We start from the raw sequence: 224,051 nt of genomic DNA, 5'->3' as shown, positions 1-224,051 counted from the left end.
TGGCCGCCGACAGCTGGCATCCCGGTGTCATCGGCATCGTCGCCAGCCGCCTGCGCGAACGCTATCGCAAGCCCGCCCTGGTGATTGGGATCGACCGGGCGGCGAATATCGGCAAGGGCTCCGGCCGCTCCCAGACCGGGGTCAATCTCGGCCGGGCGGTCCAGGCGGCCTTCGACGAGGGCCTGCTGCTGGCCGGCGGCGGCCATGCGATGGCCGCGGGCCTGTCGGTGCGCCCCGACACCATTCCCGACCTGCGCGCCTTCCTGAACGAGCGCCTGGCCGCGGAGACGGAAGCGGCCACCGCTGAGGACGGCCTGGACATCGACGCCCTGGTGACCACGGGCGGGGCCGACCGCGGCCTCTGGCAGGCCTTCCAGGCGCTGGCGCCCTTCGGGCCGGGCAATCCCGAGCCGATGTTCGCCGCGGCCGACGTGCGCATCGAGCGGCCCATGGCCCTGCGCGGCGGCCATGTGCGGGTCACCTTGACCGACGGCTCAGGCGGCCGGCTCAAGGCCGTGGCCTGGCGCGCCGAGGACACCGAGATCGGCAAGCGGCTGATGAGCGAGGGCGGGGCGGTGCATGTCGCGGGCCGTCTGAAGCCGGACGATTGGCAGGGCCGCGAGAGCGTCGAACTTGAGATCGAGGACGTCGCCGATCCTCGGCGCATGGTTGGCTGATCGGGCGACTTGCATAGGCCCTGAATCGCCGATATAGACGCCGCTCTCGCGCACGCGGTCCCTTCGTCTATCGGTTAGGACGCCAGGTTTTCAACCTGGAGAGAGGGGTTCGACTCCCCTAGGGACTGCCACGCGACGCCCCTTCGCCGCCGCCAAAGCGCGCGAAATACGCCTGATGCGTGCGCCAGGCGAAAAACTCCCATTGACGGCTCAATAGTTACCAGAACAGTGTTATAGTTGGCCTTAGTCCGAAGGGATCGGGGGAGACCGGGCCAGAGGGGCAAATGTCTGGTTACGAATTCGAGGGAGTAGATTCGCACGAAGAATCCGTGCGGATCAGCGGGCGCGTGAAGTGGTTCGACGCCGGCAAGGGTTACGGGTTCATCGTCCCTGACGATCCTAGTCAGACGGGACTTAAGGACGTCTTGCTTCACGTGACCAGTTTGCGGAATTCCGGGCGTGAAAGCGCCTTGGAAGGCGCCGTCATTGTCTGCGATGTGATCCGCCGTCCGAAAGGCTGGCAGGTGGCCGAGGTGGTCGAGGTCGACGAGAGTTCGGCGCCCGCGCCGACCGACCGGCGCCGCCATGACGAACACGGCGGTTTCCGGCGCGACGCCTATGACCGTGGCGGCGGCTACGACCGCGGCGGCGGGAGCCAGGGCGCCTACCAGGCCCGCACCCCGCGCCGTCCGCCCATCAGCGCCGCCCGCGGGCCGCTGGAACGGGCCAAGGTGAAATGGTTCAACCGCGCCAAGGGCTACGGCTTCGTGGTCCGTGACGGTGAGAGCGGCGACATCTTCGTGCACATCGAGACCCTGCGGCGCTCGGGCATCGAGGACCTGCAGCCGGGCGACGACGTCATGGTCCGCTTCGCCGAGGGTCCGAAAGGGCTTGTCGTGGCCGAGATCGAGTCTGTAGGTCTGGCCTAGACCTCAGTTCGGAGCCCCTCAGTGTCCCGCATGACCTACGGCCTGCGCGCCGCGCTGGCGGGCGCGCTCGCTCTTTGCGCCTACGCCTGCGCCGCCGAGCCCGCGCCCGCGGCCAAGCAGGTCGCCCGGGCCCCCGTGGCCGCCGCACCCGCGAAGCCCCTTGTCGACGCCGCGGTCCCCGCGGGCTTTGAAGCGCTGGAGGTGGTGACGCCACAGGGCCGCACCCGGTTCCTCGTGGAGATCGCCGACGACGAGCCTGAGCGCAATCGCGGCCTGATGTACCGCAAGGTCGTGGCCCCGGACCGCGGCATGCTGTTCGACTTCCACACGCCGCGCGAGGTGGCGTTCTGGATGAAGAACACCCTGATCCCTCTGGACATCATCTACATCCAGGCCGACGGGACGGTGCTCTCCATCGCCAGCAACACCACCCCGCTGTCGGAGGCGCCGATTCCTTCGGGCGGCCCGATCCTGGGGGTCCTGGAGTTGGCCGGAGGCCGCGCCGCCGAGATCGGCCTGTTGCCCGGCGACAAGGTCGTCCACCGGATCTTCCAAGGTGGCTGAGGTCATCCCCGACCCGCCCGAGGGCTTCATCCGCTCGTCAAACCGCGGCCCGTTCTCCAATCACAACGGCCCCTATTTCCACCGCGAGGTGATGGGGGAGATGACCGAGCAGGCCTTCTTCGCCCTGCCGAGGCACGCCAACGGCCTGGGCCTGGTGCATGGCGGCATGCTGACGGCCTTCATCGACGGCCTGCTGGGCGCGGCGACCTTCCGCGCCACCCGCCAGACCGGGGTGACCATCCAGCTCAACGTCAACTTCCTGCACATGGCCCGGGTCGGCGAATGGGTCATGGGCGAGGCCAGATGCACCCGCGCGACCAAGGACGTCGCCTTCGTGGAGGGCCGCGCCTATGTGGGCGGCCACGACGTGATCCGGGCCAGCGGCGTCTTCAAGTTGATGCATCGCCGCGACTGAGCCCGCCCCGCGCGGCTTTGTTCAATTGCGGGAAAGGCCAAAGCCTTATATCGCACCCCTTGCCGGCGCTCTTCGGGGTGTAGCGCAGCCTGGTAGCGCATCTGCTTTGGGAGCAGAGGGTCGGAGGTTCGAATCCTCTCGCCCCGACCACGCCGGCAAAGATTTGGAGACAGAGACCCGCATGCTCGCGCGCATCTATCGGCCGGCCAAGAACGCCATGCAGTCCGGCAAGGGCAACACCAAGGACTGGCTGCTGGAATTCGAGCCGGCCTCGGCCAGACGCGCCGATCCGCTGATGGGCTGGACGGTGACCGGGGACATGGACGGCCAGGTGCGCCTGTCCTTCGACACCAAGGACGAGGCCGTGGCCTATGCGGCGGCGCACGGCATCGCCTTCCAGGTCACCGATCCCAAGCCGGCCAAGAAGATCATCAAGGCCTACGCCGACAACTTCGCCTTCGGCCGCAAACAGCCCTGGACCCACTGACCGGGCGCCCATAGCTCAACCGGATAGAGCATCCGCCTTCTAAGCGGACGGTTGCAGGTTCGAGTCCTGCTGGGCGCGCCACTCTCGCGGCGGGTGGCGCCAGGCTCAGGCGACGAAATCCACGTAGAACGGATGGCCCATATGGGCGACCGAGCCGGGCGCTCCCCAGGATCCGCCGCCCGACTTGGTGCGGAAGCTGGCGCCGCCCGAGCAACTGTTCCAGGACGTGGTCGGGCAGGCGAAGCTGAACGCCTGCTGGCCCCGCGACGGCGACTGATAGGTCACGGAGCCGGACGTGCCGACCGGGCCCGGGAAGTCCTGCAGCCAGAGGGTCACGCTGGCGCCCGCCGCGATGGTCGCGGGCGGCGGCACGACCCAGTAGCCATTGGCCGCGTTCGGCGCGCCCACCAGGGTCATGGCGTCCGCGCCGCTGTTCTGGATGATCGCATAGGAGGAATAGTCGGCGCCGACCTCGACAATCGGGGTGACCGCGGCGTTGACCGGCACGATCTGCGTGCCGCCGGCCGCCGAGGCCATGACCTGGGCGCTGAAGCTGTTGGTGTCGATGACCACGAAATTGACCGCCTGGGGCGGCATGTCGGGGGTCGAGGGGCACTCGAAGCCGCTGTTGGCGTACTTGATCAGGGTGGTGTCGATGCCGGAGATCGGCGTGTGGGTGTGGCCCATGACGATGATCTGGGAACCGGATTCGAACGCCTGCCGCTGGGCGAACCAGCCCATGTAATAGGCGAGCGCGTCGGCCAGGGCCGACTTGCCGGCGATCAGATAGCCGATCGCCCCGCCGCCGCACTGGGCCACCCAGTTGGTGAACAGGTTGTCGTAGGCCGGGCGCACGTCGACATCGAGCGCCACGACCTGGCCGCTCGGCAGGACGAAAGTCTGGTTCGCGGGCGTGGCCGTCTGCGCGGCCACCGAGTCCAGCAGGGCCGCGCTGATGGCGAAGCTGCCGCTCAGGATCGCCGCCTTGATCACGGCCGAGACGTCGATGCCGTTGGGGCTGCCTTGGCCCGGCAGGCTGGCCACTGTGTGGCCGGGGGGCAGGTCTCGCGCCCACTTACTGGCGATCATCCGGGTGACGAAGTGGCCGACCGGCAGGGGCGTCCAGGGGCTCAAGGGGTCGGGCGCATTGAACATGGTGTAGGCGTTGCCGTGGCCGAGCGCGATCCGCTGGTCCCCCGCGCCCAGGGGGTAATAGATGCTGTCGGCGAAGCGCATGGCGTGGCCGCCGGCGCTGACCACGGTGGCGACCTCGGCGGCGGTCACCCCCATATCGTGGTTGCCCGGGACATAGGTCACCGCCCCGCCCAGGGCGTCGAGCACCTGGCCGAAGAAGCCCGCGGGCCCGAAGATCGCCGGCTGGGCGGCGATGATCTGGGCGAAGCTGGGCGGCTGGACATTGGCCGGATGGGTCCAGAAGTCGACCACGTCGCCCAGCAGCACCAGCTCGCTGATGTTGGCCGCATTGGCCACGATCCAGTCGCAGATGCCCTTGAGGTACGGGTTGTGGATCGACGATTGGTACCAGACGGTGGGCGCGTCGTCGGCGATATGGATGTCGCTCAGGACGACGATCTGGTGCTTGGCCATTTCGCGAGCTTCCTTCTCAGAGCGGCGCCGGCCCCTGCGCCCAGACATAGGCCGCATAGAGCGGGTGGCCGCTTCCCGGCACGGAGCCCTGTGAGCCCCAGCCGCCGGTCGTGCCCGACTTGGCGTAGATGGCGAACCCGGGCTGGTCGCATTGGACGTAGTTGCTGGAGAAGCCGGTCGGGCAGCCGAAGGTGAAGGTCACCGTGGCGGTGTTCCCCTGGGCGTTGACGTAGGAATAGGTCGCCCAGCCCTCGCTGCCCAAGGGTCCCAGATTGTCCTTCAGGTAGAAGCGCCCGATCGTGCCGGCCGGGATCACCGCCGGCGGGGTCACCATGAAGGTCCCGCAGTCGATGCCCAGGTGGGTGTTGATGCCCAAGGACACGAAGGTCAGGTCGCTGGCCGCCACCCCGCCATAGGGCAGGTTGACCACCTCCACGGCGGTCGAGAAGTTCATGGTGAAGATCTGGGCGAAGGCCGCGTAGACCGACTCCACCCACGAGACGATGTCGTAGCCGGCGGTCGTGATCCAGGTGGTCACCGCCTGGGCCGCGGCGCCCAGCTCGGTGGCGATCAGGGTGGCGACCGCCGTGGCGGTCTGGCCCGCATTGCGCAGCGCCGTGGCCAGCAGGGCGCCGATGAAGTTCGGCGCCTTGGCCATGACGGCGGACTCGATCTGCGCCGCCACCGCGGCGGGGACCTGGTTGGGATCGTTGTTGGGCAGGTTGAAGGCGTCATAGGTGGCGACGATCGCCTGCTGCATCGCCTGGGCGGGCGCCAGGCCCGGACTGCCCGTCCAGGGCTGCGGCGCGAACGGCGCGGCGAAGGTGAAGCTCACCGTCACGCCGTCGTCCTTGTAGGTGTAGCCCATGGCGCTGAGCGCGGCGATGAAGCCCGCATGCATGTCGGCCGCCGGCAGGCTGATGGCGATGTCCATGGTCAGCTGGTCTGGGGTGGAATAGACCCCCCACTTGAAGCCGGTGAGCCACCAGTGCAGCTCCGGCCCGCGGGTGAACAGCGGCGTCCCATTGCGGTTGAGCGTGAACGACATCTGCAGCATGTCGGCCGTATCGGCCGATTGATAGAAGTAGCCGTGCGCCGGGTCGTAGGGTCGGGTCCCAACCACTGCGTCGAGCAGCGGGTAGTAGATCGGCGGATTTTGCGCCGGGCGGTTGTAGACCCCGATCTCGCAGCCGGTTTCCAGGCCGTACTGGCCCTTCCACAGCTCGACCATCCACATCTTCCCCTGACCGGTGAAGAAGATCGGCTCGCAATCGATGACGGTGTCCATCAACAGCGCCGCGGCGTCGTACGCGTAGGCGTAGCCCAGGTTCCGCTGCAGCGCGTCCATGCGCGAATAGATGATGTCCTGGCTTGGGTCGTAGAGGAACCCGGCCACATAGACGAGCTTCGCCAGCGGGCTGGTCGGTGTCCAAGTCGTCATGGCCAAACCCCCGTTCGGAGAACTCCGTTACGCAGGATAGGCAACACACCTAAAACAGGTATTCAAGGAATGTTCGCGTCAATGGATACACGAGCGCGTGAACGACGTGTGTGGCATGAATGCTCTACCAATGCGCGATCGTCCCCAGTCGCCTGGGTCCGGCCGGCTAGCGGCTGCCCGGCATCAGAAACTCGCCGCGCTTGAGTTCCGCGCGCTGGCCGGGGAAGGTCCCGTGCGATTCAAGTTCCAGGGGATTCCCGTGACCAACCGTAGAACGACCGCCGCCGCCCTGGCGGGCCTGATGCTCTTCGCCGCCGGCCCGGCCATGGCCGCGGGCCTGACCGCCCAGGAGAAAAAGCTGGTCGCCGCTTCGGCTGCCGAGGAGGCGCGCTCCCTGGCCCTACTGGAGAAGCTGGTCAACATCAACAGCGGCACCCTGAACCTTGCGGGCGTCACCAAGGTCGGCGCGATCCTGCAGGATGAGCTGAAGGGCGTCGGCTTCGACGTGAAGTGGATTCCGATGGAAAAGGCCGGCCGCGCCGGGCACATCGTCGCCACCCACAAGGGGTCGGGCAGGGGCAAGCGGATGCTGCTGATCGGCCACTTCGACACGGTGTTCGAGCCCGACAGCCCGTTCCAGACCTATGTCCGCCGCGGCGACATCGCCGAGGGACCCGGCGTCAACGACATGAAGGGCGGCCTGGTGATCATGATCGGCGCCTTGCGCGCCATGCAGGCGGCCGGGACGCTGAAGGACGCCGACATCGTCATCGTGCTCACCGGCGACGAAGAGCGGGCGGGCTTGCCGATCTCGGTCTCGCGCGCCGACCTGGTCGCGGCGGCCAAGACGAGCGACATGGCCCTGGAATTCGAGAGCCTGGCTCGCGAGGACGGCAAGGACATGGCCTCGATCGCGCGGCGCTCCTCCACTGACTGGACGATCAAGGTCAGCGCCAAGTCCGGCCACTCGTCGGGCGTCTTCGGCGACGGGGCGGGATACGGCGCGGCCTATGAAATGGCCCGGATCCTCGATGGATTCCGGCGCGAGGCCCGCGAGGTCAACGCGACCTTCAATGTCGGCTTCATGGCCGCCGGCGCGACCGCCGAAATCAACGCCACCGAGACCGGCGCGGCGGCCACCGGCAAGAACAACATCATCGCCGGTCAGGCCGTGGCCCAAGGGGACCTGCGCACGCTCTCCAATGCCCAGACCGACAGCATCCACGCCAAGATGAAGGCCATCGTCGATCAGTCCCTGGTTGGGGCCAAGGCCGAGATCGAATTCGGCGAGGGCGGCTACCCGGCCATGGCGCCCACCGAAGGATCCCGCAAGCTTCTGGGTAAGCTCAACGAGGTGAACCGCGACCTGGGTCTGGAGCCGATGGCCGAGCTCGACCCGCTGAAGCGTGGGGCCGGCGACATCGGCTTCGTGGGCGACCTGCTGCCGGGCTTGATCGGCTTCGGTTCGGCGGGCGAAGGGTCGCACGCGGCCGGCGAGACCATGGACCTGAAGAGCCTGGACCGGCAGACCAAGCGCGCGGCCCTGTTCATGAGCCGGATGGCGAAGCCTTAGAGCGCTTCACCCCCCTCCGTCACTCTCCGCTTCGCTCCGAGCGCCACCTCCCCCACATCGCGCTGCGCGCTGGGGGAGGATCTGGGAGCTCAAGGATGCTCCCCCTCTGGGGGAGCTGGCGGCCGAATGGTCGACTGAGGGGGACTTTGACTTCGTTCTGCTACAGCGCGGCCCCATAGGCGTCCAGTCCCTGGCGCAGGTCGGCCATCAGGTCGTCGGGGTGCTCCAGGCCGATATGCAGGCGTATGAGCGGCCCGGCGAACTTCGGCGCCGACTTGCGCTTGCCGAGCTGGGGATCGCAGGAGATGGCGAGGCTTTCGAACCCGCCCCAGGAGAAGCCCAGGCCGAACAGTTCCAGGGCGTCGAGGAATGCGTTCACCGCCCGTTCGGGCGCGGGCTGCAGGACGAAGGCGAACAGACCGCAGGCGCCCTTGTAGTCGCGCTTCCAGAGCTCGTGGTCGCGGGCGCCGGGCAGGGCGGGGTGGATGACCTCGACCACCTCCGGCTGCCGCGCCAGCCAGGCGGCGATCCGCAGGGCCGCGCCGCCCTGCTGCTCCAGGCGGACGGGCAAGGTCCGAAGGCCCCGGAGCATCTGGTAGGCGTCCTCCGGCGAGACCGCCCAGCCCATGTTGTGGACGCCGTCCTCGAGCTGGCCGGCGAGTTTCTTGTCGGCCACGGCGGCCGAGCCCATGAAGACGTCGGAGTGCCCGCCGACATATTTGGTGAGCGCCTGGACGCTGATGTCGACACCGTGGGCGAGGGGCTTGTAGAGGAAACCTGCGCCCCAGGTGTTGTCGGCCAGGGTCAGGACGCCGCGGGGCTTGGCCAAGCGCGCGATGGCGGCCACATCCTGCATCTCGAAGGTGAGCGAGCCTGGCGACTCCAGGGCGATGAGCCGGGTGGCGTCGGTCGCCATGGCCAGCAGATCCTCAGGCGATGTGCGCGGATCGAAATAGCGGACCCCGACCCCATACTTCGCCAGGACCTGATCGCAGAACCGGCGGCTGGGCTTGTAGATGTTGTCGGTGACCAGGATCTCGTCGCCGGCCTTCAGCACCGCCAGCATGGCGCCGGTGAAGGCCGCCAGGCCCGAGGGATAGAGTTCGACCGCCGCGGCGCCCTCCATCTCCGCCAGGGCTGACTTCAGGCTTTCATGGGCCGCGAGCCCCGCGCGACCATAGGTAACGTAGGCGTCGTCGTCATAGAGGGCCCGCGCGTTGGGCAGCAGGACGGTGGAGCCCTTCTGAATGGGCGGTCCCACGGTCTTGGCCAGCTTTGCGGGCGTGGCACCGGCGCGGATCAGTCGGGTTTCTTCAGCCATGCGGGTTGACGCGCCGGAACGAACAGGAGCCAAAATCAGCCCTGCACTTAGAGCCTCCGCGGGCTTGGCAATCAAGGAGCGCGGCATGTGGAAGCGCCTCGCGGCGGCGGTCGGGTCGATGTTTGTCCTCGTGGGATGCGGCGAGGGGGGCGAGCCCGCCCCCACGCCAGTCGCGCCGGCGGCCAAGGCGCCTGGGCCGGCCTACAAGACCAAACCCAGCCCGACCCTGGCGGCGATCAAGGCGCGAGGCCACCTCAACTGCGGCGTCCATCCCGGGCTCGCCGGGTTCGCGTTCCGGGACGACCGGGGGACCTGGCGCGGGTTCGACGTCGACATCTGCCGGGCGGTGGCCGCCGCGACCCTCGGCGACGCCAAGGCGGTGCGCTATTCGGCCATCAGCGCCCAGGATCGGTTCTCGGCGCTGCAGGCCGGCCAGATCGACATCCTGTCGCGCAACACTTCCTGGACCTTCGCCCGCGATGTCGGCCTGGGCTTGGATTTCCCGGTCATCACCTATTATGACGGCCAGGGCTTCATGGTCCCTAAGGCGCTCTTACTCTCCAGCGCCGACGAGTTGAACGGCGCGCGGATCTGCGTCCAGGCGGGCACAGCCAGCGAGGCCAATCTCGCCGACTATTTCCGGGCGCGGGGGCTGAAATACACGCCCGTCGTGGTGGCGTCCGAGGCCGACGCCCGCAACGCCTACCAGGCCGAGAAATGCGACGCCTTCACCGCCGACGTGGCGGCGCTGGCCTCCGCGAGATCGGTGATGAACAGCCCAGGCGCCCATGTGATCCTGCCGACGGTGATCTCCAAGGAACCGCTAGGCCCCGTGGTGCGGCAGGACGATCCGGTCTGGACCGACATCGTTCGCTGGACGGTCTACGCCCTGGTGCTGGCCGAGGAGTATGGGCTCGATTCCAAGACGGCGCCCGAGGCGCTGAAGACATCGACCGACGTGAGGGTCCGCCGGCTGCTGGGGGCGCAGGACGCCTTCGGCCCGATGCTGGGGCTCTCCGAGGACTGGGCCTACCGGGCCATCGTCCAGGTTGGCGCCTATGACGAGGTATTCGCACGCAATGTCGGTCCGGACTCGGCCCTGCGCCTGGAGCGTGGCCACAACGCCTTGTGGAACGCCGCCCCGCCCGGTCTGCTCTATGCGCCGCCTGTTCGCTAAGCGGGGCGGCTAGGGACCGGTGACGATCGGCGCGCCTGCCAGGGCGCCCCATTCGGACCACGAGCCGTCATAGACCGCCGTGCGATCCTGTCCGAGCCGCGCCAGGGCCAGCGCCAGGACCGAGGCGGTGACGCCAGAGCCGCAGGTGGTGACGATCGGCTTGGTCAGATCGACGCCGGCGGCCTCGAAGATGGCGGTCAGCTCCTGCGCCGGGCGCAGGGTCCCGTCGGCGGCGATGACCCGGTCGAAGGGCACATTGGCCGCGCCGGGCATGTGGCCCGACTTCAGCCCGGGGCGAGGTTCGGGGGCGTCGCCGAGGAAACGCGCCGCGCCCCGCGCGTCGACCAGCCGGGCCTCGCCTGACGCGAGCAGGCCGTGGACCTCATCGGCGCTGCGGACCAGATCGGCGTCGAAGGCCGGCGTGACCTGGGCGGCGCGCGGATGGACCTCGCCGGATTCCACCGGCCGCGCCTCGGAAAGCCACTTCTTCAGGCCGCCGTCCAGGACGAAAACCCGGGTGAAGCCCATGGCTCTCAAGGTCCACCAGACGCGGGCGGCGGCGCGGATGCCGAGGCTGTCATAGATGACGGTGTCGACCTCGCGCGACAGGCCGAGCGCGCTGACGGCCTGGGCGAAGGCTTCCGGCGTCGGCAACATGTGCGGCAGGTCGGTCGTGAGGTCGGCGATGGCGTCGATGTCGAAGAACACCGCGCCTGGAATGTGGACCCGCAGGTATTCCTCATGGCCCGAGCGGGCCTCGGCCGGCATGAACCAGCTGCCGTCGACGACGCGCAGGTCGGGGGAGCCCAGCCGCTGGGACAGCCATTCCGTGGAGACGACGGGATCCATCACAGCCATCCCGGGATCGGCAGGCCGCGTTCCGCCAGGAACGTGGGATTGAAGATCTTGCTCTGGTAGCGCGAACCCTGGTCGCAGAGCACGGTCACGATGGTGTGGCCGGGGCCCAGGTCCTTGGCCATCCGGATGGCGCCGGCGACATTGATGCCGGTGGAGCCGCCCATCACCAGGCCCTCGTGCTCGACCAGGTCGTAGATGACGTTCAGCATCTCGTGATCGTCGATGCGATAGGGGCGGTCGATGGTCAGTCCCTCCAGGTTGGCGGTGATCCGGCCCTGGCCGATACCTTCGCTGATCGAGGTTCCTTCAGACTTCAACACGCCGTCCGCATACCAGCTATAGAGGGACGCGCCGTACGGATCGGCCAGTCCGATCGCGACATCGGGCTTGCGCGCGCGCAGGGCTTCGGCGACGCCGGCCAAGGTGCCCCCCGAACCGACGGCGCAGATGAAGGCGTCCACCTCGCCGTTGGTCTGCGCCCAGATCTCCGGGCCCGTGGTCTCCACATGGGCCAGGCGGTTGGCGACATTGTCGAACTGGTTGGCCCAGATCGCGCCGTTCGGCTCCTTGGCGTCGAGCGCCTCGGCCAAGCGTCCCGAATAGCGGACATAGTTATCAGGATTGGAATAGGGGACGGCGTCCACCTCGACCAGCTCGGCGCCCAGCAAGCGGATGGCGTCCTTCTTCTCCTGGCTCTGGGTGCGGGGGATGACGATGGTGGTCCTGTAGCCCAGCGCCGCGCCGACCATGGCCAATCCGATCCCGGTATTGCCCGCCGTGCCCTCGACGATGCGGCCGCCGGGACGCAGCTGGCCCCGGCGCTCGGCGTCGCGCACGATATAGAGCGCCGCGCGGTCCTTGACCGATGCGCCAGGGTTCATGAACTCGGCCTTGCCGAGGATTTCGCAGCCCGTGGCCTCGCTCGCGCGGCGCAGACGGATCAGGGGCGTGTTTCCGATGGCGTCCACGACGCTGGGGGCGACAGTCATGGACCGCTACTTAGGCGCCAAACGCGCGTCCGAACAGGGGTCGCTCAAGCTTTGGCGAGGCCAAGCTGCACGACATTGGTGCGGCCGGTGCGGAATCCGGCCTCGCAATAGCTGAGATAGAACCGCCAAAGCCGGCGGAACCGCTCGTCGAAGCCCAGCTGGGAGATGTCGATCCAGGCGCGGTCGAAGCGCTCGCACCAGGCGGCCAGGGTGTCGGCGTAGTCCTGGCCGAAGCGGGTGACGCCCGTCCAGGCCAGACCCGCGCGATCGGTCTGCAGCCTCAGCTGCTCTTCCGACGGCAGCATGCCGCCCGGAAAGATGTATTTCTGGATGAAGTCGGCGCGGCGCCGATAGCTCTCGAAGATCTCGTCGCGGATGGTGATGATCTGCAGGCCGGCGCGACCGCCCGGCGCCAGGACGTCGCGGATTTTGCCGAAATAGGTCGGCCAGTAGCGTTCGCCGACCGCCTCGAACATCTCGATGGAGGCCACCCGGTCGAAGGTTCCTTCCACGTCGCGATAGTCGACCATGCGGATCTCGGTCCTGTCGTTCAGGCCCTGTTCGAACATCCGCCGCCGGGCGAACTCGTACTGCTCGGTGGAGATGGTAATCCCGGTGACCTTGGCGCCGATCTCCTTGGCCGCGAACTCGGCGAACCCGCCCCAGCCGCAGCCGATCTCCAGGACGTGGTGCCCGGCCCGCAGGTCCATCGCCAGGGCCAGTTCCCGGTATTTGTGGGTCTGGGCCTGCTCGAGGGACTGGCCCGTGTGCTCATAGCGGGCCGAGGAATAGGTCATGGTGGGGTCCAGCCACCGGGAATAGAAGGCGTTGCCCAGGTCGTAGTGGGCGTGGATGTTCTTCCGCGACCCCTTGCGGGTGTTGGAATTGAGCGTGTGGCCGAGGAAGTTGGCGAACCGGAGGACCGGATTGCCGATGAAGACCCGCGTCAGGCGGTCGAAGTTGAGGCTCACGGCCGACAGCACGGCCGCCAGGTCCGGGGTCTCCCATTCGCCGGCCATATAGCCCTCGGCGAAGCCGATGTCGCCCGCCGCCAGCACCCGGCGCATGAAGCGGAAGTCCTGCACGACGATGCGCGCATCGACCCCAGGTTCGGAGCCTTTCAGCCGCAGCTCGCGGCCGGAAGGCATCACGAAGGTCAGGTCGCCGATCTGCCAGCCGCGGGCCATCAGGCGTGCGGCGAAGCGGAATGCGGCGGGCGCGCCAGCGAGTTCCGGCAGGCGGCCGAAGGCGCGCGGAGAGGCGGCGATCGCCGCCAAATTCGGTTGATGCGCCAAGCTCATGGTCGCAACCCTCGATTTCGGGACCAGCTTAACACCGCTTTTTTCCGGCAGGCGAGTCTCGGCCGGCCGCGCGGCGCTACGCTGTGTCCACGCTGTAGGATTCATGTGGGGTCGTTTTCGCGCTTGTGAAGCGGCGGGGGTCGCGCCACTTAACGGGCTACGCCAGCAGCCGGACCCGACGCCCGTGACCCAACCCAACGCCGTTATCGAGATCGCCACGCCCACCGGCGCAGCCGTGCGGATCGGCAATCGCGAGCGGCTGACGATCATCGCCGGGCCCTGCCAGCTCGAAAGCCGCCAGCACGCGCTGGAGACTGCGTCCCAGCTCAAGGAGATCGCCGCTCGGCTGGGGATCGGGCTGATCTACAAGACCTCCTTCGACAAGGCCAACCGCACGTCGGTCGCGACCGAGCGGGGCCTTGGTTTGGGCCAGGCCCTGCCGATCTTCGCGGAGATCCGCGACGTGACGGGACTCCCGGTCCTCACCGACGTGCATGAGATCGACCATTGCGCGCCGGCTGGCGAGGTCGTCGACGTCCTGCAGATTCCGGCCTTCCTCTCGCGTCAGACCGATCTGCTGCTCGCCGCCGGACGGACGGGCAAGGTCGTGAACGTCAAGAAGGGGCAGTTTCTAGCGCCCTGGGACATGAAGAACGTGATCGAGAAGGTGCTGAGCACTGGAAATCCCAATGTCATGGCCTGCGAACGCGGCGCGAGCTTCGGCTACAACACCCTGGTCAGCGATATGCGCGCCTTGCCGATCCTGGCCGAGATCGGCTGCCCGGTGGTCTTCGACGCCACCCATTCGGTGCAACAGCCGGGCGGGCAGGGAACGACCTCCGGCGGCCAGCGGGAGTTCGTGCCGGTCCTGGCCCGCGCGGCGGTGGCGGTCGGCGTGGCGGCGGTGTTCATGGAGACCCACGAGGATCCCGACAACGCGCCTTCCGATGGGCCGAACATGGTGCGGCTCGACCAGTTCGAAGCCCTGGTGGGCGAGCTGCTAGAGTACGACGCGCTCACCAAGCGCCGCGCACAGGCGGCCTGAGGCGGCATGGACCTTTCGGCCCTCCAGCAGATTCTCGCCGCCCTGCGGGGCGCGCGCATCGCCTGCGTCGGCGACCTGATGGTCGACCGCTTCGTCTATGGCGAGGTGACCCGGGTCTCGCCCGAGGCGCCGATCCCGGTCCTGGCGCGGCGGCGCGAGCTGGTCATGCTGGGCGCCGCCGGCAACGTGGCCCGCAACGCCGCGGCCCTGGGCGGCGATGTGCGGCTGATCGGGCTGATCGGCGGCGACGCCGAGGGCCACGAGGCGCTGCGCCTGATCGAGGCCGAGCCGGGGGTCGAGGGCTTCGTCGTCACCGACGCCGCGCGGCCCACCACATTGAAGACCCGCTTCGTGTCCGGCGGCCAACAATTGCTGCGGGTCGACATGGAGGCCAGCGGTCCTGCCGTAGGAGACGTCGAACAGCGGCTGCTGCGCACGATCCGCGATGTGGCCAAGGATGTCGGCGTGGTGCTGATCTCCGACTATGGCAAGGGCGTGGTCACCGACGCGGTCATCACCGCCGCCAAGGCGTCCGGCGCGGTGATGGTCGTGGATTCCAAGGCCCGCAGCTTCGCCCGCTATGGCGAGGTCGACATCGTCAAACCGAACGCCGCCGAACTCGCCCACGCCACCGACATGCCGACCTCGACCAATGACGAGATCGCCGCGGCCCTGACCCATGCCCTCTCGCTCTGCCAGGCCAAGGCGATCCTGGTGACCCGCTCGGCCAAGGGTATCTCCCTGGCGGTGCGCGGCGAGGCCGTGCGCCACTTCCCGGGCGTCCCACGCGAGGTGTTCGACGCCTCTGGCGCCGGGGACACCACCCTGGCCGCGCTGGGCCTGGCCATCGCCGCCAAGGTGCCGATCGAGGACGCCATCCAGTTCGCCATGCTGGCCTCCGGCGTGGCGGTGGGGAAGGCGGGGACGGCGGTCGTCACCCCTGAGGAGCTGATCGAGGCCTCGCTCACCGCCCACATGGCTCCGGCCGAGGCCAAGATCGTCACGCCCCAGCGCATGGTCGACGAGATCGCCCGCTGGCGCGCCAAGGGGCTGAAGGTGGGCTTCACCAACGGTTGCTTCGACATCCTGCATCGCGGCCACGTGGCCTATCTGGGCCAGGCCCGGGCCTGGTGCGACAGGCTGATCGTCGGGGTCAATTCCGACCGCTCGGTCAAGGCGTTGAAGGGCGAAGGCCGGCCAGTGAACGAGCTGGAAAGCCGCGCCATGGTGCTGGCGGGCCTGGGCGGGGTCGACCTGGTGGCCCCCTTCGACGAGGACACGCCGATCGCCCTGATCGAGGCCGCGCGGCCCGATGTGCTGATCAAGGGCGCGGACTACTCGGAGGACGAGGTGGTGGGCGGCGCCTTCGTGAAGTCGTATGGCGGCGAGGTACGGCTGGCCGAGATCGTCGAGGGCTACTCGACCACCGAGGCCATCAGTCGGATGAAGGAGAAGGCATGACCCGCAAGATCATCTTCGTCACCGGCGGCGCGGGCTTCATCGGCTCCAACATCGTGGCCAAGCTGGCCGAGGATCCCAGCCTGGACGTGGTGGTCTGCGACTGGCTGCACGAGGCCGAGCTCGGCAAATGGCGCAACATCGCCAAGCATCCCATCGGCGACTTCGTGGCGCCGGAAGACATGTTCGAGTGGCTGGAGAAGCGCTGGCGCGACGTCGAGTTGGTGATCCACATGGGCGCGGTCTCGTCCACGACCGAGCCGGACGCCGACAAGATCGTCCACTCCAACTTCACCCTCAGCCGCGACCTGTTCCGCTGGTGCGCCGACCGCCAGAGGCGGTTCATCTACGCCTCGTCCGCGGCGACCTATGGCGACGCGTCCGAGTTCGACGACAAGGACGATTTCGAGTCCCTGAGCGCCCTGCGTCCGCTCAACACCTATGGCTGGTCCAAGGCCCTGTTCGACATCTTCGCCGCGCGCCAGGCCACCCGCGACTACGCCCCGCCGCAATGGGTCGGCCTGAAGTTCTTCAATGTCTACGGACCGAACGAGGAACATAAGCACTCGATGAAATCGGTGGCCTCGCAGATCTGGCCGAAGGTCCGCGACGGCCATGCGGTGCAGCTCTTCAAGTCCTATCGCGAGGGCGTGCCCGATGGGGGCCAGACGCGTGACTTCGTCTATGTCCGCGACGTCGCCGACGTGGTGGCCTGGCTGGGGAACAGCGAGCAGGTGAACGGGATCTACAATCTGGGTTCGGGCCACGCCCGGACCTTCGAGGACATGGCCAAGGCGGTGTTCGCCGCCGCCGGCCGCACGCCGCAGATCGAATATACGCCGATGCCGCCGGCGATCCGCGACAAGTACCAGTACTTCACCCAAGCCAAGATGGAGCGCCTGCGGGCCGCCGGCTACAACCAGCCGATGACGGCCCTGGAGGACGGGGTCGGCGAGTACGTGACCCGCTATCTCTCCCAGCCCGACCCTTACCGGTAGGCGGGAGGCGGGATAAGGCGCATGGCGGCTCGTCCCAGGGGCTTCAAGCGGCTGGTCTTCGCCGGCGTCGTGCTGTTCGTCGCGGTGATCGCCGCGGCCGCCTTCATCTGGCGCGACGACATCCTGCGCACGCGCCTCGATCCCAAGGAGCCCTTCCAGACCTACGACCCGCCGCCGGCGCCGGACTATCGGCGGCGCGCCGCCTGGGCCCTGATGCCCGGCGAGCCCTGGTCGCCTGACGCCTCCGACCCACCCGCTGATGTATTTTTCGTCGGCCCCACCACCTTCGACGGCGGAGACCACTGGAATGCGCCCATCGACGACGGCCAGGCCGATCGGCTGTTCCGCCAGGTGATGGCGCCCAACTATGCCGGCCCCTTCGTCCGCGTCGGGCGGATCTTCGCGCCACGCTATCGCCAGGCCAGCCTCTATACGCTGATGACCCTGCGCGACGACGCCAAGGAGGCGCGCCGCTTCGCCTATGGCGACGTGGCCGCGGCCTTCCGCCAATACCTGGCCACCTATAACCACGGCCGCCCCTTCGTGGTGGTCGGGGTGGAGCAGGGGGGCACGCTCGCTTCGCGCCTGCTGGCCGAAGAGGTCGCCGCCCGGCCTGAGGTCATGGCCAGGCTCGCCGGCGCCTATCTGATCGACACCGTGGTTCCCGCCGACGCCCCGCCGATCCCGCCGTGCCTGGCGCCGCGTCAGCCAGGCTGCCTGGCGGCCTGGGCCCAGGCCTTCGAGAACGAGCCGGAGCGGGCTCAGATGATCCTCGATCGGTCGCTGATCTGGTCCGAAGGCCAGCTCGAGAACCTGCACGGCCGCACCCCGCTCTGCTTCAATCCTCTGCTGGGCGCGGTCAGCACCTCCGAAGCGACGTCCAAGCTGAACCAGGGCGCGGCCAACGCCACGGGCCTGGAATGGGGCGCGCGGCCGGCCTTCCTCAGCCGCCAGGTCTCGGCCCGCTGCCAGGCGGGCGTGCTGCGGGTCTCGCGGCCGAAATCGACCTCGCTGAAGCCCTCCGGCTCCTGGACCGACCAGCGCAAGGCGCCAGCCTACAACCTGTTCTACGCCGACCTGGAGACCGACGCCCTGGGGCGGGTCCAGGCCCTGCTGGCCCATCACGCCCTTCCCAAGCCCAGGATCGATTGACCGGGCTCCCCCAGGGGGCTCATCGTCGCCTGGCGCGCCGCAAGAGCGCGATGGGAGATGCGCCATGGCCAACCGACAGATCGTTCTCGAGCAACTCCCCCAGGGCAAGCTGATGCCCGAGCATTTCCGCCTGGTCGAGGGCGAGCGGCCGACCCCCGGCGACGGCGAGGTCCTGCTGCGCACCCGCTACATCTCCCTGGACGCCGCCAATCGCGCCTGGATGCAGGGCGCCACCTACCGCGCGGCCCTGGCGGCCGGCGACGTCATGGCCGGCGGCGCCGTGGCCGAGGTGGTGGAGAGCAGGTCCCCGAACCTCGCCCCAGGCGACATGGTGTTCGCCGACACCGGCTGGCAGGAATACGCGGCCCTGCCGGGAGGACGGCTCCAGAAGCTGCCGGACTTCAAGCCGGTCACCCATCTGATCAGCGTCTATGGGGTGGCGGGGCTGACCGCCTATTTCGGCCTGCTGGAATGCGGCAAGCCCCAGCCTGGCGAGACCGTGGTGGTCTCGGCGGCCGCCGGTTCGGTGGGCTCCCTGGTCGGCCAGATCGCCAAGATCAAGGGCTGCAAGGTGGTTGGGATCGCGGGCGGCTCGGAGAAATGCGCCTGGCTGACCGAGGAGCTCGGCTTCGACGCCGCGGTTGACTACAAGGCCGGCGACGTCCGCCGCGCCGTCCGGGCGGCCTGTCCCGACGGGATCGACGTCTATTTCGACAATGTGGGTGGCGACATCTTCGAGGCCTGCCTGTTCAACATGAAGAACTTTGGCCGCATCGCCTGCTGCGGCGCCGTCTCGCAGTATGACGGAACCGCGCCGCCGCACGGGCCGCGCGGCGTGCCCGGCCTGATCGTCACCAAGCGCCTCACCCTGCGCGGCTTCATTGTCTCGGACTTCGACGACAAGCGCGACCAGGCCCTGGCCGAGCTGAAGTCCTGGGTCGAGAGCGGGAAGCTGAAGGTGCTGGAGGACGTGATCGAGGGCCTGGAGAACGCGCCTGTCGCCCTGGTCGGCCTGCTGGCCGGCGAGAACCGCGGCAAGCGGATGGTGAAGGTCAGCTGAGCCTCTTTTCCCTCCCCTTTATGGGGAGGGACGGTGGCGAATCCGCCAGGGTGGGGAAGTCCGGCAAACTCATCGAAGCTCCAGAAAGCCCCACCCTCGACCGCTGCGCGGTCTGCCCTCCCCATAAAGGGGAGGGAAAAGGCTATCCCGCGTCCTTCAAGGGCGATCCGGCCCGCCAGTCGAACAGCTCCTGCAGGATGCGCAGCGCCTTGCCGCGCTCGCTGGTGAGGTCCGGGTCCCGCGCCACGATCATCCGCGCGTCGTCGCCGGCCGCGGCGATCAGGTCGCGATGGGCGAAGGGATCGGCGAACACATAGGCCGGGAAGCCCGACTGGCGCAGGCCCAGGGCGTCGCCGCCGCCCCGCAGCTCCAGGTCCGTCTCGGCGATGAGGAATCCGTCGTCGGTCTTGCGCAGGATATCGAGCCGCCTCTGGGCGGTCTCCGACAGCGGCGGGTCATAGAGCAGGACGCAGGCGCTCTCCCGCCGCCCCCGTCCGACCCGGCCGCGCAGCTGGTGGAGCTGGGCCAGGCCGAAGCGCTCGGCCTGTTCGATGACCATGATGGTGGCGTTGGGCACGTTGACCCCGACCTCGACCACCGTGGTCGCCACCAGCAGGCTGATCGTGCCGTCGGCGAAGTCACTCATGACGGCGTCCTTCTCCGGCCCGGTCATCTTGCCGTGCACCAGGCCGACGCCGGGGCCGATCTTCTGGCGCAGCTCCTTGGCGCGCTGCTCGGCAGCCTTGAGGTCGATCAGCTCAGACTCCGACACCATCGGGCAGATCCAGAAGGCCTGGGCGCCGCCGGCGATGGCGTCGCGCAGGCGGGCTTCCACCTCCTCGACCCGGCCCATGGGCACGGCCCGGGTGGCCACGGGGGTCCGGCCCGGCGGCTTCTCGTCGATGCGCGAGACATCGAGGTCGCCATAGACCGTCAGCTCCAGGGTGCGCGGGATCGGGGTGGCCGACATGGCCAGCAGATGGACGGCGTCGCCCTTGGCCTGCAGGCGCTGGCGCTCGGCGACGCCGAAGCGGTGCTGCTCGTCGACCACGGCCAGCTGCAGCCGCTGGAATGTGACCTCGTCCTGGAACAAGGCATGGGTGCCGACCGCCACCTGGACCGCGCCGCTGGCGAGCGCCCGCAGCTTGTCGGCTCGCGCCAGCCCCTTGTCGCGGCCGGTCAGCAGGACTGCGGTGATCCCGTGATCCGAGAGCGGACCGGAAAGGGTCTCGAAGTGCTGGCGGGCGAGGATCTCGGTGGGCGCCATCAGGGCGCTCTGGCCGCCACTTGCGGCGACATCGGCCATGGCGAGCATGGCCACCACGGTCTTGCCGGAACCGACATCGCCCTGGATCAGCCGGCTCATCCGCTCGCCGGCGGCCAGGTCGGCGCGGATCTCGGCCAGCGAGCGTTCCTGGGCTCCGGTCAGGGCGAAGGGCAGGTCGGCGCGGACCTTTTGCGCGAGGCCCGAGGCCGTGATCGGGGAGGCCGGCTCGGATCGGCGCTCGGCCTTGCGCTGGGCCATGGCCAACTGGTGGGCCAGCAATTCGTCATAGGCCAGCCGCCGGGCGTGCGGGGTCAGAGGCGCCAGGTCGGCCTCGCTGGTCGGCGCATGGGCGAGGGCCAGCGCCTCGCGCCAGGACGGAAACTTCTCGCGGGCCAGCCAGGCGGGGTCCTGCCATTCCGGCAGGTTGGGCGCCCGCTCCAGGGCTTCCAGGGCGAACTTGCGCACGGTGCGGGGCGGCAGGCCCGCTGTGGCGGGATAGACCGCCTCGAACAGCGGAATCTCGCCGGCCTTCTCGGGGGGCAGGATGTAGTCCGGATGGGCGATCTGCAGGTTGAGGCCGAAGCGCTCGACCTTTCCGCTGACCACCCGTTTCGAACCCAGGGGATGCTTGACCTGGAGCTGACCACCGAAGCTGCCGAAGAACACAAGGGTGAGCACGCCGGTCCCGTCATAGGTCTCGATCCGCCACGGTTGCTGCGGCGCTCGGGGCGGCTTGTAGGCGTCGATCTGCACCTCGAAGATCTGCACCGCGCCCTCAACCGCCGTATTGGCGGTGGCGTGGGTGCGGCGGATCACCGAATGGGGCCGCAGATAAAGCACGTCGCGGACCACGGGTCCGGCCAGCTTCTCCAGCAACGGGGCCACGCGCGCGCCCACGCCCTTCAGCGAGGTCACGGGGGCGTAGAGCGGGAACAGAATCTCGGGCCGCATGGCGCCAGCATAGCGCGACCATGGACAGGCCTGTGCGCCCATGATGACCTCCATACAGAAAATGGGGGGAATCAGATGCGCTCGATCGTGCTCGCCACGCTTGCGGCCGTTTGTCTGTCCGGCTGCGGCGGACCTTCTACGAAAACCGATGAAACGGCCGCGGGGCCTGTCGCGCCCCCTGCCGTGCCGGCCGATCCGTCGTTCACCGGCTTCAAGCACGACCAGAAGCAGGATCTGTTCGGCTACTACTATCCGACCGCCGAGGTGAAGGTCGGGAACTACAGGCTCGACCACCTGCATATCGGCGGCCCCGTGGGATTCGGCGACTGGGTGGCCGGGCGGCGAACGAAGACCTACGGCCCGGTGATGCTGGAATTCCAGGACGTCACCAGCCCCGCGCGGACCAACGCGCTCGGCAACACCAGCTATTCGGTCAAGCTGCGCGTGCTGCCGACAGCCTACGCCCTGAACGACGAGGCGGTGCGGTTCGTCGGGACCGATTCCAAGCTGGGCGAAGTCCGCCTCGACGCCAAGATCGACCAGGCCGCCCTGAAGACGGCCCAGGCGCGCGGCAAAGACGCGCCGCCGGTGATCACGGGGGCGCTGCAGGTGGGCGACACGCCGTTCAAGACGGTGACCTTCACCTGGAAGGGCGGCGACTGAAGGAACGCCCTGGCGCCTGCGCGCGGGGAGGCCTATATCCGCCGCTCTCCATGACGAGCGAAGAAACCCGGCTGAAAAAGCTGAAGTACCGGGCCTGGCACCGTGGCTTCAGGGAAGCGGACCTCATTCTGGGGCCGTTCGCGGAGAACCATGTCTCAAGTCTGAGCCCCACCGAGCTCGACCTCTTCGAGGCGCTGCTGGATCAACCGGACCACGATATCTACCAGTGGATCGTGGGGCAGGCGCCGACGCCGCCTGAGTTCGACCATCAGGTCATGAACCGGATCAAGCTGTTCCGGTATGAAGCTCATGAGGCCAGGGGCGACGACCATGGCGGCTGACGGCTCGCGCGCGCCGACCGCGGCCGACCATCGGCGCATCGCCCAGGACCCCGGACGCCTCGACCTGGTCGGCGCGCCCGAGGGCTTCGACGCCCTGGTCATGGCCGACATCGTCAAGGCGCGCGGCGGACTTACGGTCTTCGTGGCCCGCGACGGTTCGCGGCTCTCGGCCTTTGTCGACGCCTTCAACTTCTTCGCGCCGCAGGTCGAGGTGATGCAGTTCCCGTCGTGGGATTGCCTGCCCTATGACCGGATCGGGCCCTCGCCGGGGGTGGCGGCGCAGCGAATGACCACGCTCGGCCGGCTGGCCCATGGGGTGGATGGCAAGAATCCGACCCTACTAGTCACCACGGTTCCGGCGCTGTTGCAGCGCGTACCGCCCAAGGAAGCCGTGGAGGGCGCGGCCTTTTCGGCCCGCACCGGCCATGTGGTGGAGATCGCCGCCCTGGAGCGCTATTTCGCGGTTAACGGCTACCAGCGCGCCTCCACTGTCTCCGAACGCGGCGAGTTCGCCATCCGCGGCGGGGTGATCGACGTCTACCCGCCCGGCGCCGAGGAGCCGGTGCGGCTGGATCTGTTCGGCGACACGCTGGAATCCATCCGCGCCTTCGATCCCGAGACCCAGCGCTCGACCAAGCAGCTCAAGGAGGTCTCCCTCCTGCCGGTCAGCGAAGTCTTGTTGGACAAGGAGGGCATCACCCGATTCCGGCGGGGTTATGTGGAGGCGTTCGGCGCCCCCGGCGGCGATCCCCTGTACGAGACGGTCAGCGGCGGCGGCCGTCGCGCCGGCATGGAGCACTGGCTACCGCTGTTCTATCCGAGCATGGCGACCTTGCTGGACTACCTGCCGGCCGACGCCCTGATCGCGACCGACCATCTGGCCAATGAGAGTCGCGACGAGCGGCTGGCGATGATCGCCGACGCCTACGACGCCCGCGCCCAGGCCGACCGCAAGGTGCACTACCATCCGCTGGAGCCGGACCAGCTCTACATGTCCCGCGAGGAGTGGCGCGAACGGTTGGCCCGCCGCGCCACCCGCCGCTTCTCGGCCTTCCAGGAGGCCGAGGGCGACACCGTCGTCGACATGGGCGCGCGCCAGGGCCGCAGCTTCATCGCCGAACGCCAGCGCGACAGCGTCAACCTGTTCGAGGCCACGGCCGACCATGCCCGGGCGCTGGCGTCCCAGGGCAAGCGGGTGCTGTTCGCCTCCTGGTCCGACGGCTCGTCCGATCGCCTGGGCGCCATGCTGTCCGACCATGGGCTCAAGCACATCTCTCTGGCGCCCTATTGGGACGCCGCCAGGGCCGCCGATCCCAAGCTCCCGCAGCGGGTGGTCCTGCCGTTGGAGACAGGTTTCGAGACCGAGACCCTGGCGGTTATCTCCGAGACCGACATCCTGGGCGATCGCCTGGCGCGTCCGCGCCGCCGCCGCCGGGCGGCCAACTTCCTGGCCGAGGCCAGCGCCCTGACCCAGGGCGACCTGGTCGTCCATATCGACCACGGCATCGGACGGTATGAGGGTCTGAAGACCCTCGACGTCCAGGGCGCGCCGCACGACTGCCTTGAGCTGCACTACGGGGGCGAGGCCAAGCTCTATCTGCCGGTCGAGAACATCGACCTCCTGACCCGCTACGGTTCGGACGGGGAGGGCGTGCAGCTCGACCGGCTGGGCGGGGCGGCCTGGCAGGCGCGCAAGGCGCGGGCCAAGGAACGCCTGCGCGACATGGCCATGGGCCTGATCGGTATCGCCGCCGAGCGCGCCACCAAGACGACGGACCCGGTCGTGCCGCCGCACGGTGTGTTCGACGAGTTCTGCGCCCGCTTCCCCTACGAAGAGACCGAGGACCAGCTCAACGCCATCGGCGACGTCCTGGAGGACCTGGGCGCGGGCAAACCGATGGACCGGCTGATCTGCGGCGACGTGGGCTTCGGCAAGACCGAGGTGGCCCTGCGCGCCGCCTTCGTGGTGGCCATGAGCGGCCAGCAGGTGGCCGTGGTGGCGCCGACCACGCTGCTCGCCCGCCAGCACTTCAAGACCTTCTCGGACCGGTTCCAGGGCTGGCCGATCAAGGTCCGCCGGCTCTCGCGCCTGGTGCCCGCCAAGGAGGCCGCCGAGACCCGCGAGGCGCTCAAGAACGGCGAGGTCGAGATCATCATCGGCACCCATGCGGTGCTCTCCAAGCAGGTCGGGTTCAAGAACCTCGGCCTGGTTATCGTCGACGAGGAGCAGCACTTCGGGGTGAAGCACAAGGAGAAGCTCAAGGAGCTTCGCACCGACGTGCACATGCTGACCCTGACGGCGACACCGATCCCCCGCACCCTGCAGATGTCGCTGTCGGGTATCCGCGAGATGTCGATCATCGCCACGCCGCCGGTCGACCGACTGGCCGTGCGGACCTACATCACCCCCTTCGACCCCGTGGTCATCCGCGAGGCCCTGCTGCGTGAGAAGTATCGCGGCGGCCAAGCCTATTACGTGGCCCCGCGGATCAGCGACCTGCCGGAGCTGGAGCGGTTCCTGCGTGAGCAGACCCCGGAGGTCCGCTTCGTGGTCGGTCACGGCCAGATGGCCCCGACCCAACTGGAAGACGTGATGAGCGCCTTCTACGAGGGCCAGTACGACGTGCTGCTCTCGACCACGATCGTGGAGAGCGGGCTGGATATCCCCACCGCCAACACCATGATCATCCACCGCGCCGACATGTTCGGCCTGGCCCAGATGTACCAGCTGCGCGGCCGGGTCGGCCGGGCCAAGGCGCGGGCCTACGCCTATCTGACAACGCCTTCGGAAAAGCCGATCACCCTCTCGGCGGAGCGACGGCTGAAGGTGTTGCAGTCCCTGGACAGCCTCGGCGCGGGCTTCCAGCTCGCCAGCCACGACCTGGACCAGCGCGGCGGCGGCAATCTGCTGGGCGAGGAGCAGTCGGGCCACATCCGCGAGATCGGGGTCGAGCTCTATCAGCAGATGCTGGAAGACGCGGTCAACGAGCTGAAGGCCCTGGCCGGCAAGGGCGACGGCGCCACCGATCGTGGCTGGTCGCCGCAGATCAACACCGGGGCGGCCGTCTTGATCCCCGAGGAATATGTGCCGGACCTCAATGTCCGCCTGTCGCTCTACCGCCGTTTGTCGGATGCCGAGAAGTCCGGCGACCGCGAAGCGCTGGCCGCCGAGATGATCGACCGCTTCGGACCCCTGCCTCCCGAGGCCGGCCAACTGCTCAAGGTCGTGGCCATCAAGGGCCTGTGCCGCGAGGCCAATGTCGCCAAGATCGACGTCGGGCCGAAGGGCGCGGTCGTCACCTTCCGCGGCGACGCGTTCAAGAACCCCATGGGCCTGGTGGGCTTCATCCAGAAGAACCAGGTGGCCTGGCGCATCCGCCCCGACCACAAGGTGGTGGTGAAGGGCGAATGGGAGACCCCCGAGCAGCGCCTGGGCGCCGCCGAGCGCGTGCTGAGCGAACTGGCCAGGCTGGCGGCCTGAGCCGCCTTGCCGTCCCGGTCGGGTCCTCTAGGTTGAGCGGGCGTGAGGGGACTTCGAAATGAGGACACTTGGCTTTCTGGCGGCGGTGGCCGCGTTCCTGGCCGTCGGACCGGTCCAGGCGCAGGATGCGGAGACGCGCAGGGACCTGCGCTGCATCGCCTCGATCGCGGCGGTCGCGGGCAGCGCCAAGGACGCTGCCGCTGCGAACTCCGCAATTATGGGCTTCCTCTACTATCTCGGCCGGGCGGAGGGTCGGGAACGCGACCTCAATCTCGAAAACGCCCTCCGCCGGGAGGTCGTTCTGATGAAGCCCTCCGACATTCGGGCCGAGGCGCTGCGCTGCGGCGAGCAACTCAAGTCGAAGGGGGTTCAGCTCCAGGCCATCGGCCGCAGCATGCAGGCCGTGGAAACGCCGCCCGAGAGCTAGGGGGGCGGACCAAGAGTCCCGCCCAGCAGCCGGCGCGCCCGGATCCACATCTCCAGGCGCTGGGTGCAGACCAGGCCGGCGGCGAACAGCAGGAAGACGTCGGCGATCTCGACCGGCGTGACGCGCAGTTCGCCGGCGTGTCCCAGGGCGTAGTCGCGGAACGAGAAGCGCAGCAGGAAGATCCCGGCGATCAGGGCCATGCCGAGGGGCGAAGCCTTGCTGGTGAGCGCGTGGGTCTCGGGATCGATCTTGATTTCCGTGGTCCGTCCGCGCCACCAGCCCATCCCCGCGCCCATACCCAGGACGAAGGTCTCGGCGACCAGCACCGGCAGCCGCGGCGGTGGCTGAACCGCGAACGTCAGCACGACGGCCAGCAGGATCAGGGCCGGGGTGATCCACATGCGCTCGATGCGTAGAACACGGGTGCGTACGCCGCGCAGGAGGATGACCACGATGGCGATGAGTGGAACCAGATAGGCCCAGGCGCCCTGGGCGCCCTCGGGGCTCATCACACCGCCTGCTGATGCGCGCGGGCGGCGGCCTCTTCCAGAGCCTTGCCGGCGCCCTCGGCGCCGCCGACCTCGGCCACGCCGATGTCGAACTCGATGACGAAGGGCGGCTTGCCGTCGCCCGCTTCGAAGGCCGTACAGCCGATCACCGCGGCGATCCGCTCGCCGGCCGCCCGGGCCGAGGCCTGGGGCGTGGCGGGCAAGGCCAGCGCGAAGACCTCCGGGCTCAGCCGCGCGGCGGTGTCCTCCACCCGCACTAGCCGGCCGATCATCGAGCCGATCTGGGGGATGGCGCGGTCCAGCCAGCCGCCGGCGCGCGCGGCGCTGATGTCCTGCTTCTCGGCCACCTTCAGCACGCAGACGGACAGCGGCCGATTGCGCAGGCGCGCCGCCTGGGCGAGGCGGCCCAGGTGGTGGGCGAAGAGATCGCGGGTGAAGAGCCCGGTCGCCGCATCCATCAGGCCCGAGGAACGCGCCTTTTCCAGCGCCTTGCGGACCGCGGTCTGCCGACGATAGCTGCGGGCCAGCTCGATCACCCGCTTGGCGGTCTCGGTCTCCGGCGTCTCTGGCGAGGCCACGTCGGAGACGCCCCGATGATAGGCCTCCGACATGGTCACATAGCTCTCCTGGCGCATATAGAGCAGGGCGGGCGTGTGATAGAGGCGGGTGTTACGGCGCATGCCGGCGGCGATGGAGAGCGCCTCCTGGCTGTTGTCGCCGGCCCACAGCACCACGGCGTCGAAGGACCGTTCGTGCAGGTAGTCGAAGGCCGTGTAAGCGGTGAAGGCCCCCACCACCTCGGCGCCCGACCGGGCCAGCGCATTGGAGAGCGCCAGGAATTGCGGGGCCGGCTCGCCGATGGCCAGCACCTGGAAGGGGTTGGCGTCGGGCTCGGGCAGGTCCAGCCAGCCGCCGCGATCGGCGAAGCTGGCGCGGCGCAGTTCGAACTCCTCCTCGGCCACGGCCGTGCGGACCAGGGTTTCCAGGCGCAGAACGGCCTGGGCCGGATGGATCGGCGGGGCCAGGGTCAGGTCGAAATCGTAGCTCTCCAGCTCGGGCTCGGGATCGCCGATGGCGACGACCGGAAGACGGCGCGGGGCGCAGGCGGCCTTCAGGCGCCGGGCCATGGTCAAGGCTTCATGGCCGCCGCTGGCCAGGTCGATGATGGCGGCTTCGATATTCAGGTCGCCAAGCGCCGCGAGCGCCGCATAGGGGCCGCGCGCCGTGACCGTGCGCCAGCCCAGCCGGTCGAGGCCCTCGGCGAGCGGACCCGCCAGGGCGTCATCGCGCGCGACAATCAGGACCCGCGCCTGGACGCTTGCCGCCATTCCTAGAACCCTTGACGCAACCCCCTCCGATGTTCACGCCCGGGTTGGACGGGAATCGAAGCGCCTGCCGACTATACAGACGGCGCGCGCAGACGACAGCGCGGCCGCGTCGCAGAGTGAAGGAGACGGTGATGGAACAGGTGTTGGCAGGGCGGATCGCGGTAATCACAGGTGCGTCGGGCGGGCTCGGGGCGCATTTCGCGAGGGTGCTGGCGAAGAACGGCGCAGCCGTGGCCCTGGCGGCGCGGCGGCTGGACATGGTCGAGGCCCTGGCCGGCGAGATCGCAGGCGATGGCGGCCGCGCCATGGCGCTGCGGCTGGACGTCGCCGACGCCCAGTCCATCGGTCCCGCCTTCGACGAGATCGAGACGGCGCTGGGACCCATCTCCATCCTGGTCAATAACGCCGGGGTCGGCGGGGAGGGGCTGGCGCTCGACCTCTCGGTGGAGGAATGGGACCGGACCTTTGACGTCAATGTGCGCGGCGTGTTCTTCGCCGCCCAGCAGGCCGCCAAGCGCATGCTGGCCTCGGGCGTGGCCGAGGCCGGGACCGCCAGGATCGTCAACATCGCCTCCATCGCCAGCCACACGGTGCTGCCGGGGCTCTCGGCCTACAACGCCTCCAAGGCCGCCGTGGCCATGCTGACCCGCGGCCTGGCGCGGGAATGGTCGCGGCGCGGGATCGCGGTCAACGCCATCGCGCCCGGCTATATCGAGACCGATATCAACGCCGACTGGTGGGCCACCGAAGGCGGCCAGAAGCAGCTCAAGGGCTTCCCGCGCCGCCGGCTGATGGAGGCGACCGATCTCGACGCCTCGCTGCTGATGCTCTGCGGACCGGCGGCTCGGGCCATCGCCGGGACCCTGATCACCATCGACGACGGCCAGTCCCTGCCCGGCGGCGGCTGACGGTTGGCTGACGGGGCGTCAGCGAGGCAGGATGACCGGAATCTAGGGAGAGTTTCCATGCGCCAGGGACCGCTGAGCGGCCTGAAGGTCGTCGAATTCGCCGGGATCGGACCGGGGCCGTTCTGCGGCATGCTGTTGTCGGACCTGGGCGCGGACGTGGTGCGGATCGACCGCAAGGGTCCCGGCCGTTCCTCGCCGGCCGACATCACCGCCCGCGGACGGCGCTCGGTGGCGCTCGACCTCAAGAACCCCGCCGCCATCGAGACCTGCCTGAAGCTGATGGAAGGCGCCGACGCGGTGTTCGAGGGCTTCCGGCCGGGCGTCATGGAGCGGCTGGGCCTGGGCCCGGAGGTGGCCATGGCGCGCAATCCCAAGCTGGTCTACGGCCGGATGACCGGCTGGGGCCAGTTCGGGCCCTACGCCAACGCCGCCGGGCACGACATGAACTACATCGCCATCACCGGCGCCCTGCACGCGATCGGGACCAAGGAAAAGCCAATCCCCCCCTTGAACCTGGTGGGCGACTTCGGGGGCGGGGCGCTCTATCTGGCCTTCGGCCTGCTGGCCGGGGTGATCCACGCGCGGGCGAGCGGCCAGGGCCAGGTGATCGACTGCGCCATGAGCGACGGCGCGGCCTCGCTGATGGCCATGTTCTACGGCTTCAAGGCCAGTGGGATGTGGAAGGAGGAGCGGCGCGCCAACCTGCTCGACGGCGGCGCCCATTTCTACGACACCTACCAGTGCTCGGACGGCAAATGGATTTCGATCGGCTCGATCGAACCGCAGTTCTACGCCCTGCTGCTGGAGAAGACCGGGATCAACGATCCGGAGTTCGCCAAGCAGATGGATCGCGGGAGCTGGGACGGCCTGCGCGAGAAGCTCGCCCACGTCATCGCCCAGAAGACCCAGGACGAATGGTCCGAGATCATGGGCGCCAGCGACGTCTGCTTCGCCCCAGTGCTTGATCTCGATGAGGCGCCCAGGCATCCGCACAACGTGGCGCGCCAGACCTTCGTCCAGGTCGAGGGCGTCACCCAGCCCGCGCCCGCGCCTCGCTTCTCGGCCACGCCCGGCGCCATCCAGGGGCCGCCGCCCGGCATCGGGGCCCACGACCGCGAAGCCCTGAGCGACTGGGGCTTCTCGGGCGCCGATATCGAGGCCCTCAAGGCCGCTGGCGCTTTGGCCTGAGCAAACTCGTCATTCCCCGGATCGTCGTTCCGACGACCGGAGGATGACGATTGTTATTTCGCCGGCGCCGCCATCGGCGTCAGGCCGGCCGCGGCGGCCTTCTGGGCGGCGTGCTCCTCGGCGCCCAGCGGGATGAGGCCGCGCTGCTGCAGGTAGCCGCCCTTGCCGGTGGCGGCGTCGGAGACGAAGGCGTTCACATATTCGCGCAGGCCGGGGATGACGCCGATATTGGCCTTCTTCACGTAGATGTAGAGCGACCGCGATATGGGATAGGTCCCGTTCGAGATGGTCTCGAAGGTGGGGGCGACGCCGTCGATCGTGGCGGCCTTCACCGTGTCCATGTTGTTCTCGAGGAACGAATAGCCGAAGGCCCCGAGGGCGTTGGGGGTCTTGGTCAGGGTCTGGACGATGGCGTTGTCGTTCTCGCCAGCGTCGACCCAGGCGCCATCGCCGCGGATCGTGTGGGCCTTGGCCTTGAAGGCCTCTTCATCGGACGAGCGCAGGGCTTCCAGCGCAGGGATCTTGCGCGCGCCAGTCTCCAGGGCCAGCTCGGCGAAGGCGTCGCGGGTGCCCGAGGTCGGCGGCGGGCCATAGACCAGGATGGCCTGGGCGGGGAGGGCGGCGTCGACCTCCTTCCAGGTCTTGGCGGCGTTCTTGGCGAATCCGGCGCCGGCCGGCGTCTCGGCGGCCAGGCCGCGGTAGATCTGGTCGATCTTGAAATTGTAGGTCGGGCCGGTTTTCGCGTTGGCGATGACGATGCCGTCGAAACCGATCTTGATCTCGACGATATCGGTGACGCCATTGGCGACGCACTGGTCGAATTCGGATTTCTTGATGGCGCGCGAGGCGTTGGCGACGTCCGGGAAGTTCGCGCCCGAGCCGCCGCAGAACAGCTTGAAGCCGCCGCCGGTCCCCAGGGACTCGACCTTGGCCGCCTTGCCGCCGCTGGATCTGGCCACGTTCTCGGCGACCCTGGTTGCGAAGGGGAAGACGGTGGAAGAGCCCGCCGCCCAAACCTGGTCGCGGCCGCTGGCGCTGGGGCCGGCCTTGGCGGCGTCGCCCTCGGTTTTCTGGCCGCAGGCGGAGAGGGCCAGGGCGGCGGCGACATAGGCGAACTGTTTCATCTAAGGGCTCCGGCTCGTTGGGGACGGCTAAGGGCAAACGCCGTTATAGCCGCTTGCGTGAATGTTGGATGACGGTCCGCGCGGTGAACAGGGGGCTCGATCATCGTTCAGGTGGGGTTCAGCCGTCTGGCGCGATTCTAGGGTCAGGTTGAACGCCGCTATCTCCCGTCCCTCGACGCGGCGCCAGGCCTGATGGAACGACACGCCCATCGGCGGCGCGCCGGCTCCCGCAAGGGACCGGCGCGCCGCTACAATATGCGCGACGCCAAGAGCGCTTGCGCCGAAGCGCGAGCTTCAGCACTTTCCGCGCCATGTTGATCGCCCGGGTAACCCAACGGCTGCGCGAAATGGACTGGGACCCGACGCACTGGCTGCGCCTGGCCCTGTTGATCTCCGGCAAGGCCCTGACCAGGCTCTGGGGCCGGGATGTCATGCTCTATGTGGGCGGCGTCTCATTCTTCGTCATGCTGGCGGTGTTTCCAGCCCTGGCCATCACCATCGGGATCTATGGCCTGCTCGCCGATCCCGCCGCGGCGGCGCACCAGGCCGAGCAGTTGGCGACCATGATGCCGGCCGGCGCGCAGAGCCTGTTCACCAGCGAACTGACCCGGTTGGCCCACGCGCCCTTCCAGGTGGTCTCGACCCAGAGCGGAGTGGCGCTTGTGATCGGCGGCTACGCCGCGCACCGGGGGTTCAAGGCCCTGCTGGCCGGACTGTCCTTCATCCATGACGAAGACGCGCCGCGCGGTTTCGTGGGCTTCAACGTCATGGCCCTGATCGTGCTGGTCGCGGCCTTCGCCATGCTGGCCTTCTTCTCGGCCGTCTTCTTCTATTTCCGCTTCGTGGCCGCCGCCTTCGACTTGAAGCCGCTGGCCGGCGTCACCTGGCTCTACAGCGAGTGGACCTGGGCCAGCGTGGGCGTGACCGTGGCCATGACCCTGATCTACCGCTTCGCCATGTCCAGCGTCCCGGTCGCGTGGCGCGCCTCGATCATGGGCGGAATCGCCGCGGCGTTTCTCTGCCTGGGGGCCTCGTGGGCCAGCGCCATCTATGTGGAACAGATCGCCTCGCTGGGCGCCACCTACGGCTCGGTGGCCGCCGTGGTGGTGTTCCTGATCTGGCTGTCCTGGAACGTCAACGCGGTCTTCCTTGGCGGCGCCTTGGCCACCGAGATCGAGATCCTGCTGCTGGAACGCCGCCCGGCCAGACCCCTGCTGACCGATCAGCGGAAGGTCTAGCTCGGCTTCCCCACAAGGAAACCCAGCACGCCGGCCGCTTCGGTGACGTCCAGCACCGCAAACCCCGCGCCCGCCGCGAAGTGGGGGACGTCGATGCGGGCCAGGGGGTCGTCGGCCAGCAGGCGCACGCGGGCGCCTGGCGGGGCGTCCTCCAGGGCGCGGCGCAGGCGCAGGGTCGGGACCGGGCAGCGGTGGCCGCGGGCGTCGACGAGGATCTCCGGCGGGGGCTCGGGCGAAGGCATGGCCGGGCCATAGCCGGTCCGCCGCCGGAACCCAAGCTTGGCGTTCATGCGTTGATCCCCCCAAGATGCGCCCTGGGAGGACGCCGTGGCCGAGACTTTCACGACCAATGTGCCCTCCAGGCTCGATCGCCTGCCGTTCAGCCGGTTTCACTGGCTGGTGGTCGCCGCCCTCGGCGTCACGTGGATCCTGGATGGGCTGGAGGTCACACTGGTCGGCTCGCTGTCGCCCGCGATCCAGGCTGGGCTCGGCTTGACCGGCGCCCAGATCGGCCTCTCCGCCAGCGCCTACATCCTGGGCGCGGTCCTGGGGGCGCTGATGTTCGGGCGGCTGACCGACACCTATGGGCGGCGCAAGCTCTTCACCATTACCGTGGCGGTCTACCTTGTCGCCACGATCGCCACCGGGTTCGCCTGGGATTTCTGGTCCTTCCTGCTGTTCCGGTTCCTGACCGGCGCGGGGATCGGCGGGGAGTATGGGGCGGTCAATTCGGCGATCCAGGAACTGATCCCGGCCCGGCGGCGCGGCTATACGGACTTGGCCATCAACGGCAGCTTCTGGGTCGGGGCGGCGCTGGGCGCCACGGGCTCTCTGGTGGTGCTGAATCCGGAGATCGTCGACCAGGCCTGGGGCTGGCGGCTCGCCTTCGTCATCGGCGGACTGCTCGCCCTGATCGTCATCTTCATCCGCCGGTATATCCCCGAAAGCCCACGCTGGCTGATGACCCACGGCAGGCCGGAGGAGGCCCTGGCCATCGTCGAGGCCATAGAGGTCCGGGTGGCGCGCGACACCGGCCAGACGCTTCAGCATATCGACGAGTTGAAGGTCTTGAGGCTGCGCCACACGCGAACTTCCTGGCTGGACATCGCGCGGTCGCTGATGGTCCGCCATCCCCGGCGCACCGTGCTGGGCGTGGTGCTGATGGCGACCCAGGCCTTCTGCTACAACGCAATCTTCTTCACCTACGCCCTGATCCTCACCAAGTTCTACGACGTCGCGCCAGCCGCCATCGGCTGGTTCATGCTGCCCTTCGCGCTCGGCAATTTCATGGGCCCGCTGCTGCTGGGGCATCTGTTCGACACGGCGGGGCGGAAGGTGATGATCAGCCTGACCTACGGCCTGGCGGGCGCGTTGCTCTGCGTCACGGGCTGGATGTTCGCTCAAGGCGTGCTCTCGGCCGTGACCCAGACGGTGGCCTGGACGGTGATCTTCTTCTTCGCCTCGGCCGGGGCCAGCGCGGCCTATCTGACCGTGGGCGAGAGCTTTCCCTTGGAGACCCGGGCGGTGACCATCTCGTTGTTCTACGCCTTCGGCACCCTGCTGGGCGGGGTCGGCGGACCAGCCCTGTTCGGCGCCTTGATCGACACCGGCGAGCGCGGCCAGATCTTTCTGGGCTATTTGCTGGGCGGCGGGCTCATGCTGCTGGCGGCCGAGGTTGAACTGTGGCTGGGGGTGGCGGCCGAACGCATGCCCCTGGAGGAGGTGGCCGCTCCGCTCTCCCTGGTCGACGACGCGCCCTAGCTGGGCCAGGCCGCCTCATGGACGCCCAGCGGCGTCGTGGGCCGCCGCCAGCGCGCAGGCGTGGCCGACAGCGTCACCGGCGCCCGCAGGTGGCGAACCCGGCCAAAGCCCGAGTCGCTGTCGATCCGCCAGCCGTCGATCTCCTCGGGCGTGGGGGGCTGGATGGCGTCGAGATGGCCTGGTTCGGCCAGGCCAAGGCCGCGCAGCCACATGCCGGTCTGAGCCAGCGAGACCCGCACCAAATAGCTGCCGCCGAAGCGAGCGCGGCGGTCCAAGGCGACCATGGTCCCGAAGGCCGCCAGGAACCCGGTCGTATAGTCGGTCACCGCGCCGGGCTGGAGCTGGGGCCCCTTTTCGCCGCCGAAGGTGTAGCCGCCATGCACATGGGCCAAGCCGGTCACTGTCTGGGCGAGCTGCTCCCAACCCGGCCGGTTGGCCCAGGGGCCTTCGTGGCCGTAGGCGTTGATCGAGGTGTAGACGATCCCCGGCCGCAGGCGCGCCAGGTCCAGCGGTCCCAGTCCCATGCGTTGCAGCGAGCCCAGGCGGTAGCCCTGGCTGAACACGTCGCAGCCCGCGATCAGCTCGTTCAGCCGTGTCCGGTCGGCCTCATTTGTCAGGTCCAGCCAGGTCGAGAGCTTGCCGTGGCCGACATCGCTGACGAAGAACTCGGTGGCCGGCAGTTTGGGCGAGGCCACATAGAGCACGTCCGCGCCGTACTGGGCCAAGGTCCTGCCACAGGTCGGACCGGCCAGGACCCGGGTCAGGTCCAGCACGCGCACCCCGGAAAGCGCCGCCTCGCCGCCGAGCGGCAGGGGCATGGGTGGGCCCTCGGCGATCTTCACCACCTCCACCAGGGGCCGCGCGGCGAGGATGCGGCCCTGCTCGGAGGCGTCCCATTCCTGCGGCGAGCGCACCATGGCGCCGCATATCCCGGCCGCGGCGATGGCGTTCTCCAAGTCGAGCGCCTTCCAGGTCAGGGTCGTGGCGGCGACGGCGGCGGCGTCGGCCGGCGATCCCATCAGCTGATGCAGCTTGGCGGCGCTGGCCGGGAAGCTGGGATGCAGGAATATCCAGCGCCCGTCCTTGGTGGGGAAGAACCCCATGGCCGGGGTGCCGCGCCCTCCGCCGCCGGCGTCGTCCGGGCGCGAGGGCGGCGCGCGCGAGGGATCCTCGAAGGTCTGCAACGCGAAGCTGACAAGGGCCGCGCCGGCTTCGCGGGTGGACACGCTCACATCCTGGTCCTGGCCCGAGCGCTGTTTCCAGATGTCGGCGGCGAGCGTCCCGCCCGCCGCCAGGGCCGCGGCCGCGGCGGCCTCGGCGTGGAATCGGGTCTTCATCCCCGCGGGTCCCTCGTCGAAGGTCACGAAGTCGGGGCGTTCGCGCGCCGCCAGGCGCATCAATTGTTCGAAGGCCTGCTCGGCGACCGTCATTCCAATTCCCCCGCAAGCCTCGAAATCTGCGGCATTATGGAACCAGGGAATGGGAGGACAACATGGGCGATCCTGGAAACACCGGCGAGGCTGCGTCGCGCCGGACGATGTTGGGCCTGGGCTTGGGGCTGGCCGTGGCCGGCGCCGCCTCCGCGGCGGACCTGAAGAACGCCCCCGACGCATTGGTCCGCAAAGCCTCGCCGGGCCGGTTCGCTGGAAAGGTCGTGCTGATCACCGGCGCCACCTCGGGAATCGGTAAGTCCACGGCGCACGCTTTCGCCATGGAGGGCGCCAAGGTGATGTTCTGCGGCCGGCGCGAGACCCTTGGCGCCGAGGTCCAGTCGGCGCTGCGCGCCGCCGGCGGCGAGGCGACCTATTGGAAGGCCGACGTGCGGGTCGACGAGGAGGTCGCGGCCCTGGTCGCCGCCTGCCTCAAGACCTATGGGGGACTGGACGTGGCGTTCAACAACGCCGGGATCGGACAGGGCGGGGTCGTGCTGGGCTCGATGGATTGGAAGGCCCACAACAACCTGATGGAGACCAACCTCAACGGCGTGTTGCGGGGCATGGACCGCCAGGTCCCGGCGCTGCGGGCGCGCGGCGGCGGAGCGATCGTCAATACAGCCTCGGTGCTGGGCTATGCGGGCAATCCGCAGCTCCTGTCCTACAGCCTGTCCAAGGCCGGCGTGCTCAGCGCGACGCGCAGCGCGGCGTTGCAGCTCGCCCGGGACAATATCCGGGTCAATGCGGTCTCGCCGGGCCCCATCGACACGCCGATGATGGGCGGCGGCGCGGCCGACGCCTCGGGCAAGCGCACGCCCTCGGGCCGCGCCGGCCAACCGGAAGAGATCGCCCGGGCGGTGATGTACTTGGCCTCCGACGAGGCCAGCTATGTCACGGGCGAGGACTTGCGGGTCGACGGGGGGCTGCGGGCCTCCTAGGCGCAGCGCGTCCGAACGCCGCAAGCATTTGGAAAAACGCGTAAACCTCGCCGAAACGAGTCCCGCGCTACTGCTTGCCGGTCGATTGGGGTCGAGGCGACATGCAATCACTTTCCCGCAGGTTCCAGGTCAGCCTTGGGGTGCTGTCGCTGATCCTAACAGCCCTCGGGACCGTGGGAGCCTTCCTGGTATTCCAGCGCGAGCTGTCGAACCGCCAGATCACCTATCTCGCCGACTATGTCGAAGAGCGCAGCACCAACGTGGACAAGCGGTTTTCCAACCTGGAGAACCTGCACAAGGCCGCCGCCACCGAACTGGAACGTCGGGTGAAGCGCCTGCCGGCGACCGAGATCGACCGGCTGGCCGAGACCTACTACCCCATGCACGCCGACGGCACTCGCCGCAGTCGTTCGGAATATTTCGACGGCCACACCAGTCCGACCGGCGAGGTGACCTACGGCATGGGGGCCTTCATCTCGCGCGGGGCCGACATTCCTACCCTGGAGAAGGCCGCCCTGGTCTCGGCCTTCGAGATCGTCTCCGACTTCGGCCAGGCCGCGCACAGCGAGTACGACAATTTCTACTTCTTCACCCCGTCCACCCGGCTGGTCATGTTCGGACCCGACCGGCAGGACAAGCTGATGTTCTATCGCCAGGAGGCGCCCGCCGATCTGGACATCAGCCAGGAGGAGATGTCCAAGATCGTCCTGCCGCAGAACAATCCGGAGCACGCCACGCGCTGCACCAACCTGCAGCGCCTGATCCAGAACACCCAAGGCGAACGGTTGGCCACGGGCTGCCTGACCCCGGCCTATGTGGACGGCAAGTTCGTCGGCGCCTTCGGCTCGTCCATCGAACTGACCGGTTTCTTCCTCAACGCCATCCGCAACACCCTGCCGGGCGCCTCCAACCTGGTGGTGACCGGCAAGGGTGAACTAATCGCCTATCCGGGCTTCGAGACCCCGGGACGCGCCTCGGAGGACACCATCGCCGCCTATGAGCGCAAGCTGGGCATCAAGACCCTGGTTCGCGCCATCCAGGCCGACGGCAAGCCGAATGGGGTGATCACCAGCCCGGGCGGCGGCGAGATCGTCGCTTACGGGAAGCTGACCGGCCCGGATTGGTATCTGCTGCTGAGCTATCCCAAGTCCGCGGTCACCTGGTCGGCGGCCAAGTCGGCGTCGTGGGTGCTGGTGCTGGGCCTGGTGGCCTCGGTGGCCCAGATGCTGCTGGTCATGGCGCTGGCCCGCCGGACCATCGTCCAGCCCCTGCGTCGGCTTGCGGCCTCCTGCGAGCCCGAGGCCTTCGGCGAACGCGAACGCCCGGACGTCTCCCTGGTGGAGGCCCGCACCGACGAGATCGGCGTGCTGGCCAAGGCGCTGCGCCGCGAGCGCGAGAAGGTCGAGATCGTGCTGTCCTCCCTGGAGGATCGCGTCCACGAACGCACCGCCCAGCTCGAACGGGCCAATGCGGAGAAGTCGCGCTTCCTGGCCAATATGAGCCATGAGCTGCGCACGCCGCTGAACGGCGTGATCGCCATCTCCGAGACCCTGGCGGCCGAGCAGAAGACGGCCAAGAGCCGCGAGTTGGCCGAACTGATCGTCTCCTCGGGTCGGTTGCTGGAGCAGGTGCTGACCGACATCCTCGACTTTTCGAAGATCGAGGCCGGCGAAATCAAGCTCGCCAACGAAGCCTTCGCCATGAGCAGCACCGTCGGCCGCATCGCCGAATTGCACCGGGCCTCGGCCGAGGCCAAGGGGCTGGACCTGTCCTGGCGCGTCGATCCCGCCGCCGAAGGCCGGTTCATGGGGGACCAGGTCCGCCTGACCCAGGTGCTATCCAACCTGCTGTCCAACGCGGTCAAGTTCACCGAGGTCGGTACTGTCCGCCTTGAGGTCCGCCCCCATGGCGCGGCGATCGCCTTCACGGTGGCCGACAGCGGCATTGGCTTTGATGACGAGGTGAAGGCGCGTCTGTTCCGCCGCTTCGAACAGGCGGACGCCTCGATCCGCCGCCGGTTCGGCGGCACGGGCCTGGGCCTGGCGATCAGCCGTTCGCTGGTGGAGCTGATGGGCGGCCGGATCGACGTGGAGTCGCAACCCGGCGCCGGATCGGCGTTCAGCTTCGTCCTGCCTCTGGAACGCGCCGCGGCGGAGGCGCCAATCGCCGACGAGCGGCATGCCGAGGCCTTCGACCTGGCGGGCTGCCGAGTCCTGTTGGCGGAAGACCATCCGACCAACCAGAAGGTCGTACAGCTCATCCTGCAGTCGGTGGGCGTCGAGCCGGTGATCGTCGAGAACGGCGCCCTGGCGCTCAATCTCCTGAAGGCCGAACGCTTCGACGTGGTGCTGATGGACATGCAGATGCCGGAACTGGACGGCCTGTCGGCCACAGGCCTGCTGCGCGAGTTCGAGAGCGGCCAGGGCCTGCCGCGCACGCCGGTGATCATGCTGACCGCCAACGCCCTGGACGAGCACATCCGCGCCAGCCACGACGCCGGCGCCGACCAGCATCTCTCCAAGCCGATCCGCGCCGCGGCCCTGATCCAGGCCATCGTCGATGCGATCGCCGTGCGCGACGACGAGCCGCTCCCCAGGGCCGACGTCGCCTGACGGGCTGACTTCGCCGGCTCGTCCGGCTAGAAGCCGCTCATCGGTTCGCGGGGTGCGTCATGACGGTCATCGCTACGATTGAAGCGTTGGAGGCGATCTACGGCGCCCCCAACGAGAGCTCGACGGTCAAGGAAGCCGACTGGATCACGCCCCAGTACCGAGACTTGATCGAGGCCTCGCCTTTCGTCGCGCTGGCCACCGCCGGCCCCGAGGGGCTGGACTGCTCGCCGCGCGGCGATGACGGCCAGGTGGTGCGGATCGAGGACGAGCGGACCGTCCTGATGCCCGACCGGCGCGGCAACAACCGCTGCGACTCGCTGCGCAACATCGTGCGCGATCCCCGGGTCGCCCTGCTGTTCCTGATCCCCGGTTCGGGGAACACCCTGCGGATCAACGGCCGGGCCGAGATTTCGGTCGCGCCGGATCTGCTGGCCTCCTTCGCGGTCAAGGGCCAGGCGCCGCGCTCCGTGGTCGTGATCACCGTGGAGACCGTCTTTTTCCAGTGCGCGCGGGCCATCGTCCGCTCCAAGCTGTGGAATGCGGAACGGCACGTCGATCCGGCCAACCTGCCGACCGCGGGTCAGATACTGGAAGAGCGGAGCGAAGCACGGGTCGACGGCGCGGCCTACGACGCCGAATGGCCGGAGCGCGCCGCCAAGACCCTGTGGTGAGCGCTAGACCCATTCCGGGTCAGATGGAGTCATCTGACCGGATGAAAAGGGTCTATCTTCAAAAGTTTAGAGCCTGCCGGTCGCCTGAACCGGCATCCACTTCAGGCTGTCACGCTCTAGGCGCCGAACACCGTCTCGGCGGCCTGCGCGCTGAGCACCCGATACTCCCCGGCGGCCAGGTCATCGGGCAGGGCCAGGCCTCCGATCCGGTCGCGGTGCAGGGCCGTGACGTGGTTGCCGACCGCGGCGAACATCCGCCGAACCTGATGATAGCGGCCCTCCTCGATGATCAGCCGGGCCTCCCGCTCGCCGAGCGGTTCGAGAACGGCCGGGAGCAGGGGCTTGTCCTCGCCTTCCAGCATCAGGGTCCCGCTGGCGAACACCTCGCCCTCCAGGCCGCTCAAGGGCCGGTCGAGCGTGGCGACATAGCTCTTGGGCACATGGCGCTTGGGCGAGATCACCCGGTGCAGGAAGCCGCCGTCGTCGGTGATCAGCAGCAGGCCCGAGGTCTCCTTGTCCAGCCGCCCGACGCTGGAGAGCGCGGGGTCGCGCACCCGCCAGCGCGGCGGCAGCAGATCGTAGATCCGGCGCCCCGCCTCCTTGTGCGAGCAAACCACCCCCAGCGGCTTGTGCAGCATGAGGATCATCGGCGGCGGCGGATCGACCGCCGCACCAAGTATGGTCATGCGCCGGGGCAGGTCGGGCCCGATGGCGATCCGTGCGTTGGCGTCGGACAGGGCCACCCCGTCCAGGATCACCTCGCCGTCGGCGACAAGGCCGTGCATCTCCTTGCGGCTGCCATAGCCCAGATTGGCCAGCAGGCGGTCCAGCCGCATGGTTGGGGTCTTGGTCATCTGCGCGCTTCGTACACCTTGTAGCCGCCGGAGTCGGCCACGGGACGCACCGTCTTGAAGGCCTCGGCCAGCACCGCCTCGTAGGGCAGGTGGCGATTGGCGGTGATCCACAGGGTCCCGCCATTGCGCAGGGCGGCCGCCGCGGCGCGGATGAAGGCCTGGCCCAGGGCGCGATCCTCGGCGCCGCCATCGTGGAAGGGCGGGTTCATCACGACGAAATCGAGGCCGGTGAGGGCCGCGGCCGCCTGGCGCACATCGGCCCACTGAAGGCTCGCCCGGGGATCCTCGATATTGCGCCGCGCCGCCTCGACGGCCCGGCGGTCCAGGTCGATCATCACCAGTTCGGTGACCTTGGGCGAGGTGAGCACAGCCTGGGCGAGCCAGCCGATCCCGCAGCCGAAATCGGCGCCCCGGCCGCTCAGGGCCGGGAGGTGGCGCAACAGCAGGGCGCTGCCGGGATCGAGCCGGTCCCAACTGAACACCCCGGCCTGCGACCACAGGCCCTGCGGGAGCTGACGCGGCGCGCCTTCGGCCAGGGCCGCCTCGATCCCGACCAGGGTTTCCGGCCGCTCGACGGCGCAGATCCTGTGGTGTCGCCGGGAGGTCTCCGCCACCTCGCAGCCCATGGCGGTCAGGAGCTTTTTCAGCCTCAGACCGCCCTTGTCCTTCGGCGCGGCGGCGGTGAGCAGGCCGCCGGGCTTCAGGACGCGCAGGGCCTGGGCCAGCGCGTGGTTCGCCTCGATCGCCCCTGGCGGAACCAGGACCGCGACCTCGTCCAGCGCGCCGTCCAGGAACAGGGCGAGATCCTGCGATCCGGGAATCAAGGGCGAGACCTGGATCGCTCCGGCGGGGGGCTCGATGACATCGCGCGGCGGCGATCCGTAGACGGCGGTGGGCAAGTGGTGGGCGTCCGGCTGAAAGGAATCGGGACCTATGTGTAGGCGATCAGACGGCCGAACGCCGCCACCGTGAGCCAGAGCAGCAAGGATGTCAGGGCGAGCGCGCGGGCGATCCAGGGCGCCGTGGCGTCCCAGTCCCCCAGCTTCCCGCGCCAGGCCACGCGATAGGCGCCGGCGTTGACCAGGGCGAGCGTGATCAGCGTCAGCTTGCGCCGGAAGGTGTCGGAAACGGCGAGCGCGCCGGCGTCGGCGGCGAACATAACGAAGCCGCTCGGAACCATCAGCAGCAGTCCCGCGACGCCGATGGGCGTCAGGATCCGCCACAGGGGCGCGACCGGAATGGCGCGGAACACGCCGAACAGGCGCAGGTCCAGCAAGCCGATCCCGCCCACCAGCGTCACAAGGCCCAGGAGGTGGATCAGGTTCGCCGCCGGATAGGCGTATGAGGAGCCGCGCGCCCAGGCGCCGAAGGCTGAGCCCTGCAGCGTCTCGGCGAGCGCGACGGCGGCGTCCACGCCTAGCGGAGCTCGACGGTCTTGCCGTCCACCGTAACCCGCTCGATGCGCATCTCGGTCACACCGTCCTTGCGGGGATAGCCTTCCAGGGTCACCGGCTTGCCCGAGGTGATCATGGCCTGGGTCAGCCCGCGAGCCTCCATCCGCGCGACAGGCGCCAGGACGACGTCCCAGGACTTGCCCTGATAGCGGACCTTGGCTCCGCCGTGTGGGTTGCCCCAGGTCACGTTGGACAGGAGCGCGGTGACCTTGATGAGCTTTTCCGCGTCGTACGAACTCCAGCCGTGATGGGCGAGGGCGGTGGCCGGGAAGGTGAGGGCCGCAACAGCCGCCGCGATGGCTATGGGTTTCAACATGAGGCGTCTCTCGTCTGTTCCCCCACGCCTAGATCGCCACGGCTGGGCGGCGACCTCAAGGGGCGACCTCGCCTAGGGCGCGTAGCTGGAGCGGGCCTTGACGCCCCAATGGCCGTTCTCGCACGTGACCACATAGATGGAATCGAAGCCGCCGATGACGCTGCCGTCGGCGCGGTAGCGGGTGAATCGGGTGTCGATGTGCACCTTGTCGGCGCCGGCGTGGATCACCTCGCGGCGTTCCCAGGCCGAATGGTCCCACTCGGCCAGCGGCCCGCGTTCGAACATCTGGGGCTGGTGGTAACCGGACTCGATGATGGTGAGGGTGTTCGAGGCCAGGCGAACGCTGGGTAGGTTGAAGGTCGCCTCGAAGGCCTTGACGTCGCGGGCGTTGAAGGCGGCCATGAAGTCGTCCAGGCACGCCATGGCCGCGGCGGTCTCGGCGGCGTAGTCGGCCATGGGCGCCTCGCTCAGTTGGTCAGGGCCTGGATGATGGTCCCAAGCACGAACTGGGACAACCGCCAGAAGCTGTAGACGGCGCCGATCAGGATCGCCCAGGCCGCGGCGGCCAGGATCACGGTCTCCAACAGGCTGGAACCGACCTTGCGGACCGCCACGGGTGAGGGCGCCTCGGCGATGAACTTGTCGAACCCGGCCTTGTCGTCGGCTGCGATGATCGTCTGGTTGCTGTCGTTGGCGATGAAGGAGGGCGCGCCGTCCACGACCCGGCCATCGCCCCACAGAGTCACCTCGGCAGCCTTGCGGGGATGCTTGAACGTCACGGCGCCCTTGGTTCGCTCATGACCCAGGTCTGTTCGATAACCCGCGCGGACCAGGGCGTGCAGCCGCGCGATGACGACCTCACCTCTGACGTCCGTTTCTCGATCCAAGACCGCCCCCTCCCACGCGAGCGAACTCGACAGGATTCGCACCACCATGACGCCGCCGAAGCTGCGCCTTGAACGCCCGAGGGGACAGTCGCCGCCGCAGGCGGGAAATACAAGCCTGACGGGCGATTGGTCGCGGGTCGCGCGACGAAAAGCCCTTCGGGTTAAGCAGAATTAGCCTGTTCGCGCCGATCCGTCGCCTGCGGCCAATGCATTCTAGACCGCGGCGTCCACCGCCAGTGTCTCGCGCAGCTGCCGCTTGAGGAATTTCCCACTGGCGTTGCGTGGAATGGGGTCCTCCAGAAACCAGATATAGCGTGGGATCTTGTGCTTGGCGGCGATGGCCGCACAGTGGGCCCGTAGGTCCTGGGCGCTGACGCTCTCCCCCTGGCGCAGCACCACGGCGGCGCCGACTTCCTCGCCCAGGCGCGCGTCGGGGACGCCGAAAACGCAGGTCTCGGCCACGGCGGGGTGGCGGAAGATCGTCGCTTCGACCTCGGCGCAATAGACGTTCTCGCCACCGCGCAGGACCATGTCCTTCTTGCGGTCGACGATGAAGATGAACTCGTCGTCGTCGATGCGCGCCACGTCGCCGGTGCGCAGCCAGCCCTGGTGGATCGACTCGGCGGTGGCCTCGGGGCGGTTGATATAGCCCTTGATCACCGGCGTGCCCTTGACCCACAGCTCGCCGACCTGGCCGGCCGGCAGGGTCTTGCCCTCGTCGTCGACTACCTTGACCTCGAAGGTCGGCATGGCGCGGCCGCAGCTCTCGGGCTTGTCGACGAAGAAGTCGGCGGCCACGGCGGTGATGATTCCGCAGGTCTCGGTCATGCCGTAGCCGGTGTTCGGCCGGGCGGTCTTCACCTGGGCGTCGATCTTGCCGACCAGGTCGGGCGGAAGCTGCGCGCCGCCGCCACCCAGGGTGGTCAGGCTCGACGTGTCGGTCGTGGCGAAGTCAGGGTGGCTGATCAGTTCGCGCGCCATGGTCGGCACGCCGCTCATGGCGGTGACGCCCTCGCGCTCGATCAGCTTCAGGGCCTCCCCGGCGTCCCAGCGATACATCAGCACCATCTTTCCGCCGCCGGCGCTGATCGCATAGGCGGCGCAGTTGTTGGCGGTGACGTGAAACAGCGGGGTGGTGATCAGGCCCACGGGAACGGGGAGCGGCGCGGCAGGGTCGGGCATGACGCCGGTGGCCCGCGCCGTCGCCAGGCCCTGGACCTGGCCGGAGAACATCATGTTCATCAGGTTGGCGACGCAGCCCCGATGGGTGAGCTGCGCGCCTTTCGGGAAGCCCGTGGTGCCGGAGGTGTAGAAGATGCAGGCGTCGGCGTCGGGATCGACGCTCACGGCCGGCATCTCGCCGCCCTTGGCCACGACCTCGGCCCAGGGGATCACCCCGGCCGGGACGGGATCGGTGCGCACGGCCACCAGCAGCACGCCGTCGGCGATCTCGGGGCGCTCCAGGATGCGGGGCAGGCGCTCGCTGTCGGCGAAGATCACCTTAGGCGCGGAATCCTTGACGGCGTAGGCGAGCTCCTCGGTGACCCACCAGGCGTTCATGCCGACCGCGGCCACGCCCAGGCAGGCGCAGGCCCAGTAGATCAGCATCCATTCGGGATAGTTGCGCATGGCGATGGCCACCCGGTCGCCGGGCCGCACGCCTTGTTCGGTCAGCCAGGCGGCGACGGCGTTCACCTTGGCGTGGGCCTGGCCGTAGGTCAGGCGTTCGTCCTGGTAGACGAGGTAGTCGCGATCGGCGAACTGCAGGGTCGAAAGCCAGATCTCGCGCACGGAAGGCGGGGCGTGCCGGAAGGCGCGCAGCGTCTCGCCGCGCACCTCGACCTCGACGATCTCGAACGGCTGGCCGGGGGCGGTGAGCTCGGCCCAGGCCTGCTTCAATTCCCTGTAGTGCATCGATCCCTCTCTCTCGTTCCCGCGGTCGCGTCGAGGCGCCCGTGGGTCGTTCCGCAGCCAGGCGCCGTCGGCTGGCCGTAAGGTAATGGAACCTCTTCGCCCGCGCCACGGGGACCCTACGGAAGCCTTGAATCGCCTGGTTCCTCTTCTGCTTGCCCCTTCCGCACGGGGGGCCTGACGGCTGGGCCTCGAGCGGTGGATGATGGCCTGAGCCTCAACGGTTTTCGCCCACTGGATGACCCGCTGTTAAGGAAGATTAATTTTTTCTTCACTTCGCCGAGCGGCCGTGCTTCGCTCAGGCCATGGTTGTGCGCGGACGGAAACTTCCGGTCGGCAGGATCGGCCTGGCCCTGCTCGTCTTGAACGAGCTTCGCGGTCTGGCGGTCGTGGCCGGCGTCCTATGGGCCTGGAGCCCTTGGGGTTAGGGCGCCGGCCGTTCGCTTGACTCACACATATCCCGCTGGTTATGAGTTCAATCAATATCCAGCGAGTTATGTGTTTTCATGCCCAATGCGCACGACGTTCTTTTCAGGACGCTCGCCGATCCGACCCGGCGGGCTCTCTTCGAACGCCTGTGCCGCGAAGGCGAGCAGACGGTCGGGGCGCTGACGGCTCGGGCCGGGGTCTCGCAACCGGCCGTCTCAAAGCATCTCGGGGTCCTGAGGCAGGCCGGGCTGGTGCGCGACCGCCACGCGGGCCGCCAGACGCATTACAGCGCGCAGCTCGCCGCCCTGGCTCCTCTGGTCGACTGGACAAGCCAGATGACCGGGTTCTGGGAAACCCGCTTCGACGACCTCGAAGACCTGCTCGGAAGGATGGACCAGTGAGCAACACCGCGACCGAAATGCGCTCCGCCGTGGTCGAACGGGAGATTCCCCATCCGCCGGAAAAGCTCTGGCGCGCGCTCACCCAACCACACCTGATCGAGGAGTGGCTGATGAAGAATGACTTCGAGCCTGTCGTGGGCCATCGCTTCAATCTTCGTGGTGGCTGGGGCGGCGTGTTGGACTGCGAGGTCCTGGCCGTCGAGCCGCACAGGACCCTGTCCTACACCTGGAACTTCAAGCACGACGATGCGGCCTTCGACCTGACGAGCGTGGTGACCTTCACGCTCACTCCGACGAGCACGGGCACGCACCTGCGCATGGAGCAGGTGGGCTTCCGGCCGGATCAGAAGCAGGCCTTCGGCGGCGCCCAGGCCGGTTGGCGGCAGTTCCTCGAAAACCTGGACCAGCTCCTGGCGCGGATGGATTGAGGCCGCCGCCCATCAGATCAACCCATCGGCTCGTCTTCAGAGGAGATTTCCTTGAACTGGAACATTCTGATTCGGCAGACCCACCGCTGGCTGTCGATCGTCTTCACGGCGGTCGTCGTCGCCATCTTCGTCAGCTTGGGAATGGGCAAGGAGCCGGCCCAATGGGTGTACTTCCTGCCGCTGTTTCCGCTCGCCTTGATGACCCTCACCGGTCTGTACATGTTCGCCCTGCCTTACGCCGCCAAGTGGCGCGACGCGCAGCGCGCCGACGGATAGGGGCGAGCACGATGGCCGAGCCAACCCTCCTGTCAGGCGGCAACCCTCAGGTCGCGAAGGGCTATGGCGACGCTTCGGTCCAGGCCTATATCGCGGCCATGCCCGGCTGGAAGAGCGAGGTCGGGCGCCGCCTCGACGCGCTCATCGAGCGCACGGTTCCCGGCGTGCTGAAGGCGGTCAAATGGAACTCGCCGTTTTACGGCGTCGAGGGCGACGGCTGGTTCCTCAGCCTCCATTGCTTCACGAAGTACATCAAGGTGGCCTTCTTCCGCGGCGCGTCCTTGCATCCTATCCCGCCGGTCGAATCCAAGAGCCAGGACACGCGCTACGTCCATGTCCACGAGCATGACCAACTCGACGAGGCCCAGATCGCCGACTGGGTGAAGCAGGCCAGCCAACTGCCAGGCGAACGAATGTGAGCGAAGAGGACGAGCGATATGAAGGATGAAGCGGGAGAAGCCTCGCCGTCGCAGCTGATCGACGCGAAGATCAGGGGGCTGGACGACTGGCGCGGCGAGACGCTCGCCCGGGTGCGAAGCCTCATCCGGCAGGCCGACCCCGAGGTGGTCGAGGAGTGGAAGTGGAGAGGGGTTCCGGTGTGGTCGCACGCGGGGATGATCTGCACCGGCGAGACCTACAAGACTGCCATCAAGCTGACCTTCGCCAAGGGCGCGGCGTTGGAGGACCCCTCGGGCCTGTTCAACTCCAGCCTCGAGGGCAACACGCGGCGCGCCATCAATATCCATGAGGGCGGGAAGATCGACGAAGAGGCTTTGAAGGCGCTCATCCGCGCGGCTGTGGCCCTGAACACCTCGAAGCGAGCTAGGTTGAAGCCATGACCCGCAAACTCACCGACAAGCCAATCTCGATCGGGGCCGATCATCGCGGTTTCGCTCTCAAGGAGCGGCTGAAGGCCTGGCTGCAAGCCAACGGCTACAGCGTGAAAGACTGCGGGACCGACAGTGGCGCCGAGCGGGTCGACGCCATGGACTACGCGCTTCGGCTGGTTGCTGAAATCAAGGAGAACCGGTCAGACTTCGCCATCGGGATATGCGGCAGCGGGCAGATGATGGCCATGACGGCCAACCGGTTTCCGTTCATGCGAGCGACCCTGCTTCATACCTCGGCCGAAAGCGTCCCCGCCCGCGAGCACGGTGACGCCAATATGCTGGTCCTGGGCGCGGACACTGTCGACGACGCCACCGCTGAGCATATTCTCAAGGCATTCCTGCACACCGACGCCCTGGGCGGCCGGTATGCCGAGCGTCGAGAGCGACTGGCCAAGCTGGATGCTTCGGACCGTTAGCCACTCACCTGACGTCTACGCGCCGCTCGGTCGCCGACGCGCGGGAAGCGGCTAGCGCCCTGTTGTTGGCGGATGGGGTGGGATTCGAACCCACGGTGGGCTTTCACCCACGGCGGTTTTCAAGACCGCTGCCTTAAACCACTCGGCCACCCATCCGGCGCGAACCTGCGCCTATAGCAGCGCGGGGCGGGGCGCTCCAAGCGTCCAACAGGATTAACGGATTAACCCTGTTCCTTAACCCTGGCTCAAACCCTTCAGCCCATCCTGGGCCCGAGCATGGCGCTGGGGAGCGTTCGAGACAGGGAAGGGCGGTCTATGACCCGCATCCACATACAAGCGCGCAGCCTGGCCATGGTGTTGATGGGGAGCGCGGCGCTGGCCGCCTGCGCCACGCCACAGCCGCGCTATTCGGCGCGGGCGCCGCACGGCGGACCGGTCGCGGCCGGACCCTCGACGGGCGCCCAACCGAACGGGGCCGGCGGCCGCTACAAGGTCGGCGCGCCCTATCAGGTGGCCGGCATCTGGTACGTGCCCAAGGAAGAGCCGACTTACGACCAGCAGGGGATCGCCTCCTGGTACGGCGACGAGTTCCACATGAAGCCCACCGCCAATGGCGAGGTCTTCGACATGAACGCCGTCTCGGCGGCGCACACCACCCTGCCGTTGCCGTCCATGGTGGAGGTGACCAACCTCGACAACGGCAAGAAGATGACGGTGCGGGTCAACGACCGCGGCCCCTTCATCGGCGGCCGGGTGATCGACCTGTCGCGGGAGGCCGCGCGCCAGCTGGGCTTCGACCGCCAGGGCACCGCCAATGTCCGCGTGCGCTATGTGGGTCCGGCCGAACTCGGCCCGCCCGACGCCGGCCTGCGCTATGCCGCCTACACCCCAACGCCGGCGCCCAATTCGAGCCTGCCGGCCGCGCCGATCCCCTATTCCGGCCTGGCGACGCCGACCGCCGTGGCCTCGACGCCGCTGCCGCCCATCGCCTCGACCCAGCCCGCCAAGCCCGTCGCCTCGACCTCCGGCGTCTATCGCGTCCAGGCCGGCGCCTTCTCCGATCCCGGCAACGCCCGGCGGGTCGCCGACCAGCTCGCCGGCGCGGGCCCGGCCACCATCGAGCCGGTGCAGCGCGCCGACGGGGTGACCCTCTATCGGGTCATGCTGGCGGGCGGGGCCGACGAGGGAGAGGCCTGGGGCGTGCGCGACCGGGTGGCGTCCTACGGCTTCGCCGAGGCCCGCGTCGTTCGGCCCTTCTAGGGCGCTGGACAAAGTCGGCGAACCGGCCAATTTGGCCGCGTGGCACGCGGTCGGTTCATCACCTTCGAAGGCGGCGAGGGCGCCGGGAAATCGACCCAGGTCAAGCGCCTGGTCGAGCGCCTGCGCGCGGCCGGCCACGACGTGGTCGCCACCCGCGAGCCCGGCGGCTCCACGGGCGCCGAGGCGATCCGCGACCTGGTCCTGAAGGGCTCGGCCGACCGCTGGAGCCCGGCTACCGAGACCCTGCTGATGTACGCCGCGCGGCGCGACCACATCGAGCGCGCCATCGCGCCGGCCCTGGAGCGCGGCGCCTGGGTGGTCTGCGACCGCTTCTTCGATTCCACCCGAGCCTATCAGGGCGGGGCGGGCGGGGTGGCGCCCGGCCTGATCGCGGCCCTGGAGAACCACGTGGTCGCCGATGTCCGGCCGGACCTGACCCTGATCTTCGACCTGCCGGTGGAGGTGGGCCTGGCCCGGGCCGAGACCCACGCCGCCGCCGCAGGTCACGCCGAGACCCGCTTCGAGTCCAAAGGCGTGGCCTTCCACGAGCGCCTGCGGGCCGCCTTCCAGGCCATAGCCGCAGCCGAGCCGAACCGCTGCGCCCTGATCGATGCGGCCGACACCATGGAGGGGGTCGAAACCCAAGTCTGGACGGCGGTCTCCGATCGGCTGGCCGTCCATGGCTGAGGACCATCCCCGCGAGACCTTCACCCTACAGGGGCACGAGATCGCCGAGGCATCCTTCGAGGACGCCCGCGAGCGAGGCCGGTTGCACCACGCCTGGCTGCTGACCGGTCCGGAGGGGGTGGGCAAGGCGACCTTCGCCTATCGCGCCGCGCGCCGGCTGCTGGGCGCCCCGCCAGAGCCGAGCTACGGGATCCTGGGCGCCTCGCCCGACCATCCGGTGAGCCGCCAGATCATCGCCCACTCGCATCCCGACATCCTGGTGCTGGAGCGGATCGGCGAGGACGGCAAGCCGCGCAAGGTCATCCCCGTCGATGAGGCGCGCAAGCTCTCGGAGTTCTTCTCCAAGTCGCCGGCCACCTCGCCGCACCGGGTGGCGATCATCGACGCCGCCGACGATCTCAACGTCAACGCCGCCAACGCGGTGCTGAAGACCCTGGAGGAGCCGCCGTCGCGCGGCATCCTGTTGCTGGTCTCCCATTCGCCCGGGCGGCTGCTGCCCACCATCCGCTCGCGATGCCGCCGACTGGCCTTCCACGCCCTGCCGGAGGCGGAGGTGGCCTCCTTCGTCCAAGCCCGCACCGACGCCAACGCCGAGGACGCTATCCGCGTGTCGCGGATGGCGGGCGGCGCGCCGGGCCGCGCGGTGGCCCTCTACGCGGCGGGCGCGGTGGCCATCGACGACGCGGCGCGCGAGATCCTGCTCAACCTGCCCAAGGTCGACGAGGGTCTGGCCCTGGCTCTGGCCGACCGGTTCCGCGGCGGGGAAGGGCCCCAGCAGTTCGCCTTGCTGATCGAGCGCCTGGCCGAGCGGGTGCACGGCCAACTGCGGCGCCAGGCGGCCGAGGGCTTCGGCGGCCTTGATCGCTGGGCCTCGGCGTGGGAGACGCTGCAGCGCCTTCCGCGCGAGGTGGAGGCGGTCAATCTCGACCGCGCGGACGCCTTCTTCTCCGCCCTATCCGAGCTGCGCGACGCCGCCCGCGCCTGAGACCCCATGCTGATCGACAGCCACGTCAACCTCCACGCGCCGCAATACGACGAAGATCGCGAGGCGGTGATCGCCCGCGCCCGGGCGGCCGGGATCGGGCTGATGGTCAATATCTGCGACAAGATTCCCAACTATCCCAAGGTCCGGGCGTTGGCCGACCAACCCGACATCTGGTGCACGGTCGGGGCCCATCCGCACGAGGCCAAGGATCACACCGACCTGACCACGGCCCAGCTCGTGGCCTTCGCCGCCGATCCGCGCGTGGTGGGGATCGGCGAGACGGGACTGGACTTCCACTACGACCTCAGCCCGCGCGAGATCCAGGCGGACGTGTTCCGCCAGCACATCGCCGCGGCGCGCGAGACCGGCCTGCCGCTGGTGGTCCACACCCGCGAGGCCGACCAGGTCATGGGCGATATGTTGGAGGAGGCCCATGCCCGGGCGCCCTTCAAGCTGCTGATGCACTGCTACACCTCCGGCGCGGAACTGGCGGCCCGCATGGCGGCGATCGGAGCGTGGTTCTCGGTCTCCGGCATCGCCACCTTCAAGGCCGCCCAGGACGTCCGCGAGATCGTCGCCGACATGCCCGCCGACCGGATCATCGTGGAGACCGACTGCCCCTATCTCGCGCCGGTCCCGCACCGGGGACGGCGCAACGAGCCGGCCTATCTGGCGCCCATCGTCCATAAGCTGGCCGAGATCCGCGGCTGGACGCCCGAGGACGCCGAGCGGCGGACCGAAGACGCCTTCTTCGCCCTGTTCGACCGGATCCCGCGGCCATGAGCGGAGAGCTGGAGTTCACCATCATGGGCTGCGGCTCCTCGGGGGGCGTGCCGCGCGCCGACGGGGACTGGGGCGCCTGCGATCCGGCCAATCCGAAGAACCGCCGCCGCCGCTGCTCGCTGATGGTCCGGCGAAGGGGCGAGCGGGCCGAGGACGAGACCACCCTGGTGGTCGACACCTCACCCGACCTCGTCTGGCAGACATCCGAGGCCGGCGCCAAGCGCCTGGACGGTGTGCTGCTGACCCACGACCATGCCGACCAGACCCATGGCATCGACGATGTCCGCGCCTTCGCCATCCGCCAGCGGGCGCGGATCGCCTGCCATGTGGACGCGCCCACGGCGGCGAGCATGCGCCGCCGCTTCGGCTACATCTTCGAGGGGGAGGCCGGCTATCCGGCCATCGCCGATCTGTACGAGATCCCCCGCCACGGCGAGCCTTGGGCGGTGCTGGGGCCGTCGGGCGCCATTCCGGTCGTGACCTTCGACCAGGACCACGGCGCGGTGAGATCCATCGGCTACCGCTTTGGCGACGTGGCCTATTCCAGCGACGTGGTCGATCTGGACGCGGCGGCGTTCGACGCCCTGGCGGGCCTCGATGTCTGGATTGTCGACGCCCTGCGCTGGCGGCCGCACCCGACCCACGCCCATGTGGAACGGACCCTGGAGTGGATCGAGCGGCTGCAGCCACGTCGCGCGATCCTGACCAACATGCATATCGACCTCGACTACGACGCCCTGGTCGCCCAGCTGCCGCCGGGCGTCGAACCGGCCTTCGACGGCTTGAGGTTTGAACATGAATTGGGTGGGCATTTCCGATGAAAATGCCGCCGCTTAGACTGGGATTCTTAGCGTCGCGAAACGGCTCCAGCCTGCGTGCGATCGTCGAGGCCATCGAGGCCGGAACCCTCGCCGCCGAGGCCCGCCTGGTGATCAGCAACAACCGCGCGGCCCAGGCCCTGGCCTTCGCCGACGCGCACGGCGTGCCGACCGAGGTCATCGCCACCCAGTCCGATCCGGATGCGGCGGACGCGCGGCTTTGCGCGGCGCTGCAGGCCGCGGGGGTCGAGCTGGTGGTGCTGTCGGGCTATCTGCGCCGGCTCGGACCGCGGACGCTGGACGCCTATCGCAACAGGGTCCTGAACATCCACCCCGGCCCCCTGCCGCGCTTCGGCGGGGAGGGGATGTATGGCCGCCGGGTGCATGAGGCGGTGATCGCCGCCGGCGCGGCCGAAAGCGGCGTCACCATCCACCTGGTCGACGAGATCTACGACAACGGCCCGCTGATCGCCGCCCGCGCCGTTCCCCTGGCGCCGGGCGAGACCGCCGACAGCCTGGAGGCCAAGATCACCGAGTTGGAGCCGCGGTTCTTCGTGGAGACCCTCGGTCGACTGGCGAGCGGCGACCTTACCCTTCCGGACTAGCCGGCGGGGGCCAGTTCGGCGCGCGGTGGCACGGGTAGAGCGTGGCCCGCGGCCTTGGCGCGCCGCTCACCCTTGACGATCTCCTTCTTCAGGTCGGCCACATAGGCGTTGAAATCGACCTGAATGGTGTGGCGCTTGGACGGATAGTACTGGCCCAGGTGGCGTTGCTCGTCCTGGGCCGTGACCTTGCGCATCTCGTCGGGGGAGGGCGGACGATAGCGCCCGGCCAGATAAGCCGCCGCCAGCTTGGCCTGCTGTTCGGCGAAGTTCACCAGGGTGGGCAGGGGCTGGGCGAGCGCCATGTAGAACAGGTTCGGGACCTCCGGCTTCATCATTCGCTTGAACAGCGGCAGCCGATGATCGGCGTCGGGAACCAGATCGGGCTCCTCGAAGAACGGAAAGCGCATATCGTAGCCGGTGGCGAACACGATGACGTCCACGTCCTCCACGCTGCCGTCGGCGAACAGCACCTGCTTGCCCTCCAGGCGCTGGATGGCGGGCTTGAACTTGATGTCGCCGCACCCGGCCCGGGTCAGGAACTCGCCGCTGACCGAGGGGTGGGCTTCCAACGGCTCATGATCGGGCTTCGGCAAGCCGTAGTCTTCCATTCGACCCAGGGACTTCTTGATCACCCCGCGGGCCATGGCCAGGCCCAGCTTGCGCGGGATCCAGGCCGGCGCGCTCGCCTTATCAGCCGGCTTGCCGTTCATGTACTTGGGCAGGACCCAGACGCCCCGGCGGGCCGAGACCCACAGGTTTTTGGCGATCGGGCGCTGGGCGAGCTCGGAGGCGATGTCCATGGCCGAGTTGCCCATTCCGACCACGACGATGTTCTTGCCGCGCATGTCGACGGGATCGAACGGGTCGAAATAGGCATGGCTATGGAAGGCCGGCCCGTCGAACTCGCCCTCGTATTCCGGGATGCGCGGGCTCCAGTGGTGGCCGTTGCAGACGAAGAGGGCGTCGTAGGTCCTGACCTCGCCTGTGGAAAGCGTCACGGACCAGAGGCCCTCGGCGGTGCGTTTGGCCTTCTCCACCGCGGTGTTGAAGGTGATCGTCCCGCGCAGGCCGAAGTGGTCCACATAGTCCTTGAAGTACTGGTGGAGCTGGGCGTGATGCGGGAAGTCCGGCCAGTCCGCCGGCACGGGATAGTCCTCGAAGGCCAGCCGCCACTTCGAGGTGTCGATGTGCAGGCTCTCGTAGCAGGCCGACATCCCGTTGGGGTTCTTGTAGTACCAGTTGCCGCCGACCTCGTCGGAGATCTCGAAGCAGTCGAAGGGAATGCCGAAATCCCTCAGCCGTTTGGCGGTCGTGAAGCCGGAGCATCCCGCGCCGATGATGCAGGCCTTCGGCAGTCGGGTGTCGGCCACGGCGGGGGCTCCTGGATTATCGCTGTTCAGGAAGCCTAGCAGGGCGGGGAGGGGCGTAAAGCGTGTCCCCGCGTCAGGTCGCGGCCGGCGTGGCGACAGCGGGTTTGCCCATTCGCGCCGCGGCGAGGTAGCAGAGGATCGCCAGGGCCGAGAGGCAGGTGAACGAGAACAGAGTCCAACTATAGGGCTGGGGCACGCCGCGAGCGATCAGGGCGTCGACCATGATCCCGCTGCCGGTGATGCCGACGCCGAGGCCCACCACGTTCAGGCTCATGATGTAGAAGGCCACGACCGTGGAGCGCACCTCGGCCGGGCAAAGCTCCTGCACCGCCGAGAAGGTCGGGCCGTAGAAGGCGCCGAGCTGGAAGTAGGCGACCACCATGCAGACCCAGAACAGCGAATTGCCGGGGTCGATCAGGCGGTAGGTGAGGTTGACCGGCAGCAGGGCCAGCAGCACCCAGACCATGAACATCTGTCGGCTCTGGCCCGTCGCCGCGCTCCAGCGGTCGCTGGCCACGCCCCCGAACAGGTTGCCCGCGACCCCTGCGACGCAGGCGATCAGCCCACTGATCACGGCGATCTCGGCGCGCTCGAACCCGCGCTCGCGCACCAGCCAGAGCTGATCGAAGGCGGCGGCCCCGAGCAGGAAATGGACGACCACGCCCCCGGCTATGGTCAGTTGCAGGGCCGGCGAGGCCGCCAGCGCCGTGCCGAACACCCGCAGGAGCATGGAGAGTTTGGGCTGCTCACCCTGGGCCGCGAGCCGCGGCACGCGGGTCTCCTTGACCTGGAAGATAACCAGCGAGAAGGCCACGCCGATCGCGCCCAACAGGTAGAAGCAGTTGCGCCAGCCGATGGCCGGTCCCAGGAATCCCGCGACCAGCAGGCTGACACCCACGCCGATGGGCACGCCCATGTAGTAGAATCCTGCCGCAAACCCCCGTTTTTCCAAAGGATATCGGTCAGCCAATAGCGACATTGCCGTGGGTGTCAGCGCCGACTCGCCGACGCCGATGAACATCCGTGGGATCGCTAGGGTGACGAAGTTGCGCGCCAGGCCCGAGGCGGCGGTCAGCGCGCTCCAGGCGAACATGGCCAGCGCGATCAGGCGCGGACGGTTGGTCATGTCGGCGAGCGCGCCCATGAAGAACCCGGCGACCGCGTAGAAGGCGATGAACACCAGCCCGGTCAGCAGGCCGAACTCGGTGTTGGTGAGCTCGAGGTCCGGGACGATGAAGTTGGCGAAGCTCGACAGGAGCTGGCGGTCGACGAAGTTCAGCACGTTCATCAGGGTCAGCAGCACCAGCAGGCCGTGGCCCGCGCCGCGCCGTTCGTCGGCCGCCATGTGTCGATCTCCCTGCGGCGCGGATCGTCTGGTCGCGATCCTGCGCCGCTTGACTGTCGACCACAGGGGCGATTGCATCAATGGGTCTTGGAAGGCGCGCCGCTCCAGGATCGCGAACTCAAGCTCACAATTTCCGATAATCTTCCTTAGGCGCAATTCGTATTCGGCCGCTCCGCTACGAATCTGCCGCCTTCTCCATGTCGACCGTGTTCAACGGGATCGTCTCGTGAGGATAAACGCGGACCTCCGTCCAGCCACGCGACGCATAGAATTTCCGGGCCCTGGTGTTCGGTTCGAGACAGCGAAGACGCGCGATGGAAAATCCGCGAGCGAAGATCTCCTGTTCCAGCTCGGCCAGCAGTCGGGTCCCGGCCCCCAGGCCTTGCGCCGACGGATGAACCCAAAGATCGTTCAGCACGTCGTCGCGGGTCAGTCCGACGCCGACGACCCTATCGTCGATGCACGCGACCCGCGCGCTGGTCCAATCCTCGTCCCAGACCGAGAGCGGCTCCGAACTCCAGAGGCCGCCATAGGTCGCATCCAAAGACGCCTGAACGCAGTCTTTCAGCTGCGTCTGATCCGCGATAACTGCCTTTCGAGTCTGCATTGCGCTGAGTTCCGAAGCGACCACGAGGTGCGACAACCAGCATGGCCGTTGAGATCAAGATCCTCCAGTCCGGCGACGACGCGGTGCTTGCCAATGTCGCCGACGATGTCTTCGACAATCCCGTGATTCCGGCCCTCACCCGCGAATTCCTGGCCGATCCGCGCCACCACATCGCCGTGGCCGTGGACGACGGCCTAGTCGTGGGCTTCGCCTCAGGCGTTCACTACGTCCATCCCGACAAGCCCGCCGAGCTTTGGATCAACGAGGTGGGCGTCGCCCCCAGCCATCACGGCCAGGGGCTCGGCAAGGCGGTGATGCGCGCCCTGCTTCAGGTCGGTCGCGACCATGGCTGCCGCGAGGCCTGGGTCCTGACCAATGTCGGCAACGCGGCCGCCCGGGCGCTCTACGTCTCAGTCGGCGGGACCGAGGGCGCCGACGACAGCGAGGACGCGGCGATCGGCTATTCGTTCGAGCTCTAGACCGCCCTCCCCCGCGCCGGCCTACCAGCGTTTGGCCAGGGTCACTCCATAGGTGCGGGGGGCGTTGTAGTTGCGGTTGCCGTAGCCCAGGGCGGCCAGATTGATGCCCTGGGTCAGGTGCTGGTCATCCGTGAGGTTCTTGCCCCAGACGGTGATCTCCAGGTCGTGGGCCGTGGAGATCAGCGCCACGCGGCCGTCGAAGGTCCAGTAGTTCTCCTGGTGCAGCAGCGGATCGTTGAGCGCGTCCTTGAACACCTCGTCCGAATAGTGCGCTCCGCCCTGCAGGCTGAGGCTCCAGGCCTCCGAGAGGTCGATGTCGTATTGGGCCGAGCCGTTGAAGGTCAGCGCCGGCGCATTGGGCAGTTCGTTGCCGGAGGGCACGACGCCGCCGGTGACCGCGAAAGACCCCAGCTTGGTGTGCAGCAGGCCCAGGCCCGCCTGCAGGGTCAGGCCCTCCAGGCTGGGCGGGCGCAGGGTGAGGTCGAGGTCGGCGCCGTAGAGGTCGGCCTGATCGATATTGCCCAGCCGCTGGATCGGCAGCGCACCCGAAGTGTCGCGGATGAACGACTGCACGTCGTGATAGCCGTAGAAGAACACGCTGGCCGAGGCCTGCAGGCCAATGTCGGGAACCCGACGCTTCCAGCCGGCCTCCAGGGCCACCAGCCGCTCAGGCTTGTAGGGGATGAGCTGGGCGGTGGCCGTGGTCATGCCCGAGAAGAACCCGCCCGACTTCACGCCCTGCGAGGCGCTGACATAGAACAGGGTCAGCGGGTCGGCCTTCAGGTTGAGGCCCAGCTTCCAGGACCAGTTGGTGTCGTCGATCTTCTGGTCGATGAAGGACAGCGGGATTGGTCCCGCGCCGCAGGGCGCCAGGGTGAGCGCGCTGCCCGGGCACAGCTCCACCAGGTCGACCGCGCCGCCGCGGTTGGACTTCTCCTCCCAGGTGTAGCGCAGGCCGGTGACCACGCTCAGGCGCTCGCTGACCTTCCATTCGCCGTGGGCGAAGACCGCCGCGGAGTCGGTCGACTGGTCGGCGACGCTCATGGTGCGGGTGTTGAACAGATCCTCGAAGAAGCCCGGCGTGGTGACCTTCACCCGGTCGGTCGAGAGGAACCCGCCCACCAGCCATTCCAGCCGTTCGCTGGAGCCGGCCAGGCGCAGCTCCTGGGACAGCTGGTTGATCTTGTCGGTCTGGATGAAATCGGTCTGCCGCAGCGGGCTGGCGTCAGTGTCGATATAGAAGCTGCGCGCGAAATTGGCGTAACCGGTCACCGAGGTCAGGGTGGCGAAGCCCAGATCCCAGTCGACCTTCAGGGTCGTGGCGACCTGGTCGAAATTGTAGAAATGCCGGCCCGACCAGTCGCCGCGGAACGGGTCGCCGTCGAGGTCCACATAGCCGAAGAAGTTGCTGCAGCGCGGGCTGCCGGGGCACGGCGCGCCAGCCGCCAGCGGCGACGGGAACTGGCCGAAATACTCCCCCTGCCCCATCTCGGACCGCGACCGCTGACCCTCGATCTTCAGGTTGATGTCCAGGGCCTCGTTGGGCGTCCAGCGGGCGAGCGCGCGGCCGATCCAGAGATCTCGGCGGCCGATGTCGCGATTGATCACCCGGTTGAAATAGTAGCCCTCGCCCTGCTGGATGGTCTTGGCCGCGAACCGCAGGGCCAGGGTGTCGCTCACGGGCACATTGACCATGCCCTCCAGGTCGTAGCTGTCATAGTTCCCGACGCCGGCGGCGGCCCGGGCTGAGAACCCGTCCGTCGAGGGCTTCGCCGTGACGATATTGATGGCGCCGGCGGTCGAGTTGCGGCCGTAGAGTGTGCCCTGCGGGCCCTTCAGCACCTCCACCCGCTCCAGGTCGAAGAGGTCGAAGCTCATCTGGGCCAGGGAGGCCAGATAGACCTCGTCCACATAGACCCCGGCGCTGGGATTATTGGTCGACGAGAAGTCGTCCAGGCCCACCCCGCGGATGGTGATGATCGGCATGGCGCCGGCCACCTGTTCCTTGATGTCCAGGCTGGAGACGACCGAGGTCAGGTCCCTCACCTGCTCGATGCGACGCTCCGCCAGCTCCGTGGCGCCGACCACTTCCAGGGTCCCGCCGACATCCAGCACATCCTGGGCCCGCTTCTGGGCGGTGACGGTGATCTCCTCCATCACCGTGGCTTCCTGGGCGCGGGCCTGGAAGCCCGTCAGCAGCACGGCGGCCCCCAAAATGGTGGAGCCCAGCAGCGCCGCGCGATTGCCGTGTTGGCGGATCATGATCGTTCCCTCCCCCGTGCTTTCCCCGCTTGTCCCGAACCGCGCCGTGCGGTCATCGCCGGAGAAATTTGACATCGAAGTATGTGGGGATAACGTCACGAGCAGAATTGCTTGTCAACGAATTCCACATCTGCGTATGTTTTCTAAACCCCACGTCCAGACGCGCGGGGAGCCGAGGCCATGTCGCAGATTCCAAAGACCTTTTCTGAACGGAGCGACACGGCGGGAGAACCCGCCGGGCGAACGCGCAAGCGTGGCCTGAAGCGCGAAGCGCTGCTGGCCCAGGCCACGCAGTTGTTCAATCTGCGCGGCATCGCAGCGACCTCGCTGAGAGACATCGCCGCCGAGGCCGGCCTGACCCGGGCGGCGCTCTACTACTATGTCGACGACCGGGCCGAGCTGGTCTTCCAGTGCTACATGCGCGCCTGCGACCAGACCGCCGAGGACCTCGCCATCGCCTCGGAGACCGCCGGAGACGGGCTGGGCCAGGTCCTGGCCTTCGTCGAGCGCGCGGCCGCCCCTGACCGGCCGCCGGCCGCGGTGCTCAGTGAGATCGGCTACCTGGCCTCGCCGCATCGCGAGCTGGTGGAAGCCGCCAACCGCCGCAACGCCGCCCACCTGGAAGCCATGATCGAGCTGGGAATCCGCGACGGCGGGATCCGGCTGTGCGACGCCAAGATCGCCGCCCAATCGATCATCGGCATGCTGTCCTGGGCGCAGCTCTCCCCCTACTGGGTGCTGGGCGCCAAGGGCCGAAGCTTCCGGGCGCGCACCGGCGCGGCGCTGCTGGATCTGCTGAAGAACGGCATCGGCCGGGGCGCGCGCAATATCCAACCCTGTCCGATCGACGCCCAGAGCTTTCTGCCCGGCCGCTTCAACGCGTTCGATCGCCGCGAGGCCGCTGAGATGAAAACCGCCCAGTTGGTGATGACCGCCTCGCAGCTCTTCAACCGCAACGGCATCGAGGCGACCTCGCTGGACGATGTCAGCGCCGCGCTGGGGGCCACCAAGGGCGTGGTCTACCACTACATGCAGGACAAGACCGATCTCGTGGTCCGCTGCTACGAGCGCGCCTTCGACCTGTTCGAGGCCTTCGTCCAGGCGGCGAAGACCCAGGGCGCCACGGGCTTCGAGCGTTCCATGATCGGCGTGCACGTCAACACCCAGGCCCAGGTCGGCGAGCTGTCGCCGCTGATGCCGCAGCCGGGCCTCGACGCCCTGCCCGCGATGCATCGGCAGGCCTTTGTCCGGCGGGCCAACCGGCTCCGCACCCAGTTCTCCGCCTTTACGCGCCAGGGGATCGCGGACGGCTCCTGCCGGCCCTGCGACGTGCCAATCGTGGCCCAGCTGGGCGCGGGCGCCTTCGGCTGGCTACCCAAGTGGATCACCCCCGACGACGCGCGCGACCCGCGCCGGTTCGGCGACGAGATCGTCGCCCTCTTCACCCTAGGCCTGAAAGCGAGCTGAACATGACGCTGGCGACCCACGACGAGATCCGGATCCACGGTACGGTCGCCCCCGGCTTCGAGGCGGTCCGCGACCGGTTCGCCGCCAACTTCACGCGTGACGACGACAGTCGGGAGGTCGGAGCCGCGGTGGCGGTCTATCGCCATGGCGCGCTGGTGGTCGATCTATGGGCTGGAGTCCGCGACGAAGCCCGCCGCGAGCCCTGGACCGCCGACACCCTGGTCAATGTCTGGTCGACCACCAAGGGCGTGACGGCCATCGCGCTCGCCCGCCTGGTGGACCAGGGCAAGGTCGACTACGCCGCCCCGGTCGCCGCCTACTGGCCGGAATTCGCCCAGGCCGGGAAGGCCGACATCACGGTCGCCCAACTGGTCTCGCACCAAGCGGGCCTGCCGGGTTTCGTCGACCCGACCCCGCTCTCCGACTTCTATCACTGGGAGATCGTGGCGAGTCGGCTGGCCGCCCAGGCGCCGATGTGGGAGCCAGGGACCAAGAATTCTTATCACGCCATGACCTACGGCTTCCTGGCCGGTGAGATCATCCGCCGGGTGAGCGGGCGCAGCGTGGGCCGCTTCGTAGCCGAGGAGATCGCCGGGCCCCTGGGCGCCGACGTCCATATCGGCCTGGCCGAACGCGACGAACCGCGCGTGGCGGCGATGATCCCGCCCAAGGCGGGCGAGGGCTTCGACCCCGCGACCATGCCGCCCGAGGCCCTTGCCGCGGTGGCCAATCCTGCCATGGAGCCGGCCATCCCCCATGACCGCGCCTGGCGCGCCGCCGAGGTCCCGGCCGGCAACGGCCACGCCACCGCGCTCGGCCTGGCCAGGATCTTCGGCGCGCTGGCCAATGGCGGCGAACTGGACGGCGTGCGGCTGATGTCGCCCGCGACCATCGCCAAGCTGACGACCGTCCAGACCCGCCGGGAAGACGTCATGCTCGGCTTCAAGCCGTTCTGGGCTCATGGCGTCGCGCTCAACGACTCTGGAGTGTTCGGGCCCCGCCCCGGCACCTTTGGTCACTCCGGCTGGGGCGGTTCGTTCGCCTGTGCCGATCCCGGCACGGGCGTGGCCATCGGCTATGTCATGAACCAGATGGGCGGCGGCCTGGTGGGCGATCCCCGCGCCGTCGGCCTGTGCCATGCGGTCTTCGCCAGCCTCTAGGCTGGCCTCCTGACCGAAGGCCCCCATATGGGGCGGATGACAACGCTCTCCGTCCTCGATCTATCGCCCATCGTCGAGGGCGGCGACGCCGCCCAGTCGTTCCGCAACACCCGCGACCTGGCCCAGCACGCCGAGCGCTGGGGCTACAAGCGCTATTGGCTGGCCGAGCATCACAACATGACCGGGGTGGCCAGCGCCGCCACCGCGGTGATCATCGGCCATGTGGCGGAGGCGACCACCACCATCCGGGTCGGGGCCGGCGGCGTGATGCTGCCCAACCACGCACCGCTGGTGATCGCCGAGCAGTTCGGCACCCTGGCCTCGCTCTATCCTCACCGGATCGATCTGGGCCTGGGCCGCGCGCCGGGTTCGGACCAGGCCACCGCCCGCGCCCTGCGGCGCAACCTCGCCACCGATGTCGACCAGTTCCCCCGCGACGTCATTGAGCTGATGGACTATTTCCGCCCCGCCCAGCCGGGCCAGCTCATCCGCGCCGTGCCAGGCGCGGGACTGGATATGGCGTTCTGGATCCTGGGCTCCAGCACCTATGGCGCCCAGCTCGCCGCGGCCCTGGGCCTGCCGTTCGCCTTCGCCTCGCATTTCGCCCCGGCCTATCTGGACCAGGCCCTGGCGCTCTATCGCAGCCAGTTCCGGCCGTCCGAGCACCTGGACCGACCCTATGTCATGGCCGGGGTAGGCCTGGTGGCGGCCGAGACCGACGCCGAGGCCCAGCGGCTCTTCACCTCGGTGAAGCAGGCCTTCATTAATCTGGGCCAGGGACGGCCCGGCCCCCTGCCCCCGCCGGTCGACGACCCGGAGGGCCGCCTGGACGAGCTTGGTGGGCCGATGCTGCGCCAGGCGCTGAGCTGCGCTGTGGTGGGTTCGCGCGAGACGGTGGCGCGGGGCCTGGCGGCCTTCGTCGAACGCACCGGGGCCGATGAACTGATGGTCACCGCCCAGGTGTTCGACCATGCCGCGCGGCTGGCTTCGTTCGAGATCGCCGCCCAGGCGCGCGACGACCTCGCGCGCCTGGAGACGGCGAAAGCCTAGTCGGTCGTATCGTCGACCGGCGCGTCAGGACCGTTCCTCTTGATCGAGTCGATGGCGTTCTTGGCGCTGGCCTTGGACGAATAGCCCTCCGTCGAGAACATGACTTCGCTGTTGTACTTGAACCGGACCCGGTACTCGTCGGCCTTGTCCTTGTAGATCTCGAACTTGTGGGCCACGCGAGGCCTCCCTCTTCTGGGTTGAGTTGATCGCCCCAGGCGAGACTTGGCCGTCCGCCGCGAGCCGTCAAGCCATGATCCGGCGACACGCGCCGCCACACTAAGGCCACGCTTTGAGCATGCCTTTCGCTTCGGCCGTCGTGGGCCTATCTCTTATCGAACGCAGCGCTCGCCTTCGCACCGGAGCATCCCCATGCGCACCCTTCTCTTCGCGACATTCACCCTCCTCGGCCTGGTCGGTTCCGCCCTGGCCGAACCCCTTTCGACGGTTTCCAGCGTCCAGGTCACCGTCGGTCCCGACCTCGCCAAGAAGGCGGCGGAGGACTACGGCGTCCGCGATATCGAGCGGCTGGTCGCCGAGCTCCAGGCCGACGTCCAACGCGAACTGCGGCGCACCGGCGTCCTGGCCGGCGGTCGCGTCGAACTCACACTGACCGACGCCCGCCCCAACCGCCCGACCTTCAAGCAGCTCGGCGACCGCCCCGGCCTCTCCTATCAGAGCTTCGGCACCGGCGGACTGGCGATCGAGGGCAAGGCCATCTCCATCGACGGCGACATCACGCCCATCCGCTACAGCTGGTACGAAGCCGATATCCGCGACTCGCGTATCGGGGGCACGTGGGCCGACGCCGAGCACGGTATCGACCGTTTCGCCTTCCGGCTGGGCCGCGGCAAGGTCTATGCGCGCCGTTAGGACTTGCCTGGCCCGACGACGCGCGCTCTGATCCGCGTGCGCCGGGAGTAAGGCGCGCCGAGGGAATTTGTGATGACCGCGCCCATCGAACGCCGCTCCAACTGGACTCTGGCGGCGCTGGCGGCGCCCTGCCTGCCGCTGGCCGGCCTTGGCCTGCCGCTGGTGGTCTACCTGCCGGAATTCTACGCCAGCGAGTTGGGCCTGAGCCTAGCCTCGGTAGGCGCGGCCTTCGGCGCCGTGCGGCTGCTGGACGTGGCCTTCGACCCCTATATCGGCGGGGTGATGGACCGCACCCGCTCGCGGTTCGGCCGCTTCAAGCTGTGGTTCGCGCTCAGCGCGCCGATCCTGATGCTGGCCACCTACATGCTGTTCATGGCCAAGCCGGGCGTGACCGGCGCCTACCTATGGTTCTGGCTGCTGGTGGTCTATGCCGGGGTCTCGATGGCGGGCCTGTCGCAGCTGGCCTGGGGCGCGGTGCTGTCGCCCGAGTACAATCAGCGATCCCGTATCTATGCCTGGTGGCAAGCCGGCAATGTGGTGGGGATGATCCTGGTGCTCACCCTGCCGGCCGTCCTGCCCTTCATCGGGGTCTCGGCTCACGCCGCGGGGGTGGCCTCCATGGGCTGGTTCATCATCGCCCTGATGCCGTTGACGGTCGGCTGGGCGCTCTGGAAGGTTCCCGAACCCGCCGTCACCACACCGCCGAAACGGGCGGGATTCCGGGAATATTTCGACCTCTTCAAGCGGCCTTCCGTGGTCCGCCTGCTGATCACCGACTTCCTGGTCGGGACCGGGCCGGCCATCACCGGCGCCCTGTTCTTCTTCTTCTTCGAGCGGGTGAAGGGCTTCGACAAGGGTGCGGCCAGCCTGCTGCTGCTGATCTATTTCATCGGTGGCCTGGTCGGCGCCCCGCTCTGGAACTGGATGGCCCACAAGATCGGCAAGCACCGGGCGCTCGCCGTCTCCGGCCTGGTCTATGCGGCCATGACCATGTGCGCCCTGATGATCCCCATGGGCAATTTCGTGATCGCCGCGGTGCTGATGTTCCTGATCGGCGTGCCCTATGCGGCCGGCGCCTTCCTGCTGCGGGCCATGATGGCCGATGTCAGCGACCAGGAGCGCCTGCAGGGCGGCGTCGACCGCACGGCCCTGCTCTACGCCATTCTCGCCGGCACGGTGAAGATCGGCTCGGCGCTCGCCGTGTTCGTGACCTTCCCAGCGCTCCAGGCCCTGGGCTTCGATCCCACGGCCAAGGGCGTCGACTCCGGCCTCGACGGGGTCGCCATCGTCTTCTCCGCCGTGCCCGCGGCCATGGCGCTCGCGGCCAGTTGGCTGATCATGGGCTTCCCATTGACCTCCGCGCGCCACGCCGAGATCCGCGAAGAACTCAGCCGGCGTGACCTCGCCGAAGCCGCGCCCGAGATGGGCGCGGACCCCCGGTTCACCGAAGAGATCCATGCCGCCGTCAAACCCGCCGAGTGAGCCCGCCCCCATCGACCGCCTGCGCGCGATCATGGCCGCCTTGCGGACGCCGGAGACCGGTTGTCCCTGGGACCTGGAGCAGACCTTCGCCACCATCGCCCCCTACACGGTGGAGGAAGCCTATGAGGTGGCCGACGCCATCGAGCGCGGCGACCTCTCCGACCTGAAGGAGGAGCTGGGCGACCTGCTGTTCCAGGTCGTGTTCCACAGCCAGATGGCCCAGGATCAGGGCGTCTTCGACTTCGACGACGTCGCCGCCGCCATCTCCGACAAGATGATCCGTCGCCACCCGCACGTGTTCGGCGACGAAGGTTATCGGACCAGCGCCGAGCAGACTGAGGCCTGGGAGGTGATCAAGGCCCAGGAACGGGCGACCAAGGGCGCCGTGGTCAGCCTGCTGGACAATGTCCCGGTCGGCCTGCCAGCGCTGACCCGCGCGACCAAGCTCTCCAAGCGTGCCGCCACGGTCGGCTTTGTCTGGCCCACCGTGCAGAAGGTGGTCGAGAAGCTGCACGAGGAGGTGGCCGAGCTCGAACACGAGATCGCCGCCGGCGACCTGGAAAAGGCCCGCCAGGAGCTGGGCGACGTCCTGTTCGTGGTCGCCAACATCGCCCGCACCCTCGACATCGAGCCCGAGGACGCCCTGCGCTCGACCAACGCCAAGTTCGCCCGGCGTTTCCGGTTCATCGAGGCGGCCCTCGCCGAACGCGGCAAGACCCCCGACCAATCCGACCTGGAGGAGATGGACGCCCTCTGGGACGCCGCCAAGGCCGCGGAGAAGGCGGCCGGCTAGGCCCGATCAGTGGCGCAGGTCGACCTTCGGGAACAGCTGTTCGAACTGGCCGAGCGCCTGGGGCGTCAGTTTCACCGAAAGCTGGACACCGCCCTTGTCGTCGTCGTGCCGGCCCATCACCCGGCCATTGCGGTAGAGCCAGGCGATCGCCGCCCCGCCCTCGCCCGCCGCGGTGGACACCTCCACCGGCTCAGCGTCGTCCACCAGGGCCGCGATGGTCGCCAGCAGGGCCTCGCAGCCCTCGCCGGTGACCGCGGAGACCAGCACCGCGGGCGGCTTCTGGCGACGTGCGTCGCCGGCCAGTTCGTCGCGCAGCTCCGCATCCACGAGGTCGGCCTTGTTCCAGACCTCGAGGATGTTGCGGTCCTCGACCTTTACGCCCAGGCGCTCCAGCACCGTGCGAACGTCCTGGGCCTGGGCGGCGCTCTCGGCGCTGGCGATGTCGCGGACGTGCAGGATCACGTCGGCCTCCTTCACCTCCTCGAGGGTGGCGCGGAAGGACTCGACCAGCTCGTGCGGTAGGTCGGAGATGAAGCCCACCGTGTCGGACATGATCGCCGGGCGGCCGTCGGGCAGGTCCAGCATCCGCAAGGTGGGGTCCAGGGTGGCGAACAGCATGTCCTGGGCCACCACGTCGGCCTTGGTCAGTTGGTTGAACAGGGTCGACTTGCCGGCATTGGTGTAGCCCACCAGGGCCACGGACGGGAACGGGTGTCTCTGGCGCGCCCCGCGCTGCAGGTTGCGGGTGCGGCGCACTTCCACCAGCTCGCGCTTCAGCTTGCCGATCTTCTCGGCCAGCAGCCGGCGGTCGGTCTCGATCTGGGTTTCGCCCGGGCCGCCCATCACCCCGAATCCGCCACGCTGGCGCTCCAGGTGAGTCCAGGTGCGGACCAGGCGGGACTTCTCGTAGGAGAGCCTGGCCAGCTCGACCTGCAGCCGCCCTTCCCGGGTCCGCGCTCGGCGGGCGAAGATCTCCAGGATCAGGCCGGTGCGGTCGACGACCTTCACCTGCCAGGCCTTTTCCAGGTTGCGCTGCTGGACCGGGGTCAGCGCGTCGTCGACGACCACCACATCGACCTCGAGCTCCTCGCAGAGCTTCTCGATCTCCAGCACCTTGCCCGACCCAAACAGGGTGGCGGGCGTGCGTTTGCGCAACGGCACGATGATCGCGTCGCGGGTCTCCAGGTCGAGGGCCAGGGAGAGGCCGATGGCCTCTTCCAGGCGCGCCTCGGCGCTGCGGGACGAGTCACGCCCGTCCCGCTCGGGATGGATGACGAGGGCGCCTTGCGGCGGGGCCTCGCGATCAACTGATTTTGACGTCAATCGGCTTCGTCTTCCGCCGGTTCGTACAGCTGCACGGGTTGGGCCGGCATGATGGTGGAGATGGCGTGCTTATAGACCAGCTGGGACTGGCCGTCCCGACGCAGCAGCACACAGAAATTGTCGAACCAGCTCACCACGCCCTGCAGCTTGACGCCGTTCACGAGGAAGATGGTCAGAGGCGTCTTGGACTTACGGACGCTGTTCAGGAACGTGTCCTGGAGGTTTTGTTTCTTTTCGTTGTTCGACATGGCTTGCCGCCCTTTTTTCTGGATCGAAGAGCAAGACGCTCTCCACACACAAGTTGAACGCTAGACCGACCCGCATGACGGGCGCAATCGCGCGTGCGTCTTTAGATCGCCGTCGCCCTCGCTCGCTCGATATAGAGGCGGCGGAGCTTCATCGCTATGGGTCCGACGGCGCCATTTCCCACCGGGTGGCCGTCGACCTTGATCACGGGCAGCACCAGGGAGCCAGCGCCGGTGATGAAGGCCTCCTTCGCCGCCTTGGCCTCGGCGGGGGTGAACGGCCGTTCGTCGACCTCCATCCCCTCCTCCCGCAGCACGTCCAGCAGGGTGAACCGGGTCACCCCGCGCAGGATGTTTGCGTTGGTGTCGCGGGTGCGCAGCCGGCCTTCGCCGTCCACGATCCAGGCGTTGGACGAGGCCCCCTCGGTGACGAAGCCCAGCTCGTCGACGAACCAGGCCTCCACCGCGCCGCGCTCCTTGGCCGCCTGCTTGGCCATCGCATTGGGCAATAGGCCGACGGTCTTGATGTCGCACCGGCCCCAGCGGTTCTCCGGCGTGGTGATCACCGCCACGCCCTTGGCGGCCTTGGCCTCGGTGGCGGCGCGATCGGTGGCCGAGACCGTGATCACCACGCTGGGCGGCACGTCGCCGTCCGGGAAGGCGTGGTTGCGCGGCGCCACGCCGCGGCCGACCTGAAGATAGAGCAGGCCTTCGCGCACGCGATTGCGGCGCACCGCCTCGCGCAGGACGATGGTAAGCGCCGCGCGGCTCATCGGCATGGCGATCTTCAACTCGCCCAGGCTGCGCTCCAGCCGGGCGAAATGGCCTTCCGGATCGGCCAGCTTGCCGTCGAACAGGGCCCAGACCTCGTAGACGGCGTCGGCGAGCTGGTAGCCCCGATCCTCGATGTGGACGCAGGCGTCGCCGTGGCGCACGAAGGCGCCGTTCACATAGGCGTAGCGCCCCATTACGCGTCTTCCTCTTCGACAGGCCGCGCGCCCGACAGGCCAAGCGACTTCAATTTGCGGTGCAGGGCCGAGCGCTCCATGCCGATGAAGGCCGCGGTCCGCGAGATATTGCCCGAGAACCGCAGCATCTGGGCGTTCAGGTACTCGCGCTCGAACACCTCGCGGGCCTCGCGCAGCGGCAGGGCGATGATCCGCTCGGCGCCGAGCGTGCTGGGCTGGTCGCTGGGGGTGGCGTCGCCGGGCAGCATGTCCGCGCTGATCGCCTCCGACGGATCGCCCGAGGCCAGGATCAGCATGCGTTCGACGTTGTTGCGCAGCTGGCGCAGGTTCCCCGGCCAGGCCTTGACCTGCAAGGTGGCCAGAGCGTCGTCGGCCAGCCGGCGGCGAGCCATGCCGCTGGCTTCGCAGATCCTCTGGATGAAGTAGTCGACCAGTTCGGGGATATCCTCGCGGCGTTCGGACAGGCCAGGCACCGTCACCGGCACCACGTTCAGGCGATGGAACAGATCCTCGCGGAACCGGCCGCCGGCGATTTCCTCGCGCAGGTCGCGAGAGGTCGAGGAGACGACGCGGACGTCGACCTGCACGTCGCTGTCGCCGCCCACCCGGCGGAAGCGCTGCTCGACCAGGACCCGCAGGATGCGGCTCTGGGTCTCGCGCGGCATGTCGGCGACCTCATCCAGATAGAGGGTGCCGCCGTGGGCGTTCTCGAACACCCCGATCTTGGCCGGGCGGCCGCTGGCGCCCTCCTCGCCGAACAACTCCACGTCCATCCGCTCAGGGGTCATGCCCGCGGCGCTGATCACCACGAACTCGCCCTTGGCGCGGGGGCTGGCGTTGTGGATCAGCCGCGCCACGGTCTCCTTGCCCGCCCCGGGCGGACCGGCGATCAGGACCCGGCTATTGGCCGAGGCCAACTTGGCGATCAGGCCGCGAAGCTGCTGGGCGGCCACCGAGCGGCCGATCAGCCCCTCGGGCTGGATCGCCTGGGTGCGCAGCCGGCGGTTCTCGCGCTTCAGCGTGCTGGTCTCGAGCGCCCGCTCGACGCAGAGCAATAGCCGGTCGGACTTGAAGGGCTTCTCCAGGAACTCGTAGGCCCCGCGCTTGATGGCGCTGACCGCGGTCTCGATATTGCCGTGTCCCGAGATCATGATCACCGGCAGGTCGCGGTCCAGCGCCTTGACCATGTCGAGCAGCTCCAGCCCATCCATGCCCCCACCTTGCATCCAGATGTCGAGGATCAGCAGGGCCGGCTTGCGCGACTTGATCGCCGCCAGCGCGCTCTCGGAGTCGGTCGCCGTGCGCACGCCGTAGCCTTCGTCCGACAGGATGCCGGCCACCAGCTCGCGGATGTCCGCCTCGTCGTCGACAACCAGAACATCAGCCGCCATCAGGTTACTCCTAAGCCTTGCGCCGAGGTGGGGTTTGCGGGGGCCTTCACCCGCGCCGTGGTCGGGAATTTCAGCACCGCGCGCGCGCCTTGGCCGCTCAGCGCGTCGGTCAGTATCAGTTCGCCGCCGTGGTCTTCCAGGATGCGCTTGACGATGGCCAGGCCCAGCCCCGTGCCCTTTTCGCGGGTGGTGACATAGGGCTCGGTCAGACGATCGCGATCCTTGTCGGGCAGGCCGACGCCATTGTCCTCGACGACGATCTCAACCCCCTGCTCCCCGGATATGAGCTGGGCGGTGACGTGGCCGCGGAGGCCGTGGTCGGTTGCGATCCGCGCGTTCACCGCCTCGACGGCGTTCTTCAGCAGGTTGGTGAGCGCCTGGGACAGCATCCGCCCGTCGGCCAGCAGCGTGACCTCCGGCGCCGGCTCGATCATCTCCACATCGATATCGGGGCTGGCGACTCGCTGGGCGAAGACCGCGGCGCGCAGCAGCTCCACGGCGTCCTGCTCGGCGAACTTGGGGGCGGGCATGCGGGCGAAGGACGAGAACTCGTCGACCATCCGGCCGATGCCGTCCACCTGGCGCACGATGGTGTCGGTGCAGCGGTCGAAGACCTCCAGGTCCTCGGGCGCCACCCCGCCCCGGAACTTGCGGCGCAGGCGCTCGGCCGACAGCTGGATCGGGGTCAGGGGGTTCTTGATCTCGTGGGCGATGCGGCGGGCCACGTCGCGCCAGGCGGCGTTGCGCTGTGCCGAGACCAGCCGGGTGATGTCGTCGAAAGTCAGCACCAGCCCGCCTTCCGAGCGGCTGGCGCGGACCCGCAGGCGCCGCGTCTCGCGGTCGCGGGCCACGTCGACTTCTTCCTCCGCCTCGCCGGCGATGAGAGCGTTTTCCGCGATCAGCGCGAACTCGGGCGCCACCTCACTCAGCCGCCGGCCCCGGACCCCGCCGTCGCCCAGGTCGAGCAGCACCTTGGCCTGCCGGTTGGCCGCGGAGATGCGCCCCTCGGTGTCCAGGCCGATGACCCCGGCCGAGACCTCGGCCAGCACGGTCTCGATGAACATCCGCCGCTGTTCGGCCTCGTCGCCGGCGGCCTTTAAGGCCGCCTGCTGAGCCTGCAGATCGTGGGTCATGCTGTTGAAGGCCCGCGACAAGACCGCGATCTCCTCAGGATCGTTGTCGGCGTCGACGCGGGCGTTGAGGTCGCCGCCGGCCACCCGGCCCGCGGCCTGCACCAGCCGTCCGACCGGAGCGGAAATAGCGTTGGCCGCGCCCAGTCCCAGCCAGACCGCGCCCACCAGCACCAGCATGGCCGTCTCCATGTAGGAGAGCGCGAACACCGTCTGGATGCGCGACCGACTCTCGGCGGCCTCGCGATAGGCGGCCAGCGACCGATCGGCCTCCTGCAGGTGGTTGACGATGCCCTTCTGCACCGGCCGGGTCACATAGAGATAGCCGTCCGGATAGGCCGACAGCTTGTAGAGCGCCCGCGTCAGGTCCGTGGTGACGAAGATGTCCCCCTCGTCGGCGGCCTTGAAACTCGATTCCGGCGGGGTCACGAACTTCGGCGCGTCCACGGCCTCGGCGCGGGCCAGGATGCGCCCCTGCCGATCGATCAGATAGGCCGCCGGAAAGGCGTGGTATGAGGCCTGATAGGCCAGGAAGTGGCTGAAGGTGACGGGGCTGGCCTGCAGGGCCGGCGCGGCGCGGTTCAGGTCCACCGCCATCAGCGAGACATGGTCGCCGACATAGCGCTTCTGGTCCTCCACATAGGAGCGGGCGACCGTGGCGGAGTTCTCCATCACCGTTTGGACCCGCTCGGAAAACCAGTTCTCCACCCCGCGATTGACCAGCACCCCGTAGAACAGCGCCACCACCACGGCCGGGGCCACGGCGGCCAGGGCGAACAGGGTCACGAACCGCAGGTGCAGGCGCGCGCCGGCGTCTTCCGACCGGGCCCGCAGCAGGGCCGCCAGGCGGACGCCGACCTGGGCCGCCAGGGCCAGGATCAGCACCAGGTTGAAGCCAAGGATCGCCAGGATGTTCTTGGAGGCCGGCGCCAGCGGCCCGGTCTCGGGCGGCGAGGCGGCCAGCAGGATGGCGACCGCGGTCAGCAGCGCGGCCAGGGCGTAGCCGCCGCCAAGCACATAGCGCGATTGCAGCGTCCGCCAGAGCCGTGCGGACGGGGTCGCCTCAGCACCGCCGTCTTGGACCAGAAACGCCATCACTGGCCGATCCTAGTGGGGAGTGTACCCGTGGCGCAACAGTCATGTTGCGCCCGGGCTTCACTGTAACGGGCGGCTCACGCGGAGACCCTGGCTTCCGGAAAGATGCGCAGGAAGTTCTCGGCATAGAAGCCGTCGCGCACCGCCTCGCCGCGCTCCCCCAGGAAGCCCTCGAAGCGCTTGATCGGATCGCGGCCGCCCTCCACGTGCGGATAGTCGCTGGAGAACAGGTAGAGTTCCGGGCTCGATTGGTCGATCAGGGCGCCCACGTCCTCGAAGACGAAGGGTGTGAAGGCCATCTGCTGGGTGAGCTGTTCCGACGGCTTGCGGCTGAACGGGGTCTGGTTCTTGTCGGCCCGGATCCAGTTCTTGGCCACCCAGTCCAGCCGGGTCAGCAACGATGGAACCCAGCCGGCTCCCAGCTCCACGCTGGCGCCGCGCAGGGCCGGGAAGCGCTCGAACACCCCATCGATCATCATCACCGACAGGAAGGTCTCCGGCCCCTGGTGCAGGATGGCGATGTCCTTGCTGCGTAGGTTCTCCCCGCCGCCCATCCAGTCGGCGGTCGGCCCCTTGCCGTTGTTCATCCAGGCACGGGCCTGCTGCAGCGGCGCGCCGCCCACATGCAGCAGGAACGGCGTGCCGCTCTCGGCCAGCCGCGCCCAGAACGGGTCGAAATCCACATGGCCCGGCGAGCGCTCGCCGCAGGGACGGTGCGGGATCCACACCGCCTTCAGCCCCGCGGCGATGGCGGCGTCCAGCTCGGCCATGGCCAGGGCCGGCTCGTCCAGAGGAACGATGGCCACGCCCAGCAGGCGGGCGTCGTCGGCGCAGAAATCGGCCATGTGGCGGTTGTGGGCCCGCGTCGCGCCATAACGCAGTTCGGGCGTGACCTTCGAGCTGGCCGAGAACGGCATGGCCACGCTGTGGGTGGCGAAGACCAGCTGCTTCTTGAAGCCCAGCAGGTCGAGCGCGCGGCTGCGGTCGCCGCGGTCGAAGGCGCCCAGCGCCTGGATCTCCTTGGAGCTTTCGATCAGCCGGTCGCCCAGCGCGATCTGGGCCTCCACGTGCTCGGCGCTATGACGCCCGCCCTGCCCCACGATCACCGCCACCTCCTCGTCGGTGACCAGGGAGGCGCTGTAGCTGACCTCGGGGATCTCGTCGCGCAGCCCGGGATCGGCATACTTCTTCAGGAAATCCGGTAGCTCCATGATGTGGCTGTCGGCGTCGTAGACCGCGCGGTGGTCCGGGGCATAGGCCATGATTTCCCTCCATCGGGCCTCTAAGGGCCGGTTGGAGACGACTATCGGACCTCGCTGGCGCTCTGTCACGGCGTGACGGGATGACAAACGACGGTGGTTGGACTATTTGGTCTCTCGATGATCCTCGCGGCCAACCAATATTCGTTTTGGTATTTTGGCTATTCCGACGCCCTGGGCGGAGGAAGGGGATCGCGTGACCTGACCAGACGGTCATAGCCACCAACCCTTTCAAGCCGCCAGGTTCTGGCGGCTTTTTTCATAAGCGCCGCCGGACCCGACCAACCCCCCGGAGCGCTCCATGCCCCATACGACCGACGACCTTCGTATCCTCGACATCAAGCCGCTGGCGCCGCCGGTAGCGGTGATGGCCGAACTGCCCGCCAGCCCGCGGGCCGAGCAGACCGTCACCCGGTCCCGCCGCGTCCAGCACGAGATCCTGGAGGGTCGCGACGACCGGCTGATCGTGGTGATCGGTCCCTGCTCCATCCACGATCCCGTCGCGGCCATGGACTACGCCCATCGCCTGGCGGCGCAGCGCGCACGCCTGGCCGGTGATCTCGAGATCGTCATGCGGGTCTATTTCGAGAAGCCCCGTACCACCGTTGGCTGGAAGGGCCTGATCAACGATCCGCGCCTGGACGGCAGCTTCCGCATCGATGAGGGCCTTCGCCTTGGCCGCCGGCTGCTATGCGAGATCAATGAACTGGGCCTGCCGGCCGGGGTCGAGTTCCTGGACGTGATCACCCCGCAATACATCGCCGACCTGGTGGCCTGGGGCGCCATCGGGGCGCGGACGACCGAGAGCCAGATCCACCGCGAGATGGCTTCGGGCCTCTCCTGCCCGGTCGGGTTCAAGAATGGCACCGGCGGCGACCTGCGCATCGCGGTCGATGCGGTCAAGGCCGCCAGCCAGCCGCACCATTTCCTGGCGGTCGACAAGCACGGCCGCTCGGCCATCGCCTCGACCCGAGGCAACGAGGACAGCCACGTGATCCTGCGCGGCGGCAAGGTCCCGAACTATGACGCCGGCGGCGTCGCCGCGGCCGCCGCCGAGATGATCGCCTCAGGCCTCTCCCCGCGCCTGATCGTCGACGCCAGCCACGCCAACAGCCGCAAGGACCCTGCCAACCAGCCGGCGGTCATCCGCGACGTGGCGGGCCAGGTCGCCGGCGGCGATACGCGGATCGTGGGCGTGATGGTCGAGAGTCACCTGGTCGCCGGTCGCCAGGACCTGGTGGAGGGCCGCCCGCTGACCTACGGCCAGAGCATCACCGACGGCTGCATCGACTGGGTGACCTCGGTCGACGTGCTGGACGACCTAGCCGCCGCCGTTCGGGCGCGCCGGGCGCGCGGTCAGGACGCCAAGAGCCCGCCGCTGGACGAGATGGCGTAGAAGCCGGAGAGGTTGCGGGATCAGCGGCTGTCCTTCTCCCCTTGCGGGAGAAGGTGGCCCCCGCAGGGGGTCGGATGAGGGGGCTCTCAGAACTCGCCGGCTATTGCTCCCGGCGAAGCCGAATTGAACCACGAAGGACACCAAGGGCACGAAGGGGGGCCGAACTCCCCAGGCCGAGCCGCCGCGCCTTGGCGTCCTTTGTGCCCTTTGTGGTTCATCTTCTTCCAACATTCGCGGCTTCGCCGCCGCTAGTCGGACAGGGCTTTCGACCCCTCATCCGACCTTGCTCCGCAAGGCCACCTTCTCCCGCAAGGGGAGAAGGACGACGAAGCCCCTACCGCCGTCCGCGGCTCATCTCCACCCCAAGGTCCTGGATCTTCTTGCGCAGGGTGTTGCGGTTGAGGCCCAGGATCTCGGCGGCGCGCACCTGGTTGCCTCTCGTGGCCGTCAGGGTGAGCTGGATCAGCGGCCGCTCGATCTCCTCCAGCACCCGGTCATAGAGGCCGGTGGGCGGGATGCCGTCGGGCTGTTCGGCGAAATAGCCGCCCAGGTGGCGCTCCACCAGGGTCGCCAGGGTCACGGGGCCCTCGTGACCAGCGATCACCGGCTGCTGGTCGGCCAGTTCGCGCTCCACGATCCGGGCGCTGATCAGCTCCTCGCCATAGAGGGCGCAGATCCGGCGGATCAGATTCTCCAGCTCGCGGACATTGCCCGGCCAGGCGTGCAGTTTCAGGCGCTCCAGGGCCGTGGCGTCGATGGTCTTGGAGGGCAGGCCCTCGCGGTTGGCCCGGAGCAGGAAGGCCCGCGCCAGGTCCGGGATGTCGTCGGTGCGGTCGCGCAGCGGCGGCAGGCGCAGCGGCGCCACGTTCAGGCGGAAGAACAGGTCCTCGCGGAACAGGCCCTGCTGGATCAGCCCGCGAAGGTCCCGGTTGGTGGCCGCGATGATCCGCACATTGGGCCGCCGGCCGGTCCGGGGGTTGAGGGTCTGCTCCGAACCGTCGATCACCCGCAGCAGCCGGGTCTGGGCGTCCAGCGGCATGTCGCCGATCTCGTCCAGGAACAACGTGCCGCCGTCGGCCTCCACCAGCTTGCCGTAGTCGCCGTCGTCGCGGCCGAACAGCTCGGCCTCGACCCGCTCGCGCGGCACGGCGGCCAGGTTGATGACCACGAACTTGCCGTCCTTGCGCCGCCCCATGTCGTGCAGGGCGCGGGCCACCAGCTCCTTGCCGGTGCCGCTCTCGCCCAGGATCAGCACGGTGAGATCCGCGCCCACCAGCCGCGCGATGGTGCGGTAGACGTCCTGCATGGGCCCCGAGCGTCCGATCAGCGGCAGGCGCTCGTCGCGCAGGGCGCGGGCCTGGGCCTTGGAGGCGTCGGCGTCGGCGGGACGCGCCAGGGCCCGGCGCGCGGCCGAGGTCATGTCGTCGAGGTCGAAGGGCTTGGAGATGTATTCGAAGGCGCCCACCTCGGCGGCGTTCACCGCCGTCAGCAGGGTGTTCTGGGCGCTCATCACGATGACCGGCAGCTTCGGCCGCTCCTTGCGGATGCGCGGCAGGACGTCGAACACGTTCTCGTCGGGCATGACCACGTCGGTGACCACCAGGTCCCCTTCCCCGTCGGAGACCCATTTCAGCAGGGTCGTGGCGTTGCCCGTGGCGCGGACCTGGTAGCCCAGTCGGCTGAAGGCCTGGCTGAGGACCAGTCGGATGGAGGCGTCGTCGTCGGCGATCAGGATTTTCTTATTGGCGTTGGCCGCGACGTTCATGCGGTGACGTCCTCTTGGGAAGCGATGGGCAACAGCACGCGGAAGGTCGTGCGACCTGGCTCGGACTCGAAATCGATCAGGCCGCCGTGGCCGGCCACCAGCTTGGCGACCAGGGCGAGGCCCAGGCCCGCCCCATGGGTCTTGGTGGTGACGAAGGGTTGGAACAGGCTCTCGCGCAGATGGCTTGGGACGCCTGGACCATTGTCCTGCACCCGGATCTCCAGCGGAGCCCCGCGCAGGGTCTGGCCCTTGGAGGCCCGCACCCGCACGCCGTGGCGGTATGCGGTGTGGACCGTGATCGCTCCGCGCCCGTCGCCCCGCGAATGGGCGGCCTCGGCGGCGTTCTTCACCAGGTTCAGGAAGATCTGGATCAGCTGGTCCTCGTCGCCGAAGGCCGGCGGCAGGGAGGGGTCGTAGTCATCGGTGAGCGACAGGCCGTCGGCGACCCCGTTGGCCGCCAGCGCCTTCACCCGGTCCAGGACCTGGTGGATGTTGACCGGCTGGCAGTCCGGCAGGGCGTCGTCCGAGAAGGCCTCCATCCGGTCGACCAGCCGGCGCACCCGGTCGGTTTCGTCGACGATGAGCTGGGCCAGCGGCGCGTCCTCGGCCTTGGCCCCGGACTTCAGCAGCTGGGCCGCGCCTCGGATGCCCATCAACGGGTTCTTGATTTCATGGGCCAGCATGCGTCCCAGCCCCACGATCGTGCGCAGGCCCGCGGCTTCCGCGCCCGTACGCTCTCCGCCCAGCGATCCGCCCTTCACATGCAGGGTCAACAGCACCGAGCCGTCGCCCAGCGGGGCCGCGGCGCCGTCGGCCTCAAAGGACGGATGACCGAACAGGCTGATCTCCACCCCGCGTTCCCGGACCGGCGCGCCCTCTTCGATGGCGCGGTTCAGCAGGGAGACCAGGGCCGATCCGGTCGGGAGGGCCGCGCCGAAGCGGCCTCGCGCCAGCAGGCTGAGCCCTTGGCCGAACAGCCGCTCGGCGGCCTCGTTCACCGCCACCAGGGCGCCGTCCCGGTTCACGACCAGGGCCGGTTCGGGAGACAGGTCGAAGGCCTGGGCCTTCATCGCCTCCAGGTTCGCGCCGCCGGAAGCGGATCTAAATTGACCGTTCATGCCGCCAATCTCGTCTGGGGATCGCGCCACAGCGCGATCAGGCCACGTTCGACCTCTCCCGGATCCTCCATGCGGCAAAGCGTGGAGCGAGCGCTTCGCCGGGCCTCGGCCTCGTTGGGCCAGGGCGCGTTGTCGACATAGGCCGCCAGGTGCTTGCGGAATATCCGCAGGCCCAGACGGTCGCCGTAGAACTTCAGACTGTCGTTGAAATGGTCCAGAGCGATGGCCAGGCGTTGCTCCGCCTCCGGAACCAGGAAAGGTCGTCCATCCAGGGCCGCCTCGATCTGAGCGGCGATCCAGGGCCGGCCATAGACGCCGCGGCCGACCATGACCGCGTCAGCGCCGGACGCCAGCAGGGCGGCTCGGGCGCTGCCGCCGTCGACGATGTCGCCATTGACCACGACCGGGATTGAGACCTCGGCCTTGACCGCCGCCACGGCCGACCAGTCGGCGGCGTCCTTGTAGAACTGGCTGCGGGTGCGGCCGTGGATGGTCACCGCCTTGATCCCTCGAGCCTGGGCGCGGGCGGCGATATCGGGAGCATTCTTGCTGGCGTGGTCCCAGCCCAGCCGCATCTTCACCGTCACTGGGACATCGGGGACCGCGTCCACCGCCGCGGCCATCAGGCTTTCGGCGAGGTCCGGATCGCGCATCAGGGCGGACCCCGAGAGGACACCGGTTACCTCCTTGGCCGGGCAGCCGAAGTTCAGGTCGATGATCTGCGCGCCGGCCTTGGCGGCCAACCTCGCGCCTTCGGCGATGTGAACGGGGTCGCGGCCCACGAGTTGGACCACCATCAGCGGCAGGCCCTCGCCCACGGCGGCGCGGCGCACGACATCGGGGCGGCCCTTGGAGAATTCCGCGCAGGCGACCATCTCCGTGGCCACATAGGCCGCGCCCAGCTTGCTGGCCGCGCGGCGGAACGGCAGGTCGGAGACGCCGGTCATCGGCGCGATCCACGCCCGGCCGCCGACTGATACATCCCCGATCTGGAGCTGATTGCTCATTTCTTACGCATCCCCATCGCACCCTTTTTAGGCATATTGTGCGGCGCCGTAAAGCCTGGACAGGCCACCGCCCTCGGTTAAACACACGGCATGACCTTTTCGGCGGTGATCGTAGCGGCGGGATCCAGCACGCGGGCGGGGCCTGGCGCGCCCAAGCCCTGGCGGATGCTGGGCGGCCGGCCGATCCTGCGCTGGTCGGTGGAGGCCCTGGCGCGGGCCGGCGCGCGCGAGATCGTGGTGGTGGCCGCCTCCGATCGCCTCGAGGCTACGAACGAGACCCTAGCCGGCTTGGCGAACTGGAAGGCCGTCGCGGGCGGCGCCACCCGCGCTGGGTCGGTCCAGGCCGGTCTCGCCGCCCTCGCCTGCCCTCCGGACGCTCCAGTGTTGATCCACGACGCCGCCCGCCCCTTCGTCAACACCACCCATGTCGAGGCCCTGCTCGCCGCCCTGGCCGGCGCCGACGGCGCGGTCCCCGCCCTGCCTGTGGCCGACACCCTCAAGCGCGGCGGCGAGGTCATCACCGAGACTGTCTCCCGCGACGGCCTCTGGCGCGCCCAGACACCCCAGGCCTTCCGACTCGGGACCCTGCGCGAGGCCTACGCCGCCTGGCCGGCCGACGCCGAGCCCACCGACGACGCGGCCGTGGTGGAGCGGGCTGGCGGCCGGGTGGTGATGACGCCCGGCGATCCCATGCTGATGAAGCTGACCTATCCCGAGGACTTCGCCATGGCCGAACGGCTGACCGGCCAGACCCGCATCGTCCGTATCGGCCAGGGCCTGGACGCCCATCGCTGGGGACCCGGCGATGCGGTCTGGCTCTGCGGGGTGAAGATCGACCACGACGCGGCCCTGATCGGCCATTCCGACGCCGACGCCGGCCTGCACGCCCTGACCGACGCCATCCTCGGCGCCATCGGCGAGGGCGATATCGGCGAGCACTTCCCGCCATCCGATCCGCAATGGAAGGGCGTCTCGTCTGACCGCTTCCTCACCCACGCGGTCGGCCTGGTGGCGGCCAAGGGCGGACGCATCCTCAACGCCGACATCACCCTGGTCTGCGAACGCCCCAAGATCCGTCCGCATCGCGACGCCATGCGCCGGCGCCTCGCCGAGCTGATGGCCCTGCCCCTCGACCGGGTCAGCGTGAAAGCCACCACGACAGAAGGCATGGGCTTCACCGGCCGCGAGGAAGGCCTGCTGGCCCAGGCTGTGGTGTCCGTCGAAACGCCCGCCTAGGGCATCCAGGTCCAGCGCTCCTTGAGCTGGGCGTAGAGCGCCCCGATCAGGTTCATATAGTCGTCGGTCCAGGGCCGCGCGGCGGTGGGATCGGTCGGTTTCCAGCGCGGGTCGGCTTCGTAGGGCTCGATGGCCTTCAGGGTCTTGGTGATCAGGATGGCGTCCTCGGAGGACTCCCAGAGCGGCGGGCTGTCCTCGGCCGCGTCGTGCCGCTGGATCACCGCGAAGCCGCCGGCGGCCTCCGCCACCGCCATGGCCGGGCTCCGGAGCTCCAGGTTGCGGTTGGACAGGTGAAGGATCAGCACGCCGTCCGGCTTCAGCTTGGCCAGATAGCCCCGGACCGCCTCGACGGTCAGCAGGTGGGCCGGCACGGCGTCGGACGAGAAGGCGTCGATCAGCAGGATGTCGAAATTGTCGTCCGGCTGCTTGGCCAGGGTCAGGCGCGCGTCGCCCAGGACGAAGTCGATCACCCCGCTGGCGCAGGTGGTGGTGTAGCTGAAGTGCTCCTTGTCGGTGGAGATCGCGATGACCATCGGGTCGATCTCGAAGAAGGTCAGGTGATCGCCGGGCCGGGTGTAGGCCGCCACCGCGCCCGTCCCCAGGCCCACCGCGCCGATCCGCAGGGGCTTGGTCCCGGCATAGCCTCGCGTGAAGACCTGCCCGATCGGGGTCTCTGGCGCGTAGTAAACCAAGGGCCGGCAGTCATAGTCCGGATGCTGGGCCTGGGCGCCGTGCAGGGTGGTGCCGTGGGACAGCATCCGCACCTGGCCCTTCATGGCCGGGACCGGCATCTCCGACTGGCGGACCACCCCGAAGAAGCTGCGCCAGCTCTTGCGAACATCGACGCGGTCGCCCGCCACCTCGGCGGCCACCGACAGCATGACGATCAGGCCGAAGAAGATGATGGTCCGGCCGCGCGAGACGAAGGCGAGAACGGCGGCCAGGCCGAGCGCCAGCTTGATCCACAGCCCCATGGGGCCCTCGAGCCCGAAGAGGCCCACCAGGACCGGCGCCGCGAGGGTGCCGGCCGCGCCCATGAGGAAGATGGCCCAGCGCCACGGGGCGATGGGTCCCCAGCCGGGTCGGGCCAGGCAGGCCAGGGCCAGGACCAGGGGGTACTCCCAGACATTGTTGAAGATCACCGGCGCCACGAAGGCGTTGAACGACCCGCCCACCACGCCGCCGAACGACATCCAAAGATAGAATTCGGTGAGATGCGCCGGATTTGGCCGCCGGGCCACCAGGGCCTGGTGGCACATGAGCGCCGTCAGGAAGAAGGCCGCCAGGTGGACGAAGACCTGCAGCAGCAGGTGCATGTGCTTGAACGGCAGCAGCGCCGCGCAGGCGGCGAGCGCCACGGCGTGCAGGAACAGCGTGGCCCGCTGGGAGATCAGCGGCTTCTCCGAGAAGGCGATGATAAAGGTGCCGAGATAGAGCGCCAACGGCACGACCCAGATGAACGGCGCCGAGGCCACGTCCGTGGTCAGGTGCGTGGTGACCCCCAGCATCAGGCTGGAGGGGATGGCCGCGAGCGCGATCCAGACCAGGCGCTCGCGCCAGGTCGGGGCCGGCCCGGCCTCGATCCTGGCGGTCTCGGCCAGGACCGAACGCGCGCGGGAGACGGCCATGGCCAGGCCGCCCATCAGCAGGATGAAAGTCCCGTAGCCGACGCTCCAGCCCAGGGTCTGATGGCGCAGGGTGGCCAGGGGCTCGATCACGATCGGATAGGCCAGCAGGGCCAGCAGGCTGCCCAGATTGGAGGCGGCGTAGAGGACATAGGGCTCGGCCCCGGTCTCGGCGTGCAGGGTCCGCGCGTGCCAGGCCTGGACCAAGGGCGCGGTCGCCGACAGCACCGCGAACGGCGCCCCGATGGAGAGCGCCAGCACCCCGAGCAGCCAGAGCGACGGATGCTCCGAGCTCGGCTCCCCGAACACGCCCGACACGTGCAGCGGCAGGGTCAGGGCCGCCAGCAGCAGGGCGGCGATGTGGACCAGGGCCTGGGTGCGGATCGATGCGATCTTCTGCAGCAGGTGGGCGTAGCCGTAGCCGGCCAGCAGCGCCGTCTGGAAGAAGGCGATGGAGGTGTTCCAGACCGAGGGGCTGCCGCCCAGCAGGGGCAGGACCAGCTTGGCCACCATGGGCTGGACCATGAAGACCAGTCCGGCGCTTGCGAAGATGGTGACGGCGAAGAGCGCATGAGAGACGCTCAGGCTTGGCCGTTCGGCCTTATCAAGGGTGGTCATGGGCTCGATTCGGCTTGTATCCGCACCAGCGGCGATGTTGTGGTCTCGCCTTCGCCTTGCCTAGACCTTTGGAGTTCGCGCCATGTTTTCCCTGGAGATCGTCACCCTGGCGCGCCTGCTGATCGACGAGGCCCGGGAACGGTCCCTGCGGATCGTTACAGCCGAGAGCTGCACAGGCGGGCTGGTGGCCGGCGCGATCTGTTCGATCCCCGGCGCCTCCGATGTCTTCGAGCGAGGCTTCATCACCTACACAAACCGCGCCAAGCAGGAGATGCTGGGGGTGCCCGGCGACCTGATCGCCGACCTGGGCGCGGTGTCCGAACCCGTCGCCCGGATGATGGCCGAGGGCGCCCTGGAGGCGTCAAACGCCCACATCGCCGTGGCGGTCACCGGCGTCGCGGGCCCCGGCGGCGGGACGCCGATGAAGCCGGTCGGCACGGTCCACATCGCCACCGCACGCACCAATCACGGCCTGATGCATCGCTCCGAGCTGTTCGAGGGCGAAACCCGGGCGGATATCCAGGAACTGGCGGTCCAGGCGGCGCTGCAGGCCCTGCGCGACCGGATGAGCTAAGCGTGGCGGACGATCCGAAGACTTTCCTGTTCAGCTGCACGACGATGGATGGCGAACTGCGCTTCCGCCGCTCGCCCGACATGGGAGCGGCGGGAAATGGAGTCTTGCTGGTTATTCCCGGCGCATTCCGCAACGCAGAGAGCATCGCGCCTTTCGCCGACTTGATCGCCAAATACGCGACGACGGTCAGCACGAGCTTGCCCGGTTTCGGAGGGTCTGCGCCCCTCACGCGCAATAGCGTCGCCTCCTTCGCCGAGAACTACCTTGAGGCTCTTGTCCAACTCTATCCTGACCGGTCCATCACTATCCTCGGAGAGTCGCTGGGAGGATTGGTCGCCTTGAATTTGGCCCAGATCGCCCCGACGGGGCTGATCGCCAGGGTCATAGCCCTCGATCCTCCACTCAGCACCGCCAAGCTCTGGCCAGTCCAGCAGGTCTTGGCTCAGACGTTCGCGCGTCAACCGCACTATAAGCCGCTCGATGAGTTTGCTCGCGAGATTTTCGGTATGTCGCGAGACGGCCAGATCACTGACCTGACCTATTTTCACCTTCTGGCGTACGCTGGCGTACCCGTAGAAGTCGCGACGGGCGCGGAGCCGCTGTTTCCAGTTCGCGACCCGAATGTCAGGCCTTGCCTGATCGACCAAACGGACCTGCATATCCTTTCCGCGCTCGAACACGTCCGGGTCCACCGCATTGCGGGCGCCAATCACGTCTTGGTGGAGAGCGCGCCGGCCGAATGCGAAGCTTTGGTGCGAAACGCCCTTCAGACCCGTCCGAACTAGCTGTACAGCGCCTTAGCCCGAGCCTCGAAGCAGGCCATCAGCTTGTCCACCGCATGGTGGAAGTTTGCGGAAAGCAGACCGGCGAGCAGACGGGATTTGAATTCAAAATCGATGTCGAACTCGATCTTGGTTCCGCCCGAGACCTCGACGAACCTCCAGCGGTTGGCCAGGTGGCGGAACGGCCCCGACAGCAGGGCCACGTCGATTTGCCGGGCGCCGGCGTCGCGCCGTACGCGGGTGGAGAACGTCTCCTTCAGGAACGAGAACCCGACCCCGGCCTGGGCGTCGACCAAGCTGACGCCCTCCCCGTCCGGGCGGGCGTTCCAGGTGCGCATGGACTGGATCCAAGGCACGAACTGCGGATAGGCCTCGATATCGCCCACCAGGGCGAAGAGCTGGTCGGGCGTATAGGGCAGCGTCTTCTCGACGTGGTGCTGCAAGGGGTCTAGGCCGCCGCGTCCTTGGCGAGCCGCGCGGCCTTCAGCCGGGCGAAATCCTCGCCGGCATGGTGCGAGGACCGGGTCAGGGGGCTCGCCGAGACCATCAGGAAGCCCTTGGCCCGGGCGATCTCCTCATAGGCGCGGAACTCGTCGGGGTGCACGAAGCGGTCGACGGCGGCGTGCTTGCGGGTGGGCTGCAGGTACTGGCCGATGGTCAGGAAATCGACGCCGGCCGAACGCATGTCGTCCATCACCTGCATGACCTCTTCCTTGGCCTCGCCCAGGCCGACCATCAGGCCGGACTTGGTGAACTGGTTGGGGTCGCGCTCCTTGACCCGCTCCAGCAGGCGCAGGGAGTGGTAGTAGCGGGCGCCTGGCCGGATCGAGAGGTAGAGCCGCGGCACGGTCTCCAGGTTGTGGTTGAAGACGTCGGGCTTGGAATCGATGACGATCTCGGCCGCCGCGACGGGCTTGCGCAGGAAGTCCGGCGTCAGGATCTCGACGGTCGTTCCGGGGGCTGCGGCGCGGATGGCGTGAACCACGGCGGCGAAGTGGGCTGCTCCGCCGTCCGACAGGTCGTCGCGGTCCACCGAGGTGATGACCACGTGCTTCAGGCCCATCTTGGCCACCGCGTCGCCGACCCGGGCGGGCTCGGTGGCGTCGAGGGCGTTGGGCTTGCCGGTCGCGACGTTGCAGAAGGCGCAGGCTCGGGTGCAGATCTCGCCCATGATCATCATGGTGGCGTGGCTCTGGGTCCAGCACTCGCCGATGTTCGGGCAGGCCGCCTCTTCGCAGACGGTCGTGAGGCCGTGTTCCTTCACGATGGCGCGGGTGGCGTTGTAGCCGGGCGAGCCGGGCGCGCGAACGCGCAGCCACTCGGGCTTGCGCAGCATCGGGGTGTCCGGCCGGGCCTGTTTCTCGGGGTGGCGCGGACGCGCGCCGTTGAGCGTATCGATGACGGTCGCCATGGGGCCTAGATCGTCTTTCGGGGCCTCGGGATCAAGCCGTGATTGAGCGGCCCCGCGCCGCATGCTCAAACTTGGCCATGATCCGTGCCTCCGTGATCGCCGCCGTGCTCTTGGTTCTCGCGGCTTGCGGACGCGACGAGGCGCGCGCGCCGTTCGCCGAAAGCCGGGTCCCGCCATCGCTCGGCGCGCGGTTCCAGCCGCCCGAGGGCTGGGCCTGGGGCTTCATCCGCGGCGGGCTCAATCCCGTGCAGCGCTATGGCGTGGCCAGCACCTCGCGGGCGCCGCGCGCCGTCGTGGTGATCGCCCCCGGCTACGGCGAGAGCGCCGAGGTCTGGTTCGAGACGGTCCGCGACCTGGTGGGCGAAGGCTACACGGTCTGGATCCTGGACCGCGCCGGCCAGGGCGGCTCCGAGCGCTTCGTCCTGCCCCGCGACCTGGGCCACGCGCCCAGCTTCGACCCGGACGTCACCGGCCTGATGCACCTGCTGAAGGTGGTGGTCCGGGCGCCGGAGGCGACACCGGTGATCCTGCTGGGACACGCCGACGGGGCGGTCGTGGCCCTGGCCGCCGTCGAATCCGGCCTGAAGGTCGATGGCGTGGTCGCCTCCTCCCCCTGGCTGGCGGCCGATATGGCGGCTCCGGCTCCAAGATGGGCGCCCGGCCTGGACCGCCTGGCGGCCCCGGGTTGGAAGGCCTGGACCCGCGACGGCCCCGACGACCTGGTCCGCGGCCTGACCCACGACCGGTGGCGGGGCATGGTCGGCCAGGCCTGGCAGACCGCCAATCCCGACCTGCGGATGGCCGGACCGAGCCGTGGCTGGATCGGCGCGCACCGCGCCGCCAGCCGCAGGGCCACCGAGCGCGCCGCCGCCGCGCGGGCGCCCATCCTGATGCTCAACCCTGACGAGGATGGCGTCTCCCTATGTCGGCAAGCGCCTCGGTGCCGCGCCGTCGCCGTCCCCGGCGCGCGGCGCGCCCTACACCTGGAAGCCGACCCATGGCGTCAAGCCTGGCGAAAGGAGACCCTCGCCTTCATCGCCGCGACCGTCGAGGATCACCGAAATATACAGCTGGATCAGTAGGTTCTGCGAGATATCTCCGGCAGGTGGTACGCCTACCCCCTCACGGCCTGTAACATATCTTTTCAATGACAGGTCCGAGCGATAGGCTCCGCCGCAATGAATATGGCGAGACGATCGGGGAGGTTGTCGCCTTTGTCGCGTACGTTTGAACCCACTGGGGCCGGACTGTCGTTGTTCGACGCCCTCATTGAGGCGCGCGCCAAATACGGCGCGAAGAAACCGATCCTGGAAGACCAGGAGCGCAACCCGCTCACCTATACCGACCTGATCCGAGGCGCCTTCGCCCTGGGCCGCAAGATCGCCGGCATGACCGCCAGGGGCGAGCATGTGGGCATCCTGCTTCCGTCCAGTTCGGCGGTCGTGGTCACCTTCTTCGCCCTGCACGCCTTCGGCCGCACGCCGACCATGCTCAACTTCACCGCTGGCATCCGCAACCTGAAGGCCGCTTGCGAGTTGGCGGGCGTGAAGCGCGTCCTGACCTCGCATCGCTTCGTCGAGCAGGGCAAGCTGCACGACCTGATCGACGCCCTGGAGACGGTGGCGGAGGTCACCTATCTCGAGGACGTGCGCGAGAAAATTGGGTTGGCCGACAAGCTGTTCGCCGCCGCGGCCGGCGCCTTTCCGAAGAACTTCCGCGCCGAGACCAAGCCCTCGGATCCCGGCGTGATCCTGTTCACCTCCGGCAGCTTTGGCGCGCCGCGCGGCGTTGTCCTCACCCAGGCGAACCTGATCGCCAATGTGAACCAGATCGCCGAGCACATCCCGCTCGATCCCTCCTGGGTGATGTTCAACCCCCTGCCCACCTTCCACTGTTTCGGCCTGACCGGCGGGGCCCTGCTGCCGATCCTCAAGGGCATGAAGGCCTTCGAGTATCCCTCGCCGCTGCACGTCAAACAGATCCCTCCGCTGATCAAGGACACATGCGCCTCGATCCTGTTCGCCACCGACACCTTCCTCAACCAGTACGCCCGATCAGCCGAGCGCGACGAACTGTCGGGCCTGCAGTTCATCGTCTGCGGCGCTGAAAAGGTTCGCGAAGAGACCCACAACCTCATCCGCGACCGGTTCGGCGACGTTCCGGTCCTGGAGGGCTACGGCGCCACCGAGGCCGCCCCCGTGATCGCGGTGAACAAGCCCACCGACAACCGCCGCGGCACGGTCGGCGGCCTGCTGCCCGGCATCGAGACGCGTCTGGAGCCGGTGGAGGGCATCCCCGGCGGCGGCCGGCTCTATGTGCGCGGCGCCAACATCATGGCCGGCTACCTGACCCTCGGCGGCGTGATCGAAGCTCCGCCCGACGGCTGGCACGACACCGGCGACGTGGTCGACATCACCGAGGACGGCTGGATCAAGATCCTGGGCCGGGTGAAGCGCTTCGCCAAGGTGGGCGGTGAGATGGTTTCCCTGACCGCGGCCGAGGACATCGCCACGGCCGTCTGGCCCAACAGCCGCCATGCGGTGATCGCCATGCCCGACGCCAAGAAGGGCGAACGCCTAGTGCTGGTCACCGACCGGCGCGACGCCGACTCCACGCCGCTGGTGGCCCACGCCCAGGCCATCGGCGCCCCGGAACTGGCCGTGCCGCGCAAGATCATCAAGGTCACCGAGGTTCCGGTCCTGGGCACCGGCAAGACCGACTATGTGGCGATCCAGCGGATGGCGGAAGCCGACGGCCTCCGCGCCGCCTGACGATCAGCCGGCCATGGGGGCCGGATAGGGGGAAAGACCGCATGCCGAATCTCAGCCTCTGGGCGCCGCGGGTGCTCAGCATCCTACGGCTCATCACCGCCCTGCTCTTCATGCAGCACGGCCTGATGAAACTGTTCGACTTCCCGGGGCCTCAGCCGGGCGCGCCGGACCCCCTGCCGCCAATCCTGATGGCCGCGGCCTGGCTCGAAGTGATCGGCGGCGGCCTGATCGCCGTTGGGCTCTTCACCCGCATCGCGGCTTTCGTCAGCTCCGGCCAGATGGCCGTGGCCTATTTCGTCGCCCACGGCAGCCAAGGCTTCTGGCCGGCGTTGAACGGCGGCGAGCTGGCCATCATGTTCTGCTTCGTGTTCCTCTACCTGGTCTTCGCCGGCCCTGGCCCGTGGAGCCTGGACGCGATCGTCCGGAAGAAGAGCTGATCTCTTTTCCCTCCCCTTTATGGGGACGGCGGCGCAGCCGCCAGGGTGGGGAAGTCCGGCAACCTGCGCCGATGCTTCAAGCTACCCCACCCTCGACCGCTGCGCGGTCTGCCCTCCCCATAAAGGGGAGGGAAAAGCGTTCTAGATATGCAAGACCCGCCCATAGGCGTCGAGGGCAGCCTCGTGCATGGCCTCGCTCATGGTCGGGTGCGGGTAGACGGTGGCCTGCAGCTCGGCCTCGGTGGCTTCCATGGTGATGGCCAGGACATAGCCCTGGATCATCTCGGTGACCTCGGCCCCGATCATGTGGGCCCCGATCAGCGCCCCAGTCTTCTCGTCGAAGACGGTCTTCACGAAGCCCTCGGTCTCGCCCGAGGCGATAGCCTTGCCGTTCACCTTGAACGGGAAGCGGCCGACCTTGACGGCGATCCCCTGTTCCTTGGCCTGGGCCTCGGTGAGGCCCACCGAGGCGATCTGCGGGCTGGAATAGGTGCAGCCGGGAATGGGAGAGTTGAGGTTGGTCGGCTTCAGCCCCGCGAGGTGCTCGACACAATGCACGCCCTCGTGGCTGGCCTTGTGGGCAAGCCAGGGCGGGCCGGCCACGTCGCCGATGGCGTAGAGGCCCGCGACGCCCGTGCCGCCGTGGCTGTCGATGACCACGTGGCTCTTCTCGATCTTCACGCCCAGGGCCTCCAGGCCCATGTCCTCGACATTGCCGGCGATGCCCACGGCGACGATGGCCACGTCGGCGGTGAGCGTCTCGGCCTTGCCGCCGGCCTCGAGCTCGACGGAGACCCCGGTCCTTGACTTGGTCAACTTCTTGACGCTGGCCCCGACCCGGAACTTCAGCCCGCGCTTCTCGAAGGCCTTGTGGGCGGCCTTGGAGACCTCCTCGTCCTCCACCGGCAGGATGCGCGGCAGGGCCTCGATGACGGTCACCTCCGAGCCCAGGGCCCGGTAGAAGCTGGCGAACTCGATGCCGATGGCGCCGGATCCGACGACGATCAGCGACTTGGGCGCAGCCTTGGGGACCATGGCCTCGCGGTAGGTCCAGACCCGGTCGCCGTCCGGCTCCAGGCCGATGGCCGGGATGGTGCGGGCCCGCGCGCCGGTGGCCAGGATCACGTGCTTGGCCTGGACGGTCCGCGAACCGCCGGCCTTCAGCGCCACCACCACCTTGGGAGCCCCCTGCCCCTTCTCCAGCTTGGCGGTCCCTTCGATCACCTCGATCTTGTGCTTCTTCATCAGGAAGGTGACGCCGGCGTTGAGCTGGCCCGCAACCTTGCGCGAGCGCGCGATCACATTGCTGAAGTCGAACGAGGCCTTCTCGATCTTGATGCCGTAGTCGGCCAGGTGGCTCAGGTTCTCATAGGCCTCGCCGGACTTGAGCAGGGCTTTGGTGGGAATGCAGCCCCAGTTCAGGCAGACCCCGCCCAGGGTTTCGCGCTCGACGATGGCGGTCTTGAAGCCGAGCTGGCTGGCGCGAATGGCTGTCACATAGCCGCCCGGGCCCGAGCCGATGACGATGACGTCGAAATCCATATGACTAGCCTCAGACGATCATCGTGATGGGGTCTTCGATCAGGGCCTTGAAGGCCTGCAGCCAGCGGGCGCCGATGGCCCCGTCGACCACGCGGTGATCGCAGGTGAGTGTGACGCTCATCACCGTGGCGATGGTCAGCTCGCCGTTCCTCACGACCGGGCGCTGCTCGCCCACCCCGACCGACAGGATCGCGCCCTGCGGCTCGTTGATGATCGAATTGAACGACTTGATGCCGAACATGCCCAGGTTGGAGACGGAGAACGTGCCGCCCTGGAACTCTTCCGGCTTCAGCTTGCGCGTCCGGGCGCGTTCGGCCAGGTCCTTGGCCTCGACGGCGATCTGGGCCAGGCCCTTGGTTTCGCACTTGCGGATGATCGGTGTGATCAGGCCGCCGTCGATGGCCACGGCCATGGCGATGTCGGCGTTGTGGTGCATGGCGATACCCTCGGGCGAATAGGAGGCGTTGGCCTCCGGCACCCTCTTCAAGGCCACGGCCGCGGCCTTCAGCACCAGGTCGTTGACGCTGACCTTGATCCCCTGCTTCTCCAGCATGGCGTTGATCTTGGCGCGGCTGGCCAGCAGGGCGTCGATCTCCAGGTCGATGGTCAGGGGGAAGTGCGGCACGTCGCGGAAGCTGTCGGTCATCCGCCGCGCCACGGTCTTCTTCATGCCGTCCAGCGGGATCAGGTCGTAGGTCCCGTCCGGAATGCCCATCTGGGCCAGGCTCTGGGCCTGACGGGCGGGCGCGGGGGCGCCGGCGGCAGACGCCGCGGCGGGCGCCTTGGCCGAGGGCGTGGCGCCCTCCACGTCACGCTTGATGATCCGGCCGTGCGGACCTGACCCCTGCACCTGGGCGAGGTCGAGACCCTTCTCTTCGGCGATCCGGCGCGCCAGGGGCGAGGCGAAGACGCGGTCTCCCCCTCCGTCACGCGTCGCTGCGCTCCGCGCGCCACCTCCCCCTGAGGGGGAGGAACTTTGGGCCGGGGCGGCGGCCGGTTTCGGGGCTTCCAATTGCTCCCCCTTTAGGGGAGCTGGCGGCGTAGCCGACTGAGGGGGACTTTCGGCCTTGGGCGCGGGCGGGGCGGAGCCGGCGTCCTCGCCCGAGAGCCGCGCGATGGGCGTATTGACCTTCACACCTTCCGAGCCCTCGGCGACCAGGATGTCCTCGATGACGCCCTCGTCGACGGCCTCCACCTCCATGGTGGCCTTGTCGGTCTCGATCTCGGCGATCACGTCTCCGGAGGAGACCTTGTCGCCCTTCTTCACGTGCCATTTGGCGAGGGTGCCCTCCTCCATGGTGGGAGACAGGGCGGGCATCAGGACATCGATGGACATGGCGTTTCTGAACTCGTCAGGAAGGTTCGAGCGACAGGCGCGCCAGTTGGTCGGCGTTGGCCTCCCAGTTGGCGCCGTCGAAGGCGGTGATCTCGAGGTGTATGGCCTCGTCCAGGCAGCGGGCGTTGACCGACCAGCCGTCCGGATTGGAGCGCGGCCGGTAGAAGCTCTTGATGCCGCACTCGGAGCAGAACAGGTGGCGCGCCACCCGGCTGTTGAAGGTGTACTCCGCCAGCCGTTCCGCGCCCTTGGTCAGCCGGAACCGGCTCTCCGGCACGATGACGTGCAGATAGCCGGTCTTGGCGCACATGGAGCAGTTGCAGCTCTGCGCCTCGACGACCTGCGGCAAGGCCACCTCGAACCGGACGCCGCCGCAATGACAGCCTCCGGCGCGCCAGGTGAAGGGGTCGGTCATTTGTAGCAGACCGCCTTGGCCGCCTTGACGATGTCCTCCACCGACGGCAGCGACAGGGCTTCCAGATTGGCGGCGTAGGGCAGCGGCACGTCCTTCTGGCAGACCCGCGCGGGCGGGGCGTCCAGATAGTCGAAGCCATGCTCGATGACCCGGGCGATCACCTCGGCGCCGACGCCCATCGGGCCCCAGCCTTCCTCGGCGGTGACCAGGCGGTTGGTCTTCTTGACGCTCTCGACGATGGTTTCGTGGTCCAGGGGACGCAGGGTGCGCAGGTCGATGACCTCGGCCTCGATGCCCTCGGCCGCCAGCGCCTCGGCGGCCTTGAGCGCCATGCCGACCATCCGCGAGTGGGCGGTGATGGTGACGTCCTTGCCCTCACGGCGGACCCTGGCCTTGCCGATGGGCACGACCCAGTCGATCCCCTCCGGAACGTCGAACTCCTGGCCGTACATCATCTCGTGTTCGAGGAAGACGACGGGGTTCGGGTCGCGGATGGCGGCCTTCATCAGGCCCTTGGCGTCGGCGGCGTCATAGGGCGCCACCACCTTCAGGCCGGGCACCTGGGCGTACCAGGAGGAATAGTCCTGGCTGTGCTGGGCGCCGACCCGAGAGGCCGCGCCGTTCGGACCGCGGAACACGACCGAGCATTTGATCTGGCCGCCCGACATGTAGAGCGTCTTGGCCGCCGAATTGATGATGTGGTCGATCGCCTGCATGGCGAAGTTCCAGGTCATGAACTCGACGATGGGTTTGAGGCCCGCCATGGCCGCCCCGACGCCCAGGCCCGCGAAGCCGTGCTCGGTGATCGGGGTGTCGATCACCCGCTTGTCGCCGAACTCCTGCAGCAGGTCGCGCGAGACCTTGTAAGCGCCCTGGTACTGGGCGACTTCCTCGCCCATCAGGAACACCTTGTCGTCGGCCCGCATCTCCTCGGCCATGGCGTCGCGCAGGGCGTCGCGGATGGTGGTCTTGACCAGTTTCACGCCCTCGGGAACCTCCGGATCGCGCAGCTCGACCCTGGGGGCGACGGGCGCGGCCGGCGACTCGGCGTGGACGGGTTGCGGCTGAGGCGCCTCGGCGACTGGCTGAGCCTTGGCCTCGCCATTCGCCTTGGGCGGCGGAGCCGCCGCGCCGTCGCCGTCCGACAGGCGGGCGATGGGCGTATTGACCTTCACCTCCTCGGTGCCCTCGGGAACCAGGATCTCCTCGATCACACCCTCGTCGACGGCCTCGACCTCCATGGTCGCCTTGTCGGTCTCGATCTCGGCGATCACGTCGCCGGAGCGTACGGAGTCACCCTTCTTCACATGCCACTTGGCGAGCGTGCCCTCCTCCATGGTGGGAGACAGGGCGGGCATCAGGACGTCGGTCACTGGGCAGCCTCCAGATAGACATCCGTATAGAGCTCGGAGGGGTCCGGTTCGGGGCTGGTGCGGGCGAACTCGGCGGCGTCAGCGACGATGCGCTTGACCTCCGCGTCGATGGCCTTCAGCGCCGCCTCGTCGGCCCAGCCCTGCTTGGCGAGCCGTTCCTGCAGGTGGTCGATGGGGTCGCGGGTCTTGCGCACCTCATCGACCTCGTCGCGGGTCCGGTATTTGGCGGGGTCGCTCATGGAGTGGCCGCGATAGCGGTAGGTCTTCATTTCGAGGATGTAGGGGCCCTTGCCCGAGCGGGCGTGGGCGGCGGCCTTGCCGGCCGCCGCCTTGACCGCCAGCACGTCCATGCCGTCGACCTCCTCGCCCGGGATCCGGAACGAGGCGCCGCGCTTGTGGAGGTGGGTCTCCGACGAGGAGCGCTCGATGGAGGTGCCCATGGCGTACTGGTTGTTCTCGATCACGTAGACGACCGGCAGGCTCCAGAGCTGAGCCATGTTGAAGCTCTCATAGACCTGGCCCTGGTTGGCCGCGCCGTCGCCGAAATAGGTGAAGCTGACCTTTTTGTTGTCCCGGTAGTGGTTGGCCAGCGCCAAACCCGTGCCCAGCGCCACCTGCGCCCCCACGATGCCGTGGCCGCCATAGAAGTCGGCCTCGGTCGAGAACATGTGCATGGAGCCGCCCTTGCCCTTGGACGATCCGCCGGCCCGGCCGGTCAGTTCGGCCATGACCTCGCGCGGATCCATGCCGCAGGCCAGCATGTGGCCGTGGTCACGGTAGCCGGTGATCACCTGGTCGCCCGGCTCCTTGATCGCCTGGACGCCGACCGCGATCGCCTCCTGGCCGATGTAGAGATGGCAGAAGCCGCCGATCAGGCCCATGCCGTAGAGCTGCCCCGCCCGCTCCTCGAAGCGGCGGATCAGCAGCATGTCGCGATAATATTTGAGAAGCTCGTCCTGGGTCACAGGTCCTTCTACTACACCATTGACACCGGTGTCAGTACTCTTCCGCCGAGCAGCAGAGGCCGCTTGCCCACGCGCCATACGTCTCTCCCGTAGGAATGCATCATCGCGGTTACGCTCCGCGTTTCCGATCGCCTAGAACGACTGAGTCCGCCCTAAGGCTTCACGCGGATCACATAGTCGTTCGGATGAGCGAAGCCTAGCAGGGAACGCGCGCGTTCTTCCAGCAAGTCGGCGGAAAGGCTGGTATCGCGCAGAAGCTGGGCGCGCGCCTCGAGGTCCTGCCTCTGGGTACGCAGGGTTTCCAGCTCCTGGGTCTTGGCCGCAAGCGTGGCGTCGCGTTGGGTCGACGACAGCAGGCCCCGATCACCCGTGAAGGCGTGGAACCCGAAATAGAAGATCAGGAACGCCAGGGCCGCTGTGGGCAAATAGGAACGAAGGCGGGCGAACACGGGCGAATCTGAGACTCCTGAACGCCGCTATCTCACGCAATCGTGCTTAATTTCCGGTTACGTCGCCGGGATCCGCCGCCCCCTGCGGCGACAGGAGCACGGCCACGACCATGTCCGCGGTAACGTTGAACAGCGTCTTGAACATGTCCGGGATGGAATCGATGGCGATCAGCAGCGCCAGGCCCTCCAGGGGCAGGCCGAGCGCCGAATAGAGCGGCGCCTGCAGCATCAGGCCGGCCGAGGGCACGCCTGGCGTGGTCGCGCCGATCAGGATCCCCGCCCCGGCGCTGGCGAGGATGGCGAAGGGGGTGAGCTCCAGGCCGTAGAGCCGCGCGACAAAAGCGACGCCGAGGATGGTGGCGATGGCGTGCTGCAGCTTGAAGGTCGAGACCGCCACGGGCAGGACCAGGTCGGCGACCTCGGGCCGCAGGCGCAGGTCATCATGCCCGGCCTTGATCAGGGCCGGCAGGCTGGCGAGCGACGACCTGGAACTGAGCCCCACGGCCTGTACCGGCAGCATGGCCACGGCGAACCTGCGCCAGCCGACCCGGCCGCCGAACACGGCCAGCGGATAGAGCAACAGGGTCCCCAGCATGTAGAGCCCGATCGAGACGGCCAGGAAGTAGCCCACCGCCCCTGCCCCGGCCGCGCCGAGGTTGACGCCGAGGGCGAAGCTCAGGGCCAGCACCCCGATCGGCGCCAGGGCCACCACCCAGCGGACCAGGATGATCATCACCTCGGCCACGGCGCGGAACCCCTCGACGACCTTGGCGCGGGTCGCGGGCGCAGCGTTGGCGGTGGCGAGCGCGAAGGCGACCGTGAACACCAGCAGCGGCAGCAAAGCTCCGTCGGCCGCGGCCTTGAACGCATTGGCCGGCACCAGGGAGACCAGCCATTCGGTCGCGGTGACGGGCGCGGCTGGCGGCGGCTGGGCGGCCTGGGCCATCAGGGCGGTCGTGGCGGCCGGATCCAGGCGCACGGCGCTCATCAGGGCCGGACTGACCGCGAAACTGGCCAGGGTGAAGGCCGCGAGCAGGCCCAGGAACAGCAGGACCATCCGCAGGCTGAGCGCGCCCGTCTGTTTCAGGTCGCCCGCTCCGGCGATGGCGACCACCAGCAGGGGGACGATCAGCGGAATGACCGTCATGCGCAGGGCGTTGACCCAGAGCTGGCCGATCGGCGCCACGATCTCCTGCGCGCGCTCGCCCCAGGACGCGCCGTGGCCCAGGACCCCCAGGGTCAGGCCGAGCGCCAGGGCGGCGATCACCCACGCCGCCGATGATGTCGCAGGCCGCTTCATCGCCACCCCAGGTCCCAGTCGCGGGAGCCTACAGGCGCTCGGCGGAGATTCGAAACCCGGCCGACGCCTAGAGGTGCTTGATCGCCTTGGCGCCCAGATAGATGGCCTGGTCGCCCAGTTCCTCCTCGATGCGCAGCAGCTGGTTGTACTTGGCGGTGCGATCGGAGCGCGACAGGGAGCCGGTCTTGATCTGACCGCAGTTGGTGGCCACCGCCAGGTCGGCGATAGTGCTGTCCTCGGTCTCGCCCGAGCGGTGGCTCATCACGGCCGTGTAGGCGGCGCGGTGGGCCATGTCGACGGCGTCCAGGGTCTCCGACAGGGTGCCGATCTGGTTGACCTTGACCAGGATGGAATTGGCCAGACCCTGCTGCACGCCGAGCGCCGAGAGCCGCGCCGGATTGGTGACGAAGAGGTCGTCGCCCACCAACTGGATCTTGCCGCCCAGCCGCTCGGTGAGCAGCTTCCAGCCCTCGAGGTCGTCCTCGGCCATGCCGTCCTCGATGGTGACGATGGGGAACTTGGCCACCAGGCCGGCCAGGTAATCGACCATGCCGGCCGGATCGAGGCTCTTGCCCTCCCCGTCCATCACGTACTTGCCGCCCTTGAAGAATTCGGTCGAGGCGGCGTCAAGGCCCAGCTGGAAGTGGTCGCCGGCCTTGTAGCCCGCCGCCTGGCCCGCCTTGACGATGAAGGCCAGGGCCTCCTCGGCCGAGCCGATATTGGGGGCGAAGCCGCCCTCATCGCCCACATTGGTGTTGTGGCCGGCGTCGTGCAGCGCCTTCTTCAGCGCGTGAAAGATCTCCGCGCCCATGCGCAGGCCCTCGGCGAAGGTGTCGGCGCCGGTGGGCAGGATCATGAATTCCTGGATGTCGATCGGGTTGTCGGCATGGGCGCCGCCATTGATGATGTTCATCATCGGCACCGGCAGGACGCGGGCCGAGACCCCGCCCACATACTTATAGAGCGGCAGGCCGGCGCTGATCGCCGCGGCCTTGGCGGCGGCCAGGCTGACCCCCAGGATGGCGTTGGCGCCCAGGCGCGACTTGTTGGCCGTGCCGTCCAGTTCGATCAGCAGCTTGTCGAGCCGACGCTGGTCCTCGGCGTCGACGCCGGACAAGGCGTCATAGATCTCGCCATTGACCGCATCCACCGCCTGCCGGACGCCCTTGCCCAGATAGCGCGTCTTGTCGCCGTCGCGTTTCTCGACCGCCTCGTGGGCGCCGGTGGAGGCGCCGGAGGGCACGGCGGCGCGGCCCATGGCGCCGTCTTCCAGGATCACATCCACCTCGACCGTCGGATTGCCGCGGCTGTCCAGGATCTCCCGGGCGGTGATGTCGACGATCTCGGTCATGGAAGCTCCTTGGCGCTTAGGCGAAACGGCCGGGGACCCTTAGCCAGCTTCGTCCGCCGGGGCAATCGTGGGCGCCTTGACTCGCGGCCGCCATCTCCGGCTGATGCCCCCATGCTGCTCACCGAAAAACCCGCCGACGGCGTCGCCGTCGTGACCCTGAACCGGCCCGAGGCCATGAACGCGCTGTCGAAGGCGCTGCGGGCGGCCTTGCACGAGGCGCTGCAGGCCCTGGAGGTCGATCCCGAGGTGCGGGTGATCGTCCTGACCGGCGCCGGCGAACGGGCCTTCACCGCCGGCCTGGACCTCAAGGAGCTGGGCGGCGATCCGGACGGCCTGCGCGCCGCCAACGCCGTCGAGCCTTCCGAGAACCCCGCCTGGGCGGTGATCGCCTGCAAGAAGCCGGTGATCGGCGCCATCAACGGCGTCGCCATCACTGGCGGGTTCGAGCTGGCCCTGGCCTGCGACGTGCTGATCTGCTCGACCAACGCCCGGTTCGCCGACACCCATGCCCGGGTCGGCATCACGCCGGGCTGGGGCCTCTCCCAGAAGCTGTCACGCGTCATCGGGCCATACCGCGCCAAGGAGCTGTCGCTCAGCGGCAACTTCCTCGACGCCAAGACGGCCTATGAGTGGGGCCTGGCCAACCGCGTGGTGGAACCCGCCGACCTGATGCCCATGGCCATCAAGCTCGCCGCCGACATGGCCACGATCGATACCGAGATGCTGGTGACCTACAAGGCGATGATCGACGACGGATACGAGCTGTCCCTGCGTCGCGGCCTGGAGCTGGAACACGCCCGCTCCACGGTCCACAACCGACACGTGACGCCCGAGATGGTCGAGGCTCGGCGCGCCGGCATCCAGGCCCGCGGCCGCGGCCAGGGCTGATCGCAAAGCAAAACCGCCCCGCAGGCCAGGCCTGGGGGGCGGTGGGAATTGCCTGTCGCCGCCAGAGGCGGCGCGCCGGTCGGGAAGACTAGTCTTCCTTCGGCGTGATGACCTGACGGCCCTTATACATGCCGGTCTTCAGATCGATGTGGTGCGGGCGCTTCAGTTCGCCGGTTTCCTTGTCTTCGACGAAGGAGTTGGCGCCTAGGGCGTGGTGCGAGCGCCGCATGTTGCGCCGCGACGGGGATACTTTGCGTTTCGGAACGGCCATGGGAGGATCTCGCAGGCGTGGAAAATAGAGACGGCGGCCGAACGACCGGCCGCCGACGTGAGCGCGGGTGTATGCCCCAAACCCCGACTCGTTTCAAGCGCTTGCGACACGGTTCGAAATCGAGGCCTTTCGAGACTAGACCAGCCGGCTCCGCTCCTTGGCCGCGCCGATGAAGCTGGCGAACAGCGGGTGCGGGTCGAAGGGCCGGCTCTTCAGCTCCGGATGGAACTGCACGCCGACGAACCAAGGATGGTCGGCCCGCTCGCAGATCTCCGGCAGAACCCCGTCCGGCGACAGGCCCGAGAAGTTGAGGCCGGTGCGCTCGATGGCGTCTCTGTACTCGATATTGACCTCGTAGCGGTGCCTGTGGCGCTCGCTGATGGCGAGGCCGCCATAGATCTCGGCGACCTTGGAGCCGGGCGAAAGGACCGCCTCATAGGCCCCCAGGCGCATGGTGCCGCCCAGGGCGTCGCCCTCCTTGCGGACCTCGCGCTCGTTGCCCCGGGTCCATTCGGTCATCAGACCGACAATGGGCTCCGACGTCGGGCCGAACTCGGTGGACGAGGCGTGCTTGATGCCGGCCAGGTTCCGGGCGGCCTCGATCATCGCCATCTGCATGCCGAAACAGACGCCGAAATACGGCACCTCATGCTCGCGGGCGAACTGGACCGCGCGGATCATGCCTTCCGAGCCGCGCTCCCCGAACGCGCCAGGCACCAGCACGGCATGTACTCCGGTCAGGCGCTCGGAGATCAGGCCTTCCTCCCGCTCGAAGGCCTCGCCCTCGATCCAGTCGAACTTGACCCTGACATTGTTGGCCACGCCGCCGTGGATCAGGGCCTCGACCAGGGACTTATAGGCGTCGGTCAGGCCGGTATACTTGCCGACGATGGCGACGTTCACCTCGCCGTCGGGATTGGTGAGCGTGTCGGAGATCGCCTGCCAGCGGGTCAGGTCGGGGGCTGGCGCGGTCTCGCTCATGCCAAACACGTCCAGCACTTCGCGGTCCAGGCCCTGGGCGTGGTAGTCCAGCGGCACGTGATAGATGTTGGTGCTGTCCATCGCCTGGATCACGGCGCTTTCGCGGACATTGCAGAACAGGCCGATCTTGCGCCGCTCGCTGGCCGGAATCGGCTGTTCGCAGCGGCACAACAGGATGTCGGGCTGTATGCCGATGGAGCGTAGCTCCTTCACCGAGTGCTGGGTCGGCTTGGTCTTCATCTCCCCGGCCGTCTTGATATAGGGCAGCAGGGTCAGGTGGATGTAACAGGCGTGGCCGCGGGGCAATTCCTGGCCGAGCTGGCGGATCGCCTCGAAGAACGGCAGGCCCTCGATGTCGCCGACCGTGCCGCCGATCTCGACCAGCACGAAGTCGACGCCCTCCCCCGGATCGGACAGCACGAAGTTTCGGATCTCGTCGGTGACATGAGGGATCACCTGGACGGTGGCGCCCAGATAGTCGCCGCGCCGCTCCTTCTCGATGATGGTCTTGTAGATCTGGCCGGTGGTGATGTTGTCGGCCTTGGTGGCGTTCACCCCGGTGAAGCGCTCGTAGTGGCCCAGGTCGAGGTCGGTCTCGGCGCCGTCGTCGGTCACGAAGACCTCGCCGTGCTGATAGGGGCTCATCGTCCCCGGATCGACGTTCAGATAGGGGTCGAGCTTACGCAGGCGCACCTTGTAGCCGCGAGCTTGCAGCAAGGCGCCGAGGGCGGCGGACGCGAGACCTTTTCCCAAGGAGGAGACCACGCCGCCGGTGATGAAAATGTACCGGGTCATGGGCGTTCAGATTAGCTCTGATTCGGAGGCGGCGCCCCGTGGTGATTCGCACTGAGCTGTGGATCGCTCCGCGCGGGCCTGCGGCATCTTAGCCAATACACGGCTTGAGGGCCGCTTTCGCGGCCCTTGGGATGGTTTCACGATCACGCTGAACTCAGGGGTTGGACGGCGCGGGCGCGGCCGGCTGCGGCTCTTCGCCGGCGAAGGGATTGCGGACCGTCGGCGTCGGCGCGGTGAGCGGCGCGGGCGCGTCGCTGGACTGGGTCGGCGCGGACGGGGCCGGGGCAGCCGCCGGCGGCTGGTTGAGGCTGTTGGGATCGATAGCGTCGATCTTCAGGCGGTCGACGACGGAAGAGGCCCCGCGTTCACGGCCGGCCATCAGGGTCAGGACCAGGCTGAGCACGAAGAAGATGCTGCCCAGGATCCAGGTGATGCGGGTGAGCAGGTCGCCCGCGCCCCGCGCGCTCATGAATCCGGTGGGTCCGCCCCCCATGCCGAGCGCGCCACCTTCGGAGCGCTGCAGCAGCACGACGCCGATAAGCGAGATGCAGACGATGATGTGGATGGTGAGCAGAATGCCGAGCAGCATGACATGGTCCGATGCGTTCGGGCGGTCGCCCGCGCCGAAATGAAGCGCGCGCTCTACCACTGGGAAGTTCGCAAGGCCATAGCTAGGGCGTCGCAGTTCGCGGGCAAGGCCATGATTCTCGAAACCGAACGCCTCAGTCTCCGGCCCCTGGAGGCCCCCGACGCCGAACTTCTGTTCCCGATCCTCAGCGACCCGGAGGTCATGGCCCATTGGGACGTGCCCGAGATCGACGATCCCGACGTGGTGCGCGAGGTGATCGAGGGCCAGGTCGCCGATGTCCAGGCCGAACGCGCCCTCCACTGGACCATCTGGACCCTGGAAGAAGCCGAGTTCCTGGGGGCCTGCGACCTCTCCGACATCGACCGGCGCCACAAGCGCGCCGAGATCGGCTTCATGCTGGGTCGCGGCGCCTGGGGCCAGGGCTATGCGCTGGAGGCCATGCGTGCGGTGATCGCCTTCGCCGCTTCCTCGGGCTTTCGGCGGCTGAGCGCCCGGACCCACCTGGGCAATTTGCGCTCCGACGCCCTGCTGGAGAAGCTGGGCTTCCACGAAGAGGGCCTGCTGCGCGGCCACGTGCTGCGCGACGGCGATCGACGCGATTGCCGTCTGTTCGGCCTCTTGCTTTGAGACGAGAAAGCCCGATCTGAGGCCCATGACCCCAAACCCTATCACCCTCGCCGGCTTCGACCACATCGTCCTGCGGATCACCGACAAGGCGGCGATGATCGCCTTCTATACCGATGTCCTGGGCGCGAGCGTCGACCGGGACCGCCCTGAGCTCGGCCTGACCCACCTGCGGGTCGGCGACGACCTGATCGACCTGGTGACCATCGACGGCCGCCTCGGATCGATGGGCGGGGCCGCGCCGGGTGTCGAAGGTCGCAACCTCGACCACTTCTGCCTGCGCGTGCGCCCCTTCGACGAGGCGGCCATCCGGGCGCACCTGGCGGCCCACGGCGTCAAGGTCGCCGACGAGGGCGAGCGCTACGGCGCCGATGGCGACGGGTTCTCGCTCTACCTGCAGGACCCCGAGGGCAATACGGTGGAGCTCAAGGGGCCGAGCGCTTAAAGCGCCCGGATAATTCCCAGGAAGTCTTCGGCCTTCAGGGACGCGCCGCCGACCAGGGCGCCGCCAACCTCGGCCGCGTGCAGTATCTCCGCGGCGTTCGAGGGCTTCACCGAGCCGCCATAGAGAATCGCCGGAGTCTTGCCGTGCTCGCCGAAGACCTCGACCAGGGTGGCGCGGATAGCCACATGGACTTCCTCGATCTCGGCCGTCGACGGCGTCAGGCCGGTGCCGATGGCCCAGACGGGCTCATAGGCCACGGAGAAGGCCTTGCCCGCCAGCTCGGCCGGCAGGGAGCCCCTCACCTGCCCGGTGACGATCTCCAGGGCCTTGCCGGCCTTGCGTTCGTCCAGGGTCTCGCCGACGCAGACGATGGGCTCGAGGCCCGCGGCCAGGGCGGCGCCGGTCTTGGCGGCGACCAGGGCGTCGGTCTCGCCGTAGCCGGCGCGGCGTTCGGAATGGCCCAGGATCACCAGGCTCGCCCCGGCGTCGGCCAGCATGGCCGCGGAGATATCGCCGGTGAAGGCGCCGGAGGCCTCAGCCCGGCAGTCCTGGCCGCCGACCAGCACCTTGGTGTCCTTGAGCGCCGCTGCGGCCCGCGCGGTCAGGGTCGCCGGCGGGCAGATCGCCACCCGCGCCGTCGTCCCACCCAGTCCAGCGGCCGTGGCGAGCGCCTCGGCCAGCGAGGCCGCGACCCCGTTCATCTTCCAATTGCCGGCGATCAGGGGGGTGGGAGCGGTCATCGAGGCCTCGTTTGCGGTGCTGCGAGGCGCGTTAAGCCAAGCCGCTCTTTCTGTCACGCGCTTGCGGGGGGGAAGCCGCCTCCACTATACCCCCGGTTCCACGGTTCACGCCGAACAGGCTCAGGTTAGGTCAAATGCTCGCCGCCACACGCAGATTCGCGAAATCCTGGGTCGCCGCCGTCCTGATCGGCCTGCTGGTCGTCAGCTTCGCGATCTTCGGCATCAACGACGTGTTCAAGGGCAATTTCTCGAACGACGTGATCACCGCGGGCTCGCGCGGCGTCACCGCCGCCGACTTCAAGCGGGAGTTCGACCAGTTCCGCAAGAACGCCGAGCAGCAGATGGGCCAGCCGGTCACCGTCGAGATGGCCGTCGAGAATCGCGTGGACGCCCGGGTGCTCGAGGAGCTCGCCTCGCGCGAAGCCTTTGGCGAGCTGCTCTACAAGGCCGGCATCCGCCCGTCGGATGGCCTGATGGAGAAGGAGATCCGCAAGATCCAGGCCTTCTTCAATCCGATCTCCGGCGCCTTCGACAAGGCCCTCTACCAGCAGCGGCTGAACGAGGCGGGCCTGACCCCCGAGAAGTTCGACACCATCATGCGCGACGAGATCGCCCAGTCGCACGCCATCTCGGCCATGGTGAACGGCCTGCGCGTGCCGCGCGCCTACACCGCCCTGGGCGCCGTCTACTCGCTGGAAGCCCGGGACGTCGGCTACTTCCCCATCGATCCGCGCAGCGTCGAGGCGCCGAAGCCCCCCACCGACGCCCAGCTCACCGCCTTCATGAAGCAGAACGAAGCCCAGCTCACCCGGCCGGAATTGCGCGTCCTGACCGTGGTCGCCTTCAGCCCGGCCATGATCCAGGGCGTCCTGCCGATCGACGAGGCCGAGGTTCAGAAGCGCTTTGAATTCCGCAAGGACACCCTGGCCAAGGCCGAGACCCGCTCGCTGGTCCAGATTCCCGCCAAGGACGCCGCCTCGGCCCGGACGATCGCCGCGCGCCTGGCCAAGGGCGAGGACGCCAAGGCCATCGCCAAGTCCCTGGGCGTCGAGGCTATCACCTATGTCGACAAACCGCGCACCGCCGTCGCCGACCCGCGCGTCGGCCAGGCGGCCTTCGCGCTCAAGGCCGGCGAGGTCTCCGGGCCGATCCAGGGCGCGCTCGGCTTCGCGGTGATCAAGGTCGACAAGATCACCCCCGGCCAGTCCGTGACGCTGGAGCAGATCCGCCCGCAGATCGAGGCCGAATTGCGCAAGGACGCCGCGTCCGAGAAGGTCTATGCACTGAGCCAGGCCTATGAGGACGCCCACGCCGAGGGCGCCAGCCTGCCCGACGCCGCCAAGAAGGCTGGCGTGCCATCCATGACCGTCGGCCCGGTCACCGCCCAGGGCGTGGGGATGCAGGGCCAGCCCGTGCCCGGCCTGACGCCGAAGATCCTCGAAGCCGCCTTCGCCCTGCCCGCCGGCGGTGAGAGCGACATCCAGGAGATCGGCAATGGCGAGTACTTCGCCGTCCGCGTCGAACGGGTGATCCCCAAGTCGATGCCGCCCCTCGCCGAGATCAAGCCGCAGCTCACCCGGGTCTGGATGATGCAGGAGATGGTCAAGCGCATGCAGGCCAAGGCCGACACCTTCGTCGCGCGCCTGAACAAGGGCGAGACCCTGGAAGCGGTCGCCACCGCCGCGGGGACCAAGGTCGCCCGCGTGGTCGGCCTGGACCGCCAGAACGCCGGCCAGTCCCAGGCCCTGTCGCGCGACGCCCTCATGAAGGCCTTCGGCGCCAAGCCGGGCGAGGTCTTCGTGGCCCAGGACCCGCGCTTCGGCCTGGTGGTCGCCAAGCTTGAGGGCGTCCGCGCTCCGCCGCCGGCGAACCTGGCCCGGATCACGGAGGAGACCCGGCCGCAGATGACCATGGGCCTGTTCCGCGAAATCGGCGAAACCGCCCGCCGCGCGGCCCGCGAAGAGGTGAAGGTCAAGATCTATCCCGACAAGGCGCGCGCGGCCCTCGGCCTCCCGCCCCTGGAGAAGGACAGCGAGGCCGGCGGCGCCGGCAAGGCGGAGAAGAGCAAGTGACGATCGAACCTGCGTTTGCGGACTTTGAGGCGAAGTATGCTCAAGGCGCGCCGCAGGTGGTCTGGACCAGGCTGATCGACGACCTGGAGACCCCGGTCTCGGCCTATCTGAAGATCGCCCACGGGCGGCCCTACGCCTTCCTGTTCGAGAGTGTCGAGGGCGGCGCCCACCGCGGCCGCTATTCGGTGATCGCCATGAAGCCCGACCTCGTCTGGAGGTGCCGGGGTGACAAGGCCGAGATCGCCGTTGGGCCCGACATCGAGGCCGGCCGCTTCCAGTCCCAGGCCGGCGGAGCGTTGGATTCCCTACGCGACCTGGTGGCGCGCTCGCGCCTGGACCTGCCCGAAGGCCTGCCGCCCATGTCCGCCGGCGTGTTCGGAGCCATCGGCTACGACATGATCCGGCTGGTCGAGCGCCTGCCCAACGTCAATCCCGACCCGCTGGACCTGCCCGATGGCCTGATGACCCGGCCGTCCATGGTGGCGATCTTCGACGCCATCGCCCAGGAGATCGTGCTGGTCACCACGGTGCGGCCCTCGGAGATCACCGCCAAGGCCGCCTATGAGGACGCCAAGGCCCGCCTGGCCGAGGTGATGGCCGACCTGCGCGGCTCGGCCCCACCCCTGGCCGGCGACGGCGCAGCGGAGCCCGACCGCTTCACCACCCCGGTGAGTCGCGAGGACTATCACCGCATCGTGGCGCGGGCGAAGGACTACATCCTGGCCGGCGACATCTTCCAGGTGGTGCCCAGCCACCGGTTCCGCGCGCCCTTCGCCCTGGACCCGTTCGCGCTCTACCGGTCGCTGCGGCGGACCAATCCCTCGCCGTTCCTGTTCTATCTGAACTTCGGGGATTTCCAGCTCGCGGGCTCGTCCCCCGAGATCCTCGTGCGCCTGCGCGACGGCAAGATCACCATCCGGCCCATCGCCGGCACCCGCCCCCGCGGCGCGACCCCCGAAGAGGACCGCCGCCTCGAGGCCGAGTTGATCGCCGATCCCAAGGAGCGGGCCGAACACCTGATGCTGCTGGACCTGGGCCGCAACGACGTGGGCCGGGTGGCCATGCTGAAGAGCTCCGGCGCCAATGAGCCGCCCCAGGCCTCGCGCGGGCCTCGCGTGCGGGTGACGGGTTCCTTCTTCGTCGAGCGCTACAGCCACGTCATGCACCTGGTCTCCAATGTCGAGGGCGACGCGCCGGAGGGGCTGGATCCCGTCGACGTGCTGATGGCCGCCCTCCCTGCCGGTACGCTCTCGGGCGCGCCCAAGGTGCGGGCCATGGAGATCATCGACGAACTGGAGATCGAGAAGCGCGGCATCGCCTATGCCGGGGCGGTGGGCTATTTCGGCGCCGACGGCTCGGTGGACACCTGCATCGTGCTGCGCACCGCCTGCTTCAAGGACGGGATGATGTACGTCCAGGCCGGCGGCGGTGTGGTGGCCGACTCCAACGCCGACGCGGAATACGACGAGACCCTGCACAAGGCCCGCGCCCTGCGGCAGGCGGCCCAAGAAGCCTGGCGCTTCGTCTAGCGTACCTTCTGCACGATGTGCGTGGTGGTCACCGGCGGGGCCAGGATCATGGCCGTGGCGAGCGCCAGGGCCGTCGAGGCGGCGAAGGCCGCGGCGATCAGGGCAGGCCAGACCCGCTCGCGCGCCTCGGGACCGGCCAGCAGCCGGCGGGCTCTGGCGATCATCACGGCGTCGAGGGCGGAATCGGGGGGCGGCATGGCCACAGCATCCCGCCAACTGCGTCTCCCTGCAATGCGGGGTCTTGGCGCAGAGCCAAGGCCAGCCTAGAGAACCCCCATGATCCTGGTGATCGATAACTATGACAGCTTCACCTACAACCTGGTTCATTATCTGAACGAGCTGGGCGCGGAGACGCTTGTCTATCGCAACGACGCCCTCAGCGTTCAGGAGGCGCTCGGCCTGCATCCGCAGGGCGTGCTGCTGTCGCCGGGCCCCTGCACCCCCAACGAGGCCGGCATCTGCCTGCCCCTGCTGGGCGCCGCGCCGGAGGACCTGCCGATCCTGGGCGTCTGCCTGGGCCACCAGGCCATCGGCCAGGCCTATGGCGGCGACGTGGTCCGCGCCAAGCAGGTGATGCACGGCAAGACCAGCGCCATCAGCCACACCGGCAAGGGGATATTCAAGGGCGTGCCCAATCCCTTCACGGCGACCCGCTATCACAGCCTGTCGGTGGAGCGCGACACCCTGCCCGCCGAACTGGACGTCACTGCCTGGACCGAGGACGGCGAGATCATGGGCTTCGCCCATCGCACCCGGCCGGTCCACGGGGTGCAGTTCCACCCCGAGTCCATCGCCACCGAAGGCGGCCACCTCATGCTGGCCAATTTCCTGGAACTGGCCGGCGTCACCCCGCTGGAAGTCGCCTAGCGACATGTCCGACGCCTTCAAGCCGTTGCTGGGCCGCCTGGCCGATGGCGGCACGCTCACCGAGGACGACGCGGGCGAGTTCTTCGCCGCCTGCCTGCGCGGCGAACCGACCCCGGCCCAGGTCGCCGCCGCGGTCACGGCGATGCGGATGCGCGGCGAGACGATCGGCGAGATCACCGCCTGCGCGCGCGCCATGCGCAAGGCCGCGGTGCATCTGGAACTGCCCTATGAGACCATGGACGTCTGCGGCACCGGCGGCGACGGTCTGCACACGCTGAACATCTCCACCGCAGTGGGCTTCGTGGTGGCCGGCGGCGGGATCAAGGTCGCCAAGCATGGCAACCGGGCCCTGTCGTCCAAGTCCGGCGCGGCCGACGTGCTCCACGAACTGGGCGTTAACATCTCGGCCTCGGCGATCCGCCAGCGCCAGGCCCTGGATGAGGCCGGCATCTGCTTCATGTTCGCCCAGGCGCACCACGGCGCCATGCGCCATGTTTCGCCGATCCGCGCGGAGCTGGGTTTCCGGACCATCTTCAACCTGCTGGGGCCGCTGACCAATCCGGCCGGGGCGCAGCGCCAGGTCATGGGCGTGTTCGCCGATCGCTGGGTCGAGCCCCTGGCTCGGGTGCTGGGAGCCCTGGGTTCCACCCGCGCCTGGGTCGTCCATGGCGGCGGCATGGACGAGATGACCACCACGGGCGAGACCAGCGTGGCCGAGTTCCGCGACGGCCAGGTGCGACTGTTCACGATCACGCCGGAGGCCGTCGGCCTGCCCCGCTCGGCCCTGGCCGATCTCACCGGCGGTTCGCCGGCCGAGAACGCCGTGGCCCTGAACGACCTGCTGGACGGCGCCAAGGGTCCCTATCGCGACATCGTGCTGCTGAACGCCGCGGCCGCCTTCCTGGTCGGCGACCAGGTCGAGACCCTCCGCGACGGGGTGGAGTTGGCCGCCCAGGTGATCGACGACGGACGGGCCAGGGCGACGCTCGCCAAGCTGGTCGCCGTCACCAACGTGCCATGAGCGACATCCTCGACAAGATCGCCGCCTACAAGCGCGACGAGGTCGCCGATCGCAAAGGCCGCCGCTCGGTGGCCGAGCTGGAGGCCGCCGCCAAGGCCGCCTCTCCGCCCCGCGGCTTTCGCGCCGCCCTGGAACGCCATCACGCGCCGGGGCGCTTGGCCCTGATCGCCGAGATCAAGAAGGCCTCGCCGTCCAAGGGCCTGATCCGCGCGGATTTCGATCCCCCGGCCTTGGCCCGGGCCTACGAGGCCGGCGGCGCGGCCTGCCTCTCGGTCCTGACCGACGCGCCCAGTTTCCAGGGCGCCGACAGCTTCCTGACCGCCGCCCGCGACGCCGTCGCCCTGCCGGCCCTGCGCAAGGAATTCCTGGTCGATCCCTGGCAGGTGGCGGAATCCCGCGGGTTCGGGGCTGACGCCATCCTGGTGATCCTGGCCATGGTCGACGACGCCGTGGCCGCCGATCTGATGTCCGAGGCCGCGCGCCTAGGCATGGACGCCCTGGTGGAGGTGCACGACGAAGCCGAGATGGCCCGCGCGGGCGCGCTCGGCGCGGAGCTGGTCGGGGTCAACAACCGCGACCTGCGCACATTCACCGTCGACCTGGCGATCACCGAGCGCCTGGCCGCGGCCGCGCCGAGGGACGCCCTTCTGGTCACCGAGAGCGGCGTCTTCACGCCGGCCGACGCCGCGCGGCTGGAACGCTCGGGCGCGCGGGCCATGCTGGTCGGCGAGAGCCTGATGCGCCAGGCCGACGTCGCCGCCGCCACCAAGGCCCTGCTCGCTTGATCGGCGCGCGCCGCCGCGTCGCTGCGGCCAAGGCCCGGCAGGCGGGTAAGGCGCTGATCGCCCTGGGCGGCTGGGTCTTCCTGGTCAACGACACACACGACTTTCTGAGCTGGCAGTTCGGCCTGAAGCGCTGGTCGCGGGCCGAGCGCGCGCGAGTCGCGGCCACCCTGGCGGAGCGCCAGCGCCTCATCGGGTCGGCGCCCTATCTGATGTTCATCAGCCCGGAAAAGAGCGTCGCCTATCGCGAATACCTACCGCTCGGCCTCGATCGCCTGCGGCTCTCGTCCCATCGCCCGGCGCTCGCGATGACAGCTATGGCGCCGAACGCCGTGCGCTATGTGGCCGACGCCTTCGAACGCCTGAAACGCTTCGGCCTGCTCTATTTCCGGGGCGACACCCACGTAAATTGGCTGGGCGCCTATCACCTCTACCGCATCGCCATCGAGGCCGCGCGCGAGGCTGGGATCGCCACCCATCCGCCCAAGACCTATGGCGCGATGCGCTCCTGGATCGCGGGCATGGAGGGTGACGTCTATGTCCAGATCGACGAGGCCCAGAAGGCCGAGTTCGAGGTCGAGGCCAAACTCGGCCGGGCGCGCGGGACCATGCTGGAGCTGACCATCGCGCTCTCGGTCCGCGACGACGAGGTCAAGGCCCGCACCGTCGAGGTCCCCCGGGACTACGCCGAGATTTTCGATGGTCGCGAACTGATCATAAAGGAGCAGGACGACAAGAGCCTGCCCACCGCCGTTGTGTTCCGCGACTCCACCGCCACCCTCAGCATCGACTTCCTGGCCGAGCATTTCTCCCGTTCGGTCTATGTCTGGCACGAGGGCGACGTGGTCGCCGACTTCATCGAGCGCGAGCGCCCGGACGTGGTGCTGCACTTCGTGGCCGAGCGATTCCTGGCCGTCTATCCCGCGACCCAGCCCCTGAGTCGTCTCCCACAGATTCGGCCCTGACGGCTCTTCGAAAAGGCCTGAAATTTCAAGGACGAAGCCGGTAACTTGACATTAACCAGGAACACCTAGAGAACATTACCAACGTTTGCGCTTTGTTCTCCAAGGGCTCGACTGCCATGCTCACCCGTAAACAGCACGAATTGCTCATGTTCATCCATGAGCGGATCAAGGAAAGCGGCGTCTCGCCGTCCTTCGACGAGATGAAGGAGGCGCTCGATCTGGCGTCCAAGTCCGGCATCCATCGGCTGATCACCGCCCTGGAAGAGCGCGGCTTCCTACGCCGCCTGCCGCACAGGGCCCGGGCGCTTGAGGTGGTGAAGTTGCCGCAACAGGCGACGACCACGGCCCCACCCAAGGGCCGCTCCCCCTTCAAGCCGCAGTTGGTGGAGGCCGGTCAGGCCGCCCCGATGGTGGCCAACGACACCCGCGACCTGCCGGTTCTGGGCAAGATCGCCGCCGGCACGCCGATCGAGGCGATCCAGCAGGAACGCGACCGGCTGCCGGTCCCCGAGGTCATGCTGGGCGCGGGCGAGCATTTCGTCCTCGAGGTCCAAGGCGACTCGATGATCAACGCCGGCATCCTCGACGGCGACTATGTGGTGATCCGCAAGACCGACGCCGCCAATTCCGGCGACATCGTCGTGGCCCTGATCATGGGCGAGGAAGCCACCCTGAAGCGCCTGCGCCGCAAGGGCGCCTCCATCGCGCTGGAGGCCTCCAACCCCGCCTATGAGACCCGGATCTTCGGTCCCGACCAGATCCAGGTCCAGGGCCGCCTGGTCGGCCTCATCCGCCGCTACCACTGAGCGTCCAAGGGCGCTGGCCGCGAAGGTCCTGCGCCCAGACGATCCGCCAGCCGTCCGGCTCACGATAGAGCTCGGCCGATCCGCCTCGGGCGAAGTCGGCCTGGGTGAGCGTCAGGGCGCCTGGGCATGGCGGGGCCTCGCCACGCACCACCACGACCTCGGCCCATTGGCAGAACAGCGGCAGCTTGCGCTCGATGGTCGAAGGCCGCCGGGTCATGATCGCGGCTATTCTCGGCGTCTCGGCGCCCAGGCGCGGCGCGCAGGACCAGCGGTCGCAATCATAACTTCTGTCGCGGGCCGCCAGGCCGCCCTCCGGGACCCTCAGGCCGCGCCGACGGGCCCAGAGTTCGGCGGCGAACAGCTTGGCGTCGGGGCGGAACAGCACCGCCTCATCCCCGGCCCTCACGGCAACGGTCGAGCCGTCGGCGGCGATCCAGGCGTCCGGCGCGGAAGGCCGGGGGTAGATCGCCACCGCCAGGGCGAACGGCAGGCCCAGCCAGCGCAGCGGCCCCCTGCAGAGACACAGCCAAAGGATGCCCAGGAAGGCCGCGGCCAGGGTCCAGCCCGGTGCGCTGGCGACGGTCAGCTGCGCGCCCGGCAAGCCCGCCGCCGTGGCGGCGATGCGATTCATGGTGTCGATGGCCAGATCGGCCGCGGCCAGGGGAACTGCGCCCAGGCCCAACGGCGCCAGCACCGCGCCAAGGGCCAGGGCGGGCATCATCAGGAACGAGGAGATCGGCGCCACCAGCAGATTGGCGACCAGGCCGAAAGTGGCGACCCGGTTGAAGTGCTGCATGGCGAAGGGGCCAGTGGCCAGGCCCGCCACGAAGCTGGCCCCCAGGCTGGCCGCCGTCCAGACGCCGATCGCCTGCACCAGACGGATCGGCCAGGGGGTGTTGATCTCCTTCGGAACCCGGGGCCAGGCCTCGGCCAGGGCCACCAGCGCCGCGGTGGCGGCGAAGGACATCTGGAAGCCCGGCTCCGACACGGCCTCCGGATGCAGGATCAAGATGCCCAGGGCGGCGATGGCCAGGGTCCGCAGGCTGATCGCCTGGCGGTCGACCAGGATGGCGCCGAAGGCCGCCGCCGCCGTGATCGCCGCCCGTTCCGCCGGGCTGGGGGCGCCCGACAGCACCAGATAGGCCAGTACGGCGGCGAAGCCGGCCAGCGCCGCGGTCTTCTTCGAAGAGATGCGCAGCGCCGCCCAGGGCCAGGCGGCGATCAACAGGCGCACCAGGGCGAAGGTGAAGCCGCCGACGATGGCCATGTGCAGGCCGGAGATCGAGATGATATGGGCCAAGCCTGCCGCTCGCAGAGCCTCGACCTGTTCCTTGGGGATGAAGGCCTCGTGGCCGGTGACCATGGCCGCGGCCAGGCCGCCGCTCTCCACGCCCATCTCGTCGACGATCTGCCTCGCCAAGGACCAGCGCGCCGCGTTGATCCGCATTTCCCAGGCCAGACGCCACGGCGGCCGTTGCGCGACCTCGATCTCGCGGACCGGGGTCAAGGCGAAACCCACCCCGCCGATGCCGTCGAAGAAGGCGTCGCGGGCGAAGTCGTAGGAGCCGGGGCTGGCGGGCGGCGGCGGAGCGTTCAGCATGCCGCGCAGCCGGATGGCGGTCCCCGGGGCCGGCAGGACATCATCGTCCTTCAAGGTGACCCGCACGCGGATCGGGGTGGCCTCGGGCTCCAGGCGACTGACCCGGATCGGGGCCAGCAACAGGCGCGGCCCGCCCCGCCCCGGACTGGCCACATCGACCACGAAGGCCTCGATGCTCACCACGCCCGTCCCTGCGGGCGCTATGGGCGCACGGACGGCCTGGGTGCGCAGCTTGGCCGCCGCGAATCCCGCCGACCCGAAGGCCAGCAGCACCAGGCCGACCGTGAACGCCCGGCGCGGACTCCATCGCGTCGCCGCGACCAACCCCGCGGCGACGGCCAGGGCCAGGAACGCCATCAGGGTCAGGGGTTCGCCGGGCAAGGCCAGATAGATCGCCGCCCCGATCCCGAAGGCGACGGGCGTCCATAGGGTCCAGCGATCGGTCTGGGCGCGGGCCTGCTCACCGACCCATGCTGCGATGCGGCGAAAGCTAGGACCGGCGCGAAAGCTCGTGCTAAGACCGCGCGCGCGGCCTCGCGCCGCCGTCTCCAGCTCCAAGCCTTGAGTTTCGATGCCCGACCGTCCCGTCGTCACCCGTATCGCCCCCTCGCCCACCGGCGCGATGCATATAGGCACGGCCCGCACCGCGCTATTCAACTGGCTATATGCACGCCATACGGGTGGGAAGTTCCTTCTTCGCATCGAGGACACGGATCGCGAACGATCCACGGAGGCCGCCGTGAAGGTGATCTTCGACGGCATGAAGTGGCTGGGCCTCGACGTGGACGCCGAGCCGGTCTTCCAGGCCGGCCGCGCCGACCGCCACGTCCTGGCCGCTCAGGATCTGCTGGCCAAGGGCCGCGCCTATCGCTGCTACATGACCGTCGAAGAGACCGCCGCCGAACGTGAGGTCGCCCGGGCCGAGGGCCGGGCCATCCGCTCGCCCTGGCGCGACGCCGACGCCAATTTCAACGACCGCCCCTATGTGATCCGCTTCAAGGGCCCGCAGGACGGCGAGACCATCGTCCAGGATCGAGTGAAGGGGGACATCTCCTTCAAGAACAAGGATCTGGACGACCTGATCCTGCTGCGCACGGACGGAACACCCACCTACAATCTCGCCGTGGTGGTCGATGACCATGAGATGGGGATCACCCACGTCATCCGTGGCGACGACCACCTGAACAACGCCGCGCGCCAGACCCTGATCTATCAGGCCCTGGACTGGGAGGTCCCGATCTGGGCGCACCTGCCGATGATCCACGGCCCCGACGGCGCCAAGCTCTCCAAGCGACACGGCGCCCAGGCGGTCAGCGAATTCGACGACATGGGCTATCTGCCGGAAGCCATGCGCAACTACCTGGCCCGGCTCGGCTGGGGCCACGGCAATGACGAGATCTTCTCCGACGATCAGGCTATCTCCTGGTTCGAACTGGAGAACGTGGTCAGCGCCCCGGCCCGGCTGGATTGGGACAAGCTGAACCACCTGAACAACCACTATCTCCGACTGGCGGCGATCGACCGCCTGGTCGAGCTGGTGACTGGGGTGCACAAGAGCCGCGATTTCCACCTGGCCGATGGCGACGCCGCGATCCTGGCGCGGACCATCCCGCTGGTCCGCGATGGGGCCAAGACCACCCTGGAACTGGCCGACGCCACGGTGTTCGCCCTGAAGCGCCGGCCGCTGGAGTTGCCGGAAAAGATTCTGGGCTTTCTGACAGACGAGACGCGGGCGCGGATGTCGCGCCTGCGCAGTCACCTCGCTCAGCAGGACGCCTGGACGGTTTCCGACCTGGAAGCCGCCCTGCGCGGCTTCGCCGAGGCCGAGGGCGTGGGCCTGGGCAAGATCGGTCCGGCGCTGCGCGGCATGCTGTCGGGCGGAGCCCCGGCGCCTGACCTCGCGGGAGCCCTTGTAAGCCTTGGAAAAGAAGAAAGTTTAGGCCGCCTCGACGATGCGCTTTCACCGGCCGCGTAAGGCGCTATAAGGCACGCCGAACAGGCGTTTTATTTCATTGAATTCGCGGAAGGGGATGGCATGGGCGATACGGCGAAAGTGAGCTTTGACGGGAAAACCGTCGAGCTGCCGATCCTGAAAGGCACCGACGGCCCGGCGGTCGTGGATATCCGGAAGCTCTACGCCGAAGCCGACGTCTTCACCTACGATCCGGGCTTCACATCGACCGCTTCGTGCGAGAGCAAGATCACCTTCATCGACGGCGACGCGGGCATCCTCCTCCACCGAGGCTATCCGATCGACCAGCTGGCCGAGAAGTCCAGCTTCCTGGAGGTCTGTTACCTGCTGCTGAACGGCGAGCTCCCAAACGCCAAGGAGTTCGAGAAGTTCAACCACAACATCACCTATCACACGATGCTTCACGAGCAGTTCGATAGGTTTTTCATGGGTTTCCGTCGGGATGCTCACCCGATGGCGATCATGGTCGGAGCGGTCGGCGCCCTCTCGGCCTTCTATCACGACAGCACCAATGTCGATGATCCCGAGCAGCGGATGATCTCGTCGCACCGGCTGATCGCCAAGATGCCGACGATCGCCGCGCGCGCCTTCAAATACTTCCGCGGCCAGCCCTTCGTGCATCCGCGTAACGACCTCTCCTACTCGGAGAACTTCCTGCGCATGTGCTTCTCGGTGCCCGCCGAGGACTGGAAGCCCAATCCGGTCCTGACCCGCGCCATGGACCGCATCTTCATCCTGCACGCCGATCACGAGCAGAACGCGTCGACCTCCACCGTCCGTCTGGCCGGCTCGTCGGGCGCCAATCCGTTCGCCTGCATCGCGGCCGGCATCGCCTGCCTCTGGGGCCCCAGCCATGGCGGCGCCAACGAAGAGGCGCTGAACATGCTCAAGGAGATCGGCACCGTCGATCGCATCCCGGAGTACGTCCAGGGCGTGAAGGACCGCCGCTACCGCCTGATGGGCTTCGGCCACCGGGTCTATAAGAACTACGACCCCCGCGCCACCGTGATGCAGAAGACCTGCCACGAGGTCCTCGCCGAGGTCGGCCTCCAGGACGACCCGCTGCTGAAGGTGGCGATGGAGCTGGAAAAGGTCGCGCTCAGCGATCCCTACTTCGTCGAACGCAAGCTCTACCCGAACGTCGACTTCTACTCCGGCATCACCTTGCGCGCGCTCGGCTTCCCGCCCGAGATGTTCACGGTGCTGTTCGCCCTGGCCCGCACCGTGGGCTGGATCTCGCAGTGGAAGGAAATGATCGAGGATCCGTCGCAGAAGATCGGTCGCCCACGGCAGATCTACACCGGCGCGCCGGCGCGCGACTACGTGGCCGTCGACAAGCGCTAGACGCTGTCGCCATAAGGTTGCGCGACGGCGTCACACGCCTATTGTGAAGGCCCGGGCCGGGCGGCCCGGGTCATCATAAGGAGGGCGTCATGACGATCATGGCCGTCTACCTGGTAAACGCCGCCACCAAGCAGGACTACGACGACGTCAAGGACGCCATCGGGTGGGAAAACGATCCCCCGGACGGCGCCCTGCTGCATTTCGTGGGCTTCGACAAGGAAGGCGCCTGCAGCATCGAGCTATGGGAATCCGAGGCCCAGTTCGAGGCCTATCGGCGCGACCGCTACGACCCCGCCTGCGAGCAGGCGGGTCTCGGCCGGCTGGAGGCGCGGGTGCTTGAGGTGCACAACGCCGCCGCCGCGGGACCGGTCGAGACCTATGTCCCGATCCTCGACGCGGCGCGCCTAAGGCCGCGCGCGGCGGTCGGCGAGCAGTTTGAGCACGGCGTCGGCGGCGGCCTCTGAGGGATCGGGGCCGTCGCGCCCCATCTTGGCCAGCGCCTCGTGCTGCGCCTCGATCTGGGCGTAGCGCATGCCCGGGAAATCCAGCCGCTCGCCCACGGCGGCGGCAAGGGCCGACCCGTTGCAGTCGTCCTGTACGAACTCAGGCGCGACGAAGTCCTGGGCGGCGATGTTGAACAGGGTGATCCAAGGCGAGCGCAGGAGCCGCTTGAGCACGAAGTGGGTGAAGTTCCCCAGTCGATAGGCCACCACCATCGGCACGCCCGCCAGGGCCAGTTCCGTGGTCACGGTGCCGGAACAGGCCAAGGCCACGGTGGCGGCCTTCATGGCGTCCAGCTTGGCCGCATCGCCCTCGACCACATGCGCCCAGCCACCAGCCTGCGCCTTCACGGCCTCGGCGACCGTGGGCGCGGCGGGAATCACCACCTGGAGCTCCGGACGCTGGGCCTTCAGCAGCGCCACGGCCTCGGCGAACGGCGGCAGGACGCGGGCGATCTCACTGGGCCGACTGCCGGGCAGGACCAGCAGGACCGGGGCGTCAGGCGCCACGCCCAGGTCGTCGCGCAGCCGCGCCCCGTCCGCATTGCTGAAATCGACATTGAGCGCGGAATTGCCGACGAAGGTGACCGCCAGGCCCTCGGCCTCGAAATATGGCGGGTCGAACTTGTGGATCGAAAGCAGATGGTCGACCGTGGCCGCCAGGGTCTTGGCCCGCCCCGGCCGCGTGGCCCAGACCTGGGGCCCGACATATTTCACCAGCGGCAGGTCCGGCCGGCGTTTCCGTAGCTGCTGGGCCACCCTCAGGGTGAAGCCCCAGGAATCGATCAGCACCACGACGTCGGGCCGCTCGCGCTCCGCCAGGGCCACGGTGTCGGCCACCCGCGCGACCACCTTGCGGTAGGCCAGCAAGCCTTCCAGCAGGCCCAGGATCGAGAGTTGCGAGATGTCGAAGGGGCTCTGGACGCCCTGCGCCGCCATCTTCGCGCCGCCCACCCCGACGAAGCGAACCTCACCGCCCAGCCTTTGACGCAGCGCCTGGGCCAGGCCCGCCCCGCGGTCGTCTCCGGAGGCCTCGGCGGCCACCAGCATGACGCAGAGGGGCCGGTTCACGGCGCGCCCGGAGGCTCCACGCCGACGATGAACAGGCCAAGCTCGTCGGCCATCTCGATCACCGCCTCGCGGTCCAGCACCAGCAGACGTCCGGTTTCGCCCGCCAGGCCCGCCAGCCCCGCCTCGGCGGCCCGCCGGATGGTGTTGAGGCCGATGGTCGGTAGGTCGATGCGGGTTTCCTGGATGGGCTTGGGCGCCTTGGCCAGGACCCCGCGCGGCGTGTCGGGCGTGCCGCGGATGGCCGGTGGCAGCTTGGCCACCCGGCCCAGCATGGCGTCGGTGCCCTCCTGGGCCTCCACGGCCAGGACCAGGCCGTCGCAGACCACGGCCCCCTGCCCTACATCCAGCCGACCGATCTCGCGAGCCACCTGCAGGGCGCGCTGCACGTCGGCCATCTGATCGGCGCTGGGGGACACCCGGCCCAACGGTCCGGCGGGCAGGGTCAGGTCGCCCATCACCTCATGGGCGCCCTCGACGGCGAAGCCTTCCTTCTCGAACTCGCCGACCAGGGCGCGCAGCAAGGCGTCGTCGCCCTTTCGCGCGGCGGCCAGCACGGCGGGCAAGGCCATCAGGCCTCGCAGGTCGGGAGTCAGCGACTTAAAATCGGGCCGGTCGACATTGCCCACCAGGGTCACGGCGCGGCATCCCGCGCGCTTCAGCGCCTTGAAGCACTTGCCCAGCTCGGCGATCCCGATATCGGCGCCCGGGAACCGCGCGATCTCCGAACCGGCGAAACCCTTCAGCCGCACGATGAAGAACGGCCGGCCCGCCTGTTCGCAGTGTTCGGCGATCTCGACCGGGAGGGTTCCGCCGCCGGCGATCAATCCAAGCTTCTGCATAGGCGTCAGCCTAAACCTCGCGCTCGGGCAAGCACAGGGGGCGGCTGGCGTCGGCGCGGATGAAGTCGATGATCTCCATCACCTCGGGGCAGTCGGAATAGGTCTCGACCGTATCGTCCAGGCGCTCCTGGAAGGTGCCCTCGTCGGCGAACAGCAGGCGGTAGGCCGCGCGCATGGTGTTGATCGTCTCGCGGCTGAAACCCCGGCGCTTGAGGCCGAGCAGGTTCAGACCCTCGAGGTGGGCATGGTTGCCCCAGACCGAGCCGTAGGGGATCACGTCCTTCACCACGGCCGCCAGGCCGCCGATCATGGCGTGACGCCCGACGCGGATGCGTTGATGCACCGCCGCCAGCCCGCCGAGGATGACGAAATCGCCGATCTCGCAGTGGCCGCCCAGGGTCGCCTGCTTGGTCAGGATCACGTGGTCGCCAACCATGCAGTCATGGCCGATGTGGCACTCGATCATATAGAGGCCGTCGGACCCGACCTGGGTCAGGCCGCCGCCGCCCACCGTGCCGGTGTTCATGGTGGCATGTTCGCGGATCAGATTGCGGTCGCCGATGACCAGGCGGGTGGGCTCGCCCTTATAGGCTGTGTGCTGCGGCGGGCCGCCCAGCACGGCGAAGGGATGGACCAGGTTTTCGGCGCCCAGCTCCGTATGGCCGTCTATCACCACATGGGAGAGCAGCTTGGTGCCGGCGCCAAGCCGGACATTCGGGCCGACGATGCTGAACGGCCCGACGGAAACGCCGTCGGCGAGCTCGGCCTTGGCGTCGACGATGGCCGTGGGGTGGACTTCGATGCTCACGGGGTCTCCACCAGCATGGCCGCGAACTCCGCCTCGGCCGCCGTCTTGTCGCCCACCAGGGCCTTGCCTTCGAACTTGAACAGGCCGCCGCGGGCGCGCACCACGCGAACGTTCATACGCAGCACGTCGCCTGGCCGCACCGGTTGGCGGAAGCGGCAATTGTCCAGCGAGGTGAACAGGATGGTCTTGCCCGCCCGGTCGACGTTCAGCGACTTCGACATCAGCACGGCGCCGGTCTGGGCCATGGCCTCGACGATCAGCACGCCGGGCATGACCGCGTATTCCGGGAAGTGGCCCTGGAAGAACGGCTCGTTGATGGTCACGCATTTGATGCCGACGATTGACTCGCCCTGGCGATAGTCCTCGGCCCGATCGACCAGCAGGAACGGATAGCGGTGCGGGATCCGCAGCAGGATCTCTGAGATGTCGATGGAGGTCTGCGCCTCGACGACGGGGGCCTCGCTCATTTGTCCGATCCTTTGCGAACGCCGGCCGACTTCGAAAGCCAGGCGACCTCGCGCATCCATTTCCGAATGGGTTGGGCCGGAACCCCGCCCCAGGTCTCGCCCGCCGGCACGTTGCGGAACAGGCCCGCGGCCGCCGCGATCTGCGCGCGGTCGCCGATGCTGATGTGGTCCGCCACCCCTGCCCGACCCCCGAAGGCGACGCCATCGCCGATCGTGACGCTGCCGGAGATGCCCGTATAGGCCGCCATGACGCAGTTCCGTCCCACGCGCACGTTGTGTGCGATGTGCACAAGGTTGTCGATCTTGGTGTTCTCGCCCACCACGGTGTCCTCGAAGGCCCCGCGGTCAACGCAACTATTGGCGCCGATTGTAACGCCGTCCTGCAGAATCACCCGGCCGAGCTGGGGCACGTCGATTACCCCCTGGGCCGCGCCGGTGGCCCCGAAGCCGGCCTCGCCGATCCGGGCTCCCGCCAGGATGGCGACCCGGTCGCCCAGCAGCGCGAAGCCGATGCTGGCGCCCGCGCCGATGACGCAGTCGCGGCCGACGGCCACGCCGGGGCCGATCACCGAATTGGCGCCGATCACGGTTCCGCGGCCGATCCGGGCCCCCGGACCGATCACCACGCCCGGCGACAGGGTCACCCCGTCCTCCAGCACCGCGTCGCGCGACACGGCGTCCGCGCCGATGTGGCGGCGGGGACGATGCAGGCGGTTGGCGGCCGCGGCGTAGGCGGCGTGCGGCGTGGCGGTGATCAGGGCGGCGCACCCCTCGGGAACCAGCGCCGCATCGGCGGCGGACACGAAGACGCCAGCTGGCCGGCGCTGCGCCAAGGCCTCGGCGTATTTGCGGTCGGTGAGAAAGGTGACGGTGTCGGACTGGGCCTGCGCCAGGACCGCCACGGCGCGGACCGAGCGTCCGCCCTGGGCGGCGTCGGCCAGCTTGGCGCCCGTCACCTCGGCCAACTCGGCCAAGGTGACGGGTCCAAGGTCTTCAAAGAAACGCGGATCGGGCATCGAAATCCTTCGGCTCGACCCGGGTCTAGCGCGAGTCGGCCTACCGGCGGGGCGGCGTGGCCGGAGTTTGCGCGCCAGGCGCCGCCTGGTCCAGGCGCTCGCGGTCGAAGTTGAACTGGGTGATCTTGGCGTTGAGCGCCGTGACAACCGGGCCCGAGATGTCCATGGCCGGATTGGCGATGACCACGGCGTCGCGGGTCAGCAGCAGGCTGCATTGGCGCTGCTGGTAAACCTGACGGATGATCGGGTCCAGCTCCTGGCCGACGCGGCCCAGCGCCTTCTGCTGAGTGGCCTGCAGTTCGCGCTCGCGCAGCTGAGCCTTGCGTTGGAAGGCGTTGGCCTTGACCTGCAGGGCCGAGGCGCGGGTCTCGAAGGTGTTCTGGTCGAGGGTGGCGCGCTGGCCTTCAAGGGTCTTGGCCTCGTTCTGGATGGCGGCGTCCTCAGCCTTCAGCTCGGCCTGAACCTGGGTGGCGATCTGCTGCAGGCGGGTCTGGACGTACTTGCCCACGGTCGAAGAGCCGATGGAGCCTTCGAGCGAGATGATGCAGTGACCCGGGAGCGCCGGTCCGTGGGTGACCGCAGGCGCTGCCGCGGCCGCGGGCGCCGGAGCGGCCGCTTGGGCGAACGCGGCGCTGGATGCGGACGCGGCGATGGCGGCGACACAGGTCGCCGCGACGAGGGCTTTGATCGTCATGAGTGGAATTAGAACCTGGTTGAGGTGGAAAACCGGAAGGTTTCGGTCTTGTCGTAGTTCTCTTTGGCCAAAACTTGGCTGAAGTCGAAACGAATTGGCCCCATCGGCGACCGCCAGTGCACCGAAAGACCAGCCGAGGCCCTCAGCGACAGATCGTCGACGATCGCGGGATCGCGCGTTCCTGGCGGGTACGGCAGGTTGGTGATCGGGTTGATGGCGCCCGGTTGGTAATTCTTGTCGGCGTCGTCCAGCAAGCCCAGCGTGCCGAAATCGGCAAACAGCCCGGCCTTGATGCCGTACTGCTCGGGCAGGCCGGTCGGGATGGCCAGCTCCACCGTGCCGATGGCGTAGGCCCTACCGCCCAAGGCGTCCGAGCGGGAGAAGTTGGTGTCGCGCGGCCCGATGCCGGCGGTCTCGAAGCCGCGGAAGTTGTTGCCGCCCTTGTAGAAGCGGTCGTTGATCCGGATCGTGTCGCCGCTGAACCCGGCGATGAAGCCGGCCGAACCGGAGACGCTGAGGATGAAGTCCTTGTTGAACCCGTGCCACCAGCCGCCGGTGGCCTCGGTGCGGATGTAGTTCACGTCGCCCCCGACCCCGGCGAAGTCCTGTGAGACGTCGAAGCGGTAGCCGCGGGTCGGATTGATCGGGTCGTTCCGGCGATCGTAGAGATAGGTGTAGCCCACCAGCGAGGTGATGAACTTGCCGCGCTGGGCGCAGAGCGAGAGCGAGACCACCTGGGCGGTGCAGAGCGAGCTGTCGATATCGACCTCGTCGCTGCGCAGGGTGTAGCGGGTCGACATCCGCGAGGCGACCGTCAGCGGGAAGCCGAAGCGGATATTGCTGCCGATCGTATTGGTCTCGTAGGCCGAGAACTCCGAGTAATCGAGCCGATAGGCGTAGAGATCGAAGCCCGCGCCCAGGTCGCGGCCCAGGAAGCGCGGCTCGGTGAAGCCGAAATCGATCTGCTGGCGCAGCGAACCGACCGAAACACGGGCGCGCACGCTCTGGCCGCGGCCGCGGAAGTTGCGTTCGGTAATGCCCAGGTCGAGCACGAGTTGGTCGACCGACGAATAGCCAGCGCTGAACGACAGCTCGCCCGTGGGCTGCTCCTCGACCTTCACCTGCAGGCCCGTGCGATCGGGCGCCGAACCCGGAACCTCTTCGATATCGACCTCCTTGAAGAAGCCGAGCGCGCGGATGTTGTTCTTGGACCGGTCCACCAGGGCGCGGTTATAGGCGTCGCCCTCCACCAGGTTCAGCTCGCGCCGGATCACATAGTCCAGGGTGCGGGTGTTGCCGGTGACGTCGATACGCTCGACATAGACCCGCGGGCCCTCGCGGACCTGGAAGACCACGTCGACGGTGTTGGTGTCCTTGTTGGCCGTATAGCGCGGACGCACGTCGACCGCGGCGAAACCCGCCGCGCCGGCCGCGAAGGTGAGCGCGTCGGTGGCCTGCTCGATCCGCTCGTCCTGATAGGTCTCGCCGGACCGGATCGGCACGAGTTGCTGCAGGACGTTCTTGTCCAGCTTCTGGAGCTCGGTCTCGACGGTGATCTTGCCGAACCGGTACTCGACGCCCTCCTCGAGGGTGTAGGTGATCGCAAAGCCGTTCTTGTCCGGGGCCAGCTCGGCGATCGCCGAGATCACGCGGAAATCGTAGAAGCCGCGGTTGCGGTAGTGCTTGCGCAGCTGCTCCTTGTCGTACTCCAGGCGATCAGGGTCGTAGTTGGCGTTCGACGAGAAGAATTTGAACCAGCTGGTCTGTTCGGTCACGACCACGTCGCGCAGGTCGTTGTCCGAGAATTCCTTGTTGCCCAGGAAGTTGACGCGCAGGACGCCGCTCTTGGGGCCCTCGTCGATTTCGAAGATCAGGTCGACGCGCTTTTGCGGCAGTTCGACGATCTTGGGCGTGACGGTGGCCGAGATCCGGCCCGATCGGCGATAGAGCTCGACGATCCGCTGGACGTCCTGCTGGACCTTGGCGCGGGTGAAGATACCGCGCGGACGCACGGTCACCTCGTCGCGCAGCTTCTCTTCCTTCAGTCCGGAATTGCCCTCGAACACCACCTTGTTGATGATCGGGTTCTCGACGACCGTGACGATCATGTCGGAGCCCTGCAGCTCGACCTTCACGTCGGCGAACAGGTCGGTGCGGAACAGGGCCTTCAGCGCCAGGTCGGCCTTGGCCGGATCGAGGGTCTCGCCCGGCTGGACCGGCAGGTAGGAGAGCACCGTCGACTGTTCGATCCGCTCATTGCCGCGGACGATGATCCGCTGGACGACGCCGGACTGTTGCGGGGCCGCCTGGGCCGCGGCGAGCGTCGGGACGACAAGCGCGGTCGAGCCCATCAAGAGGGCAAGTCCGGAGGCGAGCGCGGCGCTATGAGCGCGGGTTCTTTGCATCGTTTAAGCCGTTAGCGGAAAAGGGCGGGTCAGGAAAAGACGCCGCCGAGGATTTTGAACACACGCAGCTGTTGCAGATCGTTCCAGGTGGCGAACAACATCAATCCCAGCAACAGCGCAAGACCCACCCTATAGCCTGCGGCCTGGACATTGGCGGCGACCGGGCGGCGGGCTACGGCCTCATAGGCGTAGAACAGCAGGTGCCCCCCGTCCAACACGGGGACCGGCAACAGGTTCATGAAGCCGATGCTCACCGAGACGAAGGCCGCGAGCTGCAGCAGATTGACGGCGCTGCCCAGCAGCATTTCGCCGGGACTCGAAGCGCCTTCGGCGCCGGCCTGGGCCACCTTCCCGGAGATTCGGGCGATTCCCAGCGGGCCGCTGAGCTGGTCGGCCGAGACCTGGCCCGTCACCATGCGGCCGAGATAGTAGACGGTGGTCCCCAGCGTGTTCCAGGTGCGCTCCACCCCGCCGCCCAGCGCCTGGAGCGGCGTGTAACGAACGCGGATGAAGTCGCTAGGCTTCTGGGGCGGAGCGAAGCCCAGTACGCCGATCCTGCGCTCGCCCGAAATTGGATCCTTGCGGAGCTGCCATTCCGGCGTGGCGTTCAGGGTCAATTCCCGCCCGCCGCGGTTCACCACGAGCGGGGTAAGCACATCGGCGCGAACCTGGATGATCGTGGCGAGCTGGTCGAAGGTCTTGATGGGAGTTCCGGCGGCGGCCACCACCAGGTCGCCCGGCAGGAGGCCGGCGCGCGCCGCCGGGCTGCCAGGCTGGACAAATGCCACCTTGGCCGGCAGCACCAGCGCCCCGTAGGCCATCAGCAGGCCGGCGAACAGCGCGATGGCCAGGAAGAAGTTGGCGAAGGGGCCGGCGGCCACGACGATGGCCCGCTGCCACAGCGGCTTGAAATGGAAATAGCGGTCGATGGCGCCCGGCCCCTCGCGACGCTCGACCTCTCGGCGCAGGCTCTCCAGGCTTTCGTGGTCGGGCAGACTGGCGGCGTTCTCATCGCCCGAGAAGCGCACATAGCCGCCCAGGGGGATCCAGCCGACCCGCCACTCGACACCCGACCTGTCCTTCCAGACCGCCAGCGCCTTGCCGAAGCCGATGGAGAACCGGTCGATGGCCACGCCGAAGCTCTTGGCGGCCAGGAAGTGGCCCAGCTCGTGGATCGTGACCACAAGCCCCAGGACCAGTAGGAAGGAAACGACGAAGGTCAGGGAGGTTAAGGTGAAATCGATCACGACGGGGTGCTCCTCCAAGGCCTCAACGGCCTAGACCGGCCACGACGTCGTCCGCCACGCGGCGCGCCGTCGCATCGATGTGTCGCGCCCGCTCCAGGACGTCCCCGGAGAGACCCGCCATGAGCCCCTGCCCGTCCACGCGTTGCAGCGTCCTCGCCACCGTGGCGGCAATATCCAGAAAGCCAATCTTACGGTCAAGGAAGGCGGCCACTGCGACCTCGTTGGCGGCGTTCATCACCGCGGGCGCGGCCCCACCGGCCGCCAATGCTTCTTTCGCGATCTTCAAGGCGGGAAAACGGCGCAGGTCCGGTTCTTCGAAAGTTAGTTGCCCGGCGGCGGCCAGGTCCAGCTTCGGCGCCGGCCATGGCAGGCGGTCAGGCCAGGCGAAGGCGCAGGCGATCGGCGTGCGCATATCCGGCGGTCCCAGCTGCGCCAGGGTCGAGCCGTCGGCGTATTCCACCAGGCTGTGAATGATCGATTGCGGGTGGATCAGCACATCGACCCGCTCGGCCGGCATGGCGAACAGATAGGCCGCCTCGATCATCTCGAGGCCCTTGTTCATCATGGTCGCCGAATCGACCGAGATCTTGACCCCCATGTCCCACCTGGGATGGGCCACGGCCTGTTCCGGCGTCGCGTGCTCCATCTGGCCGATCGACCAGGATAGGAACGGGCCGCCCGAGGCGGTGAGGATCAACCGCGAGACATGCTGAGCGTTCATCGGGTCCAGCACCTGGAAAATCGCCGAATGCTCGGAATCGACCGGGATCACGGCCCCGCCCGCCAGCTTGGACGTGCGCAGCAGCGAGGGCCCGGCGCAGACCAGGCTCTCCTTGTTGGCGAGCGCCACGACCGCCCCTGCCTTGGCCGCCGAAAGCGTCGGCGGGAGCCCGGCGAACCCCACGATGGCCGACATCACCCACTGGGCGTCGGCGGCGGCGGCCTCGGCCACCGCGCTCGCGCCGGCGGCGGCTTCGATCCCCGAGCCCTTGAGCCGGTCACGCAGCTCCCCGAGCCGGGTCTCGTCCTCGATCACCGCAAGCTTCGGCCGCCACTGCAGGGCCTGCTGGGCGAGGCGCTCGACATTGCGCCCAGCCGTCAGGGCGGCGAACTCGACCTCGGCCCCGGCCTTGTCGAACAGGTCCAGGGTCGAGACCCCGACCGAGCCCGTGGAACCCAACACGCTGACACGCCGCGGCAAGGTCAATTCGCCCACCCCAAATGGTTGATGAGCCGGGCGCCGGCCAGGACGACCGCGGCGAACATCAGGCCATCGACCCGGTCCAGCAGGCCGCCGTGGCCCGGGATCAGGTCGCCGGAATCCTTCACCCCGAAGCGACGTTTCAGCATGGATTCCCAAAGGTCGCCCGCCATGGTGGCCAGGCCCGCCACGAACCCGATCAGGGCGCCGGCCTGCAGGCTGAGCACGATGTCGCTGAAAGCGGCCATGGCCACGCCAGCCACGGCCGCGGCGATCAGGCCGCCGACGAAGCCCGACCAGGTCTTGTTGGGCGAGAACCGCGGCCACAGCTTGGGGCCCTTGAGCGCGCTGCCGACCGCGAAGGCGGCGATGTCCGCCGTCCAGACGACGGCGAACAACAGCAGGGTCCATTGCCGGCCCTCGGGCATGCCCCGCAGCCAGACCAGGCAGACCATCGGGATGGCCAGATAGACCACGCCATAGGCCGCGTTGCCCGGCCGTTCCGAAACGCCTCGCGCCACCAGGGCGGAGGCGGCGGCGCCGATCGCCAGGGCGCCCCAGGCGTAGGTCATCTGGCCAAGATAGGCCAGGAAGGTCCCGGCTAGGATTGCGACCGTGAGCGCCGCCGACACCCGGATCGGGGCCTTCGGGGCCGTCATGGCGCCCCACTCGATGCAGAGCAGCGCGACCGCCACGGCGATCAGGACGAGGAACAGCCAGCGCACGTCATCGGCGAACCAGACAGCGGCCAGCGCCGTGGGCACCAGCACGGTGGCGGACGCCACGCGTATGCCCAGATTGGTCCAGTCGAACCGCCTAGCCTGTGGCAAGGACATCATCGGCCACGGCCCCGCCGTATCGCCGCTCACGCTTCTGAAACTCCGCGATGCCCTCGGCGAGGTGATGCGGCGTGAAGTCGGGCCAAAGGACGTCAGGGAATACGAATTCGGAATAGGCCGACTCCCAAAGAAGGAAGTTCGACAGCCGTTGCTCGCCGCTGGTGCGGATCACGAGGTCCGGCGACGGTAGTCCGCCAGTGGAGAGGCGGGCCTCGAAGATGTCGTCGGTGATGTCTTCAGGCGCGATCCGACCCGCCGCGACCTCGGCGGCGACGGCGCGCGCGGCGTCGACGATGTCGGCGCGACCGCCGTAGTTGAAGGCCACCTGGAGGAAGAACTTGTCGTTATGGGCGGTCTGGCGTTCGGCGCGCTCGACGATCTCGGCCACGTCCGGCGGCAGGCCCTCGCGGCGGCCCAGGATGCGGACCTTCACGCCCTCGCGCACCAGCTTGTCGAGGTCGGAGTTCACATAGAGCTTGAGCAGCCGCATGACCTCGGCCACCTCGCCGGCGGGCCGGCGCCAGTTTTCGGTGGAGAAGGCGTAAAGCGTCAGCCAGCGGATACCCTGGTCGGGCGCGGCCTCGACCACACGGCGGATGGCGTCGACGCCCTTGGGATGGCCGACCTGGCGCGGCAGGCCCCGGCGCTTGGCCCAGCGGCCGTTGCCATCCATGACGATCGCAACATGCAGAGGGGCGTCGCGCGCGCCCTTCGGCTGCTCTTTGTCGGCGATGGTCATGGGGTTCCCGTTCGTCCTTCAACCAGACCGCGGACGATCAAACCTGCATGATCTCTTGTTCTTTGGTTTTCAAGGCTTCGTCCACCCTCTTCACCGCCTCGTCGGTGAACTTCTGGATCTCGACCTCCATCTTGCGATGTTCGTCCTGGTTGATGGCGCCGTCCTTTTCCGCCTTCTTCAGGTCGTCATTGGCGTCGCGGCGGACGTTGCGGACGGCGACCTTCTGCTGCTCGGCGTACTTGCCTGCCAACTTGGCCAGGTCCCGACGCCGCTCCTCGGTCAGCGGCGGAATCGGGATGCGCAGGTTCATGCCATCGACCACGGGATTGAGACCGAGACCGGCGTTGCGGATCGCCTTCTCCACCGAGACGACCAGGCCCTTGTCCCAGATGCTGACGCTGATGGAGCGCGGCTCGGGGACGCTCACGGAGCCCACCTGATTGATCGGCACGGTCGAGCCATAGGCGTCGACCATCACCTGATCCAGCAGGCCGGCCGAGGCGCGGCCGGTCCGCAGGGAGGCGAACTCGTCCTTCAGGGCGAGGATCGCCTTGTCCATGCGGTCCTTGTAGCTCGAAAGGACGGGCTTTTCGGTAGCAGCCATAAGGAGTTCTCCCGATCTTCTCGTTTGAGTCTCGTGGTCAGGCGATGGTCGTGAAGACGCCCTGCCCCTGCAAGACCTTCATGAAGTTGCCCCGTTCTCGGATGGAGAACACCACGATCGGGACGTTGTTGTCGCGCATCAGGGCGATGGCCGAGGCGTCCATGACGCGCAGGTCCTTGGCCAGGACTTCTTGATAGCTGAGGGTTTCGTAGCGCTGTGCGCTCGGGTCCTTCTTGGGATCGGCCGTGTAGACCCCATCGACGCTGGTGCCCTTGAAGAGCGCGTCGCAACCCATCTCGGCCGTCCGCAGGGCCGCGGGCGTATCGGTTGTGAAGAACGGCGCCCCGAGGCCGGCGGCGAAGATCACCACCCGGCCCTTTTCCAGGTGCCGCAGGGCGCGGCGGCGGATGTAGGGTTCGCAGACCGCCTCCATGGGGATGGCCGACTGCACCCGGGTGTAGACGCCGACCTTTTCCAGGGCGCCTTGCAGGGCCAGCGCATTCATCACCGTGGCCAGCATGCCCATATAGTCGGCGCTGGCGCGGTCCATGCCCTTTCCGGCCAGGGAGACCCCGCGGAAGATGTTGCCGCCGCCGACCACCAGGCAAAGCTCGACACCGGCGTCGACCACTTCCTTGATGTCCTCGGCCACCGCCTCGATGGTCTTGGTGTCGATCCCGAAGAGCGCGTCGCCCATCAGGACCTCGCCCGACATCTTCAAGAGGATCTTCTTGTAGCGGGGCTTGGCGTCGGGCATCGGCGGCATCCGGAGAATCTTAGGCGGTACTTACATAAACCAAGGGCGTGGTGCGCGTCGAACGCACCACGCCCTTGGGTCGTCTTTATCTTGCGAGCCTTAGGCTTGGCCGGTCATCGAAGCCACTTCGGCGGCGAAGTCGTCGACCTTCTTCTCCACGCCCTCGCCGAGCGCGAAGCGCATGAAGCCCTTCACGGTCACCGGCGAGCCGGTTTCCTTAGCGGTGTCGGCAAGAAGTTGCTCGATGGTCTGGTCCGGATTCATGACGAAGGGTTGCTTCAGCAGCACCACTTCTTCCTGCCACTTGCGGATGCGGCCTTCGATCATCTTCTCGACCACGCCGATGGGCTTGCCCGATTCCAGCGCCTGGTCGGTCAGGAACTTCTTTTCCTTCTCGACGGCGGCCGGATCGAGGTCGGCCTCGGTGAGCGCCAGCGGCGGGGTCGGCGTACCGGCCACGTGCAGGGCGATCTTGCGGCCCACATCCTTCAGCACCTGCTGGTCGCCGGCGCCTTCAAGAGCCACGAGCACGCCCAGCTTGCCGACGCCTTCGCCCTGCGCATTGTGCAGATAGAGGGCGACCGCGCCTTGAGCCACGCTCAGGCGCGCCGAGCGGCGCAGGCGCATGTTCTCGCCGATGGTCGCGATCATGTTGGTGATCACGTCGGCGACGACCTCGCCCTTCGCGGTCTTGGCCGCCGTGATGGCGTCCACGCCCTCGACATCCAGGGCCACCACGGCGAAGTCGCGCGCGGCGCTCTGGAAGGTGTCGTTCTTGGACACGAAGTCGGTCTCGGCGTTCAGCTCGACCAGCACGCCGGTCTTGCCGTCGTCGCTGAGCTTGCCGGCCACGAGGCCCTCGGCCGCGGCGCGGTCGGACTTCTTGGCGGCCTTGGACAGGCCCTTGGTGCGCAGCCAGTCGATCGAGGCTTCGATGTCGCCGTCGTTCTCCTGCAGCGCCTTCTTGCAATCCATCATGCCCGCGCCGGATTTCTCGCGCAGGTCCTTGACGAGCAGAGCGGTGATTTCCGCCATGGTCAGCTCCTTCAATTCAAAGAGGTCGGCGAGGCCCGTCTAGGACCTCGCCGTGATCGTTTCGTGTCGACGGGCGCGCGGAGGCGCGCCGCCGGCCTAGTCCTGCGTCGCGGTCGGTTCAGCCGCCGGGGCTTCCGCCGCGGTGGTCTCCGGTTCGGTCGCGACCGGCTCGGGAGCCGGTTCAGCCGCGACCGGGGCGGCGGCGACGGGCTCAGGCGCCAGTTCGCGGGCCAGGGTCGGCTCGATCGGGGCCACCGAGGCGCCCAGGTCGACGCCGGCGGCCGATTGGCCGGCGGCCAGGCCGTCGAGAACCGAGTCGGCCATCAGGTCGCAATAGAGCTGGATGGCGCGCGCGGCGTCGTCATTGCCCGGGATCGGATAGGTGATGCCGTCCGGATTGCAGTTGGTGTCCAGGATGGCGATGACCGGGATGTTGAGCTTCCGGGCTTCCTGGATCGCGATCGCTTCCTTGTTGGTGTCGATCACGAACATCAGGTCGGGGATGCCGCCCATGTCCTTGATGCCGCCGAGGCTCAGCTCCAGCTTGTCCCGCTCGCGGGTCATCTGCAGCAGTTCCTTCTTGGAGCGGCCGGCGCTGCCGTCACCTTCCAGAAGGCCTTCCAGCTCGCGCAGGCGGGCGATGGAGCCCGACACGGTGCGCCAGTTGGTGAGCGTGCCGCCCAGCCAGCGGTGGTTCACATAGTACTGGGCCGAACGCTTGGCCGCGACCGCGACCGGCTCGGAAGCCTGGCGCTTGGTGCCGACGAACAGCACGCGTCCGCCGGACGCGGCGACTTCGCGCACCTTCACCAGGGCCTGGTGCAGCAGCGGGATCGACTGCGAAAGGTCGATGATGTGGATGTTCGACCGCGAACCGAAGATGTAGCGGTCCATCTTCGGGTTCCAGCGGTGGGTCTGGTGGCCGAAGTGCGCGCCAGCTTCTAGGAGCTGACGCATGGAGAATTCAGGAAGCGCCATACGCTTTTAAGTCCTTTTTCCGGTTAACCGCCGCAGGCAAACCCCCCGAGTGAGGGACCGGAATGGATATGGCGGGATGTCTCCCCGCACATCGCCAAACACCTGCGTGTGGAATGAGGCGGGGAAATAGGGGCTAAGCGCAGGAAAAGCAAGCCTCTCCCGAAGGATGGCCGTCGCACCCGCTTGCAAGCTTGGCCTTGGTGTTGCACTCTTGAGTAGATTTGGAGCACGAAATGAAACCCATCGTAGCGTTTGGCCTGGGACTGGCGGTTCTCGCCGTGAACGCCTCTGGAGCATCCGCCGGGACGTTCAAGACTCACACGGGAACGATGGGCAACTACCGTGCGCCGGCGCCGCCAAGCTTCAGCACCCCTCCGGTAGCCGCGCCGAAACCCTATTCCCCGCCTCGGGCCGCACCGGCGCCCGTGCCATTTCGGCCCTATCAGGGGACCTCGACCTATTCCAATCGCGGCGGGGTGAACGCCTACCCCAATGCGCCCAAGCCCAAGGGCTATATCAGCCCCTACGGGAAGCCCTGACGTCGCGCTATTGGTGGACGGCCTCCAGGCGATGGCCGTCCGGGTCGATGACGAAGGCGGCGTAGTAGGTTGAGCCATAGACCGGCCGGAGCCCCGGCGCGCCGCGATCGGTTCCGCCGGCGGCCAGGGCGGCGGCATGGAAGGCGTCCACCGCCGCCCGGTCCGGCGCATCGAAGGCCAAGTGGAATCCAGGACCAGGCGGGCGGGCCTCGACATGTGGAAACAGGTTGAGCTTCTCGCCCTCTCCCAGCCGCCCGTAACCCAGGCCCCGAGGATCGTCCCATATCCGGACCCAGCCGAGCGGACGCAGGACCGCGTCATAGAAGACCCCGGCCCGGACCAGGTCCTTCACGCCGAAGGACACATGGCCCAGCACGGCCCTAGAGGTCCTCGACGAAGACCACGCCCGGCGAGGTCTTCAGCGCCCCGCGCACGGCCCCGTCGAGGGTGAATCGGCCGGGCAGTTTCACCTCCACCTCGCGGCCGCCCTCGACCCCGGCCACCAGGATGATCTCGCCGCCGCGGGCGTTGACCGAGCTTTCCAGCCGCTTCTTCAGCGCCTCGATCTCGGCGCTGCGCGGCGCCAGGTGCACGCGCAGGCCGGCCACGGCGTTCTCGATCGCCTTCTCCACCGGCTCGGCGTCGTCGCCGAAGAAGCGCACCTCGCCGTCCTTGGCCTTGGCTCGGACCTTGATGGCCACCGCCCTGCCGGGCTCCAACAGGTCGCGGCACCTGCGAAGGGCCTCCGGCGGGAACAGCACCTCGTATTCGCCGGTGGGATCGGACAGGGTCACGAAGGCGAACTTCTCGCCCGAGGACTGCGAGGCCCGCTCCTGCTTGCGGCGCACGACGCCCGCCATGCGGAACGCCTCCGATCCCGCCTCGGCCTTGGGAATGACGTCGGCCAGCAGGTCGGTGCGCCGACGCCGAAGCGCCTCGACCATGTCATCCAGCGGGTGGCCGGAGAGGTAGAATCCGACCGCGGCCAGTTCCTCGTCCAGGCGCTGGACCGGGGTCCACTGCTCCACCTTGGGCAGGCGCGGTCGCTGGGCCTCCACCTGGTCGCCGCCGAACAGCGAGGCCTGGGACGAGGCGCGATCGGCGGCCATGCTCTGGCCGTGGCCGGCCAGCACGTCGGCCGCGGCCAGAATCTGCGCGCGGTTGGGGTGCAGGCTGTCGAAGGCGCCGGCCCGGGCCAGGGTCTCGAAGGCGCGCTTGTTCACCTGCTTGGGATCGACCCGCTCGACGAAGTCGAACAGGTCGCGGAACGGCCCGCCCTCCTCACGGACGGCCACCACATGCTCCATGGCCTGCAGGCCGAGGTTGCGGACGCCGCCAAGGGCGTAAACCACCTCGCCGTTCTCCACCTCGAAGTCCGCGCCCGAGCGGTTCACGTCCGGGGCATGGATCTTGACGCCGAAGCGCTTGGCGTCCTGGTAGAAGACCGCCAGCTTGTCGGTATTGGAGATGTCGAGGCTCATCGAGGCGGCGAAGAACTCCGCCGGCGTGTTGGCCTTCAGCCAGGCCGTCTGGTAGCTGATCAGGGCATAGGCGGCCGCGTGGCTCTTGTTGAAGCCGTAGCCCGCGAACTTGTCCACCAGGTCGAAGATCGAGCCGGACTGCGCTTCCGGCACGCCCTTGGCCAGGGCGCCGGAGATGAAGCGCGCACGCTGCTGCTCCATCTCCTCCTTCTTCTTCTTGCCCATCGCGCGACGAAGCAGGTCGGCTTCACCCAGGCTGTATCCCGCCAGGATCTGGGCGATCTGCATCACCTGTTCCTGGTAGACGATGACGCCGTAGGTCTCCTTCAGCACCGGCTCGAGCGAGGGGTGCAGGTAGTCGATGGGCTTGCGGCCGAACTTGCAGTCGATGAACAGCGGAATGTTGTCCATCGGTCCTGGCCGATAGAGCGCGCCGACGGCGGTGACATCCTCGATGGAGCCAGGTCTCAGCTGCCGCAGGGTGTCGCGCATCCCCTGCCCTTCGAGCTGGAACACGCCCACGGTTTGCGCCGCCGACATCAGCTCGTAGGTCTTCTCGTCGTCGAGCTTCAGATCGGCCATCTCGATGCGCGCGCCGCGCTTGGCCAGGTGCTTCAACGCCCGGTCGATCACCGTCAGGGTCTTCAGGCCCAGGAAGTCGAACTTCACCAGGCCGGCGCTCTCGACCCACTTCATATTGAACTGGGTGGCGGGCAGTTCCGAGCGCGGATCGCGATAGAGCGGCGTCAGTTCGGTAAGCGGCCGATCCGAGATCACCACCCCGGCCGCGTGGGTCGAGGCGTTGCGGTAGAGACCCTCGAGCTGCAGGGCGACGTCGAGAAGCTGGGCGACCGCCTCGTCATCCTCCTTGGCCTGGCGCAGGCGCGGCTCGATCTCGATGGCCTTGGCCAGCGTCACCGGATTGGCGGGATTGGCCGGGACCATCTTGGCCAGGCGATCCACCTGACCCAGCGGCAATTGCAGGACCCGTCCCACGTCGCGCAGCACGGCGCGCGCCTGCAGGGTGCCGAAGGTGATGATCTGCGCCACCCGGTCGCGGCCATAGTGCTTCTGCACATAGCTGATCACCTCCTCCCGCCGCTCCTGGCAGAAGTCGATGTCGAAGTCGGGCATGGAGACCCGCTCGGGGTTCAGGAACCGCTCGAACAGCAGGCCGTAGCGCAGCGGGTCGAGGCCGGTGATCAGCAGCGACCAGGCGACCAACGAACCGGCCCCGGAACCCCGGCCAGGCCCGACCGGAATGTCATGGGCCACGGCCCATTTCATGAAGTCCGAAACGATCAGGAAGTACCCGGCGAAGCCCATGGACTGGATGACGCCGATCTCGCGTTCCAGCCGCTCCCAATAGACGCTTTCTTCCTGCGACAGCTGGTGGCCGATCAGCCGCTTGCGCAGGCCCTCGCGGGCCTGTTCGGCAAGCTCCTCGTCCTCGGTGCGTCCGCCGACGGTCGGGAACCGCGGCAGGATCGGGTCGCGCTTCTTGACCATGAAGGCGCAGCGCCGGGCGATATCGAGGGTGTTGTCGCAAGCCTCCGGCAGGTCGGCGAACAGGGCGCGCATGGTCTCGGCGCTCTTGAAATAGTGCTCCGGCGTGACCCGGCGGCGCTCTTCCTGGCTGATGAAGGCGCCATCGGCGATGCACAGCAGGGCCTCGTGGGCGGCATACATCTCCTCCTTGGCGAAATAGACGTCGTTGGTCGCGACCAGCGGCACGTCGTTCTCGTAGGCGAAGGCCACCAACTCCGGCTCGGCCGCGGCTTGCGCCGTCATTCCGTGGCGCTGCAGCTCCACATAGAACCGGTCGCCGAACACCGCCGCCATCTCGGCGAGCGCGGCCTTGCCCTCGGCGACCTTGCCCTGGGCGAACAGCGGGTCGACCGGCCCGTCGACCCCGCCCGACAGCAGGATCAGGCCTTCGGCGTGACGCTGGACCATGTCCCAGCTGACCGAGACGTCCTCGGTCCCGTCGGCCTCCAGATAGCAGGCCGACGACAGTTCGCTGAGATTGAGATAGCCCCGCTCGCTCTGGGCGAGCAGCAGGATGGTGGGGACCTTCGACCAGCGGTCGGTCTGGCCGCCGCCGATGCCGGTCACCGGCAGGGCGCAGCCGACGATCGGCTGCACGCCCGTTTCCTTGGTGAGCACGGAGAATTCAAGCGCGCCGAACAGGTTGGCCCGGTCGGCCAGGGCCACGGCCGGCATCTCGGCCTTGGCGGCCAGTTCGCCGATCTTCTCGGCCTTGATGGCGCCTTCCAGCAGGGAATAGGCGGAGCGGACCCGCAGGTGGACGAAACCCTCGCTCACCGCGTCGCTCACCCAATCCTCCGTCTGCTAGGCCGCCAATTGGGCCACGGCGCACATCATCCAGACAAACCCCGCCACCGACACAAAGGCCAGTGATTCCCGAGCCAAACGAACCATGTGCGACGTCCCCGCTGTGGATGTTCTGTGAATGTTCTTATTCTTGTTTTGTTCTCATCCGTCAAGAGGCTAAGTTGGAGGGACTCTCACCCACCTCCGTTCATCCCCGCTTTCGTGGGAATGAACGGAGGTGGGGGTTAGCCCTAACCCCTCGGCTGCTCTTCCAGCTTGCCGTCCTTCAGCGCCACCACGCGGTCCATGTGGCGGGCGAGTTCCAGGTTGTGGGTGGCCACCAGGGCCGCCACGCCGGTCTTGCGCGCCAGGTCGTAGAGGCTCTCGAACACCGCCGCGGAGGTGGCGGGGTCGAGGTTGCCGGTGGGCTCGTCGGCCAGCAGCAGGCGCGGCGCGTTGGCGAGCGCCCGGGCGATGGCCACCCGCTGCTGTTCGCCGCCCGACATCTGAGCCGGCTGGTGGTCGACCCGTTCGGCCAGGCCTAGGGTGGTCAGGAGTTCCAGCGCCCGGGCCCGCGCGGCCTTGCGCGAACGCCCGGCGATCATCTGCGGCAGGGCGACATTGTCGAGCGCCGTGAACTCGGCAAGCAGGTGATGGGCCTGGTAGACGAAACCGATGGCGGCCAGGCGGACCCGGGTGCGCTGGCGGTCGCTGAGGTCGGAGCAGTCGCGGCCCTCGATGTGGATCTCGCCGGCGTCCGGATGCTCCAGCAGGCCCGCGGCGTGCAGCAGCGACGACTTGCCCGAGCCCGAGGGCCCGATCAGGCCGACGATCTCGCCGGGCTTTACGTCGAGGGCGGCGCCGTCCAGCACCACCAGGGTGCGGTCGCCGCTCTTGTAGGTGCGGCGCAGGCCGCGGATGGAGAGGACGGGCTCACTCATAGCGGAGCGCCTCCACCGGATCGAGGCGCGAGGCGCGCCAGGCCGGCGGCAAGGTCGCCAGGAACGACATGGCCAGGGCCCAGAAGGTGATCACGCCGACTTCCCGCCAGTCGATCTTCGCCGGGATGCGGCTGAGGAAATAGATGTCGGAGGAGAACACCTGGGCGCCGGTGACCCACTCCACGGCCTGTTGGATCTCACCGATGAAGATGCAGAACAGCGAGCCGATCACCAGTCCGGCCAGGGTGCCCAGCACGCCCACCGCCGCCCCGGCCATGAAGAAGATGCGCAGGATCGACCCCTGCCCCGCCCCCATCGTCCGCAGGATGGCGATGTCGCGCCCCTTGTTCTTCACCAGCATGACCAGGCCCGAGATGATGTTCATGGCCGCGATGGCCACCAGCATCATCAGGATCAGCCGCATGACATTGCGCTCGACCTTGAGCGCCCCCCAGTAGGAAGCGTTCTTCTCGGTCCAGTCGGTGAGCAGCGCCGCGGGCCCCGCCACCTTGGCCAGGTCGGGCTTCATGGCGACGGCCTCGTCGGGGTCCTCCAGCTTGATCTCGATATAGTCGATCCCGGTCTCGCGGCCGAAGAACAGCTGGGCCTGTTCCAGCGGCATGTAGATGAAGGTCTGGTCGTACTCGCTCATGCCGACGGTGAAGGTTCCGGCCACCGTGTAGGTCTTGCGCAGCGGCGTGCCGCCGAAGGCCGTGGCGCCGCCGACCGGCGAGACCAGGCTGAGCGCGTCGCCGGGCTGGACTCCCAGGGACTGGGCCAGGCGATCACCCACCAGGATCAGGTCGCCCCCGTACTCGCCCTCGCCGAAGCCGGCCATGGAGCCCCGGGTGATGTTGTCGGAGACCAGCCTGGTGGCCTTCAGGTCCCTGGGCGTGATGCCGCGCACGATGGCGCCGCTGATCTGGCCGTTGCCGAGCGCCATGGCCTGGGCCTCGACCACCGGGGTCACCTGGATCACCCCGGGCATCTGGCCGATGCGGCGGATCATGCCGTCCCGGTCGGGCGAGTTCAGCACCCCGCCGGCGACATAGAGATGGCCGGAGAAGCCGAGGATCCGCGACAGCAGCTCGGTGCGGAAGCCGTTCATCACGCTCATGACGATGATCAGCACCGCCACGGCCAGCATGATGCCGACGAAGGAGATGATCGAGATCAGCGCCACCCCGCCCTGGCTGCGCTTGGCGCGCAGGTAGCGCGTGGCCACGGCGCGCTCCCACTGGCCGAAGGGCGGCGCGCGGCCGTTGGTGCTGGCGGTCATGCTCATCAGTCGGAATCGCCCCGTCGAGCTCGTTCAACGGCCCTGTTAGCCATTGGTTCGCCAGCTAGGCAATGAAAGCCACGAAAAGAAGGCCGCCCAGGGAGGTGGGCGGCCTTCAGTCGTCGGGGAAAACGCCACAGCAGTTCCGGAGAGCCGCTCGTGTCTGTGACCATGGATAGCCGTGATCGGGTCGTCCGGCGCGATGCGCGGCTCCCGCTACGGGAGGTTCCGGCATTTCGCCCAAAAACTGGGCGCAGGCCCTACGGCGCCGGCCAAACCGCCGCCCGCTTGGGCGCCTAGGTCCAGCTCGCCGGCAGCGGCGGCAGGACGATCAGGTGGAAATGCAGCACCAGGAACAGGATCGTCCACAGGATCGCGGCGATCCAGGTGGTGGTGAAGAACTTCTTCTTGAGCTTGGGATCCACTGGCGCGCCAGGATCGCCGCCATCGCCCTTGTCGATGCCCGCCTCGGCATGGCTGACCGTGCCCAGCGGCAGGATGGCGAACAGCACGGTCCACCAGATGGTCAGGAAGATCGCGATGCCGGTGGCGACGCCCATCAGTGCGGGTCCTTCGGGGTTTCCATCAGTTCGACCAGCACGCCGCCCATGTTCTTCGGATGGACGAAGATCACCGGCACGCCGTGCGCCCCGATGCGGGGCTTGCCGTCGTTGAGCACGGTCGCGCCCTTGGCCTGCATATCGTCGCGGGCGACGATGATGTCGGGCACCTCGAAGCAGACATGGTGCTGTCCGCCCTTGGGGTTCTTGGCCAGGAAGGCGTGGATCGGCGAATTGTCACCATAGGGTTCGATCAGCTCGATCTGGCTGTTGGGCAGGTCGACGAAGCAGACATAGACCCCCTGCTCTTGCAAGACCTTGGTCTCGCTGACCTGGGTTGCGCCCAGCATGTCGCGGTACATGGCGACAGACTCGGCGATGGAGGGGGTCGCGATCCCCACGTGGTTCAGTCTTCCGATCATGGCGTCCCTATAGACCTGTCAGCGGCGGGGCGCGAGATCACGCTGCGTCACACCCGCAGCACCGTGGTCTCCACCACGGGCCGCTTGCCCCAGATGCGCTGGCTGGCCTTCTTCACGGCGCGGGACAGGGCCATCTCGACCTCGGAATCGATCTCGCGCTGATCGCCCTTGAGCTTGCCGAAGGCGGTTTCGGCGTCCTCGGCCAGGTCGTCCAGGACCTCGTCCATCGAATAGTCTTCGTCGGCCGGGAGACCCAGGGCCTTGACCCGTGGGCCCGAGACGATCTTGCCGCGCCCGTCCAACACCACAGAGACCGCCAGCACGCCGTTATAGGCCGCGTGACGGCGCTCGCGCAGGGCGTCGCCGTTCTCCGGGGTCAGGAAGCCCGCGTCCACATAGATGCGGCCCGCCGGGACCTCGTCAATAATCTCGGCGCGGCCAGGCGCCAGGCGGACCATGTCGCCGTTGCGGGGGGCGACGGTCTGCTTGACCTGCAGGTCCTTGGCGAAGGCTGCGTGCTCCAGCAGGTGGCGGCGCTCGCCATGGGTGGGCACGGCGATCTCCGGCCGGGCCCAGGCGTACATGCGGGCCAGCTCGTCGCGGCACGGGTGGCCGGAGACGTGGATGCCCGGATGGTCGCGCTCGGTGTAGAGCCGCACCCCGCGGTCAGCGAGGCGGTTCTGCAGGTTGCGGATGGGCACCTCGTTGCCGGGAATAACCCGCGAGGAGAAGACGCAGGCGTCGCCGGCTCCCAGCTTGACGTGCTGGTGGGTGCCGTCGGCGATGCGCGAGAGGGCCGCGCGGGGCTCACCCTGGCTGCCGGTGCAGAGATAGAGGATCTTGTCGTCGGGGAAGTGCTTGGCTTCCCCGTCGGTCAGGAACTCCTTGATGTCGGAGAATAGGCCGACCGACTTGGCCGCCGCCGCCATGCGGTGCATCGAGCGGCCGACCAAGCAGACGCGCCGCCCAGCCGCCTCGCCGGCCCGGATGATCGAGTCCATTCGCGCCACATTGGAGGCGAAACAGGCCACCGCCACCTTGCCGGTCAGGCCGGAGATCAGCTTGGCCATGGCGTCGCGGACATCGGCCTCCGACCCCGCCTCGCCATCGACGAAGACGTTGGTGGAGTCGCAGACCATGGCCAAGACGCCCTCGTCGCCCAGCTTGCGGATCGCGCCCTCGTCGGTCACCGAGCCCAGCACGGGATCGGGATCGATCTTCCAGTCGCCGGTGTGGAGGATGGTGCCCAGCGGGGTGCGGATCGCCAGGCCGTTGGGCTCGGGGATCGAGTGGGTGAGCGTGATCAGGTCGATCTCGAACGGACCGAGCTTGATGGTCCCGCCCAGCGGGACCTCGGTGATCTCGGCGTCGGCCGCGTCCTCGTTCTCGCGCAGCTTCTCGCGCAGCAGGAAGGCGGTGAAGGGCGTGGCGTAGAGCGGCGCGCGCAGGCGCGGCCACAGCCAGGCCACGGCGCCGATATGGTCCTCATGGGCATGGGTCAGCACGATGCCGAGGATGTCCTTGGCGTGGGCCTCGATGAATTCCGGGTCGGGCAGGATGATTTCCACGCCCGGCGTGGTCTGGTCGCCGAAGGTGACGCCCAGGTCGACCACGATCCACTTCCGCGCATGCGGGGGGCCGTAGCCGTAGAGATTGAAGTTCATACCGATCTCGTTCGAGCCGCCGAGCGGCAGGAAGACGAGTTCGTCGGTGGGTTTTACTTTGGTCATTACGTCCTTGCCGCCGTGTTCCGGCGGTGAATTTCAAGAAGGCCGCGGATCGTCAGATCCGGGTCGAAGTGGTCGATGGCGTTGGTCGCCCCGTGGAACAGCGAGGCCACGCCGCCGGTGCCGATCACCGTCATCGGCTTGCCCCACTCGGCTTTGATCCGAGCCACGAGGCCCTCGATCAGGGCGATGTAGCCCCAGAAGACGCCCGCCTGCATGGATTCCACGGTATCCTTGCCGATCACATGGCCCGGCCGCTGGATCGCGATCCGCGGCAGTTTGGCCGCCGCCGTATGCAACGCTTCCATGGAGAGGTTGATCCCCGGCGCGATGGCGCAGCCCTCCAGGCCGCCGTCGGCCGCCACCACGTCCAAGGTCGTCGCCGTTCCGGAATCGATCACGATCAGGTCACCGGAATAGACGATATGCGCACCGATGGCGTTCACCAGGCGGTCGGCGCCGGCCTCCGACGGCTTGTGGATCCGTACCTCGATGCCGAGGTCGGCGTTCTCGCCGATCACCAGGGGTTCGACGTGCAGGTAGCGGCGGGCCAGGTTGCGCAGGTTGAAGATCGACTGGGGCACCACGCTGGAGATGATCGCCGCGTCCAGCGCCCCGAACTGCAGGCCCGCCATGTTCAACAGCTGCGACAGCCAAACGGCGTATTCGTCGGCGGTGCGGCTGGGATCGGTGGCCGCGCGCCATTGGGCGATCCAGGTCTCGCCGTCATGGACGGCGAACAGCGTGTTGGTGTTACCCTGCTCGATGGCCAGCAGCATGGGTCAGCCCCCTCCGAAAAAGACGTCGCCGGCGGTTATGCGCAAGATCGCGCCGTCGTCCAGCTTCAGGCGGAGCGCGCCGTCGGAATCCAGGCCTAGCGCCACGCCCCTGATGGTCTGGTTGGGCAGGCGCGCTTCGCAGGCCTCGCCCAGGCCGTGGGCCTTGGCCGTCCAGCCCTTGGCGATCGGAGCAAACCCCTCGCGCGCCCAGGCCGAGCGCCAGTGCTCGAAGCGGGTGGCCAGAACCTCCAGCGCATCGAGCGGCGAGGGCGGCGGGACGGTCATGTGCTCGGCGAAGGCGGTGGCAGGCCGTTCCACGTCCTGCGGCGCGTGGGCCAGGTTGATGCCGATGCCGACCGCGAGCCAGAGCGCCCCGTCGGGGCGAACGCCCGACTCCACCAGAATGCCGACAGCCTTGCGGCCATGCACCAGGACGTCGTTGGGCCATTTCAGCCGCGCCGCGCCGGCGCCCAGGCAGGTCTCGGCCAGATCGGCGGCGGCCAGCGCCGCGACGAATGAGATCTGGGCGGCCTCGCCGGCCGGCTTGTTGGTGGTGAGCAGCAGGGTGGCGGCCAGGTTGCCGCTCGCCGTCTGCCAGGATCGGCCGCGGCGACCGCGCCCAGCCGTCTGAACCAGGGCGGTGATCCAGACCGGACCGCCCTCCCCTGCCTCGGCGCGGCGACGCGCCTCTGCGTTGGTGGAATCGAGTTCGTCGTAGGCTTCGATCGGCGGGTGCGCCACCTAGCTCAGGCCGAAGGCCGCGGCGGCCGCATGGGCCAGCGGATCGAGGAAGATCAGGCCCCCCAGGACCAGCGGGAAGCTGAACAGCGCCGCCCCATAGGCGATCACGCGGGCCTCGCCGGGGATGGCGTCGGTCTGGCTGGGCGCGGTGTCGAACCACATGGTCTTGATCAGGCGTAGATAATAGAAGGCCGCCACCACGCTTCCGACCAGGCCCAGCACCGCTGCGATCTGGATCATCGGGTCGGCCACGTTGATGGCCGCCTTGAAGACGTAGAACTTCGCCCAGAAGCCGGAGAACGGCGGCAGGCCGAGCGCCGACAGCGAAAACACGGTCATGGCAAGCGCGATGCCCGGGCGCTGTTTGAACAGGCCCGCCATGTCGTCGATGGTCTCCATGGCCACGCCGGCGCGGCTGAGCGCGGTGAGGCAGGCGAAGAAGCCGGTCACGTCGACCATGTAGAGCACCATGAAGACCAGCATGGCCTGGACACCCTCGGCGTTGCCCGCCGCCAGGCCCAGGATCGCGTAGCCGACATTGGCGATGGAGGAATAGGCCCAGAGCCGCTTGAGGTTCTTCTGGGCCAGACCCGCGAAGGCGCCCACAAAGATCGAGAACAGGGCGATGACCACCAGAACCTGGCGCCACTGGTCGATGGCGCCCTCGAAGCCCTCGGTGAGGACCCGGGCGAACAGCACCATGGCCGCCAGCTTGGGCGCGGCGGCGAAGAAGGCCACCACGGGGGTCGGGGCCCCCTCATAGACATCGGGCGTCCACATGTGGAACGGGGCGGCGGAGACCTTGAAGGCCAGGCCGCAGATCAGGAAGATCAGCCCGAACAGCACCCCGGTGTTGGCGCCGGAGGTAACCGCCAGGGCGATGTCGGTGAACATGGTCGAGCCGGCGAAGCCGTAGATCAGCGAGGCGCCATAGAGCAGCAGGCCCGAGGAAAGCGCGCCCAGCACGAAGTACTTCAAGCCGGCTTCCGAGGCCTTGGCGTTCTCGCGGTGCATGGCGGCCAGGACATAGAGCGCCAGGGACTGCAGCTCGACGCCCACATAGAGCGAGATCAGGTCGCCGGCCGAGGCCATCATGCCCATGCCGAGCGCCGCCAGCAGGACCAGGACCGGGAACTCGAAATTGCGCACCGACTGGCGCTCGAACCACTTCTGGCCCAGCGGCAGCGCCACGGCGCTGGCCAGGTAGATCGCCACCTTGGCGAAGGCAGAGGCCTGGTCGGAGATCATGCCGCCGGAGAAGCCGCGGCCGAGCGGGCCGACGGCCGCGGCCCAGGTCGCGCCCAGCAACACCAGGATCGAAGCCCACATGATCGCCGTGGTGCTGCGCGGCGAAAAGGCGCCGGCCACCAGCAGGACGAGGGCGCCGCCGGCGAGGATCAGTTCCGGCACGGCGAGGGAGAGGGAGATCTCGAAGTTCATCTGGTGGTCTTCCTCACCCGCCGATGGCCGCGCGATAGATCGCGGCGAGGTTGTCAGCCGAGGCTTGGGTCAGATCGAGAACGGCGGCCGGATAGACGCCGAGGTACAGGGTGGACGCCATCAGCGGCGCGAAGATCGCCACCTCGCGCCAGTCGAGGTCGGTGATATCGGCCAGGGCCGGGTTGGTGATCTCGCCGAAGATGACCCGCCGATAGAGGCTGAGCGCATAGACCGCCGAGAAGATCACCCCGGTGGCGGCCACGACCGCCGTCCAGGTGGAGACCTGGTAGACGCCCACCATGGTGGTGATCTCGCCGATGAAGCCCGAGGTGCCCGGCAGGCCTACATTGCCCATGGTGAACAGCATGAAGGTGGCCGCGTACCAGGGCATGCGGTTCACAAGCCCGCCGTAGAAGGCGATCTCGCGGGTGTGCATGCGGTCATAGACCACGCCGACGCAGAGGAAGAGCGCGCCGGAGATCACCCCGTGGCTCAGCATCTGAAAGATCGCGCCCTGGATGCCCACGGCGTTGCCGGCGAAAATTCCCATGGTCACGAAGCCCATATGGGCCACCGACGAATATGCGATCAGCTTCTTGATGTCGGTCTGCCGGAAGGCGACCAGCGAGGTGTAGACCACCGCGATCACCGACAAGGCGAAGACCAGCGGCGCGAAATAGTCCGAGGCCTGCGGGAACATCGGCAGCGAGAAGCGCAGGAAGCCGTAGCCGCCCATCTTCAAGAGGATGCCGGCCAGGATCACCGAGCCCGCCGTGGGCGCCTCGACGTGGGCGTCGGGCAGCCAGGTGTGGACTGGCCACATGGGCATTTTCACCGCGAACGAGGCGAAGAAGGCCAACCACAGCCAGGTCTGCAGCTCGGGGGCGAACTTGTAGACCATCAGCTCGGGGATCGAGGAGGTCCCGGCGATACCGATCATGGCGAGGATCGCCGCCAGCATCAGGACCGAGCCCAGCAGGGTGTAGAGGAAGAACTTATAGGCCGCGTAGATCCGGTTCTTGCCGCCCCAGATGCCGATGATCAGGAACATCGGCACCAGGCCGAACTCGAAGAAGGCGTAGAACAGCACCAGGTCCAGGGCGCAGAACACGCCGATCACCAGGGTCTCGAGGACCAGGAAGGCGACCATGTATTCCGGCACGCGCTTCTCGATCGTCGTCCACGAAGCGGCGATGCAGATCGGCATGAGGAAGGCGGTCAGCAGGACGAACAGGATCGAAATCCCGTCGACGCCCATGCGATAATGGAGGCCCGCGAACCAGACCGCGTCCTCCAGAAACTGGAAGCCCGGATTGGCCGGGTCGAACTCCGCCACCAGCAGTATGGAGAGCGCCAGGGTCGCGAGCGTGGTGACGAGCGCGATCCACTTGGAAGCCGAGACGACGCGCGCCTCGTCCTTGGACGCCGCCCGCAGCAGCAGGATGGCCGCCACCCCGATCAGCGGGGCGAAGGTGACGAGGGAGAGAATGCCGGTCATCGGATCGTCCCCCCTCAAGCCCACTGGACCAGCGCGTAGGTCAGCAGACCCGCCACGCCGAGCAGCATCACGAACGCATAGTGGTAGACGTAGCCGGTCTGGGCCCGGCCGGCCGCCCGGCCCACGGCGTAGGACACCGCCGAGACGCCGTCCGGGCCGAAGCCGTCGATGATCTTCTGGTCGCCACCCTTCCAGAACAGGTCGCCCAGGAACTTGGCCGCACGCACGAAGGTCGCCTCATAGAGCTCGTCGAAGAACCATTTGTTGTAGAGGAAGGTCCACAGCGGGCCCTTCCGCGCGGCGATGGCGGCTCCCATGCCCTCGCGCAGGATGTAGACGTAGTAGGCGCCGGCGAAGCCGATCGCCGAGACCGCCAGGGGGGCCCATTTCACCCAGGTCGGCGAATGGTGGGCGTGCTCCAGGACGTGGTTGTCCGCGCCATTGAAGATCGCCCCGCGCCAGAATTCCTTCCATTCCTCGCCGACGAAGTGGTCGACGAAGAAGTAGCCGGCGGCCAGGGCCCCGACCGCGAGCAGCATGATCGGGACCAGCATCGACCACGGGCTCTCGTGGGGCTTGTGGTCGTGGCCGTGGTCGTGATCGGGCAGCGGCTCGTCATGGGTTTCGATCTGGGCCGAGCTGGCGTGGTCGTCGGGCGCGTGCTCATGGCCGTCGTGGCCCCACTTGGGTGTGCCGTGGAAGGTCATGAAGGCCAGGCGCCATGAGTAGAAGGCGGTGAGGCCGGCGGCGAAGACGCTGACCACGAAGGCGAAATAGGCCACCCCGCCCATCTCCTGGCCGGCCGCGAAGGCGGCCTCGATGATGGTGTCCTTGGAGTAGAAACCCGCGAAGCCGAGGTCGAGGCCGGGAATGCCGAAGCCGGTGATGGCCAGGGTGCCGATGGTCATGACGCCGTAGGTGATCGGCAGGTGCTTCCACAGCCCGCCCATCTTCCGCATGTCCTGCTCGTGGTGCATGCCGTGGATCACCGATCCCGCGCCCAGGAACAGCAGCGCCTTGAAGAAGGCGTGGGTGAACAGGTGGAACATGGCCGCCTGGTAGGCGCCCACGCCGGCGGCGAAGAACATGTAGCCAAGCTGCGAACAGGTCGAATAGGCGATCACCCGCTTGATGTCGTTCTGGGCCAGGCCGACCGTGGCCGCGAACAGGGCCGTGACGGCGCCGACCAGGGTGACGACCTGCTTGGCGTAGGGCGCGTACTCGAACATCGGCGACAGTAGGCAGACCATGTAGACGCCGGCCGTGACCATGGTCGCGGCATGGATCAGGGCCGAGACCGGGGTGGGGCCCTCCATGGCGTCCGGCAGCCAGGTGTGCAGGAAGAACTGGGCCGACTTGCCCATGGCGCCGACGAACAGCAGCGCGCAGGCCAGGTCGACCGCGTGCCACCAAGAGCCGGCGAACCACCAACCGGTGTTGGCGAATTCGGACACGCGCGGGAAGATCTCGGCGAACTGGATCGAGCCGAACATCCAGTAGACGGTCATGATGCCGAGCGCGAAGCCGAAATCGCCGACCCGGTTGACCACGAAGGCCTTGATGGCCGCGGCGTTGGCGGTGGGTTTCTTGAACCAGAAGCCGATCAGCAGGTAGCTGGCCAGGCCCACCCCTTCCCAGCCGAAGAACAGCTGCATGAAGTCGGCCGCGGTCACGAGGGCCAGCATGGCGAAGGTGAACAGCGACAGGTAGGCGAAGAACCGGGGCTTGCTGTCGTCCTCACCCATGTAGCCCCACGAATAGACATGGACCAGGGACGAGACGCTGGTGACCACCACCAGCATCACGGCCGACAGGCCATCCAGCCGGATCGACCAGTTGGACTGGAAGTCGCCGATATTGATGAAGGGCAGGAACTGCAGGGTGAAGGGCTCCAGCCCGCCCCAGGTCCACTGCGCGAAGATCATCCAGGAGAAGACGGCGGCCAGCAGCAGCAGGCCGGTGGTGATGGCCTCGGAGGCCACGTTGCCGATCCGGCGGCCGAACAGCCCCGCGATGATCGCACCCACCAGGGGGGCGAAGACCACGGTGGTGATGAGGGACGAAGGGGTCATGGAAAGGTCGCTCAGCCCTTCATCATCGAGACGTCGTCCACGGCGATGTCGCCGCGGTTACGGAAGAAGGTGACGAGGATGGCCAGGCCGACCGCGGCCTCGGCCGCGGCCACGGTCAGCACGAACATGGCGAAGATCTGCCCCACCACGTTGTGCAGATAGACCGAGAAGGCCACCAGGTTGATGTTCACCGCCAGCAGGATCAGCTCGATCGACATCAGGATGACGATGATGTTCTTGCGGTTCACGAAGATGCCGAAGACCCCGATGGTGAACAGGATCGCGGCGACCGCGAGATAGTGGGTCAGCCCGATGGTCATTGGTCGATCCCCTGCCCCGACTTGATCTGGACGATGCGCATGCCGCTCTTGGGGCCGCGGGCCACCTGGTCGGCGATCACCTGGCGGCGGACGCCGGGCTTGTGGCGCAGGGTGAGCACGATTGCGCCGATCATGGCCACCAGCAGCACCAGCCCGGCCGCTTGGAAGAAGTAGACATAGTCGGTGTAGAGCACCCGCCCGATGGTCTCGGCGTTGCTCACGTCGGTGTGGACGGTCGGCGTATCGTTGAGGTTGGCCGCGCCCTGGGTGGCGACGGCGGTGGCCACCACGATCATCTCGATGGCCAAGATCCCGGCCACCAGTCCGCCCAGCGGCATGTAACGGGCGAAGCCCTGACGCAGGGCGGCGAAGTCGACGTCCAGCATCATGACCACGAACAGGAACAGCACCGCCACGGCGCCGACATAGACGACCACCAGCAGCATGGCGAGGAACTCGGCCCCAAGGGTCACGAACAGCCCCGCGGCCGAGAAGAAGCTGAGGATCAGGAACAGCACCGAGTGCACGGGATTGCGCGATGAGACCACCGCGAATCCGGAGCCCACGGTCACCGCCGCCAGCAGGTAAAATGCGATCGCCAAGGCCATGACGGCTCTTCTCAGCCCCTCAATTTCAGTGTCGTCCGGCCTAGGACCGGCGAGCTTATTTCGTCTCGGAATCGCGCCCCGTGCTTAGCGGTAGGGCGCGTCCAGTTCCAGGTTCTTCGCGATTTGCCGCTCCCAACGATCCCCGTTCGCGAGCAGGCGTTCCTTGTCGTAATAGAGTTCTTCGCGCGTCTCGACGGCGTATTCGATGTTCGGCCCTTCGACGATGGCGTCCACCGGGCAGGCCTCCTGGCAAAGGCCGCAATAGATGCACTTGACCATGTCGATGTCGTAGCGGGTCGTGCGCCGGCTGCCGTCGTCGCGCGGTTCAGCCTCGATGGTGATGGCCTGGGCCGGGCAGATGGCCTCGCACAGCTTGCAGGCGATGCAGCGCTCTTCCCCGTTGGGATAGCGGCGCAGCACGTGCTCGCCGCGGAACCGCGGCGACTGCGGATTGCGCTCATGCGGATACTGCACGGTCGCCTTGGGGCGGACCATGTACTGCATGGCCATGCCGAAGGCGCCGAGGAAATCCATCAGCGCCGCGCCTTTGATGGCCTGTGAGATGCGCTGCATCATCTGGCGCTCACTTTCCCTTACACACGAAATCGGCGAGCCGCTTGCCGGAGCTCTGCGGCCGCTGGACGATCTCCCCGCCCCGCTTCACGCACGCGTCGCGGGCTTGTTTCAGCGCGTCGTAGTTGGCCACATTGCCCACTGTCGCGCCCGACTCCACTGAGCTTGTCGCGCAGGCGCCGAGCGCCAGGGTCGCCGCGAGGATCACCAGGCCCCTCATGCCGCCGCCGGCCCAAACACGCGCCAGGCCGCCACCAAGGCCACAGCCACCAGCGAGGTCGGCAGGAACACCTTCCAGCCCAGCCGCATGAGCTGGTCGTAGCGGTAGCGGGGCACGATGGCCTTGGCCATGGCGATCAGGAAGAAGAAGAAGCAGATCTTCACCACGAACCACATCAGGCCGTAGAAGCTCTGCAGCGTCGGCGGCCAGTCGTGGACGAAAGCGAAGTCGATGGGCGCCTGCCAGCCGCCGAAGAACAGCAGCGAGATCAGCGCGCACATCAGCACGATGCTGATCAGCTCGCCGATCATGAACAGCAGGAACGGGCTGGAGGAGTATTCCACCTGGTAGCCGGCCACGAGCTCGGACTCGGCTTCCGGCAGGTCGAAGGGCGGGCGGTTGGTTTCGGCGAGCGCCGAGATGAAGAAGATCACCGCCATCGGGATCATCACCAGGGCGATGGGCAGGCCGCGCAGGCCATCGCCGCCGAACACGTACCAGTTCCAGAATCCGCCAGCCTGGTTCTCGACGATGGTCTGCAGGTTCATGGTCCCGGCCAGCAGGATCACCGTGATGATCACGAAGCCGATGGAGACCTCGTAGGAGACCATCTGCGCAGCCGAGCGCAGGCTGCCCAGGAACGGATACTTCGAGTTCGAAGCCCAGCCGCCCATGATGATGCCGTAGACGCCCAGCGAACTGATCGCGAACAGGTACATCACGCCGACATTGATGTTGGAGACCACCCAGCCGGGCGCGAACGGGATCACGGCCCAGCCCACCAGGGCCAGGGTGAAGGTCAGCACCGGGGCCAGCAGGAAGACAAACTTGTCGGCCCCGTCGGGGATGACTAGCTCCTTCAGCACGAACTTGATCAGGTCGGCGAAGGACTGCAGCAGGCCGAACGGGCCCACCACATTGGGACCTTTGCGCATCTGCACGCCCGCCCAGATCTTGCGGTCGGCCAGCATGAAGAAGGCGAGCGCCACGAGCAGCGGCAGGATCACGAGCATGATCTGGCCGACGGTGATCAGGGTCCAGCCGCCCGGGGTGGCCCAGAAGTTGGTGGTGGGATCCATGCCCTACTCCGCCGCGATCTTGGCGGCGCCGGAGACCACGGCGGCGCATTCGGCCATCGTCACGCTGGCGCGGGCGATGGGGTTGGTCAGGTGGAAGGCCTTGATCGGGCTCGCGAACGGCTTGTCGGACGCCGTCCCCTTGATCCCGAGCGCGGCGAAGTCGATGGCGGCCGGCGCGGCCGGCACATAGTCGATCTGGCCGAAGGTCGGATGGTCCTCGAACAGCTTGGCGCGGAGCTGCGCCAGGGTGTCGTACGGCAGGGTCGCCCCCAGCCGGTCCGACAGGGCGCGCAGCACCGACCAGTCCTCGCGAGCCTCGCCCTTGGGGAACACGGCGCGGTAGCCCATCTGCACCCGGCCCTCGGTGTTCACGTAGAGGCCGTCCTTCTCGGTATAGGCTGCGCCCGGCAGGATCACGTCGGCCTTGTGCGCCCCGGCGTCGCCGTGGGTGCCCAGATAGATGGTGAAGGCCTTCGACGCCGAGAGGTCGATCTCGTCAGCGCCGAGCAGGAAGAGCACGTCAAGCGCGCCCTTGGCGGCCATTTCGGGGGCGTTCTTGCCGCCCTCCGCAGGCACGAAGCCCATGTCGAGGCCGCCGACCCGCGCGGCGGCGGTGTGCAGCACGTTCCAGGTCAGGCCGAAGGTCTTGGCCGCGGCGGCCGCGGCGGCCAGGACGGCGGCGCCGTCCTCGCGACCCAGCGCGCCGGTCCCGACGATGATCGCCGGAGACTTGGCGTCCTTCAGGGCTTTCACGAAATCGCTCTTGGACTTGGCCAGGCCCGACAGGCTCTCAGGTCCCGCGCCTAGATAGTCGTAGCCGTAGGTGAGGTCGGCCTGTTCGCCGATCACGCCCACCCGCAGGGCGCCGGCCAGCCAGCGCTTGCGCAGGCGGGCGTTGAACACCGGGGCCTCGACTCGCGGATTGGCGCCGACGATGAGGATCACGTCGGCGTTCTCGATGCCGGCGATTGTGGAGTTGAACAGCCAGCTCTCGCGCGGTCCGGCGCCCAGCGCCATGCCGTCCTGCCGACAGTCGATGTTCTTGACGCCCAGCGACCCGAACAGGTCCTTGGCGGCCTTCATGGACTCCGCGTCCTGCAGATCGCCGGCGATCACGCCGACGCGGTCAGGGCTGGCGGCCTTGATGTTGGTCGCGACTAGGTCGAGGGCCTCGGCCCAGCTCACCGGCGCCAGCCGGCCGCCCTTGCGGACATAGGGCTGGTCCAGGCGCTGGCGCGAGAGGCCGTCGACCGCGTAGCGGGTCTTGTCGCTGATCCACTCCTCGTTGATGTCCTCGTTGAGGCGGGGCAGCACGCGCAGCACGGCGGGGCCGCGGCTATCGACGCGGATCGCCGAGCCCAGGGCGTCCATCACGTCGACGCTCTCGGTCTTCTTCAGCTCCCAGGGCCGGGCGTTGAAGGCGTAGGGCTTGGAGGTCAGAGCTCCGACCGGGCAGAGGTCGATCACATTGGCCGACAGCTCGGAGGTCACCGACTTGTCGAGATAGGTCGTGATTTCAACGTCTTCGCCGCGAGAGATGAGACCGATTTCCGGCACGCCGGCCACTTCGGTGATGAAGCGGACGCAGCGGGTGCACTGGATGCAGCGGGTCATGACCGTCTTGATCAACGGCCCCATGAACTTCTCTTCGACGGCGCGCTTGTTGTCGGCATAGCGGCTGTCGTCGCGGCCATAGCCCATGGCCTGGTCCTGCAGGTCGCACTCCCCACCCTGGTCGCAGATCGGGCAATCCAGGGGGTGGTTGATCAGCAGGAACTCCATCACCCCTTCCCGGGCCTTCTTGACCATGGGGGAGTTGGTGATGATCTCCTGGCCCTCGGCGGCCGGCAGGGCGCACGAGGCCTGGGGCTTCGGCGGGCCGGGTTTCACCTCGACCAGGCACATGCGGCAGTTGCCGGCGATGCTCAGGCGCTCGTGATAGCAGAAGCGCGGGATCTCTTCCCCGGCCAGCTCCGCCACCTGCAGAACCGTCATGCCGGGTTCGAACTCGACCTCGACGCCGTTGACCTTGGCTATGGGCATGCCGGGTTACTCCGCCGCTTCCAGGGACACGCCCTGAACGTGCGGCTTGCCGATGCGGTAGCTTGTTATTCTTTCTTCCACCTCGTGGCGGAAGTGGCGGAACAGGCCCTGGATCGGCCAGGCGGCAGCGTCGCCCAGGCCGCAGATGGTGTGGCCTTCGACTTGAGAGGCCACGTCCAGCAGCATGTCGATCTCGCGCATCTCGGCCTCGCCGGTGACCATGCGCTCCATGACCCGCCACATCCAGCCGGTGCCTTCGCGACAGGGGGTGCACTGGCCGCAGCTCTCGTGCTTGTAGAAGTAAGACGCGCGCGCGATGGCGCGGACCAGGTCGGCGTCCTTGTCCATGACGATCATGGTGGCGGTGCCCAGGCCCGACCGGCGAGCGGCCAGGTCGTCGAAGTCCATCAGGGCTTCCTCGGCCTCTTCGGCCGGGATCATCCGCATGGAGATGCCGCCGGGGATCACGGCCTTGAGGTTGCCCCAGCCGCCGCGCACGCCGCCGAAGTGGTCCTCAATCAGCTGGCGCATCGGGATCGACATGGTCTCCTCGACCACGCAGGGCTTGTTGATGTGACCCGAGGCCGCCATCAGCTTGATGCCCGAGTTCTTCGGCCGGCCGAAGCTGGAGAACCACCCTGCCCCGCGGCGCAGGATCGAGCCCACCACGGCGATCGACTCGACATTGTTGATGGTGGTGGGCGCGCCATAGATGCCGGCCCCGGCCGGGAACGGCGGCTTCAGGCGCGGCTGGCCCTTCTTGCCCTCGAGGCTCTCCATCAGGGCGGTCTCGTCGCCGCAGATATAGGCCCCGCCGCCATGTGTGACGTGCAGGTCGAAGTCCCAGCCGTGGATATTGCCTTTGCCGATCAGCTTGGCGTCATAGGCTTGGCGGATGGCGGCTTCCAGGCGCTCGCGCTCGTGCACGTACTCGCCGCGGATATAGATGTAGGCGGTGTGGGCGCGGATGGCGTAGCTGGCCACCAGGCAGCCCTCGATCAGCAGGTGCGGATCGTTGCGGATGATCTCGCGGTCTTTGCAGGCGCCGGGCTCGGACTCGTCGGCGTTGACCACCAGGAAGTGGGGCCGTTCGCTCTCGGCCTTGGGCATGAAGGTCCACTTCAGGCCGGTGGGGAATCCCCCGCCGCCCCGGCCGCGCAGGCCCGATTCCTTGATCTGCTCGCAGATCCATTCCGGAGTCTGGGCCAGCATCTCGCGGGTGGCGTTCCAGCAGCCGCGCGTCTTCGCACCTTCCAGGCCCCAATCGTGGACGCCATAGAGGTTGGTGAAGATGCGGTCCTTGTCTTCGAGGATGCCGACCAAGGCTCCTACACTCCCTTTTTCGCGGCACGAACGCCCGCGATGAACCAGATTTGCGCGCCCAGGCCGGCCACCAGGGCGGCAATGAACACGGCGATCAGCCAGTCCACGCCCTTGCCGAAGGCGCCATAGGCCGCGGCGGCGGCCACGATCCCGCAGACCGCGTCGATGGCGACCATGACCTTCAGCCTGCGCTTTGTGGCTTCGAGATCCATCAGGCGGCCGGAGCCTTGGCCTTGCCCTTGGGCGCGGCGTTGGGCAGCGACTTGATGGGCTTGGCGGCCGAACCGTCATAGAGCTTCGGATCGGTGAGCACGAGCGGCCCGCCCTCCGGAGATGCGCCCTGGCGCCCGATCATCGAGCCCGGCTTGGGCGGCTTGCCGGCGGCGAAGTCGTCCAGCAGCTTGTCCAGGATCTCGACCGTCAGGTCCTCATAATAATAGTCGTTGATCGCGGCCATGGGCGCGTTCGAGCAGGCGCCCAGGCACTCGACTTCCTGCCAGTAGAACTTGCCGTCGGCCGAGCGGTGATCCTTCGGGCCGATCCGCGATTTGCAGTGGGCCATCAGCTCGTTGGCCCCGCGCAGGGCGCAGGGCGTGGTGCCGCAGACCTGCACCAGGGCATGGGTGCCCACCGGCTCCAGCATGAACATGGTGTAGAAGGTCGCGACCTCCAGCACCCGGATCTGCGGCATGCCCAGCAGGGCGGCCACGGCGCGGATGGCGGGTTCGGAGACCCAGCCCTCCTGCTTCTGGACCAGCCACAGGATCGGGATCACGGCCGACTGTTGGCGGCCTTGCGGGTATTTCGAAATCCACCACTGCGCCTGCTTGGCGCTCTCTTTCGAGAACTCGAAGCTGGCCGGCTGGTTCGGCGAGAGGCGACGGACGCTCAAACGTTCCTCACTTCACAAAGTCGACGCGGACGATCTTGGCGTCGGCGATCGTGTAGATGGCCGCGACCTCGAAGGTGTCGCCGCCGGGCGTGCGGCTGACCCGCTCATGATCGATCACGGTGTTTCCCACGATGACGCGGCTGAGCAGTTCGGCCTTGTTCTGCGGGAAATCGGCGAACAGCTTCACGTGCCGGGCGCGGATCGCCGCGATCCCGTCGGCGGTGACCGCGCCGTTGAAATCGCCGAGCGTCGCCTTGTCCGCATAGAAGGTGCAGAAGGCCTCAAGGTCCTGGTCGTTATACGCCTGGAACTGGGCGTCGACGACGTCGAACGGGCTGATGCAGGCGGGCGCGCTCATCGGTCGATCTCCCCGAACACGATGTCCAGCGAGCCGAGGATGGCGGAGACGTCGGCCAGCATGTGGCCGCGGTTCATCCAGTCCATGGCCATCAGGTGCGGATAGCCCGGCGCGCGGATCTTGCAGCGATAGGGCTTGTTGGTGCCGTCCGAGACCAGGAACACGCCGAACTCGCCCTTGGGCGCCTCGACGCAGGCATAGACCTCGCCCGGCGGGGTGCGGAAGCCCTCGGTATAGAGCTTGAAGTGATGGATCAGCGCTTCCATCGAACGCTTCATCTCGCCGCGGCGGGGCGGGCTGATCTTGTTGTCCTCGGTCATCACCGGGCCGGGAGTCTTCTTCAGCCGCTCGACGCACTGCAGGATGATCTTGGTCGACTCGCGCATCTCCTGCATCCGGCAGAGATAGCGGTCGTAGCAGTCGCCGTTGACGCCCAGCGGGATGTCGAAATCGAAATCGTCATAGCACTCGTAGGGCTGGTTGCGGCGCAGGTCCCAGGCGATGCCCGAGCCGCGCACCATCACGCCGGAGAAGCCCCAATCGATGGCCTCCTGCTTGGTCACTACGCCGATGTCGACATTGCGCTGTTTGAAGATGCGGTTGCCGGTGATCAGCTTGTCGATGTCGGCCATCGGCCGGGCGAAGGCCGTGGCCCAATCGCCGATGTCGTTGACCAGGGCCTCGGGCAGGTCCTGGTGGACGCCGCCCGGGCGGAAATAGTTGGCGTGGAGCCGCGCCCCGGAGGCGCGCTCATAGAACACCATCAGCTTCTCGCGCTCTTCGAAGCCCCACAGCGGCGGTGTGAGCGCGCCAACGTCCATGGCCTGGGTGGTGACGTTGAGCAGGTGGTTCAGGATCCGGCCGATTTCCGAGAACAACACCCGGATCAGGCTGCCGCGGTCCGGCACCTCGATCCCCATCAGCTTCTCGATAGCCAGGCAGAAGGCGTGTTCCTGGTTCATCGGCGCCACGTAATCGAGGCGGTCGAAATACGGGATGTTCTGGAGGTAGGTCCGGTACTCCATCAGCTTTTCGGTGCCGCGATGCAGCAGGCCGATGTGCGGATCGACCCGCTCGACGATCTCCCCGTCCAGTTCCAGGACCAGGCGTAGGACGCCGTGGGCCGCGGGGTGCTGTGGGCCGAAATTGATGTTGAACTTGCGGACCGGAGTCTCCGGCACGTGCGGGGTCGCGGAAGCGTCGTCAGCCATCACTTCGCCTCCACTTTTTCGTCGCCGGGCAGGACGTAATCCGCGCCTTCCCAGGGACTCAGGAAATCCCAGTTGCGATACTCGACCGACTTCACCGGCTCATAGACCACGCGCTTGAGTTCGTCGTCGTAGCGCAGCTCCACATAGCCGGTCATCGGGAAGTCCTTGCGCAGCGGATGGCCGTGGAAGCCGTAATCGGTGAGGATGCGGCGCAGGTCGGGGTGGCCCTCGAAGAAGATCCCGTACATGTCGAAGGCCTCGCGCTCGAACCAGTCGGCGCAGGGATAGACCCCGGTCACGGTCGGGACGGGCGTGTCCTCGTCGGTCTCGATCTTCAGCCGGACCCGGTGGTTCTGGGTCAGGGACAGCAGGTGGTAGACCACGTCGAACCGCCGGACGCGCTCGGGATAGTCGACCCCGCAGAGGTCGATGAGCTGCTGGAACTGGTAGTCCTTGTGATCGCGCAGATAGGTCAGGGCGTCGACGATCCGCGGCAGCGGCGCGGTCAGGGTCAGCTCGCCATAGGCCACGGAATGGCCCACGATGGCGCCGGCGCTGTTGGCCACGATCGCCTGGCCCAGCATCTCCATGTGGTGGGAGGTTTGCGGCCAGCTCATCGCTCGATGGTCCCCGTGCGGCGGATCTTCTTCTGCAGCTGCAGCACGCCGTAGACCAGGGCCTCGGCGGTGGGCGGGCAGCCCGGGACATAGATGTCCACCGGCACGATCCGGTCGCAGCCGCGCACCACGGAATAGGAGAAGTAGTAGTAGCCGCCGCCGTTGGCGCACGAGCCCATGGAGATGACGTAGCGGGGCTCCGGCATCTGGTCGTAGACCTTGCGCAGGGCCGGGGCCATCTTGTTGCAGAGCGTGCCGGCGACGATCATCACGTCCGATTGGCGCGGGCTGGCGCGGGGGGCGAAGCCGTAGCGCTCCAGGTCGTAGCGCGGCATCGAGGCCTGCATCATTTCGACCGCGCAGCAGGCGAGGCCGAAGGTCATCCACATCAGCGAGCCGGTGCGCGCCCAGGTGATCAGGTCGTCGGCGGCGGCGGTGATGAAGCCCTTGTCGGCCAGCTCTCCCGAGATGCCGTCGAAGAACGGGTCATGGGCCTTGGGATTATAGCCTTCGACCGTCGTGCGGCCGGCAGCGCCCGCAGGAACGATTACTCCCATTCCAGGGCTCCCTTCTTCCATTCGTAGATGAAGCCCACGGTGAGCACGCCCAGGAAGGTCATCATCGACCAGAAGGCGAATTGGCTGGCCTCCTGCGGCAGATTCATCAGCGCCACGGCCCAGGGAAACAGGAACGCCACTTCCAGGTCGAAGATGATGAACAGGATCGAGACCAGGTAGAACCGTACGTCGAACTTCATCCGCGCATCGTCGAACGCGTTGAACCCGCACTCATATGTGGAGAGCTTCTCCGGGTCCGGGGCCTTGGGCGCCAAGACCACCGAGGCGATGATGAAAACGAGGCCCAGGGCTCCCGCGATCCCCAGAAAGATCACGATGGGCAGGTACTGCAGAAGGAAGGCGTTCATGGAATCCTCAAGCGGAGTCGGGGCCCTTCTAGACCACGTCGGCGGCGGGTTCAAACTGCGGTTTGCGCTGCGAAAAGCCTTATCGCCTCAATAGTTGCGAGTAATTCTCAACAAGCCTCGCCGCCGAACGCCGGTCTCCGTCCGCGCCCTTGTGGGCCATGGTTCGGCTTGGGTCGCGGAAGGGCCCGAACGGGCCGCGGGGTGCGTCATTCCGCGCTTCATTCACAGATCTCAGCAGAGACTCGTTGACACGATTCCGCCTCGGACATATCAGACGCGCCTCGCGGTCACCGCGAGCCGTTATGCGGATGTAGCTCAGTTGGTTAGAGCGCCGGCCTGTCACGCCGGAGGTCGCGGGTTCGAGTCCCGTCATTCGCGCCACGTTTTCCCCGAAATCGCCAGACGTCCAAACGATCCGCCGCGCACTTGCGCTTGACCTCGGCGGGCAAGCAGCGGTCTCCTGACCCAGGGTTGTTCGGGGGACCGATGAGAGCCTATCGCGCCATCGCAGCTTTGGTCGCCTGGTTCGGGCTGCTGCTGCAGTACTGGCTGATGGTCCGCGGCCAGCATGGCGAGGCCTTCGCCACGCGGACGGTCAACTTCCTCAGCTATTTCACGATCCTTTCGAACCTGTTCGCCGCGGTGATGTTCACCGCGCCGGCGGCCTACCCCACCAGCCCGATCGGCCTCCATTTCGCCAAGCCGGCCATCCGGACCGCGGTCACGCTCTACATGTCCGTCACCGCGACGATCTATATCGTGATCCTAGAGGGCCTCTGGGACCCGCGGGGGCTCCAGTGGGCCGCCGACACCACCCTGCACTATGTGACCCCGGCGCTGGTCCTGCTGGACTGGCTGCTGTTCACGCCGAAGCGCACCCTGCGCTGGGTCTATGTCTGGCCGTGGCTGGCCTTCCCGCTGGCCTATGGGGCCTACAGCATCTGGCGGGGACCCCATGCCGACTTCTACCCCTACCCGTTCCTGGACGTGTCCAAGCTCGGCCTGGAGCGGGTCGTGATGAACATGACGGGGATGACCTGCGTCTTCCTGGTCCTCGGCCTGATCTTCATCGCCATCGACCGCTCGGTGAAATCGCGGAGCTAGACATGCAGCGGCCGGCCTTGCGCGAGGCCTATGGCCGGGCGGGCTAGACCCCTACTCCACCAACTCGGCGCTCTTGGTGAGGATGAAGTCCTTGGGGTCGGGCGCCAGGGTGGCCCGCCAATAGTCGACCAGGGCGAAGGGCCAGTTCTGGGTGACCCGGCCCGCCTCATTCTTGTACCAGCTGGTGACCTGCGGGGCGCCCCAGGCCATCAGACGGTTGCCCTCGTCGACCCTGATGTTGAAGGCGTCGTGGACCTCGCGCTTGGGCTCCATGGCCGCGGCGCCCGTCTGGGCCAACAGCTTCAGGCAGCCCAGGATGTAGCGGACGCTGCACTCCGAGAAAAACACGATCGAGCCGTTGACCACGATATTGGTATTGGGCCCGTAGATCATGAAAAGGTTCGGGAAACCTGGCGTGGTCATGCCCAGATAGGCGCGTGGATCGCCGGCCCAGGTCTCATGCAGGTCGGCGCCCTGGCGGCCCTTGATCTTCATCGGCCACAGGAACTTCGAGGCGTGGAAACCGGTGCCGTAGATGATCACGTCGAAGTCGCGCGCCTGGCCGTCGGCGGTGACGATGCCGCTGGCCGTGACCTCGGAGATCGCATCGGTGACCAGCTCGACGTTGTCGCGCTTGAGGGCGTCCAGCCAGACGCCGTTGTCCAGCAGGGCCCGCTTGCCGCCCGGCGGATAGGTGGGGATGATCTTGGCCACCAGGTCCGGACGATCGGGCGCCTGGGCGGCGATCGCCGCGGCGATCATCTCGCGGAAGCCCAGGTTCAGCTGGCTGACCGCCGTCGTCGGTCCGGTCCAGTCCGGATCGGCGGTGACCATGGGCAGGAGCCCGTCGGTCACCATCCAGAACATCCAGAACCGGTACCATTTGTCGTAGAACGGCACGTGCTCCATCAGCCAGTTCATCCCCTCGGGGACGTCCTCGTGATAGTGCGGCACCGGGAAGCCCCAGGGCGGCGTGCGCTGGAAGACGCTCAGGCTGGCGACCTTGCCCACGATCTCCGGCACGAACTGGAAGGCGCTGGCGCCGGTGCCGATCACCGCCACCCGCTTGCCGGTCAGGTCCACGTCATGGCGCCATTCGGCGGAATGGAAGGACGGCCCCCTGAAGCTCTCTCGGCCCTTGATGTCGGGGAAGCGCGGGCGGTTGAGCTGGCCCACGGCGGTGATCACCGCGTTGGCCTCCACATGCTCGATCCCCGAGGGCGTCTTCAGCCGCACCTTCCAGACCGAGCGGGCCTCATCCCAGGCCATCTCCTCGACGACGGTTTCGAAGCGGACCTTCTTCTTGAGGTCGTAGCGGCCCGCCACCCCGCGGAAATAGTCCAGCAGGACCGGCTGGGTGGAAAAGTGCTGCGGCCAGAAGTGGTTGGGCTCGAAACTGTAGGAATAGATGTGGTTGGAACTATCGACCCTGCAGCCCGGATAGGTGTTCTCCAGCCAGGTCCCGCCCACGTCGGGGTTCTTGTCGACGATCTCGAAGGGCACGCCGGCCTGGGTCAGGCGGATGGCGGCCAGCAGGCCCGACATGCCGGCGCCGACCACCAGGACATTCAGCTTCCGCGCCGCGGCCTTGAGTTCCGGGGTGGACCAGTTCGGGTCCTTGGTGCTGTGGCCGTCGATCGCCAGCTCGTCGGTGAGGAAGTCGCCGTAGCCTTCGGGAATGTCCGCCCCGGCCACGAAGTTCATCATCTGGTGGAGGACTTCGGGCGATGGGATCGCCGCCATGGGCGCCTTGCCGGTCAGATAGGCGGTGATCGCGGCCTTGGCCGCGGCGCGCATCTTGGCCTGCTCCGCCTCGGGGACTCCGGTCTCGCCGCGTGACAGCGGCGTATAGGTGGGTCGCCACTCGGGCCGCAGCCAACTGGTCTCGCCGGTCAGATGCACCAGCGCCGCGGAGAGCGCCGGCAGGTGCGCCGTCTCCAGCGCCTGGTCGAGGGGCTCCAGATCCACCGCCATATTCGTTTCCGCCCTTAGGTTATCACTGTTCTTGAAAGCCAGCTTACGCTTCTGAAGGACGGGCGAAAGGGCGCCGTCGCGTCAGGTCATGCGGCGATCCGCACCGGCAAGGTCTCGTAGCCCTTTACGAAGCTCGAGCGGACGCGCTTGGGTTCGCCGACCACTTCGATGCGGTCGAAGCGCTTGAGGATCTCCTCCCAGACCACGCGAAGCTGCATCTCGGCCAGGCGGTTGCCGACGCAGCGGTGGATGCCGAAGCCGAACGACAGGTGCTGGCGCGGCCGGGGCCGGTCGATGATGAACCGCTCCGGGGTCTCGATGGCCTCCTCGTCGCGGTTGCCCGAGACGTACCACATGACCACCTTGTCGCCCTTGCGGATGGTCTTGCCGCCGATCTCGATGTCCTCCAACGCCGTGCGGCGCATGTGGGCCAGCGGGGTCTGCCAGCGGATGATCTCCGAGACCATGCTGGGGATCAGGGACGGATCGGCGCGCAGCTTGGCGTACTGGTCGGGGTTCTCATTGAGGGCCAGCAGGCCGCCGCTGATCGAGTTGCGGGTCGTGTCGTTGCCGCCGACGATCAGCAGGATGATGTTCCCGAGATATTCGTCGGGCGTCATGTTCCGCGTGGCCTCGCCATGGGCCAGCATGGAGATCAGGTCCCCGGCCGGCGGGGCGTTGACCCGCTGGTTCCACAGCTGCGTGAACTCCGCCAGGCACTGCATCAGCTCTTCCTGCCGCGCCTCCTCCGTCTCGCACAGCGCGCCGGGCATCGGCAGGGTGGTGGCCACGTCCGACCAGCGGGTCAGCTTGCGACGCTGCTCGAACGGGAAATCGAACAGGGTCGCCAGCATCTGGGTGGTCAGTTCGATGGAGACCCGGTCGACCCAGTCGAAGGTCTCGCCGCGCGGCAGGGCGTCGAGAATCTTCGCCGCCCGTTCGCGGATGATCGGCTCCAGCACCTGCAGATTGGCCGGCGAGACCACCGGGCTGACAGTCTTGCGCTGCACGTCGTGCTTGGGCGGGTCCATGGCGATGAAGCTGGGACGCCGCAGGTCGGGCCGCGCGTCGCGGATGGTGATGCCGCCCAGCGCCGCCTCCGACGAGAATACCTCGTGGTTCGTGTCCACGGCCATGATGTCGTTGTACTTGGTGATCGACCAGTAGGGGCCGAACTCACTGTCCCTGCACCAGTGGACGGGCTCCTCACGCCGCAAGCGCTCGAAATAGGGCCAGTGGGTGTTGGTGCGGAACAGCTCCGGATCGCCGGGATTGAACTCCTCCAGCGGTAGGGAAAAGGCCCGGGCCCGCGCCTCGTCGGCCAGTTTCATCGCGCCGTCAGCCATGGCGATCACTCCCGTGGTCGACGCCAGGTCCGCGGCCGCAAGGCCATCGCCGGCGTCTTATGGGAGGATGAAACGCCAATCCGCGCGCCGGAACAACGCCCGTCGAATCCAAACTAAGTTCGGTTGCAGAGGGATCAGAGCTGCGCCCGCTCGATGCGCGCCATCGCCTCGCTGGGAAGACTCATGCCCGAAGCGGCCAGGTTGTCCTCCAGGTGCGCCAGGCGGGTCGTGCCGATGACCGCGCTGCTGACATTGGGATCGGCAAGCACATAGGCCAGGGCGGCCTGGGCGCCGGTCATGCCGGGGATGTCCGCCAGGAAGCCGAACCGGGCGCCCTTTGCGACGTCGGCGCGGTGGTTCTTGAAGGCGCGCAGGGCGTACCAGACGTCGCGCGGCCGGCGCAGCTTCAGGACCTGGCCGCCGGTGTGGCCCATGGCGAGCGCCATGCCGGCCAGGACGCCCTTCCCCCGCGCCGCGACCTGGGCGATCAGGGGCGCGCGTTCGGGACGCAGGATATTATAGTCGACCATCACCACATCGATCTCCGCGTGGTCGGCGGCGTGGGCGATCACCTGCGGATCGAAGCTGTTGACCCCCAATGCGCGGATCAGGCCGCGATGCTTGAGGCCCGACATCCTGTCGAGAAACCCATCGGTCAGCTCGCTCAGAGCTGGCCCATGCAGCTGCAGCAGCGGCAGGCTCTCGATCCCGAGGTTCCTCAGGCTGACCTCGACGCTGGCCTCGATAGCAGTCGGGTCGAAGTCGCGGACCACCCTGCGGCCGTCGTGGCGGGTGCCGGCCTTGGTGGCGATCACCAGGCCGTCGGTCGCCCTGCCCTTCAGCGCACGGCCGAGTCGCGGTTCGGCGTTCCCCTCCGAATAGGCCGCCCCGGTGTCGAACAGGGTGACGCCGCCAGCGAGCGCCGCATGCACCAGTCGAATCGCCTCGGCCTCGTCGAAGGCCCGCTTGCCCCACCAGCTGGCGCAGCCGAGGCCGATCTCCGAAACCGTAAATCCGGTCTGTCCGAGCGGTCGGTAGCGCATGGGTCGCCGATGTTCTCCAGGCAGCGTCCTTAGAGGACTTGATGAGCTCGCCGAAGGCTGGCCTAAGGAGGCCGAAGGGCGGCTAGCTCAGCTGGTCAGAGCACCTGGTTTACACCCAGGGGGTCGGGGGTTCGAACCCCTCGCCGCCCACCAGCCATCGGGGCCTCGCCCAAACGAAAAGGGCGGCCACCGGGTACGGCGACCGCCCTTAGATGCTTTAGCCCACGGCTCGCCTTAGTTCAGCGAGCTCTTCAGGCCTTCACCGACGCGGAAGCGCGCCGTCTTCGACGCCGGACGGTTCACCGTTTCACCGGTGCGCGGGTTACGCGCGGTGCCCGCCGCGCGGTTCACCGGCACGAAACTGCCGAACCCGACGAGCCGGACTTCCTGCCCGCCCTTGAGCGACGCCGTGACGCTCTCGATGAACGCTTCCAGCGCGTCTTTCGCTTGCGCCTTATTGAGGCCCGCCTTGTCGGCGATCGCCGTGACGAGTTCGGCCTTAGTCATTTTCCTGTCTCTCCCAGCCCGTTATCTCAACCGCGAACCTCTCGCGGACTCGCGAGGCTGCTTCGCGTTGCGCGATTATGGCGGTCTCGTTACGCGCGTCAAACGAAGGCGGCGCCGGAATCCCCGGCGCCGCCTAGTTTTTTACGGTTTTTCGCCAATCAGTGGGTGATAACCGACTCCACGTCCCCTTCCTCGGCGGCAACCGATACCGGCGGTTGGTCCGCGGGGTTCCATTCGATGGGAATCGGCGCCCGAGTCAGGGCGTGCGAAAGCACCTCGTCGACGGTCGAGACCGGGATAATCTCCATGGCGGACTTCACGTTGTCCGGGATATCGGCCAGGTCCTTGAGGTTCTGTTGCGGGATCAGCACGGTCTTGACCCCCGAACGGAGGGCCGCGAGCAGCTTCTCCTTCAGGCCGCCGATGGCGGTGACCCGGCCGCGCAGGGTGACCTCGCCGGTCATGGCGATGTCGCTGCGGATCGGGATCCCGGTCAGGACCGAGACGATGGCGGTGGCCATCGCCGCGCCAGCCGAAGGGCCGTCCTTGGGGGTGGCGCCGTCCGGCACGTGGATGTGCACGTCGGTCTTCTCGAACAGCGGGGGCTCGATGCCGAAATGGGTCGCCCGCGAACGCACATAGGAGTTCGCCGCGGAGATCGATTCCTTCATCACGTCCTTCAGGTTGCCCGTGATGGACATGCGGCCCTTGCCGGGCATCTTGACCGCCTCGATGGTCAGGATGTCCCCGCCGAAGTCGGTATAGGCCAGGCCGGTGATGATCCCGACCTGATCCTCCTCGTCGGTCTCGCCGTGGGTGTACTTGCGCACGCCCGCGTACTTGGCCAGCAACTCGTCGTCGACGGTGATCGAGATGACCTGCTTCTCGGCGTCGGCCGTGCCGTTGGTGACGTCCAGGGCCGCCTTCGCCGCCGCGCGCGACAGGTCGCGGACGGCCTTGCGGGCCAAATTGCCCAGCTCGCGCTCCAGCGACCGCACGCCGGCTTCCCGAGTGTAGTAGCGGATCAGGTCATGGATGGCCTGGTCGGGGACGATGAACTCCTCCGGCTTCAGTCCATGATCCTTGGTCAGCTTCGGCAGGATGTGGCGCTTGGCGATCTCCACCTTTTCGTCCTCGGTGTAACCGGGGATGCGGATGATCTCCATGCGGTCCAGCAGCGGCTGGGGCATGTTCAGGCTATTGGCCGTCGTGACGAACATCACCGGCGACAGGTCGTAGTCCACCTCCAGATAGTGGTCGGCGAAGGTGGAGTTCTGCGAAGGATCCAGCACCTCGAGCAGAGCCGAGGCCGGGTCGCCCCGGTAGTCGCTGCCCATCTTGTCGATCTCGTCGAGCAGGAAGAAGGCGTTGGTCGACTTGGCCTTCTTCATCGACTGGATGATCTTGCCGGGCATGGAGCCGATATAGGTCCGGCGGTGACCGCGGATCTCGGCCTCGTCGCGCACCCCGCCCAGGGAGACCCGGACGAACTCGCGGTTGGTGGCCTCGGCGAGCGACTTGCCAAGCGAGGTCTTGCCGACGCCGGGCGGGCCGACCAGGCAGAGGATCGGGCCCTTCAGCGAACCGGTCCGGGCCTGGACGGCCAGGTATTCCAGGATCCGCTCCTTGACCTTCTCAAGGCCATAATGGTCGCGGTCCAAGACGGCCTCGGCCACATCCAGGTCGATCGGCTTGGTCTTGGCCTTGCCCCATGGAATGGACAGCAGCCAATCGAGATAGTTCCGCACGACCGTGGACTCGGCCGACATCGGGCTCATGTTGCGCAGCTTCTTCAGCTCGCCGTCGGCCTTGGTGCGGGCCTCCTTGGAGAGCTTGGTGCGCTTGATGCGCTTTTCCAGCTCGAGCAGCTCGTCGCGCTGGTCGTCCTGCTCGCCCAGCTCGCGCTGGATCGCCTTCATCTGTTCGTTCAGATAGTACTCGCGCTGGGTCTTCTCCATCTGGCGCTTCACGCGGTTACGGATCTTCTTTTCCGTCTGCATGACGCTGATCTCGCCCTCCATCAGGGCGTAGACCTTCTCCAGGCGCTTCACGACATTGAAGATCTCCAGCAGGCCCTGCTTCTCGGCGATCTTCACCGAGAGGTGGCTGGCGATGCGGTCGGCGAGTTCGCCGGGCGCGTCGACCTGGGGCATGGAGGCAAGCGCCTCCGGCGGGACCTTCTTGTTCAGTTTGACGTAGTTCTCGAACTGCTCGACGACCGCGCGCGACAGCGCCTCGGCCTCGGCCGAAGCTCCGCCGTCCTCGGTGATGAAGGCGATCTCGGCTTCATAATAGTCTTGCTGGTCGGTGAAACGCGACACGGCGGCCCGCGCCTTGCCTTCCACCAGCACCTTCACGGTGCCGTCGGGAAGCTTCAGCAGCTGCAGCACTGTGGCGACCACGCCGACGTCATAGATGGCCTCGGGCGACGGATCGTCGTCATCCTTGTCCTTCTGAGTCGCCAGGAGGATCTGCTTGCCTTCACCCCGCATCGCCTCTTCAAGCGCGCGTACGGACTTCTCCCGGCCCACGAAGAGCGGCACCGGTTGATGCGGGAACACGACTATGTCCCGCAGCGGTAGAATCGGAAGGGTCTTGATCTCGGACATGTACTTTCAACTCCTGCCGGCCGGTTTGGTTACGGGCTCGGCTCCCGGACCGTGGTCACATCAGACGATGCGTCTGAGTCGGACGGCCCGTCCGCCATGCAGGGCGGCTTTGCAGCGCTTTTATGTGGACGCTTCGCGCGCGCATTCAAGCGCAGCAGGAAGGGTGCGACCCGATGTGTCTACGAAGTGTTGCCAAGCGAACTCAGGGGCCAGCCGGCGCCTGCGGCGCCGCGTCGCGCCTCGGACTCAAGAAAAAGGCCCCGCGGAACCGGTCCGCGGGGCCTGAACTCTTAGACGTCCGGGATCGTCAGGCGACGCCGCCCTTGTCGCGGCGTTCGGCGTAGATCACCAGCGGCTGGGCGCGGCCCTCGACCACCTCGGCGTTGACCACCACTTCCTCGACGCCGTCATAGGTCGGCAGCTCGTACATCGTATCGAGCAGGATGCCTTCCAGGATCGAGCGCAGGCCGCGCGCGCCGGTCTTGCGGATGATGGCCTTGCGGGCCACCGCGTTGAGCGCGTCGTCGGTGAAGGTCAGCCCGACATTCTCCATGTCGAACAGGCGCTGATACTGCTTGACGAAGGCGTTCTTCGGCTCGGTGAGGATCTTCACCAGGGCCGGCTCGTCCAGGTCGTCCAGGGTCGCGATGACCGGCAAGCGGCCGACAAACTCCGGGATCAGGCCGAAGCGCAGCAGATCGTCCGGCTCCACCTGACGGAAGATCTGGCCGGTGCGGCGGTCATCCGGATCGGAGACCTTGGCGCCGAAGCCGATCGAGGTGCCCTGGCCGCGCGCCGAGATGATCTTCTCGAGGCCGGCGAAGGCGCCGCCGCAGATGAACAGGATGTTGGTGGTGTCGACTTGCAGGAATTCCTGCTGGGGATGCTTGCGCCCGCCCTGCGGCGGCACGGAGGCGACGGTGCCTTCCATGATCTTCAGCAGGGCCTGCTGCACGCCCTCGCCCGACACGTCGCGGGTGATCGAGGGGTTGTCGGACTTGCGGCTGATCTTGTCGACCTCGTCGATATAGACGATGCCACGCTGCGCCCGCTCGACATTGTAGTCCGCCGATTGGAGCAGCTTGAGGATGATGTTTTCGACGTCCTCGCCGACATAGCCGGCTTCGGTGAGGGTCGTGGCGTCGGCCACGGTGAAGGGCACGTCGATGATTCGGGCCAGGGTCTGGGCCAGCAGAGTCTTGCCGGTGCCGGTCGGGCCGATCAGCAGGATGTTCGCCTTGCCCAGTTCGACGTCGTTGTTCTTCGACGCGTGGTTCAGGCGCTTGTAGTGATTGTGGACCGCGACCGCGAGCACCTTCTTGGCGTGGTCTTGGCCAATCACGTAATCGTCGAGGACTTCGCGGATTTCCTTGGGCGTCGGGACACCGTCCTTCGACTTCACAAAGGAGATCTTGTGTTCTTCGCGGATGATATCCATGCACAGCTCGACGCATTCATCACAGATGAATACGGTCGGGCCCGCGATAAGCTTGCGGACCTCATGCTGGCTCTTGCCGCAGAAAGAGCAATACAGAGTGCTCTTGGAGTCCCCGCTCGCGGCCTTGGTCATGGTCGTTTCTCACTCTCTCGACGACACCGACGGGTCGCTGTCGACGTCCGCCCCGGGGGCGTTCCTGACGCCATCATTGCAGGATACGCGCCGGGGGTTGTCTAATCCTTGACATTCCCCGATCCGAGCAACGATCACAAGCCTTCCGGGGGCTGGAGCGACATTTGGCGGCGGGGCGCCCGATGGCGGGGCGTTCCGAATCCGTAGATGGGAATGTCCCGCATCGGTACAAGAGAACCGTCACGGACGCCGCGCAAGACCTTCCCCCAGGACCGGTGCGACGCTTCGCGACAGGTTGAACTAACCGGCGGCGCTTTGGGGGCGAGATGGCGAGACGAAACCTTAGGAGCATCGGCGCCTCGTCGAACCAATCCTTGGACGAGCAGATCGAGGACGCCGGCGTCGTGGCGTTCGACTTCGACGGCACCCTGACCACTCGCGACAGCTTCACGGCGTTCCTCAAATGGCGGGCCGGCAAGCGCCGATATCAGCTGGGGATGGTTCGACTCGCGCCCGCGGCCCTGGCCTATTTGGGACATCGCAACCGCGGCAAGATCAAGGCCGCCGCCGTGAGCGAATTCCTTGCCGGAGCAAGCCGCGAGGCGATCGAGGCCGACGCCCGGACGTTCGCCGAGATCATGGCCCCTCGCCTGCTGCGACCCGACGCCGTGGCCACCTGGCGGCGCTGGCGCCAGCGCCGCGCCAAGCTGGTGATCGTCACCGCCTCGCCCGACATCGTGGTGGCCCCCTTCGCCCGCGGCCTGGGCGCCGACCTGCTGATCGGCACCGAGCTCGCCTTCGACGCCGAGGGTCGCGCCACCGGCGGGTTCTCGACCGCCAATTGCCGGGGGCCGGAGAAGGTTCGGCGCCTGCGCGAGGCCTTCGGCGACGACATCCGGTTGGAGGCCGCCTATGGCGACACCAGCGGTGATCGCGAGATGCTGAGGATCGCCAATGAGGTCGGCTACCGCGTCTTCACGGAGAAGCCGTGAGCATCCTCCGGTTCCGCGTCGGCAAGCTGATCCGCGACAAGCTGCCGCAGATCATGCGCGACCAGGGCCTAGCCGTCTTCGATCGCCGGCTGGACGATGCGGCCTATGTGGCGGCGCTCAAGGACAAGCTGGTCGAGGAAGCCCGCGAGGCCCAGGCCGCGACCGACGCCCGCGAACTCACCGACGAGCTGGCCGATCTCAGCGAGGTGATGCTGGCCCTGATGGCCGCCCAAGGCCTGACCTTGGACGACATCGAGACCCGCCGCCTGACCAAGCGCGCCGAGCGTGGCGGCTTCGACGATCGAGTCTACAACGCCGCCGTGGAAGCCGAGACAGGCCTGCCCGCCGCTGACTATTATCTGGCCCGACCGTCGCAATATCCGCGGGAGGACTGACATGCGGCATGCGGGCCAGGCAGCCCTGGACGCCCTGGAGCCGCTGATCCTGCGGCTGCGCGCCCTACCGGGTCTGACCGAGAAGACGCGCGGCGTCTTCTACCGCAAGTCCAGGGCCTTCCTGCATTTCCACGAGGATCCGGCCGGCCTGTTCGCCGATGTGCGGACCGTGGCGGCGGGCGATTTCGAACGTATCGACGTCACCGCCGAGGCAGGCCGCGAACGCCTGGTGGCCATGGTCGTGGCCGAGCTCGCGAGCTAGGGACCCGCTTCACGGCCGCGCCGACCACGGTTCGGTCTGGCCGACGACTGTGAGGGCCTGGTCGGCGCGCACCGCCTCCAGCACGCCCTGTGAGATCTCGGAATTGGTCAGCCAGCGTGAACCGCCAGCCTCCATCTTGAAGCCCAGGACCACCTGGCGGACCGCGCATTGCGGCAGTCCGTCGGCGACCCGCGCCGCAGTCTCCAGCCGTCCGGGGTGGGAGGGATCGGCCGCGGCGCTGCCGAGAACCTGGAAGAGCCTGCCCTGGACCCGCTCGGCCAGCAGCCGTGGGGCGGCGATCTTCAGCGTGTGGAACCAGGCAACCGCCAGATCAACGGGCCCCGAGCGGGCGACGGCGGCCTCCAGCGCGCCCGCGAAGGCCGCCTCGTCATAGTAGTCGCAGTCGAAACCGTCCGCGCCGTCATCCTGGGACGCCCGCCGCGACAAAAGCGAAAGGCGCCCGCCGTCGCCGGCGAGCGCCTTCACGAGTTCGGACAGCATGCCCGTTCCGCCCACCACGAGGATGTGCCGGGCCATGGCCGGATCAGTCGTCGGCGCGGGTCTCGTAGACGTGGTCGACGAGGCCCCACTCCTTGGCCTCCTCGGCGGTCATGAAGGTGTCGCGATCGAGCTTCTCCTCGACCTCCTCGAAGGTCCGGCCGGTGTGCTTGGCGTAGATCTCGTTCAGCCGGCGCTTGGTCTTGATGATGTCCTCGGCGTGGCGCTCGATATCCGAGGCCTTGCCGGAATAGCCGCCCGAGGGCTGGTGGACCATGATCCGGGCGTTGGGCAGGCTGATCCTGTGATCCTTGGCGCCGGCCATCAGCAGGAACGAACCCATCGAGGCGGCCATGCCCATGCACAGGGTCACCACCGGCGACTTGATGTATTGCATGGTGTCGTAGATCGCGAGGCCAGACGTCACCACTCCCCCGGGGGAGTTGATGTACATCTGGATCTCCTTCTTCGGGTTCTCGGCCTCGAGGTACAGGAGCTGGGCGCAGATCAGCGCCGACATGCCGTCCTCGACCGGACCGTTCAGGAAGATCACCCGTTCCTTCAGCAGGCGGGAGAAGATGTCGAAGGCGCGCTCGCCGCGGCTGGTCTGCTCCACCACCATCGGAACGAGATTCAGCGCGGTGATTTGCGGGTCACGCATAAAAGGAAGCCTCTCTCGAATGATGCGACTCTGCGGGCAGCGCCGCGTTCTCCTCCGATATCGCGTGGCGGAGGGGCCGTTGCAAGGTGACCAATAGTCCTAAAGAAAATCCCTCCCCGGTCCGGGGAGGGATCTGATCGCGCGGAAAGCCGGCTGAGGCGGTGCTAGGCGCCATACCCGTCGGGCATGTCGTCTTCCTTCAGCAGCTCTTCCTTGGAGACCTTCTGGTCCTTCACCTTGGCCTGGCCGACGATGAGGTCGACGACCTTGTCCTCGAAGATCGGGGCGCGGAGCTGGGCCTGGAAGTTCTGGTCCTTCATGAACATGTCGAAGATCTGCTGGGCCTGCTGGCCGTAGCGACGCGCTTCAGTCACCGCGGCGTTCTGCAGCTCTTCATTGGTCACCTGGACATTGTTGGTCCGGCCGATCTCGGCCAGGACCAGGCCCAGGCGTACCCGGCGCTCGGCGATCTTGCGATATTCGCCCTGCAGCTGATCGTCGGTCTTTTCGGCGTCTTCAGGCGGCAGGCCGCCCCGTTCCTTGTCCTGCTGCACCTGTTGCCAGATAGAGGCGAACTCGGCCTCGACCATCTTCGGCGGCAACGGGAAGTCGTGCTTCTCGTCCAGGACATCCAGCAGGGCGCGCTTCAGCTTGAAGCGCGAGGCGCCGGCGTATTGGCTCTCGAGGTTGGTCTTCAGCAGTTCCTTGAGCTTTTCCAGGCTCTCGACGCCCAGGCGCTCGGCCATGGCGTCGTCGGCCTTGGCGTCGACCGGAGCCTTGACCTCCTTCACGGTGGTCTCGAACTCGGCGTCCTTGCCGGCCAGCTGGGCGGCCTGATAGTCGGCCGGGAACGGCACTTTCACGGTGACCACGTCGCCGGCCTTGGCGCCGATCAGCTGGTCCTCGAAGCCGGGGATGAAGCTGCCCGATCCCAGCACCAGGTCGGTGTCCGAACCCGTGCCGCCCTCGAAGGCCACGCCGTCGATACGGCCGATGAAGTCGATGACGACCTGGTCGTCCTTCTTGGCCTTCACCGACTTGCCGGTGCGCGGCTCATAGGTGCGGTTCTGCTTGGCCAGCTCATCGACGGCCTCGTCCACTTCCTTGGCGGTCGGCTCGTAGACCGGGCGCTTCAGGGAGATCTTGGTGAGATCGGTCGGCTCGAACTCGGGCATCACCTCGATGGCCAGCTCGTAGGCCAAGTCGGCGGAACCCTCGATCACCTTCTCGAAGTCGCCTTCCGGCTTCAGGTCCGGCTCGCCCGCGGGACGCAGGTTGTTGTCGGTCAGCACCTTCTGGCTGGACTCGTTGATGGCCTGTTGGACCACCTCGGCCATCAGCGCCTTGCCGTGCAGGCGGCGCACGTGGGCGGCCGGCACCTTGCCCGGGCGGAAGCCCTTGATGTTGAGCGTGGGCGTGATCTCTGTGATCCGCGCCTCCAGGCGCTCATTGAGGTCCGCCACGGGCACGGTCACGCCAAAAACCTTGCTCAGGCCTTCGCCGGACTTTTCAACGATCTGCATCGACATTCTTGAACTTCCGGAGTGAGGCGCGTCGCGCGCGCCGTCAGATCCGCCCTGAGATGAAAGGACAATCGCCGCCGAACAAGCGGCGGCGAGCGGGCGCTCTTATGTCATGGGAGCCCTGCGCCTCCAAGTCCAAAGACGGGCGGCGCGCCGACCGGCCACCGGCCGGTCCGCCTTGCCATTCCGGCCGGCAAATGCTTATCCGGCGCCTGGAACGCGGGTGTGGCGGAATTGGTAGACGCACTGGATTTAGGTTCCAGCGCCGCAAGGCGTGGAGGTTCGAGTCCTCTCGCCCGCACCATCGCCGCCATCTCGGGCTCCGGGCCTAGGCTCCGATCAGCTCCAGGGCGAGCGGGATCAGCGAGGCCACCAGCAGCAGCGCCATCGTGAGGTTGAAGGCGCGCAGCACGGCCGGCCGGTCGAGGAAGCGCCGCAGCCCCACGCCGAATCCGGTCCAGACGCTGACGCACGGCAGGTTGATGGCCGTGAAGACCGCCGAGACGATCAGGATATTGACCACGTAGTGCTCGCGCGGCGCGTAGGCGGTCACCGCCCCCAGCGCCATGGCCCAGGCCTTGGGATTGATCCATTGAAAGGCGGCGGCCTGCAGGAAGGTCTGCGGCGCGGCGCCCGCCTTCCCCATCCCCATGCCCTTGGAGGTGGCGATCTTCCAGGCCAGCCATAGCAGATAGCCGCCGCCCGCCACCGCCAGTATGTCGTGCAGCACCGGATAGGCCGTGAACAGGCCGCCCAGTCCGAGACCCACCGACACCACCAGGATGAAGAACCCCAGCGACACGCCCAGCGCATGCGGTCGGGTGGCGCGGAATCCGAAATTGGCCCCCGAGGCCATCAGCATGGTGTTGTTCGGGCCGGGGGTGATCGAGGAGACGAAGGCGAAAAGCGCCAGCGCCGCGATCAATTCTGGGGTCAGGGACGTCATGGGGAGGCTCCTTGCCAAGGGGCCGGCGTCGCGGAACGGGAGCTGGAATCGAAACCCCTTCCGTCGCCGGAAGGGGTTTGGGAAATCGTCAGGTCCGAAAACGAACCCTTAGACCTCGGCGCCCTCCCGCACACGCATGGCGGCCTGGCCGGCGAATACCGGCCAGCTCATAGCCTGGAGGGCTGCTGCGCATCGAAGGTTCGAGGTCATGTCGCGGCAGCCGGTATCACGGGCCGCCGAGCTTGACCATATCTCGCTGGGGACAATCTCAGCGGGCGTCGTACAGCCGGCGCAGCACCGCGGGGGTCAGCCCCGGAAGGTCCTCGGCGATCAGGCCCGGACCGTGGGTGTCGGCGGCCTCGGCGTGGATCCAGGCGCCTGCGCAGGCGGCCTCGAAGCTGCCCATGCCCTGGGCGATCAGGCCGCCGATCAGCCCTGCCAGCACGTCCCCCGATCCGGCGGTGGCCAGCCACGCCGAACCATTGGTGTTCACCGCCACGCGGCCGTCGGGGGCGGCGATCACCGTGTCTGGTCCCTTCAGCAGGACGATGGCGTCGGCCCGCGCCGCGGCGCGCCGAGCGGCCGTGATCCGCTCCGGAGCGTCCCGCAACAGGCCCGGGAACAGCCGCTCGAACTCTCCGGGATGGGGGGTGAGCACATCGTCCACGTCCAGCACCGAGAACAGCTCCTCGGGATCGTCGCGAAAGACGGTGATGGCGTCGGCGTCGAGGATCAGGGCCGCGCCGGTCCGCGCCAGGGCCAGGACGTTCATCAAGGTGGCCTCGCTGACCCCGGCGGCCGGTCCGATGATCGCGGCGTCCACGTCCGCGGCGAGCTGTTCCAGTTCCGCCTCGGTGTCGAAGGGCCGCAGCATCACCGCTTCCAGGTGGGCGGCGTTGACCGCCACGGCCTCCGACGGCGACAGCAGGGTCACCAGGCCGGCCCCGATCCGCAGGCCGGCGCGCGCCGCCAGCCGCGCCGCGCCCGTGCTCCAGGCCTCGCCGGAGACCACCACCAGCCGCCCGCGGGCGTGCTTGTGCGAGCCAGGCCCCGGCCAGGGAAAGGCCGACAGCCAGAGCTCCGGACCATTCTCGACCAAGTCGCCGGCCATCTCGGCCAGTCCGATGTCGGCGACGATCACCTCGCCACACAGGCTATGGCCGGGCTCCAGCACGTGGGCGAGCTTCTTGGCGTGGAAGGTGACGGTCAGGCCGGCGCAGACCGCCGCGCCCTGCGGTTGGCCCGTATCGCCCGGCACACCGCTGGGGACATCGATGGCCACGACGCTGTCGGGCCGATCGGCCAAACGCGAAGCCATGGCCGCCGCATCGCCGTTCATCGGACGCGACAGGCCGGCTCCGAACAGGGCGTCCACGAACAGCCGGGCGCCAAGCGGAGCGTTGAATGGCGCGGTCGGGCCCTCCCACCGCGCCGCCGCGGCCTTGGCGTCCGAGGTTTCGGGCGGGGCCAGGGCGCGCAGCTCCACCGGCCAGCCGCGATCTTTCAGCAGGCGTGCGACCACATAGCCGTCGCCGCCATTGTTGCCCGGCCCGCAGAGGACGGCGACCGGCCGCTGGGAAAAGCGTTCGACGATGGCGTCGGCGACCGCCGCCCCCGCCCGCTCCATCAGCTCCTGGCCCGGCGTTCCGGCCGCGATGGCCGCGCGGTCGGCGGCGGCGATCTCGGCCACCGTATGGATCTTGCGCGCCGCCAACACCGATCTCCCGGAAGACTGTTAGAGAACCCCGGTGGAGGCTTCGCGCCCCTTGGCCACCAGGGTCAAGCTCGACCCGTCGGTTTCCAGGGTGGAGATCGAGGCGTGGTCGGGCCGGAAGACCAGAACCCGCTCGTCGTCCTCAAGCTGCGACATGACCGCGTTGATCGCCACATAGTGAGAGAACACCGCCGTATCGCCCCGTGCATGCAGCGAAGCGACGATCTCGCGGCGCCAGGCGTCATAGTCGAGATCGCCCTGGACGTCCTTCCATCTGCCCTGGAACACGCCACGCAGCCAGGCAGGCCGCTCGGCCGCCGACAGCGCCTTCGGCGTCGGGATCTCGCCCACCGAGGGATCGATCTCCACGTCGACGCCAAGCGCCTCGGCGGTGGGCATGGCGGTCTCGCGGCAGCGGCGCAGGGGTGAAGACACCACCCGGCGGGGCCGGTCGGCCTGCGGCAGGGCCAGCAGGAAATCGCGGGCGGCCTCCGCCTGGGCCCTCCCTGCCTCGTCCAGTCCCGGGTCTTCGTCGGCCTCGCCCCAGGTGGAGGCGGGCTTGCCGTGGCGGATCAGGTAAAGTCGCGACATCAAATTAATCCGGAATGAAAATGTTGCGGGCGTCGTCCTCGGAGCGGCCAACGGTCCCCTTGCGCCCGACCGCCTCGGTCGCCTCCAGACCCGACAGCGTCGCCGCGTCGGTCGGGGTGTTGGCGACAAAGCGGCGGCCTTCGGAATCCCGACCGACGACGATGCCCATCATATAGCCCTCGCGACCGTGGACGACGGTGAAGGTCTCGATCGTAGCCGCCCCTTGCGGTCTTTCGATGACAGCCGGATGCGGCAGGGCGTCGATCTGGTCCTGGATCACCTTGGGGTCCTGTCGCTCGAAGGCGCCCCTCAGCGGCCGGGTCGAATAGATCCCCGTCGACTGCTTGGTCAGGTACCAGCCGTTGGCGGTGACCAGGCCGTAGGATCCCGGATCCTCGCGCAGCCGCCGCATCATCACCGCTATGGAGTGCATGGCGTAGTTGTTGCCGGGCCCGCCCATGTACGGCAGGCCGCCGGTGACCGTCAGGCCGCGGGGATCGTCCAGGGCCAGGCCCAGCTCCTCGGCGCCGATCTCCACCGCCACCGGGAAGCAGGAATAGAGGTCGATGTGGCCGATGTCGTCGAGGCCGACCCCGGCCATCTCCAGCGCCCGCTTGCCGGTCAGGCGCATGGCCGGACTGGAATGGAAGTCCTGCCGATCGGTGGGATACCAAAGGTCACAGGCGTCGGCGCAGCCGTGCAGGTAGACAAGGCGATCCTCGGCCACGCCCAGCTCGCGGGCCTTGGCCAGGCTGGTGACGATGACGCCGGCCGACTGGTCCACCTCCATGATGGCGTTGAGATATTTCGGATAGGGGAAGCCCACCATGCGGTTGCGGTCGGTGACGGTCACCAACTCCTCCGCCGAGCGCTCGACCGGGAACCAGGCCTCGGGGTTCTTCGCCGCCACCCGTGTGAAGGGCGCGAACAGCTCCCCCAGCCGCTTCTGGTGATCGGGGATCGAGCGGCCATCGCGGGCCCGCAGGGCGTTCTCGAACAGCGGATAGCAGTTGATGGGACGCGCCAGGCCGTGTTTGGCCTCATAGGGCGTGACGCCGTTGCGCGGATCGCCGACGCGGTCCGGGGCCGGGAGGTCGTCCTCGATATCGTCCCAATCGTCGAAACCCAGGCCGCGCTGCAGGCGTTTGGTGGCCGAGCCCAGGAACTCGCAGCCGACCACCAGGGCGAACTCGGTCTGCCCCTTGGCGATCCGCTCGGCGACGATGTTGATCATCTGCTGGGGACTGTTGCCGCCCATATGGGAATAGGTCGCGTGACGTGGCGTCGCGCCCAGCCGCTTGGCCAGGGTCGCCGGCGGATTGGTCGAATGCGGGACCAGGCGGGCGCCGCCCGGGGCGTCGATCGTGAAGCCGACCACGGCCAGGGTGTCGATCCCGGCCAGAGCTCCGGCCGGCAGACCGGCGTCTTCCACAGCACGTTCCGCCGCAATCTTCAGCAAAGCGGTCGGCGACGGCGACTCGCTCGGTTCGCCGCGATAGGTGAATTGACCTGCTCCGATGAGAACCGGCGTCCTGGCGTCCATTTTCGAGCCCCTCCCGGGCTTGGTTGGCGGCGATCCTAGGCGCCCACGACCCACTCACAAGGCGATTTGGCTCGTGGTCGAATTGTGGGCGCCTGTCGCCTGTTTTTCAGGCAATGATCTTGGCATAACCGCCGTAGCGTCAGGCAAGCCGGGCTTGCCCTTGTCGGCGGCCATAGGAGCATGCTCGTAACCCCGGCCGCCCCGGGGCGGTGTGCGTGCGAGTGAAGTCGAGCCATGAAGAAGATCGAAGCCATCATCAAGCCGTTCAAGCTGGACGAGGTGAAGGAAGCCCTTCAGGAACTCGGGGTGCAGGGGATGACCGTCCTCGAGGCCAAGGGCTATGGCCGCCAGAAGGGTCATACCGAACTCTATCGCGGCGCCGAATACGTGGTCGACTTCCTGCCGAAGATCAAAATCGAGGTGGTCGTCGCCGACGACCAGCTGGATCCGGCCCTGGAGGCGATCGTCGGCGCGGCTCGCACCGGCCGCATCGGCGACGGCAAGATCTTCGTGTCGGAAATCACCGACGTGCTGCGGATCCGCACCGGGGAGACCGGCGCCGCGGCCGTCTAGACGAACTCATCGAGACTTACTTCAAGGGGATACTGCAATGGCGACCGCCAAGGACATTCTGGACCAGATCAAAGAGAAGGACGTGAAATACGTCGACGTGCGCTTCACCGACATCCGCGGGAAGATGCAGCACGTGACCTTCGACATCGACCTGGTCGACGAGGACTTCCTGACCGACGGCACGATGTTCGACGGTTCGTCGATCGCCGGTTGGAAGGCGATCAACGAGAGCGACATGAAGCTGCGGCCGGACCTGTCGACCGCCATCATCGACCCCTTCTATCAGCAGACCACGCTGTGCCTGTTCTGCGATGTCGTGAACCCGGACACCGGCACCCCCTACGACCGCGACCCGCGCTCCATCGCCAAGGCGGCGCTGAACTTCGTGAAGGCCTCGGGCATCGGCGACACCGTGTTCTTCGGCCCGGAAGCCGAGTTCTTCATCTTCGACGACGTGAAGTGGTCCACCGACCCGCACAACACCGGCTACTCCTACGACGCCAGCGAACTGCCGGTGAACACCGGCAAGAGCTATCCGGAAGGCAATATGGGCCACCGGCCCGGCCCGAAGGGCGGCTACTTCCCGGTGAACCCGGTCGACTCGGCCCAGGACCTGCGCGGCGAAATGCTGGCGGTCATGGGCGAGCTGGGCATGAAGCCGGAAAAGCACCACCACGAGGTGGCGCCGGCCCAGCACGAGCTTGGCCTGAAGTTCGACACCATGATTGTCATGGCCGACCGCCTGCAGCTCTATAAGTACGTCATCCACAACGTGGCCGCGGCCTACGGCAAGACGGCCACCTTCATGGCCAAGCCGATGTTCGCCGACAACGGGTCGGGCATGCACGTCCACCAGTCGATCTGGGGCGACGGCAAGCCGCTGTTCGCGGGCGACAAGTACGCCGGCCTGTCGCAAATGTGCCTGTGGTACATCGGCGGCATCATCAAGCACGCCAAGGCGATCAACGCCTTCTCGAACTCGACCACCAACTCCTACAAGCGCCTGGTGCCCGGCTACGAAGCCCCGGTGAAGCTGGCCTATTCGGCCCGCAACCGCTCGGCCTCGATCCGCATCCCGCACGTGGACAGCCCCAAGGGCAAGCGCCTGGAAGCCCGCTTCCCGGACCCGATGGGCAACCCGTACCTCACCTTCACCGCCCTGCTGATGGCCGGCATCGACGGCATCATCAACCAGATCGATCCGGGCGCGCCGGCCGACAAGAACCTCTACGACCTGCCGCCCCGCGAGCAGAAGAAGATCCCGGAAGTCTGCGGTTCGCTCAAGGAAGCCCTTGAGAACCTGGACAAGGACCGCGCCTTCCTGAAGGCCGGCGGCGTCATGAACGACGACTTCATCGACGCCTATATCGAACTGAAGATGGAAGAGGTCATGCGCCTCGCCCTTCACCCTCACCCGGTCGAGTTCGACATGTACTACAAGTGCTAATCGTCATTTCCTAAGACGATGGATCAGGGCCGTGGATCGCTCCGCGGCCCTTTTTCGCGGGCTACCGCGCCCGATGTCTTGCCGCGCGGAGCCTGATCCTGAAGCTTCACCGTTGACGGACGGCGTTCGAATGGCCGTGATCGGCCCTTGGCGCGGCGCTTTCAGACGCCGCCAGGGGAAAACGCCATGAAGACGATCCGCAATTCAGCGGCGGTTGCGCTCGTGCTGGCCGCGGGCCTAGCCGGGGGCGCCCAGGCCGCGCGCTACGACGTCGAGATCGTCCGCACCAAGTACGGCATCCCGCACATCACGGCGGCGGACTATGGCGGCCTGGGCTACGGTCAAGCCTACGCCTTCGCCCAGGACAATGTCTGTCTGATCGCCGACAAGATCGTCACCGTGAGCGGCGAGCGGTCCCGGCATTTCGGGGCCGACGGGCTGACCACGGTCGCCTTCGCCGAGATCAAGAACCTGGAGAGCGACTTCTTCTTCAAGGGCGCTCTCGACATCGTGGCCCTGCGCGCGGCCTTCGCCCGATCCAGCAAGGACTATCGCGAGCTCGTGACCGGCTATGTGGCCGGTTACAACCGCTTCCTGCGCGACACCCCGAGCGACAAGCTGCCCGAACCCTGCCGAGGCAAGGACTGGGTGCGGCCAATCAGTGTCGACGACATGCTGCGCCTCAACGAGGAGCGGATGATCCAGGCCAGCGGCGGCGCCTGGCTGCGCCAGACCAATGCCGCGGCTCCGCCGAGCGCCACGGCGCCCAAGCCCATGGCGGCGCTCGACCTGCCCGCGCCCGCTGAGACCTTCGGCCTGGGCAGCAACGGCTGGGCGTTCGGCCGCGAGGTCACGGCCAACCGATCCGGCCTGCTGCTGGGCAATCCCCATTTCCCTTGGGAGACCACCAATCGGTTCTACGAGCTGCACCTGACCATTCCCGGCAAGACCGACGTGATGGGCGTGACCATCGCCGGGGCGCCGGGCATGTCGATCGGTTTCAACAAGGATGTCGCCTGGACCCACACGGTCTCCACCGATCGCCATTTCACCCTGTTCGAGCTGGCGCTCGATCCCGCCGACCCGACGGCCTATCTGGTGGACGGCAAGCGCCGCCAGATGACCCGCAAGGACGTGACCGTCGAAACCCCCACGGGACCCCAGACCCGCGCCTACTATTCCACTCACTACGGCGCGGTGGTGGTCGTGCCCCAGGCCGGGCTCGGCTGGAGCGCCAAGACCGCCTTTGCGATCAGGGACGCCAACAGGTCCAACCTGCGCTCGGGCGACACCTGGCTGGCCATCACCCGCGCCAAGTCCGTGGGGGAGATCAAGGCGATCGCCAGCCGGACCCTGGGCATCCCCTGGGTGAACACCATCGCCGCCGATCGCCACGGCGAGGCCCTCTATGCCGACATCACCGCCACGCCGAACGTCTCGGCCGAGAAACTGAAGGCCTGCGCGCCCAGCGCCCCAGCCGCCGCACTGGGCGGTCTCGCCCGGATCTACGTCCTGGATGGCTCCCGCTCGGCCTGCGACTGGGATGTGGCGGCCGGAACCGTCGCGCCCGGCGTCATGCCGGGGGATGCTATGCCGTCGGTGATCCGCACCGACTATGTCGCCAACAGCAATGACAGCTTCTGGCTGGCCAACCCCAGGGCGCCCCTGCCCGCCTTCTCCCCGTTGATCGGCCCGACCGCCGTCGTCCAGAACCTGCGGACCCGGTCCGGCATCGTGGAGATCGAACGCCGCCAGGCGAGCGCCGACGGGCTGGAGGGCACGACCTTCGATGTGGAGAAGGTCAAGACCATGCTGTTCTGGAACCGCAACCTGGCCGCCGACCTCTATCTGGACGACGCGCTGAAGGCCTGCGCGACCAACCCGACGTCGACCACCGCAGCCGGCAAGACCGTCGATCTCGCGACCGCTTGCGCCATCCTCGCCAAGTGGGATCGCCGGATGGACAATGACAGCGTCGGGGCCATGCTGTTCGTCGAGTTCTGGCGCCTGGCCGAACGCAACCCGACCCTGTTCGCCACGCCGTTCGACCCCGCCGATCCCGTCAACACCCCGCGCGGCCTGAAGACCGACGCCGACAGCGCCGCCAAGCTCGCCCTGGCCCTGGCCGGCGCGGTGGAACTCATGGAACGCCAGAATCTGGCCTTGGACGCGCCCTACGGCTCGGTCCATTTCGCCGTCCGGGGAGAGCGCAAAATCCCCGTCCATGGCGGCGAGGGCCAGGCCGGGGTGCTCAACGCTCAGCAGTCGCGGTTCGTCCCGGCGGTGGGCGGCTATGTGCCCTATCATGGCTCCAGCTACATCCAGGTGGTGACCTTCGACGCGCTGGGCCCAGTGGCCGATGCGGTGCTGTCCTATTCGCAGTCCACCGATCCGGCCTCGCCGCACTATGCCGACCAGACCGAGCTCTATTCGAAGAAGGGCTGGCATCGCCTGCCCTTCCACAAGGCCGACATCGCCGCCGAGGCGATCAGGCCGGCGCTGAAGCTTTCGGAATAGGCGATCAGGTCCGAAGGCCGCCAGCCACCCGGCCGGCGGCCCGCCAGATGAAGCGCTCCCAAGCAACGGAGCGCTTCATATGGACACCGAGACCAGCCGCAAGATCGTCATGGACGCCTGGGCGGCCTTCGCCAGCCGCGACCCTGCCCGCATCGGCGCGGTGTTCGCGCGGGACGCCGACTGGCTGGCCCAACCCGGGAACGCCACCGCCAAGGCGCTGGACATGCCCAGCCACATCATCGGGCGCGAGGCCCTGACAGCCTTCCTCGATGACGGCTTCCGCAGGCTTTACAACGACGTCGACGTGACCTTCCGTGGCTTCTACGCCGATGGCGCGCGGGTCATCGTCGAGGAGACCATGACCGCCACCCTGCCGGACGGTCGACCCTACAAGAACGACTACTGCTTCGTCTTCGAGCTGGAGAACGGCCTGATCCGGCACGTGCGGGAATACATGGACACCGCCGCCGGCCACCGGATGGTGTTCGGCTGAGTCAGTTCAAGATCGCGCGGCCGCCCAGGCGCGCGGCGGCCTTGATTGCGTCGATGGCGGCCATCTGGGCCGCGGCGTCGCCGCCGCCGGTGAGCGGCGGGGGGCCGCCCCGGACGGCCGCGACGAAGGCGCGGAGCTGGAAGTCGTAGCTGGGATCGCGGGTGAGGGTCTCTCGCCGCCCGCCCTCGCCTTCCCGCGTCACCTCCAGCAGGTGACCCATCTGCGGCGCGAGCGGATTGATCACCTTCAGGCTTCCCTCCAGCCCGGTGATCTCAAGGCTGGCGCGCACGGGACCGGCCATGTCGCAGGTCAGTTCGGCGATCACGCCGCCCGGAAAGTTCAGGATGGCGTGGGTGGAGATGTCGACGCCCGAGGCCCCGAGCACCGACTCCGCCTGAGCCCCGAGCGGCTCTGCGCCGGCCACCGTGCGCGCCCAGTGCAGGCAATAGGTCCCGAGGTCCATCAGGGCGCCGCCGCCGAGCGCCGGATCGTAGCGCAGTTCGCCGCCGGTCTCGGCGATGGAGGTGGTGAACACCGCCTCCATGCGTCGCACCGCGCCGATCTCGCCGCTGGCGCAGATCTCCAGCACCCGGGCGAACAGCGGGTGGTAGCGGTAGTGGAAGGCCTCCATCAGCACGAGACCCGCCCCTTGGGCGGCTTCGGCCATGGCGCGGGCCTCGGCCTCATTGAGAGCGAAGGGCTTCTCGCACAGCACCGGCTTGCCGGCCTTCAGCGCGGCGATGGTCAGGTCGGCGTGCCGTGACGGCGGCAGGGCGTTGTAGATCGCCTCGACCTCCGGGTGGGCGATCAGGGCCTCGTAGCTGTCCAGCGCGATCGGGATGGCGTGCTCGATGGCGTAGGCCGTGGCGCGGGACGGGTCGCGCGCGGCGACGGCGACCACCTGCGCGACGCCGGTCGCCCTGGCCGGGCTGATCAGGGCCGGCGGCGCGATCCGCGCCGCGCCGAGAATGCCGATCCGCAACGGCCGCTCGGCCATGGTCTCTCTCCGTCAGATCCAGCGTCGCACGCGCCGGGCATAGGCCTCGTAGGCCTCGCCGAACTTGGCGCGCAAGGCCTTCTCCTCGAAGGGGATGTATACGAACTGGCTTGCCGCGGCGAACACCACCGGCCCGGCGAACGGGGTGGCCGCCCCCAGCAGGACCGCGACGCCGATCAGCAGCAGCAGGAAGCCGAGATACATCGGGTTGCGGGTCAGCCGGAACGGGCCATCGGTGACCAGCACCCCGGGCTCGTTGAAGGTCTTGATATTGGTCCCGATCCGCCGGAACAGCCCCGAGCCCTGGAGCAGCAGCAGGACGCCGAGCGCGACGGGGAGCAGGCCCAGCCAGTTCAGCGGCGCCGGCAGCAGGACGGCGCCCGGCCAGACCAGGCGCAGGGCGCCCATGACCGTCAGCAGGATTAGGACCAGAGGCGGCGGCAGGAGTCTCATTGGGCCGATCCTTCTTCGGGTCGGGCCGCCAGGGCCCGGCGCAGGACGACTTGCAGCGCCGCCAGCGAGCGCTCGCAGTCCTCGCCCTCGGCGACCGCGTCGGCGGTTTCGTGCAGCACGGCGAACAGCAGCCGCGCCGTGGGCTCCGGATCGAGACCGGCGAAAACCCCGGCCTCCTGCCCCGCCCGGATGACGGCGGCCAGGCGGATCGTGGCGTTTTGGTCGGCCGGCAGGGGTCTTCGCCGCGCGAAATCGCTGTGGAACAGCACGTCGTGCAGCCGTTCCTGGCCTAGGGTGAAGCCGACGAAGGCCGCCGCCAGCTCGTCCAGAACCCGCATCCAGTCGATCGGACCGTCGACCTCGGTGGGCAGTTGGTAGCGGGCGTCGAAGTGCTCGAAGGTCCGGGTGCGTAGGGCGTCCAACAGATCGTCCCAGGTCGGAAAGTAGTGATAGAAGGTGCCCTTGGCGGCCCCGGCCGCAGCCACCACGTCCTCCACCCGCACCGTCTCGCCGTCGCGCGCCAGCAGGCGCTCGGCGGTCTCGATGATCTCCAGCCGCCGTGCGGCGGGATCGAGGCGGCGTCGCTGCTCGGCCATGGGAATTTCCTATCGACTACCAGTCGATAGTTATTGACCCCTAGTCAGTTGTCAATCCTGGGGATGGACCGGCCTACGGGCGGAGCGGTCGCATTGCTTTGCCGGCCGCCGCGATTCATATGGTGCGGTCTCGAATCGTTCCATTTTCAGGTCTCATGTCCAAGGCCCTCCCCCAAGCTTCCCTGTTCGACGACGCGCTGAACCCCGCGCCCGCCGCTCCGCTGGCCGAAAGCCATGAGCCGCGCGCCGATCCCGCCATCACCGGCGGCTACTCGGCCAAGGACATCGAGGTGCTGGAGGGGCTGGAGCCGGTCCGCAAGCGCCCGGGCATGTATATCGGCGGCACGGACGAGCGCGCCCTGCACCATCTGTTCGCCGAGGTGCTGGACAACGCCATGGACGAGGCCGTCGCCGGCCACGCCAAGATCATCGAGGTCCGGCTGGACGCCGAGGGCCGGCTCACCGTCAAGGACGACGGTCGTGGCATCCCGGTCGATCCGCACCCCAAGCATCCAGGCAAGTCGGCTCTGGAAGTGATCATGACTGTCCTGCACTCGGGCGGGAAGTTCTCCGGCAAGGCCTACGAGACCTCCGGCGGGCTGCACGGGGTCGGGGTCTCGGTGGTCAACGCCCTGTCCGAGCACGTCGAGGTCACCGCCTGGAAGGACGGCTTCGAGTGGCGCCAGGCGTTCAGCCGCGGCAAGCCCCTGGGCCCCATCGAGAAGGGCGCGCCCACCCGCAAGAAGGGTACGGCGATCGCCTTCATCCCCGACGCGACGATCTTCGGCGAGGGCGCCACCTTCAAGCCGGCCCGCCTCTACCGGATGGCGCGGTCGAAAGCCTATCTGTTCGGCGGGGTCGAGATCCGCTGGAGCTGTGATCCCTCCCGCATCCACGACCAGACCCCGGCCGAGGCGACCTTCCGCTTCCCCAACGGCCTGGCCGACTTCCTGGCCGAGCGGGTCAAGGGCATCGAGACCGTGACGCCCGAGCCGTTCGCCGGCCGCATCGAACGCAAGGCCGAGGGTGGCGCTGTGGAATGGGCCCTGGCTTGGACTCCCGCCGGGTTCGGAGAGGCCGACGGCTTCATGCAGTCCTACTGCAACACCGTGCCGACTCCGGAGGGCGGCACCCATGAGGCCGGCCTGCGCGCGGCCCTGGTCCGCGGCCTCAAGGCCTATGCCGAACTCACAGGCGAGAAGCGCGGCGGCATCCTGACGGCCGAGGACGTGGTGGCGCAAGCCGGCGCCCTGATCAGCGTCTTCGTGCGCAATCCCGAGTTCCAGGGCCAGACCAAGGAGCGACTGTCGTCGGCCGACGCCCAGAAGCTGGTCGAGAACGCCCTGCGCGATCCCTTCGACCACTGGCTGACCGCCCAGCCCAAGGTCGCCAGCGCGCTGCTGGAATTCGTCATAGAGCGGGCCGAGGAGCGCCTGAAGCGCCGCCGCGACAAGGAGGTCGCCCGCGCCTCGGCCACCCGCAAGCTGCGCCTGCCGGGCAAGCTGGCCGACTGTTCGGGCCAGGCCACCGACGGCACCGAGATCTTCCTGGTCGAGGGCGACAGCGCCGGCGGCTCGGCCAAGCAGGCCCGTGATCGCCGCACCCAGGCGATCCTACCCCTGCGCGGCAAGATCTTGAACGTGGCCTCGGCGTCGCTCGACAAGATGTTCGCCAACAAGGAGCTCACCGACCTGATGTTGGCGCTCGGCGTCCAGGGCGGGTCGAAGTTCAAGGAAGAGGACCTGCGCTACGAGCGCGTGGTGATCATGACCGACGCCGACGTGGACGGCGCCCACATCGCCTCGCTGCTGATCACCTTCTTCTATCGGACCATGCCCAACCTGATCCGCTCGGGCCGCCTCTATCTGGCCCTGCCCCCGCTCTATCGCCTCAGCCACGGCGGCAAGATCATCTACGCCCGCGACGACGCCCACCGCGAGGAGTTGCTGGCCACCGAGTTCAAGGGCAAGAAACCCGAGATTGGCCGCTTCAAGGGTCTGGGCGAGATGATGCCCGCCCAGCTGAAGGAAACCACCATGGACCCCAAGCGCCGGACCCTGGCGCGGGTCACCCTGCCGCGCGCCGAGGAGGCGGTGGAGGAGCTGGTCGAGGCGCTGATGGGCCGTAAACCGGAGTCGCGTTTCCGCTTCATCCAGGAGAACGCCGAGTTCGTCACCGGCGATCTGGACGTCTAGCCGGGGTCGGCAATGTTCGGCCCCTTGAACCATAAGTGACAGAACGCGTTTGACTTGAAGGCGGCAGACCGTATCTTCCGCCGCGCGCGACGATCGCCGTCCGCGCCGCCGCGGTTTGTGCTCCCCTTCGGGCGGGCCATCCGCCCCACTTGCAATTGAATGACTGAATTTTCCGAACTGGGCCTATCGCCCGCGACTTTGAAGGCCGTGGCCGACACCGGCTACACCACCGCAACACCGATCCAGGCCGAGGCCATCCCCGTCGCCCTGCAGGGTCGCGACGTGCTGGGCATCGCCCAGACGGGCACCGGCAAGACGGCCGCCTTCACCCTGCCGATGATCGACCGCCTGGCCGCCGGGCGTTCGAAGGCGCGCATGCCGCGCGCCCTGGTCATCGCCCCGACCCGCGAACTGGCCGACCAGGTCTCAGCCTCCTTCGAGAAGTACGCCAAGGGCCAGAAGCAGAAGCTCTCCTGGGCCCTGTTGATCGGCGGCGTGTCCTTCGGCGACCAGGAGCTGAAGCTCGACCGCGGGGTCGACGTGCTGATCGCCACCCCCGGCCGCCTGCTCGACCACTTCGAGCGCGGCAAGCTGCTGATGACCGGCGTGCAGATCATGGTGGTCGACGAGGCCGACCGCATGCTGGACATGGGGTTCATCCCCGACATCGAGCGCATCTTCAAGCTGACCCCGGCCAAGAAGCAGACCCTGTTCTTCTCGGCCACCATGCCGCCCGAGATCACCCGGCTCACCAAGCAGTTCCTGAATGATCCCGTGCGGATCGAGGCCACGCGGCCGGCGACCACGGCGGAGACCATCTCCCAATATGTCGTGCGGATCCCGACCTCCGACCCGAAGGCCAAGCGCACCGCCCTGCGGATGCTGATCGGCGCGGACGACGTGCGCAACGGCATCGTCTTCTGCAATCGCAAGTCCGAGGTCGACATCGTCGCCAAGTCGCTGAAGGCCCACGGTCTGGACGCGGCCCCCATCCACGGCGACCTGGACCAGGCCACCCGGATGCGCACCCTGGAGGCCTTCCGCAAGGGTGAGTTGAAGCTGCTCTGCGCCTCGGACGTCGCCGCCCGCGGCCTGGACGTTCCCGACGTCAGCCACGTGTTCAACTATGACGTCCCGCACCACGCCGACGACTATGTGCACCGGATCGGCCGCACCGGCCGGGCCGGCCGCAGCGGCAAGGCCTACATGATCGTCACCCCGGCCGACTCGCAGAACATCGCCAAGGTTCTCAAGCTGATCGGCAAGGATCCCGAGGAAGTCGTGCTGGAAGGCGTCGACTTCGCCGCCATCAAGGACGAGCGCCGCACAGAAGGCCGTGGCGGTCGCGAACGCGGCGGCGGCGGTCGTGAACGTAGCGGTTCGCGTGATCGCGCGCCCCGCGGCGAACAACGCAGCCGCCCTCACGCCCCGCACGGTCAGACGGCGTCCATGGAGCCGATCACCGCCCCGATGGTCGCCCCGGCCACCGAGGAGACTCAGGCCCCGGCGCCCCGCGGCCGCGCGCGCAAGCCGCGGGTTGAGGCTCCGCCGCCCGAGGCCGCCGCCGCCCCGGCGCCGCGCGAGGAGCGGCCTGTGCGCGAGGAACGTCCAGAACGCGCCGAGCGCCCGGCCCGCGCCGAACGCCCGGAGCGGCCTCGCCGCAACGAGCGCGAAGAGCGTCCGCGTCGCGAGGATCGCCCCCGTCGCGACGACCAGGAGGAACGCGGCGTCGTAGGCTTCGGCTCCGACACGCCGGCCTTCCTGATGCGCGCGCCGCCTCGCCTTCCGCCCGCCGACGAATAGTTCGGCGCGACAGCTCAGCCTTAACGCCTCATTCGGCTCTCGGGTCTAAAGTCTCGTTCCAGTTTGGGGAATCTGGCAAAACGCCGATCTCCAGAGTCGGGGAACGGGAAGAATGTCCGCCAATATCGACACCAAGCTACGGGGACCGGGAGCCTACGCCCTGGCGCGCGAAGTTCTGGAAGCGATGGAGGCCCATCAGGTCTGGCCGACCCCGGTCAATTTCGAGCTCTGGACCTACTTCGTGGCCGAGCCCGACAGCGAGCTTGGCCGCGAGATCACCCGCCTGATCTCGGTCGGCGAGGCCTTTACCGACAATCTGGCCGACGAACTGGCCGCCGCCTACCTGCCCAAGGCCAAGCTCACCGAACAGATTCGCGACGCCGGCGACGCGCTCAGCAAGGAGCTGATCTCGGTCAGCCGCGCCATCGAGAGCGCCCAAAAGTCGAGCGAGGCTTACGGTCAGACCCTGGCCAGCGCATCGACCTCGCTCGCCGCCGATCGCGAACCGCAAGAACTCAAGGCCATGGTCGACACCCTGGCCTTGGCGACCAAGCGCGTGCAGCGCGAGAACAAGTCGCTGGAAAAGCGCCTGGCCGAGTCGACCACCGAGGTCGCCCGACTGCGCGAGCACCTTGAGCAGGTCCGTCGCGACGCCACCACTGACGGCCTGACCCAGCTCGCCAACCGCAAGGCCTTCGACGAGGAGCTGGAACGCGCCTGCGCCGAGGCCGACGCCGATGGCCAGACCGTGACCCTGGCGGTCATCGACATCGACCACTTCAAGAACTTCAACGATACCTGGGGCCACCAGACCGGCGACCAGGTGATCCGCTACGTCGCCAGCGTCATCGGCCGCGTCGGCGCCCCGCCGCGCTTCGCCGCCCGCTACGGCGGGGAGGAATTCGCCCTGATCTTCCCGCGCGAGACCGCCGATGTGGCCGCCCTGGTGTTGGAGGAGATCCGCGACGAGGTGTCGTCGCGCATCCTGAAGCGCCGCTCGACCAATGACGATCTGGGCGCCGTGACCGTCTCGGCCGGTGTCGCCCAATTGCGCCGCGGCGAGAGCGCCCACAGCCTGATGGAGCGCTCGGACACCGCCCTCTACGCCTCCAAGCGGTCGGGCCGGAACCTAGTGACCAACGCCGAGATCGTCGCCGACGCCGCCTAGCTCGGATTTCCGCTAGCCTGACGTCAGGGTATGGCCGCTTAGAATGCGCCGACATCGCATTCGGAGGACGCTGTGGCCCATTCCAAGCTCAAGACATCGGTCGATGACGGCATCGGCGTCGTCACCCTCACCGACCCGGCCACCCTGAACGCCGCCGGCCTCGATCTGATGGCCGAGTTGGGCGACGCCTTCAAGGCGATGGCGGCCGACGCCTCGGTGCGCTGCGTGGTCCTGACCGGAGAGGGCCGCGGCTTCTGCTCCGGCGCCAACCTTTCAGGACGCGGCGGCGGCATCGGTGGCGAGACGCCCGATCCGGAAGGCCCCGACGCCGGCTCGGCGCTGGAGAGCGTCTACAACCCCTTCATGAGCTCGATCCGCGACTTCCCGGTCCCCATCGTCACGGCGGTGAACGGGGTGGCGGCCGGGGTCGGCTGTTCCCTGGCCCTGATGGGCGACCTCATCGTGGCCGGCGAGAGCGCCTATTTCATGCAGGCCTTCCGCCGCATCGGCCTGGTGCCGGACGGCGGCTCGACCTACCTCCTGCCCCGTCTGATCGGCAAGGCGCGCGCCATGGAGATGACCCTGCTGGGCGACCGCGTCCCGGCCAAGACCGCCCTGGACTGGGGCCTGATCAACCGCTGCGTCCCCGACGACCAGCTGATGTCCACGGCCATGGAGCTGGCCAAGGCGCTGGCCACCGGCCCCAAGTCGCTGGGCGCCATCCGCAAGCTGATCTGGGAGAGCCTCGACGAGGAATGGGCCGCCCAGCTCCACGCCGAGCGGACCGCCCAGAAGTTCGCCGGACGCACCGAGGACAGCCGCGAGGGCGTCCTGGCCTTCCTGCAGAAGCGCCCCGCCGAGTTCAAGGGCCGTTAGGCGGTCGCCCGCGCGCGGGCCCTGCGCAGCCAGATCGCCTCCGAGGCGGCGACGCCCGCCAGGACCAGCGCCACCGCCGCGCTCAGGAGGGCCGGACTCAGGGTCAGGCTGACCGGCGCCAGGACGGCGAGCGCCGCCAGCCCGCCGATATGCGAGCGCGGGAACGGCGCGGCGGTCGCTCGCCGGAACAGCAGGTCGCCGAACAGGTAGAGCGCCGGCCCGGCCAGCAACACCGCCGCCACCTTGGCCTCCGTCCGCCCATCGGGATGGGCCAGGGCGAGCTCGTCGCCCACCGCGGTGACGACGATCCCGGCCACCAGCGGCAAGTGGACATAGGTGTAGGCCGACACGGCCATGCGGCCTGAATCGGTTGTCGTGACGAAGCTGCGGCTGGCTCGTTCCGCCGCGGTGTCGAAATAGATCCACCACATGGACACGCTGCCCAGGAAGGCGGCCGCGAAGGCGATCATCACGCCTGGCGTGGCCTGAAGTTCGGCCACCGTCTTTCCGGTCACCAGGATGGACTCGCCGAGCGCGATGATGACGAACAGGGCGCAGCGCTCGGCCATGTGCGCGCCTTCGACGTTCCAGTCCGCCGTGGTCGACCGGCCGAGCCATGGGGTCCAGAACCCGATCATGACCACGGCCATGTCGGTCAGGATCGCCATCCCCCAGAAGACCAGGCGGAAGCCATCATGGCTGAGCCCGCCGGCGACCCACAGGACCGCGGTCAGGATCTGCCAGCTGACGACCCGCTGGAAGTTCCGGTAGTTCCCGGGATTGTGACGCCGCAGCGCCCACAGCATGAACAGCGAGCGGCCTGCCTGCATGCAGACATAGGCGACGGCGAACTTCAGGCCGTAGTCCTCGAAGGCGCGCGGCACCGAGATCGAGAGCACCAGGCCCGCCAGCATCAGCGCCAACATCAGCACGCGCACCGGCGTGCGGCCGGGGTCGAGCCAGTTGGTGAACCAGCAGGTGTAGATCCACGCCCACCAGACGGCGAGGAACATCAGGCCGGTCTCCAGCGCGCCGACCAGGCTCAGATGCGCCGCCAGCGCGTGAGAGAGCTGGGTGATCCCGAACACGAAGACCAGGTCGAAGAACAGCTCGATGAAGGTGACGCGGTGATGCTCGTTCGGCCGTCGGACTCGCTGAAGGTCGGCCCTTGACCCGAACATGATTGCCCCCTTTGTCCCTGTGCGCCAAGTCTAGGCTAGCTCGACAACCCCGCGCCACGCCTTTGCAATCGTCGCCTTACATTGTAAGAAATAACCTCCTCACCAACTTGGGAATCCCATGCTCGTCGTCCACCACCTGAACAATTCCCGGTCGCAGCGCGTCCTATGGCTGCTGGAGGAACTGGGCGTGCCCTACGAGATCCAGCACCACCAGCGCGACACCAAGACCATGCTGGCGCCTCCGGAGCTGCGCGCCATCCATCCGCTCGGAAAGTCGCCGGTGATCGTCGACGGCGATGTGGTGCTGGCCGAGACCGGGGCCATCGTCGATTGGATTGTCGAGCGCTACGGAAACGGCCTGCTGGTCCCGCCGGCTGGGACGGCCGAACGCTCGCGCTGGACCTACTGGCTGCACTATGCCGAGGGCTCGGCCATGCCGCCGCTGCTGATGAAGCTGGTGTTCAGCCGCCTGCCGGCCAATGCGCCGGCCTTCCTGCGCCCGCTGGTGAAGAGCATAGCCGCTCGCGCCCAGGCCGGTTTCGTCGATCCCAGCCTCAAGCTGCATTTCGACTATTGGGAGGGCGAACTCGGCAAGTCCGAGTGGTTCGCGGGCAATGAGTTCAGCGCCGCCGACGTGATGATGAGTTTTCCGGTGGAGGCCGCTGCCAACCGCGGGGACGCGCTCAATGGCCGGCCGCGCCTAAAAGCCTTCCTGGAGAAGATCCACGCCCGCCCCGCCTATCGCCGCGCTCTGGAGAAGGGCGGGCCCTACGCCTACGCAGACTAGGCCTCGGGCTCGGCGGCCGGCTGGATGGTGACGCTCTCGCCGCAACCGCAGGCGTCGGTCTCGTTGGGGTTCTTGAACACGAACTTGGCCGAGAGCTTGGTGGCCTCGTAGTCGATCACGGTGCCGATCAGGAACAGGATCGCCTTGGGCTCGATCAGGATGGTGACGCCCTTGTCCTCGACCACCTCGTCGAGCGGCCCGGCGGCCTCGGCATATTCGATGATGTACTCGGAACCCGCACAGCCGCCGTTCTTCACGCCCACCCGTAGACCCGCATAGGGCTTCTCGGCCTTGCCCATGATCTCCTGCACGCGCGCGGCGGCGGCGTCGGTCAGGGTGACCACCTTGGGCCGGGGGCGGCGGGCGCGAGGCGCGGCGGTGAGGTTCAGGTCGGTCATGTCCAGGCCTATATGGGGTCAGAACATGTTCAATTGAAGTTTCGCCTCGTCGGACATCCGCGAGGGGTCCCAGGGCGGGTCGAACACCAGGTCGACCTTCACCTGGCCGATGCCGGGAATTTCCCTGACCGCGTCCTCGACCCAGCCGGGCATCTCGCCGGCCACCGGGCAGCCCGGGGCGGTGAGCGTCATGTCGATGGCGACGTTCTTCTCGTCGGAAACGTCGACCTTGTAGATCAGGCCCAGCTCGTAGATGTCGACCGGGATCTCGGGGTCGAACACCGTTTTCAGCTTCTCGATGAGCTGATCGGTGAGCGCGTCGAGTTCGCCCTGGCTCAAGGGCGTCGTCGAGGTCGGCTCGATGGCGGCGGCGTCATCCATGATCATGCTCAAGCAAAAAAGGCCTGGGTGCGGTTGAGGGCGTCGACGAAAGCGTCGGCCTCCCCTTCCGTATTATATAGGGCGAAGGAGGCGCGCGCCGAGGAGGTGATCCCGAAGCGTTTCATCAGGGGCTCGGCGCAATGGGTTCCGGCGCGGACGGCGACGCCATAGCGGTCGAGGATCTGGGCCACGTCGTGGGCGTGGGCGCCCTCGACGGTGAAGGACAGGATCGCGCCCTTGCCCGGCGCCTCGCCGATCACATTCAGCCAATTTGCGCCGTTCAGGCGTTCGCGAACCCGGTTGTAGAGCCTGGCCTCATGGGCGGCGATGGCCTCGCGGTCCAGGCCGTTCAGCCACTCGATGGCCGCCCCCAGGCCGATGGCTTCCAGGATCGGCGGCGTGCCGGCTTCGAAGCGGTGCGGTGGCTCGGCGTAGGTGATCCTGTCGAGGCTGACCTCGCCGATCATCTCGCCGCCGCCTTGATAGGGGCGCAGGGCGGCGAGTTCGGCGGCCTTGCCGTAGAGGATGCCGATGCCGGTGGGGCCATACAGTTTGTGGCCGGAGAAAACATAGAAATCGACATCTAGGGCCTTCACGTCCACCACCTGGTGGACGATGGCCTGGCAGCCGTCCAGCAGCACCTTGGCGCCGGCCGCGTGGGCCTGGGCGATCACCTCGGCCACCGGATTGATGGTTCCCAGCACATTGGACATGTGGGTGAGCGCCACGATCTTGGTCTTCTTATTGAGCAGCCCTGGCAGGGCCTCCAGGTCCAGGCGACCGTCATCCAGGACGGGGATGAACTTCAACACCACCCCCTGGCGTTCGCGCAGGAAATGCCACGGCACGATATTGGCGTGGTGCTCCATCTCGCTGAGCAGGATCTCGTCGCCGGCCTTGAGCGTCGCGCCCAGGCTCGAGGCCACCAGATTGATCGCCTCGGTGCCGCCCTTGGTGAAGACCACCTCGCCCAGCTCGGCGTTGATGAAGCTCGCCACGGACTTTCGAGCGGCCTCGTAAGCGTCGGTGGTCTCGTTGGCCAGGGTGTGCAGGCCACGGTGCACGTTAGAATAGGAGCCTTCCATCGCCCGGCTCATGGCCGAGATCACCGCTCGGGGCTTCTGGGCGGAGGCTGCGTTGTCCAGATAGACCAGCGGCCTGCCGTTGACCTGGCGGGTCAGGATCGGGAACTCGCGGCGAACCTGTTCGACGTCGAAGGTCATGGCGCCACCTTCAGCCTGTCGGCGGCCCAGGCGTGGGCGACCTCGCGGGCGCCCTCGTGCTCGATCCGCTCGACCACCTCACCGACGAAGGCCTCGATCAGCATGGCCCGCGCGGTCTCCCGCGGCATGCCGCGCTGCATGGCGTAGAACAGGGCCTGCTCGTCCAAGGCCCCGATGGTGTTGCCGTGGGCGCACTGCACATCGTCGGCGAAGATCAGCAGCTCCGGCTTGGCGTCGACTTCGGCCTTGTCCGACAGGATCAGCGCATTGTGGGCCATCCGCGCGTCGGTGCGGTCGGCGCCCGGCGCCACCCGGATCCGCCCCTGGAACACGCCGCGCGACTGGTCGCGGACCACGCCCTTGGTGAGCTGGACGGTGGTTCCGTCGACGCCCTGGTGCTCGACCACTGTGGTCAGGTCCGCATGGCGCTTGTCGGCCAGCAGATAGGTGCTGTCGAGGCGCAGGCTGGCGCCGGCGCCCGGATGGTTCACCCGGGTCTCGATCCGCTGGCGACGCGCGCCGTCGGTGAGCACGGTCTGGACGAAGCTTGCGCCGGCGCCCAGCGCCACCTCGGCCTGGGAGACGCTGACGCCCTCGGCGCCGTCGGCGGCCAGGACAATGCGTTCCAGGCGCGAATTGGCGCCCACCGTGATGGTCAGATCATGGTTGGCGACATAGTCGGCGCCGTCGCCCTCATAGCTCTCGAGCAGAACCAGATGCGCGCCGTCGGCGACCTCGATCCTGGCGCTGGCCGCGTGCGAGCCGCCGCCGAGCGCGGCGAAATGCAGAGCCACCACATAGGGTTGGGCCGAGGAGCTGCGGATGACCACCGGGTCGCTGGCGTTGACCACATGGATCGGCAGGTTGGCGAGCGCCGCGAACGGCCCGGCCGGGGCCTCGCCCTCGAAGGCTGGCGACGGCTCGGGCAGGACCCGCAGCAGGCCGCGCAGGTCGGTCCACTTCCAGTCCTCGTCGCGCTTGGACGGAAGCTGGGCGACGTCACGGGTCGTAAGGGCGGTCGCCAGGCTCACGCGGCCCTCGCATACTTGTCGTAGCCCTCGCGCTCCAGTTCATGGGCGAGGTTGGGACCGCCGGAGGCGGCGATCCGGCCGCCGGCCAGGACGTGGACGCGATCGGGTTTGATGTAATCCAGTAGGCGCTGATAGTGGGTGATCACCAGCATGGCGCGATCGGGTGAACGCATGGCGTTCACCCCGTCGGCGACGATCTTCAGGGCGTCGATATCGAGGCCGGAATCGGTCTCGTCGAGAATGAGGAAGCGCGGCGAAAGCATCGCCATTTGAAAGATTTCCATCCGCTTCTTCTCACCACCGGAGAAGCCGACATTGAGCGCGCGCTTCAGCATCTCGAAGTCGATCTTCAGCGAGGCGGCGGTGGTCCGCGCCAGCTTCAGGAACTCCGGCGCTGCGACCTCGGGCTCGCCGCGGGCCTTGCGCTGGGCGTTCATGGCCGTGCGGATGAAGGTCAGGGCCGGCACGCCGGGGATCTCCAGCGGATACTGGAAGGACAGGAAGACGCCGCGCGCGGCCCGCTCGCTGGGGTCCAGCGCCAACAGGTCCTCGCCGTCCAGGGTGGCGGTCCCCTGGGTGACCTCATAGCCCTCGCGGCCGGTCAGGACGTAGGACAGGGTCGACTTGCCGGCCCCGTTCGGTCCCATGATGGCGTGCACTTCGCCGGCCGGAACGTCGAGGCTGACGCCTTTCAGGATCGGCTTGTCGTCGACGCTGGCGTGGAGGTTCTCGATTTTCAGCATCAGACGGTCTCGTCGGCCAGGTACTGGGCCATCACGTCGAGGGCCTCCTCGATCGTCTGAACCATCTGCTGCTTGCGCGGAGCGGCGGTGGAGGTGGAGGCTGACCGCTTGTCGGCCGAGCGCACCATGGCGGTCCCGGCCTCGAAATAGGCGTCGATCAGATAGTCCTCGTGGTTGAGGCTCACCGTGTAGCGGCGGCGGTCCAGGGTCAGGCCCTTCTCGCGCAGGAAGCCGATGTCGGCGGCCAGGGCGTCGTGCAGCTGCTCGGCGCGGGCCAGGTCCTCTTCCTGCTGCCGGCGTTCGGCCTCCTCACGCTCGTGACGGGCGGCGTCGCGGCGGGCGTGTTCGGCTTCGAAGGCGCGGCGGAAGGACATGCTGAGGTTCTCAAGGGTTGCGAGGGTCATCCGACGGACCCTTCAAGGGAAATGGCGACGAGCTTCTGGGCTTCCACGGCGAACTCCATGGGCAGCTCCTGAAGCACTTCCTTGACGAAGCCGTTGACCAGCAACTGAACGGCCTCCTCCTGGGAGAGCCCGCGCTGCATGGCGTAGAACAGCTGGTCTTCGGAGAGCTTGGTGGTGGTGGCCTCGTGTTCGAAGACGCACTGGCCGTTGCGCGCCTCGACATAGGGCACGGTGTGGGCGGCGCATTCCTTGCCGATCAGCAGGGAGTCGCACTGGGTGAAGTTGCGCGCGCCCTTGGCCTTGGGGTGGGCCGAGACCAGGCCCCGATAGGTGTTGGAAGACCGGCCCGCCGAGATGCCCTTGGAGATGATCCGCGAACGGGTCCCTTCCCCCAGGTGGATCATCTTGGTCCCGGTGTCGGCCTGCTGGCGGCCGTTGGTGATGGCGATGGAATAGAACTCGCCGACGCTGTCCTTCCCGCGCAGGATGCAGGACGGGTACTTCCAGGTGATGGCCGAGCCGGTCTCGACCTGGGTCCAGGAGACCTTGGAGCGGTCGCCGCGGCAGTCGGCGCGCTTGGTGACGAAGTTGTAGATGCCGCCCTTCCCGGTCTCCGGATCACCCGGATACCAGTTCTGGACCGTGGAATATTTGATCTCGGCGTCGTCCAGGGCGATCAGCTCGACCACCGCGGCGTGGAGCTGGTTCTCGTCGCGCATGGGGGCGGTGCAGCCCTCCAGGTACGAGACGTAGGAGCCCTTGTCGGCGATGATCAAGGTGCGTTCGAACTGGCCGCTGTTCTCGGCATTGATGCGGAAATAGGTGGAGAGCTCCATCGGGCAGCGCACGCCCGGGGGCACATAGACGAAGCTGCCGTCGGAGAAGACCGCGGCGTTCAGGCAGGCATAGTAGTTGTCCGAAACCGGCACCACCGAGCCCAGGTACTGCTTTACCAGCTCGGGATGCTCGCGGATCGCCTCGCTCATGGAACAGAAGATCACCCCGACCTGGGCCAGTTCCTTCTTGAAGGTGGTGACCACGGAGACACTGTCGAACACCGCGTCGACGGCGTATTTCGGCGCGCCCACGACGCCCGCCAGCACCTCCTGCTCGCGCAGCGGGATGCCCAGCTTGGCGTAGGTGGCCAGGATGTCAGGGTCGACCTCGTCGAGGCTCTTGGGACCCGTCTTCTCCTTGGGCGCGGCGTAGTAGTAGCTGTCCTGGTAGTCGATCCGCGGGAAGGCGACCTTGGCCCACTGCGGCTCGTCCATGGCCAGCCAGCGCTCATAGGCGTCCAGGCGCCAGTCGAGCATCCACTGGGGCTCGTCCTTCTTGGCCGAGATGAAGCGCACGATGTCGGGGGACAGGCCCTTCGGGGCGAAGTCCTGCTCAATGTCGGTGACGAAGCCGTGCTTATACTTCTCGAGGCTTTCGACGTGTTCGACGGTCTGTTTGACGGCGGCCATACGCTTACCTCCTCACGCCGCCGGCGCGCGACGCGCGGCGTGACGGATTTCACTCCAGGCGTCCACGAAGGCCGCCCAATCGCTTTCAGTCGTGCCCCAGCCGCCCGAGACGCGGATGGCGCACTCGGCCAGTTCGCCCAGACCCATGGCCGACAGCACATGGCTGGCCTTCACCTTGCCCGACGAACAGGCCGAGCCGGCGCTGACCATGAAGCCGGCCAGGTCGAGCTTCATCACCTGCAGGTCCGAGGTGTGGCCCGGGGTGGCGACGCAGAGGGTGTTGGGCAGGCGCGGCGAGGCTTCGGCGATCACCACCGCGCCCAGGGCCTTCAGCCGCTCAGCCGCGGCGTCGCGCATTGGGGCCTGGTCGTTCACATCGCGCAGGGCGGCCATGGCCGCGGCGCCGAAGCCCGCTATGCCGGGCACGTTCTCGGTGCCAGCCCGGCGTCCTCGCTCCTGCCCGCCGCCGTGCTGGCGGCGCACCAGGGTGGCGCGTGGGCCGAAGGTCAGGGCGCCCACGCCTTGCGGCCCGCCCAGCTTGTGGGCCGAGGTCGAGAGGGTGTCGGCGCCCAGGACGCGGCTGTCGGTGGGGATCTTGCCGGCCGCCTGGATGGCGTCGACATGCAACCAGCCCTCGGCGGCGCGGACGATCTCGGAGGCCTCGCGGACCGGCTGGATCACTCCGGTCTCGTTATTGGCCAGCATCAGGGCCACGAAAGGTCGGCCGTCGGCGGCGTCCCAGCGCGACAGCCGCTCGGCGAGCCACGCCAGGTCGGCCAGGCCGTCGGGGCCGACGGGCAGGATCTCGACCGCCGCGCCGCTGGCCTTGGCGGTCTCCAGCACGCTGTCGTGTTCGATGGCGCTGACGATCAGGCGCTTCGAGCCGGTGGCCACGGCGCTATCGACGGCCAGAGCATTGGCCTCGGTGCCGCCGGAGGTGAAGACCACGGTCGAGGCGGGTCCGCCGATCAGGGCGGCGATCTCGGTGCGAGCCTGCTCCACCAGGGCGCGGGCCGCGCGGCCGGCCGCATGGATCGAGGACGGGTTGCCGCCCAGGGCGTAGGCGCGGGTCACGGCCTCCAGCGCTTCCGGGCGCAGAGGGGCGGTGGCGTTGTAGTCCAGATAGACCCTGGTCATGCGGCCTCCGGCTGGGACGTTCCCAGACGTCCCGTGACCACGTCGGCCAGGGAGACCGAGGCCAGGTAGGCCTCGAGCTGGCGGCCCATTTCCTCCCAGAGGTCGTGGGTGAGGCAACGTTCGCCCTTCAGCATGCAGCCCTTGCCCTGCGCGTTGCAGCGGGTGGCGCGCAGGGGTTCGTCCACGGCCAGCACGATATCGGCGATATTGGTGTCCTCGGCCGTGCGCGCCAGCCGGTAGCCGCCGCCGGGACCCCGCAGGCTGCGCACCAGGCCGCGTCGGCGCAGGCGGGCGAAAAGTTGTTCCAGATAGGAGAGCGAGATCTGCTGGCGAGCAGCGATTTCGGACAGGGCCACGGCGCGGTCGCCCTCGCCCAGCGCGCCCTGGCGACGCGCAAGGTCGGCCATGGCCATCACCGCATATCGTCCCTTGGTCGAGAGGCGCATGTCGCTCCTGCTGGCCCGCACGATTTTTCGAGCATTTCGCGCGGCCCCTATGTTACAGGCCCCGCCTTGCAGCGAGACTTGTCGCCGGTATGGGCCGACGGTCGCGACTTAGGAAGACCCAGCGCGTTAGTCAAGTATTAGGCGGCGCGCATGACGAGAGGACGAGCATGCCAGAGGTGGTTCTGACCGGTGCGGCCGGGCGGATCGAGGGCCGGTATTCGGCGGGCAAGACCCCCACGGCGCCCATTGCGCTGATCCTGCACCCGCACCCCAAGGCCGGCGGCCAGATGAACCATCCGGTGGCTGTGCAGCTGTTTCACCTGTTCATGAAGCGCGGCTTCTCAACCCTGCGATTCAACTTCCGCGGCGTGGGCCGCAGCCAGGGCGAGTTCGACAGCGGCATCGGCGAGCTGGCGGACGCCGCCACAGCGCTCGATTGGCTTCAATCCACCAACCCGGCGGCCTCGCAGTGCTGGGTGGCCGGCTATTCGTTCGGCGCCTGGGTGGGCATGCAGCTCTTGATGCGCCGTCCGGAGACCGACGGCTTCATCTCGGTCTCGCCGCCCACGAACATGTACGACTTCAGCTTCCTGGCCCCCTGCCCGGCCTCCGGCCTGATCCTGCACGGCGGGGCCGACACCGTGGTGCCGCCGGTCGAGGTCGAGCGCGTCGTCTCCAAGCTGCGCACCCAGAAGGGCATCGTCATCGACCACGAGGTCATCGAGGGCGCCACCCACTTCTGGGCCGAGAACCTGCCGGACGTGGAACAGCGCGTCGGCGCCTATCTCGACAAGCGCATCGCCGCGGACCCGATCTAGGCTCCTTTTCCCTCCCCTTTATGGGGAGGGACGGCGGCGCAGCCGCCAGGGTGGGGAATTCCGGCAATCCGCGCGGACGCTTCAGGCTACCCCACCCTCGACCGCTACGCGGTCTGCCCTCCCCATAAAGGGGAGGGAAAAGATCACCTTAGCTCCCCTTCAGGAAATCCAGCGCCATCAGGGCCTGAGCCCGCACGCCGATCTCCATGGCCGCCTCCTCCACGTCGAAGAAGGGCGAATGGTTGCCGCCCTTCGGGAAGCCGACGCCCAGGTGGTAAAAGAAGCCCGGGACCTCCTTCTGGAAGTAGGAGAAATCCTCGGCGCCCATGATGTAGTCGATGTCGTCCACGACCTTGCCGCCGGTGGCGCGCGTCAGGGTCGGCTTCATCCGGGCCGTCAGGGCGCGGTTGTTGTCGGTCACCGGATTGGGCGTGCCCCAGATGAACTTCGCCGTGGCGCCGTAGCGCTCCGAGATCGAGCTCACCGCCTTCTCAGCCCGGGCTATCACGTCGGTGCGCATCCCCGGATCGAAGGTCCGCAGGGTTCCGGTCATCGCCATGTCCTCGGGGATGATGTTGTAGCGCAGGCCCCCATGCAGAGTGGCCACGGTCAGCACCGTGGGCGTCTTGGAGACGTTGATCTGGCGCGAGGCGATCTGGTTGAAGGCGGTGACGATGTCGGCCGTCAGGGAGGACATGTCGATCCCCTGCCACGGCATGGAGCCGTGCGCCTGTCGCCCCTTCAACTGGATCTCGAAGCGGTCCGAGGCCGCCATCATCGGGCCCGGCCGCCAGACGATCGTCCCAACCGGGCCGGGGAAGGCGTGAAGGCCGAAGATCGCGTCCACCTTGGGGCTCTTCAGAACCCCTTCCTTGACCATCAGGGTCGCGCCGCCCTCCTCGCCCGCCGGCGGGCCCTCCTCCGCCGGCTGGAAGACGAAGACCACCGTGCCCTCGATCTGGTCCTTCATGCCGGCCAGGACTTCGGCCGCGCCCATCAGGATCGCCACATGGCTGTCATGGCCGCAGGCGTGCATGACCGGCACGGTCTGGCCGTTGTACTGCGCCGTGACCTTGGAGGCGAAGGCCAGTCCGGTCTGCTCGGCCACCGGCAGGGCGTCCATGTCGGCGCGCAACGCGACCACCTTGCCGGGCTTGCCGCCCTTCAGGATGCCGACCACGCCGGTCTTGCCGACGCCGGTGCGCACCTCGAACCCCAGCTTGCGCAGATGGTCGGCGACGATCTTGGCGGTCCGGACCTCGCTGTTGCCCAGTTCGGGATGCTCATGGAAGTCGCGCCGCCAGGCGATCACCTTGGGCTGCAGCGCCTTGGCCGCGGCGAACACCGCCGTGTCGTATGGCTGGGGCGCGGGCTTGTCCTGCGCCTGCGCCCCCGTGGTCAGCGCGAACGCCGCGGCCGCACCGGCCAGCCAATAGCCCTTGGACATGGAAGAACTCCCCGATTCATGCCGTTGGTCGGGCGACGCGCCCGCCGGTCATGGGCGCGGTGACGCCCGTGGTCTTTGGATATGAGATCGCCAGGCCGCGCAGGGTCCGCGCCGCCAGGTAGGCGAAAGCCTCGGCCTCGATGGAATCGCCGCGCCATCCATGGTCCTCGGCGGTGCTCACTGGAACCGACAGCCGTTCGGCGAAGGCCTTCATGAGCTGCGGATTGTGCCGCCCGCCGCCACACACGACGAGTTCCGTCGGCACGCCGCCCATCAGATCGAAGCCCAACTTCACCGCCTCGGCGGTGAAGGCCGTCAGGGTGGCGGCGGCGTCCTCCAGCTGCAGCTTGTCCAGCGGTTGCAGCGGGAAGTCGTAGCGGTCCAGCGACTTGGGCGGCGGAGCCTTGAAATAGGGATGGTCCAGCAGGCCGCGCAACACCGTCTCGTCCACCTGGCCGACGCTGGCGTACTTGCCGCCCGCGTCGTAGCGGCCGGCGCCGCGGCCCTGGACCAGCAGGTCGATCATGCCGTTTCCGGGCCCCGTATCGAAGGCGGCGATGTCGCCGGTCTCCGACCAGAAGGTGACATTGGCCACCCCGCCCACATTGAGGATGGCGAGCGGCGGCTTCAGCCCCGCGGTCCGGGCCCGCGCCAGGTGGTAGATCGGGGTCAGCGGCGCGCCATCGCCGCCCGCGGCCACGTCGGCGGCGCGGAAGTCGTAGGCCACCGGCACGCCCGCGGCGTCGGCCAGCCATTGGGCGTCGCCAAGCTGGACCGTGCGCCCGATGCGCCCGCCTTGGGGACGTTCATGCAGCACCGTCTGGCCGTGCATGCCGATAAGGTCGATGTCGGACCAGGCCAGGCCATGTTCGGCCAGGAACCCCTCGGCGGCCTCGAAGTGCTCGCGGGCCACGGCGGCGGCGGTCTCCTTGAAGATCTCCGGCTCTGGGGCGCCGCGCGGCCATTGCAGGGCCTGACTTGTGGCGTCCAGGATGAGATCGCGCACGGCGTCGGTCAGCTTGCGTTCGCCCGCCGGGCCGAACGCGGCGATCGTCTCGCCGTCCGTCTCCAGGATCGCCATGTCGCAGGCGTCCAGCGACGTGCCGGTCATGAAGCCGAGGACTCGCATGGAGAGCTTGACTGCCACGCCCTCGCGCCGGTAGCTAGCGGCCATGATCGAACACCGCTCCGCCAACCTGGCCAGCTATTACCGCCTGCCCTAAAGCAGGCGCGGTTCGATCCCTTGCGCCTACCTCACCAGGTCGGCGCCCATCTCACCCAAGAGAAAAGACGGTCTCCGGCCCTCCGCCGACCAGGAGCCTGTCAGATGTCCCTCGAAATGCTTGCAGACCGCGTGTTAGAGCGCCCTGCGTCTTCGTCAGAGTTATCGCCCATGTCCGCCGACCAGCCCTTCAAGTCCCAGTTCCTGCGCGTGATGCAGGAGCGCGGCTACATCCATCAGATCACCCATCCGGTGGAGCTGGACGAGGCCGCGGCCAAGGGGGCGATCACCGCCTACATCGGCTTCGACGCCACGGCGTCCAGCCTGCATGTCGGCCACCTGATCCAGATCATGATGCTGCGGCGCCTGCAGCAGGCCGGCCACAAGCCCATCGTGCTGATGGGCGGCGGCACCACCAAGGTGGGCGACCCGACCGACAAGGATGGCCAGCGCCCCCTGCTGACCCACAACCAGATCCAGGCCAACATCGCCACCATCAAGGGCACGTTCGAGCGCTTCCTGACCTTCGGCGACGGCCCAACCGACGCGGTCATGGTCGACAACGACGAATGGCTGTCGAAGTTCGGCTACGTCGAGTTCCTGCGCGACTACGGGGTCCATTTCACGATCAACCGGATGCTGGCGTTCGACAGCGTCAAGGCGCGGCTGGATCGCGAACAGCCGATGACCTTCCTCGAGTTCAACTACATGCTGATGCAGTCGGTGGACTTCCTGGAGCTGGAACGGAAGCACAACTGCCTGCTGCAGATGGGCGGCTCCGACCAATGGGGCAACATCGTCAACGGGGTGGAGCTGATCCGCCGCGTGGATCAGAAGCCGTCCTTCGGCCTGACCACCCCCCTGCTCTCCACGGCCTCGGGCCAGAAGATGGGCAAGACCGTGGGCGGGGCCGTCTGGCTCAACGCCGACATGCGCAGCCCCTACGATTACTGGCAGTTCTGGCGAAACACCGAGGACGCCGACGTGGGCCGCTTCATGAAGCTGTTCACCGATCTGCCAGTGGATGAGATCGCCCGCTACGAGGCCATGCAAGGCGCGGAGATCAACGAGGCCAAGAAGGTGCTGGCCAATGCGGCCACCACCCTGCTGCACGGCGCGGAGGCGGCTCAGGCCGCGGCCGAGGCCGCGCGCGTGGCCTTCGAGGTCGGCAGCGTGTCGGACGACATGCCGACCCACGAGGTTCCCGCCGCCGAGCTCGACGCCGGCATCGTCCTGGCCGCCCTGGCCGCCGACGCCGGCCTGGCGGCCTCCCGCGGCGAGGCTCGTCGCCTGGCCCAGGGCGGCGGCCTGCGGGTCAATGACAAGGCCGAGACCGACGCCAACCGCGCCATCACCTCGGCCGACCTGGTAGACGGCGTGGTGAAGCTGGCGGCCGGCAAGAAGAAGATCGTCCTGGTGAAGCCCGTCTAGGCCTGGAGAGACGCGATGTCCGAACTGACCGAAGGCGCCCCGGCGCCCGACTTCGAACTGGCCGGGGCCAACGGCCCCATCACGCTCGCCAGCTTCAAGGGTAAGCCCCTGGTGGTCTATTTCTACCCGAAGGACGACACCCCCGGCTGCACGAAGGAATCGCAGCAGTTCAGCGCCTTGGCGGCCGATTTCGCCAGAGCGGGCGCCTCGGTTCTGGGCGTTTCGAAGGACAGCCTGGCTCGTCACGCGAAATTTACAGCCAAGTACGACCTCACCGTGCCCCTGGGTTCGGACCCGGAAGGAACCATGATCGAGGCCTATGGGTCCTGGATCGAGAAGAGCCTGTATGGCCGCCAGTACATGGGCATAGATCGCTCGACCTTCCTGATCGGGGCCGACGGCAAGCTGGTCCGAATCTGGCGCAAGGTCCGAGTCGATGGCCATGCCGAAGCCGTCCTCGAGGCTGTGAAATCCCTTAAAGCTTAAGCGTGTTGCGCTGCGGCCGACCGCCGCATCGCCGCGCTTTGGCGTGGCCGGCGGAGGGTCCGGCTTCCGCTTCCAATTGTTGTAGATATGTCGCGGCGGCCGGCGATCTGGGCCTTGGCGGGCAAGGCGGCGCGAACGGCCCTAGCTTGGCCGTTCAGCTCCCGTTAACCAACGCGATTAACAATCCTCAGACTCAGGCTCATCGCCCTCGCGGCGCGAAGGGTCTTGCGCGTTTTCCAATTCTCACTGCATATCCGCGGGACCAAAAAGTTCCGTAGCCGACGCGGTGGAAATGACACGCTTTGCGCGCCTTCGCCGATCGCTTGATGAGCTATTTCCCGAAAGACATCTCTATGTCCGCTCCGGCGGGGAAATGCGGGCGTTCGTACTGACCACCGGCAAACAGCTGGCCGGCGCCGGCGCGGTGGCGGCTGGCGCGCTGTGGATGGGCGTCTGCACCGCGGCCATGCTGGTCAACGCCATGGCGATATCGGGCCACGACCAGGAACTGGCCCGCATGCAGGCCAAGTCTGAGCGCCTGGTCGCCGACCGCGAAGCCCGGCTGAACAGCGCCGTGGCGCAGCTGACCGCCGCCGAGGGCGGCGTGGACCAGTTGGCCATCACCGTCGAGAAGCGCCACGCGGCGCTCGCCATGCTGCTCAGCGACATCAAGGACGCTCCCGGCGTCGCCGTGGCGCTCGCCCCCACCATCCGCAAGGCCAGCAACATCCCGGCCACCGTCAGCCCCATGCGCCGCATCGAGCTGGTGCGCGCCGGCCAGGAACGGCTGATCGACGCGGCCGACGACTTCGCCAAGACCCGCGCCGACCGCCTGCGCCTGGCCTTCCGCCTGGCCGGCCTGACGCCCTCGTCCTATGTGCCCAAGGGCGGCTCGCTCGGCGGGCCGCTGATCGAGGCCAAGGATCCCCGGGCCCTCGCCGCCGTCCTGGATGTGGACGAGGGCTTCGCCCAGCGCATCCAGCACGCGGCCACCAACCTCTCCGAGGCTGGAGCCCTGGCCGAGGCGGCGCAGAACCTGCCCTTCGCCCGCCCGGTCTCCACCGGCACCAGCAGCGGCTTCGGCGTCCGCTTCGACCCCTTCACCCGGCGCCCGGCCTTCCATTCGGGCCTGGATTTCACCGGCGGCTACAACTTCCCGATCCAGTCGACCGCGCCGGGCGTGGTGTCGTTCACCGGCGTGCGGTCGGGCTACGGCAACACCATCGAGATCGACCACGGCCGCGGCTTCAAGACCCGCTACGCCCACCTCCAGGCCATCGCGGTCCGTCCGGGCCAGCGCGTCGCCGTGGGCCAGCGGATCGGAGCCATGGGCTCCACGGGCCGCTCCACCGGCCCGCACCTGCATTATGAGGTTTGGGTCAACGGACGGGCGCAGAACCCCGGCCGTTACGTGAAGGCGGGCGACTATGTTCTCCAAGGCGACTAAGAGCACCTCCGACAAGCTGGTTCCGGACATGGCGGCGCCTCCCGAGGCGGGCCGCAAGGCGCCGCGGACCCCCTCGCTGATCTCCGACAACATCACCATCGAAGGCAGCGTCATCGGCGAGGGCGAGCTGCAGATTGACGGCGTGGTGCGCGGCGAGGTCCGCGTGGACAAGGTCACCATCGGCGAGACCGGTCATGTGGAGGGCGCGATCTTCGCCGAGGTCGTCGAGACCCGCGGCCGGGTCATCGGCCAGATCAGCGCCAAGCAGGTCCGCCTGCACGGCACGGCCTATGTGGACGGCGACATCACCCACGAACAACTGGCCATGGAATCGGGCGCCTTCTTCCAGGGCCGCAGCCTGAAGTTCCAGCGCCCCGCCGCGCCGCCGGCTATCTCCGCCCCGACCCTGGTCTCGGAGACCGAGGTCCGCGAACCGAGCGCCCAGGTGGGCTGAGCCCAGCCCCTCACGGCTCGGACCTAAGTCGCATCCGGATGTCCTCGTAGGCCGCGGCTATGAGGTCGCGCAAGGCGTCCGCGTTCACCTGCCGCGGCCCGCGAATCTTTACGTGCCGCATCCGCTTGCCAGCGCCTTCCAGCAGGCCCTCCGGGTCGTCGAGCATGGCCCCGCAGAAGAAGCCAACGTTCACATGGGCCTTGAAGGCGTTGACGTAGCCGAACGGCGCGTCCTCCACGCAGGCGACGGGGCAGCCATCGTGCATGAGCTCGCGGACGTCGGCGCCGCAGCCGCGCATCTGTTCGAACCAAGTCCGCGCGACCCGGCGCAGCTCGTCTTCCGGTTCCGGCGGCCAGACGTCGCTTTCGCGGTCAAGGCGGACGACACCGGAAAACCAGGCCTCGATCTCGGGGTCCCGCTGGACCGCACCGGAGAGCCGGAACAGCTGGCTCATCTGACCTCCTGGGTTAAGCCGCGTCCTCATAGGCGCCGTTCTTCAGCACAGGCGCGCAATGGCTGACGTCCAGCTCCAGTGCGATCTCGACATCCCGCTCGTGGCCGCGGTCGCTTAGTTCCCGACCTGACATGCAGTCGCCGATAAGCGCTGGCAGGTGCGGCTTGGCGCAGCGGAACGCCTCGCAGGCCACCTGGGCCTCCGCCGACGCGGCCAGGCCCAGGGCCTCGATCACCGCCCCGGCGCCGATCAGATCCTCGATGGCCGGTCGTAGGGAACCGTCCGGCCAGCGTTCGCCGGCTGGGATGACCGCGATGTCGTGACCGTTCGCCAGGGCGCGGGCCTTGGCCGCCACGGCCGAGGCGTTGCGCAGGCAACCCGCCAGCACCGTGGCGTGGCCCCCGGCCAGGGACAGCCGCGAACCGTTCGGCGACGGCAGCAACAGGCGTTCGCCGGGATTGAGCTTCAGCAGGCTGGCCGGCGACAGGCTGAGCTGGCCCCCTGCCCTTCGGCTCGCCGCGAGGCGCGCGCCCACTCGCGCGGCCTCGTCCCGGGCGGCGTCCTCGTCGCCGTACGGGAACGGATAGATCTTCGCATGCCGGTGGACCGCCACATCGACGGCGGTGGAGAAGGACAGCACATCGACGATCACCAGCACGGCGCACCGGTCGCGCAGCGCCTCGACGCCCTGCAGCCCCCATTCGCAGCGGACCTTTTGCATCGCAACCCGCTCCTCGCTGAACGCCCAAATCAAGACGCTCGCCCGGCCCGAATTGCAAACGCCGCCGTAGCTAGGCGGTGGCGTCCCGGGTCGAGCCGACCCGCTGGGCCAGGGAGGCGCCCATGAATTCGTCCAGGTCGCCGTCCAACACCCCCTGGGTGTCCGAGGTCTCCACGTCGGTCCGCAGGTCCTTGACCATCTGGTAGGGCTGCAGGACGTAACTGCGGATCTGGTGGCCCCAACCGATGTCAGTCTTCTGGTCGGCGATCGCCTGGGCTTCGGCCTCGCGCCGCTGCAGCTCCAGCTCGTAGAGCCGGGCGCGCAGCATCTTCCAGGCTTCCTCGCGGTTCTGGTGCTGGGATCGCCCGGCCTGGCAGGCCACGGCCACCCCGGTCGGGATGTGGGTCAGGCGCACGGCGGAGTCGGTCTTGTTGATGTGCTGGCCGCCGGCGCCGGAGGCCCGGTAGGTGTCGGTGCGCACGTCGGAGGGGTTGATCTCGATCTCGATGGTGTCGTCGACCACCGGATAGACCCAGACGGAGGCGAAACTGGTGTGGCGCTTGGCGGCGGCGTCGAAGGGCGAGATTCGCACCAGCCGGTGCACCCCGGCCTCGGTCTTCAGCCAGCCATAGGCGTTGGGGCCCTTGATCTGCAGGGTGACCGACTTGATGCCGGCCTGTTCGCCCGAGGTCTCCTCCAGGAAGTCGACGCTCATGCCGTGGGCGTTGGCCCAGCGGGTGTACATGCGCAGCAGCATGCCGGCCCAGTCATTGGATTCCGTGCCGCCGGCCCCGGAATTGATCTCCATGAAGGCGTCGTTGCCGTCGGCCTCGCCCGACAGCAGGGCCTCCAGCTCGGCGCGGGCGGCGCGTTCCTTGATGCCCTTCAGCTGGGCCCGGGCTTCCTCGAGAGAGGCCTCGTCGCCTTCCTCGTCGGCCATCTCGGCGTAGCCGACGGCGTCGGCCAGATCGCGCTCGAGCGACTTCACCGCCTCGATCTGAGCGGCGAGCTTGGAGCGTTCGCGGGTGGTGGCCTGGGCCGAGGCGGCGTTGTCCCACAGGGTGGGGTCCTCGACGCGGGCGTTCAGCTCATCGAGTTTGCGGAGGGCCGGTTCCCAGTCAAAGACGCCTCCTGAGCAGGTCGATCGACTGCTCGATGTCGGCCTTGGCGGCCTCGACATCCACTCTCATGGGAAATCTCCGAACCAGACGTGCTCTGGGGTCGCGGCAGATAGCGTGCGCCGCGCCTCAATACAATCCGGTCATGTCGTCCGGCTTCTTCGCGGGCGGCGGGGGCGTGGCGTTGGGGGTCAACTTGCCGTCCGGCCAGACCTGGTTGTAGGGCTGCGGCCCGGCGCTGGACGCGGCGGCGCTGGGCAGCCGCACCTGCGGCTCCGTCCCCGGCCGGAAGGCCTCGCGGATGCCGCGGACCATGGCGAACTTGGCGTTGGTGGGCGCCTTGAACTCGGTCTTGGGCAGGTCCTTGGCCGCCTCGGCCATGAACTCGATGAAGATCGGCACTGCCGCCGTGGTGCCGGTCTCGCCGTTGCCCAGGCCCCGGTTGTCGTCGAAGCCGACGAAGATCCCGGCCACGATCTGCGGGGTGAAGCCCACGAACCAGGCGCTGCGGTACTCGTTGGTGGTGCCGGTCTTGCCCCCCACCGGACGATCCAGGACCAGGGCCGAGGTCGCCGTGCCGCGCTGGACGACGCCCTGCAGCATGGAGGTGATCTGATAGGCGGTGATCGGGTCCATCACCTGGTCGCCGCCGGGCGGCACCCGGGGGCTCTCGTCGCCGTTGAACCCCGCGCCGCAGCGGGGGCATTCGCGCTTGTCGGCCCGGAAGATGGTCTCGCCGTTGCGGTCCTGGACCAGTTCGATCAGGTGCGGCTCGATGCGGCGGCCGCCATTGACGAAGGTGGCGTAGGCCGAGGTCAGCTTGAAGGGCGTGGTCTCCCCCGCCCCCAGCGCCATGGCCAGCACCTTATCCATGTCCTTGACCACGCCCATCCGCTTGGCGAGCTCGCTGATCTTGGTCATGCCCACGCCCTGGGCCAGACGCACGGTCATGGCGTTGCGCGACAGCTCCAGGCCGCGGCGCAGGGTGAGCGCGCCGTAGTATTTCTTGTTGTAGTTCTCCGGCGTCCAGTTCTGGCCGGCGGCGCCCTTGAGCGTGATCGCCGAGTCCATCACCACGCTGGACGGCGTGTAGCCGTTCTCCAGGGCCGCGGCGTAGACGATCGGCTTGAAGGCCGAGCCCGGCTGGCGCATCGCCTGGGTCGCGCGGTTGAAGTTCGACAGCGAGAACGAATAGCCGCCCACCAACGCCAGGACCCGCCCGGAATTGGGCTCCATGGCGACCAGGGCGCCGTTGACGATGGGAATCTGGCGCAGGTGGAAGCCGCCGCCCTCGGCGGGCTCGACGAACACCAGGTCGCCGACATTGAGCCCCTTGCCCGCCTGGGCCCAGGCCACGTCCTGGCTGATGATCCCACCGGTCATCCCGCTGTCGGCTGTCTTGACCCGAACCATCGTCCCCGAGGACTCTGTCACCAGGGCCGCGCGCCAGTCGCGTCGCTCGGCCGGCGGTTTCTTCTTCTTGGCCATGGCCTCCCAGCCATCGGCCACCTCGACCCTCCCCCAGGCCCCCCGCCAGCCATGGCGGCGGTCGTAGGCCTCGAGCCCGTTCATCAGCGCCACCCGTGCGGCCGTCTGCAGCCGCGGATCGAGCGTGGTGCGCATGTAGTAGCCACCCTCGTTCAGGCGCGGCCCCAGGGTCGCCAGGCCCCGGCGGCGGACCTCCTCGACGAAGAAGTCGCCGTCGCGGTACTTGGCGCGGCTGGGGGCGTTCTGGACCTTCAGATCCTCGCGCTTGGCGGCCTCGGCGGCCTGGCGGCTGACCCAGCCCAGGCCGGCCATCTGGTCCAAGATCCAGTTGCGGCGGATGATCGCCTGCTGCTTGCGGCGCAGGGGGTGGTAGTTGTCCGGCCCCTTGGGAAGGGCCGCCAGATAGGCGCTCTCGGCCAGGGTGAGATCCGAGATCGACTTGCCGAAATAGTTGTAGGCCGCCGCGCCCACCCCGTAGGACCGGTAGCCCAGCCAGATCTCGTTCAGATAGAGCTCGAGGATCTGTTCCTTGTTGAGCGTCTGCTCCAGCCGCCCGGCCAGGATGGCTTCCTTCAGCTTGCGCCCCACCGTGGCGTCGCTGGTCAGCAGCACATTCTTGGCGACCTGCTGGGTGATGGTCGAGCCACCCTCCAGGCGCCGGCCCTGGGCGGCGTTCTGGACGTTCTTGGCCATGGCCCGCATCAGGCCGAAGGTGTCGACCCCGGCATGGCGGAAGAAATTGCGGTCCTCGGCCGCCAGGAAGGCCTGGGCGAGCTGCGGCGGCATGGCGTCATAGGGCACGTAGATGCGCCGCTCGCGGGAGAACTCCCCGATCAGCACCCCGTCCCAGGCATAGGCGCGCGTGGCGGTAGGCGGGCGATAGTCCACCAGATCGCCCGCGTCGGGCATGTCGTGGAACAGCCATGCGGCGTAGATGGCGATGGCGAACCCGGCCAAGGCGATTGCGCTCAGCACGGCGACGCCGGCGATCGCGACCCATCTTTCGGGGGGATTCAAGACTGACTGACCTCCGCGGACCGCCGGGCCCCGCTGGAATCTGATCTAGCGTGCATCGCTCCAGGCGCCAACGGCCCTAAGCGCGAAGGTCGGCGATCAGCGAGAGGCGAGACGGGTCTGTTGGCCGAAGTAGTCGTCGATGGCGTCGGCGACGCCGCCCATCAGGCGGCCGCGGCTGCCGGTGTCGCGCAGGGTCGCTTCATCGGCTGGATTGGTGATGAAACCCATCTCCAGCAGCACGGCGGGCACGTCGGGAGCCAGCAGCACGGCCAAGCCCGCCTCGCGGTGGCTGCGGCGCAAGAGCTGCTGGTGGTCGTCGATCCGCGACAGCAGCACCTCGGCGAAGGTGGCCGAACGGTTGCGGGTCATGCGCTGGGTCAGGTCCAGCAGGATGGTCGAGACCCCGTTGTCGCCATGGCTTCCGGCCCGCATGAACCAGTCGTCCTTGTTGACGAACTTGGCCGAACGGCCGCTGGCGCGATCGGCCAGGGTGTAGACGCTGGCGCCGCGCAGGCTCGAATCGGTGCCGGAATCCGCGTGAAGGGAGATGAACAGGTCCGCGTCGGCGCGCCGGGCGATCTTCACCCGGATGTCGTGGGCGACATAGACGTCCGAATCACGGGTCATCACGACCTTGTAGCGGCCGCTCTTCTCAAGTCGGGTCTTGAGCGCCCGGGCCGCGGCCAGGGTCACGTCCTTCTCAGCGCCCGTCGCGCCCTTGGCGCCAGGATCCTTGCCGCCGTGGCCGGCGTCGATGACGATAACCTTCTTGAGCGAAAGCGGCGGCGCGGTGACCGGAATCACAGGCAGGGCCGCCGAGGTCATGCGGGCGCCGGCGGCGACCATGGTCCGGGTAGGCGGCGCCTTGGCGGCCAGGTCGATCACATAGCGGTAGTTGCCGATCCCGTCGGCCGGCGGCAGCAGGAACCGGCGCTTGACGACCACGTCGGCGGCGAGGTCGATCCTCAGCCGCGCGCCCGCAGCGCCTTGATCCACAACCCAATTCTTGACGAGCCCCAGGCCCGCGCCCTGTAGCGGCCCCTCCACCGAGGCGCCGTTCAGGTTCAGCACCAGCCGACGGTCCTGCGCTCCGTCCGAAGCGATCTTGCCCGTGGCCGAGCGGTTCATGTCGATGACGATGCGGGTCTCGACCTGGTCGCCGCCGAGGCGGACCTTCAGGATTCCGGCGGTGACGTTTGCGGCCTGGGCGGCGGCGACGACGGCCAGACAGCAGACGCCCGCGGCCGCCGCGGCCAGCACGCGCACGCCATTCGCCCGAAACAGTCCGCCAACCCGCGCGAACATCCAACCCCACACGCAACAGTTTGAATCTGAACCGTCATATAGCCTTAAGCGGCGTGGACAAACGGTTAACCCGCGCGGGTCCCGGCCACGACGACCGCACCGCTTTCCTTTTGTCGCTTAGTGTTGCAATGTCGCGCCGCGCTGGAGCGCGCCTTGCGTCGCAAGGCTGCAGTCCGCGCGAAGCCAGCGTCAGCTCATCGCCCCTCGGCGACGACGCATCATCCGATCCGCGTCCCGCTGAGTGGGGCGCGCCTGGGAACACACCAATGGGCAGCGCCGCTCGAGCCCCTTTCCGGCCTACCGCCCGCGATGTCGCTTTCGACACCGCGAACGGCGGATGCGCGCGCGCCCTCCTGCAAAACCGGCGGCGCCCGAACCTCGAGTTCGCGGCGCGCCACGGAGATCGCCTTAATGCCCAAGAAGATGCTTATCGACGCCGCTCACGCCGAGGAAACTCGCGTGGTGGTGATCGACGGAACCCGAGTTGAAGAATTCGATTTCGAGAGCCAGAACCGCAAACAACTCAGAGGTAATATCTATCTCGCCAAGGTGACGCGCGTTGAGCCGTCGCTGCAGGCGGCCTTCATCGAGTACGGCGGCAATCGCCACGGCTTCCTGGCCTTCAACGAAATCCACCCCGACTACTACCAGATCCCGGTCGCCGACCGGGAAGCGCTGATGCGCGAAGAAGCCGAGGAAGAGGACGACCACCACGAGCCTCGCGGCCGTTCCTCGTCCAATGACGACGAGGACGAGGACGACGCCGCCCTCGACGACGACGACGTCATGGAGGAGGAGGTCGCCCGGCGCCGCCGGCGGCTGATGCGGCGCTACAAGATCCAGGAAGTGATCCGCCGCCGGCAGATCATGCTGGTCCAGGTCGTCAAGGAAGAGCGCGGCAACAAGGGCGCGGCGCTCACCACCTACCTGTCCCTGGCCGGCCGCTACGGCGTGCTGATGCCCAACACCGCCCGGGGCGGCGGGATTTCGCGCAAGATCACCACGGCCACCGACCGCAAGCGCCTGAAGGGCGTGGTCCAGAGCCTGGACGTGCCGGACGGCATGGGCCTGATCGTGCGCACGGCCGGCGCCAAGCGCACCAAGGCCGAGATCAAGCGCGACTACGAGTATCTCCTGCGCCTGTGGGAGAACATCCGCGACACTACCCTGCACTCCGTGGCCCCCGCCCTCATCTATGAGGAAGAGGACCTGGTGAAGCGGACGATCCGCGACCTCTACGACAAGGATATCGACGAGGTCTGGGTCGAGGGCGAGGCCGGCTTCAAGGAAGCGCGCGAGTTCATGCGCATGCTGATGCCGTCCCAGGCCAAGAAGGTTCAGCCCTATCGCGAACCGATGCCGCTGTTCGTGAAGTACCGGATCGAGGACCACCTCAGCCAGATCTACTCGCCGGTCGTGCCGCTGAAGTCCGGCGGCTACCTGGTGATCAACCAGACCGAAGCGCTGGTCGCCGTCGACGTGAACTCCGGCCGCGCCACCCGCGAGCGGAACATCGAGGCCACCGCGCTCAAGACCAACATGGAAGCGGCCGAGGAGGCCGCCCGCCAGCTGCGCCTGCGCGACCTGGCCGGCCTGATCGTCATCGACTTCATCGACATGGATGAGTCGAAGAACAACCGGGCCGTCGAGAAGAAGTTGAAGGACTCGCTGAAGGACGACCGCGCCCGCGTCCAGATGGGCAAGATCAGCTCTTTCGGCCTGATGGAGATCAGCCGCCAGCGCCGCCGCTCCGGCGTGCTGGAAGGCACCACCCACGTCTGCGAACACTGCGGCGGCGCGGGACGTGTGCGCACGGTGGAGTCCAGCGCGCTCACCGCGCTGCGCGCCCTGGAGATCGAGGCCCTGAAGGGCGGCGGCGAGGCGACCCTGAAGGTCCCTCGCGCGGTCGGCCTCTATATCCTCAACGAGAAGCGCAACCATCTGGCGCGCGTGCATGAGAGCCTGGGCCTGTTCATCACCATCGTGATCGACGACGCCCTGGCCCACGCCGACCACGAGATCGAGCGGACCTCCAGCGAGACGCGGCCCGAACACCAGGCCCTGATCAGCCGCGCTCCGATCCAGGCCTACCAACCGGTCGACGAGGATCTCGCCGACGAGACCTACGAAGACGAGGACGAAGAAGACCTTGAGGACGAGGACGAAGAGGCGATCGAGCGCGAGGCCACCGACGACGACGAGGCCGAGCATCGCCTGCAGGACGCCGACGACGGTGATGACGATCGCGGTCAGCGCCGCGGTCGCCGCCGGCGGCGGCGCGGTCGCCGCGACGGCGAGCCGCGCGAGGCCTCCGATCGTCCTGCCGCCGCCGCGGTTCCCGCCGCGACCGAGGCCGCCGGCTCCGACACCGAGGACGACGGCCAGGGTGGCCGGCGTCGCCGCCGCGGTCGCCGTGGCGGTCGCCGAATGCGCGACGACGGGCGTCCGACCGACGTGTTCTCCTGGACGCGCCCGTGGGTGCCCTACGGCGACGATCCGTTCGTCTGGCACGATCCGGCGGAAGACATCCCGACGCCGCGCGCGCCGGTGGCCGCCAATGACGAACGTCCGGTCGCCGCCGCGCCTGTCTCGCAGGCTCAGCCGGTGATCAGCGGTCCGGATGTCGATGTCTGGGTCGAGCTGCCCGCCGTCGACGACAAGCCGAAGAAGACCCGCTCGCGCCGGGGCCGCGGACGCGGTCGTGGCGAGGACGGTGAGAGCCCGGTCGAAACCGTGGTCGAGGCCGAAGCCCCCATGGCCGAGGCGGTCGTCGAGCCGGTGGTCGAAGCGATCCCCGAGCCGGAGCCCGCCGTCGAGGCGGCGCCGGTGAAGAAGCCGCGCGCGCGCCGCACCAAGGCCGCCATCGCGGCCGAGGCGGCGGCGGCGGAAGCGGTCGTCGAGACCGTGGCGGAAGCCGCCCCCGAACCCGAGCCGGAACCTGCTCCGGAACCGGCTCCGACGGTTGTGGCCGCCCGCGAGCCCGATCCCGCCGAAATCACCGCCAAGCCGCCCGCGGCGGCCCGCAAGGGTTGGTGGCGACGGGGCTAGCACCTAGATGCGCTTTCGGGCCTGGTTTCCACTCGGCCCGAAAGCGCGCTAGGCTTCGCACGACGGATTGGCGAGGGGCGCTAGGAGTTTGTTCGGCATGGTCTCCCCTGCCCGTTCCATTTCCCACGCCGCCCTGGCGGCGGCCGTCGCCTTCAGCATCGCCCTCCCCGCCGCGCCTGCCAGCGCCCAGGACGAGGGCATGGCGCTGATCCGCGACACGGAGATCGAAGAGATCCTGCGCAAGGACGCCGAGCCCCTGTTCAAGGCGGCGGGCGTCGATTCGAAATCCATCGAAATCCTGTTGATCGGCTCGAAGGAATTGAACGCCTTCGCCGCACCCAGCACCATGGCCGTCTATACCGGCCTGATCCTGGAAGCCGACAATCCCAACCAGCTTCAAGGCGTCATCGCCCACGAGGTCGGCCACCTGGCCGCCGGTCACTCGGCGCGTTCGGGAGAGATGAGCTCGGCGGGCATGAAGCCCTTCCTGCTGACCATGGGGCTGGGTGTCCTGGCGGCCCTGGCCGGCGCCCCCGACGCGGCGGCCGGCCTGGTGGGCAGCGCGGGATATTTCGGCACCCTGGGCGCCATGGGCTACAGCCGCGAGCAGGAGAGCCGCACCGATCAGGCGGGCGCGGCGATGCTCGAGCGGGCTGGCATCTCGGGCAAGGGCCTGGCCGACTTCTTCGACAAGTTCCGCTACCAGGAGGTGTTCCAGGAGGCGCGGCGGTTCGCCTATTTCCGCTCCCACCCCCTCTCGTCGTCCCGGATCGACTCCCTTCGCCACCGCGTCGAGCAGAACGCCAGCTACGACAAGGTCGACACGCCCGAGGCGATGGAGGAGCACAAGGTCATGAAGGCCAAGCTGGACGGGTTCCTCAACCCGACCACGGCCATCGTGAAGTATGGCGAGAAGGATACGAGCTACGCCGCGCGCTACGCCCGCTCGATCGCCTACTACCAGATGAAACAGCCCGACCAGTCGCTGAAGCTGATCGACGCCCTGCTAATCGAGCAGCCCAAGAACCCCTATCTCTGGGAGCTCAAGGGACAGGTGCTGTTCGAATTCGGCCGCGCCAAGGAGGCCGAGCAGCCCCAGCGCAAGTCGGTCGAACTGAAGCCCGACGCGCCCCTGCTGCGGGTCAATCTGGGCCAGACCCTGATCGCCCTGGACGAGCCCGTTAAGATCGAGGAAGGCGCGGCCGAGCTGCGCAAGGCGCTCACCCAGGAAGACGACAACGCCGTGGCCTGGCGGCTGCTGGCCCAGGCCTATGACAAGCAGGGCAAGGAGGGATTGGCCCGCCTGGCGACCGGCGAATATCACTTCGCCCTCGGCGACGCCCAGCAGGCGCGGGTCTTCGCCATGCGCGCCCGCGAGAAGCTGACCAAGGACACGCCCGAGTGGCGGCGCGCCACCGACATCGTGCTCACCTCCAAGCCCAGCAAGGACGACCTCAAGGACCTTGCCAAGGAAGGCTCGATCGTCCGCAGCTCCACGCGCTAGCGCCAGGCCGGCCGATCGCCTATTTCCGCAGGATGACCCCGATGTTCCGCACCGCCGTGGCGCTCGCCGCCCTCCTGTCGCTCGCCGCCTGCCAGAAGGCCGAGGACGCCGCCTTCGGTCAGAAGGTCCGCGCCTACCTGCTGGCCCACCCCGAGGTGATCGAGGAAGCGGTCCAGAAGCTGCAGGAGAAGAAGCAGGTCGAGGCCGCCAACATCGCCAAGGTGGGCCTGGTCAAGCACCGCGACGCCCTGGAGCGCGACCCGCGCGACTTCGTGGCCAATCCGAACGGCAAGACCACTGTGGTGGAGTTCTTCGACTACCGCTGCGGCTACTGCAAGGTCAGCGCCCCCGAGGTGCTGAAGCTGATCGAGGAGAACCCCGACGTCCGGTTCGTCTTCAAGGAATTCCCGATCCTGACCCGCGAGTCGGCCATGGCCGCCCAGGTGATCCTCTCGCGCAAGGCCAAGCCCAAGACCCTGGAGCTCCACCGCGCCTTCATGGCCGAGAAGGCGCTCAGCGAGGACAGCATCTACCGCCACCTGCGCGCCGCCGGCGTCGATCCGGCGGCGGCCAAGGCCGACGGCCGAGGCGCGGCGGTGATGAAGCATCTGGCCGACACCCGGGCGCTGGCCGGAAACCTCGGCATCGACGGCACCCCGGCCTTCATCGTGGGCGACCGGATGATCTCCGGCGCCGACATGGCCGGCCTGCGCGCGGCGATCGCGGAGGCCAAGACCGCCAACCTGAAGACCATCAACCAAGCCAAGGTCGACGGCGCCACCGGCTAGCCCGCCGCCAACGGAGCTGACGGCGTGCGGCCGTAGATCGCGGCGGCCTCCCCTACGTCAGGCTTTGCGGAGCGGCGCGGCGCGGCTAGGCTTGATTCTACGCTTAGGCGCCAGTCCGTCGAGACGGAGGCCAGGAAGCAGAATGCACGAACGCGTGCTGGTCATCGGATCGGGGATCGCCGGGCTGTGCGCCGCGCTTGCGCTGGCGCCGACCGGGCGCGATATCGTGATCCTGGAACGCGACCCGCCGCCACCCAAGGGCGACCCCGACACGGCCTTCGACGACTGGAACCGCCGCGGCGTCGGCCACCTGCGCCACAGCCACGCCTTCCTGGCGCGGCTGCGCACCCTGATCCGGGACGAGCATCCGCGGCTGCTGGCCGACCTGCTGAGCGCCGGCTGCCGCGAGATCGGCTTCGAGAGCATGCTCACCGACCTGCACAAGGCCGACTATCGGCCCGAAACGGTCGACCGTGACCTGGTGGTGCTGACCAGCCGCCGCACCACCCTGGAGCTGGTCATGCGCCGCTACGTGGAGCGATGGCCCAATGTGCGGGTCGCCTCGGAGACCTTCGTGCGCAAGCTGCTGGTGCAGCACGATCCCCAGGGCCTGCGGGTGGTGGGAGTGTCCGTCGCCGACGCGGCCGGGCCGCGCGACGTGATCGGCGACCTGGTGATCGACGCCGGAGGCCGTACCTCACCGGGGATCGAACAGCTCGTCGAGGCCGGGGCGCCGATCCTCGAGGAGACCGAGACCTGCGGCATCCTCTACTTCACCCGCCACTACCGGCTGTTGCCCGGCGTGAGTGAACCGCCGCGCGGCAAGGCGCCGGGCACCGGCGACCTGGGCTTCCTGAAGTTCGGGGTGTTCCCGGCCGACAACGGCTGCTTCTCCATCACCCTGTGCGTGCCGGAGATCGAGATGGAGCTGCGCAAGGCCATCGTCGCCCCTGAGGTGTTCGACGCCATCTGCGCGCGGATGCCGGGCCTGGTTCCCTGGATCGACCCGGCCACGGCGCAGGGCGTCAGCCGGGTGTTCGGCATGGGCGAACTGCACAGCCGCTGGCGCGATCTGGCCAAGGACGGCGCCCCGTCCGTCATCGGCTATTTCGCCCTGGGCGACAGCCTGATCCGCACCAATCCGCTCTATGGCCGGGGCTGCTCCTTCGCCGCCGTCCAGGCCTATCTGTTGCGCGACGTGCTGGTGGAGACCGACGACCCGGTGGTGCGGATGGTCGACTTCCAGGAACGGGTCACCCGCGAGCTGCGGCCCTACTACACCACCATGCGCGACCAGGATCGTTCGGCCATCAAGCGGGCGCAGCAGACCTTGACGCCCAGCTTCCGACCCAGCCTGAAGAGCCGGGTGCTGAAGAGCTTCATGGAGGACGGGGTGAGCATCGCCATCCGCTCCGATACCCAGCTCCTGCGCCAGGCGCTGCGCGGCTTCCACATGCTGGAGCACCCCTCGGCCTGGCTGAAGAAGCCGGGCAACCTGGCCAAGGTGCTGGGCTACTGGGTCGCTGGCCGTCAGCAGAAGGCGGCGGCCTATCCGCCCAAGCCAGGGCCGGACCGTGAGACCCTGATGCGCGCCATCGGCCTGGAGCCGGAGGCCGACATGCTGAAAGTCGCCGTCACGGGCTCCAAGACCCGCGCGGCCCTGCGCGAAGGCGTCGTCCAGGCGCCGTAAGAATAGGTCCTCCCCCAGCGCGCAGCGCGGTTTGGGGGAGGTGGATCGTCGCCTCTTTGCGACGAGACGGAGGGGGCTTCATCCACGGTGGACAGAGTCAAAGTCCCCCTCAGTCAGCCTCGCTGACAGCTCCCCCAGAGGGGGAGCATCTGAGGTCAGGGCTCGTCCGCCGGTCTGTTGAACAGCCCGCCGGCCGCCATCTGCTCGCGCATGGCTTCGGGGGCGGCGGTCGCCATCTTGTCCATTTCCACCAGCTCCGGGGGCACGTACCAGTGCAGGGTGTCGGCGTGGTAGGCCTCCCAGACGACCTTGGCGACCTCGACCGGCGGGATGGCCCGGAACAGGCCTTCCTTGGGCGCGTTGGCTACCGCCTCGGGCGGCAGGATCGGCGTGTCGATCAGGCCCGGCAGGACGTCGGCGACCCGCACCCCATAGGCCTTGAACTCCACCGACAGCGCCTCCGACAGCCCCTTCACCGCGTGCTTGGTGGCCGAATAGACCGCGATCCCCGGCATGCCGAAGGTGGCCGAGGACGACGAGGTGGTGAAGCAGAGCGAATTGGGCGTCGCCTTCAGCAGGCCGATCCCCTCATGGATGCCGATCAGCACCCCCATCAGATTGACCTGGACGACGGCGATCACGTCCTCGAACGGTTGGTCGGCGAAAGGGCCGCCCCGGCCGATCCCGGCGTTGTTGAACAACAGATCGAGCTGGCCGCCGGTGGCCTCCCCGAACGCCGCCAGGGCCCCGCGGTAATCCTCGCGGTCAGTGACGTCGAGCGTGCGGACCAGACAATTGCCGGCCCCCAGCTCGGCCTCCAGCGCCGTCAGGCCCGCCCCGTTGACGTCGTAGCCGCCGACGAACCAGCCCTTGCCCGCGAACAGCCTGGCGGTCTCGCGGCCCATGCCCGAGGCCGCGCCGGTGATGAAGATCGATTTGCGTCCGTTCGCCAGGCTCATCAGATCAGGCCCGCCGCCGGCGAGGACGCCTCGCCGAACACCTTCTTGGGCATGCGGCCCGCCAGATAGGCTTCACGGCCGGCGATCACCGCATGCTTCATGGCCCGCGCCATGCGGATCGGGTCCCTGGCGTTGGAGATGGCGGTGTTCATCAGCACGGCGTCGCAACCGAGCTCCATGGCCAGCGTCGCATCGGAGGCCGTGCCAAGGCCCGCGTCCACCAGCACCGGGACCTTGGTCTGGTCGATGATGATCTTGAGGTTCACCGCGTTGAGAATGCCCAGGCCCGAGCCGATCGGGGCCGCCAGCGGCATGATGGCCGCGGCGCCGGCGTCCTCCAGCTTGCGGGCGAAGACCGGGTCGTCGGTGCAATAGACCATCACCTGGAAGCCCTCGGCGATCAGCATCTTCAGGGCCCGTAGGGTCTCTTCCATGTCCGGATAGAGCAGGTTGGGGTCCGACAGCACCTCCAGCTTCACCAGGTCCCAGCCGCCGGCCTCGCGCGCCAGGCGCAGGGTGCGCACCGCCTCCTCGCCGCTGAAACAGCCGGCGGTGTTGGGCAGGAAGGTGAAGCGGTCGGGCTTCACGTAGTCGACCAGCATGGGCTGGCTGGGATCGTTGAGGTTCACCCGCCGCAGGGCCACAGTGACGATCTCCGCGCCGGCGGCCTCGACGGCCGCGGCGTTCTCCGCATAGTCCTTGTATTTGCCGGTGCCCACGATCAGCCGCGAGGTGAAGGTGCGGCCGGCCACGGTCCAAGTGTCCTGGTTGTGAACTGATCCATCCATGTCAGCCGCCTCCGATAAAATGCACGATCTCGATACGGTCGCCGTCGGTGAGCGCCGTGGCGCCATAGGCCGAGCGCGGAACGATTTCCAGGTTGCGTTCCACCGCCACCTTACGCGCGTCGAGGCCCAGCTCCGCCACCAGGGCGGCGATGCTGGACAGGCTCCCGAAGGCCCTTTCCTCGCCGTTGATAGTCAAAGTCATGACGACCTCGTGAAGCGCCAAATCGCCCAATGCTTGTGACCCCCGCCGCCGACCGTTACAAGACGGCGGAATCGACGGCGGAGCCGAATGTCGAAACCGATCTATGTGCTTAGCGGACCGAACCTCAACCTCCTGGGGGTCCGAGAGCCGGAGATTTACGGAAAAGAGACCCTGGACGACGTCCGCACCCGGTGCGAGCGACGTGCGGGCGCTCTAGGTCGCGCCATCGTCTTCCGGCAATCCAACCACGAGGGCGAGCTGATCGACTGGGTCCAGGAGGCCCGGACGGAGGCCTGCGCCCTGGTGATCAATCCCGCGGGCTACGGCCACACCTCCGTCGCCCTGCTGGACGCCTTGAAAACACTGGATATTCCGGTGATCGAGTGCCACCTCTCGAACCCGGCGGCGCGCGAGGCGTTCCGCCGCGAAACCTATGTCTCGCTGGCCGCGACCGGAGTGGTCTCCGGCTTCGGCGGGGCGAGCTATGAACTGGCCGTCGAGGCCGCCGCGGGCCTCATCCGCTAGGTCTCAACCAAGTTAAGGATTTTCATATGGCTAGCAGTCCCAAGGCTCCTGCCGATCCGATCGACGCGCGTCTGGTGCGCAAATTGGCCGACATCCTCACGGACACCGGCCTCTCGGAAATCGAAGTCGAGCGTGACGGACTGAAGATTCGCGTCGCCAAGACCCTGACGTCGGCGCCGATCCACTATGCGCCGCCCGTGCAGCAGAGCCATGCGGCCCCCGCGGCGGCGGCTCCCGTCTCCGAAGCGGCGCCTGCCCCTGCGGCGGAAACGCGCAGCAAGGCCGACACGATCAACTCCCCCATGGTCGGCACCATCTACCTGCAGCCCCAGCCGGACGCGCCGCCCTTCATCAAGGTGGGCGACACCGTCGCCATAGGCCAGACCCTGATGATCGTCGAGGCGATGAAGACCATGAACCCCATCCCGGCGACCAAGGCCGGCAAGGTGGTGGAGATCCTCGTCGAGGATGGGCAGCCGGTCGAGTTCGGCGAGCCGCTCGTCGTCGTCGAGTAGGACGATGTTCGAGAAAATCCTCATCGCCAATCGGGGCGAGATCGCTCTTCGGGTCCACCGGGCCTGCAAGGAAATGGGCATCTCCACGGTGGCGGTCCATTCCGAGGCTGACGCCGGCGCCATGTGGGTGCGGCTGGCCGACGAAAGCGTCTGCATCGGCCCGGCCCCGGCGGCCAAGTCCTATCTGAACATCCCTTCGATCATCGCCGCGGCGGAGATCACCGGGGCTCAGGCGATCCATCCAGGCTACGGATTCCTTTCGGAAAACGCCCGCTTCGCCGAGATTGTCACCGCCCACGGCTTCACCTTCATCGGCCCCAAGGCCGAGCACATCAAGATGATGGGCGACAAGATCACCGCCAAGCAGGCGGTGAAGGACGCGGGCATCCCCGTGGTCCCCGGCTCCGACGGCGCCGTGACCACCGAGGAGGAGGCCTTCGCTGCGGCCAAGGAAATCGGCTTCCCCGTCCTGATCAAGGCCGCCGCCGGCGGCGGCGGGCGCGGCATGAAAGTCGCCCAGAACCAGGACGAACTCTATGAGGCGGTCTCCACCGCCCGCGCCGAGGCCCGCGCGGCCTTCGGCGACGACGCAGTCTATATGGAGCGCTACCTCCAGACCCCCCGCCACATCGAGCTGCAGGTCATCGCCGACAGCTTCGGCAATGTCTGCCACCTGGGCGAACGCGACTGCTCGCTGCAGCGCCGCCACCAGAAGGTGCTGGAAGAAGCCCCCTCTCCGGTCATCGACGCCGCGGCCCGCGCCAAGATCGGCAAGGTCGTGGTCGATGCGGTCAAGGCCATCGGCTATCTGGGCGTCGGCACCATCGAATTCCTGTACGAGAACGGCGAGTTCTTCTTCATCGAGATGAACACCCGCCTGCAGGTCGAGCATCCGGTCACCGAAGCCATCACCGGCATCGACCTGGTCCGCGAACAGATCCGCATCGCCGCCGGCATGCCCCTGTCGTTCAAGCAGGAAGAGGTGGTCTTCGAGGGCCACGCCATCGAGTGCCGGATCAACGCCGAGAACCCGAAGACCTTCGTCCCCTCGCCGGGCCTGGTCACCGATTTCCACGCGCCGGGCGGCCTGGGTGTGCGGCTCGATAGCGCCCTCTACGCCGGCTACACGATCCCGCCCTATTACGACAGCCTGGTGGGCAAGCTGATCGTCCACGGCCGCGACCGCGAGGAATGCATCGCGCGCCTCAACCGCTGCCTGGGCGAGATGGTGGTCGGCGGCATCGAGACCTCGATCCCGCTGTTCCAGGATCTGCTGCAGCAGCCCGACATCCTGGCGGGCAAGTACGACATCCACTGGCTGGAACGATGGATGAAGGCCCAGTCAGAGGCGTAGCCCTCCCGCGCGCCGCAGGCCGCCGGCCATGAGCGGGCGCTTCGGGGCGCGAGAGCTGCTGGACTGCTACGCCCGCGGCGTCTTTCCCATGGCCGACGCCCGTGAGGACGAGCGGGTCTTCCTGATCGATCCCGAGAAGCGCGGTGTCCTGCCGCTGGCGGGCTTCCACGTCTCGCGCCGGCTGGCCCGCACCGTCCGCGCCGAGCCGTTCGAGATCCGCATCGACACCGCCTTCAGCCAGGTGGTCGAGTTCTGCGCCGCGGCCACGTCGGGCCGGACCGAGACCTGGATCAACGGGGTGATCGAGCGCCTCTACGGCGAGTTGTTCGAGACAGGCCATGCACATTCCGTCGAGTGCTGGAAGGACGGCCGGTTGGTCGGCGGCCTCTATGGCGTGTCACTGGCGGGCGCCTTCTTCGGCGAGAGCATGTTCTCGCGGGCCACTGACGCCTCGAAGGTGGCCCTGGTGCACTTGGTGGCGCGGCTGATCGCCGACGGCTTCGTCCTGCTGGACGCCCAGTTCATGACCGAGCACTTGACCCAGTTCGGCGCCGAGGAGATTCCTCGCGCGGAGTACCGCCGCAGGCTGGGCCGCGCGCTAGGCCGGGACGCGGTGTTTCAGCGCAGCGCGGTAGGCGGGGGCGCGGCGGCCCTGCAGGTGATCAGCCAGGCGTCGTAGACGGGATGCTCCAGCGGGTTCAGGCCCGGCGAGGCGGCGTACATCCAGCCTCGGAAGGCTTGGCGCGGCGGCGGGACCGGCTTGCCGGGCGCCGGGCGCGGCTGGGATTCCACGGTCAGATGGACCATGGAGTCCTCCACCGCTTCGTCCTCGGCCGAGCGTTCGCAGGCCTTCACCGTGAACACCAGATTCTTGTAGCGCACGGGTTTGCCCACCGCGGCCTCAAAGCGCATGGATTCGGCGGTCACCTTGTCCAGGGCCTGGATCACCGCGACGTCGTAGCGCGCTCGCTTGATGGCGGCTTCCGCGGGCTTGGCGGCGACCTGGGCCTTTGGTGGCGGCGCGGGGGCCACCTCGGCGGCCTCGATGGGCGGCGTGACGATCGGCGGCGGCGGGGCCACCTGGACGGGCGGGGCCTCCTCGGCCGGCGCGGCGTCGGGGGTCGGCGACGGCACGGCCAGCGGC

General features: G+C 68.0%; 218 protein-coding genes and 7 tRNA genes (1 of these 225 running past the window's edge). 95 read left to right on the top strand and 130 right to left on the bottom strand.

Annotated elements, in window-relative coordinates; all coding sequences use genetic code 11:
- The 8 genes from recJ to V6M51_RS14435 all read left to right on the top strand — a co-directional run.
- Positions 1-677, top strand: partial view of a single-stranded-DNA-specific exonuclease RecJ gene (gene recJ / locus V6M51_RS14470; protein WP_332768235.1) — the 3' end only. Its footprint begins 1,126 nt before the window's first position; only the last 677 of its 1,803 coding nucleotides appear in the window; its start codon lies off the left edge, out of view; the stop codon is at positions 675-677.
- 56 nt (positions 678-733) lie between these two features.
- A tRNA-Glu gene (locus V6M51_RS14465) sits at positions 734-808 on the top strand.
- Positions 809-961: 153 nt separating this feature from the next.
- A complete protein-coding gene (locus tag V6M51_RS14460; protein ID WP_332768233.1) occupies positions 962-1,606 on the top strand; it encodes a cold-shock protein in 645 nt (214 codons plus the stop codon).
- Between the two features lie 30 nt (positions 1,607-1,636).
- Positions 1,637-2,170: a DUF192 domain-containing protein gene (locus V6M51_RS14455; RefSeq protein ID WP_332768356.1), complete on the top strand. Its 534-nt coding sequence runs from the start codon at positions 1,637-1,639 to the stop codon at positions 2,168-2,170.
- Complete coding sequence (locus V6M51_RS14450; RefSeq protein ID WP_332768231.1) at positions 2,163-2,585, top strand: PaaI family thioesterase; 423 nt, start codon at positions 2,163-2,165, stop codon at positions 2,583-2,585. Before V6M51_RS14455 ends, V6M51_RS14450 begins: the two co-directional genes overlap by 8 nt.
- A 73-nt stretch (positions 2,586-2,658) precedes the next feature.
- Positions 2,659-2,735: transfer RNA gene (locus V6M51_RS14445), tRNA-Pro, on the top strand.
- A gap of 31 nt (positions 2,736-2,766) precedes the next feature.
- Positions 2,767-3,072 (top strand): ETC complex I subunit, encoded by a 306-nt coding sequence (locus tag V6M51_RS14440; RefSeq protein WP_332768229.1) that lies wholly within the window; start codon positions 2,767-2,769, stop codon positions 3,070-3,072.
- Between the two features lie 4 nt (positions 3,073-3,076).
- Positions 3,077-3,153, top strand: a tRNA-Arg gene (locus tag V6M51_RS14435).
- Positions 3,154-3,177: 24 nt separating this feature from the next.
- Here the strand turns inward: V6M51_RS14435 and V6M51_RS14430 are convergent.
- The gene (locus V6M51_RS14430) at positions 3,178-4,680 is read right to left on the bottom strand and encodes a hypothetical protein (protein WP_332768227.1); all 1,503 of its coding nucleotides are present in this window, start codon (positions 4,678-4,680) and stop codon (positions 3,178-3,180) included.
- A gap of 16 nt (positions 4,681-4,696) precedes the next feature.
- The gene (locus tag V6M51_RS14425) at positions 4,697-6,121 is read right to left on the bottom strand and encodes a DUF4474 domain-containing protein (RefSeq protein WP_332768226.1); all 1,425 of its coding nucleotides are present in this window, start codon (positions 6,119-6,121) and stop codon (positions 4,697-4,699) included.
- A gap of 232 nt (positions 6,122-6,353) precedes the next feature.
- Here V6M51_RS14425 and V6M51_RS14420 point away from each other — a divergent pair, with 232 nt between their 5' ends.
- Positions 6,354-7,694: a M20/M25/M40 family metallo-hydrolase gene (locus V6M51_RS14420; protein WP_332768225.1), complete on the top strand. Its 1,341-nt coding sequence runs from the start codon at positions 6,354-6,356 to the stop codon at positions 7,692-7,694.
- 160 nt (positions 7,695-7,854) lie between these two features.
- On the opposite strand, the gene metC is transcribed toward V6M51_RS14420, so the two are convergent.
- A complete protein-coding gene (gene metC, locus V6M51_RS14415; RefSeq protein WP_332768224.1) occupies positions 7,855-9,015 on the bottom strand; it encodes a cystathionine beta-lyase in 1,161 nt (386 codons plus the stop codon).
- 85 nt (positions 9,016-9,100) lie between these two features.
- Between metC and V6M51_RS14410 the strand changes: the two genes are divergently transcribed.
- The gene (locus tag V6M51_RS14410) at positions 9,101-10,192 is read left to right on the top strand and encodes an amino acid ABC transporter substrate-binding protein (RefSeq protein WP_332768223.1); all 1,092 of its coding nucleotides are present in this window, start codon (positions 9,101-9,103) and stop codon (positions 10,190-10,192) included.
- A gap of 9 nt (positions 10,193-10,201) precedes the next feature.
- Here V6M51_RS14410 and sseA read toward each other — a convergent pair whose 3' ends face one another.
- From sseA to V6M51_RS14395, 3 genes are read right to left on the bottom strand one after another with little or no spacing between them, the layout of a single operon-like run.
- The gene (sseA, locus tag V6M51_RS14405) at positions 10,202-11,041 is read right to left on the bottom strand and encodes a 3-mercaptopyruvate sulfurtransferase (RefSeq protein ID WP_332768222.1); all 840 of its coding nucleotides are present in this window, start codon (positions 11,039-11,041) and stop codon (positions 10,202-10,204) included.
- A complete protein-coding gene (locus V6M51_RS14400) occupies positions 11,041-12,039 on the bottom strand; it encodes a cysteine synthase A (protein ID WP_332768220.1) in 999 nt (332 codons plus the stop codon). The genes sseA and V6M51_RS14400 overlap by 1 nt, the downstream gene beginning before the upstream one ends.
- A gap of 44 nt (positions 12,040-12,083) precedes the next feature.
- Positions 12,084-13,340 (bottom strand): cyclopropane-fatty-acyl-phospholipid synthase family protein, encoded by a 1,257-nt coding sequence (locus V6M51_RS14395; protein WP_332768218.1) that lies wholly within the window; start codon positions 13,338-13,340, stop codon positions 12,084-12,086.
- Between the two features lie 184 nt (positions 13,341-13,524).
- Here V6M51_RS14395 and kdsA point away from each other — a divergent pair, with 184 nt between their 5' ends.
- The 5 genes from kdsA (at position 13,525) to V6M51_RS14370 (ending at position 19,053) form a co-directional block, all read left to right on the top strand.
- The gene (gene kdsA / locus V6M51_RS14390) at positions 13,525-14,385 is read left to right on the top strand and encodes a 3-deoxy-8-phosphooctulonate synthase (protein ID WP_332768217.1); all 861 of its coding nucleotides are present in this window, start codon (positions 13,525-13,527) and stop codon (positions 14,383-14,385) included.
- Positions 14,386-14,391: 6 nt separating this feature from the next.
- Positions 14,392-15,846, top strand: coding sequence for a D-glycero-beta-D-manno-heptose 1-phosphate adenylyltransferase (rfaE2, locus tag V6M51_RS14385; protein ID WP_332768215.1), 1,455 nt, complete (start codon positions 14,392-14,394; stop codon positions 15,844-15,846).
- On the top strand, positions 15,843-16,841 hold the full coding sequence (gene rfaD, locus V6M51_RS14380) for an ADP-glyceromanno-heptose 6-epimerase (RefSeq protein ID WP_332768213.1): 999 nt from the start codon (positions 15,843-15,845) through the stop codon (positions 16,839-16,841). The genes rfaE2 and rfaD overlap by 4 nt, the downstream gene beginning before the upstream one ends.
- A 21-nt stretch (positions 16,842-16,862) precedes the next feature.
- Positions 16,863-17,993 (top strand): DUF3089 domain-containing protein, encoded by a 1,131-nt coding sequence (locus V6M51_RS14375; protein ID WP_332768212.1) that lies wholly within the window; start codon positions 16,863-16,865, stop codon positions 17,991-17,993.
- A gap of 64 nt (positions 17,994-18,057) precedes the next feature.
- The gene (locus tag V6M51_RS14370) at positions 18,058-19,053 is read left to right on the top strand and encodes an NADP-dependent oxidoreductase (protein WP_332768211.1); all 996 of its coding nucleotides are present in this window, start codon (positions 18,058-18,060) and stop codon (positions 19,051-19,053) included.
- A 142-nt stretch (positions 19,054-19,195) separates the two neighbouring features.
- Here the strand turns inward: V6M51_RS14370 and recG are convergent, their stop codons facing one another.
- Positions 19,196-21,271, bottom strand: coding sequence for an ATP-dependent DNA helicase RecG (recG, locus tag V6M51_RS14365; RefSeq protein ID WP_332768354.1), 2,076 nt, complete (start codon positions 21,269-21,271; stop codon positions 19,196-19,198).
- 183 nt (positions 21,272-21,454) lie between these two features.
- On the opposite strand from recG, the gene V6M51_RS14360 reads away from it, so the two are divergent.
- The 4 genes from V6M51_RS14360 (at position 21,455) to V6M51_RS14345 (ending at position 26,183) form a co-directional block, all read left to right on the top strand.
- Entirely contained in the window at positions 21,455-21,934 is a 480-nt protein-coding gene (locus V6M51_RS14360; RefSeq protein ID WP_332768209.1) for a hypothetical protein, read from the top strand.
- Positions 21,935-21,984: 50 nt separating this feature from the next.
- The gene (locus V6M51_RS14355) at positions 21,985-22,275 is read left to right on the top strand and encodes an FAD assembly factor SdhE (protein ID WP_332768207.1); all 291 of its coding nucleotides are present in this window, start codon (positions 21,985-21,987) and stop codon (positions 22,273-22,275) included.
- Positions 22,265-25,756, top strand: a complete 3,492-nt coding sequence (mfd, locus tag V6M51_RS14350; RefSeq protein ID WP_332768205.1) for a transcription-repair coupling factor — start codon at positions 22,265-22,267, stop codon at positions 25,754-25,756. Before V6M51_RS14355 ends, mfd begins: the two co-directional genes overlap by 11 nt.
- An 85-nt stretch (positions 25,757-25,841) precedes the next feature.
- Positions 25,842-26,183 carry a hypothetical protein gene (locus V6M51_RS14345; RefSeq protein ID WP_332768203.1) on the top strand — a complete coding sequence of 114 codons (342 nt, stop codon included), beginning with the start codon at positions 25,842-25,844 and terminating at the stop codon, positions 26,181-26,183.
- On the opposite strand, the gene V6M51_RS14340 is transcribed toward V6M51_RS14345, so the two are convergent.
- Both V6M51_RS14340 and V6M51_RS14335 read right to left on the bottom strand, forming a co-directional pair.
- The gene (locus tag V6M51_RS14340; RefSeq protein ID WP_332768201.1) at positions 26,180-26,692 is read right to left on the bottom strand and encodes a hypothetical protein; all 513 of its coding nucleotides are present in this window, start codon (positions 26,690-26,692) and stop codon (positions 26,180-26,182) included. The two genes, V6M51_RS14345 and V6M51_RS14340, sit on opposite strands and share 4 nt — an antisense overlap.
- Positions 26,692-28,020 carry a diguanylate cyclase domain-containing protein gene (locus V6M51_RS14335; protein ID WP_332768199.1) on the bottom strand — a complete coding sequence of 443 codons (1,329 nt, stop codon included), beginning with the start codon at positions 28,018-28,020 and terminating at the stop codon, positions 26,692-26,694. Before V6M51_RS14335 ends, V6M51_RS14340 begins: the two co-directional genes overlap by 1 nt.
- A 131-nt stretch (positions 28,021-28,151) precedes the next feature.
- Between V6M51_RS14335 and V6M51_RS14330 the strand changes: the two genes are divergently transcribed.
- Both V6M51_RS14330 and V6M51_RS14325 read left to right on the top strand, forming a co-directional pair.
- Positions 28,152-28,928, top strand: coding sequence for an SDR family NAD(P)-dependent oxidoreductase (locus tag V6M51_RS14330; RefSeq protein WP_332768197.1), 777 nt, complete (start codon positions 28,152-28,154; stop codon positions 28,926-28,928).
- Between the two features lie 57 nt (positions 28,929-28,985).
- Entirely contained in the window at positions 28,986-30,116 is a 1,131-nt protein-coding gene (locus tag V6M51_RS14325) for a CaiB/BaiF CoA transferase family protein (protein WP_332768195.1), read from the top strand.
- Between the two features lie 53 nt (positions 30,117-30,169).
- Here the strand turns inward: V6M51_RS14325 and V6M51_RS14320 are convergent, their stop codons facing one another.
- On the bottom strand, positions 30,170-31,240 hold the full coding sequence (locus V6M51_RS14320) for a substrate-binding domain-containing protein (RefSeq protein WP_332768194.1): 1,071 nt from the start codon (positions 31,238-31,240) through the stop codon (positions 30,170-30,172).
- Positions 31,241-31,515: 275 nt separating this feature from the next.
- Here V6M51_RS14320 and V6M51_RS14315 point away from each other — a divergent pair, with 275 nt between their 5' ends.
- A complete protein-coding gene (locus V6M51_RS14315) occupies positions 31,516-32,478 on the top strand; it encodes a YihY/virulence factor BrkB family protein (protein ID WP_332768192.1) in 963 nt (320 codons plus the stop codon).
- Here the strand turns inward: V6M51_RS14315 and V6M51_RS14310 are convergent.
- Positions 32,475-32,720: a sulfurtransferase TusA family protein gene (locus V6M51_RS14310; protein WP_332768352.1), complete on the bottom strand. Its 246-nt coding sequence runs from the start codon at positions 32,718-32,720 to the stop codon at positions 32,475-32,477. The genes V6M51_RS14315 and V6M51_RS14310 overlap by 4 nt on opposite strands.
- Before the next feature lie 85 nt (positions 32,721-32,805).
- Between V6M51_RS14310 and V6M51_RS14305 the strand changes: the two genes are divergently transcribed.
- Positions 32,806-34,239, top strand: a complete 1,434-nt coding sequence (locus V6M51_RS14305; protein ID WP_332768191.1) for an MFS transporter — start codon at positions 32,806-32,808, stop codon at positions 34,237-34,239.
- Here the strand turns inward: V6M51_RS14305 and V6M51_RS14300 are convergent.
- Positions 34,236-35,669: a CoA transferase gene (locus tag V6M51_RS14300; protein ID WP_332768189.1), complete on the bottom strand. Its 1,434-nt coding sequence runs from the start codon at positions 35,667-35,669 to the stop codon at positions 34,236-34,238. The two genes, V6M51_RS14305 and V6M51_RS14300, sit on opposite strands and share 4 nt — an antisense overlap.
- A gap of 62 nt (positions 35,670-35,731) precedes the next feature.
- Between V6M51_RS14300 and V6M51_RS14295 the strand changes: the two genes are divergently transcribed.
- The 3 genes from V6M51_RS14295 to V6M51_RS14285 all read left to right on the top strand — a co-directional run bounded on the left by V6M51_RS14295 (position 35,732) and on the right by V6M51_RS14285 (position 39,893).
- Positions 35,732-36,610, top strand: coding sequence for an SDR family NAD(P)-dependent oxidoreductase (locus V6M51_RS14295; RefSeq protein ID WP_332768187.1), 879 nt, complete (start codon positions 35,732-35,734; stop codon positions 36,608-36,610).
- Between the two features lie 101 nt (positions 36,611-36,711).
- Positions 36,712-39,222 carry an ATP-binding protein gene (locus V6M51_RS14290; RefSeq protein WP_332768185.1) on the top strand — a complete coding sequence of 837 codons (2,511 nt, stop codon included), beginning with the start codon at positions 36,712-36,714 and terminating at the stop codon, positions 39,220-39,222.
- Positions 39,223-39,281: 59 nt separating this feature from the next.
- Positions 39,282-39,893: a pyridoxamine 5'-phosphate oxidase family protein gene (locus V6M51_RS14285; RefSeq protein WP_332768183.1), complete on the top strand. Its 612-nt coding sequence runs from the start codon at positions 39,282-39,284 to the stop codon at positions 39,891-39,893.
- Positions 39,894-40,009: 116 nt separating this feature from the next.
- Here the strand turns inward: V6M51_RS14285 and V6M51_RS14280 are convergent, their stop codons facing one another.
- The 7 genes from V6M51_RS14280 to V6M51_RS14250 form a co-directional block, all read right to left on the bottom strand.
- A complete protein-coding gene (locus tag V6M51_RS14280; RefSeq protein WP_332768181.1) occupies positions 40,010-40,747 on the bottom strand; it encodes a 16S rRNA pseudouridine(516) synthase in 738 nt (245 codons plus the stop codon).
- A complete protein-coding gene (locus tag V6M51_RS14275) occupies positions 40,744-41,646 on the bottom strand; it encodes a class I SAM-dependent methyltransferase (protein ID WP_332768180.1) in 903 nt (300 codons plus the stop codon). The genes V6M51_RS14280 and V6M51_RS14275 overlap by 4 nt, the downstream gene beginning before the upstream one ends.
- 32 nt (positions 41,647-41,678) lie before the next feature.
- Positions 41,679-42,161 carry a DUF6644 family protein gene (locus V6M51_RS14270; protein WP_332768178.1) on the bottom strand — a complete coding sequence of 161 codons (483 nt, stop codon included), beginning with the start codon at positions 42,159-42,161 and terminating at the stop codon, positions 41,679-41,681.
- 2 nt (positions 42,162-42,163) lie between these two features.
- Positions 42,164-42,517, bottom strand: a complete 354-nt coding sequence (locus tag V6M51_RS14265; RefSeq protein WP_332768176.1) for a DUF6152 family protein — start codon at positions 42,515-42,517, stop codon at positions 42,164-42,166.
- 72 nt (positions 42,518-42,589) lie between these two features.
- Complete coding sequence (locus V6M51_RS14260) at positions 42,590-42,973, bottom strand: hypothetical protein (RefSeq protein WP_332768174.1); 384 nt, start codon at positions 42,971-42,973, stop codon at positions 42,590-42,592.
- Positions 42,974-42,984: 11 nt separating this feature from the next.
- Entirely contained in the window at positions 42,985-43,404 is a 420-nt protein-coding gene (locus tag V6M51_RS14255; protein WP_332768172.1) for a hypothetical protein, read from the bottom strand.
- A 213-nt stretch (positions 43,405-43,617) separates the two neighbouring features.
- Complete coding sequence (locus V6M51_RS14250; RefSeq protein ID WP_332768171.1) at positions 43,618-45,318, bottom strand: class I adenylate-forming enzyme family protein; 1,701 nt, start codon at positions 45,316-45,318, stop codon at positions 43,618-43,620.
- Positions 45,319-45,821: 503 nt separating this feature from the next.
- Here V6M51_RS14250 and V6M51_RS14245 point away from each other — a divergent pair.
- Genes V6M51_RS14245 through V6M51_RS14220 form a run of 6 tightly spaced genes read left to right on the top strand, consistent with a single transcriptional unit; the run spans position 45,822 to position 48,155 of the window.
- Positions 45,822-46,145, top strand: coding sequence for an ArsR/SmtB family transcription factor (locus tag V6M51_RS14245; RefSeq protein ID WP_332768170.1), 324 nt, complete (start codon positions 45,822-45,824; stop codon positions 46,143-46,145).
- Positions 46,142-46,573 carry an SRPBCC family protein gene (locus V6M51_RS14240; RefSeq protein WP_332768168.1) on the top strand — a complete coding sequence of 144 codons (432 nt, stop codon included), beginning with the start codon at positions 46,142-46,144 and terminating at the stop codon, positions 46,571-46,573. Before V6M51_RS14245 ends, V6M51_RS14240 begins: the two co-directional genes overlap by 4 nt.
- Before the next feature lie 51 nt (positions 46,574-46,624).
- A complete protein-coding gene (locus V6M51_RS14235) occupies positions 46,625-46,849 on the top strand; it encodes a hypothetical protein (RefSeq protein WP_332768167.1) in 225 nt (74 codons plus the stop codon).
- An 11-nt stretch (positions 46,850-46,860) separates the two neighbouring features.
- Complete coding sequence (locus V6M51_RS14230; RefSeq protein ID WP_332768165.1) at positions 46,861-47,268, top strand: DUF1801 domain-containing protein; 408 nt, start codon at positions 46,861-46,863, stop codon at positions 47,266-47,268.
- A gap of 18 nt (positions 47,269-47,286) precedes the next feature.
- A complete protein-coding gene (locus tag V6M51_RS14225) occupies positions 47,287-47,688 on the top strand; it encodes a DUF1801 domain-containing protein (RefSeq protein WP_332768163.1) in 402 nt (133 codons plus the stop codon).
- A complete protein-coding gene (locus V6M51_RS14220; protein WP_332768161.1) occupies positions 47,685-48,155 on the top strand; it encodes an RpiB/LacA/LacB family sugar-phosphate isomerase in 471 nt (156 codons plus the stop codon). Before V6M51_RS14225 ends, V6M51_RS14220 begins: the two co-directional genes overlap by 4 nt.
- A gap of 66 nt (positions 48,156-48,221) precedes the next feature.
- On the opposite strand, the gene V6M51_RS14215 is transcribed toward V6M51_RS14220, so the two are convergent.
- Positions 48,222-48,311, bottom strand: a tRNA-Ser gene (locus tag V6M51_RS14215).
- 159 nt (positions 48,312-48,470) lie between these two features.
- On the opposite strand from V6M51_RS14215, the gene V6M51_RS14210 reads away from it, so the two are divergent.
- The 6 genes from V6M51_RS14210 to purN are packed head-to-tail and all read left to right on the top strand — an operon-like array spanning position 48,471 to position 53,293.
- The gene (locus V6M51_RS14210) at positions 48,471-49,415 is read left to right on the top strand and encodes a septal ring lytic transglycosylase RlpA family protein (RefSeq protein ID WP_332768159.1); all 945 of its coding nucleotides are present in this window, start codon (positions 48,471-48,473) and stop codon (positions 49,413-49,415) included.
- A gap of 39 nt (positions 49,416-49,454) precedes the next feature.
- Positions 49,455-50,102 (top strand): dTMP kinase, encoded by a 648-nt coding sequence (gene tmk / locus V6M51_RS14205; RefSeq protein ID WP_332768158.1) that lies wholly within the window; start codon positions 49,455-49,457, stop codon positions 50,100-50,102.
- Positions 50,095-51,087 (top strand): DNA polymerase III subunit delta', encoded by a 993-nt coding sequence (locus V6M51_RS14200; protein ID WP_332768156.1) that lies wholly within the window; start codon positions 50,095-50,097, stop codon positions 51,085-51,087. The genes tmk and V6M51_RS14200 overlap by 8 nt, the downstream gene beginning before the upstream one ends.
- Before the next feature lie 6 nt (positions 51,088-51,093).
- Positions 51,094-51,870: a TatD family hydrolase gene (locus V6M51_RS14195; RefSeq protein WP_332768154.1), complete on the top strand. Its 777-nt coding sequence runs from the start codon at positions 51,094-51,096 to the stop codon at positions 51,868-51,870.
- Entirely contained in the window at positions 51,867-52,691 is an 825-nt protein-coding gene (locus tag V6M51_RS14190; protein WP_332768152.1) for an MBL fold metallo-hydrolase, read from the top strand. The genes V6M51_RS14195 and V6M51_RS14190 overlap by 4 nt, the downstream gene beginning before the upstream one ends.
- A complete protein-coding gene (purN, locus tag V6M51_RS14185; protein ID WP_332768150.1) occupies positions 52,688-53,293 on the top strand; it encodes a phosphoribosylglycinamide formyltransferase in 606 nt (201 codons plus the stop codon). The genes V6M51_RS14190 and purN overlap by 4 nt, the downstream gene beginning before the upstream one ends.
- On the opposite strand, the gene V6M51_RS14180 is transcribed toward purN, so the two are convergent.
- From V6M51_RS14180 to V6M51_RS14170, 3 genes are all read right to left on the bottom strand, one after another.
- Positions 53,290-54,663 (bottom strand): flavin-containing monooxygenase, encoded by a 1,374-nt coding sequence (locus V6M51_RS14180; protein WP_332768148.1) that lies wholly within the window; start codon positions 54,661-54,663, stop codon positions 53,290-53,292. The two genes, purN and V6M51_RS14180, sit on opposite strands and share 4 nt — an antisense overlap.
- 73 nt (positions 54,664-54,736) lie before the next feature.
- Entirely contained in the window at positions 54,737-56,008 is a 1,272-nt protein-coding gene (locus V6M51_RS14175) for an MFS transporter (RefSeq protein WP_332768147.1), read from the bottom strand.
- 175 nt (positions 56,009-56,183) lie between these two features.
- A complete protein-coding gene (locus V6M51_RS14170) occupies positions 56,184-56,615 on the bottom strand; it encodes a GNAT family N-acetyltransferase (protein WP_332768145.1) in 432 nt (143 codons plus the stop codon).
- Positions 56,616-56,656: 41 nt separating this feature from the next.
- Between V6M51_RS14170 and V6M51_RS14165 the strand changes: the two genes are divergently transcribed.
- Entirely contained in the window at positions 56,657-57,094 is a 438-nt protein-coding gene (locus tag V6M51_RS14165) for a GNAT family N-acetyltransferase (protein WP_332768143.1), read from the top strand.
- 21 nt (positions 57,095-57,115) lie between these two features.
- Here V6M51_RS14165 and V6M51_RS14160 read toward each other — a convergent pair whose 3' ends face one another.
- The gene (locus V6M51_RS14160) at positions 57,116-59,356 is read right to left on the bottom strand and encodes a TonB-dependent receptor (RefSeq protein ID WP_332768141.1); all 2,241 of its coding nucleotides are present in this window, start codon (positions 59,354-59,356) and stop codon (positions 57,116-57,118) included.
- A gap of 180 nt (positions 59,357-59,536) precedes the next feature.
- Here V6M51_RS14160 and V6M51_RS14155 point away from each other — a divergent pair, with 180 nt between their 5' ends.
- The 3 genes from V6M51_RS14155 to V6M51_RS14145 are packed head-to-tail and all read left to right on the top strand — an operon-like array spanning position 59,537 to position 63,033.
- Positions 59,537-60,823, top strand: coding sequence for a TetR family transcriptional regulator (locus tag V6M51_RS14155; RefSeq protein ID WP_332768139.1), 1,287 nt, complete (start codon positions 59,537-59,539; stop codon positions 60,821-60,823).
- 2 nt (positions 60,824-60,825) lie between these two features.
- Complete coding sequence (locus tag V6M51_RS14150) at positions 60,826-61,983, top strand: serine hydrolase domain-containing protein (protein ID WP_332768138.1); 1,158 nt, start codon at positions 60,826-60,828, stop codon at positions 61,981-61,983.
- Between the two features lie 36 nt (positions 61,984-62,019).
- Positions 62,020-63,033 carry an LLM class flavin-dependent oxidoreductase gene (locus V6M51_RS14145; RefSeq protein ID WP_332768350.1) on the top strand — a complete coding sequence of 338 codons (1,014 nt, stop codon included), beginning with the start codon at positions 62,020-62,022 and terminating at the stop codon, positions 63,031-63,033.
- On the opposite strand, the gene V6M51_RS14140 is transcribed toward V6M51_RS14145, so the two are convergent.
- A complete protein-coding gene (locus V6M51_RS14140) occupies positions 63,030-63,209 on the bottom strand; it encodes a YegP family protein (protein WP_332768137.1) in 180 nt (59 codons plus the stop codon). The two genes, V6M51_RS14145 and V6M51_RS14140, sit on opposite strands and share 4 nt — an antisense overlap.
- Before the next feature lie 193 nt (positions 63,210-63,402).
- Between V6M51_RS14140 and V6M51_RS14135 the strand changes: the two genes are divergently transcribed.
- The 3 genes from V6M51_RS14135 to mazG all read left to right on the top strand — a co-directional run bounded on the left by V6M51_RS14135 (position 63,403) and on the right by mazG (position 66,178).
- Positions 63,403-63,903: a hypothetical protein gene (locus tag V6M51_RS14135; RefSeq protein WP_332768135.1), complete on the top strand. Its 501-nt coding sequence runs from the start codon at positions 63,403-63,405 to the stop codon at positions 63,901-63,903.
- A 72-nt stretch (positions 63,904-63,975) separates the two neighbouring features.
- Complete coding sequence (locus V6M51_RS14130; RefSeq protein WP_332768134.1) at positions 63,976-65,385, top strand: MFS transporter; 1,410 nt, start codon at positions 63,976-63,978, stop codon at positions 65,383-65,385.
- Complete coding sequence (gene mazG / locus V6M51_RS14125; RefSeq protein WP_332768133.1) at positions 65,360-66,178, top strand: nucleoside triphosphate pyrophosphohydrolase; 819 nt, start codon at positions 65,360-65,362, stop codon at positions 66,176-66,178. Before V6M51_RS14130 ends, mazG begins: the two co-directional genes overlap by 26 nt.
- Before the next feature lie 6 nt (positions 66,179-66,184).
- Here mazG and hflX read toward each other — a convergent pair whose 3' ends face one another.
- From hflX to V6M51_RS14095, 6 genes are all read right to left on the bottom strand, one after another.
- Complete coding sequence (hflX, locus tag V6M51_RS14120; protein WP_332768132.1) at positions 66,185-67,501, bottom strand: GTPase HflX; 1,317 nt, start codon at positions 67,499-67,501, stop codon at positions 66,185-66,187.
- Entirely contained in the window at positions 67,498-67,749 is a 252-nt protein-coding gene (gene hfq, locus V6M51_RS14115; RefSeq protein ID WP_254833250.1) for an RNA chaperone Hfq, read from the bottom strand. The genes hflX and hfq overlap by 4 nt, the downstream gene beginning before the upstream one ends.
- A 101-nt stretch (positions 67,750-67,850) precedes the next feature.
- Positions 67,851-68,714: a D-amino-acid transaminase gene (locus V6M51_RS14110; protein ID WP_332768130.1), complete on the bottom strand. Its 864-nt coding sequence runs from the start codon at positions 68,712-68,714 to the stop codon at positions 67,851-67,853.
- On the bottom strand, positions 68,714-70,105 hold the full coding sequence (ntrX, locus tag V6M51_RS14105; protein ID WP_332768128.1) for a nitrogen assimilation response regulator NtrX: 1,392 nt from the start codon (positions 70,103-70,105) through the stop codon (positions 68,714-68,716). Before ntrX ends, V6M51_RS14110 begins: the two co-directional genes overlap by 1 nt.
- Positions 70,105-72,330: a sensor histidine kinase NtrY-like gene (locus tag V6M51_RS14100; RefSeq protein ID WP_332768126.1), complete on the bottom strand. Its 2,226-nt coding sequence runs from the start codon at positions 72,328-72,330 to the stop codon at positions 70,105-70,107. Before V6M51_RS14100 ends, ntrX begins: the two co-directional genes overlap by 1 nt.
- A 77-nt stretch (positions 72,331-72,407) precedes the next feature.
- Positions 72,408-73,592, bottom strand: coding sequence for an amidohydrolase family protein (locus tag V6M51_RS14095; protein WP_332768125.1), 1,185 nt, complete (start codon positions 73,590-73,592; stop codon positions 72,408-72,410).
- 298 nt (positions 73,593-73,890) lie between these two features.
- On the opposite strand from V6M51_RS14095, the gene V6M51_RS14090 reads away from it, so the two are divergent.
- Complete coding sequence (locus V6M51_RS14090; protein WP_332768124.1) at positions 73,891-74,985, top strand: 3-deoxy-7-phosphoheptulonate synthase; 1,095 nt, start codon at positions 73,891-73,893, stop codon at positions 74,983-74,985.
- Between the two features lie 334 nt (positions 74,986-75,319).
- On the opposite strand, the gene V6M51_RS14085 is transcribed toward V6M51_RS14090, so the two are convergent.
- From V6M51_RS14085 to dusB, 3 genes are read right to left on the bottom strand one after another with little or no spacing between them, the layout of a single operon-like run.
- A complete protein-coding gene (locus tag V6M51_RS14085; protein WP_332768123.1) occupies positions 75,320-76,750 on the bottom strand; it encodes a sigma 54-interacting transcriptional regulator in 1,431 nt (476 codons plus the stop codon).
- Positions 76,747-77,868, bottom strand: coding sequence for a two-component system sensor histidine kinase NtrB (locus V6M51_RS14080; protein ID WP_332768122.1), 1,122 nt, complete (start codon positions 77,866-77,868; stop codon positions 76,747-76,749). Before V6M51_RS14080 ends, V6M51_RS14085 begins: the two co-directional genes overlap by 4 nt.
- The gene (gene dusB / locus V6M51_RS14075) at positions 77,865-78,875 is read right to left on the bottom strand and encodes a tRNA dihydrouridine synthase DusB (RefSeq protein ID WP_332768120.1); all 1,011 of its coding nucleotides are present in this window, start codon (positions 78,873-78,875) and stop codon (positions 77,865-77,867) included. The genes V6M51_RS14080 and dusB overlap by 4 nt, the downstream gene beginning before the upstream one ends.
- A gap of 90 nt (positions 78,876-78,965) precedes the next feature.
- Between dusB and V6M51_RS14070 the strand changes: the two genes are divergently transcribed.
- Entirely contained in the window at positions 78,966-80,111 is a 1,146-nt protein-coding gene (locus V6M51_RS14070; protein ID WP_332768118.1) for a bifunctional 2-C-methyl-D-erythritol 4-phosphate cytidylyltransferase/2-C-methyl-D-erythritol 2,4-cyclodiphosphate synthase, read from the top strand.
- Here the strand turns inward: V6M51_RS14070 and V6M51_RS14065 are convergent.
- A complete protein-coding gene (locus V6M51_RS14065) occupies positions 80,108-82,354 on the bottom strand; it encodes a spermidine synthase (RefSeq protein ID WP_332768117.1) in 2,247 nt (748 codons plus the stop codon). The genes V6M51_RS14070 and V6M51_RS14065 overlap by 4 nt on opposite strands.
- An 82-nt stretch (positions 82,355-82,436) precedes the next feature.
- On the opposite strand from V6M51_RS14065, the gene V6M51_RS14060 reads away from it, so the two are divergent.
- Together V6M51_RS14060 and V6M51_RS14055 are read left to right on the top strand one after the other, a co-directional pair.
- Positions 82,437-82,928: a CinA family protein gene (locus V6M51_RS14060; protein ID WP_332768115.1), complete on the top strand. Its 492-nt coding sequence runs from the start codon at positions 82,437-82,439 to the stop codon at positions 82,926-82,928.
- A 2-nt stretch (positions 82,929-82,930) separates the two neighbouring features.
- Positions 82,931-83,713 (top strand): alpha/beta fold hydrolase, encoded by a 783-nt coding sequence (locus tag V6M51_RS14055; RefSeq protein ID WP_332768114.1) that lies wholly within the window; start codon positions 82,931-82,933, stop codon positions 83,711-83,713.
- Here the strand turns inward: V6M51_RS14055 and V6M51_RS14050 are convergent.
- A complete protein-coding gene (locus tag V6M51_RS14050) occupies positions 83,710-84,153 on the bottom strand; it encodes a type II toxin-antitoxin system RatA family toxin (RefSeq protein WP_332768113.1) in 444 nt (147 codons plus the stop codon). The two genes, V6M51_RS14055 and V6M51_RS14050, sit on opposite strands and share 4 nt — an antisense overlap.
- 5 nt (positions 84,154-84,158) lie before the next feature.
- On the bottom strand, positions 84,159-85,121 hold the full coding sequence (lipA, locus tag V6M51_RS14045; RefSeq protein ID WP_332768112.1) for a lipoyl synthase: 963 nt from the start codon (positions 85,119-85,121) through the stop codon (positions 84,159-84,161).
- Between the two features lie 77 nt (positions 85,122-85,198).
- Here lipA and V6M51_RS14040 point away from each other — a divergent pair, with 77 nt between their 5' ends.
- From V6M51_RS14040 to V6M51_RS14030, 3 genes are all read left to right on the top strand, one after another.
- The gene (locus V6M51_RS14040) at positions 85,199-86,203 is read left to right on the top strand and encodes an alpha/beta hydrolase (protein ID WP_332768110.1); all 1,005 of its coding nucleotides are present in this window, start codon (positions 85,199-85,201) and stop codon (positions 86,201-86,203) included.
- Positions 86,204-86,305: 102 nt separating this feature from the next.
- On the top strand, positions 86,306-87,892 hold the full coding sequence (locus V6M51_RS14035; protein ID WP_442957655.1) for an AMP-binding protein: 1,587 nt from the start codon (positions 86,306-86,308) through the stop codon (positions 87,890-87,892).
- Positions 87,893-87,933: 41 nt separating this feature from the next.
- Positions 87,934-88,329, top strand: coding sequence for a DoxX family protein (locus tag V6M51_RS14030; protein ID WP_332768106.1), 396 nt, complete (start codon positions 87,934-87,936; stop codon positions 88,327-88,329).
- Positions 88,330-88,470: 141 nt separating this feature from the next.
- On the opposite strand, the gene lpdA is transcribed toward V6M51_RS14030, so the two are convergent.
- The 8 genes from lpdA to eno form a co-directional block, all read right to left on the bottom strand.
- Positions 88,471-89,871, bottom strand: a complete 1,401-nt coding sequence (gene lpdA, locus V6M51_RS14025) for a dihydrolipoyl dehydrogenase (protein ID WP_332768104.1) — start codon at positions 89,869-89,871, stop codon at positions 88,471-88,473.
- 10 nt (positions 89,872-89,881) lie between these two features.
- A complete protein-coding gene (locus V6M51_RS14020; protein WP_332768102.1) occupies positions 89,882-91,207 on the bottom strand; it encodes a pyruvate dehydrogenase complex dihydrolipoamide acetyltransferase in 1,326 nt (441 codons plus the stop codon).
- A 16-nt stretch (positions 91,208-91,223) separates the two neighbouring features.
- The gene (locus tag V6M51_RS14015) at positions 91,224-91,622 is read right to left on the bottom strand and encodes a GFA family protein (protein WP_332768100.1); all 399 of its coding nucleotides are present in this window, start codon (positions 91,620-91,622) and stop codon (positions 91,224-91,226) included.
- Positions 91,619-92,995, bottom strand: coding sequence for a pyruvate dehydrogenase complex E1 component subunit beta (locus V6M51_RS14010; RefSeq protein WP_332768098.1), 1,377 nt, complete (start codon positions 92,993-92,995; stop codon positions 91,619-91,621). Before V6M51_RS14010 ends, V6M51_RS14015 begins: the two co-directional genes overlap by 4 nt.
- Positions 92,992-94,038, bottom strand: a complete 1,047-nt coding sequence (gene pdhA / locus V6M51_RS14005) for a pyruvate dehydrogenase (acetyl-transferring) E1 component subunit alpha (protein ID WP_332768096.1) — start codon at positions 94,036-94,038, stop codon at positions 92,992-92,994. Before pdhA ends, V6M51_RS14010 begins: the two co-directional genes overlap by 4 nt.
- 74 nt (positions 94,039-94,112) lie before the next feature.
- The gene (locus tag V6M51_RS14000) at positions 94,113-94,409 is read right to left on the bottom strand and encodes an FtsB family cell division protein (RefSeq protein WP_332768094.1); all 297 of its coding nucleotides are present in this window, start codon (positions 94,407-94,409) and stop codon (positions 94,113-94,115) included.
- 46 nt (positions 94,410-94,455) lie between these two features.
- The gene (locus tag V6M51_RS13995; RefSeq protein WP_332768092.1) at positions 94,456-95,676 is read right to left on the bottom strand and encodes a dicarboxylate/amino acid:cation symporter; all 1,221 of its coding nucleotides are present in this window, start codon (positions 95,674-95,676) and stop codon (positions 94,456-94,458) included.
- Between the two features lie 100 nt (positions 95,677-95,776).
- Entirely contained in the window at positions 95,777-97,060 is a 1,284-nt protein-coding gene (gene eno / locus V6M51_RS13990) for a phosphopyruvate hydratase (RefSeq protein ID WP_332768091.1), read from the bottom strand.
- A gap of 111 nt (positions 97,061-97,171) precedes the next feature.
- Between eno and V6M51_RS13985 the strand changes: the two genes are divergently transcribed.
- Positions 97,172-97,948 (top strand): enoyl-CoA hydratase, encoded by a 777-nt coding sequence (locus V6M51_RS13985; protein ID WP_332768090.1) that lies wholly within the window; start codon positions 97,172-97,174, stop codon positions 97,946-97,948.
- Positions 97,949-98,036: 88 nt separating this feature from the next.
- Here the strand turns inward: V6M51_RS13985 and rpmF are convergent, their stop codons facing one another.
- The 3 genes from rpmF to secG all read right to left on the bottom strand — a co-directional run bounded on the left by rpmF (position 98,037) and on the right by secG (position 100,584).
- Positions 98,037-98,219, bottom strand: coding sequence for a 50S ribosomal protein L32 (gene rpmF / locus V6M51_RS13980; protein WP_254833223.1), 183 nt, complete (start codon positions 98,217-98,219; stop codon positions 98,037-98,039).
- A gap of 135 nt (positions 98,220-98,354) precedes the next feature.
- The gene (locus V6M51_RS13975) at positions 98,355-99,995 is read right to left on the bottom strand and encodes a CTP synthase (protein WP_332768089.1); all 1,641 of its coding nucleotides are present in this window, start codon (positions 99,993-99,995) and stop codon (positions 98,355-98,357) included.
- A gap of 154 nt (positions 99,996-100,149) precedes the next feature.
- Positions 100,150-100,584: a preprotein translocase subunit SecG gene (gene secG / locus V6M51_RS13970; protein ID WP_332768088.1), complete on the bottom strand. Its 435-nt coding sequence runs from the start codon at positions 100,582-100,584 to the stop codon at positions 100,150-100,152.
- A 3-nt stretch (positions 100,585-100,587) separates the two neighbouring features.
- On the opposite strand from secG, the gene V6M51_RS13965 reads away from it, so the two are divergent.
- Positions 100,588-101,211, top strand: a complete 624-nt coding sequence (locus V6M51_RS13965; protein WP_332768087.1) for a GNAT family N-acetyltransferase — start codon at positions 100,588-100,590, stop codon at positions 101,209-101,211.
- A 25-nt stretch (positions 101,212-101,236) separates the two neighbouring features.
- Entirely contained in the window at positions 101,237-101,653 is a 417-nt protein-coding gene (locus tag V6M51_RS13960; RefSeq protein WP_332768085.1) for a VOC family protein, read from the top strand.
- On the opposite strand, the gene tpiA is transcribed toward V6M51_RS13960, so the two are convergent.
- Positions 101,650-102,393: a triose-phosphate isomerase gene (tpiA, locus tag V6M51_RS13955; protein ID WP_332768083.1), complete on the bottom strand. Its 744-nt coding sequence runs from the start codon at positions 102,391-102,393 to the stop codon at positions 101,650-101,652. The genes V6M51_RS13960 and tpiA overlap by 4 nt on opposite strands.
- Positions 102,394-102,527: 134 nt before the next feature.
- Here tpiA and V6M51_RS13950 point away from each other — a divergent pair, with 134 nt between their 5' ends.
- Together V6M51_RS13950 and trpE are read left to right on the top strand one after the other, a co-directional pair.
- On the top strand, positions 102,528-104,465 hold the full coding sequence (locus V6M51_RS13950; RefSeq protein WP_332768081.1) for a peptidyl-prolyl cis-trans isomerase: 1,938 nt from the start codon (positions 102,528-102,530) through the stop codon (positions 104,463-104,465).
- Positions 104,462-105,994, top strand: coding sequence for an anthranilate synthase component I (gene trpE, locus V6M51_RS13945; RefSeq protein ID WP_332768079.1), 1,533 nt, complete (start codon positions 104,462-104,464; stop codon positions 105,992-105,994). The genes V6M51_RS13950 and trpE overlap by 4 nt, the downstream gene beginning before the upstream one ends.
- On the opposite strand, the gene V6M51_RS13940 is transcribed toward trpE, so the two are convergent.
- Complete coding sequence (locus V6M51_RS13940) at positions 105,991-106,191, bottom strand: hypothetical protein (protein ID WP_332768077.1); 201 nt, start codon at positions 106,189-106,191, stop codon at positions 105,991-105,993. The genes trpE and V6M51_RS13940 overlap by 4 nt on opposite strands.
- A 79-nt stretch (positions 106,192-106,270) precedes the next feature.
- Between V6M51_RS13940 and V6M51_RS13935 the strand changes: the two genes are divergently transcribed.
- The 5 genes from V6M51_RS13935 to lexA all read left to right on the top strand — a co-directional run bounded on the left by V6M51_RS13935 (position 106,271) and on the right by lexA (position 110,435).
- Positions 106,271-106,861: an anthranilate synthase component II gene (locus V6M51_RS13935; protein WP_332768075.1), complete on the top strand. Its 591-nt coding sequence runs from the start codon at positions 106,271-106,273 to the stop codon at positions 106,859-106,861.
- 4 nt (positions 106,862-106,865) lie between these two features.
- Positions 106,866-107,882: an anthranilate phosphoribosyltransferase gene (trpD, locus tag V6M51_RS13930; protein WP_332768073.1), complete on the top strand. Its 1,017-nt coding sequence runs from the start codon at positions 106,866-106,868 to the stop codon at positions 107,880-107,882.
- On the top strand, positions 107,879-108,667 hold the full coding sequence (gene trpC / locus V6M51_RS13925) for an indole-3-glycerol phosphate synthase TrpC (protein WP_332768071.1): 789 nt from the start codon (positions 107,879-107,881) through the stop codon (positions 108,665-108,667). The genes trpD and trpC overlap by 4 nt, the downstream gene beginning before the upstream one ends.
- On the top strand, positions 108,664-109,629 hold the full coding sequence (locus tag V6M51_RS13920; RefSeq protein ID WP_332768069.1) for a hypothetical protein: 966 nt from the start codon (positions 108,664-108,666) through the stop codon (positions 109,627-109,629). Before trpC ends, V6M51_RS13920 begins: the two co-directional genes overlap by 4 nt.
- Positions 109,630-109,745: 116 nt before the next feature.
- Positions 109,746-110,435 carry a transcriptional repressor LexA gene (lexA, locus tag V6M51_RS13915; protein WP_332768067.1) on the top strand — a complete coding sequence of 230 codons (690 nt, stop codon included), beginning with the start codon at positions 109,746-109,748 and terminating at the stop codon, positions 110,433-110,435.
- Here the strand turns inward: lexA and V6M51_RS13910 are convergent.
- A complete protein-coding gene (locus V6M51_RS13910) occupies positions 110,416-112,593 on the bottom strand; it encodes a ComEC/Rec2 family competence protein (protein WP_332768065.1) in 2,178 nt (725 codons plus the stop codon). The genes lexA and V6M51_RS13910 overlap by 20 nt on opposite strands.
- A gap of 13 nt (positions 112,594-112,606) precedes the next feature.
- Between V6M51_RS13910 and gltX the strand changes: the two genes are divergently transcribed.
- From gltX to V6M51_RS13895, 3 genes are all read left to right on the top strand, one after another.
- Positions 112,607-114,010, top strand: a complete 1,404-nt coding sequence (gene gltX / locus V6M51_RS13905; protein ID WP_332768063.1) for a glutamate--tRNA ligase — start codon at positions 112,607-112,609, stop codon at positions 114,008-114,010.
- A gap of 60 nt (positions 114,011-114,070) precedes the next feature.
- Entirely contained in the window at positions 114,071-115,351 is a 1,281-nt protein-coding gene (gltA, locus tag V6M51_RS13900; RefSeq protein WP_254833206.1) for a citrate synthase, read from the top strand.
- 89 nt (positions 115,352-115,440) lie between these two features.
- Positions 115,441-115,815 (top strand): hypothetical protein, encoded by a 375-nt coding sequence (locus tag V6M51_RS13895; RefSeq protein ID WP_332768061.1) that lies wholly within the window; start codon positions 115,441-115,443, stop codon positions 115,813-115,815.
- On the opposite strand, the gene lpxB is transcribed toward V6M51_RS13895, so the two are convergent.
- From lpxB to rpsB, 15 genes are all read right to left on the bottom strand, one after another.
- A complete protein-coding gene (lpxB, locus tag V6M51_RS13890; RefSeq protein ID WP_332768060.1) occupies positions 115,756-116,922 on the bottom strand; it encodes a lipid-A-disaccharide synthase in 1,167 nt (388 codons plus the stop codon). The two genes, V6M51_RS13895 and lpxB, sit on opposite strands and share 60 nt — an antisense overlap.
- Entirely contained in the window at positions 116,919-117,761 is an 843-nt protein-coding gene (gene lpxI / locus V6M51_RS13885; RefSeq protein WP_332768059.1) for a UDP-2,3-diacylglucosamine diphosphatase, read from the bottom strand. Before lpxI ends, lpxB begins: the two co-directional genes overlap by 4 nt.
- A gap of 10 nt (positions 117,762-117,771) precedes the next feature.
- Positions 117,772-118,563 carry an acyl-ACP--UDP-N-acetylglucosamine O-acyltransferase gene (gene lpxA, locus V6M51_RS13880; RefSeq protein ID WP_332768348.1) on the bottom strand — a complete coding sequence of 264 codons (792 nt, stop codon included), beginning with the start codon at positions 118,561-118,563 and terminating at the stop codon, positions 117,772-117,774.
- Positions 118,564-118,565: 2 nt separating this feature from the next.
- Positions 118,566-119,036 (bottom strand): 3-hydroxyacyl-ACP dehydratase FabZ, encoded by a 471-nt coding sequence (fabZ, locus tag V6M51_RS13875; protein WP_332768057.1) that lies wholly within the window; start codon positions 119,034-119,036, stop codon positions 118,566-118,568.
- Positions 119,033-120,052: a UDP-3-O-(3-hydroxymyristoyl)glucosamine N-acyltransferase gene (lpxD, locus tag V6M51_RS13870; RefSeq protein ID WP_332768055.1), complete on the bottom strand. Its 1,020-nt coding sequence runs from the start codon at positions 120,050-120,052 to the stop codon at positions 119,033-119,035. Before lpxD ends, fabZ begins: the two co-directional genes overlap by 4 nt.
- A gap of 40 nt (positions 120,053-120,092) precedes the next feature.
- On the bottom strand, positions 120,093-120,746 hold the full coding sequence (locus V6M51_RS13865) for an OmpH family outer membrane protein (RefSeq protein ID WP_332768053.1): 654 nt from the start codon (positions 120,744-120,746) through the stop codon (positions 120,093-120,095).
- A gap of 8 nt (positions 120,747-120,754) precedes the next feature.
- On the bottom strand, positions 120,755-123,151 hold the full coding sequence (gene bamA, locus V6M51_RS13860; RefSeq protein WP_332768051.1) for an outer membrane protein assembly factor BamA: 2,397 nt from the start codon (positions 123,149-123,151) through the stop codon (positions 120,755-120,757).
- Between the two features lie 29 nt (positions 123,152-123,180).
- Positions 123,181-124,398, bottom strand: coding sequence for an RIP metalloprotease RseP (gene rseP / locus V6M51_RS13855; RefSeq protein ID WP_332768049.1), 1,218 nt, complete (start codon positions 124,396-124,398; stop codon positions 123,181-123,183).
- Between the two features lie 22 nt (positions 124,399-124,420).
- The gene (gene dxr, locus V6M51_RS13850; protein WP_332768047.1) at positions 124,421-125,614 is read right to left on the bottom strand and encodes a 1-deoxy-D-xylulose-5-phosphate reductoisomerase; all 1,194 of its coding nucleotides are present in this window, start codon (positions 125,612-125,614) and stop codon (positions 124,421-124,423) included.
- Entirely contained in the window at positions 125,602-126,438 is an 837-nt protein-coding gene (locus V6M51_RS13845) for a phosphatidate cytidylyltransferase (RefSeq protein WP_332768346.1), read from the bottom strand. Before V6M51_RS13845 ends, dxr begins: the two co-directional genes overlap by 13 nt.
- Entirely contained in the window at positions 126,416-127,177 is a 762-nt protein-coding gene (locus V6M51_RS13840; protein WP_332768045.1) for an isoprenyl transferase, read from the bottom strand. Before V6M51_RS13840 ends, V6M51_RS13845 begins: the two co-directional genes overlap by 23 nt.
- A gap of 37 nt (positions 127,178-127,214) precedes the next feature.
- Positions 127,215-127,781 (bottom strand): ribosome recycling factor, encoded by a 567-nt coding sequence (gene frr, locus V6M51_RS13835; RefSeq protein ID WP_332768043.1) that lies wholly within the window; start codon positions 127,779-127,781, stop codon positions 127,215-127,217.
- Between the two features lie 37 nt (positions 127,782-127,818).
- Positions 127,819-128,538, bottom strand: a complete 720-nt coding sequence (gene pyrH, locus V6M51_RS13830; RefSeq protein ID WP_254833194.1) for a UMP kinase — start codon at positions 128,536-128,538, stop codon at positions 127,819-127,821.
- A 99-nt stretch (positions 128,539-128,637) separates the two neighbouring features.
- The gene (gene tsf / locus V6M51_RS13825) at positions 128,638-129,573 is read right to left on the bottom strand and encodes a translation elongation factor Ts (RefSeq protein ID WP_332768041.1); all 936 of its coding nucleotides are present in this window, start codon (positions 129,571-129,573) and stop codon (positions 128,638-128,640) included.
- Positions 129,574-129,669: 96 nt separating this feature from the next.
- A complete protein-coding gene (gene rpsB, locus V6M51_RS13820; protein ID WP_332768039.1) occupies positions 129,670-130,551 on the bottom strand; it encodes a 30S ribosomal protein S2 in 882 nt (293 codons plus the stop codon).
- Between the two features lie 233 nt (positions 130,552-130,784).
- On the opposite strand from rpsB, the gene V6M51_RS13815 reads away from it, so the two are divergent.
- Entirely contained in the window at positions 130,785-131,090 is a 306-nt protein-coding gene (locus V6M51_RS13815) for a hypothetical protein (RefSeq protein ID WP_332768038.1), read from the top strand.
- 7 nt (positions 131,091-131,097) lie between these two features.
- On the opposite strand, the gene V6M51_RS13810 is transcribed toward V6M51_RS13815, so the two are convergent.
- The 27 genes from V6M51_RS13810 to V6M51_RS13685 all read right to left on the bottom strand — a co-directional run bounded on the left by V6M51_RS13810 (position 131,098) and on the right by V6M51_RS13685 (position 156,533).
- Positions 131,098-131,466, bottom strand: a complete 369-nt coding sequence (locus tag V6M51_RS13810; protein ID WP_332768037.1) for a VOC family protein — start codon at positions 131,464-131,466, stop codon at positions 131,098-131,100.
- 4 nt (positions 131,467-131,470) lie between these two features.
- The gene (gene dnaE, locus V6M51_RS13805; RefSeq protein WP_332768035.1) at positions 131,471-134,908 is read right to left on the bottom strand and encodes a DNA polymerase III subunit alpha; all 3,438 of its coding nucleotides are present in this window, start codon (positions 134,906-134,908) and stop codon (positions 131,471-131,473) included.
- Positions 134,909-134,923: 15 nt separating this feature from the next.
- On the bottom strand, positions 134,924-135,013 hold the full coding sequence (sidA, locus tag V6M51_RS23900; RefSeq protein ID WP_082531887.1) for a cell division inhibitor SidA: 90 nt from the start codon (positions 135,011-135,013) through the stop codon (positions 134,924-134,926).
- Between the two features lie 143 nt (positions 135,014-135,156).
- A complete protein-coding gene (locus tag V6M51_RS13800) occupies positions 135,157-135,846 on the bottom strand; it encodes an ABC transporter ATP-binding protein (protein WP_332768033.1) in 690 nt (229 codons plus the stop codon).
- Positions 135,839-137,131 (bottom strand): lipoprotein-releasing ABC transporter permease subunit, encoded by a 1,293-nt coding sequence (locus V6M51_RS13795; protein WP_332768032.1) that lies wholly within the window; start codon positions 137,129-137,131, stop codon positions 135,839-135,841. Before V6M51_RS13795 ends, V6M51_RS13800 begins: the two co-directional genes overlap by 8 nt.
- Positions 137,132-137,421: 290 nt before the next feature.
- Positions 137,422-137,685, bottom strand: a complete 264-nt coding sequence (locus V6M51_RS13790) for a DUF1467 family protein (protein WP_332768031.1) — start codon at positions 137,683-137,685, stop codon at positions 137,422-137,424.
- Complete coding sequence (gene mce / locus V6M51_RS13785; RefSeq protein ID WP_332768030.1) at positions 137,685-138,107, bottom strand: methylmalonyl-CoA epimerase; 423 nt, start codon at positions 138,105-138,107, stop codon at positions 137,685-137,687. The genes V6M51_RS13790 and mce overlap by 1 nt, the downstream gene beginning before the upstream one ends.
- Positions 138,108-138,154: 47 nt before the next feature.
- Positions 138,155-139,837 carry a ribonuclease J gene (locus V6M51_RS13780; protein ID WP_332768028.1) on the bottom strand — a complete coding sequence of 561 codons (1,683 nt, stop codon included), beginning with the start codon at positions 139,835-139,837 and terminating at the stop codon, positions 138,155-138,157.
- Positions 139,837-140,613 (bottom strand): type III pantothenate kinase, encoded by a 777-nt coding sequence (locus V6M51_RS13775; protein ID WP_332768026.1) that lies wholly within the window; start codon positions 140,611-140,613, stop codon positions 139,837-139,839. The genes V6M51_RS13780 and V6M51_RS13775 overlap by 1 nt, the downstream gene beginning before the upstream one ends.
- Positions 140,614-140,616: 3 nt before the next feature.
- Positions 140,617-141,354, bottom strand: coding sequence for a biotin--[acetyl-CoA-carboxylase] ligase (locus V6M51_RS13770; protein ID WP_332768025.1), 738 nt, complete (start codon positions 141,352-141,354; stop codon positions 140,617-140,619).
- Positions 141,355-142,794, bottom strand: coding sequence for an NADH-quinone oxidoreductase subunit NuoN (gene nuoN, locus V6M51_RS13765; RefSeq protein ID WP_332768023.1), 1,440 nt, complete (start codon positions 142,792-142,794; stop codon positions 141,355-141,357).
- Between the two features lie 13 nt (positions 142,795-142,807).
- Positions 142,808-144,292, bottom strand: coding sequence for an NADH-quinone oxidoreductase subunit M (locus tag V6M51_RS13760; protein ID WP_442957650.1), 1,485 nt, complete (start codon positions 144,290-144,292; stop codon positions 142,808-142,810).
- A gap of 14 nt (positions 144,293-144,306) precedes the next feature.
- Positions 144,307-146,364, bottom strand: coding sequence for an NADH-quinone oxidoreductase subunit L (nuoL, locus tag V6M51_RS13755; RefSeq protein ID WP_332768021.1), 2,058 nt, complete (start codon positions 146,362-146,364; stop codon positions 144,307-144,309).
- 11 nt (positions 146,365-146,375) lie between these two features.
- Positions 146,376-146,684: an NADH-quinone oxidoreductase subunit NuoK gene (nuoK, locus tag V6M51_RS13750; RefSeq protein WP_332768019.1), complete on the bottom strand. Its 309-nt coding sequence runs from the start codon at positions 146,682-146,684 to the stop codon at positions 146,376-146,378.
- The gene (locus tag V6M51_RS13745; RefSeq protein WP_332768018.1) at positions 146,681-147,292 is read right to left on the bottom strand and encodes an NADH-quinone oxidoreductase subunit J; all 612 of its coding nucleotides are present in this window, start codon (positions 147,290-147,292) and stop codon (positions 146,681-146,683) included. The genes nuoK and V6M51_RS13745 overlap by 4 nt, the downstream gene beginning before the upstream one ends.
- 84 nt (positions 147,293-147,376) lie before the next feature.
- Positions 147,377-147,868 (bottom strand): NADH-quinone oxidoreductase subunit NuoI, encoded by a 492-nt coding sequence (gene nuoI / locus V6M51_RS13740; RefSeq protein ID WP_254833176.1) that lies wholly within the window; start codon positions 147,866-147,868, stop codon positions 147,377-147,379.
- A 7-nt stretch (positions 147,869-147,875) separates the two neighbouring features.
- Complete coding sequence (locus tag V6M51_RS13735) at positions 147,876-148,073, bottom strand: hypothetical protein (protein WP_332768017.1); 198 nt, start codon at positions 148,071-148,073, stop codon at positions 147,876-147,878.
- 8 nt (positions 148,074-148,081) lie between these two features.
- Entirely contained in the window at positions 148,082-149,164 is a 1,083-nt protein-coding gene (gene nuoH / locus V6M51_RS13730) for an NADH-quinone oxidoreductase subunit NuoH (RefSeq protein ID WP_332768015.1), read from the bottom strand.
- Positions 149,165-149,167: 3 nt separating this feature from the next.
- Entirely contained in the window at positions 149,168-151,207 is a 2,040-nt protein-coding gene (gene nuoG, locus V6M51_RS13725; RefSeq protein ID WP_332768013.1) for an NADH-quinone oxidoreductase subunit NuoG, read from the bottom strand.
- Between the two features lie 6 nt (positions 151,208-151,213).
- A complete protein-coding gene (gene nuoF / locus V6M51_RS13720; RefSeq protein ID WP_332768011.1) occupies positions 151,214-152,530 on the bottom strand; it encodes an NADH-quinone oxidoreductase subunit NuoF in 1,317 nt (438 codons plus the stop codon).
- A 5-nt stretch (positions 152,531-152,535) separates the two neighbouring features.
- Positions 152,536-152,706: a hypothetical protein gene (locus tag V6M51_RS13715; protein WP_332768009.1), complete on the bottom strand. Its 171-nt coding sequence runs from the start codon at positions 152,704-152,706 to the stop codon at positions 152,536-152,538.
- A 35-nt stretch (positions 152,707-152,741) separates the two neighbouring features.
- Positions 152,742-153,422 (bottom strand): NADH-quinone oxidoreductase subunit NuoE, encoded by a 681-nt coding sequence (gene nuoE / locus V6M51_RS13710; protein ID WP_332768008.1) that lies wholly within the window; start codon positions 153,420-153,422, stop codon positions 152,742-152,744.
- A gap of 7 nt (positions 153,423-153,429) precedes the next feature.
- Positions 153,430-153,780, bottom strand: a complete 351-nt coding sequence (locus V6M51_RS13705) for a nuclear transport factor 2 family protein (RefSeq protein ID WP_332768007.1) — start codon at positions 153,778-153,780, stop codon at positions 153,430-153,432.
- Positions 153,777-154,991: an NADH-quinone oxidoreductase subunit D gene (locus tag V6M51_RS13700; protein WP_332768005.1), complete on the bottom strand. Its 1,215-nt coding sequence runs from the start codon at positions 154,989-154,991 to the stop codon at positions 153,777-153,779. The genes V6M51_RS13705 and V6M51_RS13700 overlap by 4 nt, the downstream gene beginning before the upstream one ends.
- Positions 154,991-155,608, bottom strand: a complete 618-nt coding sequence (locus tag V6M51_RS13695) for an NADH-quinone oxidoreductase subunit C (RefSeq protein ID WP_442957860.1) — start codon at positions 155,606-155,608, stop codon at positions 154,991-154,993. The genes V6M51_RS13700 and V6M51_RS13695 overlap by 1 nt, the downstream gene beginning before the upstream one ends.
- Positions 155,605-156,186, bottom strand: a complete 582-nt coding sequence (locus V6M51_RS13690) for a NuoB/complex I 20 kDa subunit family protein (protein ID WP_332768004.1) — start codon at positions 156,184-156,186, stop codon at positions 155,605-155,607. The genes V6M51_RS13695 and V6M51_RS13690 overlap by 4 nt, the downstream gene beginning before the upstream one ends.
- Positions 156,156-156,533 carry an NADH-quinone oxidoreductase subunit A gene (locus V6M51_RS13685; RefSeq protein WP_332768003.1) on the bottom strand — a complete coding sequence of 126 codons (378 nt, stop codon included), beginning with the start codon at positions 156,531-156,533 and terminating at the stop codon, positions 156,156-156,158. The genes V6M51_RS13690 and V6M51_RS13685 overlap by 31 nt, the downstream gene beginning before the upstream one ends.
- Positions 156,534-156,837: 304 nt before the next feature.
- On the opposite strand from V6M51_RS13685, the gene V6M51_RS13680 reads away from it, so the two are divergent.
- Together V6M51_RS13680 and V6M51_RS13675 are read left to right on the top strand one after the other, a co-directional pair.
- Positions 156,838-156,914: transfer RNA gene (locus V6M51_RS13680), tRNA-Asp, on the top strand.
- A 105-nt stretch (positions 156,915-157,019) separates the two neighbouring features.
- Positions 157,020-157,637 (top strand): Pr6Pr family membrane protein, encoded by a 618-nt coding sequence (locus V6M51_RS13675; protein ID WP_332768002.1) that lies wholly within the window; start codon positions 157,020-157,022, stop codon positions 157,635-157,637.
- Between the two features lie 51 nt (positions 157,638-157,688).
- On the opposite strand, the gene V6M51_RS13670 is transcribed toward V6M51_RS13675, so the two are convergent.
- The 3 genes from V6M51_RS13670 to V6M51_RS13660 all read right to left on the bottom strand — a co-directional run bounded on the left by V6M51_RS13670 (position 157,689) and on the right by V6M51_RS13660 (position 162,000).
- On the bottom strand, positions 157,689-159,611 hold the full coding sequence (locus V6M51_RS13670; RefSeq protein WP_332768000.1) for a flavin-containing monooxygenase: 1,923 nt from the start codon (positions 159,609-159,611) through the stop codon (positions 157,689-157,691).
- An 86-nt stretch (positions 159,612-159,697) separates the two neighbouring features.
- Complete coding sequence (locus V6M51_RS13665) at positions 159,698-160,957, bottom strand: cytochrome P450 (protein WP_332767998.1); 1,260 nt, start codon at positions 160,955-160,957, stop codon at positions 159,698-159,700.
- A gap of 134 nt (positions 160,958-161,091) precedes the next feature.
- Positions 161,092-162,000: an aldo/keto reductase gene (locus tag V6M51_RS13660; RefSeq protein ID WP_332767997.1), complete on the bottom strand. Its 909-nt coding sequence runs from the start codon at positions 161,998-162,000 to the stop codon at positions 161,092-161,094.
- A 76-nt stretch (positions 162,001-162,076) separates the two neighbouring features.
- On the opposite strand from V6M51_RS13660, the gene V6M51_RS13655 reads away from it, so the two are divergent.
- Positions 162,077-162,153 (top strand) — tRNA-Val (locus V6M51_RS13655).
- 81 nt (positions 162,154-162,234) lie between these two features.
- Here the strand turns inward: V6M51_RS13655 and V6M51_RS13650 are convergent.
- The 3 genes from V6M51_RS13650 to clpX form a co-directional block, all read right to left on the bottom strand.
- On the bottom strand, positions 162,235-162,507 hold the full coding sequence (locus tag V6M51_RS13650) for an HU family DNA-binding protein (protein ID WP_254837069.1): 273 nt from the start codon (positions 162,505-162,507) through the stop codon (positions 162,235-162,237).
- Between the two features lie 158 nt (positions 162,508-162,665).
- Positions 162,666-165,116 carry an endopeptidase La gene (gene lon / locus V6M51_RS13645; protein ID WP_332767996.1) on the bottom strand — a complete coding sequence of 817 codons (2,451 nt, stop codon included), beginning with the start codon at positions 165,114-165,116 and terminating at the stop codon, positions 162,666-162,668.
- 307 nt (positions 165,117-165,423) lie between these two features.
- Positions 165,424-166,686, bottom strand: a complete 1,263-nt coding sequence (gene clpX / locus V6M51_RS13640; protein ID WP_332767994.1) for an ATP-dependent Clp protease ATP-binding subunit ClpX — start codon at positions 166,684-166,686, stop codon at positions 165,424-165,426.
- A 326-nt stretch (positions 166,687-167,012) separates the two neighbouring features.
- Between clpX and V6M51_RS13635 the strand changes: the two genes are divergently transcribed.
- Genes V6M51_RS13635 through V6M51_RS13625 form a run of 3 tightly spaced genes read left to right on the top strand, consistent with a single transcriptional unit; the run spans position 167,013 to position 168,335 of the window.
- Positions 167,013-167,678, top strand: a complete 666-nt coding sequence (locus V6M51_RS13635; protein WP_332767992.1) for an HAD-IB family hydrolase — start codon at positions 167,013-167,015, stop codon at positions 167,676-167,678.
- Positions 167,675-168,073 (top strand): nucleoside triphosphate pyrophosphohydrolase, encoded by a 399-nt coding sequence (locus tag V6M51_RS13630; RefSeq protein ID WP_332767991.1) that lies wholly within the window; start codon positions 167,675-167,677, stop codon positions 168,071-168,073. Before V6M51_RS13635 ends, V6M51_RS13630 begins: the two co-directional genes overlap by 4 nt.
- Position 168,074: 1 nt before the next feature.
- Positions 168,075-168,335, top strand: coding sequence for a hypothetical protein (locus V6M51_RS13625; protein ID WP_332767990.1), 261 nt, complete (start codon positions 168,075-168,077; stop codon positions 168,333-168,335).
- Positions 168,336-168,344: 9 nt separating this feature from the next.
- On the opposite strand, the gene V6M51_RS13620 is transcribed toward V6M51_RS13625, so the two are convergent.
- The 3 genes from V6M51_RS13620 to tig all read right to left on the bottom strand — a co-directional run bounded on the left by V6M51_RS13620 (position 168,345) and on the right by tig (position 171,017).
- Positions 168,345-168,872 (bottom strand): hypothetical protein, encoded by a 528-nt coding sequence (locus V6M51_RS13620; protein WP_332767988.1) that lies wholly within the window; start codon positions 168,870-168,872, stop codon positions 168,345-168,347.
- A 7-nt stretch (positions 168,873-168,879) separates the two neighbouring features.
- The gene (locus V6M51_RS13615; RefSeq protein ID WP_305676386.1) at positions 168,880-169,494 is read right to left on the bottom strand and encodes an ATP-dependent Clp protease proteolytic subunit; all 615 of its coding nucleotides are present in this window, start codon (positions 169,492-169,494) and stop codon (positions 168,880-168,882) included.
- A gap of 164 nt (positions 169,495-169,658) precedes the next feature.
- Positions 169,659-171,017, bottom strand: a complete 1,359-nt coding sequence (gene tig / locus V6M51_RS13610) for a trigger factor (RefSeq protein ID WP_332768341.1) — start codon at positions 171,015-171,017, stop codon at positions 169,659-169,661.
- 219 nt (positions 171,018-171,236) lie between these two features.
- On the opposite strand from tig, the gene V6M51_RS13605 reads away from it, so the two are divergent.
- Positions 171,237-171,321 (top strand) — tRNA-Leu (locus V6M51_RS13605).
- A 24-nt stretch (positions 171,322-171,345) separates the two neighbouring features.
- Here the strand turns inward: V6M51_RS13605 and V6M51_RS13600 are convergent.
- The 4 genes from V6M51_RS13600 to V6M51_RS13585 all read right to left on the bottom strand — a co-directional run bounded on the left by V6M51_RS13600 (position 171,346) and on the right by V6M51_RS13585 (position 175,811).
- Positions 171,346-171,963, bottom strand: coding sequence for a LysE family translocator (locus tag V6M51_RS13600; protein ID WP_332767986.1), 618 nt, complete (start codon positions 171,961-171,963; stop codon positions 171,346-171,348).
- A gap of 268 nt (positions 171,964-172,231) precedes the next feature.
- Positions 172,232-173,677, bottom strand: coding sequence for an NAD(P)H-hydrate dehydratase (locus V6M51_RS13595; protein ID WP_332767984.1), 1,446 nt, complete (start codon positions 173,675-173,677; stop codon positions 172,232-172,234).
- 21 nt (positions 173,678-173,698) lie between these two features.
- The gene (locus V6M51_RS13590; RefSeq protein WP_332767982.1) at positions 173,699-174,268 is read right to left on the bottom strand and encodes a histidine phosphatase family protein; all 570 of its coding nucleotides are present in this window, start codon (positions 174,266-174,268) and stop codon (positions 173,699-173,701) included.
- A gap of 4 nt (positions 174,269-174,272) precedes the next feature.
- Positions 174,273-175,811: an acetyl-CoA acetyltransferase gene (locus V6M51_RS13585; protein WP_332767980.1), complete on the bottom strand. Its 1,539-nt coding sequence runs from the start codon at positions 175,809-175,811 to the stop codon at positions 174,273-174,275.
- Positions 175,812-176,045: 234 nt separating this feature from the next.
- On the opposite strand from V6M51_RS13585, the gene V6M51_RS13580 reads away from it, so the two are divergent.
- From V6M51_RS13580 to V6M51_RS13565, 4 genes are all read left to right on the top strand, one after another.
- Complete coding sequence (locus V6M51_RS13580) at positions 176,046-176,384, top strand: P-II family nitrogen regulator (protein WP_254837058.1); 339 nt, start codon at positions 176,046-176,048, stop codon at positions 176,382-176,384.
- A 37-nt stretch (positions 176,385-176,421) separates the two neighbouring features.
- On the top strand, positions 176,422-177,831 hold the full coding sequence (gene glnA / locus V6M51_RS13575) for a type I glutamate--ammonia ligase (RefSeq protein ID WP_332767978.1): 1,410 nt from the start codon (positions 176,422-176,424) through the stop codon (positions 177,829-177,831).
- A gap of 186 nt (positions 177,832-178,017) precedes the next feature.
- Positions 178,018-180,348, top strand: a complete 2,331-nt coding sequence (locus tag V6M51_RS13570) for an acylase (RefSeq protein ID WP_332767976.1) — start codon at positions 178,018-178,020, stop codon at positions 180,346-180,348.
- 79 nt (positions 180,349-180,427) lie between these two features.
- Positions 180,428-180,841 carry a nuclear transport factor 2 family protein gene (locus V6M51_RS13565; RefSeq protein ID WP_332767974.1) on the top strand — a complete coding sequence of 138 codons (414 nt, stop codon included), beginning with the start codon at positions 180,428-180,430 and terminating at the stop codon, positions 180,839-180,841.
- Between the two features lies 1 nt (position 180,842).
- Here V6M51_RS13565 and V6M51_RS13560 read toward each other — a convergent pair whose 3' ends face one another.
- From V6M51_RS13560 to V6M51_RS13550, 3 genes are read right to left on the bottom strand one after another with little or no spacing between them, the layout of a single operon-like run.
- Positions 180,843-181,838, bottom strand: coding sequence for a Gfo/Idh/MocA family protein (locus V6M51_RS13560; protein ID WP_332767972.1), 996 nt, complete (start codon positions 181,836-181,838; stop codon positions 180,843-180,845).
- Between the two features lie 12 nt (positions 181,839-181,850).
- Positions 181,851-182,291: a methyltransferase family protein gene (locus V6M51_RS13555; protein ID WP_332767970.1), complete on the bottom strand. Its 441-nt coding sequence runs from the start codon at positions 182,289-182,291 to the stop codon at positions 181,851-181,853.
- On the bottom strand, positions 182,288-182,887 hold the full coding sequence (locus V6M51_RS13550) for a TetR/AcrR family transcriptional regulator (RefSeq protein ID WP_332767968.1): 600 nt from the start codon (positions 182,885-182,887) through the stop codon (positions 182,288-182,290). The genes V6M51_RS13555 and V6M51_RS13550 overlap by 4 nt, the downstream gene beginning before the upstream one ends.
- 155 nt (positions 182,888-183,042) lie before the next feature.
- Here V6M51_RS13550 and parE point away from each other — a divergent pair, with 155 nt between their 5' ends.
- From parE to V6M51_RS13530, 4 genes are all read left to right on the top strand, one after another.
- A complete protein-coding gene (parE, locus tag V6M51_RS13545) occupies positions 183,043-185,082 on the top strand; it encodes a DNA topoisomerase IV subunit B (protein ID WP_332767966.1) in 2,040 nt (679 codons plus the stop codon).
- A gap of 159 nt (positions 185,083-185,241) precedes the next feature.
- Positions 185,242-186,885 (top strand): DEAD/DEAH box helicase, encoded by a 1,644-nt coding sequence (locus V6M51_RS13540; RefSeq protein ID WP_332767964.1) that lies wholly within the window; start codon positions 185,242-185,244, stop codon positions 186,883-186,885.
- A gap of 112 nt (positions 186,886-186,997) precedes the next feature.
- Complete coding sequence (locus V6M51_RS13535; RefSeq protein WP_332767963.1) at positions 186,998-188,053, top strand: GGDEF domain-containing protein; 1,056 nt, start codon at positions 186,998-187,000, stop codon at positions 188,051-188,053.
- Between the two features lie 72 nt (positions 188,054-188,125).
- Positions 188,126-188,929: an enoyl-CoA hydratase/isomerase gene (locus V6M51_RS13530; RefSeq protein ID WP_332767961.1), complete on the top strand. Its 804-nt coding sequence runs from the start codon at positions 188,126-188,128 to the stop codon at positions 188,927-188,929.
- On the opposite strand, the gene V6M51_RS13525 is transcribed toward V6M51_RS13530, so the two are convergent.
- On the bottom strand, positions 188,926-190,110 hold the full coding sequence (locus V6M51_RS13525) for a low temperature requirement protein A (protein ID WP_332767959.1): 1,185 nt from the start codon (positions 190,108-190,110) through the stop codon (positions 188,926-188,928). The genes V6M51_RS13530 and V6M51_RS13525 overlap by 4 nt on opposite strands.
- 118 nt (positions 190,111-190,228) lie before the next feature.
- Between V6M51_RS13525 and V6M51_RS13520 the strand changes: the two genes are divergently transcribed.
- Positions 190,229-190,897 carry a glutathione S-transferase gene (locus tag V6M51_RS13520; protein ID WP_332767957.1) on the top strand — a complete coding sequence of 223 codons (669 nt, stop codon included), beginning with the start codon at positions 190,229-190,231 and terminating at the stop codon, positions 190,895-190,897.
- Here V6M51_RS13520 and V6M51_RS13515 read toward each other — a convergent pair.
- From V6M51_RS13515 to V6M51_RS13475, 9 genes are read right to left on the bottom strand one after another with little or no spacing between them, the layout of a single operon-like run.
- Complete coding sequence (locus V6M51_RS13515; protein WP_332767955.1) at positions 190,894-191,295, bottom strand: HesB/IscA family protein; 402 nt, start codon at positions 191,293-191,295, stop codon at positions 190,894-190,896. The two genes, V6M51_RS13520 and V6M51_RS13515, sit on opposite strands and share 4 nt — an antisense overlap.
- An 18-nt stretch (positions 191,296-191,313) precedes the next feature.
- Entirely contained in the window at positions 191,314-191,676 is a 363-nt protein-coding gene (locus V6M51_RS13510) for an SUF system Fe-S cluster assembly protein (RefSeq protein ID WP_305585036.1), read from the bottom strand.
- 8 nt (positions 191,677-191,684) lie between these two features.
- Complete coding sequence (locus tag V6M51_RS13505; protein WP_332767954.1) at positions 191,685-192,899, bottom strand: cysteine desulfurase; 1,215 nt, start codon at positions 192,897-192,899, stop codon at positions 191,685-191,687.
- Complete coding sequence (sufD, locus tag V6M51_RS13500; protein ID WP_332767953.1) at positions 192,896-193,930, bottom strand: Fe-S cluster assembly protein SufD; 1,035 nt, start codon at positions 193,928-193,930, stop codon at positions 192,896-192,898. Before sufD ends, V6M51_RS13505 begins: the two co-directional genes overlap by 4 nt.
- Positions 193,927-194,673 (bottom strand): Fe-S cluster assembly ATPase SufC, encoded by a 747-nt coding sequence (gene sufC, locus V6M51_RS13495; protein WP_332767952.1) that lies wholly within the window; start codon positions 194,671-194,673, stop codon positions 193,927-193,929. The genes sufD and sufC overlap by 4 nt, the downstream gene beginning before the upstream one ends.
- The gene (locus V6M51_RS13490) at positions 194,673-195,077 is read right to left on the bottom strand and encodes a hypothetical protein (protein ID WP_305585029.1); all 405 of its coding nucleotides are present in this window, start codon (positions 195,075-195,077) and stop codon (positions 194,673-194,675) included. Before V6M51_RS13490 ends, sufC begins: the two co-directional genes overlap by 1 nt.
- A complete protein-coding gene (gene sufB / locus V6M51_RS13485; RefSeq protein ID WP_332767948.1) occupies positions 195,074-196,543 on the bottom strand; it encodes a Fe-S cluster assembly protein SufB in 1,470 nt (489 codons plus the stop codon). Before sufB ends, V6M51_RS13490 begins: the two co-directional genes overlap by 4 nt.
- 12 nt (positions 196,544-196,555) lie before the next feature.
- Positions 196,556-197,680 (bottom strand): cysteine desulfurase family protein, encoded by a 1,125-nt coding sequence (locus V6M51_RS13480; protein WP_332767947.1) that lies wholly within the window; start codon positions 197,678-197,680, stop codon positions 196,556-196,558.
- Positions 197,677-198,126, bottom strand: a complete 450-nt coding sequence (locus V6M51_RS13475) for an Rrf2 family transcriptional regulator (protein WP_332767945.1) — start codon at positions 198,124-198,126, stop codon at positions 197,677-197,679. The genes V6M51_RS13480 and V6M51_RS13475 overlap by 4 nt, the downstream gene beginning before the upstream one ends.
- A gap of 167 nt (positions 198,127-198,293) precedes the next feature.
- Between V6M51_RS13475 and V6M51_RS13470 the strand changes: the two genes are divergently transcribed.
- Positions 198,294-198,944 carry an alpha/beta hydrolase gene (locus tag V6M51_RS13470; protein WP_254837041.1) on the top strand — a complete coding sequence of 217 codons (651 nt, stop codon included), beginning with the start codon at positions 198,294-198,296 and terminating at the stop codon, positions 198,942-198,944.
- Between the two features lie 148 nt (positions 198,945-199,092).
- Here V6M51_RS13470 and V6M51_RS13465 read toward each other — a convergent pair whose 3' ends face one another.
- Both V6M51_RS13465 and V6M51_RS13460 read right to left on the bottom strand, forming a co-directional pair.
- Positions 199,093-200,391 carry an amidohydrolase gene (locus tag V6M51_RS13465; RefSeq protein WP_332767942.1) on the bottom strand — a complete coding sequence of 433 codons (1,299 nt, stop codon included), beginning with the start codon at positions 200,389-200,391 and terminating at the stop codon, positions 199,093-199,095.
- 16 nt (positions 200,392-200,407) lie between these two features.
- Positions 200,408-201,565 carry an anhydro-N-acetylmuramic acid kinase gene (locus V6M51_RS13460; protein WP_332767941.1) on the bottom strand — a complete coding sequence of 386 codons (1,158 nt, stop codon included), beginning with the start codon at positions 201,563-201,565 and terminating at the stop codon, positions 200,408-200,410.
- Between the two features lie 165 nt (positions 201,566-201,730).
- Between V6M51_RS13460 and tyrS the strand changes: the two genes are divergently transcribed.
- From tyrS to V6M51_RS13440, 4 genes are all read left to right on the top strand, one after another.
- The gene (tyrS, locus tag V6M51_RS13455) at positions 201,731-203,044 is read left to right on the top strand and encodes a tyrosine--tRNA ligase (protein ID WP_332768340.1); all 1,314 of its coding nucleotides are present in this window, start codon (positions 201,731-201,733) and stop codon (positions 203,042-203,044) included.
- Between the two features lie 15 nt (positions 203,045-203,059).
- Positions 203,060-203,530 carry a peroxiredoxin gene (locus V6M51_RS13450; RefSeq protein ID WP_332767939.1) on the top strand — a complete coding sequence of 157 codons (471 nt, stop codon included), beginning with the start codon at positions 203,060-203,062 and terminating at the stop codon, positions 203,528-203,530.
- Positions 203,531-203,816: 286 nt separating this feature from the next.
- Positions 203,817-204,977 carry a M23 family metallopeptidase gene (locus V6M51_RS13445; protein ID WP_332767937.1) on the top strand — a complete coding sequence of 387 codons (1,161 nt, stop codon included), beginning with the start codon at positions 203,817-203,819 and terminating at the stop codon, positions 204,975-204,977.
- A complete protein-coding gene (locus V6M51_RS13440) occupies positions 204,958-205,431 on the top strand; it encodes a bactofilin family protein (RefSeq protein WP_442957651.1) in 474 nt (157 codons plus the stop codon). Before V6M51_RS13445 ends, V6M51_RS13440 begins: the two co-directional genes overlap by 20 nt.
- A gap of 10 nt (positions 205,432-205,441) precedes the next feature.
- Here the strand turns inward: V6M51_RS13440 and V6M51_RS13435 are convergent, their stop codons facing one another.
- The 5 genes from V6M51_RS13435 to V6M51_RS13415 form a co-directional block, all read right to left on the bottom strand.
- A complete protein-coding gene (locus V6M51_RS13435; RefSeq protein WP_332767935.1) occupies positions 205,442-205,885 on the bottom strand; it encodes a DUF1801 domain-containing protein in 444 nt (147 codons plus the stop codon).
- Between the two features lie 13 nt (positions 205,886-205,898).
- The gene (locus tag V6M51_RS13430) at positions 205,899-206,606 is read right to left on the bottom strand and encodes a 2-phosphosulfolactate phosphatase (RefSeq protein ID WP_332767933.1); all 708 of its coding nucleotides are present in this window, start codon (positions 206,604-206,606) and stop codon (positions 205,899-205,901) included.
- Between the two features lie 70 nt (positions 206,607-206,676).
- A protein-coding gene (gene prfB, locus V6M51_RS13425) for a peptide chain release factor 2 (RefSeq protein ID WP_332767931.1) occupies positions 206,677-207,796 on the bottom strand; the annotation gives its coding sequence in 2 pieces (ribosomal slippage) (positions 206,677-207,726 and positions 207,728-207,796; 1,119 coding nt in all).
- Positions 207,797-207,853: 57 nt separating this feature from the next.
- Positions 207,854-210,229, bottom strand: a complete 2,376-nt coding sequence (locus V6M51_RS13420; RefSeq protein ID WP_332767929.1) for a penicillin-binding protein 1A — start codon at positions 210,227-210,229, stop codon at positions 207,854-207,856.
- A gap of 96 nt (positions 210,230-210,325) precedes the next feature.
- On the bottom strand, positions 210,326-211,495 hold the full coding sequence (locus tag V6M51_RS13415) for an N-acetylmuramoyl-L-alanine amidase family protein (protein ID WP_332767927.1): 1,170 nt from the start codon (positions 211,493-211,495) through the stop codon (positions 210,326-210,328).
- Between the two features lie 450 nt (positions 211,496-211,945).
- Between V6M51_RS13415 and V6M51_RS13410 the strand changes: the two genes are divergently transcribed.
- The 4 genes from V6M51_RS13410 (at position 211,946) to V6M51_RS13395 (ending at position 218,564) form a co-directional block, all read left to right on the top strand.
- Positions 211,946-214,582, top strand: coding sequence for an Rne/Rng family ribonuclease (locus V6M51_RS13410; protein ID WP_332767925.1), 2,637 nt, complete (start codon positions 211,946-211,948; stop codon positions 214,580-214,582).
- Positions 214,583-214,679: 97 nt separating this feature from the next.
- The gene (locus V6M51_RS13405) at positions 214,680-216,086 is read left to right on the top strand and encodes a M48 family metalloprotease (RefSeq protein ID WP_332767923.1); all 1,407 of its coding nucleotides are present in this window, start codon (positions 214,680-214,682) and stop codon (positions 216,084-216,086) included.
- Positions 216,087-216,127: 41 nt separating this feature from the next.
- On the top strand, positions 216,128-216,874 hold the full coding sequence (locus V6M51_RS13400; protein WP_332767921.1) for a DsbA family protein: 747 nt from the start codon (positions 216,128-216,130) through the stop codon (positions 216,872-216,874).
- A gap of 142 nt (positions 216,875-217,016) precedes the next feature.
- Positions 217,017-218,564: an FAD-dependent oxidoreductase gene (locus tag V6M51_RS13395; RefSeq protein ID WP_332767919.1), complete on the top strand. Its 1,548-nt coding sequence runs from the start codon at positions 217,017-217,019 to the stop codon at positions 218,562-218,564.
- Between the two features lie 155 nt (positions 218,565-218,719).
- Here V6M51_RS13395 and V6M51_RS13390 read toward each other — a convergent pair whose 3' ends face one another.
- From V6M51_RS13390 to thiS, 3 genes are read right to left on the bottom strand one after another with little or no spacing between them, the layout of a single operon-like run.
- Positions 218,720-219,523, bottom strand: coding sequence for an SDR family oxidoreductase (locus V6M51_RS13390; RefSeq protein WP_332767917.1), 804 nt, complete (start codon positions 219,521-219,523; stop codon positions 218,720-218,722).
- Positions 219,523-220,311 carry a thiazole synthase gene (locus tag V6M51_RS13385; protein ID WP_332767916.1) on the bottom strand — a complete coding sequence of 263 codons (789 nt, stop codon included), beginning with the start codon at positions 220,309-220,311 and terminating at the stop codon, positions 219,523-219,525. The genes V6M51_RS13390 and V6M51_RS13385 overlap by 1 nt, the downstream gene beginning before the upstream one ends.
- Before the next feature lies 1 nt (position 220,312).
- Complete coding sequence (gene thiS, locus V6M51_RS13380) at positions 220,313-220,513, bottom strand: sulfur carrier protein ThiS (protein ID WP_332767915.1); 201 nt, start codon at positions 220,511-220,513, stop codon at positions 220,313-220,315.
- 87 nt (positions 220,514-220,600) lie between these two features.
- On the opposite strand from thiS, the gene V6M51_RS13375 reads away from it, so the two are divergent.
- From V6M51_RS13375 to aat, 4 genes are read left to right on the top strand one after another with little or no spacing between them, the layout of a single operon-like run.
- On the top strand, positions 220,601-221,038 hold the full coding sequence (locus V6M51_RS13375) for a type II 3-dehydroquinate dehydratase (RefSeq protein ID WP_332767914.1): 438 nt from the start codon (positions 220,601-220,603) through the stop codon (positions 221,036-221,038).
- Positions 221,039-221,064: 26 nt separating this feature from the next.
- The gene (gene accB / locus V6M51_RS13370; RefSeq protein ID WP_332767913.1) at positions 221,065-221,553 is read left to right on the top strand and encodes an acetyl-CoA carboxylase biotin carboxyl carrier protein; all 489 of its coding nucleotides are present in this window, start codon (positions 221,065-221,067) and stop codon (positions 221,551-221,553) included.
- A 4-nt stretch (positions 221,554-221,557) separates the two neighbouring features.
- Positions 221,558-222,907 (top strand): acetyl-CoA carboxylase biotin carboxylase subunit, encoded by a 1,350-nt coding sequence (gene accC / locus V6M51_RS13365; RefSeq protein WP_332767911.1) that lies wholly within the window; start codon positions 221,558-221,560, stop codon positions 222,905-222,907.
- Positions 222,908-222,935: 28 nt separating this feature from the next.
- The gene (gene aat / locus V6M51_RS13360) at positions 222,936-223,586 is read left to right on the top strand and encodes a leucyl/phenylalanyl-tRNA--protein transferase (RefSeq protein ID WP_332767909.1); all 651 of its coding nucleotides are present in this window, start codon (positions 222,936-222,938) and stop codon (positions 223,584-223,586) included.
- Here the strand turns inward: aat and V6M51_RS13355 are convergent.
- A partial coding sequence (locus V6M51_RS13355) for a DUF2155 domain-containing protein (RefSeq protein ID WP_332767907.1) occupies positions 223,526-224,051 on the bottom strand: 526 nt, incomplete at its 5' end. The genes aat and V6M51_RS13355 overlap by 61 nt on opposite strands.

Origin of the sequence: Phenylobacterium sp., from assembly GCF_036677185.1 — a bacterium.
Classification (GTDB): Bacteria; Pseudomonadota; Alphaproteobacteria; order Caulobacterales; family Caulobacteraceae; genus Phenylobacterium.
The sequence above is the reverse complement of the archived record's forward strand: the minus strand, read 5'-3'. Positions and strand labels throughout refer to the sequence as shown.

Excerpts from the sequence above, each read along its gene's own strand:
- V6M51_RS14460 (WP_332768233.1), top strand. The coding sequence starts at position 962 with ATGTCTGGTTACGAATTCGAGGGAGTAGATTCGCACGAAGAATCCGTG.
- V6M51_RS14455 (WP_332768356.1), top strand. The coding sequence starts at position 1,637 with ATGACCTACGGCCTGCGCGCCGCGCTGGCGGGCGCGCTCGCTCTTTGC.
- V6M51_RS14440 (WP_332768229.1), top strand. The coding sequence starts at position 2,767 with ATGCTCGCGCGCATCTATCGGCCGGCCAAGAACGCCATGCAGTCCGGC.
- V6M51_RS14430 (WP_332768227.1), bottom strand. The coding sequence starts at position 4,680 with ATGGCCAAGCACCAGATCGTCGTCCTGAGCGACATCCATATCGCCGAC.
- V6M51_RS14425 (WP_332768226.1), bottom strand. The coding sequence starts at position 6,121 with ATGACGACTTGGACACCGACCAGCCCGCTGGCGAAGCTCGTCTATGTG.
- metC (WP_332768224.1), bottom strand. The coding sequence starts at position 9,015 with ATGGCTGAAGAAACCCGACTGATCCGCGCCGGTGCCACGCCCGCAAAG.
- V6M51_RS14410 (WP_332768223.1), top strand. The coding sequence starts at position 9,101 with ATGTGGAAGCGCCTCGCGGCGGCGGTCGGGTCGATGTTTGTCCTCGTG.
- sseA (WP_332768222.1), bottom strand. The coding sequence starts at position 11,041 with ATGGATCCCGTCGTCTCCACGGAATGGCTGTCCCAGCGGCTGGGCTCC.
- V6M51_RS14400 (WP_332768220.1), bottom strand. The coding sequence starts at position 12,039 with ATGACTGTCGCCCCCAGCGTCGTGGACGCCATCGGAAACACGCCCCTG.
- V6M51_RS14395 (WP_332768218.1), bottom strand. The coding sequence starts at position 13,340 with ATGAGCTTGGCGCATCAACCGAATTTGGCGGCGATCGCCGCCTCTCCG.
- rfaE2 (WP_332768215.1), top strand. The coding sequence starts at position 14,392 with ATGGACCTTTCGGCCCTCCAGCAGATTCTCGCCGCCCTGCGGGGCGCG.
- rfaD (WP_332768213.1), top strand. The coding sequence starts at position 15,843 with ATGACCCGCAAGATCATCTTCGTCACCGGCGGCGCGGGCTTCATCGGC.
- V6M51_RS14375 (WP_332768212.1), top strand. The coding sequence starts at position 16,863 with ATGGCGGCTCGTCCCAGGGGCTTCAAGCGGCTGGTCTTCGCCGGCGTC.
- V6M51_RS14370 (WP_332768211.1), top strand. The coding sequence starts at position 18,058 with ATGGCCAACCGACAGATCGTTCTCGAGCAACTCCCCCAGGGCAAGCTG.
- recG (WP_332768354.1), bottom strand. The coding sequence starts at position 21,271 with ATGCGGCCCGAGATTCTGTTCCCGCTCTACGCCCCCGTGACCTCGCTG.
- V6M51_RS14355 (WP_332768207.1), top strand. The coding sequence starts at position 21,985 with ATGACGAGCGAAGAAACCCGGCTGAAAAAGCTGAAGTACCGGGCCTGG.
- mfd (WP_332768205.1), top strand. The coding sequence starts at position 22,265 with ATGGCGGCTGACGGCTCGCGCGCGCCGACCGCGGCCGACCATCGGCGC.
- V6M51_RS14340 (WP_332768201.1), bottom strand. The coding sequence starts at position 26,692 with ATGAGCCCCGAGGGCGCCCAGGGCGCCTGGGCCTATCTGGTTCCACTC.
- V6M51_RS14335 (WP_332768199.1), bottom strand. The coding sequence starts at position 28,020 with ATGGCGGCAAGCGTCCAGGCGCGGGTCCTGATTGTCGCGCGCGATGAC.
- V6M51_RS14330 (WP_332768197.1), top strand. The coding sequence starts at position 28,152 with ATGGAACAGGTGTTGGCAGGGCGGATCGCGGTAATCACAGGTGCGTCG.
- V6M51_RS14325 (WP_332768195.1), top strand. The coding sequence starts at position 28,986 with ATGCGCCAGGGACCGCTGAGCGGCCTGAAGGTCGTCGAATTCGCCGGG.
- V6M51_RS14320 (WP_332768194.1), bottom strand. The coding sequence starts at position 31,240 with ATGAAACAGTTCGCCTATGTCGCCGCCGCCCTGGCCCTCTCCGCCTGC.
- V6M51_RS14310 (WP_332768352.1), bottom strand. The coding sequence starts at position 32,720 with ATGCCTTCGCCCGAGCCCCCGCCGGAGATCCTCGTCGACGCCCGCGGC.
- V6M51_RS14300 (WP_332768189.1), bottom strand. The coding sequence starts at position 35,669 with ATGACGGTCGCCGAGCAGGCCTTCGAACAATTGATGCGCCTGGCGGCG.
- V6M51_RS14295 (WP_332768187.1), top strand. The coding sequence starts at position 35,732 with ATGGGCGATCCTGGAAACACCGGCGAGGCTGCGTCGCGCCGGACGATG.
- V6M51_RS14290 (WP_332768185.1), top strand. The coding sequence starts at position 36,712 with ATGCAATCACTTTCCCGCAGGTTCCAGGTCAGCCTTGGGGTGCTGTCG.
- V6M51_RS14285 (WP_332768183.1), top strand. The coding sequence starts at position 39,282 with ATGACGGTCATCGCTACGATTGAAGCGTTGGAGGCGATCTACGGCGCC.
- V6M51_RS14280 (WP_332768181.1), bottom strand. The coding sequence starts at position 40,747 with ATGACCAAGACCCCAACCATGCGGCTGGACCGCCTGCTGGCCAATCTG.
- V6M51_RS14265 (WP_332768176.1), bottom strand. The coding sequence starts at position 42,517 with ATGTTGAAACCCATAGCCATCGCGGCGGCTGTTGCGGCCCTCACCTTC.
- V6M51_RS14260 (WP_332768174.1), bottom strand. The coding sequence starts at position 42,973 with ATGGCCGACTACGCCGCCGAGACCGCCGCGGCCATGGCGTGCCTGGAC.
- V6M51_RS14250 (WP_332768171.1), bottom strand. The coding sequence starts at position 45,318 with ATGCACTACAGGGAATTGAAGCAGGCCTGGGCCGAGCTCACCGCCCCC.
- V6M51_RS14245 (WP_332768170.1), top strand. The coding sequence starts at position 45,822 with ATGCCCAATGCGCACGACGTTCTTTTCAGGACGCTCGCCGATCCGACC.
- V6M51_RS14230 (WP_332768165.1), top strand. The coding sequence starts at position 46,861 with ATGGCCGAGCCAACCCTCCTGTCAGGCGGCAACCCTCAGGTCGCGAAG.
- V6M51_RS14225 (WP_332768163.1), top strand. The coding sequence starts at position 47,287 with ATGAAGGATGAAGCGGGAGAAGCCTCGCCGTCGCAGCTGATCGACGCG.
- V6M51_RS14220 (WP_332768161.1), top strand. The coding sequence starts at position 47,685 with ATGACCCGCAAACTCACCGACAAGCCAATCTCGATCGGGGCCGATCAT.
- V6M51_RS14210 (WP_332768159.1), top strand. The coding sequence starts at position 48,471 with ATGACCCGCATCCACATACAAGCGCGCAGCCTGGCCATGGTGTTGATG.
- V6M51_RS14200 (WP_332768156.1), top strand. The coding sequence starts at position 50,095 with ATGGCTGAGGACCATCCCCGCGAGACCTTCACCCTACAGGGGCACGAG.
- V6M51_RS14195 (WP_332768154.1), top strand. The coding sequence starts at position 51,094 with ATGCTGATCGACAGCCACGTCAACCTCCACGCGCCGCAATACGACGAA.
- V6M51_RS14190 (WP_332768152.1), top strand. The coding sequence starts at position 51,867 with ATGAGCGGAGAGCTGGAGTTCACCATCATGGGCTGCGGCTCCTCGGGG.
- purN (WP_332768150.1), top strand. The coding sequence starts at position 52,688 with ATGAAAATGCCGCCGCTTAGACTGGGATTCTTAGCGTCGCGAAACGGC.
- V6M51_RS14175 (WP_332768147.1), bottom strand. The coding sequence starts at position 56,008 with ATGGCGGCCGACGAACGGCGCGGCGCGGGCCACGGCCTGCTGGTGCTG.
- V6M51_RS14170 (WP_332768145.1), bottom strand. The coding sequence starts at position 56,615 with ATGCAGACTCGAAAGGCAGTTATCGCGGATCAGACGCAGCTGAAAGAC.
- V6M51_RS14165 (WP_332768143.1), top strand. The coding sequence starts at position 56,657 with ATGGCCGTTGAGATCAAGATCCTCCAGTCCGGCGACGACGCGGTGCTT.
- V6M51_RS14160 (WP_332768141.1), bottom strand. The coding sequence starts at position 59,356 with ATGATCCGCCAACACGGCAATCGCGCGGCGCTGCTGGGCTCCACCATT.
- V6M51_RS14155 (WP_332768139.1), top strand. The coding sequence starts at position 59,537 with ATGTCGCAGATTCCAAAGACCTTTTCTGAACGGAGCGACACGGCGGGA.
- V6M51_RS14150 (WP_332768138.1), top strand. The coding sequence starts at position 60,826 with ATGACGCTGGCGACCCACGACGAGATCCGGATCCACGGTACGGTCGCC.
- V6M51_RS14145 (WP_332768350.1), top strand. The coding sequence starts at position 62,020 with ATGACAACGCTCTCCGTCCTCGATCTATCGCCCATCGTCGAGGGCGGC.
- V6M51_RS14135 (WP_332768135.1), top strand. The coding sequence starts at position 63,403 with ATGCGCACCCTTCTCTTCGCGACATTCACCCTCCTCGGCCTGGTCGGT.
- V6M51_RS14130 (WP_332768134.1), top strand. The coding sequence starts at position 63,976 with ATGACCGCGCCCATCGAACGCCGCTCCAACTGGACTCTGGCGGCGCTG.
- mazG (WP_332768133.1), top strand. The coding sequence starts at position 65,360 with ATGCCGCCGTCAAACCCGCCGAGTGAGCCCGCCCCCATCGACCGCCTG.
- hfq (WP_254833250.1), bottom strand. The coding sequence starts at position 67,749 with ATGTCGAACAACGAAAAGAAACAAAACCTCCAGGACACGTTCCTGAAC.
- V6M51_RS14110 (WP_332768130.1), bottom strand. The coding sequence starts at position 68,714 with ATGGGGCGCTACGCCTATGTGAACGGCGCCTTCGTGCGCCACGGCGAC.
- ntrX (WP_332768128.1), bottom strand. The coding sequence starts at position 70,105 with ATGGCGGCTGATGTTCTGGTTGTCGACGACGAGGCGGACATCCGCGAG.
- V6M51_RS14100 (WP_332768126.1), bottom strand. The coding sequence starts at position 72,330 with ATGGCGTTTCTGGTCCAAGACGGCGGTGCTGAGGCGACCCCGTCCGCA.
- V6M51_RS14095 (WP_332768125.1), bottom strand. The coding sequence starts at position 73,592 with ATGGCCTATGCCCCGGACCACCGCGCGGTCTACGACGCCGACAGCCAC.
- V6M51_RS14090 (WP_332768124.1), top strand. The coding sequence starts at position 73,891 with ATGCCCCATACGACCGACGACCTTCGTATCCTCGACATCAAGCCGCTG.
- V6M51_RS14085 (WP_332768123.1), bottom strand. The coding sequence starts at position 76,750 with ATGAACGTCGCGGCCAACGCCAATAAGAAAATCCTGATCGCCGACGAC.
- V6M51_RS14080 (WP_332768122.1), bottom strand. The coding sequence starts at position 77,868 with ATGAACGGTCAATTTAGATCCGCTTCCGGCGGCGCGAACCTGGAGGCG.
- dusB (WP_332768120.1), bottom strand. The coding sequence starts at position 78,875 with ATGAGCAATCAGCTCCAGATCGGGGATGTATCAGTCGGCGGCCGGGCG.
- V6M51_RS14070 (WP_332768118.1), top strand. The coding sequence starts at position 78,966 with ATGACCTTTTCGGCGGTGATCGTAGCGGCGGGATCCAGCACGCGGGCG.
- V6M51_RS14065 (WP_332768117.1), bottom strand. The coding sequence starts at position 82,354 with ATGACCACCCTTGATAAGGCCGAACGGCCAAGCCTGAGCGTCTCTCAT.
- V6M51_RS14060 (WP_332768115.1), top strand. The coding sequence starts at position 82,437 with ATGTTTTCCCTGGAGATCGTCACCCTGGCGCGCCTGCTGATCGACGAG.
- lipA (WP_332768112.1), bottom strand. The coding sequence starts at position 85,121 with ATGGCGACCGTCATCGATACGCTCAACGGCGCGCGTCCGCGCCACCCC.
- V6M51_RS14040 (WP_332768110.1), top strand. The coding sequence starts at position 85,199 with ATGATCCGTGCCTCCGTGATCGCCGCCGTGCTCTTGGTTCTCGCGGCT.
- V6M51_RS14035 (WP_442957655.1), top strand. The coding sequence starts at position 86,306 with ATGGCGAGACGATCGGGGAGGTTGTCGCCTTTGTCGCGTACGTTTGAA.
- V6M51_RS14030 (WP_332768106.1), top strand. The coding sequence starts at position 87,934 with ATGCCGAATCTCAGCCTCTGGGCGCCGCGGGTGCTCAGCATCCTACGG.
- lpdA (WP_332768104.1), bottom strand. The coding sequence starts at position 89,871 with ATGGATTTCGACGTCATCGTCATCGGCTCGGGCCCGGGCGGCTATGTG.
- V6M51_RS14020 (WP_332768102.1), bottom strand. The coding sequence starts at position 91,207 with ATGTCCATCGATGTCCTGATGCCCGCCCTGTCTCCCACCATGGAGGAG.
- V6M51_RS14015 (WP_332768100.1), bottom strand. The coding sequence starts at position 91,622 with ATGACCGACCCCTTCACCTGGCGCGCCGGAGGCTGTCATTGCGGCGGC.
- pdhA (WP_332768096.1), bottom strand. The coding sequence starts at position 94,038 with ATGGCGCGTGGGCAAGCGGCCTCTGCTGCTCGGCGGAAGAGTACTGAC.
- eno (WP_332768091.1), bottom strand. The coding sequence starts at position 97,060 with ATGACCGAGATCGTCGACATCACCGCCCGGGAGATCCTGGACAGCCGC.
- V6M51_RS13985 (WP_332768090.1), top strand. The coding sequence starts at position 97,172 with ATGCTGCTCACCGAAAAACCCGCCGACGGCGTCGCCGTCGTGACCCTG.
- rpmF (WP_254833223.1), bottom strand. The coding sequence starts at position 98,219 with ATGGCCGTTCCGAAACGCAAAGTATCCCCGTCGCGGCGCAACATGCGG.
- V6M51_RS13975 (WP_332768089.1), bottom strand. The coding sequence starts at position 99,995 with ATGACCCGGTACATTTTCATCACCGGCGGCGTGGTCTCCTCCTTGGGA.
- secG (WP_332768088.1), bottom strand. The coding sequence starts at position 100,584 with ATGCTGCTCGGCATTCTGCTCACCATCCACATCATCGTCTGCATCTCG.
- V6M51_RS13965 (WP_332768087.1), top strand. The coding sequence starts at position 100,588 with ATGGTCCGATGCGTTCGGGCGGTCGCCCGCGCCGAAATGAAGCGCGCG.
- V6M51_RS13960 (WP_332768085.1), top strand. The coding sequence starts at position 101,237 with ATGACCCCAAACCCTATCACCCTCGCCGGCTTCGACCACATCGTCCTG.
- tpiA (WP_332768083.1), bottom strand. The coding sequence starts at position 102,393 with ATGACCGCTCCCACCCCCCTGATCGCCGGCAATTGGAAGATGAACGGG.
- V6M51_RS13950 (WP_332768081.1), top strand. The coding sequence starts at position 102,528 with ATGCTCGCCGCCACACGCAGATTCGCGAAATCCTGGGTCGCCGCCGTC.
- V6M51_RS13940 (WP_332768077.1), bottom strand. The coding sequence starts at position 106,191 with ATGCCGCCCCCCGATTCCGCCCTCGACGCCGTGATGATCGCCAGAGCC.
- V6M51_RS13935 (WP_332768075.1), top strand. The coding sequence starts at position 106,271 with ATGATCCTGGTGATCGATAACTATGACAGCTTCACCTACAACCTGGTT.
- trpD (WP_332768073.1), top strand. The coding sequence starts at position 106,866 with ATGTCCGACGCCTTCAAGCCGTTGCTGGGCCGCCTGGCCGATGGCGGC.
- trpC (WP_332768071.1), top strand. The coding sequence starts at position 107,879 with ATGAGCGACATCCTCGACAAGATCGCCGCCTACAAGCGCGACGAGGTC.
- lexA (WP_332768067.1), top strand. The coding sequence starts at position 109,746 with ATGCTCACCCGTAAACAGCACGAATTGCTCATGTTCATCCATGAGCGG.
- gltX (WP_332768063.1), top strand. The coding sequence starts at position 112,607 with ATGCCCGACCGTCCCGTCGTCACCCGTATCGCCCCCTCGCCCACCGGC.
- gltA (WP_254833206.1), top strand. The coding sequence starts at position 114,071 with ATGGGCGATACGGCGAAAGTGAGCTTTGACGGGAAAACCGTCGAGCTG.
- V6M51_RS13895 (WP_332768061.1), top strand. The coding sequence starts at position 115,441 with ATGACGATCATGGCCGTCTACCTGGTAAACGCCGCCACCAAGCAGGAC.
- lpxI (WP_332768059.1), bottom strand. The coding sequence starts at position 117,761 with ATGCAGAAGCTTGGATTGATCGCCGGCGGCGGAACCCTCCCGGTCGAG.
- fabZ (WP_332768057.1), bottom strand. The coding sequence starts at position 119,036 with ATGAGCGAGGCCCCCGTCGTCGAGGCGCAGACCTCCATCGACATCTCA.
- lpxD (WP_332768055.1), bottom strand. The coding sequence starts at position 120,052 with ATGCCCGATCCGCGTTTCTTTGAAGACCTTGGACCCGTCACCTTGGCC.
- V6M51_RS13865 (WP_332768053.1), bottom strand. The coding sequence starts at position 120,746 with ATGACGATCAAAGCCCTCGTCGCGGCGACCTGTGTCGCCGCCATCGCC.
- bamA (WP_332768051.1), bottom strand. The coding sequence starts at position 123,151 with ATGCAAAGAACCCGCGCTCATAGCGCCGCGCTCGCCTCCGGACTTGCC.
- V6M51_RS13845 (WP_332768346.1), bottom strand. The coding sequence starts at position 126,438 with ATGATGTCCTTGCCACAGGCTAGGCGGTTCGACTGGACCAATCTGGGC.
- V6M51_RS13840 (WP_332768045.1), bottom strand. The coding sequence starts at position 127,177 with ATGACCATCGCCGACAAAGAGCAGCCGAAGGGCGCGCGCGACGCCCCT.
- frr (WP_332768043.1), bottom strand. The coding sequence starts at position 127,781 with ATGGCTGCTACCGAAAAGCCCGTCCTTTCGAGCTACAAGGACCGCATG.
- pyrH (WP_254833194.1), bottom strand. The coding sequence starts at position 128,538 with ATGCCCGACGCCAAGCCCCGCTACAAGAAGATCCTCTTGAAGATGTCG.
- tsf (WP_332768041.1), bottom strand. The coding sequence starts at position 129,573 with ATGGCGGAAATCACCGCTCTGCTCGTCAAGGACCTGCGCGAGAAATCC.
- rpsB (WP_332768039.1), bottom strand. The coding sequence starts at position 130,551 with ATGGCGCTTCCTGAATTCTCCATGCGTCAGCTCCTAGAAGCTGGCGCG.
- V6M51_RS13815 (WP_332768038.1), top strand. The coding sequence starts at position 130,785 with ATGAAACCCATCGTAGCGTTTGGCCTGGGACTGGCGGTTCTCGCCGTG.
- sidA (WP_082531887.1), bottom strand. The coding sequence starts at position 135,013 with ATGGTTCGTTTGGCTCGGGAATCACTGGCCTTTGTGTCGGTGGCGGGG.
- V6M51_RS13800 (WP_332768033.1), bottom strand. The coding sequence starts at position 135,846 with ATGAGTGAGCCCGTCCTCTCCATCCGCGGCCTGCGCCGCACCTACAAG.
- V6M51_RS13795 (WP_332768032.1), bottom strand. The coding sequence starts at position 137,131 with ATGAGCATGACCGCCAGCACCAACGGCCGCGCGCCGCCCTTCGGCCAG.
- V6M51_RS13790 (WP_332768031.1), bottom strand. The coding sequence starts at position 137,685 with ATGGGCGTCGCCACCGGCATCGCGATCTTCCTGACCATCTGGTGGACC.
- mce (WP_332768030.1), bottom strand. The coding sequence starts at position 138,107 with ATGATCGGAAGACTGAACCACGTGGGGATCGCGACCCCCTCCATCGCC.
- V6M51_RS13780 (WP_332768028.1), bottom strand. The coding sequence starts at position 139,837 with ATGACCAAAGTAAAACCCACCGACGAACTCGTCTTCCTGCCGCTCGGC.
- V6M51_RS13775 (WP_332768026.1), bottom strand. The coding sequence starts at position 140,613 with ATGCTGCTGGCCATCGAGCAGGGTAACACCAACACGCTGTTCGCCGTC.
- nuoN (WP_332768023.1), bottom strand. The coding sequence starts at position 142,794 with ATGAACTTCGAGATCTCCCTCTCCCTCGCCGTGCCGGAACTGATCCTC.
- V6M51_RS13760 (WP_442957650.1), bottom strand. The coding sequence starts at position 144,292 with ATGACCGGCATTCTCTCCCTCGTCACCTTCGCCCCGCTGATCGGGGTG.
- nuoL (WP_332768021.1), bottom strand. The coding sequence starts at position 146,364 with ATGACCCCTTCGTCCCTCATCACCACCGTGGTCTTCGCCCCCCTGGTG.
- nuoK (WP_332768019.1), bottom strand. The coding sequence starts at position 146,684 with ATGACCATCGGGCTGACCCACTATCTCGCGGTCGCCGCGATCCTGTTC.
- V6M51_RS13745 (WP_332768018.1), bottom strand. The coding sequence starts at position 147,292 with ATGGCCTTGGCGATCGCATTTTACCTGCTGGCGGCGGTGACCGTGGGC.
- nuoI (WP_254833176.1), bottom strand. The coding sequence starts at position 147,868 with ATGATGCAGCGCATCTCACAGGCCATCAAAGGCGCGGCGCTGATGGAT.
- nuoH (WP_332768015.1), bottom strand. The coding sequence starts at position 149,164 with ATGGATCCCACCACCAACTTCTGGGCCACCCCGGGCGGCTGGACCCTG.
- nuoG (WP_332768013.1), bottom strand. The coding sequence starts at position 151,207 with ATGCCCATAGCCAAGGTCAACGGCGTCGAGGTCGAGTTCGAACCCGGC.
- V6M51_RS13715 (WP_332768009.1), bottom strand. The coding sequence starts at position 152,706 with ATGGTCGCCATCGACGCGGTCTGCGGGATCGTGGCCGCCGCCGCGGCC.
- V6M51_RS13705 (WP_332768007.1), bottom strand. The coding sequence starts at position 153,780 with ATGAGCGCGCCCGCCTGCATCAGCCCGTTCGACGTCGTCGACGCCCAG.
- V6M51_RS13700 (WP_332768005.1), bottom strand. The coding sequence starts at position 154,991 with ATGGCTGACGACGCTTCCGCGACCCCGCACGTGCCGGAGACTCCGGTC.
- V6M51_RS13695 (WP_442957860.1), bottom strand. The coding sequence starts at position 155,608 with ATGAGCTGGCCGCAAACCTCCCACCACATGGAGATGCTGGGCCAGGCG.
- V6M51_RS13690 (WP_332768004.1), bottom strand. The coding sequence starts at position 156,186 with ATGGAAGAAGGGAGCCCTGGAATGGGAGTAATCGTTCCTGCGGGCGCT.
- V6M51_RS13685 (WP_332768003.1), bottom strand. The coding sequence starts at position 156,533 with ATGAACGCCTTCCTTCTGCAGTACCTGCCCATCGTGATCTTTCTGGGG.
- V6M51_RS13675 (WP_332768002.1), top strand. The coding sequence starts at position 157,020 with ATGAGAGCCTATCGCGCCATCGCAGCTTTGGTCGCCTGGTTCGGGCTG.
- V6M51_RS13670 (WP_332768000.1), bottom strand. The coding sequence starts at position 159,611 with ATGGCGGTGGATCTGGAGCCCCTCGACCAGGCGCTGGAGACGGCGCAC.
- V6M51_RS13665 (WP_332767998.1), bottom strand. The coding sequence starts at position 160,957 with ATGGCTGACGGCGCGATGAAACTGGCCGACGAGGCGCGGGCCCGGGCC.
- V6M51_RS13660 (WP_332767997.1), bottom strand. The coding sequence starts at position 162,000 with ATGCGCTACCGACCGCTCGGACAGACCGGATTTACGGTTTCGGAGATC.
- V6M51_RS13650 (WP_254837069.1), bottom strand. The coding sequence starts at position 162,507 with ATGACTAAGGCCGAACTCGTCACGGCGATCGCCGACAAGGCGGGCCTC.
- lon (WP_332767996.1), bottom strand. The coding sequence starts at position 165,116 with ATGTCCGAGATCAAGACCCTTCCGATTCTACCGCTGCGGGACATAGTC.
- clpX (WP_332767994.1), bottom strand. The coding sequence starts at position 166,686 with ATGACCAAGGCCGCGAGCGGGGACTCCAAGAGCACTCTGTATTGCTCT.
- V6M51_RS13635 (WP_332767992.1), top strand. The coding sequence starts at position 167,013 with ATGGCGAGACGAAACCTTAGGAGCATCGGCGCCTCGTCGAACCAATCC.
- V6M51_RS13625 (WP_332767990.1), top strand. The coding sequence starts at position 168,075 with ATGCGGCATGCGGGCCAGGCAGCCCTGGACGCCCTGGAGCCGCTGATC.
- V6M51_RS13620 (WP_332767988.1), bottom strand. The coding sequence starts at position 168,872 with ATGGCCCGGCACATCCTCGTGGTGGGCGGAACGGGCATGCTGTCCGAA.
- V6M51_RS13615 (WP_305676386.1), bottom strand. The coding sequence starts at position 169,494 with ATGCGTGACCCGCAAATCACCGCGCTGAATCTCGTTCCGATGGTGGTG.
- tig (WP_332768341.1), bottom strand. The coding sequence starts at position 171,017 with ATGCAGATCGTTGAAAAGTCCGGCGAAGGCCTGAGCAAGGTTTTTGGC.
- V6M51_RS13600 (WP_332767986.1), bottom strand. The coding sequence starts at position 171,963 with ATGACGTCCCTGACCCCAGAATTGATCGCGGCGCTGGCGCTTTTCGCC.
- V6M51_RS13590 (WP_332767982.1), bottom strand. The coding sequence starts at position 174,268 with ATGTCGCGACTTTACCTGATCCGCCACGGCAAGCCCGCCTCCACCTGG.
- V6M51_RS13585 (WP_332767980.1), bottom strand. The coding sequence starts at position 175,811 with ATGGACGCCAGGACGCCGGTTCTCATCGGAGCAGGTCAATTCACCTAT.
- V6M51_RS13580 (WP_254837058.1), top strand. The coding sequence starts at position 176,046 with ATGAAGAAGATCGAAGCCATCATCAAGCCGTTCAAGCTGGACGAGGTG.
- glnA (WP_332767978.1), top strand. The coding sequence starts at position 176,422 with ATGGCGACCGCCAAGGACATTCTGGACCAGATCAAAGAGAAGGACGTG.
- V6M51_RS13570 (WP_332767976.1), top strand. The coding sequence starts at position 178,018 with ATGAAGACGATCCGCAATTCAGCGGCGGTTGCGCTCGTGCTGGCCGCG.
- V6M51_RS13565 (WP_332767974.1), top strand. The coding sequence starts at position 180,428 with ATGGACACCGAGACCAGCCGCAAGATCGTCATGGACGCCTGGGCGGCC.
- V6M51_RS13560 (WP_332767972.1), bottom strand. The coding sequence starts at position 181,838 with ATGGCCGAGCGGCCGTTGCGGATCGGCATTCTCGGCGCGGCGCGGATC.
- V6M51_RS13555 (WP_332767970.1), bottom strand. The coding sequence starts at position 182,291 with ATGAGACTCCTGCCGCCGCCTCTGGTCCTAATCCTGCTGACGGTCATG.
- V6M51_RS13550 (WP_332767968.1), bottom strand. The coding sequence starts at position 182,887 with ATGGCCGAGCAGCGACGCCGCCTCGATCCCGCCGCACGGCGGCTGGAG.
- parE (WP_332767966.1), top strand. The coding sequence starts at position 183,043 with ATGTCCAAGGCCCTCCCCCAAGCTTCCCTGTTCGACGACGCGCTGAAC.
- V6M51_RS13540 (WP_332767964.1), top strand. The coding sequence starts at position 185,242 with ATGACTGAATTTTCCGAACTGGGCCTATCGCCCGCGACTTTGAAGGCC.
- V6M51_RS13535 (WP_332767963.1), top strand. The coding sequence starts at position 186,998 with ATGTCCGCCAATATCGACACCAAGCTACGGGGACCGGGAGCCTACGCC.
- V6M51_RS13525 (WP_332767959.1), bottom strand. The coding sequence starts at position 190,110 with ATGTTCGGGTCAAGGGCCGACCTTCAGCGAGTCCGACGGCCGAACGAG.
- V6M51_RS13520 (WP_332767957.1), top strand. The coding sequence starts at position 190,229 with ATGCTCGTCGTCCACCACCTGAACAATTCCCGGTCGCAGCGCGTCCTA.
- V6M51_RS13515 (WP_332767955.1), bottom strand. The coding sequence starts at position 191,295 with ATGACCGACCTGAACCTCACCGCCGCGCCTCGCGCCCGCCGCCCCCGG.
- V6M51_RS13510 (WP_305585036.1), bottom strand. The coding sequence starts at position 191,676 with ATGGATGACGCCGCCGCCATCGAGCCGACCTCGACGACGCCCTTGAGC.
- V6M51_RS13505 (WP_332767954.1), bottom strand. The coding sequence starts at position 192,899 with ATGACCTTCGACGTCGAACAGGTTCGCCGCGAGTTCCCGATCCTGACC.
- sufC (WP_332767952.1), bottom strand. The coding sequence starts at position 194,673 with ATGCTGAAAATCGAGAACCTCCACGCCAGCGTCGACGACAAGCCGATC.
- V6M51_RS13490 (WP_305585029.1), bottom strand. The coding sequence starts at position 195,077 with ATGACCCTCGCAACCCTTGAGAACCTCAGCATGTCCTTCCGCCGCGCC.
- sufB (WP_332767948.1), bottom strand. The coding sequence starts at position 196,543 with ATGGCCGCCGTCAAACAGACCGTCGAACACGTCGAAAGCCTCGAGAAG.
- V6M51_RS13480 (WP_332767947.1), bottom strand. The coding sequence starts at position 197,680 with ATGACCAGGGTCTATCTGGACTACAACGCCACCGCCCCTCTGCGCCCG.
- V6M51_RS13475 (WP_332767945.1), bottom strand. The coding sequence starts at position 198,126 with ATGCGCCTCTCGACCAAGGGACGATATGCGGTGATGGCCATGGCCGAC.
- V6M51_RS13470 (WP_254837041.1), top strand. The coding sequence starts at position 198,294 with ATGCCAGAGGTGGTTCTGACCGGTGCGGCCGGGCGGATCGAGGGCCGG.
- V6M51_RS13465 (WP_332767942.1), bottom strand. The coding sequence starts at position 200,391 with ATGTCCAAGGGCTATTGGCTGGCCGGTGCGGCCGCGGCGTTCGCGCTG.
- V6M51_RS13460 (WP_332767941.1), bottom strand. The coding sequence starts at position 201,565 with ATGGCCGCTAGCTACCGGCGCGAGGGCGTGGCAGTCAAGCTCTCCATG.
- tyrS (WP_332768340.1), top strand. The coding sequence starts at position 201,731 with ATGCTTGCAGACCGCGTGTTAGAGCGCCCTGCGTCTTCGTCAGAGTTA.
- V6M51_RS13450 (WP_332767939.1), top strand. The coding sequence starts at position 203,060 with ATGTCCGAACTGACCGAAGGCGCCCCGGCGCCCGACTTCGAACTGGCC.
- V6M51_RS13440 (WP_442957651.1), top strand. The coding sequence starts at position 204,958 with ATGTTCTCCAAGGCGACTAAGAGCACCTCCGACAAGCTGGTTCCGGAC.
- V6M51_RS13435 (WP_332767935.1), bottom strand. The coding sequence starts at position 205,885 with ATGAGCCAGCTGTTCCGGCTCTCCGGTGCGGTCCAGCGGGACCCCGAG.
- V6M51_RS13430 (WP_332767933.1), bottom strand. The coding sequence starts at position 206,606 with ATGCAAAAGGTCCGCTGCGAATGGGGGCTGCAGGGCGTCGAGGCGCTG.
- V6M51_RS13410 (WP_332767925.1), top strand. The coding sequence starts at position 211,946 with ATGCCCAAGAAGATGCTTATCGACGCCGCTCACGCCGAGGAAACTCGC.
- V6M51_RS13405 (WP_332767923.1), top strand. The coding sequence starts at position 214,680 with ATGGTCTCCCCTGCCCGTTCCATTTCCCACGCCGCCCTGGCGGCGGCC.
- V6M51_RS13400 (WP_332767921.1), top strand. The coding sequence starts at position 216,128 with ATGTTCCGCACCGCCGTGGCGCTCGCCGCCCTCCTGTCGCTCGCCGCC.
- V6M51_RS13395 (WP_332767919.1), top strand. The coding sequence starts at position 217,017 with ATGCACGAACGCGTGCTGGTCATCGGATCGGGGATCGCCGGGCTGTGC.
- V6M51_RS13390 (WP_332767917.1), bottom strand. The coding sequence starts at position 219,523 with ATGAGCCTGGCGAACGGACGCAAATCGATCTTCATCACCGGCGCGGCC.
- V6M51_RS13385 (WP_332767916.1), bottom strand. The coding sequence starts at position 220,311 with ATGGATGGATCAGTTCACAACCAGGACACTTGGACCGTGGCCGGCCGC.
- thiS (WP_332767915.1), bottom strand. The coding sequence starts at position 220,513 with ATGACTTTGACTATCAACGGCGAGGAAAGGGCCTTCGGGAGCCTGTCC.
- V6M51_RS13375 (WP_332767914.1), top strand. The coding sequence starts at position 220,601 with ATGTCGAAACCGATCTATGTGCTTAGCGGACCGAACCTCAACCTCCTG.
- accB (WP_332767913.1), top strand. The coding sequence starts at position 221,065 with ATGGCTAGCAGTCCCAAGGCTCCTGCCGATCCGATCGACGCGCGTCTG.
- accC (WP_332767911.1), top strand. The coding sequence starts at position 221,558 with ATGTTCGAGAAAATCCTCATCGCCAATCGGGGCGAGATCGCTCTTCGG.
- aat (WP_332767909.1), top strand. The coding sequence starts at position 222,936 with ATGAGCGGGCGCTTCGGGGCGCGAGAGCTGCTGGACTGCTACGCCCGC.